The organism is Duganella sp. CF402, from assembly GCF_900109645.1.
Taxonomy (GTDB): Bacteria; Pseudomonadota; Gammaproteobacteria; order Burkholderiales; family Burkholderiaceae_D; genus Rugamonas.
The window spans coordinates 230686-460767 of the sequence record NZ_FOBG01000003.1; the positions used below are offsets into that span (position 1 = coordinate 230686).

Consider the following 230082-nt stretch of genomic DNA (forward strand, 5'->3'; position numbering starts at 1 on the left):
CGAAGCTGCGCTTCCACTGCACGCCGCCCATGCGCAGCGAACGCGACCATGTGAGCGAGGAGGAAATGAAGTCGCCTACGGTCCAGGTTTCCAGCGTGTCGGGATCGGCGTGCACCCAGGCCGTATCGAAGCGCACGTACTGGCGCAGCTGGCTGCTGATGTTGACGATGCCGGTGTTGGTCAGCACGCCGCTGCCGTTGAAGTAGCGCAGCTCGTTGCTGATGGAACTGCTGCGATTCTTGCCCAGCACGCTGAAGGCATCATAGTTGAGCACCGCGCCCGGCGTCACTGTGGCCGCGCCGGGCTTGCGCACGGTGCGGCCGGACAGCATGACCGGCGCCCGCAGCGCGTCGTCGACCCGCAGCGCAATGGTCTGGCGCGCCTGATCGTAGCTGTAGCTCAGGCCCTTGACCTGATCGAGGTCGAACTCCTGCGTTGCCTCCACGCCGAACAGCTTGGGATCGAGCTCGAGATCGCGCAAATTCTGCACGCTGCTGCGTAAGCCCGAGGTCTTGCCCCGGGTGAAGCGCAGTATCAGGCCGGTCTGTTCGCCGTTCAAGATTACCTCCAGAAAAAGCTCTTCTTCCTGCGGTGGCGGCGACGGCGGCGTCTGCGCCAGCACACCCGCCATGACCAGCCAGGTCCAGATGCACACCCAGAGCCAGCGCCGCCCCATGCCGGGCTATTCCACCCTGGCTACGGTATTGGCGCTCAAAGGCCGGGTATTGATGTTGGCCTTCACCGCCAACGTCCCGTTCAGATCGGCTTCGCCCGGCGTCGGCAGGCGCCATTCACGCGTGCGGCCCGCCAGCACATAGCCGAACAAGCCAGGCGCAATCACGAACTGCTGGCCGGCGGCGTTGCTCAGTTCCAGCGCGCCGATCTGTGCGCGCTGGGTGCCGCTGTTGCGGACCCGCAACGTCCAACTGCCCTCTTTCTTAAACACCGACCACGCCAGCACCGGCGTCGCGCGGTCGTCGGCCGGCAGCACGAACAGCGGCACCGAATAACGCAGCCGGATGTCGACGCCGCTGGCTGGGCCGTTCCCGTCCTTGGGGATCTCATCGATCAGGATGCGGTAGCACAACTCGCTCGACGGCAATTGCTCGCTGCGCCGCACCAGGCGGATGGTCTGGCTGGCTTTGGGCGCGATCTGGATGATGGGCGGGCTGGCCACCACTTCCTGGGTGGGGGTCAGCACGTCGTCGCCCTCCTTCTGTTCCCACAGATAGACACGCACCTGGCCGTACACCGGCGCCTCGCCCAGATTCTGCAAATTGATGCCGCTGGCGCCCTGGCCGGCGCGCAAGTTGATCATCACCGGCGAAATCTGCAAATTGGCGGCCGCCACCGGCCACGCCAGCAACGGCGCCGTAATTAGCCCAGAGACCCATGCGCGCAAGCCCGTCATCCCCCCTCCGACATTGCCTTCTCTCAACACTCAATTCCATTATTAATGATTTAAAAAAATCATGCTTTTGGCGGAAGCGACAACTATTTTGCAAGCGTAGAAAACTATCAAAAATATTCAAAAGATAGGCATAATACGCAACACGGAGTGATAAAAATTTATCAACCAACTGGTGGGTTTCCATGCCGACTACCCTTGAAAGCAGCCGTTGCAAGATTCTTATCGTGGATGACTCCGCGTTCGAGCAGCGCATGCTGGCGGATTTGCTGAGCGAGATGCCGTACAAGGTCTCGGTCGCCTTCAATGGCCTGCAGGGTTATCAACTGGCGCTGGCCAACCGGCCCGACCTGATCCTGCTCGACGTGCGCATGCCGAATATGGACGGCTACACCGCCTGCCGCCTGCTCAAGGCCAATCCGGTCACGCAGGATATTCCGGTGATCTTTCTGAGCGGCGCCGATGCCGACGACGACCGTATCCTCGGGCTGTCGATCGGCGGCGTCGACTACGTCTCCAAGCCATTCTCGCCGGGCGAGCTGACCGCGCGCATCCAGGTGCACCTGAACCTGGCGCGGCGCCAGCAGCAGGCGCCGCCCATCGCGGCGGAAGATGAACAACACATGGAGGCGGAAAGCGATCCGGACGCGGTGCTGGTCAACGCCGTCAAGCGCCTGATCAGCGACAACCTGGCGGCGCTGCCGGGGCTGGCCGAGATTGCGCGCAGCGTCGGCACCTACCGCGAAAAACTGTCGCAGGTGTTCCGCGAGCAGACCGGCATGACGGTGTTCGGCTTCATCCGCGAGGAGCGCATCCGCCGTGGCGAGGAATTACTCAAGGATACCGATATCGACGTGCAGGACATCGCCCTGCTGATCGGCTTCAACAACGCCGGCAATTTCGCTACCGCCTTCCGCGAGCGCATGGGCGTGACGCCCACCGCCTACCGCCAGGCGATCCAGAAGAAGCATTAAACCGGCAGCGCCTGTGCCTGTGTCTGCATTTGGCGACGCCAGAAATACCACGAAGCGAGCGCGTTGAGCCAGTAGGCCGCGTACAGCGCGGCCGTCACGTACAGGCCACGGCTGGCGTACAGCGGCACCGACACCGTGTTCACCAGCAGCCAGAACGGCCAGGTTTCCAGTCGCCGCCGCATCAGCAGCAGTTGCGCGACGATGGAAAACATCAGCACGGCGGAATCGATGAAGGGGGCGTAGGCATTGGTGTAGGCCTGCAGCATCAGGCCATAGCCGGCCGTGGCCAGCACACCGACCCCGCCCATCCACAGCAGCGCCGGCAAGCGGGTGCGCGAAATCGGCAGCGGCGCGCCGCCGGCGCCGCGCCGCCATTGCAGCCAGCCGATCACGCAGGTCACGATGAAGAATAATTGCAGCGCCACGTCGGCGTACAGGTTGACGCTGTAGAACAGCGCGGCAAACATGGCGCAGCCGATGATGCCCATCCACCAGGAATGCACGTTGTTGCGCCCCGATAGCACGATGGAAACCGTCATCACGGCATTGGCGGCGATTTCCAGCGCTGAGGTCAACAGCAGTCCTTTTCCTTATGGATGTTATGGGTGGCACTCCGGCGGCAGTACCCGCGCCGGGATCTCTTCGCTGGCGCACTGCCAGACCACGCGCTTATTCTCGTCCACGCGCGGAGTGAACGCAATAGCCTTGCCGCGATAGTTGAGGTCGGACGGGTACACGCGCACCATGCCGTTGCCGCCATCGACCGTGATTTCCTGCACCGCGTGGCTCGGATCGTCCATCGCGTAGCCGGCCTGTTCCAGCGTGTCCGGGCCACGGCCGTTGGCGTAGAAATAGCGTTCGACGGCGGCGGTCGCCTCATGTCCCTCCGCCACCGCCTGCGCCATGCGGGCCTTGGCGGTGTAGTCGCTGTAGGCCGGGATGGCCACGGCGGCCAGCACGCCGATCACCGCGATCACGCCCAGCACCGAACCGGCGCCGCCGACGCCAAGGCGCGGCACGAACAAGGCCAGCAAATAAGCCAGGCCGTGGCGGCCCGGCGGCGGCACTTCATTGCCCTGCGCCAGCCCGCGCACCACTGCCATGCGCTTGACCAGCCACGGGTAATCGCCGACCAGTTCGTGGAACGACATCCAGAAGCCGCTGCTCTGCTGTGCTTGCGCCGTGTAGCAGCCGACGCTCATCTGACGCCAGCGCTTGCCGCCGGCCGCCAGCGCGGCCAGCCCGACTTGCGCGCTTTTCAGATCATCGCAGGCGTGGAAACCGTGGCGGTCGCAAGTGTACTCGCGGGCCCGCGCATAGGCCGGGCCCAGCAGCGGCAGCAAGGCCGCCGGCGCCAGCAGCGCCGACCAGCGCAGGTGGTTGCGCTTGATGTGGCCGATCTCGTGGCCGATGTAGAAGTTGATCGCGTCCGGGCGCTCTTCCAGCGCATCGACCACATCCGAATACAGCACGATGAAATTGTTGCCGAGGAAGCGGGTGGCAAAGGCGTTGAAGGCCCCGCCCATTTGCAGCAGGTAGGCTTCCGGCACTACCTCCAGCCCGAGACGCTCGCAACATACCTCGATGCGCTGGTACAGGTCGGGGAATTGCGCCGGCGTGATCTGCACCGCCGTGCCGCGCAGGTAGGACACCAGCGCCGATTGCGCAAAACAGTAGCCGATGAAGAACAGCAGCACGTACACCAGCGCCATGCCCACCGTGCCGAGCACCAGCACCGCCCAGATCAGCAGCGACAGCGCCAGCATGATGCCGAACAGGGTCTTTTCGTTTTTGTAGATCAGGTTCATGGCATTCCGGCGCTCCAAAAGTTTCCGTGAAGCTATTTTAATCGCTGATTTACGAAATTTGCAACTATTTTTGACAACACGCCGGCACGCTTGAACATTCGCGCCCCATCTGGCAAATTGTAGCCATAGTTTGATCGAGGGTTACTTCATGCAAGCGCGTCACATGTTATCCGCCGTTGCCCTGCTGGGCGTGGCCGCGCAAGCGGCGGCGTGCGAGCTGCGCATGGCGCTCGAGCAGTGGCCGCCCTATCTGTACCGCCAGCCCGACGCCAGCCCTGCCGGACTGGACTGGGAACTGGCGCAAGCCATCCTCAAGGAAGCCGGCTGCAAGCTGGCGCCGCAGCCCGAACTGCCGACCGCGCGCCGCCAGCGCGAGTTTGAACAAGGCCAGCTGGACCTGATGCTGTCGGCCTCCAATACGACCGAACGGCGCCGCTATGCGCGCTTCAGCATCGCCTACCGGCATGAGACGGTGGGCGTGTTTGCGCGCGCCGGTGCGCAGCGCCACTACCAGCACCTGTCCAGCTTTGATGTGCTGGTGCGCGACAAGGTCTCGCTGCTGGCGCCGAAAGTGGGCTGGTATGGCGCCGCCTATGCGCGCGCGCAGCCGGCGCTGGCGGCGTCCGGCCGACTCAGCACCTTCATCAGTTTCGAGCAAGGCTTGCGCATGCTCGACGCCGGCCGCGCCGACCTGATCCTCGGCGACACGCTGGCGCTGCGCCATCAAGCCAAACAGCAAGGCACCGCCATCGGCGCCCTGCCGCTGGTGGTGCTGCGCGCGCCGGTGCATCTGATGCTCAACAAGAGCACCACCACGCAGGCCGACCTCGACCACATCAACGCCGCCATCACGCGGCTGGAACAGCAAGGCGTGCTCGGTGCGATCCGCAGCCGCTACGGCGAACCATAGCGCTGCGCCATCCAGAACACCGCCATCGCCGCCGCCAGCAGCGCCGACAATTGCCGCACGCGCGGGTAGAACGGTCGGCGCACCAGCAACAGCAGCAACGGCGCGGCCAGCACGATCACCAAGCCCTGCATCGCTTCGATGCCAAGGTTGAACGCCAGCACGCCGGCCGCCAGCCGCGCGCCGCTCAGTTGCAGTTCGCGGATGGCCGAGGCAAACGCCAGTCCGTGCACCAGCCCGAAGCCGAACGCCACCCACGCTTCGCGGCGCGGGAAGATCGGCCGCCACGCGTGCACCGCCGAGCACAGGATCGACAGCGCGATGGCGAATTCGACCGGCTGCTCCGGCACGCGCACCGTGCCGAACGCGCCCAGCAGCAGCGTCACCGAATGGCCCAGCGTGAAGGCCGTCACCACCTTCAGCAGATAGGCCAGCAGATGGCGCATGCCACCGTAGCCTTGCCACTTGCCGTCCTGCGCCAGCAGGGCCGCTGGCAGCAATAGCGTCAGCAGGAACAACAGGTGGTCGGTGCCTTCGGCGATGTGCTGCATGCCGAGCCGGAACAGGTCGGCGCAGCCGGCCCACCAGCGCGGATCTGCGCCTTGCACCTCCACGCTGCGCTGGCCGTAGTGCAGCGTTCCGAGCAGGCGTGATGGCGCATCGGCCGCGCTGCGCAGGGCCACCACCGTCAGGTGGCTGGGTACCTGGTGGGCGATGGCGTCGTCGTTGAAGCTGAAGCGGTCCAGCGGCGCGCCCGGAGGCGGCCGCAGCGTCATCGTCGCCAGCAGATCGGCCGGCTGCCGGTCGCGCCGCCAGCGCACGCTGTCCAGCCTGACCAGCCACGCCCGACCGTCCGGCGCTACCGGGCGGATGTGGGCCGCCAGGTATTGCGCCAGCGCGGCGTCGCCGAGCTTGTCCAGCGGGATGGCCAGCTTCAGCTCATCCAGCGGCAGCGTCAGCTCGGCGCGGATGCTGTCCTGCCGGCTTTCCAGCAGGACTTCCGACTGCGGCGAGGGATGCGCTGCCGCCGCAACTCCCCACAGCAGCAGGCATAACGCCAGCAGGCGCTTAGAAGCTGCCGCCATAGTCATTGGTCTTGTCGCGCCAGATGGTGTGGTAGTGGATGTCGGTGCCATACACCACGCCCTGCTGCACCACGAACTCGATCCACACGCGCGGACCGTCGATGCGGATGTAGGAGTGCTGTGCCTCCAGCGGCGACGCCGCCGCGTTCGGGTAAGCGCTGAAGTCGGCCTTCACACCATTCTGGCCGACGCCGTAAGCGACGTAGGTATTGGCCAGCGCGTCGTCGGCGAGGTAGGCGCCCAGCAGTGTGGCCGCCACGTCCGACGCCTGCGTGTTGACCCACGCTTCGATCGCCGCGCGCACATAGGTTTGCTGCCTGGCGTTCATGGCCGAGTACTGCAGGCCACGGCCGCTGGTCGGATACACCAGCGACTTGAAGTTGCCGTCGCTATTGCCCGAAGCGCCCATGATCACATCGGTGAAGGTGCCGGGCAGCTTGGCCGCTGCCGACGAGGCGCTGTCGGCGTAGATCGCTTGCGCCAGGTTGTAGACGGCGGCGCGCTGCTTCTCCATCGGCGCGTGCTGCTTGCCGGCGCTGCTGGCGTTGGCCTTGACGTCGACCACGCCGTCGGCGCCAACAGTCCAGTTAGGCGGCTCGACGCCGACAAAGTTCGGCGTCGCGCTGACCTTGCCGGTGTTGTAGGTGATGTTGTACGCGAGGTGGTGGCCGGCGATTTGCAGGATCCACGGCGAAGTGGCCGACGGCGTGCCGACAAACGCGATCGAGTACAGGTCGCTGCCGTAGTCCAGCGCGAAGCCGGTGCCGCCTGTGCCTCCCGCGCCACCGGCGCCGGCGCCGGCGCCGTCCGTCGGCGGCGTGAAGGTGCCGTCGGTTGGCGGCGTGAAGGTGCCATCGGTTGGCGGCGTAGCGCCGCCCGGCATGGTCCCGCCACCGCCTGCGCCACCGCCGGACGCCATGCCGCCAGCCAGCACCTGGTCCGCCGCGCGCAACTCGTTGAGCAGCGTGATGCCGTTGGCGCTCAGCGCCTTGGCGATCACCAGATTGGCCGCCGCCAGTTGCGCCGCGCTCAGCGTGCTCGCATTCAGGCGCAGGCCGTGGCGCGAGCCCGGCAGGTTGGTCCACTGGTTGGCGTTCGCCAGCGCATAGTCGAACAGCACCGTGGTCGACGAGGTGGCCGAGCTGGCCACTGTCTTCTGGTCCGCCGATAGCGTGGCGAGGAAGGCATTGGCCGCGTTGACCACGGCTGGCGTGTTGGCGCCGGCGCTGACCACATTCACCGTCAGCGCCACGCTCGCACTGGTGACGGCGCCCGCAGTGTTGGTCACCACCACCTTGTAGTTGCCGGCGCTGCTGGCGTTGGTCGTGTTGATTTTGTAGATGCGATCGGTCGCGCCGGCAATCGCCACATCGTTGCGATACCACTGGTAGGACGGGCTGACGCCGTTCACCGTGACCCACAAGGTGGCGCTGGTGCCGGCATTGACGGTCTGCGCCACCGGCTGCACGTTGATGCTCGGCGCCGTCACCGACGACGACACTGCAATCACCGCCGCCGAACTGGTGGTGGTGCCGGCCGTGTTAGTGATCGCCACCGTGTAGCTGCCGGCCGCCGATGCCGCGTAGGTCGGACGGGTCGCGCCATCGATGGCCGTACCATCCTTGTACCACTGATAGCCCAGCTCCAGCCCATCGGCCGTAACGGACAAGGTCTGGCTGGTGCCGGTGAGGATGGTCGCGCCCGAAGGCTGGGCCGTAATGACAGGCGCGCTGCTGACCGTGATCACCGCATTGGCGCTGGTGACCGAACCTGCGGACGAGGTCACCACCACGTAGTAAGTGCCGGCCTCGGTGGCGGTGTAGGTGGCGGCCGTGGCGTCGGCAATCGCGGCGCCGCCCAGATACCACTGATAGGTCAGGCCGCTGCCGGTGGCCACCACCGACAGCACACTGTTGGACCCGGCGGGAATAATGGCGGAGGCTGGCTGCAGACTGATGGCTGGCCCGCTGGCGCTGCTGGCAGCGCTGGTCGAGGTGGACGAATCCGAACTGCCGCTGCAGCCGGACAGCAGCAGCGACAAGGAAGTGGCGTAGACGGCAAGCGCCCGGCTCGAGATATGCATAGTTTGCTTTCTCCGAAATTAAGGAAAGCAAACTTTAGCCACCCATCAAGCCGAAAACCGGCGCCTTACGGCCGTTTTGCCCGGTTTTACCCTCTTTAACAGCCCGCGTTGCCCTTGTGCGACTGGCGGCGCGCGGCCACGCCCAGCAAGCCCAGGCCGGCGACCAGCATGGCGTAGGTCGCCGGTTCCGGCACCACCGAGCCGTTGGCCTGGAATTCCGACACCGAGAACTGGAAATCGCCCGCGCCCGGCGCGCCGCTGATGCGGAAGGCCGTGGTGACCACCGGGCTGCCCAGGGTGGCGTAACCATTGTCCTGGCCCCAGCTGCGGTTGGGCGAGATGACGGCAGCCGTCTGCCAGGTATTGGCGCTGTCGAGATACTCGATCAGGTAGTTGTTGTCGTTGTCGCCCTGCAGCGCCAGGCTGCTGACCGAAGATTTATGGTTGAGCGTCACCGTGATGGTGTCGACGCCATAGTCGCCGCTCCAGAACACCGTGCCGGTATTCCACTGCGTGTTGATCGGCAGGAACACGCCGTCAGTCACCGTGGACGCGGCGGCCAAATCGGCGCCGCCCCAGCCGGCGCTGTCGCCGAAGCCGGCGGTTGCCGACAAGGTCACCGCGCCATTCAGCGCCACATTGGTATCGGCCAGCGCGCCACCTGCCAGCCCCAGCAAAGCCACTACGAGTGCGAGTTTCTTCATGACCATCCCCTTTTTTAATATAAAAATTATAATGTTCACCTAGTTTAACTCAGCATCAGGCGCGGATGCGCACGATAGAAGAGTTTCATCGCCGCCGGCGGCAAAGGGGCAAACATGCTATGGTTGACCCTTTTTGCCCGCAGTTTTGCGTCAATTCCCATGCAGCACGAACAGATTTCCGACCTCCCTCTCATCACCGCACCGCGCGGCGCCGGACTGGCCAGCCTGGCGCTGGCCATCGGCGGCCTGGCCATCGGCACTGGCGAATTCGCCTCGATGAGCATCCTGCCGGTGGTGGCCAACGACCTCCACGCCACCCTGCCCGACATGGGCTACATGATCAGCGCCTACGCGCTGGGCGTGGTGTTCGGCGCGCCGCTGATCACCATCTTCCTGGCGCGCATGCCGCGCCGCGCCATGCTCATCCTGCTGATGTCGCTGTACGCGGCCGGCAACCTGCTGAGCGCCGCCGCGCCCGGCTACGGCGGCCTGCTGGCTGCGCGCTTCATCGCCGGCATTCCGCACGGCGCCTACTTCGGCGTGGCGGCGCTGGTGGCGGCTGCGATGGCGGCGCCGGACAAGCGCGCGCAGGCCGTTTCGCGCGTGCTGCTGGGCCTGACCATCGCCAACGTGTTCGGCGTGCCGCTGGCGACCTGGCTCAGCCAAGGCTTCGGCTGGCGCTCGACCTTCCTGGTGGTTGGCCTGCTGGGCCTGACCACGGCCGCGATGGTGAGCCGCTACGTGCCTTTCATTGCCGCCGGCAATGCCAGCCCGCGCCGCGAACTGGGCGTGTTCCGCCGCGTGCAAGTGTGGGTGACGCTGCTGATGGTATCGGTGGGTTTTGGCGGCCTGTTTGCGGTCTACACCTACGTCACGCCAACGCTGCTGGAAGTGACCAGGGTATCGCCGGCCGCGCTGCCGGTGCTGCTGGCCATGATGGGGGTCGGCATGACGGTGGGGAACCTGGTGGGCGGCTGGTTTGCCGACCGCTCGCGCCTGTGGACCATCTTCGGCGCGCTGGTGTGGAATGCGGCGGCGCTGTCGGCCTTCTATTACTCGAGCGCGCATTTGTGGAGCGTGGCGCTGAACCTGTTCGCCATCGGCTGCGGCATCGCCGTCTGCCCGGCGGTGCAGACGCGCCTGATGGACGTGGCGGGCGATGCGCAAACCGTGGCGGCGGCCTTGAATCACTCCGCCTTCAACTGCGCCAACGCCGCCGGCGCCTGGTGCGGCGGCCTGGCCATCGCCCACGGCATGAGCCTGCAATCGACCGGCCCGGTGGGCGCCCTGCTGGCCCTGGGCGGCATTGTGGTGCTGGGCGTGTCGGTGCTGCTGGAGCGGCGCAACGGCGCCGCCCTGCAGCCAGCTGCCGCCTGACGGCTTACCACATGATGACGCGCTGCTCGGGCGGCAGGTACATCGGATCGCCCGGCTTGATGCCGAACGCTTCATAGAAGCCCGGCTGGTTCATCACCGTGCCCTTGGCGCGGAACTCGCCCGGCGAATGCGGATCGCTCTTGATCTGCGCAATCGCCGCTTCCGGGCGCAGCTTGGCGCGCCACTTCTGCGCAAAGCCGATGTACAGGCGCTGTTCGCCGGTCAGTCCGTCAATCACCGGCGACGGCTTACCGCCCAGCGAGCGCTGGTAGGCGTTGTAGGTGATCGACAGGCCGGAGTTGTCGCCGATGTTTTCACCCAAGGTCAGCTCGCCGTTGATGAAGTAGCCGGGCACCGGGCTGTAGGCGCCGTACTGTTTGACCAGGCCGGCAGCACGCGCCTTGAAGGCCGCGCGGTCCTCGGCGGTCCACCAGTTGCGCAGGCGGCCGTGGGCATCGTACTGGCTGCCGGAATCGTCGAAGGCGTGGCTGATCTCGTGGCCGAAGGTGATGCCCAGCAGGCCGTAGTTGACCGCGTCCTCCGCCTTCACGTTGAAGAACGGCGGCTGCAGGATGGCGGCCGGAATGGTGATCGCGTTCAGCAGCGGGCTGTAGCTGGCGTTGACGGTTTGCGGCGTCATCGACCATTCATCGCGGTCGACCGGCTGGCCCAGTTTTTCCAGGTTGTTCTGGCGACTCCAGACGCGCGCCGCGCGCACGTTGGCGATCAGGTCGGTCGGGCTGGTTTTCATGCTGCTGTAGTCGCGCCATTTGTCCGGGTAGGCGATCTTCGGTTTCAACGCGGCCAGCTTGGCCTGCGCTTCCTTCTTGGTCTCCGCACTCATCCAGTCCAGCTTGTCGATGCCGTCCTTGAAGGAGGCGACGAAGTTGTTAAACATGGCCATCACGCGCGGCTTGGTTTCCGGCGGCAGCCAGGTTTGCACGTAGCGCTTGCCGACCGCGTCGCTCAGCGCGCCGTCGGTGAAGCGCAGCGCCAGCTGCCACTGTGGTTCGCTTTGCGGCACGCCGCGCAGCACCGTGCCTTCGAAGGCGAAGCGCTCCTTGACGGCGGCGCTGTCCAGATACGAAGCATAGCTCTCGATGATGCGCCAGTTGCAGTAGCTCTTCCACGCATCCAGCGGCACGCTGGCGATGATGTCGGACAAGCCGGTGAGGAAGCTCGGCTGGCGCACCACGGCCGACGACGCCTTCGGCGCCAGGCCGGCGGCGGTGAAGTAAGCCTGCCAGTCGAAGCCCGGCGCCAGCGCGGCGAACTGGTCGAAGGCGACGCGGTTGTAGGACTTGACCGGATCGCGCATCTGCACGCGGGTCCATTGAACACTGGCCAGACGGGTTTCGATGTCGATGATCTGGGCGGCGTGGGCGGCCGCGTCCTGGTCGCCGCTCATGGCCAGCATGGTGGCGATGTGCTGCTGGTATTTCGCGCGCACGCCGCTCAGCTTGGCGTCATCATCCTTCAGGTAGTAGTCGCGGTCCGGCAGGCCGAGACCGGACTGGTTGACGCTGACGGTGTACATCTCGGGGTTCTGCGCATCCGGCGACACGCCGGCCGAGAATGGCGTCTGGATGCCGTTGCCTTGCAGGTAGGCGAACAGGGCCGCCAGCTGCGCTTTGTCCTTGACGGCCGCCACGCGCGCCAGCTCGGCGTGCAGCGGCTTGAAACCGGCGGCGTTGCGCGCCTTCTCGTTCAGGAAGCTGGTGTACAGGTCAGCGATCTTATGCGTCTCGCTGCCGGCCTTGCCCGGCTGCTTGACCGTGGATTCGATCACGGAGCGCAGCTGGCCCTGGGCGATTTCGCGCAATTCAATGTAGGTGCCCCAGGTCGACTTGTCGGCCGGGATTTCCGTATTGCGGACCCAGATGCCGTTGACGTAGGCGTAGAAATCGTCCTGCGGCCGCACGGCCGTATCCAGGGTTTTCAGGTCAATGCCGGAGACTTGTTGCGCGTGCAGCGACGGGGTGGACAGGACCAGCATGGCGCAGCAGGCGGCGCTGATAAGCGAACGTTTCACGGGCACTCCTTGTTAGAACATTAAGATTTTCGTTATTAATCAGCATGTTACATGACGAAAGCTGCACATCGCAAATTTGGATTGTATAAAATATCCAAAACTTGGGTATGATGTTTTGACCTCCTCAACAACTACTCGGAAGAACACCATGAGCGACAATATTTTCACCGGCACCATCCCGGCCCTGATGACGCCTTGCAAAGCCGACCGCACGCCCGACTTCGACGCGCTGGTCAAAAAAGGCCGTGAACTGATCGACGCCGGCATGAGCGCCGTGGTGTATTGCGGCTCGATGGGCGACTGGCCGCTGCTGACCGAAGCGCAGCGCCAGGAAGGCGTGGCCCGTCTGGTGGCGGCCGGCGTGCCGACCATCGTCGGCACCGGCGCGGTCAACTCGCAGGAAGCCGTGTCGCACGCGGCCCACGCCGCCAAGGTCGGCGCGCACGGCCTGATGGTGATTCCGCGCGTGCTGTCGCGCGGCTCCTCGCCGGCGGCGCAGAAAGCCCACTTCTCGGCCGTGCTGGAAGCGGCCCCAAAACTGCCGGCTGTGATCTACAACAGCCCCTACTATGGTTTCGCCACCCGCGCCGACCTGTTCTTCGAACTGCGCGCCAAATACCCTAACCTGATCGGCTTCAAGGAATTCGGCGGCGCCGCCGACCTGCGTTACGCAGCCGAGCACATCACCAGCCAGGACAACGACGTCACCTTGATGGTGGGCGTGGACACCCAGGTGTTCCACGGCTTCGTCAACTGCGGCGCGACCGGCGCCATCACCGGCATCGGCAATGCGCTGCCGCGCGAAGTGCTGCAACTGGTGTCGCTGTCGCGCAAGGCTGCCGCCGGCGACGCCGTGGCGCGCCGCCAGGCCCGCGAACTGGAAGCCGCGCTGCTGGTGCTGTCCTCGTTCGACGAAGGCACCGACCTGGTGCTGTTCTACAAATACCTGATGGTGCTGAACGGCGACATGGAATACACCCTGCACTTCAACGCGACTGACGAACTGAGCGCCAGCCAGCGCCGCTACGCGGAAACGCAATACGCGCTGTTCCGCACCTGGTACGCCAACTGGTCGAAAGAAGTGGCTGCGTGAAAGGCTTTGCCGTCACCACGGTAGCGGAGCAGGCAGCAGACGCCCTGCGGCGCAAGATCATGTCGGGCGAGCTGCCGGAAGGCGTCTCGCTGCGGCAGGACGCGCTCGCGGCCGAATTCGGCATCAGCCGGATTCCGGTGCGCGAGGCGCTGGTGCAGCTGGAAGGCGAGGGACTGGTGAAAATCGTCCCGCACAAAGGCGCGGTGGTGTCAGGGCTGTCGATCGATGAAATCAGCGAGCTGTTTATGTTGCGGAGCTTGCTGGAGCCGGTGCTGTTGAAGAAATCGGCGCCCAAGCTGACGGCGGAGGACTACGCGCAGCTGGACGCCATCCTGGCCGAATACAAGGTGGAGCTACACGCGCAGCACACCACCCGCTGGGGCGAGCTCAACACGCGATTGCACGACGTGCTGCTGTCGCGCGCGGAGCAGCCGCGCACGGCGGCGATTGTGGCCACGCTGCTGCAGCAGACCGATCGCTACACGCGCATGCAGCTATCGCTCAGCGCCGACAGCATCCGCCAGGCGCAGCAGGAGCATGAAGAACTGGTGCAGCTCTGCCGCACCGGCGACGTGCGCGGCGCTGCATCCCTGCTGAAGCGCCACATCGAGCACGCCAGCAAGGATCTGGAACAATTCATTTTGTCGCAACGCGCCGGTAGCCACGCTCCCTGAAGCGAGTGGACGCAAACCAGTTGCGAACAACGGCTTCAGGATCGAAGCTGGCCGCTGGCTGGTTGGTGTTGGGGCGATCGCCTTCGAAGAACGGGCCGCTGAGCTGGTAGCCGTAGAAACGGTTACCGCTCCAGCGGATGTCCTCATGGCGCAGCGCCGGATCCATCTTGCGCCACAGCGTGCCGGCGTTAGCGCCGTGGTAGAAGATGTTGTCGCGGATATCGCCGGCGTTGCGGCTCCCCATGCCAGTGTTTTCCGCCGCCGGCGACAGCAGTCCCGGCTGCGTGTTCAACACCAGATTGCCGCGCACCAGCGCGCTCTGCGAACCGGCAAACACGATCACGCGGCGGCCATCGTTGATGCTGAGGTTGTTCTCCACCAGCGTGCCAGATGATTGCGCCGGATGGCCCAGCCCATCGTCGCCACAGCCGCAGAACAGCATGAAGCCGCCTTCGTTGTCGTGGCTGTAGTTGGCGACGATATGCGTATCGCGCGTGCCCAGATCGGCATCGAACGCCATGCCGTCGCCGGGCTCCCACGGCGGCTGGTAGCGCACGTGGTGAATCTCGTTGTACTGGAAGCGCGCGCCGTCGGTGTTGATGGCCCAGGCGCCGGCGCTGTTGCCCGCCACCCGCATCCAGATATCGTGCAGCAGGTTGGCTTCCACCAGCGGCTGCGCAGCGGTACGTACCACAATGCCGTCGCCGCCGATATCGTGAATATGATTGTTGCGGAATACGATGTTGGTGGACGGCGTGTAATCGTCCGCCGCCGCTGCGGTCAGTGGCACGCTCTTGTCCTTGTACGGCAGATAGTCGCCGCACGGCGCGCCGCCAACGCGGCACATCCACGCCGAGCGCGTCGACAGGCCGATGGCGTCCACGTGGAAGATCTCGCTGTTCTCCACCAGCACATCATCAAAGCGCGTCTTGCGCTGATTGGCGCCGTGGCGCGTGATGTTGAACAGGATGCCGCCCGTCTCCTTGTAGACATGCTCGCTGCCCGGCGCATCCTTCAGGTAGCCGCGCACATGGTGCACATAGACATCGCGCACATGGTAGTGGCTGCCGACGCCGAAGTCCTCCAGCTGCACCAGCAAGCCAACGCGCGCGCCTTCGCCTGGGCCATCGTTGGTCAGCTCCAGCCCTTCGATCTCCCAGTGCTGGAGGTTGTACAGATGAACCGCCGCGCGCGCGACCTTGCTGGCATCGCTGCCGCCGGCCGCAATCACCGCCCGTCCTGTCGCCGGGTCGCCGTAGCTACCCACCACAATCGGCTTGCCCGGCTCGCCGGAACTGCCCGCCTGCGGCACAAAGCTGCCGAGACAGGTGACGCCGCGCTTGAACAAGATCCGCGTGCCGGCCGCGAAGTGCCTGGCATTCAACTCCGCCAGACTGCCGACCACTGGGGCCGCGCTGGCGCCGGAGCAGTCGACCTGCACCGTCGCCGCCGACGCCTCGGCCATCGCCAGGGCAGAAATCAAGAAAAGCCAGCCAAGTTTACTCATGGACGCGCCCCATTCAGCAATAGAATAAGTTAACGATACCACACTTGTCGATTTCAGACGCGCCCATTCGTCGTAAGAAGGTAGTATTCAACTTTTCAACGTGGAGGCGTCATGAAAAAAGAGATCATCTTCAACCTGCCGGTCAAGGATTTGGAAAAATCCAAAGCCTTCTTCGCCGCGCTCGGCTTCAGCTTCAGCCAGAAATTCAGCAATGACCAGGCGGCTTTCATGCACATTGTGGGAGACGACATCCGCGCCATGCTGATGACCGAAGCGTTCTTCCAGTCCCTCATCAACAAGCCGGTAGCGCAGGCCAAAGAAGCCAACGAAGTCATCATCTGCCTGAGCTGCGAGAGCCGCGCAGAAGTCGACAGCCTGATCGCCAAAGCCACCGCCGCCGGCGCCCGCATCCCCCACCCGCCCGAAGACCACGGCTTCATGTACGACCAAGGCTTCGAGGACCTCGACGGCCACCTGTGGAATCTGGTGTGGGCAAAGTCGGGGATTTAGGTATTGATGCAACTCATAGCGCAGCTCTTGCAATCGCCGAGGAAAAGCACATACTGATCGAATGAACTCCCTCGACACCCTCGGTTATTGCAAGCGGCTTGAAGCGGTCGGCGTACCGCGTGAGCAGGCGGAAGTACACGCGCAAATATTGACTGAAGTGATAACCAAAGTCGCCACAAAGGATGGCTTGAAGGAACTGGAAGTCGCCACTAAAGACGGCATGAAGAAACTTGAGGTCGGCTTGAAGGAGCTTGAGGTCGCCACCAAGCGTGACTTGAATGAACTAGAAGTACGGCTAAAAGAGTGGGTAGCGCTTTATGTCAAAGAGCAAATTGCGGAGCTCAAGGCTGACATACTGAAATGGTTCATCGCAGTCTCGATAGCGCAGGCCAGCTTTGTTATCGCTGTTCTGCGCTACCTGCCTCACTGACTATCAGGCGAACTGCTTGAAGTCCGGCTTGCGCTTCTGGAAGAAGGCCATGAAGGCTTCGCGCGCTTCGGGGGCGGACAGCATTTTGCCGAAGTGGACGTTCTCGGCGGCGATGGCTTCGCTCACCGGGCCTTTGCGGGCGGCTTTCATCAGTTGCTTGGTGGCGCGGATCGAGCTCGCTGGCAGCGCCACCAGCTTGGCGGCCTGGCCTTCGGCGAAGGCGCGCAGTTCATCCACCGGCAGCACTTTCGATACCAGGCCCATCTCCAGCGCTTCCTGCGCGCCAAAGGCTTCGCCCAGCATCAGCTTCTCGGCGGCGCGCGGGTAGCCGGCGATCTGCGTCAGCAGCAGGCTGGAACCGAACTCAGGGCACAGGCCCAGCTGCACGAACGGCATCGAGAACTTGGCGTTGTCGGCGGCGTACACCAGGTCGCAGTGCATCAGCAGCGTGGTGCCGATGCCGACCGCGTTGCCCGACACTGCCGCTACCACCGGTTTGGTCGAACCGCTCAGGGCCATCATGTATTTGTACACCGAACGGTCTTCGATCGCACCGCTCGATGGCGCGTTTTTCATGAAGTCTTCGAGGTCGTTGCCGGCCGTGAAAATCTCCGGCTTGCCGACGATCAGGATGGCGCGCACGTCGGCGTTGCCTTCGGCGTCGTTGAGGGCGTCTGCCATCAGCTGGTACATCTCGGCGGTGATCGCGTTCTTGCGTTCCGGACGGTTGAATTCCAGGGTCAGGATGCCGTCGTTAATGCTGCTCAGAATATCCATATGTGTCTCCAAAAATGACAAGGGCGCTGGGTTGAACCTCAGCGCCCTTTTCTATCGCGATATCGTGATTACACGCGCTCGATGATGCCTGCTGCGCCCATACCTGCGCCGACGCACATGGTGACCATGCCGTACTTCAGGTTGTTACGGCGCAGTGCGTGCACCACGGTCGCTGCGCGGATCGCGCCGGTGGCGCCCAGCGGGTGGCCCAGTGCAATCGCGCCGCCCATCGGGTTCACTTTGGCTGGATCCAGGCCCAGGTCGCGCACCACGGCCAGCGCCTGTGCTGCAAACGCTTCGTTCAGCTCGATCCAGTCCAGTTGGTCCTGGGTGATGCCGGCGGCTTTGCACGCATCCGGAATTGCGAACTTAGGACCGATGCCCATGATTTCCGGCGGCACGCCTTTGACGGCGAACGACGAGAACTTGGCCAGCGGAGTCAGGTTGTGTTCTTTCAGGATGCGCTCCGAAACCACCAGCAGCGCGCCGGCGCCGTCCGACATCTGCGAGCTGTTACCGGCGGTGACCGAACCTTTGGCGGCGAACACTGGCTTCAGCTTGCCCAGGGTTTCCATCGTGGTTTCCGGACGCGCGCCTTCGTCGGTATCAACAGTGCGGGTTTTCACTTTGATCTCGCCGGTGGCCAGGTCTGGGGTGCGGGTGATGATTTCAACCGGGGTGGTTTCGTCTTTGAAGAAACCAGCTTGCTGCGCAGCGATGGCGCGGCGGTGCGATTCAACGGCGAACGCATCCTGGTCTTCGCGCGACACTTTCCATTGCTCGGCCACTTTCTCAGCGGTCAGGCCCATGCCGTATGCCATGCCGACGTTGTCGTCGGTGAACATGTTCATGTTCATCGATGGCTTGATGCCCATCATCGGCACCATCGACATCGACTCAACGCCGCCTGCCAGCATGACGTCGGCTTCGCCCACGCGGATGCGGTCGGCAGCCATTGCCAGCGCGGTGATGCCCGATGCGCAGTAGCGGTTGATGGTCACGCCGCCGACGGTGCGTGGCAGGCCTGCCAGCAGCACCGATTGACGGGCGATGTTGAAGCCCTGTTCCGCTTCCGGGAACGAGCAGCCGATGATGGCGTCGGTGATCAGCGCTGGATCCAGGCCAGGCGCTTGCGCCAGTGCCGATTGAATCACGCGCACCAGCAGGTCGTCCGGGCGGGTTTTGTTGAACATGCCGCGCGGCGCTTTGCCGATCGGGCTACGGGTCGCGGCGACGATGTACGCTTCTTGAATTTGTTTGCTCATTTTGTTCTTCCAAAAATTTTTGATCGAAGACTAGGCGCTAGCTTTAGCTGCGCTTCTCGGATAAATACCAATCCACTTGAACCTGTGCGGCCAGCGTGCCGGCGGCGTCGAAGATATCGACCTCCACCGGGAACGCCACCTTGCCTTGCTGTTTCAGCTCTGCCTTCAGCGCCGCCACGTCGCCAGGGACGCGGCCTTCGGCGCGCGTCGCGCCGTGAGCCACTTTCTGGTACTGGATGCGCGATTCCTTGGCGACCGGGCGCAGGCCCAGGATCAGGTCCGCAAAGCCGCCTGCCATTGCCGCGCCGGAAGCCGTTTCGGCCAGCGTGAACAAGGCGCCGGCATGCGGCGTGCCCAAGTGATTGTGCAGCTTCGGGTCATCCGGCATCGACACTTTGGAAGTGCCGTTGCCGATGTCGTCGATCCTGATCCCCAGCGTACGCACCAGCGGCAGGGTGTCCATCATTTGCTGCTTGATACGTTCGTACACGATGCTCGGCCTCACGAAAAGTAAAACTTTAAACGCTAGCTTCAGGATCGACACGCTTCTAATCCCAATGATGATTAGTTGCGGACTGGCTTACCGGTCTGCAGCATGCCCATGATGCGTTCCTGGGTCTTCGGATGGTTCAGCAGCTCCAGGAAGGCTTTACGCTCCATGTCCAGCAGCCACTGCTCGCTCACGAACGAACCCTGGTCGATATCACCACCGCTCACGATCTCGGCGATCATGTCGCCCAGCTTGAAGTCGTGGGCCGAGATGAAGCCGCCGTCGCGCATGTTGACCAGTTGGGCCTTGATGGTGGCCCAGCCGTAGCGGCCGGTCACCTGCACCGGCGCCTTCAGCGGCGCGCGGTAGCCACGGTCGAACATGGCGCGTGCTTCGGACTTGGCCACGTGCAGCAGTTCGTACGGGTTGAACACGATCACGTCGTCTTCTTTCAGGTAGCCCATCGCTTGCGCTTCCAGGGCCGATTTCGACACGTTCGCGGTAGCCGCGTTGGTGAAGCCGGTTTTCAGGAATTGCAGGATGTCGTTACCCTTCGATTCTTTGTAGGCGCGCTGTGCCGCTTCCTTCAGGCCGCCGCCGGCAGGAATCAGGCCCACGCCCACTTCCACCAGACCGATGTACGACTCGATCGACGCTACACGCTTCGATGCGTGCAGGGCCATTTCGCAGCCGCCGCCCAGCGCCAGGCCAGCAACCGCAGCCACCACAGGCACGTTCGAATACTTCAGCGCCATGAAGGTGTCTTGCAGTTCGCGGATGATCGGGTCGACTGCTTTGGCGCCGCCGGCCATGAAGGCTGGCAGTGCCGATTGCAGGTCGGCGCCGGCCGAGAAGGCGCCGCCTTCGGCTGCGTCCGCGCTCCAGATCACCAGGCCCTTGAAGTTTTTCTCTGCTTCGGCCAGTGCTTTACGGAAGCCGGCGATCACGCCTGGGCTGATCACGTGCATCTTGGTTTTCAGCGAGATCACCAGCACCTCGTCGCCCGAGTGCCAGATGCGTACGTCGTCATCTTCATGCACGGTGGTGCCGGCTTTGCGGCCATCCACTTCGCCCGAGCCCAGTACCGGCGCGCGGAATTCCTGGCGCTGGTACACGGCCAGATCGGAACGTGGCACGAACGATTTGGATACTGCCGACCACGAACCCTCAGGGGTGTGGACGCCGCCTTTTTCAGCGACCGGACCTTCGAACACCCAGGCTGGCAGCGGTGCGTTGCACAGTGCGTGGCCGGCGTCGATGTCTTCCTTCACCCACTGGGCCACCTGGGTCCAGCCGGATGCTTGCCAGGTCTCGAACGGACCGACGTTCCAGCCGAAGCCCCAACGCATGGCGAAGTCGATATCACGGGCGTTGTCGGCCACGGTGTCCAGGTGCACGGCGATGTAGTGGAAAGCGTCGCGGAAGATCGCCCACAGGAATTGCGCTTGTGGGTTGGTCGATTCGCGCATGGCCTTCATCTTCTTGACCGGATCCTTTTCTTTCAGGATGCGTGCCACGATGTCGGCTGCCTTGGCGCCGCCAGGTACGTATTCACCGGTAGCGAAGTCCAGGCGTTGAATTTCTTTGCCTACTTTTTTGTAGAAGCCGGCGCCGGTCTTCTGGCCCAGTGCGCCCTTCTCTACCAGCTTGGCCAGTACCGCAGGGGTTTTGTAGACGGCTGCGAACGGATCGTTCGGCAGGTAGTCCTGCATGGTCTTGATCACGTGGCCCATCGTGTCCAGGCCGACCACGTCGGCGGTACGGAAGGTGCCCGATTTTGCGCGGCCCAGCTTGGCGCCGGTCAGGTCGTCGACCACGTCCACCGACAGGCCGAATTTCTCGGCTTCGTGCACGATGGCCAGGATGCCGAACACGCCAACGCGGTTGGCGATGAAGTTAGGCGTATCTTTGGCGCGTACCACGCCTTTGCCCAGCACCGAGGTCAGGAAGCCTTCCAGCTGGTCGCTGATTTCCGGCTTGGTGAATTCGGTCGGGATGATTTCAACCAGGTGCATGTAGCGCGGTGGGTTGAAGAAGTGCACGCCGCAGTAGCGCGATTTCAGGTCCGCGTCGAAGCCTTCCGACAGCTTGGTGATCGACAGGCCCGAGGTGTTCGAGGCGAAGATCGCGTTAGCCGAAATGTGTGGCGCGACCTTTTTGTACAGGTCGTGTTTCCAGTCCATGCGCTCGGCGATGGCTTCGATGATCAGGTCGCACTCGGCCAGCTTGGCCAGGTCGTCTTCGTAGTTCGCTACTTCGATCAGCGCTGCGTGTTCCTTGTTGCCCAGTGGTGCAGGCGACAGTTTTTTCAGGTTCTCGATGGCCTTCAGCACGATGCCGTTCTTAGGCGTGCCCTCTTTCCCTGGCAGATCGAACAGAACGACTGGCACTTTGGCGTTGACGCAGTGGGCAGCGATTTGCGCGCCCATCACGCCGGCGCCCAGCACGGCTACTTTTTTAACGATGAAATTGGTCATGTCGTTTCCTCTGGTTGCTTAGAACAGGTCGGCGTCGAGTGCCATCAGGTTGGCGGAGCCCGAGCGTGCCTGACGGATCAGGGTGGCGGTTTCTGGTTGCAGGCGGGCGAAGTAGAAGCGCGCGGTAGCCAGTTTCGATTTGTAGAAGGTGTCGCCGCTGTCTTCTTTTTCCAGCGCGATCTGCGCCATGCGGGCGAAGAAGTACGAGTACACCAGGTGGCCCACGACGCGCAGGTAAGGCACGGCGGCGGCGCCCACTTCGTCGGCGTTCTGGAAGGCTTTCATGCCGATTTCCATCGTCAGCTTGGTGACTTTGTCGCCCAGCTCGCCCAGCGGGGTGATGAACTCGGACATTTTTTCGTCCAGGCCGTTCTCTTCCACGTAGGATTTGATCTTCTCGCCGAACTTACGCAGCTTGGCGCCGTTGTCGCCCAGGATCTTACGACCCAGCAGGTCCAGCGACTGCACGGTGTTGGTGCCTTCGTAGATCAGGTTGATGCGGGCGTCGCGCACGTACTGCTCCATGCCCCACTCGCTGATGTAGCCGTGGCCGCCGTACACTTGCATCGCTTCCGAGGTAGCGATCCAGGCGTTGTCGGTGATGAAGGCCTTGATGATCGGGGTCAGCAGCGCGACTTCGTCGGCGGCTTCTTTACGGACGTCTTCGTCCGGGTGGTTCAGTTCGCGGTCGATCTGCAGCGCGACGTACGAGGTGAAAGCGCGCGCGCCTTCGGCGTAGGCTTTGCCGGTCAACAGCATGCGGCGCACGTCCGGGTGCACGATGATCGGGTCAGCTGGCTTGTCCGGTGCTTTAGGACCGGTCAGCGAGCGCATCTGGATACGGTCTTTGGCGTAGATCAGCGCGTTCTGGTAAGCCACTTCGGTCAGGCCCAGCGACTGCATGCCGACGCCCAGGCGGGCGGCGTTCATGAACACGAACATGGCGTTCAGGCCTTTGTTCGGCTGGCCGATGATCCAGCCCTTGGCGCCGTCCAGGTTCATCTGGCAGGTCGAGTTGCCGTGGATGCCCATTTTTTCTTCGATGGCGCCGCAGAAGATCGGATTGCGCTCGCCGATGCCGCCGTCGGCGGTAGGCAGGTACTTAGGCACCAGGAACAGCGAGATGCCTTTCGAGCCTTCCGGTGCGTCAGGAACACGCGCCAGCACCAGGTGCAGGATGTTTTCCGCCATATCGTGTTCACCGGCCGAGATGAAGATCTTGTTGCCGGTGATCAGCCACGAGCCGTCTGCCTGTGGCACGGCTTTCGAGCGCAGCATGCCCAGGTCGGTGCCGCAGTGCGGTTCGGTCAGGCACATGGTGCCGGTCCACTCGCCCGATACCAGTTTCGGCAGGTAGACTTTTTTCTGTTCGTCGGTGCCGTGTTCTTTCAGGCACTCGTAGGCGCCGTGCGACAGGCCTGGGTACATGGTCCACGCCTGGTTGGCCGAGTTCAGCATCTCGTAGAACGAGTTGTTCATCACCACCGGCAGGCCCTGGCCGCCGTATTCCGGATCGCACGCCAGCGCAGCCCAGCCGCCTTCGACGTATTGTTTGTAGGCTTCCTTGAAGCCTTTAGGAGTAGTCACGGTGCTGGTGGCGGCGTCGTGCTTGCAGCCTTCGCGGTCGCCCGAGTGGTTCAGCGGGAACAGCACTTCCGAGGTGAACTTGCCGCCCTCTTCCAGCACCTGGTTGATGATGTCGGCATCGATTTCCGCGTGTTTCGGCAGCGCCTTCAGTTCGTCTTCCACTTTCAGCAGCTCGTGCAGAACGAATTGCATATCCCGGATTGGCGCGACGTATTGACCCATGATTTTCTCCTGATGACTACTTTTGAATGTTTGAATTAATTAACTAGCTTGTGCGACCACCGCTGCCGGCGATTGCGGATTGCGATACGTTTCGACCAGGCGCTCGAAGCCCTTGCCTGCCCGCTCCAGGCTGCCCGGGATGCGCAGGAAGCGCGCATCGTGGTGCAGTGCCAGGATCAGGCCGTACATCTCGTACACCAGCTGCTGCGGGTCGGTGTCGGCTTTGAGGTCGCCGCACTCGATGCACTGCTTCGCGCAACGCAGCAGTGCGCCCTGCCACGCGCCGACCATCGCCATCAGCTCTTCGCGGATCGGACCCGGACGGTCGTCATATTCCACGGCGCCGCTGATGTAGATACAGCCCGAAGCCACTTCCACGCTGACCCGCTTGACCCAGCGCGCAAACATGGCTTGCAGGCGCTGAATGCCGCGCGGCTCTTTGACGCTGGGGAAAAACACTTCCTGCTCGAAACGGTGGTGATACAGCTTCAGCACTTCCAACTGCAAATCTTCACGCGATCCGAAGTGCGCAAACACGCCGGATTTGCTCATGTTCATCTTATCTGCGAGCAATCCGATGGTCAGGCCTTCAAGACCGTCACGGCTGGCCAGATCCAGCGCCACATCCAGGATTGCCGCGCGGGTTAGCTCGCCCTTGCGCATAAATTTAGTTGAGGTATTAATAAGATTGCATCCCAAAGTAAAAGGTCATTGGAGAGAAAGGAATATTCTGCTCCGATTAAATTTACTCTGTGTGAAAAGAATTGCGAACGCTCGTACTATTATCCACTTGGGGGGGAATGTCAAACAGTACTGTTAGAGGTGGCGTTCTATTGCTGCACGGCAGCAATACAGGAGGGAGATTTCGCTTACAACTTGTCCAGTTCGCGGCGGTCGCGTTTGGTCGGACGGCCCTTGATGGTGGTGCCGGGCTCGCGGTACAGGCGGCGGTTTTCCGCAACCGCAGCGCGGCGGGCCACGCTGACCTCGGTCTCTTCGTAGAGGTTGCGCGCCACCGGGGCCGGACCGCGCACGTCGGACAAGCCCATCACATCGACTTCCCACTGGTCGGAGCCGTTGTCCACTTCCAGCACGTCGCCGAGCTTGACGTTGCGCGCCGGCTTGGCGCGGTCGCCGTTGACGGTGACACGGCCGCGATCCACCGCCTCCGTGGCCAGCGAGCGGGTCTTGAAGAAGCGCGCCGCCCACAGCCATTTATCCAGTCGTACACCTTCGCTCACGCGTATTTCTCCACTGCGAACACCCGCATCAGTAATTTGTAAAACACGAACGCAATCTCGTAGCCGATACGCTTCACGTGGCCGACGTGCTCGAAGTCGTCGTAGGTGATGACCTTGCCGTCGGCAATCCCGGCTTCGATGTGCTGGCGCAGGCTGTGCGCGAACCTGGCATCCTTGATCACCACATTGGCTTCCTGGTTGAGGAACAGGCTCAGGCCGTCCACATTGCTGGAGCCGACCGTGGCCCAGTCGTCATCGATCACCGCCACCTTGGCGTGCAATTGCGTCTTGTGATATTCCACCACTTTGACGCCGGCCGCAAGCAGCTTGGGGTAGAACGAGTGCGCCACCGCATCCTGCAGCCAGATCTCGCCGACGCCGATCAAGAGCACCACCTCGACGCCGCGTTCGGCGGCGGCGGCCAGCGCGCGGCGGAACTTGCGGCCCGGCGCGAAGTAGGGATTGGCCAGCAACACGTTCTTGCGCGCGCGGCCCAGCGCCTGCAGGTAAGCGCGCTGTATCGTCCTGCGGTTGCGCAGGTTGTCGCGCACCACGAAACCGGCTTGCACGGCGTGCTGGGCGGCGATCTTCTGCACCTTGCGCATGTCGCGGTACAGGCCGATACGCTTGATGATGCTGAGCTTGCCGAGGCGGCGCCATTGGGTCACCGCCTCCAGCTGGATATCGGCCACCAGCGGGCCGTGCACCTGTACCGCGAAATCCCAGCGCGGCGCCGGCAGCGGCTTGCTGTGGTCGTAGTCGCAGAACATGTCGTCGTTGATGTTGATGCCGCCGACAAACGCCACCTGGCGGTCGACCACGCAGATCTTGCGGTGGGTGCGCGTGACGCCGCGCATGAACCACGGATTGAACATGCGGTGTTCGACGCCGCCGGCAGTCAGTTGATCGTGCATGCTATTGACCTGGCGGCGGCCGGTGCCCCACCAGTCGGTAATCATGCGCACCTGCACGCCGCGTTTGGCTGCGGCGATCAGCGCGGCCAGCACTTTCTGGCCGGTGTCGTCGCCGGCGAAAATATAGGTCTCGAAATAGACTTCGTATTGCGCACCATCGATGGCCCCGATCAGCGCCGGAAAGTATTCGGTGCCGGTGTGGAGCAGCTTGACGTCGTTGTCGGCTAAAAAATTTACTGAGCGCATAGTGGGACTCACGCCAGCGTCAAAGAGGCGACGATGGGCGCGTGATCTGAGAGCTTGGCCCACAGACTACCATGCATGACCTCGGCCGTCTCGACGCGGAAGCCGCGCACATAAATGCGGTCGAGGCGGAAGAACGGCAGGCCGGCCGGGAAAGTGCGCGCCGGCGCGACCGGGCTCTTGCGGCGCAGCTTGCGCAGGACCTCGTCCAGCGCCGAATTGCCGCCGATTTCATCGAAGACCTCCTCCACGCCAAGCGCATTGCGCAGTTCCTCGCCGAGGGTATTGCGCCAGTCGTTGAAGTCGCCGGCGATCACCACCGGCTCGCCGTTCGGCGCCGATTCGCGCACCGCCGCGATCAGCGCCTGCGTCTGCCGGCGGCGGCTGCCTTCGAACAGGCCCAGATGCACCACATAGCAATGCACCGGCCCGCCTGGCGTCTGCAGCACGCAGTGCAGAATGCCGCGCTGCTCGTAGGCGTGGTCGGACACATCGTGGTTGGCCTGGTTGGCGATGGGGAAGGCGCTGAGCAGCGCGTTGCCGTGGTGGCCGTGATCGTAGATCGCGTTCATGCCGTAGGCCGCGTGCAGGTGGCGCGACTCGCCGGCGAAAAACTCATGCTGCGCCGCAGCGGGCCAATGCTTGTGGCCCAGGTGTTCGGCGCCGTAGCGGGCGGCCTTGAGATCGTGCTTGCCCTGCACTTCTTGCAAAAAAACCACATCAGCATCGAACATGCCGATGGCCTGTTTCAGCGCCAGCACGCGCGGCTCGGCGCGGATGGCGGAAACGCCCTTGTGGATGTTGTAGGTGGCAACACGGAGTCTCATGCCGCCTATTTTACTCCCGAGACCGCCCATTCCGGTGTGCGGTCTCGCACTAAGCAACGCGGCTTAACCCAGCATCTCACTGTGGCCGCTGCTGTGGCTGACGCCGACGATTTCCGCCAATGTCGCACTGCTCATTTGCGACAGCGTGCTGAACACCTTGCTCTCATAGGCCAGGATGCTGGTGTTCTGGTCCACCGCATCCAGCATGGCGCGCGCCGTCGCGGCAGCGAGGTCGCCGGCGTAGGCGTTCACCTCGGGCGCCTGGTCGATCAGCATGGTGAAATTGCCGGCCACCGTGATGCGGTTGGCAATCAGCAGCGCATCGGTCTTGCCCTGGGTGGTGGTGTTGGCTTCGGCACCGGCCAGGATGCTGAGCGCCGCCATGCCGCGCACCACGCCACCCCCGTCCAGTTCGCCGGACCAGTAGTCCAGCCCTTCCTGGTCCGGCGTGCGGCCCAGCAGGTGGGCGTAGATCGCCGTCACGAAGTCATCGTTGCTGCCGTGGTACAGCGCCGCCGACTCGGCGCTGACGCCAAAGCTGTCGACCAGCGCCTTGACCGCGGCATTGTTCTGGTAGGCCAGCACGATGCCGTCGGCGGTGGTCGGCGCACCGGCGGCGATGAACTGCGCCACCATATTGGTCAGTCCGTTGGCGTCGGCCGGGCGGCCGAAGTAGGCCACGTAGAACTTCTGCACCAGCTCCACGTACCTGGCCTGGCTCGCGTCTTCGGCCAGGCTGGCGGCGTTGAGCGCCATCGTGCCGTCGGCAAAGCTCAGGCGCTCGATGTTGGCCAGGGCGTCCTTCTGGCTGGCATCGCTGCGCAACACGACGCTGTAGCCGCTGCCGGCGGCGGCCAGCGTGTAGGCGCTGTAGTTGCCGCTGTAGACTGCGGTATCAATGCCACTGCCGCCATCGAGGCTATTGCTGCCGCCGTTGCCCTGCAAATGGTTGGCCACGCTGTTGCCGATCAGCGTGTCGTTGCCGCTGCCGCCGATGGCATTTTCAATCAGCGCACCGAAAGCGATGCCCAGGTTATTAGTGCCGTCATAAGTGCCGGTCGGCGGCGGCGTCGAGCCCCAGTCGATATCAGTGCGCACATCGGACGGGATGGTGATGGACGAATAGTGACCCGGCGTCAGGTCGATCACGCAGCCGTTGCTGAAGTTGGACACCGAGATGGTGTCGTTGCCGCCCGCATCCCAGATGGTGCGCAGGAACGGCGTGGCCGGATCGAAGGTATAAGTGTTGTTGCCGGTGTTGTAGCTGGTGTTGGCGCCGTACAGATACTGGATGGCGGCGATGTCGTACACCATCGGCGTGTCGGGCACGATGTAGTAAGACTCCCAGGCATAGCCGCGCGCGGTTTCGGTGATGTCGACATACCGGCTGTGCGGCGCATCCTCGTAGGCCATGATGGAGTACTGGCGGTTGGAATGCACCGGGTCAAGGTCGCCGTCCTCGAATGGGTGCTTGAGGCCCAGCGCATGACCGAGCTCGTGGATCAGCGACATGTAATTGTAGGAGCCGCTAGCCCAGTCGGTATCGGTGATGTCGCTGCTGATCCAGACATCGCCGCCGGACGGGTAGAAGGCGTCCGGGAACGAGGCCCAGCCCCACGCCGCGCCGCCGTCGCTGACGGTGGTGGAGGCCGAGGTGAAGGCCAGCCGGATATCGCCCACCGAGGTGGCGGTGTCCGCCACCAGCTGCGGCGTGATATTGGCGACACTGGCCCAGGCTTGCAGCGCCTTGGTCGCAGCGGCCTGCTGGACCGCGTCCAGGCCGTAGTGCTCGGTCGCATTGGCTTCATCGAGGTCGGAGTAGACGCCGCCGGGACCGGTGTATACGGCGCTGCTGCCGTTGGTCCACGGGAAGCTATAGGTGATGGTGGCGCCGCTGCCGGCCCCGCCGCCCCACTTGGGGCCGGCGATCAGGGCGTCGATGCTGATTTGACCACTGTTGCTGACATCGCTGGCTTGGCCGGTGGTGCTGGGGCTGGGCATGGCATTCTCCTCAATTCATGATTCTGTTCACGTCGTCAGGCCGTCATGCAGGATGGACTGCACGCCGACCAGTTGCGCCGGCAAGCGGCCTATCGTATCGAGCACATTGCTTTCATAGTTGAACACCACCGTATCCTGGTCGACGTTATCCAGCAGCACGCGCGCCGCGCCGGCGGCCGCCTCGCCCGCATACTTGGCCACCAGTGCCGGCTGGTTCAGCGCGGCCGTGAAGTTCTCGGCCACCGTGATGCGGTTAGCGACCAGCAAGCCATCCTTCAAGCCTTGCGTGGTGGTGTTGCTTTCCGCACCGGCCATGATGCTCAGCGCGGCCAGGCCGCGCGCCAGGCCGCCGCCGTCGAGCGCGCCGGCCCAGTAGTGCAGCCCTTCCTGGTCCGGTGCGCGGCCCAGCAGGTGCGCATAAATCGCCGTTACGAAGTCTTCATTACCGCCATGATACAACGCGGCCGACTCGGCGCTCGCACCAAAACTGTCGACCAGCTGCTTGATGCCGGCATTGGTCTGGTAAGCCAGCACGATGCCGTCGGCGGTGGTGGGCGCGCCGGCGGCCTTGAGCTGGGCCACCATATTGGCCAGCCCGTTCGGATCGGCCGGGCGGCCGAAATAGCCGACGTAGAACTTCTGCGCCAGCGCCGTGTATTGCGCCGTCAGCGCATCCTCGGCCAAGCCGTTGAGATTCAGCGCCACGGTCACGTCCTTGAACACCATGCGCTCCATATTCGACACCGCGTCGGCCTGGTCATCACTAAGGTCGCGGGCGATCAGCGTGAAGAAGTCGCCGTGCGAGGTGTACAGGTAGTCGCTGTACTTGCCGGTGTAGATGGCGCTGTCGATGCCGTCGCCGCCGTTCAGCACATTGACGCCGCCATTGCCCTGCAGATGGTTGTTGCCGCCGTTGCCCCACAGGACGTCATCGCCCTTGCCGCCGATGGCGTTTTCAATCACCACGTCAAAGGCGATGGCGAGATTGTTGGTGCCGTCATAGGTCGCGGTGGGCGGCGCCTTTTGCCAAATGTAGCCGTCGGTGCTATCGGACGGAATGACGATCGAGGAATAGTGCCCATCCCGCAAATCGATGTCGCAGCCCTCGGTGAAGTTGGCCACCGAGATGGTATCGTTGCCGCCGGCGTCCCAGATGGTGCGGAAGAACGGCGTGGCAGGATCGAAGGTGTAGGTATCGTCGCCGGTGTGGTAGCTCATATTGGCGCCGTACAGGTATTGCATCACCGCGATGTCGTACACCATCGGCGTGTCCGGCTGGATCTTGCGCGAAGCCCAGCTGGCGGAGTTGCCTTGCACGGTAACGTCGACGTACAGGGCATTGGGAGGGTCATCGTAGGCCATCACCGTGTACAGGCCGTTGTCGTAAGCCGCATCCAGTTTGACTTTGCCCTCGAACGGATGCTGCAAGCCCAGCGCATGGCCCAGCTCGTGGATCAGCGACATATAGTTGTACGAGCCCGGCGCCCAGTCGGTGTCGGTCGCGGCCGAGGAGGAATTGCTGATCCAGATATCGCCGCCGTCCGGGTAGCTGCCGCTTGGGTAGTAAGCCCAGCCCCAGGAATTCTCGCCGGTGCTGGTGGTGTCGGTGGCCGAGGTCCAGGCGACGCGGATATCGCCCACCGAGCTGGCGCCGTCCGCCACTTCCACCGTCTTGATGTTGGCCACGTTGGCCCACGCCTGGAACGCGCCGCGCACCGCATCCTGCTGCGTCGGGTTCAACGCAAAATGCGCGCTCGCGTTCTGTTCATTGAGCTTCGAATAGGTCCCGTTGGGACCGCCGAACACGGCATCACTGCCGTCCGCCCACGGGAAGCTGTAGGTGAGCGTCACGCCGGCACCAACCTTGCCGCCCCATTTCATGCCCGCCAACAGGGCGTCGTAGACTTGGCTGCCGGTCAGGCCGAAGGAATAAATCGGGCTGGAGGTGGTGGGTGTGGGCATGCGTACTTTCTGGCAAAAGATGATGTGATCGGGAAATCACAACCTTACCAGAAAAATAACTATCGATCCATCAAATACCTGTAACTTGTGCCGGCAATTGCAGGATGGCTTCGGCGTTCGAGGGCGAGAAGCATTGGTCGGCCGCCTCCAGCCAGGGCAGCCAGATATGGTTGATGTGTTCGCGCGGGCTCAGGGTGATGGCGATGTCGCGCGGGACTTCGACGCTGAAGACGTGCTCGGTATTTTCGGTCACGCCCGGCGCGTAGCGGTGGCGCCAGACCGGATAGATGGCGTAGACATTCGATAGATGCCAATCACGCAGCACGATACGCTCGCCATCGGCGACGATGCCGGTTTCTTCGAACAGCTCGCGCGCGGCGGTGGCCAGCAACGGTTCGTCCAGCGCATCCAGCGAGCCGGTCACCGATTGCCAGAAGCCCGGCTTGTCGGCTCGCTCGATCAGCAGCACTTGCAGGTCGGCGGTGTGGATCACCACCAGCACCGATACAGGAATCTTGTAAGGCTTCATAGACAGGCAAAAGAAAAGGCGCCGCAGCGCCCTTTCTTAGCAAAACAGATTAGCCAGCCACTTTCGGCTCGGCAGCACGCAGACGGATGTGCAGTTCTTTCAGCTGCTTCTCGTCCACTTCCGACGGCGCGTGGGTCAGCAGATCCTGCGCGCGCTGGGTTTTCGGGAAGGCGATCACGTCGCGGATCGAATCGGACTTGGTCATCAGGGTCACGATACGGTCCAGGCCGAATGCCAGGCCGCCGTGCGGTGGCGCGCCGTATTGCAGCGCGTCCAGCAGGAAGCCGAACTTCAGGCGCGCTTCGTCGGCGTCGATCTTCAACGCGCGGAACACTTTCGACTGCACTTCTTCGCGGTGGATACGGATCGAACCGCCGCCCAGTTCCCAGCCGTTCAGCACCATGTCGTAGGCCTTGGCGATGCAGGCGCCCGGATTGGTTTCCAGCCAGTCTTCGTGGCCGTCTTTCGGCGCGGTGAACGGGTGGTGGGTCGCGGTCCAGCGATCCGACTCTTCGTCGTATTCGAACATCGGGAAGTCGATCACCCACAGCGGCGCCCAGACGTCGTCGAACAGGCCGGCGGCCTTGCCGAATTCCGAGTGGCCGATCTTCACGCGCAGCGCGCCGATGGCGTCGTTCACCACCTTGGCTTTGTCCGCGCCGAAGAAGATCAGGTCGCCGTCTTCGGCGCCGGTCAGTTCCAGCACCTTGGCCAGCGCGGCGTCGTGCAGGTTCTTGACGATCGGCGACTGCAGGCCGTCACGGCCCTTGGCTTTCTCGTTGACCTTGATGTACGCCAGGCCCTTGGCGCCGTAGATGGCGACGAACTGGGTGTAGGCGTCGATTTCCGAACGCGGCATGTCGGCGCCTTTCGGTACGCGCAGGCCCACCACACGGCCGTTAGGCATGTTGGCGGCGCCCGAGAACACCTTGAAGTCGACGTCTTTCATGACCTCGGTCAGTTCGGTGAACTTCAGTTTCACGCGCATGTCCGGCTTGTCCGAACCGTAGCTGCCCATCGCTTCGGCGAAGTCCATCACCGGGAACGGGTTAGGCAGGTCGACATCCATCGTGTTCTTGAAGGTCTTGCGGATCATGTCTTCGAACAGATCGCGGATTTCCTGTTCGTTCAGGAACGAGGTTTCGCAGTCGATCTGGGTGAATTCCGGCTGGCGGTCGGCGCGCAGGTCTTCGTCGCGGAAGCACTTGGTGATCTGGTAGTAGCGGTCGAAGTTGGCCACCATCAGCAGTTGCTTGAACAGCTGCGGCGATTGCGGCAGCGCGAAGAAGTTACCGGCGTTCACACGCGACGGCACCAGGTAGTCGCGTGCGCCTTCCGGGGTCGACTTGGTCAGCATCGGGGTTTCGATGTCGATGAAGCCCAGTTCGTCCAGATACTTACGCACTTCCATCGTGACCTTGTAGCGCAGGCGCAGATTGTTCTGCATCTGTGGACGACGCAGGTCCAGCACGCGGTGGGTCAGGCGGGTGGTTTCCGACAGGTTGTCGTCGTCCAGCTGGAACGGCACGGCCACCGAGGCGTTCAGCACTTCCAGCTCCGAGCAGATCACTTCGATCTTGCCCGACTTCAGGTTGGCGTTGACGGTGCCGGCCAGGCGGTCCTTGACCACACCGGTCACGCGCAGGCAGAACTCGTTGCGCACGGCTTCGGCGGCCTTGAAGACTTCAGCCTGTTCCGGATTGCACACCACTTGCACCAGGCCTTCGCGGTCGCGCAGGTCGATGAAGATCACGCCGCCGTGATCGCGGCGACGATGTACCCAGCCGCACAGGCTGACGGTTTGGCCAAGCAGCGCTTCAGTGGTGAGGCCGCAGTAGTGAGTACGCATTGAGGACATGTTTATTTCTCGGTTCAGGTTAAGTTACTCAGTTAATCTTATTTGCTTGCGATTTCAATGGCTTTGGGCGCTTCTTCCGGCGCCACCACACCCATCGAAACAATGTATTTCAGGGCCGCATCGACCGACATGTCGAGCTCGACCACATCCTTTTTCGCCATCATCAGGAAAAAGCCCGAGGTCGGATTCGGCGTGGTCGGGATGTACACGCTGACATAGTCACCGACCAGGTGATTCTTCACATCCCCGCCCGGCGTGCCGGTCAGGAAGGCGATGGTCCACGAATTCTGGTGCGGATACGGAATCAGCACCGCTTTGCGGAAGGCATTGCCGGACGACGAGAACAGCGTATCCGACACCTGCTTGACGCTCGAATACAGCGAGCTGACCACCGGAATCCGGGTCAGCAGTTTTTCCCACAGCTTGACCACGTAATTGCCGACCAGGTTATTGGTCAGCAAGCCGGTCAGGAACACGATGACCACGGTCAGCAAGGTGCCCAGGCCGGGGATGTCAAAACCGATCAGGGTGCGCGGCTGCCAGCGCTCCGGCACGAACAGCAGCGACTGGTCCATCGTGCTGATCACCAGGTTCAGCACCCAGGCGGTAATCGCCAGCGGCACCAGGATCAGCAAACCGGTAATGAAGTATTTACGCATCGACTTCCTTCGTGGTGAATGAATCGCTTCTTCAGTTGTCGCTGCCGCCGCCCGATGGCGTCGGCGTCGGGGCAGGCGCAGCGGTTTCGGTCTTGGCCGGGCCGGTGGCCGTGCCGGTGGCCGGCGGCGTGCCGCCACGGAAATCGGTCACATACCAGCCTGAGCCTTTCAGCTGGAAACCGGCGGCAGTCACTTGTTTCTTGAACGACTCCTTGCCGCACTGCGGGCAGACAGTCAGCTGCGGGTCGGACATCTTCTGCAAGACGTCCTTGGCAAAACCGCAGGCCTCGCAGCGGTACGCGTAGATCGGCATTACTTACTCCGCAAAAATCATCAAAACCCTGAATTATAAAGCCTTTTGCCAGCCACCTGACTGTTTCCTGTGGACACGGCTCTTCCGGTAATCGATTTCATAGCAAAAATCTATTCGCATATTGTAAGAAGGCATGATTTAATACCATCCAACAAGCGAAGATTTCCCAATCCCTGAATCGCCGCCTCGTTTGCCGTCCGCGACCGACGACGCTCCAACTCTTTGATTCTTAGGGAATTCCATGAAAAAATACCTGACCGCAGGGCTCTTGACCGCTTGCCTCGCCGCGCCGGCTTTCGCCGCCACCAGCAAACTTGTCCCCCAATCGCCCGACGAACCGTTGCACCGCCGCGCCATTTTGTTGTGTATGGCCGTGGTGGTGGGCTTACAAGCCTACAAACACCGACCGCGCATCAAACGCCACGAGTTGCCCACCTATTGCGATTAACGGCCACGCTGCGGGGATGCCATGAAACGGCTTGCTGCCCTTACTCTGCTGTCCGCTGTGCTGAGCGCCGGTCCGGCCTCGGCCATGCGGGCCCACGATTATCTCGACGCCGACCGGCGCGGCCCGGTCACGCTGCCTGAACGGCCACTGGCGGATATCACCTTGCCGGCGGAGCCGGCCATCCCAGCAGCCGAGGATGCCGCCCAGTTGCCGCCGCCCGGGCAACCAGCCAACGCTGCCGCCACGCCCCAGGTGACCAGCGCGGTGCCGGAACCATCGGCCCTGGCCATGCTCGCCTGCGGCTTGCTGCTGCTCTTGTTTGCGCCCTATGGCCGCAACGACGAAGCCATCGTGCCGGAACCGATCCAGCGTCCGGACTCGACGCTATGAACGGCGCCACACCATCCAGCGCTCCTTGCCGGCAAACACCGGAATCGAGTCGCTGACGGCTTCATCGGCGATGCAGGTGAAGTGCGCGTGCAGCAGTTGGTCCAGCTGCGCGCGGTTGATGCCGAACGGCGGGCCCTTGGGCGCATCGTCAAAGAAGAAATAGCCTGCCAGCAGCGCCCCCGGCGCCAGCAGCTGCGCCCAGCGCGCCGCCACCTGCGCCCACATGGCGCGCGGCATGGCGCACAAAAACGCCCGCTCGTAGATCAGCTGCAGCGGCGTGGCCGGCTGCCACTGGAAGAAATCCGCCTCCACCACGCGCGCCGCATGCGGGCCGGCGGCCGCCTTGCCTTGCGCCACGGCGGCCGGCGCGAAATCGATGGCGGTGGCGTCCCAGCCCTGTTCGGCCAGGAAGGCCAGTTCGTAGGCCGAGCCGCAGCCGGGGATCAGCGTCACCAGCGGCGCGCTGGCGGCGGCAAAGTCGCGCAAGGCTTGCGGCACGCCGCCCTTGTCCCACGGCGTGAAGTTGCGCTCGAAGCGCTCGTCCCAGAACGCCGGCGAACTCGGGTCGCGCTGCTGGAAATCGGTCACGGGTGCAAGCGCAAATAGAGCTGGAAGCCGGCCACGCCCAGCGCAAACGCGCCGGCACCATAGATCACCAAACTCAGCAGGCGATTGGTGCGCTGCTGTTCGTTGATCAGTACTTTGATCAGTTCCGTGTTGTCATTTGGCTTTTCAGCGTGACGCTCCAGCGCCTGATGCACCAGGCGCGGCAGTTGCGGGAACAGGTGGGCGTAACGCGGCGCCTCGGCCTTCAGCCGCTGCATGAAGCCTTTCACGCCGACCTGCTCGGCCATCCAGTTTTCCAGATACGGCTTGGCGGTCTTCCACAAGTCGAGGTCGGGATCGAGCTGGCGGCCCAGGCCTTCGATGTTGAGCAGGGTCTTTTGCAGCAGCACCAGCTGCGGCTGCACTTCGACGTTGAAGCGGCGCGAGGTCTGGAACAGACGCAGCAGGATCTGGCCGAACGAGATGTCTTTCAGCGGACGGTCGAAGATCGGCTCGCAGCAGGCGCGCACCGCCGATTCCAGTTCGTCGACGCGGGTTTCCTTCGGCGCCCAGCCGGACTCGATGTGGGCCTCGGCCACGCGCTTGTAGTCGCGGCGGAAGAAGGCCAGGAAGTTCTGCGACAGGTAATCCTTGTCGAAATCGTTGAGCGTGCCGACGATGCCGAAGTCGAGCGCGATGTAGCGGCCAAACGTTTCCGGTTCGATCGACACCAGGATGTTCCCCGGATGCATATCCGCATGGAAGAAGCCGTCGCGGAATACCTGCGTGAAGAAAATTTCCACGCCGTCGCTGGACAGCTTTTTCAAGTCCACGCCGGCCTGCTCCAGGCGGTCGATCTGCGACACCGGAATGCCGTGCATGCGCTCCATCACGATTACGCTGGGCGAGCAATAGTCCCAGTGCATTTCCGGCACCAGCAGCAGGTGCGAATCGGCGAAGTTGCGGCGCAGCTGGCTGGCGTTGGCGGCCTCGCGCATCAGATCCAGCTCGTCGTGCAGGTATTTGTCGAACTCGGCCACCACCTCTTTCGGCTTGAGGCGCTTGCTGTCAGCCCACAGGTTGCCGATCCACTCGGCGGCGACGTGCATCAGCGCGACGTCGTCGTCGATGGATTTCTTCATGCCCGGACGCAGCACCTTGACCGCCACCTGGCGGCCGTCGCGCAGCGTGGCGAAGTGCACCTGCGCGATCGAGGCCGAGGCCACCGGCGTGCGCTCGAAGGTGGCGAACAGCTCATCCGGGTGCGCGCCCAGCGATTTGCGGATCTGCGCGATGGCCAGGTCGGAGTCGAACGGCGGCACGCGGTCCTGCAGGCGCGCCAGTTCGATCACCAGATCGGCCGGAATCAGGTCGCTACGGGTCGACAGCACCTGGCCGAACTTGACGAAGATCGGACCGAGCTCTTCCAGCGCCATGCGCAGGCGTTCGCCGCGCGGCGCAGAAATGTCGCGCCAGAAAAATACCGTGTCGATCAGCTTGGCGATACGCGGTTTCTTCAAACCGGAGATGGCAATTTCGTCGAGGCCGTAGCGTACCGAGACCCGCAGGATTTTCAGCAGGCGCAAGAATTTCAGCATTATTGGGATCCCAGTTTTTGTTCCAGCTTCGCCAGCCGCTTGGCAGCGCGCTCGACGTCGTCGCGCAGACGGGTCACGTCGGACGAGTAAGTTTGTACGGTTTCAGGCCGCACCAGCACCTGTTTTTCTTCGAGCAGGAATTCGGCCACATTCTCGGCCAGTTTCTGGTGGCCGGCCTTGACCGCCTCGAAAGCGGCCCTGGCGCCGGAGACGGCGCGCACGGCGGCGATCGGGCCGATCACTTTTTCCAGATCATGCTCGGCTTCCCAGCGCAGGGTTTTGCTGAGGTTGGAAATGGCGTTGGCGAATTCGGCGTCGCCCTCGATTTGCACATAGGAAAAGGCGCGCTCGCGGTTTTGCGCGATCAGCGGCAGGTCCGACAGTTTGACGCGGATGGTGACGCGGGCCGGCTCATCGGCCGGCGCGGCTTCCAGATAGCCATCGGCGGTGACGCGCAGGCGCAGCGCGGCCGAGCCGGCGTCGATGCAGGCGATCTTGCCGGCGTGGCGCTGCAACTCCTGGCGCGCCCACGGCTCCTGCGCCAGCAAGTGATTGATGGCGGCGCTGGCCGGCGCCGCAGAAAAACTGCCTGGATTGAATGAAATCATATTCCCGTCGTTCAAAACAAAACCGCCCGATGACGGGCGGCCTTGATCTTACCAGCTTTGCTGGATTTGCCTGATTACGCCAGTTGCTGGATACCTGCCAGCAGCCAGCCACTGGAACCGTTGACCGGTTTGACCAGATTCCACACTTCGTGGAACGGCTCGGCCAGCGCGTCCGGTGCCGGCTTGATCATGCCGGTGAACTTCACGCTCGCCAGGTAATCGCTGTCGCTGGTTTCAATACCCAGCAGTTCGGCGTCGATGCTGACCACGTCGGTGTAGTCGGCCACGGTGCGCTCGGTGATCTGCATCTTCATTTCGGCAAACACTTCCGGCGTGGTGAATTCGCGGATATCGGCCACATCGCCCTTGTCCCAGGCCGCCTGCAGGCGGATGAAGTTACTCTTGGCCACGCGCAGGAAGCTGGCCTGGTCGAAGTCGCCCGGCACGCCCCACTGGTTGTGCTGCACCGGCGCAGCGACAGCAGCGACCGGCGCAGGCTGCAGACCCGAGCCGATTTCCGGCGTCGCCACACCGCCTTGCTGCGGCATCGCATACACATTCTGGTTGCCGCTGAAACCAGCCGGCTGCGCCGCAGGCTGCGACTTGCCACGGATCAGGCGAATGATGAAGAACACCACACCGGCCAGCAGCACCAGCATCAGGATCGAGCCCAACGCGCTAGCCAGCGCGCCGCCCATGCCGAAGTGCGAGAACAACGCGCCCAGGCCCAGGCCCAGCAGCGCGCCGCCCAGGATGCCCTTCCACATGCTCGGCTTTTTCGGCGCGGCCGCAGGAGGCATCTGCGCAGGCGCCGGTGCAGGCGCGGCCTGGCGTGGCGCCGGTTGCGGCGCTGGCTGGGCCGGCATGCGGCTGACGTTTTGCGACTGACGGCCTATCGAACGGCCACCGCCGGCGGGACGCGCGATCGCTTCCGTCAGCATGGACATGGCGGATACCGCGATTACAGCACCAACGAGGATTTTCTTCAGGTTCATGGTCATTCCAGTCATCACATTTTGATACCAGTGTGCAAAGCGGCCACACCTGCCGTCAGGTTGTAGTACGTGACCCGTTCCAGGCCCGCCTCTTCCATCATGGTTTTCAGCGTTTCCTGGTCCGGGTGCATGCGGATCGATTCGGCCAGATAGCGGTAGCTCTCGGCGTCGTTGGCGATCTTCTCGCCCATCCACGGCAAAATCTTGAACGAATAAATGTCATACGGCTTTTGCAGCGGCGCCGCCACTTTCGAGAATTCCAGCACCAGCAGCTTGCCGCCCGGCTTCAGCACCCGGCGCATTTCCTTCAGCGCCTGATCCTTGTGGGTCATGTTGCGCAGGCCGAAGGCCACGCTGACGCGGTCGAAGTAATTGTCCGGGAAAGGCAGTTTTTCCGCATCACACAACAAGGTGGGGGTCAGCAGGCCGCGATTCAAGAGGCGATCACGCCCCACGCGCAGCATGGATTCGTTGATGTCGGTCAGCCAGACTTCTCCGGTCGGGCCGGCCTGCTTGGCGAACACCTTGGCCAGGTCGCCCGTACCGCCGGCGATGTCGAGGCACTTGAAGCCCGGACGCACGGCCGCGTTGGCGATGGTGAAGGTCTTCCACAAACGGTGCAGGCCAGCCGACATGACGTCGTTCATGATGTCGTACTTGGCGGCGACGGAGTGGAAAACCTTGGCAACCTCGCGGACTTTATCTTCTTCCGCGACAGTCTTGTAACCGAAGTGAGTGGTGTTGGTCATGATATGCAGGCCTGTTAATTTGCCAGCATTATACAAGACCCACTTTTTATTGCGGCTTAAGGTGCTGCCACACCAGCCCCAGCTGGGCGCGCTGGGGAAAACCCTTCCAGTTGCCATCCAGATAAGCTTGCAATGGCGCGGCTTTCAGGTGGATGCCGAGGAAGGCAGTCACGAAGTGCTGGTTGATGTTGTTGATACGGCGGCTGTCCCAGACCGGTTCGGAATAGGACTGGAAGTCGTCCGGGTTGCTCCAGTGGGCCGGGGACGGCGGATTCGGCGCGGAATTGTGGCGGCCGCCGACGTAGGTCAGCAGGTAGCGGTCGGCGTTGACGGCCTGCTGGAACAGCTTGAGCACACCGTCTTTGTAGCCGGCGACGTCGTCCTGGTCGCCGGTGATGAACAGGGTAGGCGTGCGCACGCCGGCCAGGCCGGCCGCGTCCCAGACCTTCTGTTCGCCGCCCCACGGGGCGAAGGCCACCACCGCCTTGATGCGTTGGTCGCGCTGCGCCTCGTACTGCGGGTTGCCCTGCTGGTTGACGGTCAGCTTGCCGCCGGGGACAAACGCCGCTGCCGCCGCGCTGATGCCGGCGCCCACCGTGTTCAGCGCGCCGTAGCCGCCCATCGAATAGCCGACCAGCGCGGTGTTGTCCGCATCGACCGCGCCGGCGAGGAAGCTACCGCTGCCCGGTTGGGCCCACGCGGCCACGGTGTCCAACACGAACAAGTCGTCAAGGCGACGGTTCAGCAGTGTGCTCGGGAAGCCCGCCTTGTCGGCACGCGTGGATTCCGGATGGTCGACGGCGACCACTACGTAGCCCTTCGACGCGAGGTTCTCGGTCAAGTAGGACATTTGCAGCCGCGAGCCGGGATAGCCGTGGGAGACGATGACCAGCGGGTAGCGTGCGCCCTGCGCCGCCACTGGTGCCGCTGGTGCCGCTGGTGCTGCTGGTGCTGCTGGTGCTGCATCGCGAGCAGCACGGCCATTGAACTGGAACGGCGTGTTCGGGCGCTTGGGATCATTCGGGCCGGAGCCCAGGACATCGGTATAAACAGTATGTTCCTTTTGGCCCGCCGCCAGTTGCGCCGGATACCACACCTCCAGCACCAGCTTGCGCGTGTAGCGCGGGTCCGGCTGCCCGGCGCTGGCGTGCAGGATATCCAGCTGGTCCTTGTGCTCCACCACCAGCGTGCGCACGCCGACCGGCAGCGAGCCGCGCGCTGCAAGCTCCGGCGCATCCGGACGCGCATCGCCAAAATATTCCTGCGCGCCCCCAACCTGCGCCACGGTCAACGCCGCAGCCAACACCAACATCCTGCCAAACATGCCTTCTCCTATAAGCCCAAGTGCTCGCGCAAGGTGCTCCCTTCATACGCCTTGCGGAACAAACCGCGCCGCTGCAATTCAGGAATCACCAGCGTGAGGAAATCATCCAAACCGCCCGGCAGCGCCGGCGACATGAAATTGAATCCATCCGCCGCGCCCTGCTCGAACCATTCCTGCATCTGATCCGCTACCTTCTCCGCCGTTCCGACCTCCGTGAAGTGGCCGCGTCCACCGGCGATGCGCTCGTACAGCTCGCGGATCGTCAAATTCTCGCCCTGCGCCAGATCGGTCAGCAACTGCTGGCGACTGCGCTGGCCATCCTGCGTCTCCGGCAGCTCCGGCAAAGGACCGTCAAGGGGATAGGCCGACAAATCGAAATTGCCGATCATCCGGCCCAGCAGCGCCAGACCGGCCTTCGGCTCGATCAACGCTTGCAGCTCAGCGAACTTCCGGTCCGCCTCCTCCTGCGTGCGGCCGACCACCGCGAACAATCCCGGCATCACCTTCACCGAATCCGGCGAGCGCCCCTTCTCCACCACGCGCCGCTTGATATCGCCGTAGAAGGCCTGCGCCTTGGCCAGCGTTGGCTGCGCGGTGAACACCACCTCCGCCGTTCCCGCCGCCAGATCGCGGCCCACCTCCGAACCGCCAGCCTGCACCACCACCGGCCGCCCCTGCGGACTGCGCGCCACGTTCAGCGGACCTGCAACCGCGAAATGCTCGCCGCGATGATTCAGCTTGCGCAGCTTGGCCGGGTCATACGGCAGCGTGCCCGCCTTGTCGACCTGCAGCGCATCGGGGTCCCAACTATTCCACAGTCCTGTGACAACTTGATGAAATTCGCGCGCCCGCGCATAGCGGTCGGCATGCGCCACGTGCTGGTCGCGGCCGAAGTTGGCCGCTTCCGCAGCATTGTCCGACGTGACCAGATTCCACCCTGCCCGCCCATCCGACAGCAAATCCAGCGACGCAAACTGGCGCGCCACCGTGTATGGCTCGTTGTAGGTGGTGGTGGCGGTGCCGATTAAGCCGATTCGCTCGGTCGATGCGGCCAGCGCAGACAACAGCGTCAAAGGCTCCAGCGACGGCGCGCCAGTCAGCGCCACGCTATCGGCAAAGAACACCGCGTCCAGGCAGGCACGCTCCGCACTGCGCACCTGCTCGCGGAACACCTTGAAAGGATTCGACAGCAAATCCGTCTCCGGATGCCGCCACGCCGCAACGTGGTGGCCGTACCGCATCATGAACGCGGCGATACTCAACTGCTTAGCCATCAGAATTCCTTGCGTGCGGAGATGCCGAAATAGCGCTCGTCGTCACGCGGCACGGCGCGGGTGACGTAGCCGGTCGAGGTGACCAGATTGGTGGCGTACGATCTATTGGCCAGATTCTTGCCGACCAGCGCGACGCGCCAGCCGCCCACCGGCGACGACAGCGCGATGCCAGCATTGATGACGCCATACGCGCCCTGGATCGCATCAGCCGACTGGAACAAGTCGTACTGCGTCTTGGCCTGCCAGCTGTAGTCCGCCGACAGGTCGACGATCAGGCCATTCTCCAGCGGCAGCGCGTAGTTGGCGCGGGTGAAGGATTTCCACTTCGGCGAGAACGGCAACGGCTTGCCATTCAGGTTGCACGACGCGGCAGCAGCCGGCGGGCAGTTGAAGTTGTCGATGGTGGCGTCGGTATAGGCCAGCGATGCGCTCAGGGTCAACGCACGCGTCGGACGCGCGTTCAGGTCCAATTCCACGCCCTTGGTCGAGACATCGCCAGCGTTAATCAGGCGCGTGACCACGGCGCCTGCCACGGTGTCGTAGAAGTTGGCCTGATAGTTTTCGTACTTGGTGCTGAACACGGCCAGGTTGGCGGTCAGCTTGCGGTCGAAGGCGCTGGCTTTCAGGCCCAGTTCAAACGAATCCGAGGTCTCCGGTTTCAGCGCCAGCGTGTCGCGGTTCAGCATATTGAAGAACACGTTGTAGGCCGGGCCCTTGTAGCCGCGCGAGTAAGTGGCGTAAGTATTCACGTCGCGCGCCAAATCGTATTGCAGGCCGACGCGGCCCGAGTAGCCATCCTCGCTGGTCGAGCCGGCATTCTGCACGGCTGGCTGTACACCGGGGAAGGCTACCGTCTGCGTCGAGGTGCGCTTGTGGTCATAGGACAGGTCATCCTTGGTCCAGCGCGCACCGGCGATGGCGCGCCACACTGGCGAGAAGTTCAAGGTGCTTTCGCCGAACAGCGAATAGCTGTCGCTCTTCACACCATAGTCCGCGCGGCCGGAGTTGATGGCCGTGCCGTTGTTGACGATGCGCTGGTAGGTTTCGCGATCCTTGCCGTGCAGGTAGTAGGCGCCGGCCACGTACTCCACGGACTCGCCCTTCGGCGATGCGACACGCAGCTCTTGCGAGGCCTGGCTGAAGTCCACCGTGCCGATATCGCGCGTGGCCGGGAAAGCCGCCGTGATGCGCGCTGCTTCCGCCGCATTGCCGATAGCCGATGTGCTGGTGTACTGCGTGTTATCCCAATCGCGCACCGCCGTGATGGAGGTCAGCGTGTAGCCGTTGAAGCGGTAATCGACTTGCGCCGACAGGCCCTTGTTCTTGTCACGGATATCGGCAGGGATGTCGGCGTTGACCTGGCGGTTTTCCGGCCCTGCCACCACCGGCGCGATGCCGGCGTTGAAGGCAGCCGCCGTCGATTTGTAAGCAGTGAAAGTCGGCGATGCATTCGAGCGCAGGTAGTCCGCGATCAGCGCAATGTCCAGATCCTTGGTCGGCGTGATATCGATACGGGCGCGTACGCCCTTGCGGTCATAGCCATTCAGCTTGCCGCCGCCAGCATGCACGTTATCGACGTTGCCGTTGAAGTCTGCATACAAACCGGTGACCGATGCCGCCACTACGCCCGGCTGGATCGCCCCCGACACGCCGGTACGTACGCGCTTCTCGCTGCCTTCGTAGTAGGCCGCATCGATGAAGCCTGTAGTCTGTTGCGACGATTTGCGGCCAATCACATTCAGCACGCCGGACGAAGCGTTCTTGCCGAACAGCGTACCTTGCGGGCCGCGCAGGATTTCAATGTGCTCAATATCGAGCAGATCCAGCGTAGCCTGGCCTGGACGCGCATACACCACGCCGTCGATCACGGTCGACACAGTCGGCTCCACACCCGGCGAGGTGGAAATGGTACCGATACCGCGTACAAAGATGGTGGAATCCTTATTCCCGCCTTGCTGGCGGAAGGTCACGCTCGGCACTTCCTGCACGATGGTGTCGATACTGGTGCGGTTGGCCTGCGTCAGCGCATCGCCATCCAGCACCGATACCGCCACTGGCACGGATTGCAGCGAAGCGTTGCGGCGCGTGGCGCTGACCGTCACGCTCGGCACGGAAGCGCTGTCGTCGCGCTCCTTGATCGGCGTCGGATCCGCCTCCGCATACGCGGTGTTTACCAGCAAAGCGCCGATGGTCAGTGCGCCGAAAAATTTCACATTGCTCTTCATTTCCTGATCCCTTGATTTGAAAGCGCTCCAAGCGCCGCATGCCTTTATACGGAAAACCTACTTTCATCATCGAAGAACCAACTTAGTGTCCAGCAGGTCGTTCGCTACAATTCAGTGGTACCGGTACCCTTTTTTTAGTGTCGCGGCGGGCCGGGTTGAAGTCAAAGAATTAAAAAAATCATCGATATGTTTTTTCGGAATATGCGCAGATGAGCGAACCAGCAGCACCACGAAAACGCCGGGGATCCGGCCGCGCCACCGTCCACGATGTGGCGCGGCTGGCGGGCGTCGGCTCGATTACGGTATCGCGCTACTTCACCGAGCCGGGGCGCGTAGCGGCAGAACGCAGCGCGCGCATCGCGGCGGCGGTGAAAGAACTGGGCTACGTGCCCAATCTCGCCGCCAGTGGCCTCGCCTCCGCGCATGGTCGCGTGGTCGGCATGGTGATTCCAAATATCTCCGGGCCGATTTTCGCCAATACCATCCAGACTTTCAGCGATACGCTGAATCGCCACGGCTACCAGCTGCTGCTGGCTTCCAGCTACTTCTCTGCGGCGAAGGAAGAAGCCGCAGTGCGCGCCTTCCTCGGCTGGAAGCCGGCAGCGCTGGCGGTGGTGGGCCGCTTCCACAATCGGGCCACCGAAAAGCTGCTGTCGACGGCGGGCATTCCGGTGGTGGAGACGTGGGACTATCAGCCCAAACGCAAGCCGATACAGGTCGGCTACTCCAACAATGCGGTGGGTGAGCAGGCAGCGCGCTACTTGTACGCCAAAGGCTATCGCCGCATCGCCTTCGTGCAGAACAGTCTTGCGGGCGATTTGAGCGCGGTTGATCGCAGCGATGGCTATGCAGCAGTGATGCGCGAGCATGGCCTTGAGCCGATCATCTACGCACCGACGGCCGAGGCGCCGTTCGATGCGGGCAAGCAGGCGATTGAAGCACTGGCCTTGTCGCCGGCGAAGCGCAGCAAGCCGGTAGAGGCCATCATCTTCGCCAACGACAATCTGGCCGCAGGTGCTTTGCTGGCCGGTCAGCGCGCGGGGCTGAAGATACCGCAGCAGTGCGCCATCGTCGGCTTTGGCGATTACGCTTTCTCGCCGCTGCTGCTGCCTAGCCTGACCACCATCCGTCCGCCGGGGCGCGAGATCGGCGAGATCGCCGCGCTGCGGATTCTTGAACAACTGGGCGTGCTGCCCGCATCAGCACAGGATTCGCGTCTGAACCTGCTGGCCTGCGAGTTGATAGAGCGCGAGAGCGCATAAGGAAGATGATGAAGAAATGGATTTGCCTGTTGTTCGCGGTACCGCTGCTGTCGTCGGCGGCCGAGATACGCATCGGTTTTCAGAAAGGCTCCGGCTTGCTGAGCATGATGAAGACGCAGGGCGTGTCGCTGCCGGGCCATCAGCTCAAGTGGATAGAATTCCCTGCCGGGCCGCAGATGCTGGAAGCGCTCAATGCGGGCAGCATCGATTTCGGCAGCACCGGGGCGCCGCCGCCAGTGTTTGCGCAGGCCGGTGGTGTGGATTTGCTGTACGTGGGCGCGGAGCCGGCGCCGGTGAATAGCGAGGCGCTGTTTGTACCGAAGGATTCGCCGATCCGCACGGCGGCGGAGTTGAAGGGCAAGCGGGTGGCGTTCCAGAAAGGCTCCGGTTCGCACTTCCTGCTGGCGTCCGCGTTGCAGAAAGCGGGCCTGAAGTTCAGCGACATTACGCCGATTTATTTATCGCCATCCGATGCGCGGGCGGCGTTTGTCAGCGGCGGCATTGATGCGTGGGTCGTGTGGGATCCCTACTTCGCTTCGGCGCAGAAGGCCTATCAGGTGCGCGTGCTGAGCGACTACACCGGTCTGCCGCTGGCGAATGGTTTCTACCTGACGTCTCGCAAGTTCGCGGAGCAGTCGCCACAACTGGTATCAGCCTTGCTGGAACAAGTGCGCGCAACCGGCAAGTGGGCCCGCGAGCACCAGAAAGAAGTCAGCACCCTGCTGGCGCAGCAGACCGGCGTGCCAGCCGACATCGTGGCGACCTGGATGCAGCGCTCCCGCTTCGGCGCCACGCCGGTGACGCCCGACATCGTCGCCAACCAGCAGCGCGTGGCCGACCTGTTCTACCAGCAAAAGCTGATCCCCAAAGCCGTCAACATCGCCAGCCGCGTCTGGACCTGGCAGCCAAAGTGAAGCACGATTGATCTGCCTAAAAGCCTCGCCAACTGAGCCGCCTACGCTGGCAGCTCAACCAGCGAGCACCTAGTGAAATATCCGAAACATGAGAAACTGGATGGGATCAAGGAACTTCTGATAGGGGGCGGAGGTCTAAAGGCAAGGTCACAGCGGGCAGCAAATCACATAGCCTGCGCTGCTTTGCTTCATTGCGAAGTATTGCTGACCTGATATCGAGATACCGGAAATAGATCCCGCAAGCAAGCAGGAGCTGGACGAGCTTCGCGCCTTAGCTATACGAGAACGTGCGGATGCAGAAAGGCGTGGGGCCGATCCGCGTTTCGCATGGTTCGATGCAAAAGTTAAGACCGCCCCGCTGCCACAAGACGCCAACAAACCGCTGACGTTCAGCATCAACGGGCTGCGGCAGCGATCGCCGTGGGCGCGTGCGCGGGTGTTGTATGTGATGCGGGATCAGGTGACGGATTAGTGCTTGCAGCCACTGCCGCAACCACCGCCACCATGCTGGTGCGTGGACGGGCCGGTCAGCGAGACGCCGGTTTCGCGGCCACTATCGCCTTCGAAACCGGAGGCGTGCAGGCGGTCCATGTAGGTCGCCCACAAGGCATCTTTCTGGCTGCCCAGCTTGTAGAGGTATTCCCAGGTGAAGATGCCGGTGTTGTGGCCGTCGCTGAAGGTCGGCTGCACCGCGTAGTTGCCCACCGGCTCAATGCCGGCAATGCCCACTTCGCGCTTACCTACCTGCAGCACTTCCTGCCCCGGACCATGCCCCATCACCTCCGCCGACGGCGAATACACGCGCAGCAGTTCAAACGGAATCGAGAACGACGCACCGTCGTTGAACTCAATATCCAGCACGCGGGATTTGTTGTGTACCGTCAGGCCGGTAGGGACAGGTTTGCTGCTCATAATGCTTTCACTTTCTCGACGATGGCTGCGTGTAGCGCCGGCAGCAGCGCGCGGCGCGCTGCCAGCACTTCCACCGATGACGAACGCTGTGCCACAGCCCAGGTCGGGTTGGGGAAATGCGCATCGTCGCGGTAACGCGGGATAACGTGCCAATGCACGTGCGGCGTCATATTACCAAAACTGGCGAGGTTGATTTTTTCCGGCGCCATCACTTCACGCTGCGCCGACTCCACCGCCCACACCACGTCCATGATGCGCACGCGGTCTGCGGCCGGCAGGTCGGTCATCTCTTTCACGTGGCCATTCCACACCACGCGCGTGAAGCCCGGATACTCGGCCTCCTCCACGGCGACCACCGACAACTGGTGATCACCCCAGACCAAGGCAGCACCCGGCGCCGCCAGCAGATTGCACAGATCGCAGGCCATGCTTACACCAGCACGCGTTCAATGCCGCCGTCGTTGGCGCGCTTCACGTAGTCCGGCATCCAGTTCTCGCCCAGCAGGTGCTTGGCGATTTCCACCACGATGTAATCGGCGGTGGTGCCGGCATCTTCGCTGTAGCGCGACACGCCGCCCAGGCAGGCCGGGCAGCTGGTCAGGATCTTCACCTCGCCATCGAAGCCATCGGCGCGCAGCTTGTCGGCGCCCTTGATGACTTCCTCTTCCTTGCGGAAACGCACCTGCGTCGAGATGTCCGGACGCGCCACCATCAGCGTGCCCGAATCGCCGCAGCAGCGGTCGTTCTTCTCGATCTTGACGTTGTCATGCGTCTGGATCAGCGAGTTGACGGTCTTGGTAGCCTCCTGCAGCTTCATCGGCGTGTGGCACGGCTCGTGGTACATATAGCGCGTACCGGTCACGCCTTCCAGCTTGACGCCCTTCTCATTCAGATATTCGTGGATATCCATGATGCGGCAGCCCGGGAAGATCTTGTCGAACTCGTAGGTCGCCAACTGGTCGTAGCACGTGCCGCACGACACCAGTACCGTCTTGATGTCCAGATAGTTGAGCGTATTCGCCATGCGGTGGAACAGCACGCGGTTGTCGGTCATCATCTTGTCGGCGACGTCGTACTGGCCCGAGCCGCGCTGCGGATAACCACAGCACAGGTAACCCGGCGGCAGCACGGTCTGTACGCCCACTTCCCACAGCATGGCCTGCGTTGCCAGACCCACTTGCGAGAACAGGCGCTCCGAACCACAGCCCGGGAAGTAGAACACCGCTTCCGTATCGGCATTGGTGGTCTTCGGATTGCGGATGATCGGGATGACCTTGTCGTCTTCGATATCCAGCAACGCGCGCGCGGTCTTCTTCGGCAGGTTGCCCGGCATCTTCTTGTTGATGAAGTGGATCACCTGCTCGCGCACCTTGGGCTTGCCGACGGTCGGCGGCGGCGCCTTGGTTTGCTTCTTGGCGAATTTCTTCAGCAGGTCGTTACCGAGACGCTGTGCCTTGTAGCCGATACCGATCATCGCCGCGCGGGTGGCGTTGATGGTGGCCGGGTCGGTAGCGTTCAGGTAGAACATGGCCGCCGCCTTGCCCGGATTGAAGGACTTCTTGTCCATCTTGCGCAGCAGGTTGCGCATGTTCATCGACACGTCACCGAAGTCGATGTTGACCGGACAGGGCGTGACGCATTTATGACAGACCGTGCAGTGATCGGCCACGTCCTCGAATTCTTCCCAGTGCTTGATCGAGATGCCGCGACGGGTCTGCTCTTCGTACAGGAAGGCTTCGATCAGCGACGAGGTCGCCAGGATCTTGTCGCGCGGCGAATACAGCAGGTTGGCGCGCGGGATATGGGTCGAGCAAACAGGCTTGCACTTGCCGCAGCGCAGGCAGTCCTTGACGCTGTTGGCGATCTCACCGATATCGCTCTGCTGCATGATCAGCGATTCGTGGCCCATCAGGCCGAACGATGGCGTGTAGGCATTGCGCAGGTCGGCTTCCATGCCGTCCAGGTTCAGCAGCTTGCCCTTGTTAAAGCGGCCTTCCGGATCGACGCGCATCTTGTAATCGCGGAACGGGCCGATCTCGTCTTCGTGCAGGAATTCCAGCTTGGTGATGCCGATGCCGTGCTCGCCCGAGATCACGCCGTTGAGCGAACGGGCCAGCTTCATGATGCGTGCGACGGCCTGGTGGGCCAGTTGCAGCATTTCGTAGTGGTCCGAGTTGACCGGCAAGTTGGTGTGCACGTTGCCGTCGCCGGCGTGCATGTGCAGCGCCACGAACACGCGGCCGCGCAGCACGCGCTTGTGAATGGCGGTGGCTTCGTCGAGGATCAGCTTGTAGGCGGCGCCGTTGAAGATCTGGCGCAGCTGGGCGCGGATTTCCTGCTTCCACGTCACGCGGATGGTGCGGTCCTGCACCACGTCGAACAGGGTGGCGTCCGGCTGGGTTTTCAGGCGCTCTTCGAATACCGGCAGCAAGCGGTCCATGCCGTGCGCGGCCAGTTCGGCGGTGATGGAAGCCAGCGGCTTGTCCAGCTCGGCCAGCAAGTAGGTCCAGCGCGCGTGCACTTGCGACAGCAGCGCTTCAGCTTGTTGCTGGCGGTCGCCCAGCATTTCGGCATCGCCGACGCTGTCGTCGGCATCGTCGCTCTTGCCGATCGGCAGATTGCCGGCGGCGAAGAAGTCCTGCAGCTCTTGCACCAGTTGCAGCTTGTTCTTGATCGACAGTTCGATGTTGATGCGCTCGATACCGTCGGTGTACTCGCCCATGCGGTTCAGCGGGATCACCACGTCTTCGTTGATCTTGAAGGCGTTGGTGTGCTTGGCGATGGCGGCGGTACGGGCGCGGTCCAGCCAGAACTTCTTGCGGGTTTCCGGGCTGACAGCCACAAAGCCTTCACCCACGCGGGTATTGGCGATGCGCACCACTTCGGAGGCGGCTTGCGCCACGGCGTTTTCATCGTCGCCGACGATGTCGCCGAACAGCGCCATCTTCGGCAGCACGCCGCGTTTCGATTTGGTGGCGTAGCCGACCGCGCGCAGGTAGCGCTCGTCCAGGTGCTCCAGGCCGGCGAGGCGCAGGGTCGAGAACTCGGCGCCCTTGGCTGGCAAGCCGTCCAGGTAATCCTTGATTTCCACGATCGATGGAATCGCATCGCGCGCCTGGCCGAAGAACTCCAGGCAGACGGTGCGGGTGAACTTCGGCATCTTGTGCAGGATCCAGCGGCCCGAAGTGATCAGGCCATCGGTGCCCTCTTTCTGGATGCCAGGCAGGCCGGCCAGGAATTTGTCGGTCACGTCCTTGCCCAGGCCTTCCTTGCGGAACACGCGGCCGGCGATCTCGAGGATCTCAGTCTTGAACGGCGCGCCCTTGGCTTCGCCCTTGGCGGTCGGATGGGTCCATTCCAGCTTGAAGCGCGCCAGCGGCGTATCGTGGATCTTCGACAGATTGTGGTCGAGGCGGGTGACTTCCAGCCAGTCGCCGTTCGGATCGACCATGCGCCACGAGGCCAGGTTGTCCAGCGCCGTGCCCCACAGCACGGCCTTCTTGCCGCCCGCGTTCATGGCGATATTGCCGCCGATGCAGGAAGCGTGGGCCGAGGTCGGATCGACTGCGAACACGAAGCCGGCCTTCTCGGCCGCTTCGGACACTTTATTCGTGATGACGCCGGCGCCGGTGTAGATGGTGGCGTATTCCTTGTCCAGGCCTGGCAGCACCTTCATCTCCACCGCGCCCATGTTGAGCAGCTTTTCCGTGTTGATGACGGCCGACATCGGCGTCAGCGGAATCGCGCCGCCGGTGTAGCCGGTGCCGCCGCCGCGCGGGATGATGGTCAGCCCCAGTTCGATACAGCCTTTGACCAGGCCAGCCATTTCCTCTTCGCTGTCCGGGGTCAGCACCACGAACGGATACTCGACGCGCCAGTCGGTCGCATCGGTCACGTGGGAGATACGCTTCATGCCGTCGAAGCAGATGTTGTGCTTGTCGGTGTAGCGGCCCAGTACCTTGAAGGTACGCTTGCGCAGGTCGTACACCTGTTTGAATTCTTCGCCGAAGTCGGCCACCGCCTTGCCGGCCGCTTGCAGCAGCTTGGCCACATTGGCGCTGCGCTGGCGCGAGGCTTCATCTTTTTCAGCGTCGTCGACGCTGAGACGGCGCTTGTCCACCTCGGACAGGCGGTGATGCAGCGCGTTGATCAACTCCTGGCGGCGCTTCGGGTTATCCAGCAGGTCGTCCTGCAGATACGGGTTGCGACGCACGGCCCAGATATCACCCAGCACCTCGTACAGCATGCGCGCTGACCGGCCGGTCTGGCGCGCGCCGCGCAGCGCATCCAGCAGCGACCACGATTCCTCACCTAGCAGCCGGATGACGATCTCGCGATCGGAAAACGACGTGTAGTTATAAGGAATTTCCCGCAGGCGCGTGGCCTCCGGACCGTGGGGCGTTTCCGCCAGCAAAGCTTGAATTTGTGCAGGGGCGTTCATTATGCAGGGACGATAGACAGACACCGGGAGGGCCATTCTAGCCTATTGCGGCGCACCACGCGGGAACAGCCTTAGATGGCCGAGGGGCTCTACCACAGCACGAAACGCTGCAAAAATTCGAAATTCGGCCCAGTGCCGAGCAATTTCATGCCAATTATCGCCAGCAGACTGAATGAAATTTACGCATAAGCTTATGCGGCAATATGATTAAATGCACCAAATTAGCCCATCATCTGCCCGATCCGGTGCCACACTCCGTCCGGGACGTACAACAGCAGCGAGGTCATGGTGAGATAGCGAAGGCCCTTGCCGATGGCCATGTAGGCCAGGCTGGGCCAGAACGGCAGGCGCAGCCAGCCGCCCAGCGTGCACAGCGGATCGCCGATGCCGGGCAGCCAGGCCAGCAGCATGGTCTTGGCGCCGTAGCGTTCCAGCCAGTGGAACCAGCGGCTGTGGCGCTCCTTGGCAAAGCTCTGCTTGGCCTGCCAGCCGATGTAGTAGTCGATGGCGCCGCCGATGGTGTTGCCGAGCGTGGCGACGAAAATGGCGCTCCAGAACAGATCCGGATTGGCCTTGATAACGGCAAACACCGCCGGCTCCGAGCCGAGCGGCACCAGCGTGGCCGATACCAGAGCAATGATGAAAACCGAAGTCAGGCCTACCGTGGGCGCGGCGATCAGGTGCAGCAGCCAGGTAATTGCAGATTCGATCATCGGTTATTGGGCGCGGGAGGAAAGCAGCCATTATAATGAGTCAGCCCGATCCGGCACACCCGCCTGGATTTGTGTCTCCCTGCTCCACCCGGTCACCAGCCGGTCAGTTAGCATCGCAACTCGCCCGAATCACTTTGTTTGCAGACCATGACTACCGACTATCTGAAGAAAGTACTGACCGCCCGCGTCTACGACGTGGCTGATGAAACCCCGCTGGAACTGGCGCCGACCCTGTCGCAACGCTACGAGAACCGAATTTATTTCAAGCGCGAGGACATGCAGAGCGTGTTCAGCTTCAAGATTCGCGGCGCCTACAACAAGATGGCCCACTTGAGCGAAGCGCAACGCAAGCGCGGCGTGATTTGCGCCTCGGCCGGCAACCACGCCCAAGGCGTGGCCCTGTCCGCCGCCAAGCTCGGCTGCCGGGCGCTGATCGTCATGCCAACCACCACGCCGCAGGTGAAGATCGACGCCGTCAAGGCGCGCGGCGGCGGCGACGTCGAGGTGGTGCTGCACGGCGAGTCGTACACCGACGCCTACAACCACGCGCTGACGCTGGAAAAGGAACAGGCGCTGACCTTCGTGCACCCGTTTGACGACCCGGACGTGATTGCCGGCCAAGGCACCATCGGCATGGAAATCCTGCGCCAGCATTCCGGCCCGATCCACGCCATCTTCGTCGCCATCGGCGGCGGCGGCCTGATCTCCGGCGTGGCCGCCTACGTCAAGGCGATCCGTCCCGACATCAAGATCATCGGCGTGCAGACCCTCGATTCGGACGCGATGGCGCGCAGCATCAAGGCCGGCGAACGGGTAACGCTGACCGATGTCGGCCTGTTCTCGGACGGCACCGCAGTGCGCCTGGTGGGCGAGGAAACCTTCCGCCTGACGCAGCAATATGTCGACGACATCATCATTGTCGACACCGACGCCATCAGCGCCGCCATCAAGGATGTGTTCACCGATACCCGCAGCATCCTGGAACCGGCCGGTGCGCTGGCCATCGCCGGCGCCAAGGCCTACATCGAGCGCGCCGCGCTGACCAAGGATCCGATCAAGAACGAAACCCTGATCACCATCGCCTGCGGCGCCAATATGAACTTCGACCGCCTGCGCTTCGTGGCTGAACGCGCCGAGCTGGGCGAGGCGCGCGAGGCGCTGTTTGCCGTCACGCTGCCGGAGCAGCGCGGCAGCTTCAAGCGCCTGTGCAAGCTGGTCGGTGCGCGCAACGTCACCGAGTTCACCTACCGCATCTCGGACAAGGACGATGCGCATGTGTTCTGCGGCGTGCAGATTGCCGACCGCAGCGAATCGGCCACGCTGACGCGCCGCTTCGAGGAGAACGGCTTCAAGGCGCTGGACCTGACCCACGACGAACTGGCCAAGACCCACCTGCGCCATCTGGTGGGTGGCAAGAGCGTGCTGGCGGACAACGAGTTGCTGTACCGTTTCGAATTCCCCGAGCGTCCGGGCGCGCTGATGCGCTTCCTCGATTCGATGGCGCCGAACTGGAACATCTCGCTGTGCCATTACCGCAGCCAGGGCGGCGACGTCGGCCGCATCGTAATCGGCCTGCAAGTGCCACCGGAAGAGATGAGCGACTTCGCGCAATTCCTGGCGACGCTGGGCTACCGCTACTGGGATGAGAGCCTGAATCCCGTCTACAAACTGTTCCTGGGCTAAACCGGGCGCGGCGGCATGGTTTGCGTTACCATGCCGTCCTTCCCTGCAACACCTGAAATACCGATATCGCCATGACCAATACCGCCGACCTGTCCCCGCTCGGGAAAACCTCCGCCTACCGCACCGATTACGCGCCGGAACTGCTGTTCCCGATCCCGCGCCAGGGCAAGCGCGACGAGCTGGGCTTGTCGGGCACCATGCCCTTCTTCGGCGTCGATATCTGGAACGCCTACGAAATCTCCTGGCTCAACCAGCGCGGCAAGCCGCAGGTGGCGATCGCCCGCATCACCTTCCCGGCCGATACGCCCAACATCATTGAATCGAAGTCGTTCAAGCTGTACCTGAACTCGTTCAACCAGACCAAGCTGGACAGCGTAGTCGCGCTGAAAACCCTGCTGCAGCAAGACCTGTCGGCCGCGTCCGGCGGCAGCGTCCACGTCACCCTGACCCAGCCGGAAGAATTCGGCATGGTCGAAATGGGCGAACTGGACGGCCTGCTGCTGGACCGCCTCGACATCGAAGTCGACAACTACAGTCCGTCGCCAGACATCCTGAAAGCCGCGCTGGACGAAGAACCGGTGGAAGAAAAACTGGTCTCGCACCTGCTGAAATCCAACTGCCTGGTCACCGGCCAGCCGGACTGGGCCAGCGTGCAAATCCACTATAGCGGCCCGCAAATCGACCAGGAAAGCCTGCTCAAATACCTGATCGGTTTCCGCGAGCACAACGAATTCCACGAACAATGCGTCGAGCGCATCTTCGTCGACATCCTGCGCCAGTGCCAGCCGCAGCAACTGGCGGTGTACGCGCGCTACACCCGCCGTGGCGGGCTGGATATCAATCCGTGGCGCAGCAACTTCAGCACCGCGCAGAAACCACCTAACCTGCGTGGCGCACGTCAATAACTGTGTTGATTTTTTCAATCAAAGCGCACAAAACCGGCGTATGATGTGAGCTAACATGAGCTTTCACGTCATATGGCCAGCCCGGCCGAAAAAAGCGTAAAAAAACGGAAAAACGGCCCGGTTCCCAAGCAAATACCGGTGTTTTCGACGAATACGGTGCAGAAATAGCGATTCCTTTCTGGAGTGCATTTTTACTGTTGCACCGGCCAACGCCAATACAACGGTGGACACAGCGATTTCATGTTACACGGCACAGAAACAAGCCTATAATTCTGCTCGCGTGACACCCTTGTGCGTTGCAACATTTGACGTCGTACTATGAACAACCTTAGCAAAATACTCTCTCTGGAAAACGTGCAGCTGGATCTGGAAGTCTCCAGTAAAAAGCGCGCTTTCGAGCAAGCTGGCCTGATCTTCGAAAACAACTGCGGCATTGCCCGGTCCACCGTCTCGGACAACCTGTTCGCGCGCGAGCGCCTCGGTTCGACCGGCCTCGGTCACGGCGTCGCGGTGCCGCACGGCCGCATCAAGGGCATGAAGAGCCTGAAATCGCCGCTGGCCGCGTTTGTCCGCCTGGCCGAGCCGATTCCGTTCGAGTCGCCGGATGGCAAGCCGGTCAACCTGCTGTTCTTCCTGCTGATTCCGGATCACGTAACCCAGCAGCACCTGGAAATCCTGTCGGAAATCGCTGAAATGTTCTCCGACGACGCCTTCCGCATCGCGCTGAGCACGGAAACCGACCCGCAAGCGGTGCATGCACGCATCACCAACTGGCAGCCAAGTCTGCAAGCTGCTGGCTGAGCAGCAGCGATGGAGTTACACTAAGGTTAGATCAACTAACCTGGTAACCGCTCCATGCTGCAAACTCCGCTGACGATCCAACGCCTGTACGACGACAATCGCGAAAGTTTGCAGCTCGGCTGGTTCGCCGGCTTTCCCGGCGGCGAACGCCTGATTTCCGGCGACGTCGCCTCCGCCGCCGACCAGGTCGGCCACTTGAACACCATCCACCCCGGCCGTATCCAGGTGTTCGGCCATCAAGAAATCAACTACTACCAGCGCCTGAAGTCGCTCACGCGCGCCCACGTCATCGGCGAGCTGATTGCCGGTGGGCCGCCGGCGCTGATCATTGCGCAAGGGCTGGAAACGCCGCCCGACATCCTCGCCATCTGCGACGAGAAAAATATCCCGCTGTTCTCGACCCCGCTGCCGGCCGCGCAGGTGATCGACTTCCTGCGCGTCTACCTGTCGAAGAAGCTGGCCCAGCGCATCATCATGCACGGCGTGTTCATGGACGTGCTGGGCGTCGGCGTGCTGATCACCGGCGATTCCGGCCTTGGCAAGAGCGAGCTGGGCCTGGAGCTGATTTCGCGTTCGCACGGGCTGGTGGCGGATGACGCGGTGGAGTTTTCGCGCATCGCGCCAAACATGATCGAGGGCCGCTGCCCGGCGCTGCTGCAGAATTTGCTGGAAGTGCGCGGGCTGGGCCTGCTGGACATCAAGGCCATCTTCGGCGAGACGGCGGTGCGCCGCAAGATGCGCCTGAAACTGATCGTGCACCTGGTGCGCCGTGGCGCGGCGGACGAGGAGGTGGAGCGCCTGCCGTTCCAGTTCCCGACCGAAGACGTACTGGGCCTGCCGATCCGCAAAGTGGTGATCCCGGTTGCAGCCGGCCGCAACATCGCAGTGCTGCTGGAAGCTGCCGTGCGCAACACCATCCTGCAACTGCGCGGCATCGATACGCTACAGGAATTCATGGAACGTCAAAGACAAGCCATGAGCGGCGATTGAACGGTCGATGGTATCATCGGACATTATGCGCATCGTAATCATCACTGGCATCTCCGGTTCCGGCAAATCCGTCGCCCTCAACGTGCTTGAAGACACAGGCCACTACTGCGTCGACAACCTGCCTCCCGCCCTGCTCTCCAGCCTGGTCACCACCCTGACCGAGGAAGGCTTGCAGGCATTGGCCGTCGCGGTCGACGCGCGCAGCGCCGAGTCACTGGCGTCGCTGCCGGCCGACGTGCAGCGTCTGCGGGCCGAGGGCCACGACGTCAAAGTCATGTTCCTGACCGCGAACACCCACTCGCTGGTGGCGCGTTTTTCGGAAACACGGCGCAGCCATCCGCTCTCGCACGAATTGCGGCCGGGGCAGAATCCGGCGGCGCGCCGCACCCTGATCGAATGCATCATGGAAGAGCGCGAGCGGCTATCCGCGATTGAAAAGCTGGGCCACGTGATCGATACCTCGGAGCTGAGCGCCAACAAGCTGCGCTGCTGGGTCAAGGACCTGGTGGTGACCGAACATGCGCCGCTGACCTTGTTCTTTGAATCGTTCGCCTTCAAGCTGGGCGTGCCGATGGATGCGGACTTCGTGTTCGACGTGCGCGCGTTGCCGAATCCCTACTACGACCTGAGCCTGCGTCCGCTGACAGGCCGCGACGCGCCGGTGATCGAATTCCTCGACGCCCAGGCCAGCGCGGGCGAAATGCTGAACGACATCCGCGCCTTCGTGGAGAAATGGCTGCCGTCCTTCAAGGGCGACAACCGCAGCTACCTGACGGTGGCCCTCGGCTGCACCGGCGGCCAGCACCGTTCGGTCTACATGGCCGAAAAACTCGCGGCCTACTTCAACGAAAAAGAACGCGTCGTCCTGCGCCACCGCGAGCAGTAAGCACGATTCCTGTCAAAACACGTCGTAGCGGCTAAACTACGATGGTAGGATGATCGAGATCATCCAAACCAAGACGTTCAGCAAATGGCTGGCCAAGCTGCGTGATCGGCAGGCCAAGACTGCGATCATCGAACGCATCATACGATTACAGCTCGGCGATGCAGGAGACAGCAAATCAATTGGTGACGGCATTAGCGAGATGCGCATCGACTCCGGCCCCGGCTACCGCATCTACTATCTTCAACAAGGGATGGCTATCATTGTTTTGCTCTGCGCTGGGAACAAGAGTTCGCAAGCGAGAGACATACGCCTGGCTGAACGAGCAGCCAACAAGTGGAGGTTAGATCATGGCTGAAGAATTTATTCCGTTCGATCCAGCGGAAGCACTGGATAGTAAAGAAGTGATCGAACTGTTTTTGGAAAGTGCACTGGCATCAGGTGATGCCAATTACATAGCCATCGCCCATAACATCGCAGCACGCGCCGAGACAATTCACAATCTGGCGGAGAAAACGGAACGTCTACCCGCAGCTCTGCACAAGACTAAGCCAGCCATGTAGTCTGGTAATTGGATCTAAATCATGGCTGAAGAATTTTTCCCTTTTGATCCTGCCGAGATCCTCAAAAGTAGAAAAGCGACGGAATCTGCCGACCATCAATCAGTGGTGAATTAGGAACTGTACCGCCTGCGTAATGTTCACTAGCCGGGAAGTTAAAAACGACGAAGCCGTCACGCCTTGCGAAAATTTGCACCCCGTTAGTTCCTACGCCTTGCCAGCCAAGTCCGCTCTTTTCAGACTCTGACGCGGGAAGAGAACCGAGCCACGCATACTTGCCCAAATGAGTGGCGTATGCACTAAGTTCTGGCCTTCCAAGCATCGTATTTCCTTATTCGTATAAATTAAATTCTATATCTTTGGATCCTTGCTCAGTTCGGCTTCGTCACAAGCGGTATTGGTGCTAGCAGTCACGTCGAACAGCTGACATAGGGATCTTTAGTACAGGTGACTTAGGGGGTGTGCGTAATCGGGCCAGACTGGCACGAACATGAATTGGACCATGTCGCCGGTGACCTCGTCCAGAGCGGGAGGCCGCCACTGCGGGTTATTGTCCTTGTCGATCACCAGCGCGCGGACGCCTTCGATGACTTCGCCGTTTTCGAAGTTGCGGCGGACTAGCGCGCGTTCCATGCGCAGGCAGCCGGCCACGTCCAGCGCGGCGCCGCGTTTGATCAGTTCGTGGGTGACGCACATCATCAGCGGCGAGCGCGTCGCCATCACTTCCAGCGTTTTGACAGCGAACTCGCTGCTGTCGGTTTTTAGCGAGGCGACGATGGCGGGCACGGAGCCGGCGCTGAAGTGGCGGTCGATGGCGGCGCGGTTGGCGGCCAGCTGGCTGTCGCCGGCGTTGTGGGCTGCGGCGTAGGCTGACAGCGCGCGTGGCAGGTCGGCACCCGACGTGGTGATCAGCAGTGCATCGAGTGCGGCGCGGTCCGCCAGTGGCGCGTAGTGATCGGCCAGGCCGGCGTGCAATGCGTCGGCGGCGTTGATCGTCACACCGGTCACGCCGAGGTAATAGCCCAGCGCACCCGGCGCGCGCGACAGGAAGTAGCTGCCGCCCACGTCCGGGAACAGGCCGATGTTCACTTCCGGCATGGCCATCTTGGTTTTATCGTTGACGATGCGGATACCGCCCTGCGCCACGCCCATGCCGCCACCCATCACCACGCCGTCCATCAGCGCGATGTAAGGCTTGGGATAGAAATGAACTAAATGATTTAGCGAATATTCCTCGGTGAAGAAATCTTCCACCAGCGCGCTCCCCCCCTGCGGCGTGGCGCGCCCGGCTTCGTAGAAGAAACGGATATCGCCGCCGGCACAAAACGCTTTCTCGCTGCTGCTGCGGATCACCACGGCGCCGACTGCGGCGTCATCGCGCCACGCCAGCAACGCTTGCGTAATCGCGCGCACCATGTCGAGAGACAGGGAGTTCAGGGCCTTGGGCCGGTCCAGCACGATCAAGCCGGTGCCGTTGCTTACACTGGTGTGGATGTATTCGCTCATGCCCCCAATTTTACTTCAGATGCTCGAGCGGATTGGGCACATCCAGCGCGCCGCCGAGACGCGGTTGCCACAGCGCCTTGCCGACCGTCGGCGGCTTGCCTTCGTGGCGGTTGTAGAACACCGTCACCTCGCGGCTGCCGACCGGCTCCTGCTCAAAGCCGGTGCGTCGCGCAATCCCGGAGGGATCGGCCGAAGCAGCCACGGTGAACGCTACCAGCGTGTCCAGGCGCGCATCGTGCACGTCGAGGATGGAGGCCATCAGCGCCAGCGGCGTGGCCGCATACACCTGATAATGCAGCGCCTTCGCGGCCCGCTCCATCTCGGCCGGCAGCGCGCCATCGGCCTCCATCTGGCCCAGCGCATGCTGCAGCACCTTGCGCCCCCAGTCGAGATAGCGCGCCTCGCCGGTGACCCCGCCTACCGCCGTCACCGCCAGGCCTTCCCAGTAGTAGTGGTTGTTGCGGCCGCCCTTCTTGGCGTCCGAGTGCGCGATGGTGGCGTCGGCCAGCGCCTTGAACCAGCCTTCAATGGCAGCGCGCTGCGCCGGCGTGGCTTGGCGCTGCACGCGCGCGTAGCTCAGGGCCATGCCGCCCAGCGTCCACTTGCGCACGTAGTAGGCCTGTTCGCTCGACATCTTGCCCAGCATGGCTTTCTGTTCGGCCCAGCTGGATAGCCACGTGAGCGCGCACGCGGCGTCGCCCTGCCCGTTCGCATCCCGCGCGACCTGCGACAGGAAATCTTCGATTGGTTTGGTGTTGGCGATGTTGCGTGCCCTCAGCACCGGATCGATCACCGAGTGATGTGCATCCGAGTAGTAGCTGTTGGCGTCGATGTCGCTGCGGGCCGGCGGCGGCGCTTCGCAAGCGGCTGCAATGGCGGTAGCGCTGGCGGCCAGCAGCAGCAAACTACAAGTTAAACGTTTAACCATGTGATCCTCAAAAAGGGCGCCCTCGTGCGCCCTTCGTTGAATGTGCCGAGGCCGTTGTTATAGGGCGGCGGCAGCGGGTTCGTAGCTATCCGGGATATGCTTGATCGCATCGTGCCCGTAAGATTGGACTTTACCTTTGTATTTCATGACCTGGCGGTCCAGCTTGTCGATCAAGGTATCGATGGCGGCGTACAGGTCTTGCGACAGGCTTTCCACGTAGACGGTCTTGCCCGACATACGCAGGTTGATTTCAGCCTTCTGACGTTTATCTTTCTCTTTAAGGTTATCTACGGTCAGGATGACAGCAATATCAATCACTTGATCAAAGTGGCGGGTGACACGTTCCAGCTTGTTCTGCACGTACTCGCGAATCGCTGCGGTCACTTCGAGATGATGTCCACTGATGGTGAGATTCATACACACTCCTAAAGATATGTCGCTTCTGACGGTTAGTGCGGTGCCCCTTGATGCCGGGCGCGCAGGAACCAACACACTACAAAGACTTGCGGAGACTGACTGGTGGGATTTTGAGGGCTTCGCGATACTTGGCAACAGTACGCCGCGCAATCACCATGCCTTGTTCTCCCAGCATGTCCGCAATCTTACTGTCGGATAAAGGATTTTTCGGGTCTTCTGCTCCTGTCAATTGCACGATCAATGCGCGTATCGCCGTCGAACTTGCTTCCCCGCCAGCTTCGGTGGCGACATGGCTACCAAAGAAATATTTCAACTCAAACATGCCATGCGGGGTCAGCATATATTTTTGAGTTGTTACGCGAGAAATAGTGCTCTCGTGTAGTCCCAGTGTATCAGCAATTTCGCGAAGCACAAGGGGGCGCATCGCAACCGCGCCGTGCGAGAAAAAGTTCTTTTGTCTTTCTACTATCGCCTGTGCCACGCGCAGAATCGTGTCGAAGCGCTGACGCATATTCTTGATCAGCCACTTAGCTTCCTGCAACTGCGCGCCCATCGCGCTTTCGCCCTTGCCCTGCTTGAGCAGGTTGGCGTACATGGCGTTCACGCGCAGGCGCGGCATGACGTCATTGTTCAGGCTCACCTGCCAGCCGTTGCGCGATTTTTTCACGATCACATCCGGCACCACATAGTCCGACACATCGGACGCGAACGCCGCGCCCGGATGCGGATTGCACTGGCGGATCACGGCCTGCGCTTCGCGCAAATCCTCGTCATCGCACAGCAGGGTTTTCTTGAGCTTGTTGAAGTCGCGCTGCGCAAACCAGGTCAGGTGGTTTTCCACGATGACCAGCGCCATGCGGCGCGTCACCAGCGGCACGCCGGGCAGGCGGCGGATCTGGATCGCCAGGCACTCGGCGGCATTGCGCGCGCCCACGCCCATCGGATCGAAGCTTTGCAGCAGCTTGAGCGCGGTCTGCAATTCCTCGATTTCCACTTCCAGTTCTTCCGGCAGGCGCGCGTGGATTTCTTCCAGCGCTTCTTCCAGATAGCCGTTCTCGTCGAGCGCATCGATGATCAGTTCCACCAGCGCGCGGTCACGCGTTTCCAGCACCGTCACGCGCATCTGTTCCATCAAATGCTCGCGCAGCGTGCAGTGATGCGCTTCCAGCTGCGGGCGCGATTCCTCGTCATCGTTGTTCTTGCTACGGCCCGAATCGCCCCAGTCCATGTCGGCGTCGGGCGTGGTGCTTTCGGTGTCGGCGCCGGGTGCTTCATAGTTGTCGGCTTCGGCGACCGGGGCCTCGCCCGGCGGGCCTTCCGGCGGCGCTTCGCCGGCCGGCGCCTGCTGGCTGATGGCGCCATCGGCCAGCAGGCGCAGCGAATGATCAAGCGGATCGTCGAGACGTTCCAGCAGCGGGTTATCGGTCAGCAGCTGTTCCAGTTCCTGGTGCAGCTCCAGCGTCGACAGCTGCAGCAGCCGGATGGACTGCTGCAGTTGCGGCGTCAACGCCAGATGCTGCGACGTGCGCAGTTGCAAAGACTGTTTCATGAAGCCTTACATACGGAAATGTTCACCCAGGTAGACGCGGCGCACCGACTCGTTGGCGATGATGTCGTCCGGCCGGCCCGAAGCCAGCACCGTCCCCTGGTTGATGATATATGCGCGGTCGCAAATGCCCAGCGTCTCGCGCACATTGTGATCGGTAATGAGGACGCCGATGCCGCGTTCCTTGAGGAAGCGCACGATGCGCTGGATCTCAATCACGGCAATCGGGTCGACCCCGGCGAATGGTTCATCGAGCAGCACGAAGCGCGGGTTAGTCGCCAGTGCGCGCGCGATCTCGACGCGGCGGCGCTCGCCGCCCGAGAGCGACAGCGCCGGATTTTCGCGCAGCTTTTCGATTTGCAAATCGGCCAGCAGGGTATTGAGCCGTTCATCAATTTCCGCCTTGGATAAAGGCTTGCCGTCCACTTTCTGGATTTCGAGGACGGCGCGTATATTTTCTTCGACCGTCAGCTTGCGGAACACCGACGCTTCCTGCGGCAGGTAGGACAAGCCGAGCGAGGCGCGGCGGTGGATCGGCAGCGAGGAGATATCGGTGCCGCTGATATCGATGCTGCCCGCGTCCGACGGCACCAGGCCGACGATCATGTAAAACGAGGTGGTCTTGCCGGCGCCGTTAGGCCCCAGCAGGCCGACCACTTCGCCGCATTCCACTTGCAGCGACACGTCATGCACCACCTGGCGCTTGCCGTAAGTCTTTTGCAGGCCTTTGACGATCAGGGTGCTACCGCAGGATGCTTCCATCTTATTTCCCCGGCGCTGGTTGCGTGGTCGGTGCAGGCACGGCCAGCTTGCTCGACGGCTGGATCACCATCGTGCTGCGGCCCGCGCCCGGCTTGGTCTCGCCGGTCGGCGTGTTCTTGACCGCGAAGAATTCCTTGCGGCTGTCGTAGGAAATGAATTCACCATCGACCTGGCTGGCGGTTTTCGGGCCTTCCAGGCGCTTGATCTGCGCCTTGGCGTACAGCTTCACCAGCTCGGTCTTGTTATCGTATTCGATGCGGTCGGCCTTGCCTTCGACCCACTGGTCGCCGGCGCCGTCAAGCTTCTGGCGGAAGGTCGCCTGCGTGCCGGGCGTGCTGTGCAGCACCACGAACTGGTAGCCTTCCGGGTCTTCCGTCACCACCGCCTTCGGCGATTTCATCAGCAGCGTGCCGCGCGTCAGCACCACGTTGCCGGTGAAGGTCTTGACCTGCTTGACGTCATCGGACTCCAGCTGGTCGAAGGCGATCTGGGTCGGCTTGCTGGAATCGGCCTTCTCGGCCTGCGCCACGCCGGCGATGGTGGCAAGCGCCAGCAGGGCCGTCGACAAAAACAGTTTATGCAATTTCATGTGCTTTCCTTCATTGCGCCGCACGCGGCGGCATCGTAATCGTTCCGCGTCCGCCCAGTTCGATCTGGCGGGTGGCGTTGTTGGCCTTCATGCCGGTGCCGGTGGCGGTCGTGTGACCGGCCTTCATCTCGACCGGGGCATCGGTTTCCATCCGTTCTTCATCCGGGTACACGGTCAGCGTACTGGTCTTCAGGCGCAGCTCCTGCGCTTGCTTGGTGGCGGGTCGCACCACGTCCACATTACCACTGAGCTTGACGCGCGTATTGCCCTGATCGACATAGGCAGTCTGCGCGTGGATATTCATCGGCGGCTGGCCGCTGGCCAGGCCGTGCACGAACGGCTTGTCGATCACCGACGAATCGTCCACCGGCCGGTGCGTCAGCTTGTCGCCGGAAATGATGTAGGCCGGCTGGCCTTCCTTGTTCATGCGTACCGTGCTGAAGCGATCGATGATGTAGTCCGGCTCGTCCTTGAACTTGTCGGCTTCCGCTTCCTGCCCGGCCTGGTTCACCACCTGCACCAGCCAGAAGCTGCCGACGGCCACAAACACCCCAACCATCATGATCAGGGTAAGTTGCCAACGGTGTGCTGTCCTTTTACGCATGATTGATCCCGGTCAAACGAGGAATTGCGCCATCACGCGCTCGTAGCTGCCCTGCGCGTGCATCAGCAGCTCGCATACCTCGCGCACAGCACCCTTGCCGCCGAAGGCGACGGTGGTGTGGTGGGCGCGTTCCAGCACTTCCTTGCGGCCGTTCGGCACGGCGACCGCAAAGCCGACCCGCGTCAGGATCGGCAAATCCACCACATCGTCGCCGATGAAGCCAACCTGCTCGGCCGTGAGGCCGGTCTTTTCCAGCAGGGCGTTGAACGGCGTCAGCTTGTCGTGGCCGCCCTGGTGCAGGTGGTTGATGCCGAGGTCGGCCGCGCGCTTGATCACCTGCGGCGACTTGCGCGCGCTGATGATGGCGGTGTCGATGCCGGCTTCCTGGATCAGCTTGATGCCGAGGCCGTCCTGCACGTTGAAGGTCTTCAGCGCTTCGCCGTCGGCGCCGTAATGCAGGCTGCCGTCGGTCAGCACGCCGTCGACGTCGAAAATCATCAGCTTGACGCGCGCAGCGCGTTCCAGGTACGTCATCATCAAATCACCTTGGCGCGGGTCAGGTCGTGGATGTGCAGCGCGCCGACCAGCTTGCCGTCGGCATCGGTCACCAGCATCTGGTTGATGCGGAACTGTTCCATGATGGCCACCGCATCCACCGCCATCTTCTCAGGCGAAATGGTGCGCGGGTTGGCGTGCATCACGTCGCCGATCACGACCTTGCTGAAGTCCTGCACTTTTTCAATCATGCGGCGCAGGTCGCCGTCGGTGAACACGCCGACCGGCTTGTTATCGGCATCGACGATGGCGGTCATGCCCATGCCCTTCTGGGTGATTTCCAGCAGCGCATCGGTCAGCTTGACGTCGGCGGTGACGCTCGGCACCGCATCGCCGCTACGCATCACGTCTTTCACGTGGGTCAGCAGGCGGCGGCCCAGCGCGCCGCCAGGGTGCGAGCGGGCGAAATCTTCTTCCTTGAAGCCGCGCAGGTCCAGCAGCGCCACAGCCAGGGCGTCACCCAGCGCCAGCGTGACGGTGGTGGAAGTGGTCGGCGCCAGGTTCATCGGGCAAGCCTCTTTGGCCACGGCCACGTTCAGGTGCACGTCGGCGATGGTGGCCAGGCTGGAGCCGGGCTTGCCGGTAATCGCAATCACTTTGCTGCCCATGCGCTTGACCACCGGCAGGATGGTCATCAGCTCCGAGCTCTCGCCCGAATAGGAAATGGCAATAAATGCATCATCGGCGGTGACCATGCCGAGGTCGCCGTGCGCAGCTTCGGCCGGGTGCACGAACAGCGCCGGGGTGCCGGTCGAGGCCAGCGTGGCGGCGATCTTGCGGCCGATGTGGCCGGACTTGCCGATGCCGGACACGACCACGCGCCCCTTGCAGTTGAACAGCAAGGAGATGGCCTGGACCACGCTGTCGTCATTGGCGAGGCGCGCGTTCAGGGCGTTGATGGCATCTGCTTCGTTCTGCAGCGTGTCTTGGGCAAGACGCAGTGCCGTTTTTGCATCAAAAGCTTTCAGCATTGTTTTTTCATGGGTTACACTCATGCCCAAGTATAGCCGAATTGCGAAAGCAAAAAACTTGCCAGTCACAACAAAATGACGTTTTCCCCGCTCGAATTAACCTTGTTGTTGCTGCTCAGTGCCGTGCTGGGCGTGGTCGCCTTCCGCATGATGCATCTGCCCCCCATGCTGGGCTACCTCGCGGTCGGCATCCTGATCGGCCCCCACGCGCTGGGCCTGGCCGAGCAGAGCGAGACCACCCACGGGCTGGCCGAATTCGGCGTGGTGTTCCTGATGTTCTCCATCGGGCTGGAATTCTCGCTGGCCAAGCTCAAAGCCATGCGGGCGATTGTGTTCGGGCTCGGGCTTGCGCAGGTAGTACTCACTATCGTCGCAACCATGATATTTGGCTGGACCATCGCCACTCAGCTGCCCCCTGCCCTGCAAATCAGCTGGCAGGCCTCGTTCGCGCTGGGCGGCGCGCTGGCCATGTCCTCGACCGCGATTGTGGTCAAAATGCTCACCGAACGGCTGGAACTCGAAAGCGAGCACGGCCGCAAAATCATCGGCATCCTGTTGTTCCAGGACCTGGCCGTGGTGCCGTTGCTGATCCTGATTCCGTCGCTGGGCGAGCGTCCGGACAAGCTGGTCGAGACCCTGGCCTGGGCCGGCTTCAAGGCGGTGATCGTGCTGGCCCTGCTGCTGTTCTTCGGCCAGAAAATCATGCGCAGCTGGTTCACCATCGTGGTCAAGCGCCGCTCGCAGGAGCTGTTTATGCTCAATCTGCTGCTGGTAACGCTCGGGGCGGCCTGGATCACCGAACGCGCCGGCCTGTCGCTGGCATTGGGCGCCTTCGTGGCCGGCATGCTGATCTCCGAGACCGAATACAAGCACCAGGTGGAAGAAGACATCAAGCCGTTCCGCGACGTGCTGCTGGGGCTGTTCTTCATCACCATCGGCATGCTGCTCAACGTTAAGCTGGTGATGGCCAACTGGTGGCTGGTGCTGCTGTTGCTGTGCGCGCCGGTGCTGTTGAAATTTGCACTGATCGCCGGCCTGGCCAAGCTGTTTGGCGCCTCGGACGGTATCTCGATGCGCACCGGCCTGGCGCTGGCGCAGGCGGGCGAGTTCGGCTTCGTGCTGCTCAATCTCGCGTCCGGGCACAACCTGATGGATTCCTACGTGGTGCAGGTGGTGCTGGCCTCGATGGTGCTGTCCATGCTGCTGGCGCCGTTCATCATCGCGCAGTCCGACAACATCGTGATGAAATTCTCCAGCAACGAGTGGATGATGCAGTCGCTGCAGCTGACCAAGATCGCCAGCCGCACCATGTCCACCAACAAGCACGTGATCGTGTGCGGCTTCGGTCGCAGCGGCCAGAGCCTGGCCACTCTGCTGGCCGAGGAAAAAATCGACTACCACGCGCTGGACCTCGATCCCGAGCGGGTGCAGGAAGCGCAGACGGCCGGCGCGCACGTGTCGTATGGCGATGCGGCGCGGCGCGAGAGTTTGGTGGCGGCAGGTATATACCGCGCCAGCGCGGTGGTCATCACCTACGCCGACACGCGCTCGGCGCTGCGGGTGCTGCATCAGGTGCACGAGCTGACGCCGGCGCTGCCGGTGATCGTGCGCTCGCATGATGATACGGATCTGGATCGCCTCAAGCAGGCTGGCGCAGCCGAGGTGGTGCCGGAGCTGATGGAGGGCAGCCTGATGCTGGCCTCGCACGCGCTGGTGATGCTGGGCGTGCCGCTGCGGCGCGTGGTGCACCGGGTGCAGGCGGCGCGGGAAGAGCGCTACGCCTCGCTGCGCGGCTACTTCCACGGCATGAGCGATGTGGATGAAGAGGCGGACATGCAGCGCCTGCATTCGGTCACGCTGACCGGCAGCGCGCCCTGCGTGGGGCGTTCGCTGGAATCACTGGATGTGGAGGCGTCTGGCGCGGAAGTGGCGAGCATCCGGCGCGGCAAAGGCGGGGTGGAAGTGGCGCCGGAAACGACCCTGCAGGCGGGGGATGTGGTGGTGTTGCGCGGTGGCGCCGAAGCCGTCCACCGCGCCGAGCAGCGCCTGACCCGCTAGCGTCATTCCGGCGAAGGCCGGAATCCATAGAACGCATGCGCTGTGTGACGGCATGCGTTCTATGGGTCCCGGCCTTCGCCGGGACGACGGGTTAATCTTCGCGGGTGCTCACCACGCGGTTGCGGCCGTGCTCTTTGGCGTGGTACAGCAAACTATCGGCGCGCTCGATCAGGGCGCGGGCGATGGCTTCCGGTTCGCCTTCCGCCGTGCCCACCTCAAGACAAGCCACGCCGATCGACACCGTCACTGACAGCTGCAACTCCGGCGACAAGATGATCATGCTGCCCGCCACGCTGGCGCGAATCCGCTCGGCCACGAACGCCGCACTCTCCAGATTCGCATCGATCAGCAGCACCACAAATTCCTCGCCGCCAAACCGTGCCAACGCATCCGAGGTGCGCAGCTCGTTCTTGATCCGTCCCGCCACCTCGCGCAGCACTTCATCGCCGCCGCCATGCCCCACCGTGTCGTTGACCCGCTTGAAGTGGTCAATGTCGATGTACATGAAGGAAATCGGATACAGCTGGCGGCGCGCCCGCGCAATTTCTTCCAGCAGACGGCGGTCGATGTAGCGGCGGTTGTACACGCCCGTCAGCGAATCGGTCAGGCCGATATACTTGAGCATCTCGTTGGAGATCACGTTCTCCAGGCAGATGGCGATAATCGACGCCATGTGCTCGATGAAGTCCGTGCCCAGGCTGGGAGTGAACCGCGTCGGATCGCAGCTGCCCAGATTCAAACTGCCAATCACGCGCTTGTTGCGCAGCAGCGGCACCAACGCCACACTTTGCAGTCCGGCCGGCGCATTCGGGAACGGCTGCGCATGCCGCTCGCGGTCGTACATCCCCAGCAGCGGCTTGGGCGTCGGCGTATAAGCGTTGCGGCGGCCAAGGTCGAAGCCCAGCTCGTCCACCGTCTCGACGAAAATCAAATCGGGGAAATCTTCAAACACCACATCCAGCTTGAGCATCACGGTGCGGATGTCGGCATCCTCGTCGATCAGCGTCAGGGTCACGTTATCGAGCTCGGAGATCACCGGCAGCACGCGGAAGATGGTGCCGATCAGCTCAGGGAAATTGCTGGCGCCGACGATTTCCAGGTCAAACGCCTGGTGCCGGGTCATGATGGAATGATTGCGCTCGGCTTGCTCGAGCAGGTAGGCCATGCGCGCGCGCAACGCCCGGTTCTCGGCCGCCAGATCATGTTGATCGGTCTGCGGCGGAAGTTTCCCGGTGGCGGTCTGCGTCATTGGATGGCCCTTTCTTGCGTATTCCCACATTACGCCAAGTTGGCCCGGTTGGGAATGCCCGGAGTGGTCAAAACGCCAGTGTAACCTCGATTTCCTGGCCGACGCGCACACGCTGGCCTTCACCGGAAATCAGGATGCTGTTCATGCCGAAGCACAATGCGCCTTCCAGTTCCGGCTTGGCGCGGTAGCTTTGCATGATGTCCAGCGGGTCCGGTCCGAACTCGCCGGTGACCTGGTCGATCGACGGCATCGGGCAGCGCGGGCATGGTTTGACCGGTTTCAGCACCACTTCGCCGATCTGGAACGATTCGGCATAGTCTTCCTCGAAGGCTTCGATGCCGTCGATAACCAGGTTCGGACGGAAGCGGTTCATCGGGATGGCGGCGCGGCCGGCGGCCACCAGTTTCTGGTTCAGGTCGTCCAGCGAGGCGGTGCCGGCCACCAGCATCGGATAACCGTCCGAGAACATGGTGGTGGCTTGCACACCGTCGGTCCAGGTGGTGCTGACGGCGCGCTTGGCGTTGGTGTGGAAGCGGGCCAGGCGGCACGGCACGCCGATGGCCTTGGTGAACCATTCGGCAGTCAGGGCGTCGCAGTCGTAGGCCAGCACGGCGTCGTCCCAAACCTGGGTTTGCAGCGTCGGCGCGGCCGATGGATCCGGCAGGCCGAGCGGGATTTCAAGGCGCAGCATGCCGGGCGCCTGCACTTCCAGCGTCGAGCCCTTGATGGTGGGCTTGATCAGCGCCATGCGCGGGTGCTCGCGCTGGGTCATGGCAATGCCGTTTTCGTCCACCACCATCCATTCACGATCATAGATTTGCGCGGTCATCAGGCCGAGCGGAGTCAGCGTGGCTTCCTCCAGCGACAGGCCGGCGCAGGATTTGATCGGGTACAGCGTGATGGCGGACAAAGTGGGCATCGTTACTCCTCGGTTGGGGCGGCGGCTTTGGCTTTCGGCGGACGCGGCGTGCGCGCGGCGGCCGGCTTGCGGGCCGGCTTGGCCTTGGCTGGCTTGTCGGCGGCTGGTGCCGGAGCCTCGGCGGCGACAGGCGCTTCCGCCGCTGCAGCAGCAGCTTTCGGCTTGCCGGCGTTTGGCTTGCCGGCGTTTGGCTTGCCAGAACGCGACTTGCCTGCAGGGCGAGCCTTCGGCGCAGCGGCCGCGTCAGCGACCGGCGCGGCATCGCCCACCGAAGCGGCGGCTGGTGCTGGCGCAGCCTCGGCGACCGGAGCAGCGGCTGGCGCAGCTTCCTGCGACGGAGCGGCATCGGCCGGCGCTTCGCCGTTGCCGGCCTGGCCTTTCTTGGCCTGCTCCTTCAGCTTGCGGGCTGGCGGCTTGGGACCGTTTTTCTTCTTGGCTGGCGCGGTCGCTGGAACAGCTTCTGCCGGCGCAGCTTCCACAGGCGCAGCTTCGGCTTGTGCCGCTTCGGCTGGCGCGTTGTCCCACCACGGAGCGGCGGCAACCGGTGCGGGCTCGATGGCGGCTGGCTGTGCAGCGTCGGCAGCATTGTCCGCGTCGCCGTCGCCGGCATTTTGCGCGCCGCGCTGTTGCTGCTGCAGGCGCTGGGCCTGTCGTTCGGCGAAACGCTCGGCGGCGGTGCGGCCGCGATTGCGGCTGCGGCGCGATTCCTGCTGGCCGCCTTCTGCCGGCGCAGCCGCTGGCGCGCTGCCGTCGGCGACGATAGGCGCGTCACTGGCTGGCTGCAGCACGCCGCTGCCACGGTACACGTACGCGCCGGACTTCTCGTCACGGCCAAATTCCAGATAGCCGCGCGCCTTGCATTCCTCGATCAGGTTGCCGAAGGTGCGGAAACCATAGTACGACTCGCTGAAATCCGGCTTGCGGCGCTTGATCGCTTCCTTCAGCACCGAGGCCCAGATCTTGCCGCTGTCGCCACGCTCCAGCACCAGCGCCTCGAAAGTATTGACGGCGATTTCCACCGCTTGCGAGCGGCGCTTTTCCATCTCCTCGCGGCGTGCGCGTTCCTCTTCCGGCGTACGCTTGACTTGCGGCTTCGCATCCGGGCTGGCATCGCGGCGCGCACGGCGGCTCTCGCGCACCAGGTCGTCGTAGAAAATGAACTCATCGCAGTTGGCCACCAGCAGATCGGAAGTCGACTGCTTGACGCCCACGCCGATCACCTTCTTGGCGTTCTCGCGCAGCTTGGACACCAGCGGCGAAAAATCGGAATCGCCGGAAATGATGACGAAGGTGTCCACGTGCGACTTGGTGTAGCAAAGGTCCAGCGCATCAACCACCATGCGGATGTCGGCCGAGTTCTTGCCCGACTGGCGCACGTGCGGAATTTCGATCAGCTCGAAGTTGGCTTCGTGCATCGGCGCTTTGAAGGATTTGTAGCGATCCCAGTCGCAATAGGCTTTCTTGACCACGATGCTGCCTTTGAGCAGCAGGCGCTCCAGCACCGGCTTGATATCGAATTTTTCGTAGTTTGCGTCGCGTACGCCGAGCGCCACGTTCTCAAAATCGCAGAACAGCGCCATGCTGACGTTATCGTTGGAAGAAGCCATGAAGAGTATTTTCTAATGTAGGGGTGAGGCAGGCAATCCGGCGATTATACCGAACTGGCCCCTCCCACAATCAACAGTACTGTTGATTTCGCAGCAGCTGCGCTGTTCAGGAACCAACAGCAAACCGCATCATCCAGAAATAGTCCAGCTAAAACAAAGGCTTAGCGACTGGCATACCGCTTGCAAACAGTAAGCCTTGCACGTACCACTTTTCTGGAGAAGACTATGCATACCACCTCGACGCGCGCGCTGGCTGCCCTGCTGGGCGCCCTGCTGCTCGCCGCCCCCGCCGCGCAAGCGCACCACGCCTTTGCCGCCGAATTCGACGCCAGGCAGCCGCTTGACCTGCAAGGCACCATCACCAAGGCCAAGTGGGTCAATCCCCACAGCTGGCTGTACTTCGACGTGACCGGCCCGGACGGCAAGGTCACCAACTGGGGCGTGGAGTTCGGCGCGCCGAACTCGCTGTCCAACAAGGGCCTGAGCAAGAGCGACCTCAAAGTCGGCCAGCCAGTGCGCATCCGCGGCTTCCGCTCCAAGAACGGCGAGCCGTTCGGCTACAGCGTCTACGTCACCCTGGCCGACGGCCGCGTGATCCAGACCGGCGGCGCGCAAGACGCCCCGACCACCGAGGCGCCGCGCCCATGATCCACAAGCCGCTCGCCTCCGCCCTGCTCCTGCTGGCCATGCTGGCCGGCCACGCCCTCGCCGCCGACAAGATCCCGCGCCTGTCCAACGGCAAGCCCGACTTCTCCGGCATCTGGCAAACCACCAGCGCCGCCGATTACGACCTGGAACCGCATGCCGCGCGCCAGGATGCGCCGCCGGGCGCCGGCATCGTGGTCGGCAACGTCATCCCCTACCTGCCGGCCGCGCTGGAACAAAAGAAAAAGAACTTCGCCAATCGCGCCAAAGACGATCCCGCCCTCAAAGGCTGGACCCTCGGCGTGCCGCGCGGGATCTACTACCCCGAGCCGTTCCAGATCTTCCAGCGCCAGCGCGACCTGACGCTGGTGCATCAATTCGGCCACTCGGTGCGCACCATCCACACCAACGGCACCTCCCATCCCGGCGGCGACCGCAACCAGTTCTGGCTGGGCGACTCGCGCGGCAAATGGGAAGGCGACACGCTGGTGGTGGACGTGGCCGATTTCAACGACGAGACCTGGCTCGACCGCGCCGGCAACTACCACAGCGAGTCCTTCCACGTGGTGGAGCGCTGGAAGTACCTCGACGCCAACACCATCGAGTACAGCGCACGGCTGGAAGACAAGGAAGTCTTCAGCCAGCCGTGGGACATCAGCGTGATCCTGCACCGCCACCGCGAAAAGAACTTCCAGCTGATCGAAGACTACCGCTTCACGCTCGACTACGACCAACACTATCCGCCTAAACCGCCGGCCGCAAAATGAAAACTACCGCTAGCCTCCTGATCGCCATGCTGACGCTGCCGGCCTACGCCCAGCAAGCGCTGAAGACCACCGAACGCATCAGCTTTGAGCCGACCTATACCCAAATCGCTTCCGGCAAATGGACCGGCAAGCGCCTGCCCGACGGCCAGCCCGACGTCGAAGGCCACTGGTCCAACACCGTGGGCAACCACAACAACTGGACCGACCCGCAAGGCGGCATTCCCGGCGACCCGGCGCCGCCGCGCAAGCCGCTCGGCCCGCGTGAAGAGCGTGCACCAAGCCGCGTCACCGATCCGGCCGACGGCCAGGTGCCGTTCCAGCCGTGGGCCAAGGCCGCGCAGGAAGACTTCCTGAAAAACTTCCACAATCCGACCCAGCCGCAATACATCGAACCGCTGGCGCGCTGCGCGCCGGCCGGCGTGCCCAAGTCCTTCATCTGGCACGGCTACGAGATCCGCCAGTATCCGGGCTACGTGGTGTTCCTGTTCAACTCGGGCACCCGCATCATCCACCTCGATGGCAAGCCGCACCTGCCGGCCAACATCAAGCTGTGGAACGCCGACTCGCGCGGCCACTGGGAAGGCAACACGCTGGTGGTGGACGTGACCAACAACAACAGCAAGGCGCTGTTCGGCCGCACCGGCGAGTTCGCCAGCGAGAACGTGCACATCACCGAGCGCTACATCTTCTCGCCGGACGGCACGCGCTACAACTACGTCGCCACCTTCGACGACCCTAGCGTCTACACGCGCAAGTGGAGCGCCACCATCCCGGCCAAGCGCCGCACCGAAAAGGATGCGGTCGACGGCTGGCACTACGAAGTAGCGCTCAACAAATCCGGCAACCAGACCGTGATCGAGCGCGACGAACGCATCTGCACTGAAAACAACATCGGCTTCGGCCACGTCGCAGTCACACCCGCCGCACGCTAAACTTTTTGAAAGCATCACATGAAACACCGCCGTACCACCATCGCCACGCTGCTGACCTTAGCCTTCGGCAGCGTGCAGGCGCAGGATAGCGCCGCCAGCATCGCCGCCGATGCGGCTACCACCAGCATCATCGACAGCATCGTGGTGCTGGGCACCACCCGGCATGACGCCACCGTGCTGACCAGCTCTTCTCCAATCGACGTCATCACGCCGCAGCAGCTCAAGGAAACCGGCGCGGTCAGCCTGAACCAGGCGCTGTCGCGGCTGCATCCGTCGTTCAACTTCCCGCAGGGCCAGAACGCGGTCAAGGGCCAGGGCGTGCGCTCGGCCTCGCTGCGCGGCGTCAGCCCGGCCTACACGCTGGTGCTGGTGAATGGCAAGCGCCGCAACACCTCGGCACAATTGTCGGGCACCGATCCGTGGCCGGCCGCCACCGTGGTCGACCTCAACACCATTCCGATCAGCGCGGTGCAGCGCATCGAAGTGCTGCGCGATGGCGCGGCCGCCCAGTACGGCTCGGACGCGATTGCCGGCGTGATCAACATCGTGCTGCGCGAGAACGGCAGCGGCGGCGAACTGAATGCGCACGGCGGCGGCTACACCGATGGCGGCGGGCACACCACCGCCATCAACGGCTGGACCGGCGTCAAGCTGGGCCAGGACGGCTTCGCCAACGTCAGCATCGACCGCCTGAAGAACACCAACGTCGACCGCAGCGAAGCGGACTGGCGCCAGCTGTTCCCCAACGGCGATGCACGCAACTCCACCTTCAACAAGAAGTACGGCCAGTGGGGCCAGTCTTCGCGCGACAACTGGAGCGGCTTGATCAACGCCGAACTGCCATTGAGCGCGCGCGCCGTGGCGTATGGCTGGGTCAACTATTCGGATAAATCGGCCGACAACTGGGTCAATCCGGAGCGCGTGGTGAAAGCCATCACCAGCAACACCACCGTCACCGACGGCACCAAGCTGGGCGAGAACGATGTGCTGGGCCTGTATCCGAACGGCTACCAGCCGTGGATGCGCTATCACGCCAAGGATACCGCCGTGGTGGGCGGCGTGCGCTTCGATGGCGACACGGCCGGCAAGCTGGATGTGGCGGTCAGCTACGGCGCCAACGAGACCGCCCGCGACACCTACAACACCGCCAACCCGTCCTACGGCGCGGCCAGCCCGACCCACTTCTACCTCGGTTCGTGGAAGAGCGACACCACCAGCCTGACGGCCGACTACCTGAACACCATCGCGGTGGCCGGACTGGAAGATGGCCTGAGCGTGTCGGCCGGCCTGCTGGCGCGCCACGAGCGCTGGCGCACCGGCGACCTGGGCGACGCGGCTGGCTACACCGGCGGCCCGCTCGCTGGCCAGACGGTGGGCTCGCTGTATCCGGGCACCTCGTTCGCCAGCGACACCACGCGCATTCCGGTCAGCGGTTCGTCCACTTCCGGCATCAAGCCGCAGGACGCCAGCGAGATCACGCGCAATGTGGCGGGCGGCTACGCCGGCTTCGACGCGCGCCTGAACAAGCAATGGCTGGTCGGCGCCACCGGCCGCTACGAGCATTACTCGGACTTCGGCGGCACCAGCAATTTCAAGCTGAACAGCCGTTACGACTTTACTCCGGCCATCGCCCTGCGCGGCACCGTCAGCTCGGGCTTCCACGCGCCGAGTCTGGCTGCGCTGGGCTTCCAGAGCACCGGCACCACCAGCAACTGGTCCAACTCCGGCACCGGCGCGCTGACGCCGGGCCAGACGCGCCAGTTCCGCCCTGACGATCCGGCCGGCGCCGCGTTCGGCGCACGTCCGCTGGAGCCGGAAAAATCGCGCACCTATTCGCTGGGCGCGGTGTGGCGTCCGGATGCGTCTTCTTCGCTGACGGTGGATGCGTATCGCCTCAAAGTGAAGGACGTGATCATCGCCACCGAAACGCTGCAGGGTGCGACGGTGACGGCCGCCTTCACCGCCGCCGGCCTGCCGGGCTTTACGCAGGCGTCGTACTACACCAACGGCTGGGATAGCCGCACCGACGGCATCGACATCATCGGCAAGCGCCACTTCAGCGCCGGCGCCGGCCAGCTGGAACTGAGCGCGGCAGCCAGTCTGATTAACACCAGCGTATCCAATGTGCACCGCTACGTCAGCATTGGCGGCGCCTCGATCCTCGCGGTCGGCAACGCCAAGGTGCGCGATGCGGAAACCGGCACGCCGAAGAACAAGATCGTATTGGGCGCCCGCTACAACGTCGGCGACTGGACGGTGGACAGCAGCGTCACGCGCTATGGCCGCTACCGCTACAACGTCGGCGACGTGGCCGGCGTGGCGGCGGCCAACGGCAATGTGGACCAGGTGTTCTCGCCCGAGACCTATGTCGACTTCGGCGTGGTGTACGCGATCAGCAAGCGCTGGAAGGTGGACCTGAATGTGCAGAACGCCTTCAACCGCTATCCGGACAAGTACCTGACGGCCAACCGCGCCAGCGGCATCAACCCGTACTCGTTCATCGGGCCGAACGGCGCCTCCGGCCGCTTCGTGTACGCGGGCGTGAGCTACAAGCTGTGAAAGGAGCGCTGATGCAAGATCGTCGTCAATTCTTGCGCGGCGCTGCGGCTGGAATTGGTTATGGCACGCTAGCCCTCGCGGCTGGCCTGCCAGCGCTGGCCGGAGCCGCAACCGCAACCAAGCCGCGCGTGCTGATCGACTGGCACGCGCATTTCGTCACCAATGCGGAGATCGATTTCCTGCGCAAGCGCACCGCCGCGCCGCGCGTGTTCGACGGAGCGGATGGCGTCAGCCTGATGGAAAACCTGACCACCGCCTCCTTCGCTGCCGGCAAACCGTCGCCGTTCAGCGCATCGGATATCGATGTGCGCCTGCGCCACATTGAAAAGCTTGGCATAGCCCGCCAGCTGTTGACGCACACAGTGGCACTGGGCTTCGACGCTACGCTGCCGCTGGAACAATTGCGCCCGCTGTTCCGCGCCGTGAACGATGAACTGGCGAGCGTGGTCAAACGCTATCCCGACCGCTTCCTGGCCGTGGCCGCAATGCCGGCTGCCGATCCAGTGTGGGCCGCGCAGGAGCTGCGGCGCGCGCACCAGGAGCTGGGTTTGATCGGCGGCTCGCTGCCGCTGAACGCTTTCGCCACGCTGGAAGGCGCGCGCACGCTGGCGCCGTTGTTCGCCGAGGCGCAGAAGCTGGGCAGCCACTTCTTCATCCACCGTGCACCGGCCAGCGCGCTGGTGCCGGGTCAGCCGCCAGTGATAACACCGACCGATACCGACTACGCGCGCTGGAGCATCATCAGCAACAGCCATCTCGCCAACGGCGCGATCACGCTGGGCCTGACCGATTTCCTCGATCCCTATCCGGACGTGACGGTGGAAGTGATTATGCTGGGCGGCTTCCTGCCCTACCTGATCGATACCATCGTGCCGGCCGCGCACAAGGCTGGCGTAGCCGATCCGCTGGCGCGCTTGCGCCGCTTGTATCTGGATCCGGGGCCGTATTCGCGCAACGGCGAATGGGTCAAGCTGGCGATCAGCAAGCTCGGTGCGGATCGCATCCTGTTCGGCACCGACTACGGTGTCGGCGGCGGCGATCGCGGCGACTCCGGCCCCGGCCTCGCCACGCTCGACAAGGTGCTGACGCCGCAACAGCGCCAGCAAATCTACATCGACAACAGCCGTTCGCTGCTGGCCCGCAAGGGCATCAAGGTTTAGCCGCTGCGTGCTTGAGCGGAGCAGGCCACTTCGGCTGCTCCGCATTCGGATACCAGTAGGTCAGGTGGCAGCGCTCGCATGCCGCATCGATACGTTCCCCCGCCACCAGCAGACGCTGCGGCTGTTTGGCGTCAATCGCCGCCAGCGCCTCGCGTGCCGCCAATTGCAGATCGTGCGCGCGTTCGGCAAACAGCTGGCGGTCGGCTTCTATCTTCTTCTGCACTTCCGGCGCGCTCAGGATGCCCGGCACGTGCGCATCTTCCAGCTTGTTGGTGTGGCTGACTACACGGCCTTCAATCAGCAGCAAATTGGCCGCCTCCGCCAGCGTGACGGCATGATGGCGCACCGCCAGCCATTCCGCATCGGTGCGCGGCTGGTGCTCGACGATGCCATTGGCCGTGGTCTCGCTGCTGACCGCTTCCCACAACGCATCGGCGGCGGGATCGACCACCGAGGCCATCACCTCCTGGATTGATGCGTCAGGACGAAACGGGACAGGCGGTTCGCCCGGGCTGCAAGCAGCCAGCAACAGCAGGGACAAGTAACGCAGCTTCATACGTATCCAATCGCGCGGCCAAACAGGCCCACGCTGAACCACAACGACAAGGACAGCACCGCGCTGCCGCCAGCGAACAGCGGCTTGGGCTGCTCGGTGCGCGTCACCTTGCGGTACAGCGTGAACTGCACCGTCAAGGCCAGCGCCAGCAAAATCATCTTCGGTACGAAGGCGCTGTTGTTGTAGTAGCGCACCGGGCCGGACAGGAACAGGACAGTGCCGGTCAACACCGTCAGCGTCAGTCCGCCCCACACCAGCGGCGCGGCGGCTTGCGCCACCAGTGGCGACGATTGCCGCCGCAAGCCGATATTCAGCAAGCGCAGATTCACCAGCAGCAGCGCGGCCAGGAAGGTGACCAGCCCCAGCACATGCAGCACTTCGGTGGTTTCGATAACGAGATGGTTGGCGGCGCGCAGCTGCGCGACTGGATAGCTCTCTTGCAGCCATCCCAGGACTTGAACAAAACTCATGACGATCAATAGTAAGGAATAGAACGGCCAAAGATGGTGGCCAGGGTCCAGAAGCTGAGCGAGATCCAACCCGCGCGCGAGGCGCCAGCGGGCAGCACCGCCTGATGCGCCCACTGCGCGGCGCGGTGGCCCCACTTCAGTTCAAAGTACAGCGCGTTGAGGCAGGCGATCACCATGCAGCCGACCTTGAGCCAGAACGGCAGGTTGCTGTACAAGGTTTCCGCCTCGGCCCAGAACAGCAGGCCGCCGGTGATGAAGGTCAGCGCGAAACCGCCGAAGATGTAATAGCGCAGCTGGTCCAGCAAATCCGCCAGCGGAATGCGCTTGAGCAGCAGGCCGGTCAGGCGCAAGTCGGTCAGCAGGATCAGGCCGAAGGACAACGCCAATCCCAGCAAGTGCAGCGCCTCCAGCAAGGGAAAGGCGTACAGCGATTCGCGCAGCGCGGTGCTGCTTTCGGTCTCCTGAATCGCGTGAAAAATGTCAAACAAGGTCATTGCAAAAGCTCCCGATGTGATGCGCTCACGCCGTCAAAGCCGATCAGGCCGAAGCGCTTGAGCTGGGTGCGCAGGATGTTGCGGCTGATGCCCAGCACGCGCGCAGTGTGCACCTGATTGCGGTGGCAGGCATTGAAGGCGGTACGTACCAGCACCTCTTCCACACTGTCGAACAAGTCCGGGTGATCGGCGTCGATCATGCGATTGATCAGGCCCGCCAGCTGTTGCGGCAAGCCCTCGCCTGACGGCGGCGCATCGTTGGCGATGGGCTGGAATGCAGATTGGCGGCGGTGCGAGATGCCGGTCAGCTTCAAGTCCTCGGCCTCGATCACATCGCCACGGCAGACGATGAGCGCGAAGTGGATCACGTTTTCCAGCTCGCGGATATTGCCCGGCCACTCATAGGACAGCAGCGCCGCGCCGGCCCGCGCCGACAAGGTCACCTGTCCGCGCTTCAGCTTGCCGCTGTAGACGCCGATGAAGTGCCGCGCCAGCGGCAAGATGTCGCCAGCCCGTTCGCTCAGCGGCGGCAGGTTGACCGACGCCACGCCGAGCCGGTAGTACAGGTCGGAACGGAAGCGCCCGGCCTCGATGGCCTTGTGCAGGTCGACATTGGTGGCGGCCACCAGCCGCACATTGAGCGGTATCGGCCGCCGCGCGCCCAGCCGCACCACCTGCCGCTCCTGCAGCACGCGCAGCAGCTTGACCTGCAAGGCCAGCGACAAATCGCCGATCTCGTCGAGGAACAAGGTGCCGCCGTCGGCCGCCTCGAACCAGCCCGCGCGCGCCTGCGTGGCGCCGGTGAAGGCGCCGGCCTCGTGCCCGAACAGTTCGGCGTCGATCAGCGATTCGCTGAAGGCGCCGCAGTTGACCGCCACGAACGGCCCCTGCCGCCCGCTCTGGTCGTGGATGTGGCGCGCGATCAGTTCCTTGCCGGTGCCGGTCTCGCCGATGATGAGCGTGGTGGCGTCGCTGCGCGCGATGCGCTCGACCTGCTGCAACAGCTCGGACGAGCGGGGATCATGGAACAGCATGGCCTTGGCGCGTATCGACAAGACCATCGCCGACTGATCGGGGAAGGTAAGAAGTTTATCCATGATTCAAAGGTAACGAATTTCGCCGCGCGCGCCCACGAATCATTCCAAACTAACAAATGCGCATTCTGGATATAAGACATGGCACAATGGCTTCCTGGCAATATGGAGAATCACCCTTGAGCACCCGCAGCAAATACCTGTTCATTCACCAGAACTTCCCCGGACAATTCAAACACCTGGCCCCGGCGCTGGCGGCGCAGGGCCACGAAGTGGTTGGCGTCGGCATGAACCAGCCGACAATTCCCCAGCCCGGCGTGCGCTATTTCCGCCACGATGTGGCCAATCAGCCACACGGCCCGCGTCCGCCGACGCAATTGAAGGACTTGTACGGCAAGGTGTTGCGCGGCGAATCGACGGCGGCGCGGCTGGAATGGCTGAAGCAACAGGGCTTTGAGCCGGACGTGATCTTCGTCCATCCCGGCTGGGGCGAGGCGCTGTACGTGCGCGATATCTTCCCCAAGGCCAAATTGCTGATCTACGCCGAGTATTACTACCAGGGCGAAGGCGGCGACGCCTTCTTCGACCCGGAATTCTCGCAGCCGAGCAGCGCCGCCCTGCAGCGCCTGCGGCTGCGCAACACCCATCTGCTGCACGCCATGTCGGTGGCCGATGGCGCGCTGTCGCCCACCGAATTCCAGCGCGACCGCCATCCGGCATGGTTCCGCGACCGCATCACCGTGATCCACGACGGCATCGACACCGAGCGCTTCCGCCCCGAGCCGAGCGCCTACGTGCAGCTGCAATCGGCCGGCCTGACGCTGCGGCCCGGCGATGAGGTGGTGGTGTTTGTGGCGCGCCAGCTGGAGCCATATCGCGGCTACCACATCTTCATGCGCGCGCTGCCGGAGCTGATGAAGCAGCGGCCCAACGCGCGCGTGGTGATTGTCGGCGGCGACGGCGTCAGCTACGGCGCGGCGCCGCCGCAGGGCAAGAGCTGGAAGCAGATCTTCCTCGATGAAGTGAAAGACCGTATCGACATGAAGCGCATCCACTTCGTTGGCAAGGTGCCGCACACGGTGCTGACGCAGCTGATGCAGGTGTCGGCGGTGTACACCTACCTGACCTATCCGTTCGTGCTGTCATGGTCGCTGATGGAGGCGATGAGCACCGGCTGCCTGATCGTGGCCTCGAACACGGCGCCGGTGCGGGAAGTGATCGAGCACGGGCGCAACGGCCTGCTGGTCGATTTCTTCGACCCGCAGGCGCTGGCGGCCACCGTGGCCGACGCGCTGGAACGGCGCGCCAGCCTGCAGCACCTGCGCGACGCCGCGCGCCAGACCATCATCGAGCGCTACGACATGCGCCGGCACTGCATGCCGGCGCTGCTGCGCTTCGTTCAGGCTTAGCCGAACACGTAGTCATCCAGCGTGGTGGTCGGCGTGCCGGTCAGCGTCACCAGCGCGGTCAGCTCGGCCGCAGATACCTTGGCGTCCGTACCGCTGGAAACAAAGCGGTACAGCGTGGTGTCCTTGGCGGTGGAGACCAGGAACAGCGCCGTGTCGCCCGCCGCGTAGGCGCTGGTGGCCGAACCGATCACCGCCGCCGCATTGGCGGTGCTGGCCGACGCCATGCGCGAGCTGAACAGCATCAACTGCTCATCCACCGCGAAGCCGCCCGGCGTGGCGTGCACGCTGCTGCCCAGGTGGCCGGTGTTCAAGCCCAGCGCTTTCAAATCCAGCGACAGGTGGTCCGTGCCGGAGACGAAGTCGGTGATGGTATCGATGCCGGACTTGCTGTTGACCACGAAGGTATCGCTGCCGAGGCCGCCAGTCAGCTTGTCACTGCCGCTGCCGCCCCACAAGGTGTTATCCTGCTCGTTGCCGGCGCCAGTGAAGGCGGCCGTGCCGGTGTACCGCAAGTTCTCCAGGTTGGCGCCCAGCGTGTAGCTGGACAGTGCGGTTTCCACCCGGTCGGTGCCGCCGCCCGCCAACTCCACGATACGGTCGCCGGTGTTGTCAACGCGGTAGAGGTCGTCACCGGCCCCGCCGCTCAGCGTGTCGGCGCCGGCCGCGCCATCGAGCGTGTCGTTGCCGTCCGTACCCAGCAGACTGTCATTGCCGGGACCGGCGGTGTTGGCCTGCAGCTGCTCCAGCGTCAGCTTTTCGGTACCGAAATACAACGTCTCCACACCGCGCACCGTGATGACCTTGCCGTCGCTGCCGGTCAGCACGGTATCGGTGGCGGTGCGGACCACGGTATAGCTGTCGCGCGCGCTCAGCCCGACCACGTAGTCGTTACCGGCGCCGCCGTCGACCGTGTCGCTGCCGCCGCCGGTTTCGATGCGGTCGTCGCCGGCGCCGCCCAGCAGACTGTCATTGCCCGCCGCGCCGACCAGCGTGTCGTTGCCGGCACCGCCGTCCAGCTTGGCGCCGGTGCTGGTGTTGGCAAACAGGCGGTTGGCGCCATCGTTGCCGCTACCGGTGAAGGCGCCGGTGCCGGTGAACACTAAGTCCTCGAGGTTGGCCGACAAGGCATACGACGCCGCCGACACAAACACCGTCTCGTAACCTTCGCCGGCGTTTTCCTTGATGACGTCGCCGCTTTGGTCGAGCATGTATTGGTCGTCGCCGAATCCGCCCGCCAAGGTGTCGTTGCCGGCACCGCCGTTGAGGGTGTCGTTGCCGAGGCCGCCGCTGAGGTTGTTGGCGCCGGCGTTGCCCCACAGGTAGTTGGGCAACTCGTTGCCGACCACGTTGATGGCCACCGTCGACGCCTCGCTCATCACGGCGTATTCGACGTTGGACGCCAGCGTGTAGGTGCCGGCGCTGGCGAAGTCCAGCGTGACGCCGTCGACGCCGCCGCCCGCCTGCTCCACCACCTTGTCGCCGGGGGCAGACAAGCGGTAATAGTCGTCGCCGCTGCCGCCGACCAGCACATCGTCGCCGGGGCCGCCGTCCAGCGTATCGTCGCCGTCGGTACCCAGCACGGTATCGGTGCCGGGACCGACGCTGCCTTGCTGCACCTGCGCCAGCGTCATCGCGGTGCCGTCGAAGTCAAACGCCTGCACATTGCGCACCAGCACCGAGGCGCCCGAGACATGCGTCAGCAAGGTGTCGGTGGCGTTCACGCGCAGGACGGTGTAATGCTCAAACACATCCAGATTCGTCAGCTCGTTATTTCCGGCGCCGCCATCGACGGTGTCCTTGCCGAGGCTGAACTCGAACAGATCGTCGCCCAGGCCGCCGATCAGGCTGTCGTTGCCATTGCCGCCCACCAGCCAGTCGTCGCCGGCGCCGCCATCGAGCTTGGCGCCGCCACTGCCGGCCACCATCAGGTTGTTGAGCGCGTTGCCGGTGCCGGTGAAGGCGCCGCTGGCGAAGGAGAACAGGCCCTCGACATTGGCCGTCAGCGTGTAGCTGGCCAGCGAGGTCGAGACCAGATCGTAGCCCTCGCCCGGCAGCTCCGTCACCACGTCGCCGCTCTCGGTGACGACATAGACGTCGTCGCCATCGCCACCGATCAGCTTGTCGGCGCCAGCGCCGCCGTCCAGCGTGTCGTCCCCCAGGCCGCCGGTCAGGACGTTGGCGGCGGCGTTGCCGGTCAGCCAGTTGTCCAGCTCATTGCCGGTGAGGTTGACCGCCACCGTGGCGGCCGCCGTGACGGTGGCGTCTTCCACATTCGCCGCCAAGGTGTAGGTGGCGGCGGCGGTGAACGCCACCTGGACCAGGTCCAGGCCATCCGTATAGCCGTCGCCCTCGATGATGACGGTGGCCTTGTCGGTAATCACATAGGTGTCGTCGCCGCCGTAGCCTTCCAGCGTGTCGGCGCCGCCGCCACCATTCAGGATGTCGTTGCCGCCACCGCCATACAAGTGGTCACTGCCAGGGCTGGCCAGGTTGTATTGCAAGTCCTCGATTTTGACGTTCCAGTCGCTGAACTGCACTTCCTCGACATTGCGCAGCGTGAGCGAATTGCCGTCTTTATCGGTCACCACCGTGTCGGTGAGGCCGACGCGGGTCACCGTCACCTCGTCACGCTTCACCCACATCATCTGCACCCGGTCCAGGCCAGCGCCGCCATCGATGGTGTCCTTGCCGCCTTCGCCAAACAGGTAGTCATTGCCGGCGCCGCCGAGCAGGCTGTCGTTGCCGGTGCCGCCGCGCAGCACGTCGTCGCCGTCGCCGCCGTCAAGCTTGCCGCCGCCGTTGCCGCCCTTGATCTGGTTGCTCAAGGCATTGCCGGTGCCGTTGAAGGCGCCGCTGCCGGTGTAGATGAGCTCTTCGACATTGGCGGTCAGGGTGTAGCTGGCCAGCGTGGTTTGCACCGTGTCGTCGCCCTGGTCCGCCAATTCGGTCACGAGGTCGGCATCGTTCAGGATGTAGAGGTCGTTACCGGTGCCGCCCACCAGCTTGTCGCTGCCGGCGCCGCCGTCCAGGGTGTCCCAGCCGTCGCCGCCCGTCAGCGCGTTGGCGGCGGCGTTGCCGGTCAGGACGTTCTGGTCGTCGTTGCCGGTGAGGTTGGTGGCGGCGGACAAGATCAGCGTCGCGTTCTCGACATTCTCGCCGAGCTTGTAGGTCGCCCCGGCGGCCAGCGCCACCAGCACGGTGTCGTTGCCGCCGGCCGGGTCTTCGGCCACCAGGTCGTTGGCATGGTCAACGACGTAGGTATCGTCGCCCGAGCCGCCGCTCATGAAGTCGGCGCCGGCGCCGCCGTCCATCGTATCCTTGCCGTCGGTGCCATACAGGATGTCGTTGCCGACGCTGGCAATATTGATCAGCAGGTTGTCGAGCACGTCCGTGACGTCGGCGAACTTCAGCCATTCAACATTGCGATGCAAGGTCAGGACGTTACCCGCCTTGTCGGTAAGCACGACGTCAGTGGCGTTGGGGCGGGCCACGGTGTAGTCGTCCCGGTTGCCCAGGCCTTCCAGCGTATCGTCGCCGGCGCCGCCGTCGATGGTGTCCTTGCCGGTGCCGGCAATCAACACGTCGTTGCCGATGCCGCCTTGCAGGCTGTCGTTGCCGCTGCCGCCGGCCAGGGTGTCGTTGCCGGCGCCGCCATCGAGCTTGGCGCCGCCATTGCCGCCGTGGATGACGTTGTCCAGCGCATTGCCGGTGCCGCTGAAGGCGCCGCTGCCGGTGAACTCGAGGTCTTCCACATTGGCCGCCAGGGTGTAGCTGGCAACCGTTGCCTGCACCGTGTCGCGGCCTTCGTCCAGCAATTCGATCACCACATCGCCGCTGTCGCTCACCACGAACAGGTCGTCGCCGGTGCCGCCGATCAGCTTGTCATTGCCGGCGCCGCCGTCCAGCGTGTCGTCGCCCCAGAAGCCGTCCAGCGTGTTGGCGGCCGCGTTGCCGATGATGTGGTTGTCCCAGCCGTTGCCGCTGATACTGACGGCCACGGCCGGCGCGGCGGTGATGGTGGCGTTTTCCACATAGGAACCCAGCGCATAAGTGCCGGCCACCTTCAGCCCCACCTGCACCAGGTCGACGCCGCCGCCCCAGCCCTCTTCCACCACGTCGCCCAGGTCGTCGACCACATAGGTATCGTTGCCCTCGTAGCCAGCCATCGTGTCGGCGCCGCCCAGGCCGTTGATCAGGTCATTGCCGCTGGTGCCCACGATCACATCGGCGTAAGCGCTGGCGACGCCGCGCAGGACGTCGTCCGGCGTCCGGTCGCCGTCGGCAAAGGCCAGCACCTCGACGTTGCGCAGCGTGAGCACATTGCCATCCTTGTCGGTCAGCACCGTGTCGGTGGCGCTGGCGCGCGCGACGCTGTAGTCGGCCGCTTTGCCGCCGAGCACCAGCACGTCCTTGCCGGCGCCGCCATCCACGCTATCCTTGCCGCTGCCGGCCAGCAGCCGGTCGTCGCCGGCGCCACCTTGCAGGCTATCGTTGCCGCTGCCGCCGAACAGCGTGTCGTTGCCGGCGCCGCCATCGAGCTTGGCGCCGCCGTTGCCGCCGTGGATGGCATTATTGAGCTGGTTGCCGGTGCCGGTGAAGGCCACCTTGCCGGTATAGTCGAGGTCTTCCACGTTGACCGTCATGGCATAGCTGGCGACCGCCACCTGCACCGTGTCGTAGCCTTCGTCCAGCGCCTCGATCACCACGTCGCCGGCCTCGCCAACCACGAACACATCGTCGCCCTGGCCGCCGATCAGCTTGTCGTTGCCGGCGCCGCCGTCCAGCGTGTCATTGCCGCTGTCGCCGCTGAGGGTGTTGGCGGCGGCGTTGCCCGTGAGGGCGTTGTTCCAGCTGTTGCCGCTCACGTTGACGGCCACTGTCGGCGCGGCCGTCACGGTGGCGTTTTCCACATAGACGCCCAGTGCATAGGTGCCCGCCGCCTTCAGCGCCACCTGCACCGTGTCGGTGCCGCCGCCCCATGCCTCCTCCACCACGTCGGCCACGTCGTCGGCCACATAGGTATCGCTGCCCAGCCCGCCGCTCATGGTGTCGGCGCCACCCAGGCCGTTGAGCAGGTCGTCGCCGTCGGTGCCCTTCAGCGCGTCGTTGAAGGGGCTGGCGATGTTGTACTGGATCCCGGCCAGCGATTTGTCGCCGTCGGCAAAACTGAACACTTCCACATTGCGCACCGTGACCGTGTTGCCGTTCTGGTCCGCCAGCACGGTGTCGGTGGCGCTGCTGCGGGTGACCGTGTAGTCGGCAACATTGCCGCTCAAGGTGAGCGTGTCCTCGTCGGCGCCGCCGTCCACCGTATCCTTGCCGGCCGTGCCGGTGAAGGTGTCGTTGCCGGCGCCGCCGGTCAGACTGTCGGCACCGTCGCCGCCGGTCAGGCGATCCTGGCCGGCGCCGCCGTCCAGCTTGTTGCCGTTGTTGCCGCCCACCAGGACATTGTCGTCGGCGTTGCCGGTGCCGGTGAAGGCGGCCGTGCCGGTGTAGCGCAGTTCCTCGACATTGGCGCCCAGGGTGTAGGTGGCCAGCGAAGTGCGCACCGTGTCCCGGCCTTCCCACAGGTTTTCCGTGACCGTGTCGCCGCTGTTATCGACCACATAGACATCGTCGTCGACGCCGCCAATCAGCTTGTCGGCACCGGCGCCGCCATCCAGCGTGTCATTGCCGCGACCGCCGCTCAGGGGATTGGCGCCGGCATTGCCGGTCAGCAGGTTGTCCAATTCGTTGCCGACAATGCCGACCGCCAGCGTGCCAGGCGAGGTGACGATGCCATCCTCCACCCAGAAGGTCAGCTGGTAAGAGCCGGCGGCAGTGAACGCCACCTGCGTCACGTCATGGTCGCCGATGCCGAATTCCTGCACCACGTCGTTCGGGTTGTCGACCACATAGATGTCGTCGCCCTCGTCGCCCAACAGGGTATCGTTGCCCAAGCCGCCATTGAGGCTGTCGGCGCCGGCGGTGCCAGTCAGGCTGTCGTTGCCGACGCTGGGCAGGTTGAACTGCAGGTCGGCCAGCGGCCGATTGCCGTCGCTGAAGGCAAAGTTTTCCACGCTGCGCACGGTAAGCTGGTTGCCGGCCTTGTCGGTCAGCGTGGTGTCGGTGGCGTTCGGGCGCGCGAAGGTGTAGTCGCTGAACTTGCCCAGGTCTTGCAGCACATCGTTGCCGTCGCCGCCGTCGAGGGTGTCCTTGCCGGCGCTGGCGGTGAAGCTGTCGTTGCCGAGGCCGCCAATCAGGCTGTCGTTGCCGGCGCCGCCGCTCAGGCTGTCGTTGCCAGCGCCGCCGTCCAGCTTGTTGTCCTTGCTGCCGCCGATGATGATGTTGTCGAGCGCATTGCCGGTGCCGGTGAAGGCCGCGTTGCCGGTGTATTGCAGGTTCTCGAGGTTGGCGCCCAGCGTGTAGCTGGCCAGCGTGGTCTTGACCGTGTCCGTGCCCTCGCCGAGGTTTTCGGTGACCACGTCGCCGGCTTCGCCAACGAGGTAGAGATCGTTGCCGAGGCCGCCGTTGAGCTTGTCCGCGCCGGCGCCGCCGTCCAGCGTGTCGTTGCCGGCGCCGCCCGCCAGCGTATTGGCGGCGGCGTTGCCGGTGATGAGGTTGTCCAGCGCATTGCCGGTGACGTTGACGGCCACCGTGGCGGCGGCCGTCACGACGGCGTTCTCCACGTTGTCGGTCATGCTGTAGGTGCCGGCCGCAGTCAGCGCCACCTGGACCAGGTCGGTTCCCTGGCCTTCGGCCTCGACCACGATATCGGCCAGGTTGTCGACCACATAGGTATCGTCACCGAGGCCGCCGGTCAGGGTGTCGGCGCCGGCCAGGCCGTCCAGCGTGTCGGCGCCGTCCGTACCTTGCCGGCTGTCGTTGTAGACGGTCGAGAAATTGCCCCACACCGCGCCCATGCTGCGCACATCGCCATTGAAATCGATGGCTTCCACGTTGCGCACCGTGATCACATTGCCGCTGGCATCAGTCAGCGTCGTGTCGACGTTGCTGATGCGCTTGACGGCATAGCTGGCAAAGTCGCCAGCCAGCTGCAGCGTGTCGCTGCCGTCGCCGCCGTCGGCCATGTCCTTGCCCGTGCCGGCGACCAGCAGGTCGTTGCCCAAGCCGCCCTGAAGACTGTCGTTGCCGCTGCCGCCGGTCAGCGTGTCGTTGCCGGCCGCGCCATCGAGTTTGGCGCCGCCGTCGCCGCCGAAGATTTGATTCCCTTGCGCATTGCCGATGCCGGTAAAGGCCGCGCTGCCGGTGTAGCGCAGGTTTTCCACGTAGGCGCCCAGCGTGTAGCTGGCGGCGCCGGTTTCCACGCGGTCGGTACCACCTTCGGCCAACTCGGTCACGACGTCGCCGCTGACATCGGCGACGTACAGGTCATCGCCGGCGCCGCCCTGCATAGTGTCGTTGCCGGCGCCGCCGTCGATGGTATCCTCGCCGCTGCCGCCGAGCAGCTTGTCGGCCGCGCTGGTGCCGGTGATGAGGCGCCCGCCGGTGGCGTCGATATTGGCCGCCAACAGGTCGCTCACCTTGACACCGAGGTAGGCGCTGATCTGGCCTTCGTTGGCGCCGGCGGCGCCGTCATAATCGTAGATCACCTGCGTACCATATTCGGCCGCTACAAACCGCAGATAGCCCTGGGCTATGAAGTCCCCCCCGGTATAGCCGCCCACCACGGTGCTGTACTGGATGAGTGCGCTGATATCGATGCGGTCGCCGCCGGCGCCTGCGGTGAAATCGCTGATGTCCGCGTAGCGGCTAGTGTCGCCGCTGCCGCCGTAGTGGAGCTTATAGGTATCACGGCCGGCGCCGCCGGTCAGGTGGGACCAAGTGAAGGCGGTGCCGGAAATATTGAGATCAAATACATCGTTGCCGCTGCCGCCGTCTGCCGTGATGCCGGTAGATGGCGAGCCTTGGCGTGTAATCTGAAAAGTGTCATCGCCATTGCCGCCGATCATGGTGACCTGATCGTAAAGCTCGCCGCCGTTGGAGACAAAGAGGTCGTTGCCATCGCCCCCCTGGAGTAAATCAACCCCGGAAATCCCGTTCAGGGTATCGTCGCCAGTCGTTCCAACCAAGGTGTCGGCAGCGGTGGTGCCGGTAATCAGTTTGCCCATGAAATATGTTCCGGAATGTATGAGGGGTTTATGCGAAGCTAAAATCGTCCAGCACCGGCGGTACGCCAGTCAGGACGGCAATTTGTGTCAGTTCGTTGGCCGCTACGACGGCGTCGGCGTTGGCGGCGACGAAGCGGTACAGCACCGTGCTGCCGGCCGCCGCCACCGCAAACAGCACGCTGTCGCCGATCGCGTAGTCGCCGATCGCGGCGCCGATCGCCGCCGCCGCGTTGGCGTTGCTGATGGCGCCCATCTTCTGGCTGAACAGCACCAGCTCGGCATCGGCGCTGAAGCCGCCCTTGGCCGCGCGGACCACGCCGCCATCGATGACGGCGTCGCCATTGCCGATGGCCAGCTGGATGCCGATGCGATCGGCGCTGGTGAAATCAGTCACGCTATCGCTGCCAACCAGGCTGTTGAAGACGAACTGGTCGCCATCGGCGCCGCCGGTGAGGGTGTCGTTGCCATCGCCGCCGGTCAGGGTGTCGCTGCCGGCCAGGCCTTTCAGCACGTCGTTACCGGCGCCGCCTTGCAGCTGGTTGTGGCCGGCATTGCCGCTGCCGGTGAAGGTGCTGCTGCCGGTGTAAATCAGGTTGTCGAGGTCGGCCGCCAGCGTGTAGCTCTTCAGCGTGGTCACGACCAGGTCGACATCGCTGCCGGTGGCGCCATCGATGATCTTGTCGCCGCTGCTGTCGAGCACATAGATATTGTTGCCGCTGCCACCGACCAGGGTGTCGTTGCCGAGGCCGCCGTCGAGGTAGTCATGGCCGGCGCCGCCTACCAGGCTGTCGTTGCCGGCGCCGCCGGACAGCGTGTCGTTGCCGGCATCGCCGCGCAGGACGTTGTTAGCGCCATTGCCGGTGAGGACGTTGTCGAGCGCGTTGCCGCTCAGGTTGGCGGCGGCGTTGCCGGTCAGCTGGCCGTCTTCCACGTTCTCGCCCAGGGTCCAGGTCTGGCCGGCAGCCAGGCCCGCCTTGACCAGGTCAACGCTGCCGCCGCCGGCCAGTTCCCGCACCACGTCGCCGATGTGGTCAACCACGTAGGTGTCATTGCCGGCGCCGCCGCTGAGCGTGTCGGCGCCGAGGCCGCCGTCGAGCAGATCGTTGCCGGCCGTGCCGGTCAGCACATCGTTGCCTTCGGTGCCGGTGTTGTGCAGTACCTGGGCAATGCTTTGCTTGCCATCGCTGAAGGTCACGAACTCGATATTGCGCAGCACGATCTGGCTGCCCTTGCCGCTCAGCGTGGTGACGCCGCTGGCATAGCTGACCGCGTAATCGCCGGCGGCGCCGCCGAGCACCAGCGTATCGCTGCCGGCGCCGCCGTCGAACAGCGCGTTGCTTGCCGTCGCCAGCTGGAAGCGGTTGTTCAGCGCATTGCCGGTGCCGCTGAACGACGCCCACGCGCCCATGTAGATCAGGTTCTCCAGATTGGCGCCCAGCGTATAGCTGGCCAGGTAGCTGTACACCGTATCGTCGCCGGCGCCGGCCAGCTCGGTGACCACTACGCCCGCTTCACTGACGTCGTAGCTATCGTCGCCGCTGCCGCCCGCCAGGGTGTCCTTGCCGCCGCCGCCGTTGAGCCAGTCGTTGCCGGCGCCGCCGTTCAGCACATTGGCCGCGAGGTTGCCCCGGATGTTGTTGTCCAGCGCATTGCCGTTGACGTTGATGGCCACCTTGGGGCCGGCCACCACCAGCACCTGCTCGACGTTGTCGGCGATGGTGTAGGTGGCGGCGCCGGCCAGCGCCAGCTTGACCGTGTCGTAGCCTTCGTCGGCGTGTTCGATCACCTGGTCGGCCAGCTCGGACACCACGTACGTGTCTTCGCCCTTGCCGCCCACGAGCCGGTCGATGCCGGGGCCGCCGTCCAGTGTGTCGTCCCCGTCGGTGCCGCTCAGCGTCTGGCTGCCGGTGCCGCCAATGCCCTGGATCAGGTCCGCCAGCGTGTACGCCACGCCGTCGAAGATGAACTTCTCGACGTTGCGCACCGTGGTGGCCAGGCCATCCAGGCCGACCAGCTGAACGTCGCTGTCGCCGGTGCGCAGCACCGTGTAGTAGCTGCGCACCTCGTGGCGCATCACCGTGTCGAGGCCGGCGCCGCCGTCGATGCTGTCGTTGCCCGTGCCGAAGTAGTCAAACCAGTCGTCGCCGTCGCCGCCCAGCAGGCTGTCGTCACCGCTGTCGCCGTACAGCGTATCGTGGCCGGCGCCGCCGTCGAGGATGGAGTTGCCGACGCCGTCGACCTGCAGCCGGTTGTCCTGCGCGTTGCCGACGGCGGTCAGCACGCCATAGTTGCCGGCATTGCTGAAGGACAGTACTTCCACATGGTCGGCCAGCGTGTAGCTGCGATGGGATTTGTCGAACACCACCGTCACACGATCGCGGCCGCCGCCGTCCAGCTCGACCACGATATCGCCCAGCTCGATCTCGTAGACGTCATCGCCAGCGCCGCCCACCAGCGTGTCCACACCGCCCATGCCGCTCAGGGAATCATTGCCGGCGCCGCCCGCCAGCGCGTTCGCCATCTCATTGCCGACCAGGACGTTGTCCGAGGCATTGCCGGTCAGGTTGACGGCCACGCCCTTGGACAGCACCCAGCCCTCCTCCAGGTTGTCGGCCAGCACGTAGGTGCCGGCTGCAGTGGCGGCAACCCGCACCACGTCACGGCCTTCGCCATCGCGTTCCACCACCACGTCGAGCGGATTGTCGACCGTATAAAGGTCGTTGCCCAGCCCGCCCAGCATGGTGTCGGCGCCGGCCAGGCCGTTGAGGTGGTCCGCGCCAGCGGTGCCCACCAGCTTGTCGTTGCCGCTGGTGATGATGTTGACCAAGGTGTCGGCCAGCGAGCGGTCGCCGTCGGCAAAGTGGAACAGCTCCACATTGCGCACCGTGGTGAGGTTGCCGGCCTTGTCAGTCAGCGTGAGGTCGGTGGCATTGGGCCGCTTGATCGTATAGTCGGCGAAATTGCCCAGGCCTTGCAGGTCGTCGTTGTCGGCGCCGCCGTCGATGGTGTCCTTGCCGGCGCTGATGCGGAAACTGTCGTCGCCGGTGCCGCCCACCAGGCTGTCGTTACCCTTGCCGCCGATCAGGAAGTCATTGTTGGCGCCGCCGTCCAGCTTGGCGCCGCCGTCGCCGCCATTCATCAGGTCGGCCTCGGCATTGCCGATGCCGGTGAACGCGCCCTTGCCGGTGTAGACCAGCTGCTCGATGCTGGTCCCCATCGTATAGCTCGACAGCGTGGTCAGCACCGTATCGACGCCCTCGCCCGCCACTTCCACCACCACGTCGCCAGCCTCGGTGACCGTGTACGTATCGTGGCCGGTGCCACCTTTCATGGTGTCGCTGCCGGCGCCGCCGATCAGCTGGTCATTGCCGCCGCCGCCGATCAGCAGGTTGGCGGCGCCATTGCCGGTGAGGATATTCTTCAGATCGTTGCCGGTCAGGTTGATCGCGGCCGCCGACGTGACGGTGGCGTTCTCGAGATTGTCGGCCAGCGTGTAGCTGCCGGCCGTGGTGGCGGCGATCTGCGCCAAGTCGGTGCCTTCGTCCACGTCTTCCAGCACGGTGCTGTTGAGGTTGCTGATGACATAGGTATCGTCACCCAGGCCGCCGGCCAAGGTGTCGATGCCGGTGCCGCCGTCGAGCACGTCCTTGCCATCCGTACCGTACAGCCGGTCATTGCCGGCGCTCTTGATGCCATCCTGCACTTGCAGCAAGCTCTTGTCTCCATCGGCAAAACGGAACTGCTCGACGTTGCGCACCGTGGTCACGTTGCCGGCCTTATCGGTCAGCACGGTATCGGTGGCGTTTGGACGGGTGACCTTGTAGCTGGCGACGGGGCCGGCCAGGATCACCAGGTCGACGTCGGCGCCGCCGTCGATGGTGTCCTTGCCCAGGCCGCCGGTCAGGGTGTCGTTGCCGGCGCCGCCTTGCAGATTGTCGTTGGCGCTCACGCTGCCGCTGGTGATGACGTTGTCCAGCGCGTTGCCGGTGCCGCTGAAGCTGGCCTCGCCAGTGTAGAACAGGTTCTCGACATCCGCACCCAGCGTGTAGCTCACCAGGCCGGTTTTGACCGTGTCATTGCCCTCGTTCAGCAACTCGGTCACGCTGTCACCGACCACGTCCACGAAGTAGGTATCGTTGCCGCTACCGCCGCCCATCTTGTCGGCGCCGGCGCCGCCATCCAGCGTGTCATTGCCGGCACCGCCCAGCAGTTTGTCGGCATAGGCGCCGCCATACAGCTGGTCATCGCCGCCGAGGCCAGCCAGTTCGCCAGCCCGGCCGGAATTGGCGCGCAGCGTATTGTCCCCGGCATTGCCGCTACCCACACTGGCTTTGCCGGTCAGCACCAGTTCCTCGACGTTGTCCGACAAACTGGCATTGGCATTGGCATACACAATGTCGTAGCCGCCGCCGGCGGCTTCTATTACCTGGTCCAGCAGTTCGCTGACGTAGTAGCGGTCGTCGCCGGCGCCGCCGCTCATGCTGTCGGCGCCGCCGCCGCCATCGATCTGGTCGCTGCCAGCCGTGCCCAAAATGGTGTCATTGCCAGCGCCGCCAGACATCTCGGCGTTAGCGCCATTCACCAACATCGGAACAAAGTTTGCACCGGTAATATCGGCCACCCGCAGGTGGTCGAGCGTGACCATCGTGGCAAACGCGTACACCGATCCACTGCCATCCTGATCATATTGCAGCAGCACCCGGTCGCCGTCCTGAACCAGCCGCCAGAACAGGCTGTCACCGCTGGTCAGGTCCATTACCGGTGGGCGGTAGTAGGCACCGGCGGCCGCGACATCGCGCAAGTCCAGCAGGTCCCCGCCCGCCCCCGCCTTGAAGTCGGTAATGCGGATGCCGGCGTGGCCGACATACGCAAAGTCAAATGTATCGACGCCTTGGCCGCCGCTCACCACCAGATTGTGTTGGGTGCTGTTGGCCACGAAGATGATCACGTCATTGCCGTCGCCCCCATCCAAATAACTGGTTTCCACACTAACGCCGGGCGGCATAGGGCGGGCATAGGAATAGGCGATCAGGTAGTCGTTCCCGGCGCCGCCGTGCAGGGTATCGTTGCCGACATAGCTGCTCAGGGTGTCATTGCCGGCGCCGCCATCGCAGTAGTCATTGTCGGGGCCGAAATTGACGATGGACTCGTCAAGAACGTCATTGCCATCGCCGCCCAGCAAGGTATCGTTGCCGCCCGCGCCGCTCAGCGTGGCGCTGTTGCCGGCTGTGGTGCGTGCCAGGATCAGATCGTCACCGCCGCCGCCGAGCAGTCTTTCCCCTTGCGTGCTGCCGGTGATGGTGTCATTGAAGGCGCCGCCCGCGACGCTGTAGCCCTGCGTATCGGTCACGATCACCTGGCCGCGCACGTCGCTGCCGTCCGGACTGAAGCCGCTGACAAAATTATTCGCGCTCAATGCCGTGGCCTGGACGTTTTTCAGGATCAGCACCAAGCTGAAATCCAGCGGATCCGCGTAGGTGCTGGTATTGAGCAGCAGCACCAGCGTATCGTTGCCGACCTGCACCAGCTTGGCCACCTGCGCACGCGGTGAAAATGGATTGCCACCCGCTTCCCGGTACTCTGACATGCGGTCCAGCGCCGGCGTCAAATCGATCTTGTCACCGCTCGCGCTGGCGTCGAAGTCACTGATGATCGCCCCCAGGCCCAAGCCCGTGACGACATAGGTATCGCTGCCGGCGCCGCCCTTCATGCGCCAATGGTTGATGCCCGCTGCGCTCATCAGCGTAAAGGTATCGTTGCCAGCACCGCCATCGACTTCGACCTCGTCGATCAACTCCCCCTTGTTGTCATAGCCCCCGACCAGGGTCACCTGATCGTTGCCATCACCGCCGTGCACGATGTAAGGCAGCCGGCTGTCATAGACATAAACAGTCAGTTTATCGTCGCCAGCGCCGCCTTCCATCGTGACCGCAGTGGCGCCGCTGCCCGTTTCCGAACCGTTGCGCAGCACGTCGTCGCCATCCCCGCCCAGCAAGGTGTCGGCGCCAAAGCCTGACAGCAGCGTATCGTTGCCGGCACCGCCATTGATGTAGTCATTGCCGCCGGAGCCATTCAGATATTCATTGTCGGCGTCGCCCTGCAGCGTGTCATCGAAATTGCTGCCCTTGAAGTAGCTGCTCTCGCCATGAAATTCGACGCCTGTGATGTTGCTGCCGTCAGGCCGGTAGCCATTGACAAAATTATCGGCGGTCAAGGTATCGGAACGTACGTTGCTCAGTTTGAGCACCGTGACAAAGCCGCGCGAACCTGCAACGCCATCGACGTCGAACTGCAGCACGGTGTCGCCCCCCTGCTGCACCAGGCGCAGCAGCCCGCTCTCGCGGGAAAATGGATTGCCCCCCAACAGCGGGAAGTTGGCCAGCGCGTTACCGACCAGGCTCGCCACGTCAATCCGGTCGCCGCCGGCACCGGCGGCAAAATCGGTGACCGTCAACAGCCCATCGCCATCGAGCGTATAGACGCTGTAAGTATCGCTGCCGGAACCACCGGTGGCAAACATGCGCGCATAATTGCCGGCGTAACCGATTTGAATCACATCGTCACCCGCCCCGCCCAGGATGTTGACCGTGCCGCGCATGGTCGCGGGCTCGCCATCGTTACGGATCAGAAAAGTGTCGTTGCCATCACCGCCATCCAGCTCATGCGTCCCGCCATTGAAGCGGGCGGTCAGCGTATCGTCGCCGGTGCCGCCACGCAGCACGTCGCTGCCGCGATCCGCCGTCAGCACATCGTTTCCGCTGCCACCGAGCAGCGTATCGTTGCCGCCATCGCCTTGCAGGGTATCAGCGCCGTTGCCGCCATCAAGCAGGTCGGCGCCACCGTTGCCACTTATGCTGTCATCGCCGCCGCCGCCGCCCAAGGTATCGTCGTAGCGGCTGCCGGCAATCGTATTGCGCGCGCTATCGCCAGGCAGGTTCACGCCCTGCATCACACTGCCGTCGGTGAGCAAGCCGTCAACAAAGTTATCAGCCGTCAACGTACCGGCAGTGACGCCCGTCAGCGTGAAGATGGTTTTGTAGCCGGTGGTGCCGTAGGCCTGATATTGCAGCAGCGTATCCGCGCCTTGCTGAACCAGTTTCAGCAAGGCATTGCCAAACGGATTGCCGCCCGAGCCGGTGGGCCGGGTATCGGCATCGATCAATGCGGTGACGTCAAGCTGGTCGCCGCCGGCACCGACCGCAAAGTCAGTAATAGTGGCATTCCCGGGGGCGGAGTTCGACAGGAATTTATAGCTGTCCTTGCCCTCCCCGCCGGTCAACTTGATCGCATTGAAACCGGAGCGCAGGGCCAAGTCAAAACGATCGCTGCCAGCGCCGCCGTCGACCAGCGTGGTGCGCGCTTTCCCCTCGTAGTCATCGACGAGCTTTAGATAATCATCGCCGGCGCCGCCAGCGACGGTGACGCTGCCGCTGGACAGATCGGCTTCTATTGTGTCATTGCCACTGCCGCCATCGAGGCTGTCGGCACCGCCATACCCGCGCACTACGTCATTGCCAGCGCCGCCGGTGATCGTGTCGTCACCGAGGAAGCCATTCAGAATGTCATCGCCATCGGTCCCCGTCAGCCGGACCGCCTCCCAGGCTCCAGCACTCACTTTATGATGAGCGGAGTCGGCGACGATGCCAATGACAGTTTTACCCACGAGTACGCCCTCTGATGTTTTTAGCAACCCCGGATCGTATCACATTGCTAAATGGAAAATACTATCCATTAGTAACAATTAGATACAAATACCTAATCAAAATTTACAAGGCGAAAAAAAATCCGCGACAAGTCGCGGATTTTTGTGAGGTACGGTAAAACTAGACGTTGAACAGGAAGTTCAGCACGTCGCCGTCTTTCACCACATATTCCTTGCCCTCGGCGCGCATCTTGCCGGCTTCCTTCGCACCGGCCTCGCCCTTGTACTGGATGTAATCGTCGTAGGCGATAGTTTGCGCGCGGATGAAACCACGCTCGAAGTCGGTGTGGATCACGCCGGCCGCTTGCGGGGCGGTGTCGCCGATGTGGATGGTCCAGGCGCGCACTTCCTTCACACCGGCGGTGAAGTAGGTTTGCAAGCCCAGCAGCTTGTAGGCGGCGCGGATCAGGCGGTCCAGGCCCGGCTCTTCCATGCCCATGTCGGCCAGGAAGGCGGCTTTATCGGCGTCGTCCAGGTCGGCGATTTCCGCTTCGATGGACGCGCAAATGGCGACGATCGGCGCGTTTTGCGACGCGGCGTAAGCGGTCAGCTGGTCCAGCAGCGGGTTGTTGGTGAAGCCGGTGTCCGACACGTTGGCCACGTACATGGCCGGCTTGGCGGTGATCAGGCACAGCGGCTTGATCAGCAGCATTTCAGCGGCGTCCAGGCCCAGTGCGCGCACCGGCTTGGCTTCGTTCAGGTGCGGCACCAGACGCTCCAGCAGGGCCACCAGCTTGATCGCGTCCTTGTCGCCCGAGCGGGCTTTCTTGTTTTCGCGGTGGACGGCTTTTTCCACGGTGCTGAGGTCGGCCAGCGCCAGTTCGGTCTGGATCACTTCGATATCGTCCAGCGGGCTGACCTTGCCGGCCACGTGGATCACGTTGTCGTCTTCGAAGCAGCGCACCACGTTGACGATGGCGTCGGTTTCGCGGATGTGCGACAGGAACTGGTTGCCCAGGCCCTCGCCCTGCGAAGCGCCCGCCACCAGGCCGGCGATGTCGACGAATTCGACGATGGCGTTGACCTGGCGCTCGGGCTTGACGATCTCCGACAGCGCGGCCATGCGCGGATCCGGCACTTCGACCACGCCGACGTTAGGCTCGATGGTGCAGAACGGATAGTTCTCGGCCGGGATGCCGGCCTTGGTCAGGGCGTTGAACAGGGTGGACTTGCCGACGTTAGGCAGGCCGACGATGCCGCATTGGAGACTCATGAAAAACCTTTACAGAATGGATATGCTTGCTATTTACAGCGCTCAAGGGATCCATTGTACCTTTGTTGGCCTCACACTTCAAAAAACAGAAAGGTAAGCCTACTTTCCGGTAATGCGCAGATTTTTTTGACTCCGCCGCTCCAGTTTGACCGCGTACATGGCTTTGTCTGCGTCCAACAAGTAGTCTGCCAGGCTCATGGTCGAATCAGGATCGCATCGGACAATACCGGTACTCAGCGCCACATCGTAAGCACGAGCTGGCTGAACGCTGTTGAAATTCTGCAGCCGTGCGCCGAGGCGTTGCACGATCCGGTCCGGGCAATCGTCCGCGACCGTGAACGCTGCGAACTCATCGCCGCCTAAACGCGCGATGACATCCACCTTGCGAAAGGAGTCTTTCAGCACGACTGCCGCGTCGCGTATCAGCTGATCCCCGATGTCGTGGCCCTGCTGGTCATTGACGAGTTTCAGATTGTCGACATCCGCGAAGATCACTGAACAATTCATTCGTTGGCGCTGCGCGATTTGAAAGCTGCGTTCCGCGTCGAGGAAAAAGCCGCGTCGATTGCTCAATCCGGTGAGTTCGTCAGTGAAGGAGAGAAGTCGAAGCGTATGCTCCTCTTTATTCCGCCGGTCCAATTCCCGCGCGTGCGCGGAGCTGCTGTCGACCATCGCTTGTGCTTGATCTACCAACTCCCGTTCCAGCCGCGCCTGTCCATGAAATTTGCTCATCACCGCGCCCGTCAGCTCGGCCACATCCTGGACAATGGCCAACGCCGACGACACCACTTGGGTCTGCACCGTATTCGGCCAGGACACCAGGATGATCCCCTCCCCAAACGGATAGGGGAACTTCCCGAACACATATTTGCTATCGCGGCTGGATTGATTGCCAGATGGAGATTCCAACTTTTTCACGAGCAGTTGCTGCGCCAGCTCGCCTAGCCCCTCGTGATAACCGAGTTTGCAACGCTGGCCTGCGCCGTCGAATTCAATGCCCAAAGACCTGCCGTCGCTGGCCACGATGATGATCAGGGCACCTGGATGAAACAATTTGGAGACGCCTGCTCCAATACTGCGTAATGCATCCAGCGGGTCTGTCGTACTCAACAGTTCTGCGCTCAGTTGCAAGAGATGCCGAAGCTCCATCGTGGTAAAGGAAGGATTGTTTTTCAATGCCGTCTCCAGCTTAAAGTTAAGACTTCTCCCAAAGTGGCTCGACTGTGCTCACCGGCCAGGTCTTCACCGGTTGCTACCAGGCCGTGAAGGGCCAAACCCTTGGATGTTGCTCAATCCACTCTCTCGCCCATTGGAAGCAGGCGTCGTTAGCGTTGAGCAGCGAGTTATCCCCGGCTATCGACGCAAACTCCGCATGGCGCAGTGCGCCCGAGCTACCGCTGAAGATCTCAATGCGGTGGACACCGTCACCGAAACGTTCATCGCTCTCCACGTGGACACGATGACCTCTGTATAGCTGGCTCGGCATGGAAGCTCCTTCACTTAGCGGGGGGGCAATGCTCAGAGATACTAACAGCAGGCATCTGCGCACACCCCATAGTATTTCCGTTAACCAGAGCTGGCTCTTGGAGCGAAAGCGCTATGGCTCATCCGTTAGCATGCACCAGCGCCACTGGGCGATTATTTTTTCATCCTGGACGCGATCTGTTCAATCACATGACTGACAACCTGTGTACAGGGGCGGCGATGGTATTGAGGACCAGTTAAAACCCGGAGCGCAGTGTCGTGGGGTACGCCGTGGCGGGACATATACTCTAGTGCCGGCCCGATCCCGTCAACGGAGGCAAGCACCACACCTTCGTCGATCGCGTCAGTCGGGCCGTCCCTTCGTCGCTCGCCTGGCTTCTCCTTATTGGGAAAGTGTAAGTTCATTGCAACTCCAGCCATAAAGCACCCAGTGTTGACCGCTGCCGGCTACGACTCCGTGCGGATGCCCACACAATCACCTATAAAAGACGGCGCCATGCGCTGAGCGACTTCCATCCCCACCTGGCTTCTTTGGTGCTAGACTCCGTGGCCATTACCAACTATTGGAAAGCCATGTCTATGTCCCGTCTGCGTACTTCGGTTTTGGTGGCCAGCCTGATGCTGGCTGGTACTTACACGCTGCCACTACAGGCGGCGCCGGTGGCGACTGCGGCCAAGGCCACGCAGGCGCAGAAGCAGCTGGCCAAGCTGGCAGCCGCGTTCCACACCGCGCGCTGCAAATTCGATCCGCTGCTGTTTGCCACCGCCAACGGCGATACGCGCTACGACGACCAGATCGGCCTCGCCATTTCGCCGAAAATGCGCGCGGCCCAGTTCACGCTGTACCGCTCGCTGCAAAAGCAGTTGATGGCGGTGAACCGCGACCAGCTCGGCGCGCAGGACCAACTGACCTATGACCTGCTGACCTACGAACTGAACAACGCGATGCAGATGGAGTCCTTCCCCGACTACCTGCTGCCGCTGAACCAGATGGACAATGTGCCGAGCACGCTGGCCAACTACGCCGGCGGCACCGGCTCGCAGCCGCTGGACACGGTCAAGCAATACCAGGCCTACCTGAACCGCCTGAACCAGCTGCCGGCCTGGATCGATCAGGCCATCGCCAATATGCGCGAAGGCATGCGCAACGGCGTGGTGCATCCCAAAGCCATCACCAGCGCGATGCTGCCGCAGCTGCAGAACCTGCGCGCGAGCTCGCCGCAGGCCAGCGTGTTCTACTCGCCGGTGACGCGCTTCCCGGCCTCCTTCTCCGACGCCGATAAAAAGAAACTGAGCGCCGCCTACCTGCAGACGGTGGACAGCAAACTGGCGCCGGCGCTGAACCGCCTGGTCAGCTTCCTCGAACACGAATACCTGCCGGCCGGGCGCAGCAGCAGCGGCTGGGGCGCGCTGCCGAACGGCGCGGCCTGGTACGCGGCCCACATCAAGGACAGCACCAACTTGCCGCTGCCAGCCGAACAGATCCACGCGCTGGGCCTGAAGGAAGTGGCGCGCATCCAGCAGCAGATGGCCTTGCTGGCGCCCAAGCTCGGCTACGACGGCCCGGCCAACAAGCTGCCGCAATGGGTCAGCGCGCAGAGCGCGTACAACATCTTTACCACCGACGAGCAGGTGCTGGACGCCTACCGCGCCATCTACGCGCAAGTACAGGCCAAGCTGCCGGCCTACTTCAGCCTGGTGCCGAAGGCCAAGCTGGAACTGCACCTGGAGCCGGAGCTGACGCGCGCCACCGCGTCCGACCACTACACGCCGTCGGCGGCGGACGGTTCGCATCCGGGCGTGTTCTGGCCGGTGGTCAACGATCCGAAGCAATACAGCCGGGTCGACATGGTCAGCCTGTTCCTGCACGAAGGCGTGCCGGGCCACCACCTGCACGCGGCGCTGCTGAAGGAAATCGACTTGCCGGACTTCCGCAAGTTCAGCACCGAGAATCCGAACAGCGCGGCCTACACCGAGGGCTGGGCACTGTATTCGGAAACGCTGGGCAAGGAGATGGGCTTGTATGAAGATCCAGTGGCCTACTTCGGCCACCTGAATGCCGAGATGCTGCGCGCGGCGCGGCTGGTGGTGGATACCGGCATGCACGCCAAGGGCTGGACCCGCGAACAGGCGATCAGCTACCTGTCCGAGGTGCTGGGCTGGGACGAAGCGCGCTCACGCAACCAGATCGAGCGCTACATGGTGCTGCCGGCGCAGGCGCTGAGTTACAAGATCGGCTCGCTGAAAATCCTGGAACTGCGCGCCCGCGCGCAGCAGGCGCTGGGCGACAAGTTCAGCTACCAGAAATTCCACGAAGTGGTGATCGGCGACGGCACCCTGCCGATGCCGATCCTGGAACAGCGCGTTGACCGCTGGATCGCCAGCGCAAAATGAGCTGAGCCGTTTTGACCGGACCGATTGTAGCAATGTTGCAAATATGCTAGCTTGCAACATTGCCACAAAGGAGCCGTCCGATGGAATTCCTTTTGTTTGTCTTTGGCGTGTTCGCGCTGGGCGTAGCCTGGCGTGCACGCAGCGACGCGCGCCAGGCGCTGCGCATCGCGGCCCAGCTACAGCTTGAACTCAGCAATTTGCGCGATGGCCGGCGCGAGCACGTAGCGCCTGACGCAGCGGCGACCAGGCAGCAGTCCGCTCCGACCAAGCCGCCGGTTCCGGCCACGCCGGTGACCGTCGCGCCAGCAAGCGTTCCGTACGTGTCGCAGCCTGCCGATGCGCCAGTCCCCGCCGCAGCAGCCAAGGCAGAACCTGCCGCTCCGCCATCGAACGCTGAACGGACCGCCTCGCCGGAGGGACCACCGCCCGAGCCGGCGACTGTGGCGCAGCCCCGGCCGCCGCGCCAATCAGCAAGCGCGCCGCAATGGCTGTTGAACGCCAAGGCATGGCTATTCGGCGGCAATCTGGTTGCCAAGCTGGGCTTGCTGATCCTGTTCATCGGCGTCAGCTTCCTGCTCAAGTACACCGCCGCGCGCGTCAGCGTGCCGATCGAATTCCGCCTGGCCGGCATCGTGCTGGCCGACCTGGCCCTGCTGGCGTGGGGCTGGCGCATCCGCGTCACGCGCCCCGCCATCAGCCTGCCCGTGCAGGGCGCGGCGCTGGCGGTGCTCATGCTGGTCACCTTCGGCGCGTTCCGCATCTACCACCTGATTCCCGCCTCGCTGGCCTTCGGCATGCTGCTGATCCTGACCGTCTTCACCTGCCTGCTCGCGGTGCTGCAAGATGCGATGTGGCTGGCCATCTTCGGCATCGTCGGCGGCTTTGCCACACCGATACTCGCCTCCTCCGGCAGCGGCAGCCACATTGGCCTGTTCACCTACTACGCGCTGCTCAACGCCGGTGTCCTGGCGCTTGCCCTGCTGCGCTCATGGCGTCCGCTGAATGTGCTGGGCTTCATCTTCACCTTCACCATCAGCACGACGTGGGGCGTGCTGCGCTATGTACCGGAGAACTACATTTCGGTACAGCTGTTCCTGCTGCTGTTCTTTGCCTTCTATGTGTCGATCCCGCTGGCCTACGCGCGCCAGCAAGTGGTCCGGCTGAAAAACTACGTCGACGGCTCGCTGATTTTCGGCACGCCGATGGCGGGCTTCGGCCTGCAGTTCACGCTGGTGCGCGACATGCCGTTTGGTGCTGCCTATTCAGCATTGGCGCTCGGGCTGTTCTACATCACGCTGGCCACCATGCTACGCCGCCGCCCTCAGTACGCGCTGCTGTCGGACGCCTTTCTCGCACTGGGCGTGGTGTTCGGCACGCTGGCGATTCCGTTCGCACTCGATGGCCGCTGGACTTCCGCCGCATGGGCGCTGGAAGGCGCGGGCATCGTCTGGATCGGATTACGCCAGAAGCAAAAGCTGGCGTGGATGTTTGGGCTGCTGGTGCAAGGCGGCGCATGGCTTTCCTTCCTCGGTACGGTTACCGGGCTATCGCCGGAGCGCGCGCTGGAATCGAATTTGTGGCTCGGTTTTGTTCTGCTCGCCTTGACCGCCTTCCTGATGGCGACCCGCTTCCGCGCATCGGATGACAGCAAGTGGTACAACATTCTGGCCAGCGTGTTCCTGGCCGGCGCCGCAGTCTGGCTGGTGGCGGGTGCGTGGACCGAGATCATCTTGCGGCTGGAACCGCGCAGCCAAGGCACGCCGCTGGTACTGAGCGCCATCGTTGCCGTCATCGTGCTGTATCTGATTGCACAGAAGCTGGCATGGCCGCTGGCCACCTGGCTGGCCCTCATCGTGCAGGCGGCGGCCGGCCTCAAGCTCATGACCATCATTGTCGGCGAATGGCTGGGCAGCACGCCCACACTGTTCGAGCGCCCGCTGCCGGGCGCGCTGATGATCTTCGCTGCCGCACTGTTCAGCAGCTGGGCATTGAAACAGCAGCAGCCCGCGCGCGGCAGCGGCATCTACGCCGCCTATCGTCTGACGCTGACGTGGTCCGCATTATGGTGGTTCGGCGTGGCAGCCCCTGACTGCGCCATGTGGCTGGCTTCGCAAGACGTCGAACGCGCACAGGCCGTCTATGCCTTGCTGCTGGCGGCCACCAGTGCCGCCAGTGTGATGGCAGCGCGGCGCCTGCGCTGGGCAGGGCTGCGCTGGGCTGCCGCAGTGATCTGGATCGCGCAGACGCTGGCGCTCCCTGCCCTGCTGGGCGAACTGTATTTCGGCAGCTGGAGCCTGCCAGGCGCGCCGCTCTGGATCGGTTACGCCGTACTGTGGCTGGGCAGCGAATGGCTGCTACGCGCATGGCCGGCACAAGGCTGGCCGCTGAACGGCACGGCGCTGCGGGTGCTGCATGCAGTCCGCACTGGCGGCCCGTGGCTGATGATCTGGCCGGTGGCTGCCTACTGGATTTCCGCATGGCTGGGCGGTGACGATATAAGCGACTGGAGCACCAGTGCCAGCTGGGCGCGCTTCATTCCATCATGGCTGATGATGGGCGTGATCGCCTGGCTGATGCAGCGCAGCCGCAGCGGCGGCTGGCCTGTCGCGCCACTGGCCAAATGGTATCAGCGCCGCCTGCTGCCGCTGGCATGCGGCTGGGCAGTGCTGCTGGTGATGGTATGGAACCTGACACAGGACGGCGCCATGCTGCCACTGCCTTACCTGCCGTTCCTGAATCCGCTGGATCTGAGCACCTGCTTTGCCCTGCTGCTGCTCATCGCCGCACAGCGCTTGCGCCCGGGGCTGCCGCCGCTGCTGTTGATTGCGCTGTGCGGCTACGGCTGGTTCAACCTGGCGTTGCTACGCAGCGTGTCGCACTACATGGGCGTGCCCTACAGATTCGATGCCCTGTTTGCCTCGCAATTCGTGCAAGCCATGCTGTCGCTGGTGTGGAGCGTGAGCGCACTGCTGCTGATGCGCCATGCCGCGCGCCGTACGCTGCGCCCGGCATGGATAGGCGGCGCGGCCTTGCTGGCACTGGTGGTCGCCAAGCTGTTCCTGGTCGACCTGTCCAATGTGGGTGGTGTGGAGCGTATTGTGTCCTTCCTCGGCGTCGGCGCACTGATGGTCGGCATCGGCTATCTCGCCCCCTTCCCTTCGCAAACGGAGAACGCATGAAACACATCCTGATTGCCGCATGGGCCGCATCCACATTCGCGGTCGCTGCCGATAGCCCGCAAGATTACAGCCACGTGCTCCCACTGGCCAGCACCACCAGACAAGGCGTGCTGCAAGTGCGGCTGCCAAAGGAGGTCTACCTGCATTCACGTTCGGCCATGCTGGACGATGTGCGGGTATTCGACGCCAATGGCGCAGCGCTGCCATTCGCCTTGCGCGCGCCGCCGACGGAGTCAGAGTTCAGCCATCGCGACTTGCCGCTGGCGGTGTTTCCTCTGATGAGCCGTGGTGGCCCGGCCTCCCAGCTCGATCTGGATGTCAACACCACGACCGATGGCCGCCTGCTGTCGGTCAAGCTCAAGCCTGATGCGGGCGAGGATGCCTCGCACCCGCAGCGCTTGTCCGCGCTGGTCATGGATCTCGGCAAGGCCGCCAGCGGGCAACCGCTGATCTGCGCGCTCCGCTTTGCCCTGCCGCCGGATCAGAACGGCTACAGCGCCCAGGTCTGGCTGGAAGTCAGTGGCGATATGAAGCGCTGGGACACTATCGGCGCGGCAGAGCTGAACTGGCTGGTGAACCGCGACGCGCAAACCCTGGTCAACGACCGGCTGGACTTCGCACCACGCGCCTTCCGCTACGCGCGGCTGAGCTGGCGCAGCGGCACGCCACTGCAGTTTGCCTCGATCACAGCGGAACAGCAGGTACGTACCGAGAGCAAACCGGCCGCCGAACAGTTGCTGCTGGCGCCTGGCGCAGGCAGGCAGCCGGAGGATCTGATGTATGCCGTGCCGGTCGGCATCGCGCCGGAGAAAGTGGGCTTGCAGTTCAGTGAGGCCAATGTGGTGCTGACGGGGCAGATCGGCGTCTATCGCGAGGTACCGCCGCGTCACGTGGGACAGGCAGGCTGGCGTTTCGATCCGCTGTTGAACTCCACCTTCTATCGCATCACGCAAGGCGAGCAAGTGCGCAGCTCCGGCGACCTGGAGGTGGCAGCGCTGCATGCCCCGCAATGGGTGCTGCGCACGGCGAAGCCGGCTGGCGTGAAGCCGCAGCTGCACCTGAGCTGGCAGCCCGGCACCCTGGTCTTGCTGGGGAATGGCAATGGTCCTTACCTGCTGGCCGTAGGACGCGAGCGCGCCACGCCGGCAGCCAGCAGCATCGAACAAGTAGCGCCGGGCTTCTCGGAAGCGGAACTGCAAAAACTGGAATACGCGACCGTGGGGCCGGTGCGCCAACAAACCGGCAGCGGCGCGCGCGATCAGGCCGCAGAACTGGATGCCGCCAGCGCCACCCAGCGCCGCCTGATGGTGCTATGGGGCGTGCTGGTGCTGGGCGTGGCGGCGCTGGGCTTTATGGTTTGGCGCCTGATCCGTTCATCACGTTCATGACCGCCAGCGTCATCGCTTGCGCGGCGGTCTTGATCGACGGTTCCGGCACCGGGGCATAGTACGGCGAGTGGTTGAAGGCGATCGGCTTGCCGCCCTTGTCCGCTGCCGCCACCGCTTGCGGGTCGTACACGCCGGTGAAGAAGAACATGCCCGGCACGCCCTGGTTCACGAATTGCGAAAAGTCTTCGCTGGCCGTCATGGCCGGCATGCGCGAGACGTTGGCGTCGCCGAAGGCTTTCTTCAGCACGCCCTCGGTGCGGGTCACCAGCGCGTCGTTGTTGTCGATGGCGATGCCGCCGGGAATCAGGTCGACGTCCGGCGCCGGTGCGTCGGCCATCGCGGCGGAGGCGTTGGCGATGCGGCGCACGCCGGCCAGGATTTTCTCGCGCACCGCCGGGCTGTAGGTGCGGATGGTGCCGCGCACTTTCACCGTCTCCGGAATGATGTTGCCGACCGTGCCGCCGTTGATGGCGCCGATGGTCACCACGCCGAATTCCTTCGGATCTTTTTCGCGGCTGATCACGGTCTGCACGTCGACCACGAAGCGCGCAGCAATCGCGATCGGGTCGAGCGCCTTGTCCGGCGCCGAGCCGTGGCCGCCACGGCCTTTGAAGGTGATTTCAATCGCGTCGGAATTCGACGACACCGCGCCGCTGTTGTAGCCGATGGTGCCGTAGGCCAGCGGCCACGAGTGCAGCGCGAACGCATAGTCCGGCTTGCCGAAGCGCTTGAACAGGCCGTCCTCGAGCATGGCTTTCGCGCCCGACACGGTTTCCTCGGCCGGCTGGCCGATGAACATCAGCGTGCCTTTCCACTGCGATTTCAGCGTGACCAGCGCGCGCGCCGCGCCCAGCCAGGCGGTCATGTGGACGTCGTGGCCGCAGCTGTGGGCGGCGGCGACTTTGCTCGCATACGGCAGGCCGGATTTTTCTTCCATCGGCAGCGCGTCCATTTCGGTGCGCACCAGCACCAGCGGGCCGGGGCCGTTTTTGTAGATGGCCACCACGCCGGTCTTGCCGACTTTTTCCGTGACCTCGAAACCGATCTTGCGCATCTCGGCGGCCAGCCTGGCGGCGGTGCGCACTTCCTCGAAGGCGATCTCCGGATGCGCGTGCAGGTCCTTGTAGATCGCGTCCAGCTGCGGGTAGATGCCGTTGATAACGGTGGCCGGATCCTGTTGCGCCTGTACGGCGCCGGCGGCCAGCAATGCAACGATCGGTAAGAGCTTCATGGCTTCCTTTCAGTCGGTGTGCAGCTTGGTGGTGGCGGGAGCGAACTCCCCTTTGATAATTTGCGGCAGGACCAGCAGCGATTTTTCAATCGCGCGTTCGATCAGTTCCTGGTCTTCGCGGCGCGGACGGTGCAGCACGAAGTCGGCCACTTGCTGCGCCAGGTTCAGCGAGCGCGGATGGCCGATGCCGAGACGCAGGCGCCAGTAGTCTTGCGTGCCGAGCGCGGCGGTGATGTCTTTCAGGCCGTTGTGGCCGCCCGCCGAGCCGCCCTTTTTCAGGCGCGCGATGCCGGGCATCAGGTCCAGCTCGTCGTGCACCACCAGCACTTCGTCGGCGTTGATCTTGAAGAAGCGGCACAGCGCACCAACCGACTGGCCGGAGCGGTTCATATAGGTCAGCGGTTCCAGCAGATACACTTCCTGGCCGGCGATCGAGGCCTTGGCGAACATGGCGTTGTACTTGCTGTCGCGCTGCAGGCGCGCGCCGCTGTCATTGGCCAGGTTGTCCACCAGCCAGAAGCCGGCGTTGTGGCGGGTTTGTTCGTATTCGGGGCCCGGATTGCCGAGGCCGACGATGAGGCGTATTGCCATGTGAATGCTCAGTGAAATAAAAATGATTATGACGAAAAAAAACCCTGTCGCGCTGAACGCGATCTTGAGCGCGTTCAGGCTACAGGGTTTTTCAAGCCAAATCTAAGAAGATTACTTCTTTTCTTCAGCAGCAGCTGCTTCAGCAGCAACGTGGCCAGCTGGTACCGATGCGGTAGCGATGGTCAGGTTGTTGCCGTGGGTGACAGCGGTCACGCCTTTTGGCAGGGTCAGGTCAGCAACGTGAACCGAGTGGCCAACGTCCACGTTGGTCAGGTCAACGGTGATGAATTCTGGCAGGTCGGCTGGCAGGCACTCGATGTCCAGTTCGTTAGCAACGTGGCTGATGGTCGCGCCGTGCAGTTTCACTGCTGGCGAGATTTCGGCGTTCACGAAGTGCAGAGCCACTTTCATGTGGATCTTTTTCGACGCGTCAACGCGCTGGAAGTCAGCGTGCAGAACCAGTTGTTTGAATGCGTGCATCTGGAAGTCGCGCAGCAGGACTTTCTCTGCTTTGCCGTCGATTTCCAGGTCCAGGATCGACGAGTGGAACGCTTCTTTTTTCAGCGCGTGGTACAGGGCGTTGTGGTCCAGGGCGATGGTCACCGGTGCTTCGGTACCGCCGTAGATGATGCCAGGGGTTTGGCCCGAATTACGCAGGCGGCGGCTCGCTCCGGAACCTTGCAATTCGCGTTTGAATGCAACTACTTTCATGTGAAACTCCAATAAATAACGAGACTTGCGTCCCGTGTGATGAAGCGCCCCGCGACCAGGCGCGCTTCGGGAAAAACGGCGCGCCCGGTAAAAATACCGGGCGCGCCGCCTGAAAAACCAGGTTGTCGCTGACTGCTTAGTCGACGAACAGGGAGATCACGGAATCGCCCTTGATGATGCGCTTGAAGGTCTCTGCCAGCAGCGGTGCGCAGGTCAGTTGACGGATCTTGGCGCAGTTTTTGGCGTTTTCCGACAGTGGAATCGTATCGGTCACCACCAGTTCGTCCAGCGACGAGCTGTTGATGCGGTCGATTGCCGGACCCGACAGAACCGCGTGGGTGCAATATGCTACCACTTTCTTGGCGCCGCGCTCTTTCAGCACTTCCGCTGCCTTGACCAGGGTACCTGCGGTGTCGACCATGTCGTCCATGATCACGCAGTTGCGGCCTTCGACGTCACCGATGATGTTCATCACCTCGGAGACGTTGGCTTTTGGACGGCGCTTGTCGATGATGGCCAGGTCGCAGCCCAGGCGTTTTGCCAGGGCGCGGGCACGGACCACACCGCCGACGTCCGGCGATACGACCAGCAGGTCTTCGTTGTGCTTTTTCTGCAGGTCGCCCAGCAGGATAGGCGAAGCGTAAATATTGTCAACCGGGATATCGAAGAAGCCCTGGATCTGGTCCGCGTGCAGATCCATGATCAGGACGCGCTCGACGCCGGCTTCTTCCAGCATGTTGGCCACGACTTTGGCCGAGATCGCAACGCGCGCCGAACGTGGGCGGCGGTCTTGACGGGCGTAGCCGAAGTAAGGAATCGCAGCGGTGATACGGCCAGCCGATGCGCGTTTCAGTGCATCCACCATCAGGATCAGTTCCATCAGGTTGTCGTTGGTCGGTGCGCAGGTCGATTGCAGCACGAACACGTCTTTACCGCGGACGTTTTCGTTGATTTCGACCATGACTTCGCCGTCCGAGAATTTCGAAACGTTCGCTTTGCCGAGAGGGATGCCGAGATTTTTTGCGACTCCCTCTGCCAACGCAGGATTAGCGTTGCCGGTAAAAACCATCAGGTTTTCGTAAGCCATTGGGATTCCAGAGAAGTTGTAGAAGATTCTTTGAAGAGCCAGCGCTAGCTGCGCGGCACGGAAACTAAGTAGAATGAGGCGCCTTGTGCGCCTCACTTTTTGCTCTACCTGGCCGGAGACTTAAGCCTCGACGGATCCAGATACAAACGAATGGCAGGGGAACAAGGATTCGAACCTTGGTATGCCGGAATCAAAATCCGGTGCCTTAACCAGCTTGGCGATTCCCCTACGCAACTGACTGCTCGTCGTTACAGGCCGATATTGTACAGCCTTTTTCACGCTTCGCAAAATCTTTTTTGCCGATTCACAACTTCGCGGCGAACATCGGATGCCGGTGCAGCGCTTTTGCTTTCCAGGCCTTCCACTGCGCTGGCACTTTTGCAAGTACCGCGTCGGCGTCCGCCTCGGTTGCTACCGCACTGAACACACATGCACCGGAGCCAGTCATCCTGGCGCCACCGTAAGCAGCTAGCCATTCTACCGCTTCTGCTACTGGCGGGAATAACTTCGTTGCTACCTGTTGCAAGTCGTTCCTTCCGAACCCTGCTGATGTTTCGCAGTGACTGGAAAAGTCCGCTATATTAACGACCGGCGTGTCTCTTGTCAATTGTTCCGAACCAAAAATTGCAGCGGTCGGCACCATCACGCCCGGTTCGATGACGACATACCAACAATCCGGCGCCCGTACCGGCTGCAAGGCCTCGCCCACGCCCTCGGCAAACGCGGTCTCGCCGAAGATGAAAAACGGGATGTCGGCGCCCAGCGGCAGGCCGAGGTCCATCAGTTCCTGCTTGCTCAGGCCGGCGTTCCAGAGTTGATTCAATGCCATCAGGGTGGTGGCCGCGTCGGACGAACCGCCACCGACGCCGCCGCCCATCGGCAGCACTTTCTCAATCGCGATATCGACACCGCGCGGCAGCACGCCGGTGCGGCGCAGCACTTCGGCTTGCAGCAGCCTGGCGGCGCGGATCATCAGATCACTCTGTTCCGGCACGCCCGGCAGGTCGGTCACGCGGCGCAGGGCCGTGTCGTCGCGCAGGGTGAAGTGCAGCGTGTCGCCGTGGTCGATCAGCTGGAACACGGTTTGCAGCAGGTGGTAGCCGTCGGCGCGGCGGCCGTTCACGTGCAAGAAGAGGTTGAGCTTGGCCGGGGCCGGGCAGTTTTTCAATTCAGTCATGCCGGCATTTTACTGCGCGGCCGGATCGATGACGATGCGGATCGCCATGTCGTCCACCGCCTGTCCCAAAGCGATGCGGGTGACGTCGATGCGCTTTGGTTGCGGCACAGCGGCGGTGTCATCTTGCCAGCTCATGTACTCCAGCTTCCAGCCGTCGCGGGTGATGACGTTGTCGTTGGCCGGCGACGCCACGAAGCGCTTGCCGTCGCTGGCGACAGCATAACCTTGCAGCCAGTCGCGCAGGCCGGACACCGGCAAGGTCCAGCCCAGCGTTTTCTGCGTCAGCGTATCGAGGTCGGGCGCGGTCAGCGGCTGCTTGCCGCTTTCCTTCAGCGTGGCCGACGATGGCGTGACGTTGATGACAGCCACGGTCTGGCCGGTCGGCGAGATCAGCGTGACGTCGGTGCTGGCCCTGCCCTGCTGCCAGGTGAATTTGCCGTTCAGCGATTCCTTCTTGCCGTCGCGGCTGTAGTTGATGGCGATGCGGCCGGCCAGCTCCACGCTGTCGCGGTACGGCGCCACGGCGGCGCTCGAGCGCGGCGCCGACGAGGTGGTGGCGCAGCCGGCCAGCGCGGCGCTTACGGCCAGGGAAATCAGGAGCGGTCGTATCATTTAAATGCTTTGGTTGAGACGCGCCAGCGTGCTTTTCAGCGCGTCGTTTTTCGGATCCTTGGCCTGGGCTTCCTTCCACATCTTTTGTGCGCCGGCGACATCGCCCTTGGCGAACAACACTTCGCCCAGGTGCACGGCGATTTCCGGGTCGTTGCGCAGCGCATAGGCACGGCGCAGGAAGGATTCCGCCTCCTCCAGCTTGCCCATGCGGTACTGCACCCAGCCCATGCTGTCCATGATGAAGGGATCGCCCGGCGCCATCTGCAAGGCCTTGTCGATCAGCGTGTAGGCTTCCGGCAGGCGCTCGTTGCGTTCGGCCAGCGAGTAGCCCAGCGCGTTGTAGGCATGCTGGTTGTCGGGCGCGGCGATCATCACCTGGCGCAGGGCTTTTTCCATCAACTCCACCTGGCCCAGTTTTTCCGCCACCAGCGCGTAGTCGTACAACAGGTCGGGATTGTCCGGGTAGCGCTTGACGGCATTGTCCAGCACCACATAAGCGGCACGGTGATCGCCGGCGTCGCGCAGCAGCTGGGCGTCGGTCTGGAACACTTGCGCCTGATCGGCAGCATCGGCCGGCTTTAGTTCGGCCAGCAGCTCGCGGCCCTGGTCGACATTGCCTTTGCGCGCCAGCAGCACCGCCATCTTCATGCGCGCCGCGAGATAGACTTTCTCATCGCTGCCATCGATCTTTTCCAGCCAGTTGTAAGCCGCATCGAGGTCGTTGCGCTGCTCGGCGATTTGCGACAGGATCAGCAGCGCCTTGGACGGATCGCGCTCGTCGTTAGGATGCTCTTCCAGCGCAGCGACGAAACGCGAGAAGTATTTTTCCGCTTCCGGCAGGTCGCTGGACTGCATCGACATCACGCCCAGCGCGTACAAGGTGGCAATGTTGTCCGGCTGGTCTTTCAACAGCAGCAGGAATTGCTTGCGCGCTTCATCGAACTGCTTGTTGTCGACCAGGATGCGGGCATAGGCGGCGCGCACTTCACGCGCGTTCGGGTACTGCTGCAGGAAGCCGGTCAGCAGCTTCATGGCCGCCTCAATATCGCCGGCCACTTGCGCCTTGGTCAGGATGGCCAGCTCGGAATCGGGCTTGATGGCCAGCGCTTTGCCGGCCTCGTCGCGCGCACGCGCCGTGTCGTTGAGCGAGAACGCGCCCTGCGCCAGGATCAAATGGGCCTCCAGCGTGCCGTCGTATGGCAGCAGCACGCGCTGGGTCAGCGCGAAGGCGGCGGCCTTGTCCTTGGCGCGCAGCAGGTATTGCTGCATCTGGAACATGGCCAGCGGACGCGCGGCCGGCGGCGCGTTTTTCAAGCGCTGCTCGAACACGGCTTCGGCTTCGCTGAGGTCATCGGCGGTGACGGCAAAGCCGAGGAAGTATTGCATGGCCTCGTCCGAATCGGGCGCCAGGCTGCGCCACAGCCGGATGGCCGACATGCCTTCCTCCGGTTGCTTGGCGATCAGCGCCATTTCGGCGGCGCGGCGCGCCAGGCGCGGATCGCGGGTCTGCTGCGCCAGCGCCATCATGGTGATATACGGTCCCTGCCACTGGCCCTGCTTGAATTCCAGCTCGGCCTTGGTGATGCGGTACAGCAGGTCGCCGGTCAGTTCGACGTTGGGCAGCACTTCGGGCGCCGGGGCTTCGGCAACGACCGGGGCGGCCGCCTCGGCGTCGGCCGGGGCGGGCTGCGGCGCCGCAGCAGCCGGCTCGGCGGGCTCGGCCGGCTTTTGCGGCGCCACGGCGCACGCGGACATCAAGGCGGAGAGAGTTACAATGGCGAAAGCGTTTTTCAAGAGAAATCCTGGCAAGTCAGCAGTTTGTCAGTCAGATTTTACGCCGTTCGCATCGCGGGCGGAGTTTGACTAGTGTAACCAAATATTCCGTCAGAGCCAGAGCGATGCCCGAATTACCAGAAGTTGAAGTCACCCGGCGCGGGGTCGCGCCGCATATCGAGGGCCGTACCGTGCGCGCCGTGGTACTGCGCCGCGACGGCCTGCGCTGGCCCTTCCCGCCTGAACTGCCGCAGCTGCTGGCGGGCCGCAAGGTGATCAGCACCGGCCGCCGGGGCAAGTACCTGTTGGTCCATTTCGAGCACGGCACGCTGATCATCCACCTCGGCATGTCCGGCCATTTGCGGGTGCTGGCGCCCGGCATCGCGCCGGAAAAGCACGACCATTTCGACCTCGAGGTCGAGGGGCCGGACGGCAGGCAAGTGCTGCGCATGAAGGATCCGCGCCGCTTCGGCGCAGTACTGTGGCACGACGCCGCCGACGGCGAGCTGGAACACCACCTGCTGCTGCGCGGACTGGGCGTGGAGCCGCTGGAACCGGGCTTCAGCGGCAAATTGCTGTACGATCAAACCCGGCAGCGCAGCGCGCCGGTCAAGCAGGTGCTGCTGGCGGGCGATATCGTGGTTGGCGTGGGCAATATCTACGCTTCGGAGAGTCTGTTCCGGGCCGGGATCAACCCCAAGCTGCCGGCGCGGCGCATCAGCCTGGCGCGCTATGAAAAACTGGCGCAGGCGGTGCGCGAGGTGCTGGCCGAGGCCATTGTGCAGGGCGGCAGCACGCTGCGCGACTTTATTGCTGTGAATGGGCAGTCAGGCTACTTCCAGCAGACGTATTTCGTCTATGATCGAACTGGGGTGCCTTGCCGCGTGTGCGCGGCGCCGATCCGCCAGATCAAACAGGGGCAGCGGTCCACGTTCTATTGTGTGAATTGCCAAAAATAAGGGCAGGCAAATGATGGTCAGGGACTTTGAACAGTACAGCGCGTGGCGGCAAGGCGTCGTCAGCGCGCTGAAAAACTACCAGGCGTGGGTGGCCGGCGCATCCCTGACCGATGCCGCCACCGAGCAGCGCATTGTGCGCAACCTGGCGCGTCTCGAGGATGACAAACTGTCGGTGGCTTTCGTGGCCGAATTCTCGCGCGGGAAGTCGGAGCTGATCAACGCCATTTTCTTCTCCGAGTACGGCCAGCGCATCCTGCCGTCGGCGGCCGGCCGCACCACCATGTGCCCGACCGAACTGCTGTGGGATCCAGCGCACGGGCCGTCGATCCGCCTGCTGCCGATCGAGACCCGGGCCGACAATCTGTCCACCAGCGATTACCGCGAGCAGCCGGCCGCGTGGACCGTGCTGCCGCTGAACCTCGACGCCGGCGCCGAGATGCACGAGGCCTTCAAGCAGGTCAGCAAGACGCGCTATGTGCCGGTCGAGGAAGCCAAGCGCTACGGCCTGTACGACGAAGAAGATCCCGACATGCCGGTCACGCTCAACGAGCAGGGCGAGGTGGAGATTTCGTACTGGCGCCACGCCATCATCAACTTCCCGCATCCGCTGCTCAAGCAAGGGCTGGTGATCCTCGACACGCCGGGCCTGAACGCCATCGGCACCGAGCCGGAGCTGACGCTGAACCTGATCCCGAACGCGCACGCGGTGCTGTTCATCCTGGCCGCCGACACCGGCGTGACCAAGAGCGATATCGAAGTCTGGCGCAACCACATCGGCGCCGGCGCCGGCCGCCTGGTGGTGCTGAACAAGATCGACAGCATGTGGGACGAGCTGCGCAGCGAGGAAGACGTCAACGCCGAGATCGAGCGCCAGCAAGCCAACGTGGCGCACGTGCTGTCGCTGGAGCCGGGGCAGGTGTTCCCGGTATCGGCGCAGAAGGCGCTGGTGGGCAAGATCAACCACGACGTCGAACTGCAGGCGCGCAGCCGCCTGCACGCGCTGGAAGGCGCGCTGTTCAACGAACTGATTCCGGCCAAGAAGGAAATCGTGCGCAAGCAGCTGGGCGATGAACTGCTAGCCTTGAACACGGCGCAGATGGGCACGCTGAACTCGCGCATACGCGGCATCGTCGAACAGCTGCATGAGTTGAAAAGCTTGCGCGGCAAGAACCAGAGCGTGGTGGCGCACATGATGCGCCGCATCGATGTGGAGAAGAAGGAATTCGACGCCAGCCTGTTCAAGCTGCAGGCGACGCGCGCGGTGTTCACGCGCCTGTCGACCGAGCTGTACACCTGCATGGGCATGGACATCGTGCGCGACGACGTGGAGCTGGTGCGCGAGGAAATGCAGCGCAGCCGCTTCTTCACCGGCGTGCGCGAAGCGGTGCGCGGCTACTTCGAACGCACCCGCGCCAACCTCGACGCGGCCGAGCACAAGACGGTCGAGATCACCGAGATGATGGGCGTGATGTACCGCCGCTTCTCGAGCGAGCACGGGCTGACGCTGGCGCTGCCGATGCCGTTCTCGCTGGAGCCGTACCGCGTCGAGCTCGACACCATCGAAGCGATTTACTCGAAGACCTTCGGCACCGCCACGCTGCTGACCACCAGCCGCGTGACCTTGATGGAGAAGTTCTTCGACACCATCGCCTCGCGCGTGCGCGGCTGCTTCAAGTCGGCCAACAACGATGCGGAGGCGTGGCTGAAGGTGATCATGGCGCCGCTGGAAGCGCAGATCCGCCAGCACAAGGATCAGCTGAAACACCGGCTGGCGTCGATCCAGCGCATCCACGATGCGACCGACAGCCTGGAACAGAAAATCGATGCGTTCGAGCGCGGCCAGCAGGAGCTGGAAGCGCAGAAGGCGCGTCTCAACGAATTGGCCGGCGCCATCAGCATCGCCATCAATGCGGAGTTTGTGGCGCTGGACGCCGCCGCGTAGTTAAGCTGAATGATTAGGAACACGATGAAAGTTGTAGCAGTAGAGAATTTTGCAGATCCGAGTTTTTCGGCCGACCTGATCGGCTGGCAACAAGTCCACGGCCGCCACACGCTGCCGTGGCAAAACACCCGCGATGCGTATCTGGTCTGGCTGTCGGAAATCATGCTGCAGCAGACGCAGGTTTCGGCCGTGCTCGGCTATTACGCGCGCTTCCTCGAACGCTTCCCTACCCTGCGCGACCTGGCTGCCGCGCCGGTCGAGGATGTGATGGCGCAGTGGAGCGGCCTCGGTTACTACACGCGGGCGCGCAACCTGCACAAATGCGCGCAGCGGGTGGTGGCGGAATACGATGGCGTGTTCCCTTCCGATCCGCTGCTGCTGGCGGAATTGCCGGGTATCGGCCGCTCGACGGCGGCGGCGATCGCGGCGTTTTCCAGCGGCCGGCGCGCGGCCATCATGGATGGCAATGTGAAGCGGGTGTTTGCGCGCGTGTTTGGCATCGATACCTATCCGGGTGAGAAGAAGACTGAGGAAGCGATGTGGCGGCGCGCCGAGGCGTTGCTGCCCGAGGAAGGCATCGAGGCCTACACGCAGGGCTTGATGGACATGGGCGCGACCTTGTGCACGCGCTCGAGTCCGTCGTGCGAGCGCTGCCCGATGCAGCCGCGCTGCGTGGCCTTTAAAACCGGCCGCACCAAGGATCTGCCGGTGCGCAAGCCGAAGAAGGCAACGCCGGAGAAGCATGCGGTGATGCTGGTGATCGTCGATGCCGGGCAGGTACTGCTGGAACAGCGTCCACCGAGCGGCATCTGGGGCGGCTTGCTGTCCTTGCCAGAGCTGGATGGCCACACGGCGGCGGAAGATGATGAGGTGGAGCCGGCCGATCATGATGCGCTGCTGCGCGCGGTGGGCAAGTTCGGCGAGATGGAAAGCTGCGAGCGCTTGTCGACAGTAACGCACGTATTCACGCACTACAAACTGCACATCGCGCCGTATCGCATCACATTGTCGCGGCGATTGACGCTGGCCGCCGAGTCCTTTCACGTTTGGTTGAATGCCGCCGACATCGCCAACGCCGCCCTGCCCGCGCCGGTGAAGAAGCTGCTGCTGGAATTAGTAGGCGACACCAGCGCCGCCCAGCAGCGCATGTTCTAGAGATATTTGACCACCGCGATAAACATCGCGGCAACACTAATTTGCGAAGCGAACATCCATCTCAGCAAGCTGTTAGTCGTCCGTTCAATTTTGATTTCAAGTCTGGCAAAACCGGCATCCATCTTCCTGAGGAGCTCTTCGTGAACACAATCAACCTTGGCATCAGCTTTGGCAAAGTTGGTGTCGGTTTTGGCGAAGTTGGTATCGGTTTTGGCGAAGTTGGTATCGGTTTTGGCGAAACCTACCCGGAGTTCCTCCCTCAGTTCAGCAAATTCGTCCCGACGGACGTAGTTGGATTGGATGACGGCAACATCCGTCTCCAGCGTGCTAACTCGTTCAACGATTTGCGGGTCCATGATCGCCTCCTGTGACCCATCATCCGCCGCACGCGGGAGCGGGTCAAGCTGAGCAATGGTGGCAAAGCTTGAGCTAGATCAAAGCTCGTCGAGCGAGAACAGGCGGCGGTGTTCGCGGATGGCGTAGCGGTCGGTCATGCCGGCGATGTAGTCGGCGATCTTGCGCGCCACCTTGTTCACGTCGCCTGATTTGTCCTGGTAATCCGGCGGCAGCAAGGCAGGCTCGGCCATGAAGGCCTCGAACAATTCGCGCACGATGCGGCTGGCCTTCACACGCATGCGGTTGACCTTGTAGTGACGATAGAGATTCGCGTGCAGAAAGCGCTTGAGCTCGGTCGCATCCTTGCGCATACCGTCGGAGAAGCGGATCAGCGGCGGCGCATGGCGCACGTCGTCGATGCTCTTTGGCGCGGCCTCGGCAATGCGTTCGCTCGAGGTGGCGATCAGGTCGTCAGCCAGCGCCGTGATCAGGCGGCGCAAGGTTTCGTAAATCGCGCGGCGGCCCGACAGGCCGGGAAAAGCCTGCTGCACATCGCGCCACAAGCGCGCGAAGAACTCCACCTGCTCCAGCTGTTCAATCGTAATCAGGCCAGAACGCAGGCCGTCATCGATATCGTGGCTGTTGTAGGCGATCTCATCCGCGAGATTGGTCAGCTGCGCTTCCAGCGACGGCTGGGTGCGGTCGATGAAGCGCTGCGCCACCGGCCCCAGCAACTTCGCATTGTTCAGCGAGCAGTGCTTGAGGATGCCCTCGCGCGTTTCAAACATCAGGTTGAGGCCGTTGTAGGCGCCGTAGTGCTCTTCCAGCTCATCGACCACGCGCAGGCTTTGCAGGTTGTGCTCGAAGCCGCCGTAGTCCTTCATGCACTCGTTGAGCACGTCCTGCCCCACATGGCCGAACGGCGTGTGGCCGAGGTCGTGGGCCAGCGAGATCGCCTCCACCAGATCCTCGTTCAGGCGCAGGTTGCGCGCCAGCGAACGGCCGATCTGCGCCACCTCCAGGCTGTGGGTCAGCCGGGTGCGGAACAGGTCGCCCTCATGATTGAGGAACACCTGGGTCTTGTACTCGAGACGGCGGAACGCCGAGGAGTGAATGATGCGGTCGCGGTCACGCTGGAACTGGCTGCGCGACGCGTGCGCGGTTTCCGGATACAAGCGCCCCGCTCCGCCCTCCGAATGGGCGGCGTAGGGAGCGAGGTACTGTTCCGGCGTCATGATGAATTACACGCAGGCGGCCAGCGTCGCCAGCAACAGCTCCTGCGGCGCGTTGGTGATCTTCGGTGAGCCCAGCGGATTCATCAGGATGAACTTGATGGCGCCGCCTTCGTTCTTCTTGTCGACTTCCATCGCTTCCAGCCACTTGGCCACGCCGAGGTCCGGCGCCTTGACCGGCAGGCCGGCCGCCGCGATCAGCTTGCGCACGCGCTCCACGGTGGCCGCGTCGATCAGGCCCATGCGCTGCGACAAATCGGCCGCCATCACCATGCCGCAACCGACCGCCTCGCCGTGCAGCCAGGCGCCGTAGCCCATGCCCGCCTCGATCGCGTGGCCGAAGGTGTGGCCGAAGTTGAGGATGGCGCGCAGCCCGCCCTCGCGCTCGTCCTGGCGCACCACGTCGGCCTTGATCTCGCACGAGCGGGCGATCGCATAGGCCAGCGCGCCCTTGTCGCGCGCCATCAGCTTTTCAATATTCGCTTCGATCCACTCGAAGAACGGCAGGTCGATCACCGCGCCGTACTTGATCACCTCGGCCAGGCCGGCCGACAGCTCGCGCGCCGGCAGGGTTTCCAGGGTCGCGGTATCGGCGATCACCGCGCGCGGCTGGTAGAAGGCGCCGATCATGTTCTTGCCCAGCGGGTGATTGATACCGGTCTTGCCGCCCACCGAGGAATCGACCTGCGACAGCAAGGTGGTCGGCACCTGGATGAAGTCGACGCCGCGCATATAGCTGGCCGCCGCGTAGCCGGTCAAATCGCCGATCACGCCGCCGCCGAGGGCGATCAGGGTGGTCTTGCGGTCGGCCTTGGTTTCGAGCAGCTTGTCAAAGATGGTCATCAGGCTCGACCAGTTCTTGTGCTCCTCGCCGTCCGGCAGGATCACGGTAGTGACTTGCTTACCGGCATCACGCAGCCCGGACTCGACGCGTTCGAGGTAGAGCGGCGCCACGGTCTCGTTGCTGACGATGGCGACTTTGCTGCCGTGCACATGGCGCGCCAGTGCGGCGCCGTCGCTGAGCAGCGCCGGGCCGATGGAAATCGGGTAGCTGCGCTCGCCCAGGTCTACGTTTAACAGGATGTTGGATTGTTCGTTCATCGATGGTTCGGCGTGGGTGACGCAGTTGGGCGCCGCTTCGCAAGCGAGCTGGTCCAGCTGGGTCAAAATGGTCTGAACCATCGATTGTACGTTAGGACGGCCGGTATCGATGACCAAATCGGCAATTTCCATGTACAAAGGATCACGCACCGCCATCAATTCTTCGAGCTTCTTGCGCGGATCGGCGGTTTGCAGCAGCGGCCGGTTCTTGTCGTGCGCGGTGCGCTGCAGGATGCTGTGGACGGTGGCCCGCAGGTAAATCACGGTGCCGCGCGCCTTGAGGTGGGCGCGGTTGTCGGCGTTGAGGATGGCGCCGCCGCCGGTGGCCAGCACCAGCCCGGACTGGCCGGTCAGCTCGCGGATGACGTCGGCCTCGCGGCGGCGGAAGCTCGCTTCGCCCTCGATTTCAAAGATCCACGGGATCGAGGCGCCGGTACGCGCCTCGATCTCGTGGTCGGAGTCAACAAACTTCAGCCCCAGCTTGCGCGCCAGGATGCGGCCGATGGTGGTTTTTCCCGCCCCCATCAGGCCGACTAGAAACACATTCTGCATTCAACATCCAACTTATAAGGGGTTGCTGCACAGCGTAGATACCCCGTAAGGACTGTTGCGGCCCGGCGGGCTGACGGTCTGGGTAGCGTAATCTGTGCCTAATCCCATCAAGTGTACCAGAGAGGTGTAGCTGGACTCCGTGCCGCTGGCCTGGCCGCGTATCGTCAGGTTCACATCGAGCCAGTAGACGCGGTCGCGCGGATAGATCAGCGACACCGTGGCGCGGCCGCTGGCGTCGGTGGTCACGCTCGGCGTGACGGTGACCGGGATGCCCGGATCGAGCACGCCGTTCAGGTTGCCGTCCTCGCCGGCATCGAGGATGCCGTTGTTGTTGACGTCCTCGTTGCTGCAGGCGGTGCGCACCACCGGCTCCCACGGGCCGGTCGGCAAGGTGTAGGCCAGGTAGCCCTTGAAGTACTGGGTCGGCAGCACCGAGGCGGTCAGCTTGACGCCCGACACCGCGTTGCCGGCGGCGTCGGTGACGATCACCGCGTAATCCATCTGGTAGGTCGCGCTGCTCGGCACGCCGACCGTGTTGCCGGTGCCGGCGCTGATGAACAGCGATTTCTGCGCCACCGTCAGCTTGGCCACGGCGCTCGGGCCGGAACCGCCGATCAGCTTGGCCTGGATTTGCACGCCATCCGTCGCGGTAGCCGAGGTGCCGGCGATGAAGCTGGTGGTGGCGACGCCGTCGGCACCGGTGGTGACCACCGCCGGCTGGGTCAGCGAGCCGCCGCTCGGGTCGCTCAGGATGGAGAAGGCCACGGTGGCGTTCTTGACCAGGTTGTTCTGCGCCGTGCCGTCGCGCACGATGGCGCGCAGCGTGGCCTGCTGGCTGGTGCTGCCGGTCGTGTTGACGCCGACGACGGCCGGATCGGCCTGGACCGAAATGGTGGTCAGCGCGGTGACCGGCGCCACGAATTCGAGGTCGGTCTGGGTGGTCTGGCCGCCGGCATTGGCGGTCAGGGTGGCCACGCCAGGGCTGGTGGCGTTGACATAGGCGGTGGCGGCGCCGCCGGACAATGGCAGCGCGCTGCTCAGTACGCTGCTGCAGGAGGCGTTGCTGTAGACCGTGCCGCGCGAGGTGCTGATGGTCACGCTGGCGCCCGGCGCATTGGTCACCGCCACCTGCTGGCAGCCGCCGATGGCGGCCGAGGTTTCCACGTTGCCGCTGCCATCGAGCACTTTCACCGCGAAGGTCGAGGAGTTGATGGCAATCCCGGTCGAGGCGATTTCACCCATCGACTTGACGGTGATGACGTCGGCGCTGCCGCCGCTGGCCGCATAGGTCAGCACCAGCTGGCCGCCGGCATTGGTCACCGCCGAACCGCCGCCCTTGACGGTCAGCGAGTTGGCGTTGGAGCTGAAGGTGACCGGCTTGCCGACCAGCGCATTGCCGGCCGAGTCGACCAGCTTGACGGTCACGTCGGCCGAGGCGCCGGCGTTGATGGTCGGCGCGGCGTTGATGGTCAGCTTGTTGCCGGTGACGTTGACGATGGCCGTCACGGCCGACGCGCCCGGCACGCTGGCGGTGATCTTGATGGCGCGCGAAGTCGGGTCGCCGCCGGTGCCGAGCTTCTCGGTCACGATGCCCTGCGCATTGGTGGTGCGGCTGGTCAGCGTCAGGCTGCCGGAGTCGGATTTCAGGTCCACCACCACATTCGGCATGACGGTGTTGCTGGCGTCGCGCACCAGCGCAGTCACCGTGACCTCATTGCCGGCGGTGCCGGCCGAGGCCAGGGTGCCGGAATCGGTGGTCAGGGTCAGGGTCGGCACCGCGTTCACCACCTGTACCGTGATCGCGGCCGACTTGGCCGAACCGGCGCTGGCGGTAATGGTGATGGTGCGCAGCGAGGAGTCGCCCTTCACGCTGAGTTTTTCCACCACCTGGCCGGCACTGTTGGTGGTGCGGTTGGTGCTGGTGATGGTGCCGGAGCTGGCGCTGAAGCTGACCGTTTCGCCGGCCAGCGCGTTGCCGCCGCTATCCTTGACGATGGCGGTCAACGTCACCTCGGTGCCGTCCAGGCCCGACGAGGCAATGGTAGAGGCGCTGGCCGTCAGGCTGACGCTGGCAGCCTTGGACGGCGCCTGGCCGTTGGCATTGGTGCCGGGCGAACCGCCGCCGCCGCCGCACGCGGATAACAAGCCGGCACAAGCCAGCGCCGTCAGCCATGCAGTGATCTTTTTCATGAAACGCTCTTCCTTGAAGTGAATCGTATAAGTCGAATTAGCGCGTGGTGGACAGGCGGTCGGCCACGATCTTCGGCGTAATGAACACCAGCAGCTCGGTCTTGTCGTTGGTGCGGGTATTGCTGCGGAACAGATAGCCGAGCAACGGCACGTCGCCCAGCAGCGGCACCTTGTCGGTGGTGCTGCGCTCGGTCTGCTGGTAGATGCCGCCCAATACCACGGTGCCGCCGTTGTCGACCATCACCTGGGTCTTGACGTGCTTGGTGTCGATGGCAAAGCCGGAGCGGGTTTCCTGGCCCACGCTGTCCTTGTTGACGTCGACATCGATGACGACGTTGCCGTCGGGCGTGATCTGCGGCGTCACTTCGAGGCGCAGGTTGGCCTTGCGGAACATGATGGAGGTGGCGCCGCTGCTGGTGGCCACCTGGTAAGGCAGCTCGATGCCCTGCTCGATCAGCGCCACCGCCTTGTCGGCGGTGATCACGCGCGGGCTGGAAATGATCTTGCCGGTGCCGTCTTCCTCCAGCGCCGACAGCTCCAGGTTGAGGAAGCGGTTGGCGGCCGAGGAGAACAGGCTGATCGCCAGGTTGCCGGCCTGCGCGCCATTGATGTTGGAGGCCGGCAGGTTGACGAACTGGGTGTTGTTGTAGGTCGAGTCGGTCAGCTTGACCTGGCCGGTCACCTCGCCGATGCCGGTCATATTGCCGGCGATGCCGATGCGGGTATTGCTGTTGCCGAGCTGGTAGCCGGCGTCGCCGCCGCGGATGGTGCGCAGGTCGGTAAAGCCGAGCTTGGCGCCGAGGTTGCGGGTGAAGGTGTCGCTGGCCTCGACGATGCGGGCCTCGATCAGCACCTGCTTGGTGGCGACGTCGGTCTTGGCGATCAGGCGGCGCACGTCTTCCAGCTTGGCGGCGATGTCGGTCACGAACAGCTGGTTGGTGCGCGGCTCGATGATGGCGCTGCCGCGCCGGGACAGGATGCGGTTCTTGCTGTCGCCCTCCAGCCCGAACACGGTCTTGAACGCTTCCGCCTTCTGGTAGTTGAGCTGGAAGATTTCCGATTTCATCGGTTCAAGATCGGCGATCTGGGCCTTCTGCTCCAGCTCCAGTTTTTCCTTGGTCAGCAATTCTTCCTTGGGCGCGATCCAGATCACGCTGCCGTTCTTGCGCATGTCGAGCGCCTTGGCTTGCAGGATCACGTCCAGCGCCTGGTCCCACGGCACTTCCTTCAGGCGCAGTGTCAGGTTGCCGCTGACGCTGTCGCTGGTGATGATGTTGAGGCCGGAGATATCGGCAATCGCCTGCAGCGCCGCGCGCACTTCGACGTTCTGGAAATTGAAGGACAGCTTCTCGCCGCGATAGCCCTGCGAACCTTGCGTGAGCTTGTTCGGGTCTTCCTTGATCGGCTTGACGTCGACCACCAGCTGGGTGTCGCTCTGGTACACGGTCTGTTCCCACAGGCCGCGCGCCTCGATGCTCAGGCGCGTGTTCTCGCCCTGCGGCACGGTCATGATTTGCGCTACCGGGGTGCCGAAGTCGCCGACATCGAGCCGGCGGCGCAGCGTTTCCGGCACGCCGGTCTTGAGGAAGTCGACCACCACGCCGGTCGGGGTCTGGCGCACGTCGACCGCCACCTGGTTGTTGGGCAGGTCGACCACGATGCGGCCTTCGCCATTGGCGCCGCGACGGAAGTCGATGTCGCGCAGCAGTTGTTTGCCGGCCGGCGCCGCCTGTCTGGCGACCGGCAGGCCGGTGGCGTCCACCGCCGTGGCGGCGCCGCCGGAACCGTCGATGGTCAGCACCACGGTCTTGCCGTCGATGGCGGTGGCGTAGTTGAGCGTGCGTTTCAGGTTGAACACCAGGCGCGAGCGGTCGCCGGCCTGCACCACGTTGACGCCGCGCAGGTCGCCCTGGTTGATTTCCAGCGTGTTCTTGCCGGTGGCGTTGACGGTCCCGCCAAAGTCGAGCGCGATGCGCGCCGGGTTGGTGATGGCGAAATTGATCGGCAGCGTGTCCGGCGCGCGCTTGAGCGCGATCTTGACGATGACGTTGGCGCCCTGCTGGTTGGCGCTGATCGATTCGATGGCGTTGGCCGCCGCGGCAGCGGCCGGGGCGGCAGCAGCGTCCGTGGTCTGTGCCTGGGCGACGCAGGCGAATTGCAAGGCCAGCGCCCAAGTGGCGGCGGCCAAGGCGCGCCGGGCCGTGTGATGAGCGATCATTTGGAGTTCTCCTTGCTTTCCTGCAGTTCCAACTTGGACAGGCGTTCGACCCAGTCGCCGGTGGCGTCCTGGACGATTTCCTTGAGGTTGACGGCGGTCTCGTTGATGCTGGTGATACGGCCATAGTTCTGGCCCAGATGCTGGCCCACCACCACCTGGTGCACGGTGCGGTCGACTTGCAGCACGGCGTAGGTCACGCCCTTTTTCTCGATGGTGCCGACCATCTTGATGGTGTCGAGCGGGAAGCTCTCGAGGAATTCCTTGCGGCGCTCGGTGTCGGGCTTGATGCCGTTGCCGCCGCCGGCGGCCGCCATCTTGGCCAGCTCGGCCAGCAGCTTGTTGGGATTGAAGGGTTCGATGTCATCCTTGTGCGCGTAGGCGAACGGGATGAAGGTCTTGGGTTCGGCCAGCGGCGGCACTTGCACCTTGGTCTGCGCGTCGACCTCTTTCATCCAGGTGCGCACCTCCTGCACGTCGCTTTCGCCACAGCCGGCCAGGGAGGCCAGCAGCGGCAGCGCCATCAACCATCGCAAGGTCAGCGTCTTCATGATTTTTTGGCCGCCTTTTTCTTGTCGGCGGCGGCCTTGCGCTGCGCGGCGACTTCTTCCGGATCGAGGTAGCGGAAGGTCTTGGCCACCGCCTCCAGCAGCAGCGTGCCGTCCTTGCCGGTGGACAGCGCCAGGTTGTTGAGCGTGACGATGCGCGGCAGGTTGGCGATGTCGCCGGTGAAGGCGCCGATGTCGTGGTAGCTGCCGGTGATCTTGATGTCGATCGGCAGCTCGGCGTAGTAATCCTTGACCACCACCTGCTGCGGCTTGAACAGCTCGAACTGCAGGCCGCGCCCGGTGCCGGCCTGGTTGATGTCGGTCAGCAGCGCGGCCATCTCGGCCTTGCTCGGCAGCTGCTTCTGCAAGCGGTCCACATACTGGTCGACCTGCGCCTTTTGCGCGCGCAGCGCATCGAGGTTGACCGCCTGCGCGGTCTTGAGCTTGTACTCGTCGCGCAGCTTGTTTTCCTGCGCCAGGCCGGCTTCCTGCTCCTCGAACTGCGCGCTCCAGTAGCCGAAATAGCCGGCCACGCATACCGCCGCCGTCACGCCGATGGCGCACAGCACGCGCGGCGCCAGCGGCCACTGGCCCGGATGGCGGCCGTTGAGGTCACGGAACTGGTCGCTGAACTGCGCGAACAGCACGTTGAGGTTGATATTCGCCTTGGCCATCATTTGCTCCCCGGCGCGGCCGCAGCTGCAGCTTTGCCCTTGGCGCCATCTTCCGGCTTGTCTTTGTCGCGCGGGCGCTTGATGCTGACGTTGAGGTTGAACTCGACCACCTTGCGCGCGCTCTTGCCCTGGCCGAGGCCAGTGGACTTGACTTCGATCAGGTCCGGTTTTTCCAGCCACGGCGATTCGCCGGCCAGGTTGCGCAGCAATTCCGAGACCCGCTCCTGCGACTGGGCGAAGCCATTGACCGCCACTTTCTGGCCGTCCTGCTTGAAGCCTTTCAGGTACACGCCGGGCGGGGTCTGCTTGACCAGTTCATCGAGCAGATACACCGGCTGGTTGCGGTCGCCCTGCAAGTCCTCGACCGCCTGCTGGCGCGCCTTCAGCGCTTCGATTTCCTGCTTCAGCGTGGCGATCTCGGCGATCTTTTTGTCGAGGCCGACAATGGCCGTCTTCAGCACCTGGTTGCGCTGCTCCTGGATCGAGATGGCGCGCGCGTTGTAGCCGCCGACCAGCAGCACGATGCCCACGCCCACCACGCCGCCCAGCGCCAGCATGGCGAAGAAGGCGGCCTTCTTCTGCTTGCGCTTTTCTTCGCGGTGGGGCAGCAGGTTAATCCGTATCATCAGTCGAACCTCCGCAAGGCCAGGCCGCAGGCGACCAGATAGGCGGGCGCGTCAAGGCGCAGCTGCGACTCGCGCACCGACGATCCCAGCTGCATGCCCTTGAACGGCGAAATCACCGCGCTGGAGATGCGCGTGCGGCTGGCCACCAGGTCGAGCAGGCCGGGAATCAGCGCGCAACCGCCGGCCAGGAACAGCTGGTCGACGCGGGTGTAGGGCGTGGAGGTGTAGAAGAACTGGATGGCGCGCGTCACTTCCAGCGCGGCGCTTTCCAGGAAGGGGGTGAGCAATTCGGCGTGGTAGTTGTCGGGCAGGTCGCCGGTCTTCTTGCGCGCTTCGGCTTCGTCGAAGGCCAGGCCGTAGCTGCGCACGATGTCCTGGGTCAGCGCGTTGCCGCCGAACGGCTGCTCGCGCTCGTAGACGGTGACGCCGTCCAGCATCACGGAAATGTGGGTGACCTGGGCGCCGATCTGGAACAGTGCGATGATCTGGCCGGCGCCGGCCTCCGGCAGTTGCGCGGTGATGCGGTCGAGCGCGGCGCGGGCGGCGTAGGATTCGATGTCCATCACGGTGGCCTTGAGGCCGGACGCTTCGGCGATCGCCACCCGGTCCTCGACCTTCTCGCGGCGCGAGGCGGCCAGCATGACTTCGATATCGTCGGCCGAATTGGCGGCCGGGCCGATCACGTCGAAGTCGAGGCTGACCTCGTCGAGCGCGAACGGAATGTACTGGCTGGCTTCGGACTCGACCTGCACTTCCAGCTGGTCTTCCGGCAGCCCGGCCGGCAGGATGATTTTTTTGGTGATCACCGAAGCGGGCGGCATGCCCAGCGCGACGTGCTTGGCGCGCGTGCCGCTTTTCTTCCACACCCGGCGCACCGCTTCCACCACCTGGTCCATGTTCTCGATATTGCCGTCGGTGACAGCATTGCGCGGCAGCGGTTCGGCGGCGTAGCGCTCGAGCCGGTAGTCGGTGGCACCCTTGCCGACTTGCGACAATTCCACCAGCCGCACGGCGGTGGTGCTGATGTCGATGCCCACCAGCGGCGGGTTGCCCTGGCCCAGCAGGGCCTTGATATCGATCATACGAGTCCCCCGGCGTCATGGCTGACGCCCGCCCTGCAGTACATCCGAACATGCGGCCGAACTGTTTGCATAAAAGGAAACTCGTTTGAAAACCAGCGGTTAGGGAGGCAATATCAGCCTGTACATTAAATCGACACTATTTAAGTGTAAAGGTATTTCTACTGTGCACAATTGCCTTTGTGTGAGGGTTTCGCCACACTTATTTTCGGGTCTGTAAGCAACAAAACAACTGAGTTGTTTTGTTGGTCACGCGGAAATATTCCTGCCGTAGGGTACGGTGCGCGGCTCGCTTATAATGGCTCGCACAATTAACCGAAACGATCACACCGCATGGCTTCTTCCGATACCACCCCTCCTTCATCGACGCCGCCCGAGAAAAAACCGGGCAAAGGCTCCCGCTTCCTGTGGCTGGCCGGCCTGTCGGTCGCCGGCCTCGGCCTGACCGGCGTGCTGCTGGTGGTGTTCGGGCTGGCGATGGCCTACCCCAACCTGCCCGAGCTCGACACGCTGACCGACTACCGCCCCAAGATGCCGCTGCGGATCTTCTCCGCCGATAACGTGCTGATCGGCGAGTTCGGCGAAGAGCGCCGCAACCTGGTGCGCATCAAGGACATCCCCGACGTCATGAAGAAAGCGGTGCTGGCGATCGAGGACGACCGCTTCTACGAGCATGGCGGCGTCGACTACATGGGCATCCTGCGCGCGGCCGTGCACAACGCGGTGGGCGGCGGCGGCCGCCAGGGCGCCTCGACCATCACCCAGCAGGTGGCGCGCAACTTCTTCCTGTCGAGCGAACAGACCATCAAGCGCAAGGTCTACGAAATGCTGCTGGCATGGAAGATCGAAAAGAACCTCAGCAAGGACCAGATCCTTGAGGTCTACATGAACCAGATCTACCTGGGCCAGCGCGCTTACGGCTTCTCGTCCGCCGCACAAATCTATTTCGGCAAAAATCTGCGCGACATTAGCATCGCCGAAGCAGCCATGCTGGCCGGCCTGCCGAAAGCACCGTCGGCCTACAACCCGGTGGTCAATCCGAAGCGCGCGCGGACCCGCCAGCAGTACATCCTGCAACGCATGCATGACCTCGGCTACATCAGCGACAAGCAATTTGAAACCGCCAAGGCGGAAGAGCTGAAAGTGAAGACCGACAGCAGCGAATTCGGCGTGCACGCCGAGTACGTGGCCGAGCTGGCGCGCCAGCTGGTGTACGAGCAGTTCAAGGAAGACACCTACACCCGTGGCCTGAACGTGTTCACCACCATCACCAAGGCCGACCAGGACGCCGCCTACCTGGCGCTGCGCAAGGGCGTGATGGATTACGAGCGCCGCCACGCCTATCGCGGCCCGGAAGCCTACATCGACATCCCGGCCAACAAGGAAGACGCCGACGACGCCATCGAGACCGTGCTGGCCGAGCATCCGGACAACGACGACATCATCGCCGCCGTGGTGCTGCAAGCGACGCCGCAGCTGATTACGGCGGTGACCGCCTCCGGCGAGGAAATCAAGATTTCCGGCCCCGGCCTGGAGATGGGCCGCTCGTGGCTGTCGGACAAGAACCCGCCGAACAAGCGCATCCGTCGCGGCGCGGTGATCCGCGTGCTGCAAGAAGGCAAGGACTGGGAAGTGGCGCAGATGCCGGAAATCGAATCGGCGTTTGTGGCGGCCAGCACCACCGACGGCGCGATCAAGGCGATGGTCGGCGGCTTCGACTACAACCGCAACAAGTTCAACCACGTGACCCAGGCGTGGCGCCAGCCGGGCTCGTCGTTCAAGCCCTTCATCTATTCGGCCTCGCTGGAACGCGGCCTGTCGCCGGCCACCGTCATCAATGACGCGCCGATCTCGTTCGACGCCGGCCAGACCGGCGGCCAGGCGTGGGAGCCGAAGAACTACGACGGCAAGTACGAAGGCCCGATGACCATGCGCAAAGGCCTGACCAAGTCCAAGAACATGATCTCGATCCGCATCCTGCACCGCATCGGCGCCAAGTACGGGCAGGAATACGCGAGCCGCTTCGGCTTTGACGCCGACAAGAATCCGCCCTACCTGACGCTGGCACTGGGCGCAGGCAACGTCACACCGCTGCAGATGGCCGGCGCCTACGCGGTGTTTGCCAACGGCGGCTACAAGGTCAGCCCTTACCTGATCGCCAAGGTCACCGACGCCGACGGCAAGATCTTGTCGCAAGCCCATCCGGACGTGGCGGGCGACGAGAAAAACCGCGTGATCGACGAGCGCAACGCCTTCCTGATGGATTCCATGCTGAAGGACGTGGTGCGCTTCGGCACGGCGACCAAGGCGCTGTCGCTGCACCGTCCCGACATCGCCGGCAAGACCGGCACCACCAACGACTCGATCGATGCGTGGTTTGCCGGCTACCAGGCCAAGCTGGTGGGGATTGCGTGGATCGGCTACGACCAGCCGAAGAATCTGGGGAATAAAGAAACCGGCGGCGGCCTGGCGCTGCCGATCTGGATCGGCTACATGCAGAAGGCGCTGAAGAACATCCCGATCGAGGAACGCGCGGTGCCGGAAGGCGTGATGCTGGTGGGGGATGAGTACTACTATGCCGAGAATCCGCCGGGCGCGGGGATCAACAACCTTGACGCGCCAGGGCACGGCACCCCGGCCGAGGAAAAGGCCAAGGACGCCGTGAAGAACGAGCTGTTCTAAGGCTATGCAGGCTTGAGCACGACTGGCGCGCCGCCCTGGGCCGAGACCATCTCGGACAGGGAGGCGTACAGTTCGGTGTTGTCGCGGCTGTTGATCCACTGGCCGTCGACCTGCTTGTAGTGGTAGCCGCCCGAGCGCGAGGCGACCCACAGCTCCTTCATCGCGGCCTGGCTGTTGACGATGATCTTGCTGCCGTTGTCGATAAACTCGATTTCCAGCACATTGCCACTGCGGCTGCACTCGACATCGACCACATCCTCATCGTTCAAACGGTCCAGCGCTGCCTCGATGGCATCGAGAGCGGCTTCCGCCTGCGCCAGGAATTCTGATTCGCCCATGCTACACTCCGTATCTGATCTCAAATAAACCGTGATTTTATCGTGAAGTCCCTATTCCGTTTAATTATCCTGAGCGCATTGCTGAGCGGCTGCGGCCAACCCGGCCCGCTGTACCTGCCCAAGCCACCAGCGGCCAAGCCTGCCAAGAGCGGCAACGCCCCTGCACCGACTTCTGAACCCGCCGCCCCTCAACAATAAAGATCCATGTCCCAATTTTCGTATAAAGACGGCGTATTGCACGCCGAAGGCGCCTCGCTGAGCGCCATCGCTGAACAATTCGGCACCCCGACCTACGTCTACTCCAAGGCGGCGCTGCTGGCCAATTTCGCCTCCTACGCCGACGCCTGCAAGGGCCGCGACGCGCTGGTGTGCTACGCCATGAAGGCCAACTCGAACCTGGCTATTTTGGATTTGCTGGCGCGTCAGGGCGCCGGTTTCGACATCGTCTCCGGCGGCGAGCTGCTGCGCGTGCTGGCGGCCGGCGGCGATCCGCGCAAAGTCATCTTCTCCGGCGTCGGCAAGAGCGTGGAAGAAATGCGCCTGGCGCTGTCGCACGACATCCTGTGCTTCAACGTCGAGTCGATCCCGGAGCTGCACCGCCTGAACGAAGTGGCCGGTTCGATGGGCAAGAAAGCCAGCATCTCGCTGCGCGTGAACCCGAATGTGGACGCCAAGACCCACCCGTACATTGCGACGGGCCTGAAAGCCAACAAATTCGGCGTGGCGTTTGACGACGCGCTGGACACCTACCGCACGGCGGCCAAGCTGCCGCACCTGGAAGTGTCGGGCATCGACTGCCACATCGGCTCGCAGCTGCTGGACGACGCGCCGCTGCTGGAAGCGCTGGACCGCCTGATCGAGCTGATCGACCAGCTCGGCGCGGAAGGCATCGAACTGCACCATCTGGACATCGGCGGCGGCATCGGCATTGACTATCGTGAAGAAGGCGAAGCGGCGCCAGTACCGGTGGGCGACTACCTGGGCCGCCTGTTCGCCAGGATCGACGCCTGGCGCGCGGCGCGCCACAACGGCAAAGGCATCAAAGTCATCTTCGAGCCGGGCCGTTCGATCGTGGGCGACACCGGCGTGCTGCTGACCAAGGTCGAATTCCTCAAGCACGGCGAAGAGAAAAACTTCTGCATCGTTGACGCGGCGATGAACGACATGGCGCGCCCGGCGCTGTACCAGGCGTGGATGGACATGCAGCCGGTAGTGCAAGGCGGCGCTGCTGCTGCCATGTACGACGTAGTCGGTCCAATTTGCGAATCCGGCGACTGGCTGGCGCGCGACCGCACGCTGGCGGTAGAAGCCGGCGACCTGCTGGTGATGCACACCGCCGGCGCCTACGGCATGACGATGGCGTCCAACTACAACACCCGTGGCCGCGCCGCCGAAGTGATCGTCGACGGCGCCGTACCGCACCTGGTACGCAAACGCGAAAACCCAGCCGACCTGTACGCGCTGGAATCGGTCATCAAGTAAGTCCTTCCGCCGCCAGCCTCAGCGCTGGCGGCTTGCCCACCACACACGCATCAGCAACAACACCCCGAGTATCGTGCCGAAGATGATCGGCTGGGTGAAGTTGTGCTTGCCCGCTTTCATCCACCAGAAGTGCAGGATGGCCAGCGGCGCGATGACGTACACCAGCCGGTGCAGCCATTGCCAGCGCTTGCCGCCCAGGCGCTTGATCATGCCGTTGGTGCTGGTCAGTGCCAGCGGGATCAGCAGCACGAAGGCGGTGAAGCCGACGGTGATGAACGGCCGCTTCAACACGTCTTTCCACATTTCCTGCAGGTCGAAGAAATGGTCGAACCACAGGAAGGTCATGAAGTGCAGGAAGCCGTAGAAGAACACGTACAAGCCCAGCATGCGGCGCAGCTTGATCAACCAGTTCGCACCGCTCAACCGCCGCAACGGCGTCACCGCCAGCACCATGCACAGGAAGTACAAGGTCCAGTCGCCGGTGCTGCGCGTAATGAATTCCAGCGGATCAACCAGTTGCCCGGTCAAGGTCAGGTAGACCATGCGCAGCAAGGGCGCCAGCGCCAGCACGAATACGGCGCCCTTGATCCAGCTGATTTGCTTGGTGGTCGGCATCAGTAGAATTTTTTCAGGTCCATGCCGGCGTACAGCGGCGCCACATCGGCATAGCCGTTGAACATCAGGGTCTTGCGCTTGCGTGCGAGGAAGCCGTCTTCGCCGATGCGGCGCTCGGACGCTTGCGACCAGCGCGGGTGGTCCACGTCCGGATTCACATTTGAGTAGAAGCCGTATTCGTTCGGCGCCGACAAGTTCCACGAGGTGCGCGGCTGGTCTTTCACGAAGCGAATCTTGACGATCGACTTGGCCGATTTGAAGCCGTACTTCCACGGCAGCACCATGCGCACCGGCGCGCCGTTCTGGTTCGGCAGCACTTCGCCGTACATGCCAAAGGTCAGCAGCGCCAGCGGGTGGTTGGCTTCGTCGATGCGCAAGCCTTCGGTGTACGGCCATTGCAGCACGCGGCTGCCCACGCCCGGCATTTGCTTCTTGTCGGCCAGGGTGACGAATTCCACGTACTTGGCGTTGCCGGTAGGCTCGACCTTCTTGATGATTTCGGAGAACGAGTAGCCGATCCACGGAATCACCATCGACCAGCCTTCCACGCAGCGCAGGCGGTAGACGCGCTCTTCCAGTGGCGCCAGCTTGAGCAGCGCGTCGAGGTCGAGCGTCATGGGCTTCTTGACTTCGCCTTCGATCGCCACGGTCCACGGCCGCGTTTTCAGCGTGCCCGCGTACATGGCCGGCTCGCTCTTGTCGGTGCCGAATTCGTAGAAGTTGTTGTAGGTGGTGGCGTCCTTGAACGCGGTCTGCTTGTCCATCGCCGAGTAGGCGGGATTCAGTTTGGCGGCCAGCTTGGCGCCGTTCTGCGCAAACGCCTCGTGCATGCCACCCAGCGCGGCAGCGCCGACGGCGATTTGCTTCATGAAGCTGCGGCGCGATTCGTACAGCTCGCGCGGCGTGATTTCAGAAGAAAACGGCAGTTCGATACCGTTGGGACTACGCTTGATCAGCATGATGGCTCCGGCAAATTGATGTAGGGCTCAACCTTACACCAATCCGCCGCAGCAAATCTTAAACTTCCGTTTACAACTTGCCGTAGGAGTGCAGGCCGGACAGGAACATGTTCACGCCCAGGAAGGCGAAGGTGGTCACCAGCAGGCCCACCAGCGCCCACCACGCCGCCGGACGGCCGCGCAGGCCGTTCATCAGGCGCATGTGCAGCCAGGCCGCGTAGTTGAGCCAGACGATCAGCGCCCAGGTTTCTTTCGGATCCCACGACCAGTAGCCGCCCCACGCTTCCGCCGCCCACAGCGCGCCCAGGATGGTCGCAATCGTAAAGAACGCGAAGCCGGCCGAGATGGCTTTGTACATCACGTCATCCAGCACTTCTTCCGACGGCAGGCGGTCTTTCAGGTAGCCCGAGGTTTTCAGCAGGTAGGCCGAGGCCACCATCGCGGCCAGCGCGAAGTTGCCGTAGCCGATGAAGTTGGCCGGCACGTGGATTTTCATCCACCAGCTTTGCAGCGCCGGCAGCAGCGGCTGGATGTCGGCGGCGTTGCGCGAGGTGGTGTACCACATCAGGAAGCCGATCGCGGCCGAGATCACCAGCAGCACGAACGGGCCCATCTGGCGGGTGCTGTAGCGCTGCTCGAAGTACAGGTAGAACATCGCGGTGATCAGCGAGAACAGGATGAACACTTCGTACAGGTTGGATACCGGGATGTGGCCGACGTCGGCGCCGATCAGGTAGGACTCGAACCAGCGCACCATCATCGCGGTCCAGCCCAGCACCACGGCGGCCCAGCACAGCTTGGAGCCGATGCTCGATGCCGCGCCCGAACGGCCGGCGAAGCCGATCCAGTAGAACACGGTGGAGATCACAAACATCACGCTCATCCACAGCACCGCCGATTGGCTCGACAGCATCATGCGCAGCCAGAATTTCTTGCTGCCGTTGTCGAGCTGGCCGGCGTACATGAAGATCGCCCACAGCGACAGCAGCGCCACCAGCGGCATCACCCAGCGTACCGGTTTCCAGTGCCAGCCCAGCGCGGCGAAGGTCGGCACGGCGGCGACCAGGATCGCTTGCTCGTAGACGTCCATGAAGTGGCCGTAGCGGTTCAGCGCAAACACGGCGCCCGCCAGCAGCGCCAGTGCAAACAGCCAGTCGATCACGTTGAGGCGCTTGAAGTAGCCGGGCGCCTGCTGGTAGGTTTGCTGGGATTGGGTCAGTTCCATCGTCATCTCCGACTTATGCCGCTTGTGGCAGCTTTTGCTTCAGTGTTTCAAATTCGCGTTCAAAGTCCAGCGTCTTGCGCTGGGTGCTCATGGCCATCAGCGCTGAGGCTCCGTCGCTGTCGTCCTTGATCCAGATCCACAGGCGGCGCTCGCGGATGTAGAACATGGCGAATACGCCCAGCACCAGGAACAGGCAGCCAAGATACACCACATTCTTGCCCGGTGAGCGCGTCACCTGAAACACCGAGGCCTGCACGTGGGTGAAGTCGTCCAGCTGCAGGTAGACCGGCGCGCCGTAGAAGAAGGCGTCCGACAGCGCGTTGGTAGCCAGTTGCAGGAAGCGGGCGTGGTTTTCATCCTCGCTGACCGGCGGCAGGCCGTCCTTGGCGCGGGCGATTTGCCACAGGTCCCACAGGCTGGCGTTCAGGATGCGCATGAAGACGTCGGCGTTTTTCTTCTGCACGTCTTCCGGCATTTTTTCCAGGAACTGGGCCAGCGCGGCAAAGCCGGCGCTCTTGTCGTCGCCGGCGAAAATCGTCAGGCCCTTGTCGGCGGCGGCTTGCAGTTGCGGGCGCAAGGCTTCGCTGGACGACGCTTTCGGCATGGCGCGTTCGGCATAGCGCTTGGCGGCGGCGGCGCGCAGTTCCGGATCCTGCAGGGCAGCGCGCAGGCGCATCCATTCGGTCACGCTGTGGCCGTCGTCGGCCGGGATGCGCAGGTAACTGAAGTTGTCCGATGGATTGGCGCGCATGCCGGCCAGGAACACGGTGGCGCCGTCGATGGTCACCGGCTGCATGTAGTTCTGGTATTCGCGCGCCTGGCCGGTCTTGTCGCGCAGCTTGTAGCTAACGCTCGGGCCGACGTTTTTCAGGTTCTTGTTGTTGGCGTTCTTGCCGGCCGAGCCCATGTGCTCGCCCAGTTCTTCCTGCAAGCTCTTGCCCTTCTTCACCGCGCGCGGATCATCGGTCGGAGCGACGTTTTCCACGTTGAACGGGCGGAAGCCGGACCACTCGACGGTGTAGGCGTCGCCTTGGCCAAGCGGCGTGGTCGCGCCCACTTCACCGGCGATCTCGAAGCGCTTGCTGTCGTTGCCGGCCATCGGGTAGCCGGTGAGCTTGAGCTTGCTGCCGCCGTCTTCAAAGCTGGACTGGTAGATGGCCACGCCCTTGAAGATCAGCGGCTTGTTGACCTCGATGGTGGCCTTGGCGATTTCGCCGGTCTGGTTGTCGCGCACTTCCACATCGCTGGCAAACAGCTTGGGCATGCCGGTGCTGTAGAAGTCGATGGTGAATTTTTTCAGGTTGATGGTGAACGGCAGCTCCTGGATCAGCACGCCGTCCGGACGGTTCAGGATGGCGGTGTTGCTGGTCTGCCCTTCCGGGATCATGGTATTGCCACGGAAGGTGGGATTGCCGGTGCTGAGGCGGCTCTGCTCAGGTATTTGGGAGATCAGGCCGCTGCCAGTGAACGGCGTCTTGCCGAAGAACCATTCCTGCAGGCGGATCGGCACGTCCGAATCCAGCAGCCCGCCGAGGCAGATCACCACGATGGCGCTGTGCGCGAAGATATAGCCGAACTTGTTGGCCGCGCCCTGCTTGGCGGCCACCAGCGTGCCGTTGTCTTTCTCGACCAGCTTGACTTTGTAGCCGGCGTCGGCCAGCCGCGCCGCGCTCTGCTGCGCCAGCGCCGCACGGGACAGCGGCGCCCGCCACTGCATCTTGTGGTGGAAGTTGAGCAGCGAGTTCTCGCGCACATTTTCACGCCAACTGCGCATATCACTCAGCATCTTGGGCGCATTGCGCACGATGCACAGCGTGGTCGAGGTCACCAGCGCGCCCATCAGCAGCAGGAACCACCAGGCCGAGTACACGGCATAAAGCCCGATCTTGCGGAACACTTCAAACCAGAAGGGGCCAAATTGGTTGATGTAGTTGGAAGTGGCCTCGCCCTGCTTCATCACGGTGCCGATGACGGCGGCAATCGCAATCATCGCCAGCAGGGCGATAGCGAAACGCATGGAGGAAATCAGTTCAACGATTTCAGCGACGAGGGGACGGCGGGTTTTCAGCTGGATGCCGGTGGTGCTGGGGCTACTCATGCGGACTCAGATTCTGTAAAAAAGCAAGCATACCAACAAAAAGGGCAGCATGCTCACGCTGCCGCCCTCTTCTTTTTGACTGCTGATGTGCTTATTTCAGGCCTGCCACGTAGTCGGCGACGGCCTTCATTTCCTCGTCGGACATGCGCTTGGCGATAGTCGCCATTTCAACACTCTTGCGGGTGCCGGCCTTGAACAGGCCCAACTGCGCTACCGTATAGTCCTGGTGCTGGCCCGACAGGCGTGGATACTGCACCGGGATGCCGGCGCCCGAGGCGCCATGACAGCTGGCACAGGCCGGTACATTTTTCTCGGCGATGCCGCCGCGATAAATCTTCTTGCCCAGCTCGATGGTGTCCTTGTTCTTGGCCGCACCCGGTTTTTGCGACTGGGTGACCAGCCAGGCCGCCACATTGTGCTTTTCCTCATCGGTCAGCATCTTGGCGTAGGTGGTCATCACCGGCTGGTTGCGGTCGGCGGTGGTGAAGTTCACCAGCTGCTTGTACAAATAGCCTTCATGCTGGCCGGCCAACTTGGGATTGACCGAGATGGTGGAGTTACCGCCGGCGCCGTGGCAGGATACGCAGGCCGGCAAACCACGGGCGTTGTCGCCGTCGGTGTACAGGGAGGCGCCTTTGGCCGGGTCAATCTTGGGAGCAGCAGGAGCGGACTTGTGTTCGTCAGCGGAAGCAGTGGCCGAAACGGCCAGCATTGCGACGAGCAGGGATTTTACAAACGGTGAAAACACACTATTCATTAAAGCACCCTAGTAGGAGTCTAAAAAGTTATGCACCAAAGTGACCCGCTGCAGCACCAAACCGTGCATAGAAGCACTTGGTAACCACTCATTGTACAATAGCTTAAAAAGATTCCCGCCTAAAACTGTTGCTTTTCCCCCAATCCCCATGTCTAAACTCTGGCAAGCCCGCTTCTTCACGACCGTAAACCAACTGCGCGAACTCCCTGACACCCAAGTGCCGGAGATCGCCTTTGCGGGTCGTTCCAATGCCGGCAAATCGACCGCCATCAATATTTTGTGCAATCAGAAGGGCCTCGCCTTCGCGTCCAAGACGCCGGGCCGTACCCAGCACATCAACTTCTTCTCGATCGGCGGCGCCCACGTGGCGCAGCACCGCAAGGATCCCACCATCGTCGAGGAAATTCAGGCCCTGCTGGTCGACTTGCCTGGCTACGGCTATGCGGAAGTGTCCGGTTCGGCCAAGCTGCACTGGCAGCGCCTGCTGGGCGACTACGTGCAGCGCCGCGACCAGCTGGCCGCGCTGATCCTGATCATGGACTCGCGCCGCCCGTTCACTGAGCTGGACGTGCAGATGCTGGAATGGTTCGCCCCGACCGGCAAGCCTATCCATTGCATCCTGACCAAGGTTGACAAACTGAACCGCGAAGAATCGATCACCGTGCTGCGCAAGGCCAAGGCCAAGCTGGAGAGCTACGTGGACGAGGAGGGCGAAGGTTTCCCGTTCACCGTGCAGCTGTTCTCGGCCGTCAAGCGCGTCGGCATCGACGAAGCCAACGACAAAATCCTCGAACTGGCCGGCCTTTTAGATAACGACTTGGAAGAAAGCGATAGTGATGAGTAAAGTAGCAGCGCAATTCCCCGCCATCCGCATGCGCCGCATGCGCCGTGACCCGTTCTCGCGCGCCCTGATGCGCGAAAACGTGGTGACCGCAGCGGACCTGATCTACCCGGTGTTCATCCTCGAAGGCACGCACCAGCGCGAAGCGGTCGGTTCGATGCCGGGAGTGGAACGGGTGTCGGTGGACCTGCTGCTGAAGGTAGCGGAGGAATGCGTGGCACTGGGCATCCCGGTGCTGGCGCTGTTCCCGGTCATCGACGCATCGAAGAAAACCCCGGACGGCATTGAAGCCACCAATCCGGAAGGCCTGGTGCCGCGCGCCGTGCGCACGCTGAAGCAAGCCTTCCCCGAGCTGGGCATCCTGACCGATATCGCGCTCGATCCGTACACCAGCCACGGCCAGGACGGCCTGATCGACGACAACGGCTACGTCATCAACGACATCACCACCGACATGCTGATCCGCCAGGCGCTTTGCCACGCGGAAGCGGGCGCGGACGTGGTGGCGCCGTCGGACATGATGGATGGGCGCATCGGCGCCATCCGCGCAGCGCTGGAAGAGGCTGGCTACATCCACACCCGCATCATGGCCTACTCGGCCAAGTACGCATCGGCCTTCTACGGCCCGTTCCGCGACGCGGTGGGCTCGGCGGCCAACCTCGGCAAGGGCGACAAGAACCAGTACCAGATGGACCCGGCCAACAGCGACGAAGCGCTGCGCGAAGTCGGTCTCGATCTGGCCGAAGGTGCGGACATGGTGATGGTCAAGCCGGGCATGCCCTACCTCGACATCGTGCGCCGCGTCAAAGATGAATTCAAGGTGCCGACCTTCGCCTACCAGGTCAGCGGCGAGTACGCCATGATCAAGGCCGCCGCGCAAAACGGCTGGCTGGACCACGACAAGGTGATGATGGAATCGATGATGGCCTTCAAGCGCGCCGGCGCCGATGGCGTCCTCACCTACTTCGCGCTGGACATAGCGCGCAAGCTGAAGAAATAAAAAACGGGGCAGTTAAAACTGCCCCGTTTTTTTTACCGCTTCAGCGGGTTGTAGTAGTCGGGGAAGACTTCCCGCATCAGGAATTCAAACAGCTGCTTCTCGTCTTCCTTGCGCGCGCTCAGCGGTACGGTGCGGCCCAGGCGGTGCGATTCGAAATCGAAGTCGCCCGGCTTCTCGCTGCGGATGATCTTGATCATTTCCTTGATCGTCGCCGTTTCAATATCCTGCTCGGCGCCGCGCTCGACATTCACCTGCTTCAGCCAGTTGCGCTTGAAGTTGGAATTAAAGCCGCGGAACTTGATGGTCGCGCTGTTGAAGCTGACCTTGCGGATATCAAACAGCCCACCGGTTTCATCCGCCGTGGCCGCATTGTTGGCACGCGCGATGTTGGCGGTGGCGATGCGCTTGGCGCGGTCGGCTTCGCTCTCGGCCGGCGGCGCTGGCTGCGGCTGCGGATTCTGCGCTTCACGCGCGGCTCGCCGCTTGGCAATCATTTCCGACATGTCCTGCTCGGGCGGCGGCGTCATGGTGGCCTGCACCGGCGGCACGTAGGTTTCCAGTTTTTCACGCTGCGCCACCGGCGTCTGCTTCGAGACGGCAGTCTGCTTGCGGATCGGCTGCGGCTTGGGTTTGGGCGTGTCCGGCTTGGGCGTCGGCTTGACCGATTTCTTGGGATCCAGCGGCGCGATATAGACCATCTGGCCGCCCTTGACCGACGGCGGCTTCATCGGCATGTGCGTCGGCGACAGCAGGTAGTACAGCACGCCCAGCAAGTGCAGCGCGATGGAGATGCCAATGCCGATGCGCTTGTTCTTGTTCTGGCGTTCCCACGTGGCAAAGCCATCCTGCGCCGTCGGCAGGCGCTGGCCGCAAGTCTCGCAATATTCGGAATGCGCGGAGAGGATGTGGGAATCGTGGTGCAAGATGCAAACCTTGTGGAACGCAGAAGTCGTCAAAATGGGGCCATAGTGCCAGAGTCCCGCTCTTTTGGGAACCGCCGCAGGATAGCCACTTTACAAGTTTCGCCTCTTCACGGGTGTTACTGTGTGTATCAATCGCTTTACAAAGTGCTATGGGAGCCGGCCGATGTCACACTCCGCCGGCGCGTCCTGCGGGACCGATTATCGCCGATTTTGGCCAACAGCATGGCAACGCAGCGCTCGGCATCCAGCACCTGCCGGGAGCGCATCTGCGGCCGTGGCAGGGCGTAGGTGTAGTAGTGCGCCCCCTCGACCGGATAGCCCAGCGCCCACACATTGGGCAAGGCCGCGCCCTGCCCGTCCAGCGGGTGGCCGGCGCGGTCGATGTCGATGCCGCCGGGATGGAAAACGCCGTTGTAATACGGCCGCGACAGGCCGCGTTTTAACATATTACGGATAAGTAAGGATGTGTCGGTTTCGGGGAAAAACGGGTCCAATCTTGCGATTACGACCACATCCAGCGGATGTTTTGCCACGCCATCCGCGAATTTGGTGCTGAGCACATAGGTCGAGTCGTTTTCATCGATCTCGACACGGCTGCCGGGACCGGACTGGATGGCAATCACGCCGGCGTCCAGCAGCGCCAGCAATTCCTCGTTGCGGCGCAGCGGCGGCCCGAACGCGGCGCGGTTGATGGCCGGGTGGTAGACGTTGAGGAATTTGCGGTGCGAGGCCGGCGTCAGGCCGCCGTGCTCGATGGCCGCCTGCAGGGTGGCGCGGACGTCACGCAGCACGTCGGTGGCGGCCTTGGCCGGACTGGCAAGATTGCCTTTGCGCGCTTCGGTCAGATCAGTTTGCAGCCAGTCGCGGAAATAGCGGCGGAAGCCGTCCAGCCCGGCGAACTGCCGGCCCTGCAGCGGGAACAGCAGCTCGGCGAACAGGCTGTCGTCATCGATGGCGGCGGCGCCCGGCGTGGCGCGGTAGACCTCGCCCATTTCGCGCTTGAGCAGCGGCAGCAGTTCGCGGTCGAAATCCAGCTGGCTGCTACCGCGCGCGATCAGGGCCTGGCGACGCAGCATGTCGACCGCGTCCGGCGTGAAGTGGCGCGGCTGGTGGCGGCCATCCAGCCCTTTCTGATTGATGCCGCGTGCTGCGTACGGCAGGCAGTTGCGCGAGCACAGCGTCAGCCTGGGCTCTCGGCCGGAAGCCATATAGCGCAAGCCGCCCTCGCCTGCGACGAATTCGCCGCCTCGCCCCACGGTCAGCTCGGCGATGACGTCGTGCGCGCTCAGGCCCAGTCCCTGGATCGCCACCCGCGCATCGGCGCTGATGCGGGTCAGCTGTTCCACCGGGTAGACGTGGCGCACGAAGGCCAGCTTGCTGTTGTAGCGCGCGTGGTCTTGCGCGAACTTGGCCAGCCATGCGTCGAGGTCGCTGGGCAGGTTGCCGCCGTGGCCGGTTGTCAGGAACACGTAATCGCTGAGCACGATATAGCCGTTGTCCAGCTCGATCACGCAGCTGTGGTCGGGCTGCTGGCGCAGATCGACCGCGCGCAGCCGGTGATGGGTGAGCGTTACGCCGGCCGGCAGCGCCGCCACGATCTGCTGGCAGACCCAGCCCAGGTATTCGCCCAGCAGGCTGCGCGGCAGATAGTCGCCGTCGGTGATGTCGTAGCCGCCGCTGCCACCGATTCGGAAGTAGCGCTCGCCCACGCGCCGATAGCCCTGCTGCCGCGCCCATGCCGTCAGCGAGGGCGTGGCGCACACCGGCGGGTGCTGCACGGCGCCCGACGCGGGAAACATGGTGACCTGGCTGGCCAGGGTGTTGATCAGCAGATGCGGCGGCTGGCGCGCGCCATGTACGCCAGCCCCGCATTCGCCGGGATCGATGAGGATGATGTCGAGCAGGAGTTGGCGCGCCGCAGCGGCAGCCGCCAGACGCTCAAGCACGCTGAGCCCGCGCGGGCCCATGCCGATGATGGTGACACTGGTGCGTTTCATCTGATCGCCTCTTTATCGTGGACAACTTGCCCATGATAAAGAGACCACATCAGATCAACTTGTTACCGCTCAATGCTTGTTCACGGCTTTCAGCGGCACGGGCTGCACGTGATCGTGCGGGACCACTGGAATGGCCTTGTCGGCGGCGATTTCAGCGTCCAGCATCGGGCCGGTGCCGCTGTATTTATCGAGCAACAGGTAGATCACCGGGGTGATGTACAGGGTGATGACTTGCGAGAAGATCAAGCCACCGACCACGGCCAGGCCCAGCGGCTGGCGCAGTTCGGCGCCGGCGCCCAGGCCCAGCGCGATCGGCAAGGCGCCCATCAACGCCGCCATCGTGGTCATCATGATCGGGCGGAAGCGCAGGATGCAGGCCTCGTGGATGGCCTTCTCCGGCGACATGCCCTGGTTGCGCTGGGCGTCCAGCGCGAAGTCGATCATCATGATGGCGTTCTTTTTCACGATACCGATCAGCATCAGGATGCCGATGATGGCGATCATGGTCAGGTCCAGGTTGAACAGGCGCAGCGTGATCAGCGCGCCCACCGCCGCCGACGGCAGGCCGGCCAGGATGGTCAACGGGTGGATGTAGCTCTCGTACAGCACGCCCAGCAGCACGTAGATCACGCCCAGCGCGGCGAGAATGAGGATCAGCTGGCTGCCCTGCGAACTCTGGAACACCGCCGCATCGCCGCCATAGTTGGTGATGATCGATGGCGGCAGGTGCATGTCGGCGGCCCATGCATCGATCTTGCCGGTGGCCACACCCAGCGGCACGTCCGGCGCCAGGTTGAACGACAGCGTGATCGCTTGCAGCTGGCCCTGGTGGTTGACGGCGGTCGGGCCAATGGTGCGCTCGACGGTGGCAAAGCTGGACAGCTGCACCAGCTGGCCGGTCTTGTTGCGCACCGAAATCTTGGTCAGGGCGCTGTCGAACTGGCGGTCGGCGTCGGCCGCTTCCAGGATCACGTAGTAGCTGGCGGCCGGCGAGTAGATGGTCGAGACCTGACGCTCACCAAACGCAAGGTACAGCGCGGTGCGGATGTCGCCGATCGCCACGCCGAGGTTGTTGGCCTTGTCGCGGTCGATCTTGAGCGACGCTTGCAGGCCCTTGTTCTGCGAATCGCTGGTGACGTCGCGGAAGTCCGGGTCGGCGCGCATGCGCTCCATGTATTTGTCGGCCCACTCGTTGAGCGCGCCGGGGCTCACCGATTGCAGCGTGTACTGGTAGCGCGACTTGGACTGGCGTCCGCCCAGCTGCAAGTTCTGCACCGGGCTCAGGTAGACGGAGATGCCCGGCACTTGCTTGGTGGCCTTGCGCAGGCTGTCCAGCACTTGCGGCATCTTGGCGCGCTGGTTGCGCGGCTTGAGCACCAGGAACATGCGGCCGGTGTTGCCACCGCCGACGAAGGAGGTCACGTCCTGCACGTTGGGGTCGGCCTTGATGACGGCGGCGACTTTCTCTTGCAGGTCCATCAGCGCGGCCGAGGAAATGTCTTCCGAGGCTTCCGTGTTGACGCGGATCTGGCCCAGGTCTTCCTCCGGGAAGAAGCCTTTCGGGATGGTGATGTACAGCACCGCCGTCAGCGCGAAGGTGCCCAGCGCGGCGACCAGCACGATGTAGCGATGCGCCAGCGCCACGTCCAGCGTGCGGCTGTAGAAATTGCGCAGCGCGCCGAAGCCGGCCTCGAACCAGCGGCCGAGGAAGTTGCTCTTGTCGTGCTCGGGATCGATGGCGTCGGCCGGCAACAGGCGGCTGGCCAGCATCGGCACCAGCATCAGCGACACCGCCGCCGATACCAGCACCGACAGCGCGACGACCACGGCGAACTCATGGAACATCAGACCGATCACGCCCGGCATGAAGAAGATCGGGATGAACACCGCCACCAGCGAGACGGAGATCGAGATGATGGTGAAGCCCATTTCTTTCGCGCCCACCAGCGACGCTTCCAGCGGCCGCTTGCCCATCTCGATATGGCGCACGATATTTTCCAGTACCACGATGGCGTCATCGACCACCAGGCCCACGGCCAAGGTGATGCCGAGCAGGGAGACGTTGTCCAGCGAGTAGCCAAACGCGTACAGCAGCGCCAGTGCACCGAGCAGCGAGATCGGCATGGTGATGGCCGGGATAAACGTGGCAGCGGCGCGGCGCAGGAACAGGAAGATCACCATCACCACCAGGCCGATGGTCAGCAGCAGGGTCAGGTTGACGTCGTGGATCGCTTCGCGGATCGACACCGAGCGGTCGTTCACGAGGTTGATGTTGATCGAGGCCGGCAGCTGCGCCTTGAACTGCGGCAGCAGGCGGCGCACGCCGTCCACCACTTGCACGGTGTTGGCATCCGGCTGGCGCTGCACCAGCAGCACAATGGAGCGCTCACCGTTGTAGCTGCCGGCCGCCTTGGTCGACTGGAAGCTGTCCTGCACGTCGGCCACGTCCTTCAGGCGCACCGGCTCGCCGTTGCGCATGGCGATGATCAGGTTGGCGTAGTCGGAGGCCTTCATCAGCTGGGCGTTGCCGGTGATGGTCAGCGTTTGCGACGGGCCGTCGAGGATGCCGAGCGGGGTGTTGGCGTTGGCCGACTTGATCGCTTGCTGCAGCTCGTCGAGCGTCAGGTTACGCGCGTTCATCAGGTCCGACTTGGCGCGAATGCGCACGGCAAAGCGCTTCTGGCCATTGACCGATACCTGCGCCACGCCCGGCAGCGTCGACAGCGACGGTGCGATCAGGTTTTCTGCGTAGTCGTTCAGCTCGGACAGCGTCAGCGACGGCGAGTTCATGGTCATGAACAGCACCGGCGCATCGGCCGGATTGACCTTGCGATACGACGGCAGGTCGGTCATTTCGATCGGCAGCTGGCGTTGCGCGCGCAGCAGCGCCGCCTGCACATCGACCGCCGCTTCGTTGACGTTGATGCTTGGATCAAACTCCAGCGTCAGCGAGGAATTGCCCAGCGTATTGGTCGAGGTAATCAGCGCCAGCCCGGCGATGGTGGAGAACTGCTTTTCCAGCGGCAGCGCCACCGAGGACGCCATTGTTTCCGGCGAAGCGCCCGGCAAGTCGGCCGAGACGTTAATTACCGGCGTGTTGTAGCTCGGCAGGGCCGCCACCGGGATGTAGAAGTAGGACAGCACGCCGGCCAGGATCAGGGTGGCCGACAACAGCACCACCATCACCGGACGACGAATGCACAACTCGGAAAGGTTCATCGCTTAGCCTTTCTGCTTGGGACTATCGGACGCGATACGCACTTTGCCGCCCGGCCGCAGGTTCTGCTTGCCGTCGACAATCACTTGTTCGTTGCCATCCAGTCCGGTCACAGCGGCGTTTTCGCCAAACGCGTACAGGCGCTTGATATTGACCACCTTGGCGGATTGGTCCTTGTCCACCGCGTACACAAAAGTGCCACGGGTGTTGCTAATGATAGCGTTTTGCGGGATCACCGTCGCATCTTTTATCACGTGGGAAACCAGTTTGGTGTTGACGTACTGGCCCGGCCACAGGGTGGTGTCCTTGTTGTCGAACTGGGCTTTCACGCGGATCACGCCGGCGACCGGGTCGACCGTGTTGTCGATGAAGCTGAGCTTGCCGTTGACTTCCTTGGCCGGGTTTTCCAGCTGGACGGTCACCGGCACCGCGCCCTGCTGCTGCGCCGCCATCAGGCCCGACAGCGCCGTTTCCGGCAGCGTGAACGAGACCGTGATCGGATCGAGCTGGGTGACGGTGGCGAGCAAAGTGGTCATTTGCACCAGGCTGCCCGGATAAACGTTGATGGCGCCGACGCGGCCGTTCATTGGCGCGCGGATCGCGGTGTAGCTGGCGTCCACGCCGGCCGAGCGGGCGGCGGCGATATCGGCTTGCAGCAGCGCGCGGGCCGAGTCGACCTGGCTTTTCAGGGTGTCGACCGCGCCTTGGGCGATGAATTTTTTCTCCAGCAGTTCCTGGGCGCGCTTGTACTGGCGCTCGTAGTCGGCCAGCGAGGCGCGGTCGCGCTCGACCTGGGCTGCCGCCTTGTCCATGTTGGCGCGTTCGGTACGGTCGTCGAGCGTGAACATCAGCTCGCCGGATTTCACAAACTGCCCTTCCTTGATGTGCACCTTGGCGATGGTGCTGGTGGTTTGCGGATGCAGGTCCACGGTGCTGATCGGCGTCACGGTGCCGTTCGCTTGCAGCACCACCGGCACATCCTGCTTCACCGGCGCCACGATGCGCACGGTGGTCGGGCCTTGCTGGCCGCCGTTCATGGGTTTGCCGGCGGCAGGCGCGGCCTCGTGGTGCGTCATGGCCCACACGCCACCACCGATCACGACGATCGCGCCAACCACGAATGCTAAGGAAGATTTTTTCATTTTAATAATATTTATGATGTCGAAAAATATCGCCGCCTTGATAAGGCGAAATATTGTCGCACAGTATCTATGAGAAAAACTGCACCAGTATTACCGCCGGGAGGTTTTTTTCTGCCTGAATGTTAGTTAATTGCCGGCGTAGTACTCGGGCACCACCAAGGTCACTTCCAGCCCGCCGTCCTTGTGGTTGGACAGAGTGACATTGGCGCCATGCTGTTCGGCGATGTTGCGGGCGATGGTCAGCCCCAGGCCGGTGCCGCCGGACTCGCGCGAACGCGAAGTCTCGATGCGGTAAAACGGTTCAAACACGCGCGCCATCTGGTCGGCGGCAATGCCGGGGCCGCCGTCGCGGATGCGGATGCGCGCCGCGCCGGCCAGCCGTTCCACCGTGACGTTGGCGTAGTGGCCGTATTTGACGGCGTTGTCGATCAGGTTGACCAGGCAGCGGCGGATCGCCATCGGCCGGCCCATCAGCGCCATCGCCGCGCGGCCGCGCAGTTCGACTTGCTGGCCGACGTCGGTGGCGTCGCTGCAGACGCTGTCGAGCAGCGCGTCCAGATCCAGCGCCTGCATGGTTTCGGTGGAGTCCATGCTGCGCGCCAGGTCCAGCCCTTCCTTGACCATTTGCTGCATGGCCGACAGGTCGTCGATCAGGCGCTGCTGCAGTTCCGGGTCGCTGACCTTTTCCAGCCGCAGGCGCAGGCGTGTGAGCGGCGTTTGCAGGTCGTGGGTGATGGCGGCCAGCATCTGGGTGCGCTGGGTGATGTGCTGGCGGATGCGCGCCTGCATGGCGTTGAAGGCCGCGCTGGCCTGGCGGATTTCCGAGGCGCCGCTCAGGGCCACCGGCGGGTGGTTGATGTCGTTGCCCAGATCCTTGGCCGCTTGCGCCAGGCGCTTGAGCGGCTTGATGGTCATGCGCGCCACCAGGTAGGCCAGGAAGGCAATGCTGAGCAGGAACGGCAGCAGCGACAGCAGTTCGCTGTGCGGCGAGGCCGGCGGCTGGCGCGGCGGCAGCACGGACAGCTTGAGGATCTGGCCGTCGTGCAGCGTGACGTTCATGGTTTCGCAGGTGCCGCGCCACTGGGTCGGCGCAAAGATGCTGCTGGCCTGGCGCGGCTGGTCGCAGGCGATCGGATGCTCGGCCAGCGGGCCCAGCTTGTAGCGCTCGCCGAGGCGTTGCTGCAGCGAGGTCGAGAATTCAGTCGGCGGCAGAGCTTGCGCTTGCGCCATGTCGCTCATTTCCAGCCGCACGGTGCCACGGCTGGCGGCCACCAGGAAGGTCGGCCGCGCGCTTTCCGGCATCACGTCGGCGGTGGTGATGAGCTGCTCGGCTCGTTCCAGTGCGTGGAAGTCGCGGTAGCGTTCCAGCGCGCGCGTGCGTTCATTCACGGCCAGCCATTGGGTCAGCGCCGCCGAGGCGACGATGCCGAACAGCAGGACCAGGAACACACGCCCGGTCATCGAACCGAGGAAAGCTCTCACGCTTGCGGCTCCACGGTGACTTGGCCGGCCAGCACGTAGCCGCCGTTGCGGACGGTCTTGATGATCTGCGGCATGCGCGCGTCTTCGCCCAGCTTCTGGCGCAGGCGGCTGATCTGGATGTCGATCGAGCGGTCGAATGGATCGGCGTCGCGGCCTTGGGTCAGGTTGAGCAGCTGGTCGCGGTTGAGCACGCGGTTCGGATGCTCGAGGAAGACCTTGAGCAGGCGGAATTCTGCGCCCGACAACATGATCACGATGCCGTCCGGATTGAGCAGGTGGCGCGCGGTCAGGTCCAGCGTCCAGCCGGAGAATTTCATTTGCTGCGCCTTGTCGACGCCGGCGCCGGTCGGCATGGCGTTGCTGCGGCGCAGGACGCTGCGGATGCGGGCCAGCAGTTCGCGCGGCTCGAACGGTTTCGGCAGGTAGTCGTCGGCGCCCATTTCCAGGCCGAGGATGCGGTCCAGCGGCTCGTTGCGGGCGGTCAGCATGATTACCGGCAGGGTCGAGTGGGCGCGCAGCTTGCGGCACAGGGTCAGGCCGTCGTCGCCGGGCAGGTTGAGATCGAGCACCACCAGCTCGGGCCGGCCTTCGTCCAACAGCTTCCACATGGCGGTGCCGTCGGCGGCACACAGGGCGCGGTAGCCATTCGATTCGAGGTAGTCGGCGAGCAGAGTGCGGATATCGCGATCGTCGTCAACGATCAGAATTGTAGATGTCGGTTCCATGCGCTCATTATCCATGCAAGGCCATGAACCTATTGTATCGTCTTGTATATGGCCGTAGAAGCTTATCGCAGGCGAAACATCTGGATACAAAAACTTCGGCGGGAGCAACGTAAGAGCAACCTTGGGCGACGAAGATGGTCACAAGCGCAGAACACTGCGATGACCAAATTCTCAACGATGGAGGAACGACCATGAATACCTTACGCAAAAGCATCCTGATCGGTTTTACAGTACTGGGCATGGCAGCCGCCCAGGCGCAAGAAGCCAAACCGATGGCCAGGCAGCACGACGCCCACCCGACCAAGGAGCAAGTGCAGGCCAAGATGGCCGACATGTACGCCAAGCGCCAGGCGCGCATGCATGATTTGCTGAAGCTGACCGCGCAGCAGGAATCGGCATGGGCCAGCTATCAGGCCGCGATCAAGCCGGCCGCGTTTGACGGCCAGCGCCCGGAGCACAAGCCGTTCAACAAGCTGAGCTCGCCGGAACGCCTGACCCTGGCGCTGGATATGACCAAGAAGCATGAAGCGGCGCTGGAAACCCGCCTGAAAGCGGTGACCGCGTTCTACGCCCAGCTGAATCCGGCGCAGCAGACGCTGTTCGATGAGCACAGCTTCGGCGGCGAGCGCGATGGTTTCCGTGGCCGTCGCGGCCATGATGGTCATCGCGGCCATCACGGCGGCTGGGGCCATGAAGGCGGCCCGCGCCACGAAGGCTGATTAGTTTAGTGCGGACAGGGATGCGGTGAATTTCGCCGCATCCTGGAAGCCGATCACGCGGGCGTTGGCGATTTCCTTGCCCTGCTTGTCGAACAGGATGATGCCCGGCGGGCCGAACAGGCCGAAGCGTTTCAGCATGGCTTTGTCGTCGGCATCGTTGGCGGTGACGTCAACTTGCAGCAGCACGCTGTTGGCCAGCTTGGCGCGCACTTGCGGATCGACGAAGGTCAGCTTTTCCATTTCCTTGCAGGACACGCACCAGTCGGCGTAGAAGTCCAGCATGGCGGTCTTGCCGCCGGTTTGGGCCAGCACGGCGTCCAGCTGCTGCACGGTCTTGATGCGCTGGAAGGCCAGCGGCGCTTCATGCGCAGCCTTGCCGCCGGCGAGGTGCGCCAATGGCGCCAGCGGATCACGGCCGCCACTGACCACGCCCACCAGTTGCGCCACGCCCAGCACGGCGACGATCACGGCAACCGATTTGGCCACCCACTGGCCGGAGTTCAGCAGCAAATACATGCCGTAGCCGACGAACAGCGCGGCCCAGCCCATCATCTGCACCGCGCCCGGCAGCACCGGCGACACCAGCCACCAGCCGACGGCCAGCATCAACACGCCGAAGAAGCGCTTCACGGAATCCATCCACATGCCGGCTTTCGGCAGCAATGCGCCGGCCGAGACGCCGACCAGGATCAGCGGCACGCTCATGCCGACCGCCATCGCGAACAGCGCGCTGCCGCCGATGATGACGTCGCGCGATTGGCTGATGTAGACCAGCGCGGCCGCCAGCGGTGCGGCCACGCAAGGGCCTACGATCAGCGCCGAAATCGCGCCCATGACGAAGACGCCGGCCAGCTTGCCGGAGCTCTGGCGGTTGGAGACGGTGCTCAGTTTGGATTGCAGCGCGGCAGGCACTTGCAGTTCATAGAAGCCGAACATGGACAGCGACAGCAGCGCCATCAGCAAGGCGAAGGCGCCCAGCACCCACGGGTTTTGCAGCGCGCTGGCGAGGCCTTCGCCAGCCAGGCCGGCTGCCACGCCAAGCGCGGTGTAGACCAGCGCCATGCCGAGTGCGTAGGTGACCGACAGCAAGAGGCCACGGCTGCGGCTCGATTGCGCGCCTTCGCCCACGATGATCGAGGACAGGATAGGCACCATTGGCAGCACGCATGGCGTGAACGACAGGCCCAGGCCGAGCAGCGCGAACAGCGGCAGGATAACCAGCAGTTTGCCGGATTTCAGAGCGGCTTCCAGGCGGCCGGACTCGTTGACGGGCGCGGTCGTCGGCGCAGCGGCCGGAGCCGGCTGCGGAATGTCGGTGGCGGTTGGCTTCGGCACGGTGTAGATCTTGACGCCCGGCGCGGCAGCGGCCGCCTTGGCGCCGTCGACGCCAAAGCTAACCGCGCCTTGCCCTGCCACCGCTGCAGCCGGAGCAGCAGACGTCGTGGCGGTGCTCGGTGCCGCGTCTGGCAACGGCACCGAGCCGCTACCGGTCAGCGATGCCTTGTAATCCTGCGGCGCGTAGCACAAGCCCTTCTCCGAGCAGCCCTGCCCGCTCGCCAGCAGCGTGAACGCGCCGTTCACCTCCACCGGAATGGTGATGGTCAGGCCCTTGCGATAGGTCTCCACATCCTTGGCAAACGTCTCATCGTAGTGCACCTTGCCCGGCGGGATTTGCGGCGCGCCCAGCTTGGCGCCCTGCGCGCTGAACTTGAAGCGCTCGCGGTACATGTAGTAGCCGTCCGCAATCTGGAAAGTCACCGCGACGGTATGCCCATCCACCATGCGCGCTGAAAACTTGAACGCCTCGGACGGATCAAGAAAATCCTCAGCGCGCGCAGGCTGCAGCACAAGCATGAAGAGCGCCAGCAGCGGCGCGAACAGGCGGACAAAACGGGCAAATCGGGACATGAAAATCTTCTCTCAGGAATGTCTGGTCATTGGAGCAACAGGCATAGTACACCGAGCGCGTTTTTCCCGCCTGAGCACGGCCTTAAAAGCTTGATTTATGCGAAACTCGGCCCTTTCTCACCTCGGAGCAAGCTCATGCCCTCTTTCCGTCCCCTTCTGCTGTCCGCGCTCGCCCTGAGCGCCCTGCCCGCGCTGGCGCAAGCACCGGCCAAGGCGTTGAATGCCGTGTCGGCCAAGGACCTGCTGGAACACATCAAAACCCTCGCCTCCGACGAGTTTGAAGGCCGCGCACCCGGCACCGCCGGCGAAACCAAAACCGTGGCCTATATCGAGCAGGAATTCAAGAAGCTGGGCCTGAAGCCGGGCAATCCGGACGGCAGCTGGGTGCAAGCCGTGCCGATGCGCGGCCAGAAGCCGACGCCGAGCTTCAACTACACCATCGGCGGTAAAACCGCGGCGCTGAATTTCCCGACCGACTATGTCGCCCATTCGACCAGCCAGCCGGCCACGGTCAACGTCAACAACTCGGAGATCGTGTTTGTCGGCTATGGCGTGCAGGCGCCGGAATACGGCTGGGACGATTACAAAGGCGTCGACGTGCGCGGCAAAACCATCCTGATGCTGATTAACGACCCGGCGATTGCCGATCCGGCCAACCCGGCCGAACTGGATCCGGCCATGTTCAAGGGCAAGGCCATGACTTACTACGGCCGCTGGACCTACAAATATGAAATCGCCGCCAAGCTGGGCGCGGCAGCCGCCATTATCATTCATGAAACAAAACCGGCCGCCTATCCGTGGGACGTGGTGCGCAGCGGCGGCGTGGCCGAGCACTTCGACCTGCTGCACGCCGGCGACGATCCGGACGCGCCAACCGTGCCGGGCTGGATCCAGCTGGACCAGGCCAAGGCCATGATGAACGCCGCCGGCTACGATTTCGACACCCTGAAAAAGCAGGCGCTGACCAAGGACTTCCGCCCGGTCAGCCTGAAAGGCACGGCGGATTTCAAAGTCGAGAATATCGCCCGCACCGTCAATTCGAAAAACGTGGTGGCGAAAATCGAAGGCAGCGATCCCAAGCTGAAAAACGAATATGTGATTTACAGCGCGCACTGGGATCATCTGGGCGTCGATCTGGGCAGCAAAAAGATTTATTACGGCGCGCTGGATAATGCATCCGGCGTAGCGGCGTTAATGGAACTGGCGAAAGCTTATAAAGCCCTGCCGAAAGCGCCTAAACGCTCGATTCTGTTTATCGCCACCACGGCGGAAGAAAAAGGCCTGCTTGGTGCGAAATATTATGCCGCGCATCCGCTCTACCCGCTCAAGCAAACCGTCGCCAATATTAATATCGATGGCATCAATGCATGGGGCAAAACTGCGCAAATTGAAAACGTAACTTCCGGCCATTCCAGCATCGATGGCTTACTGGACAAATACGCCAAGTCGCAAGGCCGTTTGATGGAAAAGGATTCTCGCTCGGAATTGGGTAGTTTCTACCGTGCTGACCAACTGGAATTCGCCCGCGCTGGCGTGCCGGTTTTATATACCAAGGCCCGTAGCCGCTATCTGGATAAACCAGAGAATTACGCGCGTGAAGTCGTGGATAATTATTTCACCCACGATTACCACCAGCCGACCGACAGTTTCCATAGCGACTGGGATTTCAGTGGCGGCGTGCAGGATATCCAGCTGCTGTTCCAGGTTGGGCTGGATATTGCCCAAGGCGTGACGCCAACATGGAACGCCGGCTCCGAGTTCAGGGCCGCCGGCGACCGCCGTTTGAAGTAAGTCAGACTCAAAAATAGCTAGTACATGCCAATTTTTAGCATGCTACGGCACGGCGTTCCGCAGTCACCACGCGGGACGCCCTCTTGCGCCACCAGATAATCACGCCGGTCACGCTCAGCATCGCCACCACCACGCCCATGAAGGAAATCAGGATGCGGCCCGGCAGTCCGAGGATGCGGCCGGAGTGCAGCGGGAATTGCGCCTGCACGAAGATATCCGCCGCAGTGCCTTTCCACGGCAAACGCTCGCCCAGCAGCTTGCCATCGGCGCCGTCGAAATATAAATAGGCCGGACCGACGCCGCCAGCGCCGTGGTCATCGCCCGGTTTATAGAAACTGACGCCGTAGACATTAAATGCGTTGGTATAAAACACGCTGCCCACCGGTTCCGGCCATGCGCGCTGCGCCGCTTCACGTGCGGCGGTCTGGATGATGGCTGGATATTCAACCGCTGGCGTAAATGGTTTGTGAATATCCGCCATCGGACGGGTATCAAATGGCGTCGGCGTGACTTTCGATATCTTGCTCATTACCGGATAGAACACTTCACTGTATAAATTCAGCGAGAACGCGGTAAAGGCAAGAATAAACAATAATATCCAAGTCCATAAACTGAATGCGCGATGCAAATCGAAATTCAATTTATTGCCGCCGCCATTCCAGCGGATTTTCCAGGCAGGTTTCCAGCGTTGCAGCCACGGTTTGGATGCGCTTTGGCGGCGCAATGGCAGCGTGAGATAAAAACCGACGAAACTATCGATTACCCAGATAATTGCAATACCGCCCATCAGCCAGATACCCCAGCGGTCGATACCCCACATTTCCGGAATATGCAGGGTGTAGTGCAGGCGATATAAAAAGGAAACAAACGTCTCCTTGGTAATCGGCCATACCGCGCCCCATTCGCGCTTGCCCAACTCCTCGCCGCTGACCGGATCGACAAATACCTGGTTAAAGCCTGGCTCGTACAATTTCTGCGAGGCCGGGTTCACGCGCGGCGACACGCCAAAGGCGATCGACTCGCCCGGCTCCGGCTGCAGCGGAATGTAGGACACCAGGATCTGCGGATAGCGCGCCTCCAGCTGCCGCGCCAGGGCCAGCACCGGCTGCGGCGAGCCTGGCGTGTGGGCCTCCATCAGGTGCGGGTTGAGCAGGTCGTCCAGCTCGTGATCCCACGAAATGACGGCGCCGGTGATGCCGCTGATGAACAAAAATCCGGCAGTGATCAGGCCAAGGTATCGGTGTACCAGAGTCCAAAAGGCGCGCATGGCAATTCTTTCGCTAAGTCAGACAAAACATGAATGATAACGATTCTCATTCCAATGTCAAACCAAAGGCGAAAAAAAAGCCAGGCTAGGCCTGGCTTTTCAGTACTGCGGGACGACCGGCTGATTACTCAGCGGTTGGTGCGTCTTCTACAGCGGTGACTTCTGGACGGTCCAGCAGCTCAACGTAAGCCATTGGAGCGTTGTCGCCAACGCGGAAACCCATTTTCAGGATGCGCAGGTAGCCGCCGTTACGTGCAGCGTAACGTGGGCCCAGTTCCGAGAACAGTTTGCCTACGATTTCGCGGTCGCGCAGACGGGCGAATGCCAGACGCTTGTTAGCCAGGGTGTCGGTCTTGCCCAGGGTCAGGATAGGCTCAACAACGCGGCGCAGCTCTTTAGCCTTTGGCAGCGTGGTTTTGATGGCTTCATGACGCAGCAGCGATACGGTCATGTTGCGCAGCATAGCCAGACGGTGGGACGAGGTACGGTTCAGTTTACGGAGGCCGTGACGGTGACGCATGGTACTTCCTTTCGATGTTTATATCCGAGTTCTTCGATCGCTCAACATGAGCGCGGACCGGTTTTTAGTGATGAACGCCCGGCACAACATGTGCCGGGCGGGTGCTACAAATGCTAATCAGTTGGCAACAGGGCAGAACATCGCTACGCGATGTCCAGCACTGTCGTCCAATCTGTTATTTTTCCAGACCAGCAGGCGGCCAGTTTTCCAGCTTCATGCCCAGGGTCAGACCACGGGAAGCCAGGACTTCCTTGATCTCGTTCAGCGACTTGCGGCCCAGGTTCGGGGTCTTCAGCAGTTCGTTTTCCGAACGCTGGATCAGGTCGCCGATGTAGTAGATGTTTTCTGCTTTCAGGCAGTTGGCCGAACGCACGGTCAGTTCCAGGTCGTCCACTGGACGCAGCAGGATCGGATCGACCAGCGGAGCGCGCGAAGGTGCTTCTGCAGCAGCTTCGGTGCCTTCCAGGGCAGCGAACACGTTCAGTTGATCAACCAGCACGCGCGCCGATTGACGGATCGCTTCTTCCGGCGAGATCACGCCGTTGGTTTCGATGTTGATGATCAGCTTGTCCAGGTCGGTACGCTGTTCGACACGGGCCGACTCAACGTAGTACGACACACGGCGCACTGGCGAGAACGACGCGTCCAGAATGATGCGGCCGATGGTTTTGTTGGTGTCTTCCGACAGACGACGCACGTTACCTGGTACATAGCCACGGCCTTTTTCGACCTTGATCTGCATGTCCAGTTTGCCGCCGGCGGTCAGGTGAGCGATCACGTGGTCCGGGTTGATCAGTTCCACGTCGTGTGGCAGATCGATGTCCGAAGCCAGCACGGCGCCTTCGCCTTCTTTTTTCAGGGTCAGGGTGACGGAGTCACGGTTGTGCACTTTGAACACAACGCCCTTCAGGTTCAGCAGCAGGTCAACCACGTCTTCTTGCACACCGTCCAGCGACGAGTACTCGTGCACAACACCGGCGATGGTGACTTCGGTCGGCGCGTAGCCGATCATCGAGGACAGCAGTACGCGACGCAGCGCGTTGCCCAGGGTGTGGCCGTAGCCGCGTTCGAATGGTTCCATCACGACTTTAGCGTGACCGGCGCCCAGTGCTTCTACATCGATAATACGTGGTTTCAACAGGCTGTTTTGCATGAAATGTCCTCTTCAATACCCTCGGCGCGTTAGGCCGATAAGGCTGATGGCATTAGTGAAAACGCCCGCTTCGAGAAGCGGGCGGGCTTACGACAAATTGGGCCCCGGCCTGCGCCGGGGTGACGACTATGTCGTCAATTAACGCGAGTACAGTTCGACGATCAGCGATTCGTTGACGTCGTTAGCGATCTCATTGCGCTCTGGCAGGGACTTGAAGGTGCCTTCCATTTTCTTGGCATCAACCGACACCCAAGCTGGCATGCCAACTTGTTCAGCCAGCGACAGCGCTTCAACGATACGCACTTGTTTCTTGGCTTTTTCGCGCACAGCGATGACGTCGCCGACTTTAACCGAGTACGAAGCGATGTTCACAACGTTGCCGTTCACGGTGAAGGCTTTGTGCGATACCAGCTGACGTGCTTCAGCGCGGGTCGAGCCGAAGCCCATACGGTACGCTACGTTGTCCAGACGGGCTTCCAGCAGCTTCAGCAGGGTTTCGCCGGTGTTGCCTTTGCGGCGGTCGGCTTCTGCGAAGTAGCGACGGAACTGACGTTCCAGCACGCCGTACATACGTTTAACTTTTTGCTTTTCGCGCAGCTGGTTGCCGTAGTCCGAGGTACGGGCGCCCGACTTAACGCCGTGCTGACCTGGTTTTACGTCCAGTTTGCATTTGCTGTCCAGCGAGCGACGGGCGCTTTTCAGGAACAGATCAGTGCCTTCACGGCGGGAGAGTTTGGCTTTTGGTCCGATGTAACGTGCCACGATGCTTCCTTTGTTTAAATGATGACGTTCCAATCCACGCGGATTGAACGCTAGTCTGGTCTGCGTATGAGCCAGACGTGGCTAAAGTCTGCTGGCAAGCCAACAGACGACAATAGCCGGGCAGTATAGCTGTTACCAGCTTCCTGCACCAGCTTTATTGTGTAACAGCTAGGCCAGCAATGCTGGCCAGGCCATTAGATACGACGACGCTTTGGAGGGCGGCAGCCGTTGTGTGGAACTGGCGTCACGTCCTGGATCTCGGTGATCTTGATGCCCAGGTTGTTCAGTGCACGCACAGCCGATTCACGGCCTGGGCCTGGGCCCTTGATGCGCACTTCCAGGTTCTTCACGCCGCATTCGATCGCGACTTTACCAGCGGCTTCAGCAGCAACCTGCGCTGCGAACGGGGTCGATTTACGCGAACCCTTGAAGCCAGCACCACCGGAGGTCGCCCACGACAGCGCGTTGCCCTGACGGTCGGTGATGGTGATGATGGTGTTGTTGAAGGAAGCGTGAACGTGTGCGATACCTTCCGCAACGTTCTTCTTGACCTTCTTGCGTACGCGAGCTGCTGCTGCGCTGCTTTGTTGCTTAGCCATGTGATTTCCCTAGATTATTTCTTGAGCGATTGAGCGGCTTTGCGCGGGCCCTTGCGGGTACGTGCATTGGTGCGGGTGCGTTGACCGCGGACCGGCAGGCCCTTACGGTGACGCATACCGCGGTAGCAACCCAAGTCCATCAAACGCTTGATGTTCATGGACAGTTCGCGACGCAGATCGCCTTCGACGATGAATTTTGCTACTTCATCGCGCAGCTTTTCCAGTTCGCTGTCGTCCAGGTCTTTGACCTTTTTATTGGTCGCAATACCGGTCTGCGCGCAGATGAACTTCGCGCGTGGACGGCCTACACCGTAGATGGCGGTCAAGCCGATAACGGTGTGCTGATGATTTGGGATATTAACCCCTGCAATACGTGCCATTCGTTATTCCTCGATAAATAACGGTTATTAACCTTGACGCTGCTTGTGACGTGGTTCGACGCAGATTACGCGAACAACGCCCTTGCGCTTGATGATCTTGCAGTTGCGGCAGATCCGCTTGACTGAGGCGTTAACTTTCATGTTGAACTCTCTTCTAAGGTTCGATTATCTAAAATTACTTGGTCCGGAACACAATGCGGGCGCGGGACAGGTCGTAAGGTGTCAGTTCGACCGTCACCTTATCGCCAGGCAGGATGCGGATATAGTTCATCCGCATTTTACCTGAAATATGTCCCAGCACCACGTGCCCGTTTTCCAGCTTTACTCGAAATGTTGCATTAGGGAGATTTTCTAAGATCTCACCCTGCATCTGTATGACGTCGTCTTTTGCCATTCGGTGTATGTGAAACCGCGCTTATCGCGTCGGAATTCCGCCTTTGAAGTTTGCTTTGCGCAGCAGCGATTCATATTGCTGCGACATCACGTAGTTTTGTACTTGCGCCATGAAGTCCATAGTCACAACCACAATAATCAACAGAGAAGTACCACCAAAATAGAACGGTACCTTCCACTCGGCTTGCATGAATTCCGGCAACAAACACACCAGAGTGATGTAGATGGCGCCAGCCAGTGTCAATCGCGTCAGAATCTTGTCGATGTAGCGGGCAGTCTGCTCACCGGGACGAATCCCTGGCACAAAGGCCCCGCTCTTCTTCAAGTTGTCTGCTGTTTCCTTGCTGTTGAAGACCAGCGCTGTATAGAAGAAACAGAAAAACACGATCGCAATGGCATACAACAGTGCGTGGATGGGCTCGCCTGGCCCCATCGATGCTGCCAAATCTTTCAAGAACCGGACCGCCGGGTTGGCCGTATCGGCGCCCGTGGTGAACCAGCCTACGATCGTAGCCGGGAACAAGATAATCGACGAAGCGAAGATCGGTGGAATCACGCCGGCCATATTCAACTTCAATGGCAGGTGCGAGGTTTGGCCACCGTAAATCTTGTTACCCACCTGGCGTTTCGCATAGTTGACCAGGATCTTGCGTTGGCCACGTTCCACGAATACCACCAGGAACGTCACCGCCACCACCAGGATCATGATGATGATCGCCGACAGCGCACCGATCGAACCGTTGCTCACCGACTGGCCAAGGCCACCCAGCGCGCCCGGCAAACCGGCTGCGATACCTGCGAAAATGATGATCGAGATACCATTACCGAGACCGCGCTCGGTAATTTGCTCGCCCAACCACATCACGAACATGGTGCCGGTCAACAGCGTAACGACCGTCACGAAACGGAATGCATAGCCTGGATCCAGCACCAGACCTGCCTGCGACTCCAAAGCAACTGCAATACCGAGCGCCTGGAACGCCGCCAGCACCACCGTGAAATAACGGGTGTACTGCGTGATCTTGCGTCGGCCTGCTTCGCCTTCCTTCTTCAACGCCTCCATCTGCGGCGACACGATCGACACCAACTGCATGATGATCGAGGCCGAGATGTACGGCGTGATACCCAGCGCAAACACCGTGAAGCGCGCGAGAGCGCCACCGCTGAACATGTTCAACATGCCCAGGATGCCACCCTCTTGCGACTTGAACAGCGCGGCCAATTGTACCGGATCGATCCCGGGAACCGGGATGTGAGCGCCGATACGATAAACCACCAATGCGCCAAGCAGGAACCAGAGCCGGCCCCAAGGGAAACCAGCTGCTGCACTTTTAGCCAATTGTGGATTAGTCGCCAATTTTCGCTCCGATCAAGCTGTTAGCGGTGGCTCAAGCTACCGAGCCGCCGGCTGCTTCGATGGCGGCTTTCGCGCCAGCGGTCACTTTCAGGCCTTTGAGGTTCACCGCTTTGGTGATCTCGCCGGACAGAATGACGCGCACGTCGCGTGCCAGCACGCTCAGTACGCCAGCTTGTTTCAGCACCAGGATGTCGACATCGCCAACAGCCAGGTTGTTCAGGTCGGACAGACGCACTTCAGCTTTGAAGGTGGCGTTGAGCGACTTGAAACCGCGCTTAGGCAGACGACGTTGCAGAGGCATCTGACCGCCTTCGAAGCCGACTTTGTGGAAGCCGCCCGAACGCGATTTCTGACCCTTGTGGCCGCGGCCTGCGGTTTTACCCAGGCCGGAGCCGATACCGCGGCCGACGCGACGCTTGTAGTGCTTAGCGCCATCGGCTGGTTGAATGGTATTCAGTTCCATGATTTCTCCGTGAGTAAGCCGAGGCTTACGCAACTACTTTAACGAGATACGACACTTTGTTGATCATGCCGCGTACCGATGGGGTGTCTTGCAGCTCGGCGACCGAGTTTACGCGACGCAGGCCCAGGCCTTTGACGGTAGCGCGGTGATCTTGACGAGTGCCGATCAGGCCCTTGACCAGTTGTACTTTGAGGGTTTTCGTAGTCATGTCGTTCACCTTAGCCCAGGATCTCTTCTACCGACTTGCCGCGTTTAGCAGCGATGTCAGCAGGAGTGCTCAGTTTAGCCAGGCCGTCCAGCGTGGCGCGAACCAGGTTGTACGGGTTGCTCGAACCGGTCGATTTCGCGACCACGTCGGTAACGCCCATGACTTCGAAGATTGCGCGCATTGCGCCGCCAGCGATGACGCCGGTACCTGGTTTAGCAGGCGACATCATTACTTTCGAGGCGCCGTGGCGACCCAGGACGGTGTGGTGCAGCGTGCCGTTCTTCAGTGGTACTTTGATCAGGTTGCGACGGGCTTCTTCCATTGCCTTCTGCACACCGACTGGTACCTCTTTCGACTTGCCCTTGCCCATGCCGATGCGGCCATCGCCGTCACCCACTACGGTCAGCGCGGCGAAACCCATGATACGACCACCCTTGACCACTTTGGTCACGCGGTTGATCGCGATCATTTTTTCGCGCATGCCATCATCCGGCTTGTCGCTTGCCATTTTTGCTTGCATTTTTGCCATGATCGTTCCTTAGAACTTCAGACCGGCTTCACGCGCGGCTTCAGCCAGCGCCTTCACACGGCCGTGATAACGGAAACCGGAACGGTCGAAGGCGACTTCGGTGATACCGGCTTTGAGTGCTTTTTCTGCTACGCGCTTGCCGACCAGTGCGGCGGCGGCGGCGTTGCCACCCTTGCCCGATTTGCCTGCCAGTTCAGCGCGTACTTCCGCTTCCAGGGTCGAGGCCGAAACCAGTACTTTGGCTTCTGGGCTGATCAGGTTTGCGTAGATGTGCAGGTTAGTGCGGTGTACCGACAGGCGGTTCACTTTCAGTTGCGCAATCTTGATCCGGGTTTGACGTCCGCGACGCAGACGAGATTCTTTTTTATCCATCGTCAGCCCCTAATTACTTCTTCTTAGTTTCTTTGATCTTAACCACTTCGTCCGAATAACGGACGCCCTTGCCTTTGTAAGGCTCCGGAGCGCGGTAAGCACGAACTTCTGCAGCAACCTGACCCACCTTTTGACGATCGATGCCTTTGATGACGATCTCGGTCGGGGTGGCGGTGGTCACGGTCACGCCTTCTGGCATGGCGTGCACCACTGGGTGCGAGAAGCCCAGGGACAGATTCAGCTTGTCGCCGGCGGCCTGGGCTTTGTAGCCCACGCCCACCAGGTTCAGCTTTTTCTCGAAGCCCTTGGTCACACCGTTGACCATGTTGTTGACCAGTGCGCGCAGCGTACCGGACATGGCGTTGGCTTCGCGGCTGTCGTTCGACGGCTCAAAGCTCAGGGTACCAGCATTGTTTTCAACTTTTACCAGGCCGTTCAGGCTCTGGGTCAGGACGCCCAGCGGGCCCTTGACGGTAATCGCTGCTGCGGAGATGGCGACTTCAGCGCCAGCTGGCACAGCGATTGGCATTTTAGCTACTCGGGACATGTCTTACTCCTTAGGCCACGTAGCAAATCACTTCGCCGCCGACACCGGTAGCGCGTGCTTTACGGTCGGTCATGACGCCTTGTGGGGTCGATACAATCGCCACACCCAGACCGTTCATTACCGAAGGGATCTCGTCTTTGCCTTTGTACACGCGCAGACCTGGACGCGAAACACGTTCCAGACGCTCGATAACAGGACGGCCTACGTAGTACTTCAAACCGATTTTCAGTTCCGACTTGCCACCGGCTTCGGCGACAGCGAAATCTTCAATGTAACCCTCGTCCTTGAGGACGTTGGCAATCGCTACTTTGACTTTCGACGATGGCATGGCCACGGTCGTTTTTTGAACGCCTTGGGCGTTGCGAATGCGGGTCAGCATATCGGCGATAGGATCGCTCATACTCATTGCTTATTCTCCTATTACCAGCTAGCTTTAGTCATACCCGGAATTTCACCACGCATGGCGAATTCACGGAGCTTGATACGGCCCAGACCGAATTTACGGAAGGTGCCGCGCGGACGACCGGTTACCTGGCAGCGGTTGCGCTGGCGGGTCGGGGCCGAGTTACGTGGCAGGGCCTGCAGTTTCAGGCGCGCTTCGTAACGCTCTTCTTCCGACTTGGTCTGGTCATCGATGATGGCCTTCAGAGCGGCGCGCTTGGCAGCGAACTTGGCTACCAGGTCAGCACGTTTCTGTTCACGGTTAATCAGTGCGAGTTTTGCCATGATCTCTTAGTTCCTGAACGGGAATTTGAAGGCGGCGAGCAGAGCTTTCGCTTCGTCGTCGGTCTTAGCGGTGGTGGTGATCGAAATGTTCATACCACGCAGCGCATCGATCTTGTCGTACTCGATCTCAGGGAAGATGATCTGCTCTTTCACACCGATGTTGTAGTTGCCACGGCCGTCGAATGCCTTGCCGTTCACACCGCGGAAGTCACGCACGCGTGGCAGGGCCACGGTGATGAAGCGGTCCAGGAACTCGTACATACGGGCGCCGCGCAGGGTCACCATAGTGCCGATCGGATAGCCTTCGCGGATTTTGAAACCGGCGATTGCTTTACGGGCCTTGGTGGTCACTGGCTTCTGGCCGGCGATCTTGGTCAGGTCGCCAACAGCGTGCTCGAGCACTTTCTTGTCGGCGATGGCCTCACCCACACCCATGTTCAGGGTGATCTTGGTCAGGCGTGGAACTTCCATCACCGACTTGTAACCGAACTTAGCGGTCAGGTCAGCGATGACTTTTTCTTTATAGAATTCTTGGAGACGTGCCATGATTTCTTAAGCCTTCACTACTTCGCCGGACGATTTAAAGACGCGGACTTTTTTGCCGTCCACTTCTTTGAAACCAACACGGTCTGCCTTGCCAGTCGCTGCATTGAACAATGCAACGTTGGACACGTGAATCGGCATAGTCTTGTCGACGATACCACCTTGTACGCCAGTCATTGGGTTCGGCTTGGTCGCTTTTTTAGCAACGTTGACGCCTTCAACCACAACGTGTTCTGCGTCTACGCGACGCGAAACGACACCGCGTTTGCCCTTGTCTTTACCGGCCAGAACGATGACTTCGTCGTTTTTACGAATCTTATCCATTACTGACTCCTTACAGTACTTCAGGTGCCAGGGACACGATCTTCATGAACTTTTCAGTGCGCAGTTCGCGCGTCACTGGTCCGAAGATACGCGTACCGATCGGTTCCAGCTTGGCGTTCAGCAGCACGGCGGCGTTGCCGTCGAACTTCACCAGGGAACCGTCTTGGCGGCGAACACCTTTAGCGGTGCGCACTACCACGGCGTTGTAAATTTCACCTTTTTTGACACGGCCGCGTGGCTGAGCAACCTTAACGGTTACTTTGATCACGTCGCCAATGCCAGCATAACGGCGCTTGGAACCGCCCAACACCTTGATGCACATGACTTCCTTGGCACCGGTGTTGTCGGCTACTTCGAGCCGGCTTTCAGTTTGAATCATAATATTCTCTTTCCCAACTTAAGCCGAAGAATCCACACAATGCGGACCTGCGGTCAGTCTTGGTCCCGCCAGAAGAGTCTGCTGACTCCGCTGCTTGGGTGCTTGACCTTCGAACTGCTACTGACCGCACGGTTCAGCGTCTGTGGCCAGACACTTTGCGGCGTTACATGAACGAAGCCCACGAGTATTACACACAACTCGCGGGCTTGCAAGAACTAATTGAAAATCGCCGCCCGGACCTGGATCCGGGCAGCGACGACTTCAATTAAACGATTTGCGCGGCTTGCACCACGCGGGTCACGGTCCATGCCTTCGTTTTGGAGATCGGACGACCTTCGGTGATTTCCACCGTATCACCGGCTTTCACCTGGTTGGTCTCGTCGTGGGCGTGATACTTTGCCGAACGAACGATGATCTTGCCATACAGAGGGTGTTTCACGTGACGTTCGATCAGAACGGTAACGGTCTTGTCCATCTTGTCGGACACAACTTTACCGATCAGCGTACGCTTCAGCTTTACTTGCTCGGTCATTTTGCTTCCTTCGTGTTCAATACCGTTTTTACGCGTGCGATGTCGCGACGTACCTTCTTGAGCTGCGAGGTGTTGCTCAGCTGTTGCGTAGCGGTTTGCATACGCAGGCCGAACTGTGCCTTCAACAGGTCATTCAGCTCTTTTTGCAGAGCTACCTGGTCTTTGCCGCGGAGTTCAGATGCTTTCATATTTCACTCCTGTTATTGACCAACTTGACGGACCACGAAAGTGGTCGCCAGTGGCAGTTTGGCAGCGGCCAGGCGGAATGCTTCGCGCGCCAGTTCTTCGCCTACGCCGTCCATCTCGTACAGGACTTTGCCTGGGCGGATTTCAGCGACGTAGTACTCTGGATTACCTTTACCGTTACCCATACGGACTTCGGCTGGCTTGTTCGAGATCGGCTTGTCTGGGAAGACGCGGATCCAGATACGGCCGCCACGTTTGATGTGACGGGTCATGGCGCGACGCGCTGCTTCGATTTGACGGGCAGTGATACGGCCACGAGCCACGGCCTTCAGACCGAACTCGCCGAACGACACGTTGGTGCCGGCGGTGTGCGAAATGCCGGTGTTACGGCCTTTCTGCTCTTTACGATACTTTCTGCGTGCTGGTTGCAGCATGATTATTCTCCTGCTTTCTCGGCTGGCTTGGCAGCGCGGCGGGCGCCACCAGCACCGGCTGGGCGTGGACGACCAGCTGGCTTGCCGTCTTCACGACGTGGGCCGCGTGGCTTTTTCTCGTCTGGCGGGGTATCGATCACTGGGGCTTCGCCGGTGGCCGAACGGTCACCCTTGTAGACCCACACCTTGACACCGATGATGCCGTAGGTGGTCGAGGCTTCCGAGGTGCCGTAGTCGATGTCAGCGCGCAGGGTGTGCAGTGGCACACGGCCTTCGCGATACCATTCGGTACGGGCGATCTCGATGCCGTTCAGACGACCCGACGACATGATCTTGATGCCCAGGGCGCCCAGACGCATCGCGTTCTGCATCGCGCGCTTCATGGCGCGACGGAACATGATACGTTTTTCGAGCTGCTGAGCGATCGAGTCAGCGATCAGCTGCGAATCGATTTCCGGCTTGCGGATTTCTTCGATGTTCACGTGCACCGGCACGCCCATGATCTTGCCCAGCGCCGACTTCAGTACTTCGATGTCTTCGCCTTTTTTGCCGATCACAACGCCTGGACGCGAGCTGTAGATGGTGAAACGCGCGTTCTTGGCTGGGCGCTCGATGACGATGCGGCCAACCGAAGCGTTCTTCAGCTTGGTCTTCAGGTAGGTACGTGCTTTCAGGTCTTCGTTCAGCATGTCGGCAAAGTTACCATTGCCAGCGTACCAACGCGAAGCCCAGTTACGGGTTACCGCCAGGCGGAAACCAGTTGGATGAATTTTCTGACCCATCTTGGCTCCTTAGTTACCGACGGTCACGTAAATGTGACACGATTGTTTCGAGATACGATCGCCACGACCTTTTGCACGCGCGGTGAAGCGCTTCAGGATCGGGCCCTTTTCAACGTAGATCGTTTTCACGAACAGTTCGTCGATGTCGGCACCATCGTTGTGCTCGGCGTTGGCGATAGCCGACTCCAGCACTTTCTTGATGATGGTGGCGCCTTTTTTCGGGCTGAACTGCAGAATGTTGAGTGCAGCGTCAACTTTCTTGCCACGGATCAGGTCAGCAACCAGACGGCCCTTTTGGTCCGACAGGCGCACGCCTTTGAGGATAGCTTTGGTTTCCATTATTTCTTCGCCTTCTTGTCAGCGGCATGGCCTTTGAACGTGCGGGTCAGCGCGAATTCGCCGAGCTTGTGACCAACCATGTTCTCGGAAACGTACACTGGCACGTGCAGCTTGCCGTTGTGAACAGCGATCGTCAGGCCGATGAAGTCAGGCATGATGGTCGAGCGACGGGACCAGGTTTTGATTGGCTTTTTGTCTTTGGTCGCTTGCGCGGCTTCGACTTTTTTCACCAGGTGGGCGTCACAGAACGGCCCTTTTTTCAATGAACGAGTCATGATTTATCCTTATTTCTTGCCGCGGCGCGAGACGATCATCGAAGAAGTGCGCTTGTTGCTGCGAGTCTTCTTACCCTTGGTCTGTTGGCCCCACGGGGACACAGGATGACGACCAGCTGCGGTACGGCCTTCACCACCACCGTGCGGGTGGTCGATCGGGTTCATGACCACACCGCGAACGGTAGGACGAACACCGCGCCAACGCATGGCACCAGCTTTACCGATCTTACGCAGGCTGTGTTCGGCATTGCCGACTTCACCCACGGTTGCACGGCACTCGATGTGCACGCGACGCACTTCACCCGAGCGCAGACGCACTTGAGCGTAGGTACCTTCACGCGCCATCAGCACCACGCCGGCGCCGGCGGTACGGGCCATCTGGGCACCTTTACCTGGCAGCATTTCGACGCAGTTCATGATGGTACCGACCGGGATGTTGCGGATCGGCAGGCAGTTACCGGCCTTGATCGGGGCTTCCGAACCGTTCATCACGGTATCGCCCACAGCCATGCCTTTGGTGGCGATGATGTAAGCACGGGCGCCGTCGGCGTAGCACAGCAGAGCGATGTGCGCGGTACGGTTAGGATCGTATTCGATACGCTCCACTTTCGCCGGGATGCCGTCCTTGCTGTTACGCTTGAAGTCGATCACGCGATAGTGCTGCTTGTGACCACCACCGATGTGACGGGTGGTGATGTGACCGTTGTTGTTACGGCCAGCAGTTTTCGATTTTTTCTCAACCAGAGCTGCGAACGGACGGCCTTTGAACAGGTCCGAGTTCACAACTTTCACCATGCCACGACGGCCTGGGGAGGTTGGCTTCATCTTAACGAGTGCCATTATTTAGCCTCCTCGGTGAAATTGATTTCCTGGCCTGGTTTCAGGCACACGAAAGCACGCTTGGTGTGGTTGCGGCGGCCGATGTGGGCGCCCGAACGCTTTTGCTTGCCTTCGCGGTTGACGGTTTGCACCGATTCCACTTGGACTTTGAACAGCAGTTCGACGGCAGCCTTGATCTCTGGCTTGGTCGCGTCGGTGGTAACACGGAACACGATCTGCTCGTTCTTTTCCGCGACCAGGGTGGCCTTTTCGGAAATCACTGGAGCAACCAGTACTTTCAGCAGGCGTTCTTCGCTAAATTTCAATGCGCTCATGCCAGCATCTCCTCAATCTTAGCCAGCGCAGCCTTGGTCACCAGGATCTTTTTGTAGAAGACCAGCGACATAGGATCGGCGTGACGCGGCTCGACAACCAGCACGTTCGGCAGGTTGCGGGAAGCCAGTTCCAGGTTTTCGTTCGCGGTGTCGGTGATGATCAGCACGGAGTCGAAGCCCAGGCCGGTCAGCTTTTGCGACAGCAGCTTGGTTTTTGGTGCTTCGATCGACAGATCTTCGATCACGACCAGGCGGTCTTCACGGGCCAGTTGCGACAGGATCGAGCACACGCCAGCGCGGTACATCTTCTTGTTCACTTTGTGGGTGAAGTTCTCGTCAGGCGAGTTCGGGAAGATGCGACCACCGCCGCGCCACAGTGGCGACGACGACATACCAGCACGAGCGCGGCCGGTACCTTTTTGGCGCCAAGGCTTTTTGGTCGTGTGGTGGACTTCTTCACGGTCTTTTTGCTTACGGTTGCCGCTGCGAGCATTGGCTTGGTAGGCAACGACGATCTGGTGGATCAGGGCTTCGTTGTAGTCACGGCCGAAGACGGTATCGGCGGCAGCAACGTTAGAGGCGGCTTGACCTTGAGCGTTCAAGAGCTTGAGTTCCATCGTTTAAGCTCCCTTCTTTGCTTTAACTTTGACAGCAGGCGACACCACAACCTGGCCGTTTTTCGCGCCAGGGATCGCACCTTTGACCAGCAGCAGCTGACGGTCGGCGTCGATACGGGCGATTTCGAGGTTCTGCACGGTGCAGGTGACGTCACCCATGTGACCGGTCATGCGCTTACCAGGGAACACGCGGCCTGGATCTTGCGCCATACCGATCGAACCTGGAACGTTGTGCGAACGCGAGTTACCGTGGGTCTGACGACCCGAAGCAAAGTTGTGACGCTTGATGGTACCGGCATAGCCTTTACCGATCGATACGCCTTGAACGTCGATTTTCTGACCGACTTCGAACAGCGAAGCGGCGACCACTTCGCCAGCTTTCAGTTCGGCAGCTTTAGCAGCGTCAACGCGGAACTCTTTCAGCAGAGTACCAGCTTCAACACCGGCTTTAGCGTGGTGACCAGCAACGGCTTTGGTCACGCGGGAAGCGCGACGTTGACCGAATGCGACCTGAACAGCGGAGTAACCATCCACTTCAGGAGTTTTGATTTGCGCAACACGGTTGTTCGATACGTCAACCACGGTGACTGGGATCGAGTCCCCGTCATCGGTGAAGATGCGCATCATACCAACCTTGCGACCGAGGAGGCCAAGGCTCATTTTTTCTCCAATTCCCACCTACGATTGGGCGGGGATATGTTGAACTACAAAAATAGTACGGACCAATAAAAAGACGAATCCATACCGAAGCCGGCTAGTGTATCTTGATTTGGGGGTTGACGCAACAACTTAGTACGAGGTATGTCAGCTTTTTGACGCGCCCGCCGACGCTGTTGGGAAAACGGCGCCAAAACCAGCCGCCATGCGGCCTGGCGGCTCGCTCAGGCCGGCCGTTTTCTTGCCGAATGTTTAACGCGCAGCACGTGTACGCCATCCGGCAGAATGCGATAAATGATGAAATAATGAGGATGAACCACCAGCTCACGGGTGCCGGGTTTGGTCCCGGCATGGCCGATTTCTGGAAACGCGGCCAGCACCTCGACCTTGGCCTCGATCTGGTCAACGAGTCTGTCTGCACTTGCAGGACTAGCAACGGCAACGCGCCGCCCTATCCGGGTCAGATCACGAATTGCCGTCTCGCTCCAGTGCAGCCGGCGCAAGGCGGCCATTATTTGGCCTTGATTGCAGCCCGAATCCGGCGCATGGCCTCCTCATGCGGAACCGGTGGCGAAGGATCGTCGAGCGCGTCCTGTATCTCAGCAAGCAACCACTCGTCGTACCCCTCCTCCTTTTCCATTTCCTTGACCTCGAAGTGCTCGACCCCCAAAGCGTGCAAGCGTTGTTCGACCTCTTCAAGCGCATCAAATACCGCAGCAGCTTTGCTCTCTAAATCGAGCAAGATGCGGTCGCCTTGCTCGCCACGTACATACACAACCCAGCCAAGATCGTCGGGCTCGACCAATACGCTGAACTCATCCTTCGCGCTCGCCAACTTGGCGAGCGCGGCAGGTTCTATGGTTTGGGTTTTCATATTGCCTCCCATCGGTTAAGAGAGCCAATCTAGCACAGCGCGAATAGCGCGGTTTGAGGTGGTGCAGCCGGGTATCTGTCCTATTTCTCTGGTACGTGGATGCGGGCTTTGATGTGTTTGAGATTGGCCACGATGGTGAAGGTCATGATGACCAGCAGCGACCATGAGCTCCACTTGCTGACGTGGACCGCCGACCAGGCGCCGAGCTGGTTGGGGTAGCGCCATAGGCCCCAGAAGGTGCTGATGTTCTCGGCCAGCCAGATGAACAGGCCGATCAGCACGAAGGCCAGCAGCAAAGGCATCTGGAGGTCGCGGTCCAGTGGACGGAATATCACCGTGGTGCGCGCGTACAATCCCAGCGCACAGGCGGCCAGATACCAGCGATAGTCGCCGATGTAGTGGTGGGTGAAGAAGTTGGCGTAGATGAGCACGGCAATCAGCGCCGCCATCCAGTGCGGCGGATGATGGCGTATCCGCAAGTCGAACAGGCGCCAGGCCTGGATGATGTAGCTGCCCACCGCCGCGTACATGAAACCGGAAAACAGCGGCACGCCGAACAGTTTGGTGTAGGCGAAATCCGGATAGCTCCACGACTGGATCGCGCCCGAGGTCTTGAACACCTCCAGCGCAAAGCCGACCACGTGGAACAGGCTGACCGCTTTCAGCTCATCCCATGTTTCCAGTCCGGCCCACGCCATCCACAGCTGGATGGCCAGCGCCGCCACCAGCAGCACGTCGTAGCGCGGCACGCCCCACAGGCCGGCGCGCGGCACCAGGAACACGGCGGCAAAGAACAGCGCCACGAACAGGCAGGCCCGCGCCTCCTTGATACCGAAATACCAGAATTCCGTCAGAAAGCGCGCCGCGCCGCGCAGGCCCGGACGGGCGGCGCCGTCCAGCAAATGTTGGTCGATGGTCGCAAGCAGCATGGCCTCACTCTACCGGGCCGCCTGCGACGTGTCCAGCCTGACAACTTTACAGCGGCTGCGCGCGGCAGTAGCGCTGGATGTACTCGGCGTGGCTCGGCAGCTGGTTGGCCAGCGTGCTGACCGAGGATTTGATGTTGTTGAGGAAGTAAGCCAGCTCCTGCTCGCCCATGCGGTCGGCGATCGGGTGGTAGCGCTCCGGCAGGATGCCCTGCCCCAGCATCACCTGGATCCACGAGTTCTCGGCAAACAGCTCGTGCGCCGCCTTGAACACCTTGCCCGATTCGCGGAACAAATCAATCCGGTGGCGCAGCGACGGCGGCACTTCCAGCGCCGCGCAGTCGCGCCAGAACTGGGTGTCGCGGCGGTTGGTGATTTTGTAATGGGCGATGATGAAGTCGCGGATGTGGTGCACCTCGGTTGCCGCCTGCGTGTTGAACTCGTCGATGTCGCTCTGGCACAGCGGACCGTTGGCCGGGAACACTTGCAGCAGGCGGATCAGGCTGCGCTGGATCATGTGGATGCTGGTCGACTCGATCGGCTCCAGGAAGCCGCTCGACAGCCCGATCGCCACGCAGTTCTTGCGCCAGGTCTGCACCCGCTGGCCCGGCGTGAAGCGGATCGGCCTGGGATTCATCAGCGGTTCGCCGGCCAGGTTGCCCATCAGCGTTTGGTGGGCGGTCTCGTCGTCCATGTGCTTGCTCGAGTACACCAGCCCGTTGCCGACGCGGTGCTGCAGCGGGATCCGCCACTGCCAGCCGGAGCCGTGCGCGATCGCGCGCGTCAGCGGCGGCAAGGCGCTGGTGGAGGCGGTCTGCACCGCCAGCGCGCTGTCGCACAGCAGCCATTGCGACCAGTCCTCGTATTCCACGCCCAGCGTCTGCCCGATCAGCAGGCCACGGAAGCCCGAGCAGTCGATGAACAGGTCGCCTTCGATCTGCGAGCCGTCGGCCATCGTCAGCGAGCTGATGTAGCCGTTGGCCGGATTGGTGTTGACCTGCACGATCTTGCCCTCGATGCGCTTGCAGCCCAGCGGTTCGCTGAACTTGCGCAGGTAGCGCGCGTACAGCCCGGCGTCCAGGTGGTAGGCGTAGTTCATGCCGTTGTCGGGCAGGTGGGCGAAGCGGTCCAGCAGCGAGGCTTTCAGTTCGCGGCAGTAGTCGCCGTAGTCGCTGGCCAGGCCATGCGCCACGCCCTTGCGCCAGAAGTGCTGGAAGCCGGCCGACCAGTGGTCGGTGCCGGTGGTGCCGAACGAGTGGATGTAGTCCTGGTTCACATCGCGCCAGTTCTCGAAGCTGATGCCCAGCTTGAAGGTGGCCTGGGTGGCCGCCATGAACTCCGGCTCGCTCAGTTCCAGCAGGTTGTGGAAGGTGATCATGGTCGGGATGGTGGCCTCGCCCACGCCCACGGTGGCGATTTCGTCGGACTCGACCAGCGTCAGGTCGATCACCTTGCCCAGCGTCTTGGACAGCGCGGCTGCAGCCATCCAGCCGGCGGTGCCGCCGCCGGCAATCACTACACGTCGTACGTTCTGCATGAAGGTTTCCTTAGCGGTTGATGCGGTTAAGAATCTGGGTGCGCAAGGCGCGCGCCATGTTGTCGTCCAGCGGCGCCAGCACGCGGCGCGCGGCCGGCGGCAGGTGCTCGGCTTCGCTGCCGTCGCTGTCGAAGATGTAGTGCTTGAACAAGGCATGCCACGCGTCGCGCTGCGCCAGCGGCAGGCCGCGCAGGCTGATCAGGGCGTGCATCAGGGTGTTGGTCGGCGTGTCCATGAAGGCCGGCGATTGCCGCCACCAGTAGTTGATCAGCACATTGAACGGCGCCAGCGCCTCCACGTGGTGCCACCACATGCTGGGAATGAAAATGGCGTCGCCCGCTTCCAGCTCGGCGCTGGCTGCGTGCGCGAGCGCCTCGCTGAAACGCGGATAGCGTTCGTGGTCGGGCTGGTGGAAATCGACCATGCTGACCGGCTGGCCGGCGATGGTGAAGTCCAGCGGCCCCACATACAGATTGCTCACCTGCTCCGGCGGGAACAGGGTGAAGCGGCGGCGCCCGGCCGCCACCACCGCGATATTGTCCGGCAAGTCGTAATGGGCGGCGATGCGGGTCTGGTTGCCGAGCCAGATGCTGACGTAGGGCTGGCGCGACGCCAGTCCGAGGTCGTTCTCGGCGCCCAGTCCCGGCAGGCACAGGTCGATCTCGGTCGAGCCGACATAGATGGCGGGCGGCTGCGCATCGTCGCGGTGCGCTTCCAGTTCGTCCAGCACGCCCGGCAGGCCGGTGCGCACTTTGTTGAAATTGAAGCCGCTGACATCGTCGTTGTAGAAGTAGCGGCCCTTGATGTCCGGCGTGCCCAGCATGGCCACCACCGGCGCGCCATTGTAGAAGCGGCGCAGGTAGTCGCTGGCCGCGCGCTGCGAGGCGCGCGCCGCCTGCACCAGCGGCCACTGCCCGGCCAGGCCGCGCAGGATCAGCGGCTCGGTCGAGGTCAGCAACTCGTCGCCGAGATCGCCTGGCGTCAGGCCATGCAGTTCGCGGATCGGCCTAGCCATGACGCTGCTTGCGCTCGATCAGGCCACGGAAGTTGGACAGCGACGCCACCACCATGTAGATCGCCTGCAAATGGCCGGCGCGGCTCAGGCTTTCCAGCACCGAACCCGGCAGGCGCATCAGCGCCTCTTCGTTGATGGTGTGGAAACCGTATAAACGGTTTTGCGAGCCGTCTTCCAGCTCGATGTCGGCCACGAACGATTCCAGCAAGTCGTGCTCGCGCAGCGCCGCAATGAAAGGCTGCAAGCCCTGCAAGCCTGCGTGGATGGCCAGCAGCATCGAGTTGACGTGCTCGAGGTAAGGCGTGATGCCGCCATAGGCCAGGAACAGCGCCTCCCCTTCAGCACGGCTGACGCGCGGGCTGTCGAGGTCGATGTGGATGTTGAGCTGGTCGCCCGAGCGGCCGATCAGGAACGGCAGCCGCTCCATCGCCATCGGCACGTAGCCGGCGTCCCAGCCTTGCGGCGTCAGGTAGAGGTTTTCCTTTTCCTGGAAGCCCAGCAGCACGTGCGGCTCGAAGCCGGGGCCGTCCTCGGTCTGGCGAAATACGATCGGATAATGGGCCTGCACGTCGCGGAACTCGGCCGGGAAGGTGGCGCAGGTCATCACGTTGTCGCCGTACCGGGCGCCGCGCTGGGTGATCACGCGCAGGTTGGCGTGATCGACATTGTTGAGCATTACGTTATTGGTCATGGATGGGGTGGCCCGGGCGTGGCAGCCCGTGGCGCTTGATATGGTTGATCAGCTCGCGGTTGGTGGGCAGGCCGGCCAGCATCTTGCGGGTCAGCGTTTGCGCCTCGGCGAAATAAGCGTCGGCCAGCTGCGGCAGGTCCGAGCGGCGGCGGGCGTCGCCGTAGTCGGTCGCGAAGCCCATGCCGTACAGGATGTACTGGTAGCTGGCCGCCGGAAACACTTCCTCGATGCGCGGCAAGTCGTAGTGCGACGGCGGCTGGTAACGCCACAAGGCCAGCAGTTCCTGCAGGCGCGGCGGCACCGACGACGCTTGCCGGTTGTCGCGCCAGTAGGCGCTGTCGTCGCGCTTGCTGAGGAGGTAGTGCAGCTTGAGGAAATCGATCACGCGTTCCCAGCGGTAGCGGAAAGCGTCGTTGTAGCGCTGGGCGGCGATCTCCATGCCGGCGCGGTTGTCGGGCAGCACGTCGGCCAGCGTGGCCGCGCCCAGTTCCACCATCGCCAGCGCCGACGCTTCCAGCGGCTCGATGAAGCCGGCCGACTGGCCGATGGCGACGCAGTTGCGGTGCCAGAAGTGCTCGCGGTAGCCGGGCTGGAACGACAGCTTGCGCGGCATCGGCGCCTCCTGCGCGCCGCTGGTCTGGCGCACGTAAGCTTGCAGCGCTTTCTCGGCCTGCTCGTCGCTGGTGTGCGCGCTGGAATACACATAGCCGATGCCGCGCCGGGTCGGCAGGCCGATGTCCCAGATCCAGCCGGCCGCCTGCGCGGTGGAATTGGTTTGCGAGGCGATCGGGCTGTGCTCGTCCGGATAGGGCAGCTGCAGCGCCAGCGCGCTGTCGTTGAACAGGATGTGGCGCTGCGAGCGCAGCGGCACGCCATAGTGCTGGCCCAGCAGCAGCGATTGCGCGCCGCTGCAGTCGATGAACAGGTCGGCCGCGATGGCGCCGTGGTGGCGCGTCTGCAGCGCGGCGATGTCGCCGTGGTCGTGCGACTGCACGCCGGCCACATGGTCGACTATGTGGCGCACCTGCAGCCGCTCGATGCAATGGCGGCGCAGGAACACGCCGAACTTGCCGGCGTCGAGGTGGTAGCCGTAGTTGGACACGGCCGCGTATTCCGGCGTGGCGGCCTGCTTGGGCGCGCGCCCGTGCAGGCACAGCTGCGGCTGGAAACTGGCCAGGTCGGCAAACGCGACATCGGGCCGGGTCTGGCGCCAGCGCGCCGCCAGGTTGGCTTCGCCGTAGCCCTGCGGCACGACAAAGGGATGGAAGTAAAAATCGTCATCGCCGCCGGTGACCCAGCGGTTAAAGCGCGAGCCCTGCTTGAAAGCGGCGTCGCATTCGCGGAAGAAATCGGATTCGGACACGCCGATGCGGGCCAGCGTATCGCGCATGCTGGGCCAGGTGCCCTCGCCCACGCCGATCGGCGCCACGTCGGGCGATTCCAGCAAGGTGACGCGCACGCGCGCGCCCGGATGCGCGGCATGTTCGGCCGCGATCACGCCGGCCGTCAGCCAGCCGGCCGAGCCGCCACCCACGATCACAATGTGTCGTAGTTCACTCATGCAGTACCCTGGACAAAAAAAGCAGGCCGCCAGGATGGCACGGCCTGCTGCAAGTGTCGGGGCGGCACGACCCGCCCCTCCCCCTCTCAGTACTTCAGTACTACAGAGTCTTTAGAACTTGTAGCGCGCCGACAGCATGTAGCGTGGGCCCGATTGGACGATGTTCAACACCATCTTCTCGGTACGGCCATGCACGCGCTGCAGTTCGTCGGTCAGGTTGATGGCCTCGAACTGGAAGCTCAGGTTCTTGTTCCAGGCATAGCCCACGCTCAAGTCCACCTGGCCATACGGCTCCACGTATTGCGGGTTGGCGCCGGCCAGGTCGGTGGTCGAGGACAGGAACTCGCCGCGCCAGTTGTAGGCGAGACGGCCGCTCCACTTGTCATCCTCGTAGATACCGACCACGTTGGCCGAGTTCGACAGCCCCACCAGCGCGAACTGGTCGCCCTTGCTGGTGTTGTTGAACGCCAGGCCCGCTTTCACGTAGGTGTAGTTGGCCTGCACGCCGAAGCCGCTGTTGCCGAACATGTGCTGCCAGTTGACCTCGGCACCGTGCACGTTGGCCGACTTGGCGTTGACGTAGCTGGTGGTCTGGAAGTTGATGATCGGATCGCTCGGCTGGCCGGTGATGACGCCGGTGATTTCACCTTTCTCATTGTCCGGCCCGCGTACCACGCCAGGCTGGCCGTTGAAGTTCTTGAAGATGAAGTTACGGATGCAAGCGGTGTCGGTCACGATACAACCACCGGCCAGCGCCGCGTTCCAGTACTTGCCGCCCACCGGGGTGTGCAGGTTAGCCTGTGGAATGTCGGTCACCGACTGGCCGGCGTAGTTGCTCAGCTTCTTGCCGAACAGGCCCAGCGACACCACGCTCTTGTCGTTGTAGTACCACTCGGCCGACAGGTCGAGGTTGCGCGACTTGACCGGTTTCAGTGCCGGGTTACCCGTCGAGGCGCTGTCGCCGTTGACGTTGGCGGTGGCGCCGATGGTGGTGCCGCCCTGGATCTGGTCGTAGCGCGGACGGCCGATGGTGGTGCCATAGCTGGCGCGGACCTTGAAGTCACGGCGCAGGTCGGCATCCCAGTCGACGCTCGGCAGCGCATTGCTGTACGAACCGCTCTGCGAGGTGAAGGCCTTGCCGTTGAAGGTGACCGGGAACTCATTCTGCGAGACCCAGCGGATTTCGGTCGGCGTCTGCGACAGCGCGGTCGACAGCACGTCGGTCTTCTCGAAGCGCACGCCGATACCGGTGTGCATCGGGATCGCGGTATCCCACTCGGTCACCAGCTGGACGTGGGCCGACTTGGATTTCTCCTCGGTGCGGCGGTCGTAGTCCGGGTTGGACAGGCTAGGCATGTACAGCGCCGGCTTGCCGGTGGCGTCCGACACCACCTGGCGGATGGCGGCGAAGTTGAAGATGTGGATCTGGTTGAACAGGTTAGGGTCGTTCACGCCATCCATCTTGCTGAAGTACTTGCGCAGGTCATCCGCGTGGAACAGCGATTGCGGATAGTCCGAAGCCTTGGTGGCGCCGCCCCAGGTGTCGCTCTGCACTTGCTGGAAGGCGGAACGGTTGTTGACCTTGGTTGCCGACACGCCGAAGTTCAGGTTCGACGCTTCCAGCAGCTTCCAGCTACCGGTGGCCTGGGCCTGGTCGATCTTCATCTTCTGGTAGCCTTCCTGGAACCAGGAGCCCGACACCTGCATCGGCGCCTTGATGAAGTCGGCGCCCTGGATGCTCAGCACCGGCATTTCGTGGCTGAAGTCGACGCGGGTGTTGCCACGGCTGAAGGACACGGTGGCCAGGTTGTTGGCCGAGCCGAACGGGCTGTCCTTCATCGATTCCGCAGTCGAGTGGTGGGCGTCGAACATGAACTTCAGGTCCGAGTTCGGTTTCCAGACGGCGTTGAAGCCCAGCGATTTGTTTTCCGACTTGGTGGCGTAGTCGCCGCCGTTCATGGCGATATCCTGCGCCGTGACGTTTTCCTGGTAGAAGATCGGCGAGGACACCGGACCGCCGGTCCACGAGCTCACCGACGGACCCATGTTGAACCAGGCGCTCAGCTCGTGCGACTTGGTCTGGATCTTGTTCTGCGAGTAGGTGTAGTCCAGGGTGGTGACCAGTTCCTTGACTGGCTTGAACTGCAGGGTCAGCTGGCCGTTGGTACGCTGGCGCTGCATGCCCTTCATGTAGTACGAGATATTCTGCGGCACCGAGTACACGCTGCTGCCGGTCGGACGGTTGGTGATGTCGCCGTAGCCGGCCTGGCCCGCTTGCGGGATAGTACCCCAGTTGTTTTCATCGGCGCTGAATGGGCCGCGCCAGCCGTTCGGGATGCCCGACTGGTTCACGCCCAGGTTGCGCTCCTGGTAGCTGCCGCTGATAGCGATACCAAACATGCCGTCAGCCGAGGTGTTCGAGTAGATGCCCGAGATTTCCGGAGTCAGCGAGCTCGAGGCCTTGTCTTCGCCTGGCAGGTTGTTGTTCGAGGTGTCGTACACGCCCTTGATGCCGACGCTGGCCTGCATGCCCGGACGGTCGAACGGACGCGCGGTCATGATGTTGACGGTGGCGCCAATGCCGCCTGGTGGCGAGTCGGCGCGGCTGGTCTTGTAGACCTGGATCTGCGAGATCGCTTCCGAGGCCAGGTTGGAGAAGTCGAAGGCGCGGCCCGACAGGTCGCCCAGGTTGGAGGTCGGCATCTGGCGGCCGTTCAGCAGCACCATATTGAGGTCGGGACCGACACCGCGCACGGTGACTTTCTGGCCTTCGCCGTTGCTGCGGTCGATCGACACGCCGGAAATGCGCTGCAGCGATTCGGCCAGGTTGGTGTCCGGGAACTTACCGATGTCGTCGGCCACGATGCCGTCGACGATACCGTCGGAATTGCGTTTCAGGTTCAGGGTCGATTGCAGGCTGGCGCGGATACCAGTCACAACCACTTTCGGTGCGTCGACCTCCTCGGCAGCCTTGGCCACCTCCTGGGCATACGCCGGCAGGAAGCTGGCGCAAGCACTGGCAACCGCCAGGCTGATTAAGCGGCGGCTGCGCAGGGGGCGCGCTGAAATCGTTTTCATATTTTTATGCACTTCATCTCCTTTTTTATCATTTATACCGGCTTGGATCGCACGGGTCGAAAGCAATGCCGGAAGTGGTGGCACTACGGTGGGCGTGATGGTGCCCGAAAGACAAGTTCAGGATAGGAGAAACGCTTCCATTCGTCAATTGATCGAACAAACTCCAGGCCGAAACTATGTAAATCGTTGTAAAGACGCACCAAAGCGGATCGGCCTATGCCCACCTGCAGATCGATAGTCGTTGTGACAAGCTTGGTGTATGATCCGCAGACGCCTCACTTTGGAAACAGGACCATGATCGTCGCCGGCGACCAGCAATTACTCAAGCAAATCAATCGCATGGCACTGGTGCGCCAGCTGTGCAGCGAGCCCGGCTTGTCGCGCGCGGCGCTGGCCGAGGCCGTGGGCCTGACCAAATCCACCGTCAGCCTGCTGGTGCGCGAACTGCTGGACGAAGGCTGGCTGACCGAAAGCGAGCTGCGCGTGACCGGCGCGCTGGGCCGCCGCGCCACGCCGCTGCAGCTCGACGGCGACCGCCTGGCCCTGCTCGGGGCCGACATGGGCATCGGCATGGCGCGCATCGTCGCCACCAACCTGCTGGGCGAGGTGCTGGCCGAGCAGGAGCTGCCCTACCTCGATCCGGCCGACACCGCCGGCTGCATCGCGCTGGTGGCGCAAGGCCTGGGCGAGCTGGCCACCGGCCCGGCGCTGGCCGGGCGCACCGTGCGCGGCATCGGCGTCGGTTTGCACGGCGTGGTGGACGACGCCACCGGCGTGCTGCACTACGCCCCCCACCTGGGCTGGCGCAATGTCGACGTCGCCAGCCAGCTGCGCAGCCAGTTTGCCGGCAGCGCGCTGGCCGAGCTGCCGCTGTTCATCCAGAATGAAGCGAACGTGGCGGCGCTGGCCGAGCTGGAATTCTCCGGCCAGATCGGCGCCGACCCGCTGATCTACCTGAGTATCGGCCACGGCGTCGGCGCCGGCATCATCGTCAACGGCCGCCTGCTGACCGGCTTGTACGGCTTCGCCGGCGAGGTCGGCCACACCATCCTGCAGCAAGGCGGCCCGGCCTGCTCGTGCGGCCGCCGTGGTTGCGCCGACGCCCTGATCGGCCTGCAAGCGCTGATGGACGAGGTGTACGGCCGGCCGCAGCCATCGACGCCGGAACAGCTGGAGCAATTGTTCACCGAAGCCGAAGCGGGCGAGCCGCGTGCCGCGCGCGCGGTGGAAGCGGCCGGACGCAACCTCGGCGTGCTGCTGAACAATCTGTGGGTGGCGTTCGACCCGATGTGCATCGTGATCGGCGGCGCCGCGCTGCGCCTGGGCGAACGCTTTATCGGGCCGGGCCGGGGCGTGCTGCACGACTGCGCCAGCGCCACCCTGCTGCCGGCGCCGACCATCCGCACGCCGCATTTCGGCGACAACGCCATCGCCATCGGCGGCGCCGCGATGGCGCGCCACTACCTGATGCGCCCCTTCGTCGGCCAGGACACGGCGCGCCGCAGCCACGACAAGCTGGGCGGCGAAGTGCCGTCGGCGCTGGCCGCCGGCTTCTGGGCCTGGAGCTGACAAAACAAAAGGCCCGGACGCTTGCGCGCTCCGGGCCTTTCATCAGCCGGCAGCAGCGCCAGGGCGCGCTGCCAACCTAAACACGATTACTGCAGTTTGATTTCGACATCAACGCCAGCTGGCAGGTCCAGCTTCATCAGTGCGTCAACGGTCTTGTCGGTTGGGTCGACGATGTCCATCAGGCGCTGGTGGGTGCGGATTTCGAACTGGTCGCGCGAGGTTTTGTTCACGTGTGGCGAACGCAGCACGTCGAAACGCTGGATGCGGGTTGGCAGTGGAACTGGGCCTTTGACAACGGCGCCGGTGCGCTTAGCGGTGTCAACGATTTCCAGGGCCGACTGGTCGATCAGCTTGTAGTCGAAAGCCTTCAGGCGGATACGGATTTTTTGATTGGTAACGGTCATGATAATTCCTTGAAAGAGCGAACTGGCAACTTTGTAGCGCCAGCAATTTTAAAAAGAACGAGTTTGGTACAACAGGGCCGACATGGTATCACGCCATGCCGGCCCTGTTTCACGCCAAGCTAAAAAATTAGCCCAGGATCTTCGCTACAACGCCTGCACCAACGGTACGGCCGCCTTCGCGGATTGCGAAGCGCAGACCTTCTTCCATCGCGATCGGGTTGATCAGCTTAACGGTGATCGACACGTTGTCGCCTGGCATAACCATTTCTTTGTCCGCTGGCAGTTCGATCGAACCGGTCACGTCGGTGGTACGGAAGTAGAACTGTGGACGATAGTTGTTGAAGAACGGGGTGTGACGGCCGCCTTCGTCTTTCGACAGAACATAGATCTCGCCGGTGAAGTGGTTGTGCGGCTTGATCGAGCCTGGTTTTGCCAGAACTTGACCACGTTGCACGTCTTCACGCTTGGTGCCGCGCAGCAGCAGACCAACGTTGTCGCCTGCTTGACCCTGGTCCAGCAGTTTGCGGAACATTTCCACGCCGGTGCAGGTGGTTTTCACGGTATCGATGATGCCGACGATTTCGATCTCTTCGCCGACTTTGATGATGCCGCGCTCAACACGACCGGTCACCACGGTACCGCGACCCGAGATCGAGAACACGTCTTCCACTGGCATCAGGAAGGCGCCGTCAACTGCGCGCTCCGGGGTTGGGATGTAGCTGTCCAGCGCGTCGGCCAGTTGCATGATCGCCTGTTCGCCCAGTGGGCCGGTGTCGCCGTCCAGCGCCATACGTGCCGAACCTTTTACGATTGGCAGGTCGTCGCCTGGGAATTCGTATTTCGACAACAGCTCGCGCACTTCCATTTCCACCAGTTCCAGCAGTTCTGCGTCGTCCACCAGGTCGCACTTGTTCAGGAACACGATGATGTATGGAACGCCAACCTGACGGGCCAGCAGGATGTGCTCGCGGGTCTGTGGCATTGGGCCGTCAGCTGCGGAGCAAACCAGGATCGCGCCGTCCATCTGCGCAGCACCGGTAATCATGTTTTTGATGTAGTCGGCGTGGCCTGGGCAGTCAACGTGGGCGTAGTGACGGCCGGCGGTTTCGTACTCAACGTGAGCGGTGTTGATGGTAATGCCGCGTGCTTTTTCTTCTGGTGCAGCGTCGATCTGGTCGTAGGCTTTAGCTTCGCCGCCGAATTTTTTCGACAGAACGGTTGCGATTGCAGCGGTCAGGGTGGTCTTGCCGTGGTCGACGTGGCCGATGGTGCCGACGTTAACGTGCGGCTTGGTCCGCTCGAATTTCTCTTTTGCCATTTTAGACTCCTAACGATTTTGGTGTGATTGGCAGGGAACCCTGCCCAACTTTGATAGTGCTACCGTACTGCCGTACTGCGTATTCTGGTGCCCTTTACGTGGATTGAACACGTGGCCTCTCCCTTACCAAGGGAGTGCTCTACCACTGAGCTAAAAGGGCTTATTGGGTACTACGCTTTACAACTGCGATGCTTGCGCATCTGAATTGCAACAACACTGGAGCGGGTGAAGGGAATCGAACCCTCGTCATAAGCTTGGAAGGCTTCAGCTCTACCATTGAGCTACACCCGCGAGGTATTGGTTCAATTCATCATTCACTTACTGCGCCACTCAGTCTTTTTGCAAAAACTTGGTGGAGGGGACTGGATTCGAACCAGTGTACTCTGAGAGAACGGATTTACAGTCCGTCGCCTTTAACCACTCGGCCACCCCTCCGCGAGGAACCGCAGAGTATGAAGCAATTTTTCTGAGCTGTCAACCCGTTTTCATCTTGTCGATGTCGCGCTGATAGTTCGTCTGCTTCGGGGCGAGATTTTAAACGCACGAACTGCAATTGTGCAAGTGTTGTTTTTACGCTGAACAATTTCCTATACAATCAGTTGATCAAATGAAACTCTCGGAGCCTTGCGTTTGAATAATCGTAGCGGTCGCTGGCCTATCCTCCTGCTTGCCAATCTGGTCTTGTGGGCCGCATATTTCCTTGCCGGCCGCCTCGGCCTGCTGCTGGCGCTGCCACCAGGCTATGCCTCTCCCATCTTTCTCCCCGCCGGCATCGCGCTGGCCGCCTGCGTGGCCGGCGGCGCCCGCCTGCTGCCGGCCGTGGCGCTCGGTTCGCTGGCGGTGAACCTGGTAATGCCGGCGCTGAGCCCGGCCGGCATTACCCGCCTGGCCGTGATGGGCGCCTTGGCGCCGGCCGTCGGCGCCGCGCTGCAGGCATGGGTCGGCAGCACCCTGTTCCGCCGCTACATCGATCCCGCCATCGGCTCCGGCCGCGACGTGGTGCGCTTCATCCTGCTGGCCGTCAGCGTGACCGTGGTGTCGAGTACCGTGTCGCTGTCCGGCATGCTGTTGCTGGGCATCCTGCAGCGCGAGACCGTCGCCAACGACTGGCTGGCCTGGTGGATGGGCGACACCATCGGCATCCTGCTGGCGGCGCCGCTGACCTGGATCCTGATCGGCCGCCCGCGCGCGCTGTGGGCGCGGCGCCGCACGCTGGTGGGCCTGCCGCTGCTGCTGTCGGCCGCCGCCTTCATTGCCATCTACCTGCAGGCCGACCGCTGGGAAAACAGCCAGCAGCTGCAAACCTTCCGTCTCAAGGCGCAGCAGACCGGCGACTTGCTGCAAGCCCAGTTCAGCGAACACGAACGCTTCATCTACGCGATGGCCAAGGCCCTCAACGATCCGCGCCGCAGCATCAGCCCGGACGATTTCAGCAACCTCGCGCACGGCTACCTCGACCAGCGCCCCGAACTGCTGTCGATGGGCTGGCTGATGCCGGTGGCCGGCAGCGAGCGCCCGGCGTTTGAAGCGTGGGCGCGCCAGCAGGTCGATCCCGGCTACAGCATCCGCGACATCGGCCGCCCCGGCCAGCCGCTGATTCCGGCCGCCCTGCGCGACCGCTACTTTGCCGTCACCTTCGTCGAACCGGCCGTGGCGCGCGACTACGTGGGGCTGGACTTCCTGTCCGAGCAACGCCGCCGCGATGCGCTGGACCGCGCCATCCAGTCCGGCCAGCCGACCGCCACCGCGCCGCTGCAGTTCGCCCGCACCCTGCCCGGCACCGGCCTGCTGCTGCTGCAAACCGTGCACCCGACCGGCAATCATCACCAGGCCGTCGGCTCGCTGCTGATCGCCATGCAGTTCGAGGCCTACCTCAACCAGGCCTTGAAGCGCTCCGAGTTCCCGCACTTCCTGCTGCGCTTTGAAGACACCGACGACGACAGTCCGCGCCGCGTGGTGCAGGACACGCTGGGCCGCGCGGTGCACGCCGGCGACTACCAGCGCCAGTTGCACTTCGGCGGCCGCATCTACGAGCTGACGCTGGCGCCGACCCCGGCCTATCTGCAGCAACAGCGCGGCTGGCAAAGTTGGACCGTGCTGACCTGCGGCCTGCTGCTGACCGGCCTGCTGGGCACGCTGATGATGCTGATCTCCGGCGAGCGCGCCCGCATCCAGGCCGAAGTCAAGGATTCCACCTCGCGCCTGCGCCAGCGCGAAGCGCGCCTGCAAGCCATCCTCAACAAGGCGGCCGACGCCATCCTCACCATCGACGGCAACGGCGTACTGATGTCGGCCAACGCCGCCGCCGGCCGCCTGTTCGGCTACGCGCCGGAAAAGATGACCGCGCTGCCGCTCGACAAGCTGATCCCGGTCGGCATCGGCGAAGCAGCCGGGCTGGATGCGGCCGGCCTGCTGCGCATGATCGCCTGCGGCGTCACCCACGAATACGAACTGCCCGGCTGGCGCAGCGACGGCAGCGAATTCCCGCTGGCGATGTCGGTGTCGGAAGTGGAATTGCCGGACGAGCACCTGTTCGTCGCCATCCTGCACGACCTGACCGAACAGCACCTGGCGCAGGAGCGCATCCACCGCCTGGCGCACCACGACACGCTGACCGGACTGGCGAACCGCTTATCCCTGAACTTGCGCCTGGAACAATTGCTGGCGCAGACCCGCCGCAGCGGCGGCAAGGCGGCGGTACTGTTCATCGACCTCGATCACTTCAAGAAAATCAACGACACCCACGGCCACGCCACCGGCGACCTGCTGCTGGTGGCGGTCTCGCAGCGGCTGCAGGAACTGCTGCGCGAAGTCGACACCATCGCCCGCCTCGGCGGCGACGAATTCATCGTGGTCACCGACGGCGCCATCACGCCGGATGAAGCCTCCAATATCGCGGTGCGCATCGTCGACGCGCTGACCACGCCGTATCACCTGCAAGGCAAGACCGTGCACAGCGGCGCCAGCGTGGGCGTGGCCATGTTCCCCGACGACGGCGAGGATGCCGGCACCCTGATGCGCCACGCCGACACCGCCATGTACGCGGCCAAGAGCCAGGGGCGCGGCAACTTCCAGTTCTTCTCGGAAGACATGAACACCGCCACCCACGAACGCCTGATGCTGGAAAACCGCCTGTGGCAGGCGCTGGAGCAAAACGAATTCGAGCTCTATTTGCAACCGCAGATCGAGCTGGCGACCCAGCGCATCATCGGCGCCGAAGCGCTGCTGCGCTGGCACCATCCGGAACTGGGCATGGTGGGGCCGGACCGCTTCATCCCGATCGCCGAAGAGTCCGGGTTGATCCTGCCGCTGGGCGACTGGGTGCTGCAGCGCGCCATCAGCTTGCTGGACTCGTGGCGCACGCCGGAGCTGGCGCACCTGCGGCTGGCGGTGAACCTGTCGGCGCGCCAGTGCCACGGCCCGGGCCTGCTGCCGCACCTGGACCGCCTGCTGCACAGCCAGGGCGTCAACCCGGCCTTGCTGGAGCTGGAGATTACCGAATCGGCGGCGATGCAGGATCCGGAACGCAGCCGCGCGCTGCTGGTGGAGCTGCGGTCGCGCGGCATCAAGGTGGCGATTGACGACTTCGGCACCGGCTACTCGTCGCTGAGCTACCTCAAGCTGTTCGAGCTGGACCGCATCAAGATCGACCGAGGTTTCGTGAAGGATATCGAGAGCGATCCGGACGATGCCGTGATCGTCGCCGCCACCATTGCGCTGGCCCACTCACTGGGGCTGGAAGTGATTGCGGAAGGCGTGGAAACCGAAGCGCAGCGCGACTTCCTGCGCGCCAAGCAGTGCGATGAAGCGCAGGGTTATCTGTTCGCCCGGCCGATGCCGGTGGCGCAGTTCGAGGCGATGGTGCGCAGCGCCACCGCCGTCGTTGCCGCCTAGCCCCGTCGTCCCGGCGTAGGCCGGGACCCATAGAACGCTAGCTCAGCATGGATTCCGGCCTACGCCGGAATGACGCTAATCCGGGGTGCGGCCGATGCTTGGATCGCGCTCGATCATCTCGAGCAAAGCCGCCACCACTTCCGGATCGAACTGCTTGCCGGCGCGGTCCTTGATATAGGCCACCGCCTCGGTGTGCGGCCACGGCTCCTTGTATGGACGCTCGTGCAGCAGCGAATCGAACACATCGATCACCGCCACAATCCGCGCCGCGATCGGGATCGCGCGTTCCTTGAGCTGGTTCGGATAGCCATTGCCATCCCAGTGCTCATGGTGGCCGCCGGCGATTTCCGCGCCATAGGTCAGGTAGCTGACGCCGTCCACCATCTTGGCCGCACGTTCGAGGATGGTCTGGCCGACCGCCGCGTGCTGCTGCATCTCGGCGCGCTCTTCCGGCGTGTGGATGCCCGGCTTGAGCAGGATGTGGTCCGGCGTCGCCACCTTGCCCACGTCATGCAGGATGGACGCCAGGCCGATCATTTCCAGCAGCTGCGGCGTCACCTCGTCCGCATAGGCGCCGCGCTCATGCAGCGTTTGCGCCAGCGTCGACGACAGCAGCTGCACCCGCCGCACATGGCCGCCGGTGCCGCTATCGCGGAACTCGGCCAGGTCGGCCAGCGCCACCACCGTGGCCTCCTGCGCCTTGCGCAGCTGGCCGAACATGTACAGGTTGTCGAACGCGGCGGCGATGCGCTGGCAGAACACTTCCAGCAGGTCGCGCTGGATCTGCGCCAGCGGCCACGGCGGCGTCACCGAAATCGCCACCTCGCGGTTTTCCTGGGTATGGATGAACAGCACATTGGCCGGATGCTCGAACTGCGATTTCTTCTCGTTGAAAGCCTTGACGATGGTCGGCCACAGCGGGTGCCCGGTCGGCATCAGTTCCGACTCGTTGAGCGCGGCATAGTTGCCGGTGGCCGCCACCACGGTGGTGACGCCGGTATCGCCCTGCATCAGGCACAGCACGCCGTCCGAGCCGACGTCGAGGATGGCACTGACCTGGTTCAGCACGCCCGAGGCGAACTCGCGCAGCGAATGGATCTGGTACAGATTGGTGGCGCCGGCCAGAATCTTGCCGAGGCCGATGCGGCTGCGCTCGAGCATGTTCAGGCTCTCGTAGGCGCGCAGCGCCGAAATGACCGTGGTGAACAGCTTCTGCGTGGTCAGCTCGGTCTTGGCCTTGTAGTCGTTGATATCGTATTCGATGATGACGCGCTGCTCGGGCGCCTGGCCCGGCTGGCCGGTGCGCAGCACCACGCGCACGATGGAATTGTGGAGTTCTTCGCGGATGCGGCGCGCCAGCAGCAGGCCGGCGTCGTCGGTTTCCATCACCACGTCCAGCAGCACCAGCGCGATGTCCGGCGTGTCGCGCAGGATGTCGTAGGCTTCGCGCCCGCTGTAGGCCGAGAACAGCTCCAGCTCGCGGCCCTTGAAGCTGACATTGCGTAGCGCCAGCCGGGTGACGGCGTGCACGTCGACGTCGTCGTCGACGATCAGCACGCGCCACAGGCGCTGGTCCGGCGCCGCAAGACCGCTGGCAGGAAGCTCGTCTTCGTCTTCGTCGATCAGCCAGTTGTCGTCTGTGGCGTTGGAATCGGTCATACGCAATCTCCTTTGTTACCGTAGGATAAACAGATTCGCCCTCCCATGACAACTCTTATTGCGCTACCCCACAGTTCTAGTTGTTGACGGGGGACGCCCCTGCTTCCGATCCGGCCGCCGCCGTGCGGTTGGCGGCGGCGCAGGCGCCCGGATTGGCGCCCGCATCGAGGTTCTGGTAGCGGATTTCGTACTTGCCGTTGGTCAGCTTATCGACCAGCAGCTTGTCGTGCGCCTGCACATAGGCATAGCGCACATTGGCGCGCCGGTCGATGTCGTAGACCTTGATGAAGACCGCCGAGTTATTGCCGGCGTTATCCAGCGTCAGCTGCATGTCCTCGCCGCGATTGCCGACCGGGAAACCCTCCATATAGCCGGAATGGGCCGGCCACGGCTCGCCGTTGGGCGCCACCAGGGTCTGGGTCGGGGTTTCGCTGTCGCACTCGGCGCCGGCGCTCGGCACCACCACCTGCGACAGGGTCATCACCTTGACCGGCGCCGGCTTGGCGATATGCGCCTCATTCAGGCGCACCGTGGCCCAGGCTTCGCGCAGTTCGGCGCGCTGCGGATCGTGCTGCGGACGCGGCGCCTCCGGCGTGGCGGCATTGGCGTTGATGCCCTTGCCGCCCCACGCCGCGCTCAGCATATTGGAAACCAGCTGCGGCTCGGCCACCATCGTGGCGCCGCCCAGCCAGCCCAGCACCAGGCAGACCGCCAGTCCGCCCCAGACTTTCCAGTCGCGGCGGCGGGCGCGCGGGCGCACGGTTTCGTGGACGTGTTCGGGATGCCAGTCGCGCTCGTGCTTGTGCTTGTCGCTACGGGCACCGTGCGCGTGACCGTCCTCGTTGCGGGTGCTTTCCAGCCATTCGATTTCCCACTCTTCGGAGGCGATCCACTCGTCGTGCTCCTTGCGGCGCTGCGGGTCGGACAAGGTCTCGTAGGCGCTGTTCAGGATGGCCATGATGCGCGCAGCCTTCTCATCACCCGGATTTTTATCAGGGTGGTATTTTTGGCTCAGCGCCTTGTAGGCGGCACGTATGACTTCCTGCGGCGCCATGCGCGACACTTTCAGGTTGTCATAGTGAGTATGTATCTTGGCCATAAACGGAAATCGACGCGGAATCAGTCATCATAGCCCATCTTAGCGCATGCAACCGTGGGAGCATGCAAGGAATTGACTTGCTTTTCTGGCTATTGTGTTTTTCCGTCTACAGGCCATCACAAACGGTGCGTGCGGTCCTGGGCGACGATGGCGTCGGGCAATTCCACGCCCTTGCCGACCGCCAGCACCTTGAACAATTCGCCCATCTCGGCCGGCGACACCAGCTTTTGCATGGCGCGCGCCTGCGGCAGGTAGGCGACCGCATCGGCCGGGTCGGTGCGCAGCAACAGCTCGCCGATGCCGGCGCCCAGCAGGAAGCCGGACTGGTTCAGATAGCCCAGCACGTCGGCGCCCGCCTCCTGCGCCGCCAGCGCCATCGCCGTGAAGTCGACGTGGGCGGTGATGTCCTGCAGGCCGGGATAATAGAACGGGTCCGGGTGGGCGTGGTGGCGGTAGTGGCACATCAGGGTGCCGGTGGCGCGCTGGTCGAAATAGTATTCGTGCGCCGGGAAGCCGTAGTCGAACAGGAAGGCGGCGCCCTTGCCCATCATGCGCGCCAGCGTCGCCATGAAACCGCAGGCGATACCATGCAGCTCGGTCACGTAGCCGACCGGCAGCAATTCATGCTCGGGAATCTGGCGCGCGACCTGCGCCAGCAGTTCCGCGCTGGCCGGCGCTTCCAGATATTGGAAGCGGCCGTCGCTGACCGTCACCTGCAGTTCCTGCCAGCCCTGAGGGTTCTTGATCACCAGCTGCACCGGCATCGCATCCAGCACCTCATTGCCGAACACCACGCCGTCGAACGACGCCGGCATCGCATCCAGCCATTCCACCTGCGGGAAGCCGCGCAGCTTTTCCTGCTGGCGGCCGCGCAGCTCGCCTGACAGTTCGACGATGCTGTAGCGTTCCACCGTGACCCCGGCGGCAGCCAGCTCGGTCAGGATATCGAACGCCAGCTTGCCGGTGCCGGCGCCGAATTCGAGGATGTTCGGCGCGCTTTGGGCGATAATAGCGGCTGCAACCTGTGCCAGCGCCGCGCCGAACAGCGGCGACAGCTCGGGAGCGGTTGTAAAATCGCCATCTTTGCCTAGTTTGGCGGAGCCGCCGCTGTAGTAGCCCAGACCGGGCGCGTACAGGGCCAGCTCCATATAGCGGGCGAAGGAAATGGCACCGGCATTGCTTTCGATTTCGGCGGCGATCAGGTGCTGCAGGGCGTGGGACGCGGCCAGCGCGTCGCTAGAAGGTACGGGTAAGGACATCCCGGCATTATATCCAGTTCAAACATGATGACAGCTAAGGACAATTCCGGGCCGCGTGCGGCCCTCGTTACGGGCGCCGGCCGCCGGCTCGGCCGCGCCATCGCGCTTGGCATGGCGCACGCCGGCTGGGACGTGGCGGTGCACTACCGCGCTTCCGAGGCCGAGGCGAAAGCGGTGGTGGCCGAGATTCTCGCGCTGGGCCGGCGCGCCGTCGCCCTGCACTGCGAGCTGGCCGACGAGGCGGCGGTGCGCGAACTGGTGCCGCGCGCCGTGGCCGCGCTGGGCGCGCTGCACTGCGTGGTCAACAGCGCCTCGCTGTTCGACTACGACAGCGCCACCGACTTCAGCATGGCCAGGCTGGACGCCCACATGCGCGCCAACGTCGGCGCGCCGCTGCTGCTGGCGCAAGCCCTGCACGCGTCCACGCCGGACGGCCAGCAAGCGGCCGTTATCAACCTGCTGGACCAGAAGCTGTACAATCTCAATCCTGATTTTTTGTCGTACACCCTGTCCAAGGCTGCGCTGCACACCGCCACCACCATGCTGGCGCAGCAGCTGGCGCCCAAGCTGCGGGTGGTCGGCGTGGCGCCGGGCCTGACGATGGTCTCCGGCGACCAGACCGAAGCCGGTTTCGCCAACGCGCACCAGCAAACGCCGCTGGGCCGTTCCAGCACTCCACAAGACATCGTCGACGCCGTGCTGTATGCCGCGTCGGCGCGCGCCGTCACCGGCACCACGCTGCTGGTCGATGGCGGCCAGCACTTGCTGCCGCTGTCGCGCGATGTGATGTTTTTAGCTAAATAATTTATATCAAAAAGGTTCTCCATGCTGTCCGCCCTGATACACCCGCAACTGAACGACTGCCGCCGCCTGTTCCTGCGCAATTACGAAGTCATGATCAACATCGGCGTCTACGAGTTCGAGAAAAAGGGCGAGCAGCGCTTGCTGATCAACGTCGACCTGTACATCCCGCTGGCGGTGTCGTCGCCGTCGCACGACCAGCTGGAAGAAGTGGTGGACTACGACTTCATGCGCAACACCATCGCCCAGCTGATGGCGCGCGGCCACGTGCAGCTGCAGGAGACGCTGTGCGACGACATCGTGCGCCTGATGCTGGAACACCCGAGCGTGCGCGCGGCGCGCGTATCGACCATGAAGCCGGACGTCTATCCCGATTGCGAAGGCGTCGGCGTGGAAGTATTCAAGATCAAGGACGCAGCATGAACGCCGTTATCGACAACGTGAAATCGGCCGAGAAAATCGCCCACGAAAACAACAAGCTGCACAAACGCCTGTGCCGCCTGGTCGGCCAGGCCATCGGCGACTTCAACATGATTGAAGATGGCGACAAGGTGATGGTCTGCCTGTCCGGCGGCAAAGACTCCTACGCCCTGCTCGATATCCTGATGACGCTGCGCGAACGCGCGCCGATCAACTTCGAGATCGTGGCCGTCAACCTGGACCAGAAACAGCCGAACTTCCCGGCCGATATCCTGCCGGCCTACCTGGAAAAACTGGGCGTGCCGTTCCACATCGAAAACCAGGACACCTACAGCATCGTCAAGCGCCTGATCCCGGAAGGCAAGACCACCTGCTCGCTGTGCTCGCGCCTGCGTCGCGGCATCCTGTACCGCGTGGCCGATGAACTGGGCTGCAACAAGATCGCGCTGGGCCACCACCGCGACGACATCCTCGAGACCTTCTTCCTGAATATGTTCTTCGGCGGGAAAATCAAAGGCATGCCAGCCAAGCTGGTGTCGGACGACGGCAAGCACATGGTGATCCGTCCGCTGGCCTACGTGAAGGAAGAAGACACCGAGCGCTACGCCGAAGTCAAAGGCTTCCCGATCATCCCGTGCGACCTGTGCGGCTCGCAGGAAAACCTGCAGCGCAAGCAGATCAAGGCCATGATGCGCGACTGGGAAAAGAAATTCCCGGGCCGTGTGGAAAACATCTTCTCGTCGCTGTCGACCGTGGTGCCTTCGCACCTGATGGACCGCGACCTGTTCGGCTTCAAGGACATCAAAGCCGACGGCATCGCCAACCCGGCCGGCGACATCGCCTTCGACGAAGAACCCTGCTCCACCCCGGCCACCGTTCCGGGTATCATCCCGCTGCAACGCGAGGAATGAGTGCTTCCTTTGCCCCCGGCTAGGAAGCGTCGTGACTAACCAGGGGTAAAGGATTGCAGATGAAAATCGAGAACAAGGCGCTCAGCGACGCGTCGTTGCTGAATTTTTCGCCGAAGAAGAATGGTGCGGGTGGCGATTTCGGCGCGCTGCTCAAGACGGCCGAAACCAAAAAGCCCGACGCCGCGTCCGAGCTGGAAGCCTATCTGAAAAAGCCGCTGGGTGAGCGCGTCGCTGCGGCGATCCGCAAGCAGCTCGGTATCTCGGAAGAGGAATACGCCGCCATGACGCCCGACCAGAAAAAAGCCGTCGACACCAAGGTGGCGGACCTGCTCAAGCAGAAGATGGATGAGGAAGTCGCCAAACAACAGGCGAAAGCATCATCCATGCAGTTTTAAATCAGAACTTCTGCGCGGTGCGCATCACCGGGTAGAGGTTGTAACGCTCATCCCACGAAGCGTGGCGCCTGGCGAAGAATTCCAGGCGCTTCTCCGGGCTCTTGTTGAAGGCCGCGTCGGTGTCGAGCTTCTTGCGGAACTCCTCGCGCAGCGCCGGATTGGCTTCCAGCTGGTCGCGCGCCACTTCCTCCGCCACGTAGTCCTCCATGTACTCCTTGCGCTCGAAGGCGTTATTGAATTCGCCCCACGCCAGCAGGCCGTCGGCGCCGCGCGGCTCCAGCATGGTCATCACCAGCCGCGCCTTCGGCTGCGCGATCGGCACGAACAGCGCGCCTTTCGACACCGCACGGCGCTCGCGCGCCCAATCCCCTTCCACCGCCAGCGACTGGTGGCCTTCGAACGACTGGGTGCCGAAGGTGGTCTTGGTGGCGCGGAAGGTCTCCACCTCGGCCGACATCTGGTCGTCCTTGATCACCTTGAAGTCGATGCCGTGCTGTTTCAGCTTGGCGCCGACCCAGCCCGCATCCGCCACCGGCACGATGTAGCCGCCCAGCGGCGCCTTCACGCGGAAGTCCGGCACGATTTCATCGCGCAGCGGCACGGTCCACATCTGCGGCTTGGTCTCGTCGTAGCGCGTCCACAGGCCGCCCGAAATCTCCGAATGCTCGCGCGTGTAGGCGTAGCCGGGGAACTCGATGGTCTTGCTGTTGTAGGTGGTGCGATAGCTGAGCGGGAACTCGCTGCCGCCCAGCGCCAGCGCGCGCGCGTCGGCCTGCTGCACCAGCTTCTGCCACTCCTTGCCATGCTGCGCCACTTGCGACAGCAGCGAGACGATGGTGTTGCGGGTGATGCGCACGCGGGTCGGATAGTCCTTCCACGAATGGGTTTCCACCAGCATCGCGAAGCGGTTACGCATCGGGAAGTAACCGGTCGAGAAGCGCGGCGTCGCCATGCTGTCGATGAAGCCCGACATCGGATCGTCTTCCTTGGCGAACGAGATGTAGAACTGGCGCGGATCGGAGCCCTGCGCCTTCAGGTCGGCCATCACATTTTTCTGCAGCGCCGCGCCGGCCACTTTCAAGTCCTCGTCGCCGCCGTGCACCGGCTCCACCTGCACCGAGATATCAGGCTGGAACTTGGCGCCATCGGTCACGTGCAGGTCGATATAGGCCAGCGGATCCCAGGCGTTCACCAGCGCCAGCATGGCTTGCATCTCCGGCGCATCGGCCTTCACGTAATCGCGATTCAGATTGTAGTTCTGCGCCGTGGTGCGCCAGCCCATTTCCACCGGGCCGCGCTGGTTCGGGCGGTTGTTCTTGCCGAAGCGCTCGTGGCCGTCGACGTTGAACACCGGGACGAACAACAGCACCTGCTTGTCCAGCGCCCCCGGCGCCGCCTTGTTCTCCAGCGCTTCGCGCAGCGCCAGGAAGCCCGCATCCTTGCCGTCGATTTCACCGGCGTGGATGCCGCCCTGCACCAGCAGCACCGGCACGCCCTTCTTCTTCGCCTGCTCGGCGGTCAGCGCGCCGGTGCGCGAGACGGCCAGCGCCAGCATCGGACGGCCTTGCGGCGTGCGGCCGAATTCAAAGCAGCGCACCTGCTTCGGATACGCTTTCTGGAACTGCGCGCACAGCGCGATCACTTCGTCATAGCGGCCGGTGGCCTGGAAGCCGGAGCGCTCGGAGACGGTGCTCAGCGGAGCGGCGGCAGGTGCGGCGGCCAGCGCGGAGGTGGCGGTGGCGGCAAGGGCAAGCAGGATGGCGGAACGTTTCATGGTTGGACTTCCAGCGTTGGGTTAAAAAATATTTAGCGATCGCGTATCGAGATTTCCATCACCTCATGCCGCAGCGGCGTCAACGGCCCGGCCGGCGCAGCGCTGCGCAGCGCCTTGGTCGTGACAGGACAGGCGCCGGTGCTGCGGTAGCTGAGCGCCGCCGCCAGCACACCCTCGGCCGGGTCGCCCTGCGCATGCGACAGGTCGTCCGCCACGCGGCAGGTCGGCGTGAAGCCGTCGGCGTAATCGCCAAAGCCTTTGTTATTGACGCCCTGCAGTTGGATCGCAAAGTAGGTGGTGCCGCAGTTGGCCGCCGGCGTGAACGCATACGGCTTGCCGCAGGTTTCGCCGCCGATCAGGTTCACTTCCACATCCACGCCGCGCAGGCTGTTGATGACCGATTCGCTGGCCGAGCAGGTGCCGGCCGCAGTCAGCACCGTCACGCGCTTGAGGTTCAGGTACGGCAGCGCGGTGCCGGCCTTGATGGTGTTGTCCGACTTGTAGCCCAGCGCCGCCGCCTGGAACATGATGGCGGCCTGCGGCGTGGTCTTGTCGTTGTAGATCGGTTTCTCAAAGATGCGGCCGACCGTGGCTTCCGGCCCCGCGATCATATACGCCAGCTCGCTGGCGATGCTCAGCAGGCCGCCGCCGTTGTAGCGCAGGTCCAGCACCAAGTCTTTTACGCCGGCGTCCTTGAAGGACTGGATGGCGTTCACCAACTGGCCCTCGGCCACTGCATTGTGTTCGCCGAAGTTCAGATAGCCGACCTTGCCGTCCGCCGTGTCCAGCACCTTGGCCAGGCGCACCGGCGGGATGGCCAGCTTGCGCGCAGCCAGCGTGGCCTGCATCACCGTGCCGTTACGGCTCCAGGACAGCAGGTGGCTCTCGCCTTCCGCCTTGGGCGCCAGTGCCGCGCTGATGGTGGCCTTGGCTTCGCTCGATGTATCGCTGACGGCAGCGCCGTCCGCCGACACCAGGCTGTCGCCGCGCTGCATGCCGGCCAGCGCCGCCGGCGATCCCGGTTCGACCATGCCGATGGTGTAGATGCGCGACAGCGCGGCGTCGTTGTTGCGCAGCCAGGTCAGGCCGTAGCCGAGCGCCACGCCGGACGAATTCAGCGCTTCCCAGGTCGCAGTGGGATAGGTGAAGTGGAAGCGGTCCTTGGGCCGGCCCGACGCAGTGACGGCCGAGGTTTTCAGCTGCGCGAAATAATCGATTGCGGTGCTGTAGTCCGCCATGTTCAGGTTGGCCGGAATTTCGCGATACCACAGATAGGTGGCGTCGAAGAAGGAGTGCAGCCAGCGCATTTCCTCGTTCAGCGTACCTTGCACGTCCGGATAGCCGGTGCCGCGCGGCGCGGCGCAGTGGTTGAGCAGGGTGTGCCACTCGGGCAGCGACGGCGTGGTCGGATCGGTCGGCGTGGTGGGCGTGGTCGGATCCGTGGGCGTGGTCGGCGCGGTGGGCTCGGTCGGCGTGGTCGGTGTCGCCGGCGTCGTCCCGGACGAGCCGCCGCAGCCTGCCAGCAGCGCTGCCGTTACCGCAGCGCCGGATAAAAGGAAGTGAAATTTCATTCAAGAATTATATCTGCGCCTGCCGCCGGCAATGCCAAGGTTACAATCTTCTTACAAATTACTTTGCAGGTCGGGATCGTGGCGCAGCAGCGCCGCCAGCCAGTCGGCAAACACGCGCAGGCGCGGCGAGGACATGCGGCCCTGCGGATACAGCAGCGAGATCGGCATCGGCGGCGGCGGCGTGTCGGCCAGCACTTCGACCAGCGCGCCGCTGGCCAAGTGGTCGCGCACCTGATACGCCGCCGCCTGCGCCAGTCCCAGTCCCTGCAAGGCGCAGCTGACATTGGCCTCGGCGTCGTTGACGGCAATCGCGCCCGGAATGGCGGTAATCATCACGCTGCCCTCCACCACGAAATCCCAGTCGTAGGGACGACCGGTGCGGCCGGAGAAGTGCATCACGCCGCGATGCGCGCTCAAGTCGCTCCACGCCTGAGGCACGCCGTGCGCCGCCAGGTAGGCCGGCGAGGCACAGGTGAGGCAGCGCATGCCGCCCAGCGGCCGCGCGATCATGGCGGAATCCTGCAGCACACCCACGCGCAGCGAACAGTCCAGCCCTTGCTCGGTCAGGTCTTGCACCCGCTCGTTCAAGCTCAGTACCAGATCGACTTCGGGATAGGCGCGGCAAAAGTCGGCAATGTGCGGCACCACGGCGTAGCGGCCGAAGGTGCCGGGCAGTTCGACCCGTAGCTTGCCGCGCGGCTGACCGCCGCCCTGCCCCCGGTACGTCCCTTCGGCATCTTCCACCGCCTGCAAAATCTCGAGGCACTTGCGGAAGTAGTCGGCGCCATCCGGCGTCAGCGACAGGCGGCGCGTGGTCCGCTGCAGCAACTGAGTGCCGAGGAAGGCTTCCAGCTTCTTGATGGTGGCGGTGAGCGCGGCGCGCGGCAGGTCCAGCGTCTCGGCGGCCTTGGTGTAGCTGTTGGCCTCGACGATGCGGACGAAAGCCTGCATGGCTTTGAGTCGGTCCATGATTGTTCACATAATGTGAAAAGTATAGGTGCATTATGCCCTAATTATCTTTACCCAGCTTTTGCCTACACTTTGCTCATCGAGATACCCACTGGAGAACCATCATGAGCAAACAAGAAGACATCAGCCCTGGCATGGTCATGCTGCTGGCCACGGCGACCGGCCTGATCGTGGCCAGCCTGTATTACGCGCAAACGCTGGTCGGCCCGATCAGCGCCTCCACCGGCCTGTCGCCCGAAGCGGCGGGCCTGATCGTGACACTGACGCAGATCGGCTACTGTCTCGGCCTGCTGTTCATCGTGCCGCTGGGTGACCTGCTGGAAAACCGCCGCCTGATCTTCACCGGCCTGCTGTTCACCGCCACCATGCTGGTGCTGGCCGCGATCAGCAACAGCGCGTGGATGTTCCTGATCGCCGCGCTGGGCATTGGCCTCGGCTCGGTGGCGGCGCAGATCGTGGTGCCGTTTGCGGCCCACCTGTCGCAAGAAGCCAAGCGCGGCGAGACGGTCGGTAAAGTAGTCAGCGGCTTGTTCCTGGGCGTGATGCTGTCGCGTCCTGCGGCCAGCCTGATCGCCGACGCCACCAGCTGGCACGTGGTATTCGGCGGCGCCGCCGTGATCGTGACCGTGCTGGCCTTCGTGCTGCGCGCCAAACTGCCGCAGCGCATGCCGAACCACCACATCACCTATCCGAAGCTGCTTGGCTCCTTGTGGCACCTGTTCCTGCAAACGCCAGTGCTGCGCCGCCGCGCCGCGTATCACGCCGGCCTGTTTGGCTCCTTCAGCCTGTTCTGGACCGTGACGCCGCTGATGCTGGCCGGTCCGACCTTCCACCTGTCGCAAACCGGCATTGCGGTGTTTGCGCTGGTCGGCATGGCGGGCGCCATCGCCTCGCCTGTCGCCGGCAAGCTGGCGGACAAAGGCCACACGCTGGTGGCGACCGCCGTTGCGCTGGTGTTGGGTATTGTGGGATTTACGCTGCCGATGATTGCGCCCGGTTCGCGCGAAGTGGCGCTGGCACTGCTGGTGATCGCATCGATCGTGCTGGATATGGGGGTGGCGGCCAACCTGGTGCTGGGTCAGCGCGCCATCTTCACGCTGGGTGCGGAAGTGCGCAGCCGATTGAACGGCGTCTACTTCGCGGTGTTCTTCGCCGGTGGCGCGCTGGGATCGGCGCTGGGCGGCTGGATGTACGCCGCCCACGGCTGGCACGCCGCGCTGTTGACCGGTGCTGCGTTCAACGGCGCGGCGCTGCTGTACTGGATTACCGAGTGGCTTAGCCGCCGAAGTGGTAGTTCAGCTCAACCCAGCCTTGACGGCCAACCGGGCTGAAATTACCAACCGGGTAGTACGGCCAGCCGGCGCTGTTGTCGGCCTTGACCTGGTTGAACAGGTTGTTCACCGCCACCGACAAGGTGGTGCGTTCATTCAGGCGGTACACCACGCTGGCGTTGATCAACGTGGTCGGCGTCAGGAAAGCGTCGCCGGCCGCGTTAGGCGCTTTGCCGTAGCGCTGGAAGAACAAGGTGTTCGACCATTTGCCGTTGTTCCAGGTCACGCTGGCATTCAGCTTGTCGCGCCAGTCGTAGTTGGTCAGGTCTTCCAGATCGTCGTTCAGCGCATCTCCGGCAAACTGGCGCGAGTGCTTGTTCAGCGTCTTCGAGTAGTTGACCTTGGTGATGACGTTGCCGTAGTCCTTGGTGCGGAACACGTACTTGCCCGAGATGTCGATGCCATCCACGCTGGTGGTGGCCGCGTTGATCGGGTTGACCAGGATCGACTTGATCTCGCCCGGCTTGTTCAGCGCATTGTCCGGGTAGCGGGTAATACGCGAAATCGCATCGGCGCAAGTCGGAGAAGTCAGGTCGCCCTTGATGCGGCAAGCCGCTTCGTCTCGCAGCAGATTGTCGGCGCTAAGATTGGTGACCAGGTCGCCGATCTTGATGTTCCAGTAGTCCAGCGATACATCGAAGTCCGCGCTAGGTGACCACACGATACCGAGGCCGGTCGAACGTCCCTTCTCGGAGCGCAGGTCCTTGCTGCCGGTCTGCACGTAATCGGCGCCCGGCGAGTAGTTGGCGAACTCGCAGTCGGCCACCGCCTGGCCGGCCTTGGCGCAGCGGTAGTAGTCGGTGGTGGACGAGTAGTAGCCGGTGCCGCGTGCCTTGAAGATGTAGTTCATGTCCGGCGCGCGGAAGCTGGTGGCGTAAGTGCCGCGCACCAGCAGCTGCTGGACCGGACGCCATTCCACACCGCCGTTGTAGGTGAACTTGCCGTCATCGCGGCCCGCGAAGCTGTACTTGTCGTAGCGGCCCGCCAGCGTGGCGTTGATCGACTGGATCACCGGGATATTGGCTTCCACACCGGCCGCGTAACGCTTGCGGGTACCGGCGGTAACGTCAGCGCCGGTGAGGGCGTTGAAGTAGCCCTGGTTGATACGCGCGTCAGGCGTATTTGAGAAGCCCTGCTTGCCAAGCTCCGCGACCGCCGCCACCTTGACCGGACCGGCCGGCAGTTCGAAGGCATCGCCGTTGGCCGACAGGCTCAGGGTGTTGGTCCACGACTTGTCGTCGCTGACAGACGCGCCGGTGATGGAGTTGAACTCCTGCGGCGTCAAGCGCTTGGTCAGGCGCGCCGGATCAGGTGCGTAGATTGCCACGCCGTTCTTGTCCACGCCCAGTTGCGGGCCGAGGAAGAAGCTGTCGATCGTCGACAACGCACGCGGACGATGGTCCTGGCTCTTGTACAGCGAAGCGGTGTAGCCGGCTTCATAATTCCAGCTGGTGCCCGGAATGACGCCGCGCGCGCCGAACGACAGCGAGCTGGCCTGGTCATCCCAGTAGCGGTTGTAGCGCTCCACGCCGCCCATTTCTTCCGGCGAGATGTAGCGGTTCCATGCCTCGTAGGCGTTGGTGTTCTGGTTCCAGAAGTAGGAATCGGTCAGCGAGCGCGAGGTCCACGACGGGCCACGCGTGTTGTTGGTGCTGCGGTTCTGGCCGAACAGTGCTTCCGCGTACAGCGTGGTCTCCGGCGACAGCTCGTAATTGGCGCTGCCGAACACGTTCTGGCTGCTGTTCTTGGTCTGCGTGGTCCAGTAGGTTGGGCCGACTTTCGGGCTGGCGCAGTAGCTGCCTGCCTTGGCCGTGTACTTCACCGTGCTGCCGCCGAACATATCGCCGATCGCCGAGCAGGTGTCGCCCAGGTCGACATACTTGCCGGTGCTGACGTTCTTGCGGCCAAGGACCGAGGTCGGCGCCACGCCGGTTTTCGCGGCCATGAAATCGCGGTCGGCGCTCCACAGCGGATCGCGTTCCAGCAGTTCGACGCTAAACAGCGTATTCAGCTTGTCGAAGCTCTTACCACCGGTGAACTGCAGGCGCTGGTCGCCAGCGCCGCCGCGCGAGGTGCCGCCGGCCTTCAGGTTGATGTCGTAGCCATCCGCCTTCTTCTTCAGGATGATGTTGACCACGCCGGCCACCGCGTCCGAGCCGTAGACGGCCGAGGCGCCGCCGCTCAGGATTTCAATGCGCTCCACCACGCTCGATGGAATATTGGCCAGGTTGGTGAAATTGACCGTGCCGTCATAGGCGATCGGGAAATCGGCCATGCGGCGGCCGTTCAGCAGCACCAGCGTGTGATTCGGGCCGAGGCCGCGCAGGCTGATGGCATTGGCGGACGGCGTGAAGGTATTGCCGTAGTCGGCGCCCTGCACGAAGCCGCTGTTCTGGGTCTGGTTGGTCAGGGCGTCGAAGACGTTGCGGTAGCCCTGCTTGGTGATGTCGTCGGCGGTAATGACGGTGACGGCCGACGGGCCTTCCGTACCGGCGCGCGGAATACGCGAACCGGTGATCACGACAGCCGGCGGCGTGGTAGCCGCCACAGCATCCTGCGCCAGCACCTGGGTAGGGCCGGCCACGCCGCACAGCAGCGCGATAGCGCCTGCCGCCAGCGGGTTCAATTTGAATTTTATTGTCATTGAAGTGGTCCAGATTTGTAAAAGGCTGCCACCTTAACAAGTACGACCACAATACTGAACGAATGTTTTGTTACTAGCTTATTCAGTTATGCACTATTTGGGTGCATGATAAAAAAGCCGGGGATTACCCCCGGCTCGGTCAAGAATAGCAAAATTTTAAGCAGCGTGCGGAGCGGTAGCTTCGGCGGGCTTGCCGAAGACGGCCAGCAGGGCGGCCTCCTTCTGCTTGGCCGCTTTCAGGTGGCGCTCCTTCACGTGGCCGTAGCCGCGGATGTCTTCCGGAATGCTGGCGATGGCCACCGCTTGCGGCAGGTTGTCCGCCGTCAGCTTCGGCAGCAGGCTGCTGATGGTCTGGCGGTATTCGCCGATCAGCGCACGTTCCATCTTGCGCTCTTCGGTGTAGCCGAAGACGTCCAGCGCGGTGCCGCGCAGGCCTTTGAATTTGGCCAGCACGCCGAAGGCTTTCAGCATCCACGGGCCGTATTCCTTCTTGACCAGTCGTCCCTGCGAGTCGTGCTTGGCCAGCAGCGGTGGCGCGAGGTGGAATTTCAGCTTGATGTCGCCGTCGAACATGCCGGCGATTTTTTGCCGGAAGGCGCCGTCGCTGTACAAGCGTGCGACTTCGTATTCGTCCTTGTAGGCCATCAGCTTGTAGAAGTAGCGCGCCACAGCTTCGCTCAGGCGGGTGCTCTTGCCCAGCTTGGCCTCTTCAGCGCGGACTTGTTCGACAAACGATTTATACTGTTTAGCATAATTCGCGTCCTGGTATGCGGTCAGCAGGTCCACGCGCTTGGCGATCAGGTCATCCAGCGTCTGGATGCGTTTGAACTCGATCACTTTCGCCGGGGTGGTCAGCTTGGTTACCGAACCCAGATCGTGCGCCGCCGTACGGCCCCAGTTGAAGGCGGCCTTGTTGAAGGCGACCGAGACGCCGTTCAGTTCAATCGCCTTGATCAACGACGCTTCCGTCAGCGGCACGTGGCCTTTCTGGAAGGCGTAGCCCAGCATGAACATATTGGTGGCGATGGAGTCGCCCATCAGCGCGGTGGCGATCTGCCCGGCATCGACGAAGGAGACGTTGTCGTTGCCGCAGGCGCGGATGATTTCACCGCGCGAGCCGGCGTCCGGGAACTGCCAGTCCGGGTTTTTCACGAAGGCTGCGGTCGAGGAACCGGTCGAGTTGATCATCGCATGCGTACGGCCTTCGCCCATGCGCGACAAGGCGTCGCGCGAGGCGGTGACGATCAGGTCGCAGCCTACCACCAGATCAGCGCTGCCAGTGCCGACGCGGGTCGAGTGCAAATCGGCTTGTTTGTCAGCCAGGCGCACGTGCGACATGACAGGGCCGCCCTTTTGCGCCAGGCCGCTCATGTCCAGCACGATGGCGCCTTTGTTCTCGACGTGCGCCGCCATCGCCAGGATCTGGCCGACGGTCACCACGCCGGTGCCGCCGATGCCGGTGATCAGGATGCCGTACGGCTGCGCGGTCGATGGCAGCGTCGGCGTCGGCAAGGCCGGCATAGGCGCATCGCCCACGGCGGCCTTCTTCGGTTTCTTCAGCGCGCCGCCTTCCACCGTCACAAAGCTCGGGCAGAAACCGGTGGTGCAGGAGAAGTCCTTGTTGCAGGAGGACTGGTTGATCTGGCGCTTGCGTCCCAGTTCCGTCTCCAGCGGCTCCACCGACAGGCAGTTGGACTGCACCGAGCAGTCGCCGCAGCCTTCGCACACGGCTTCGTTGATCACGGCGCGCTTGGCTGGATCCGGGTATTCATTGCGTTTCCGGCGGCGGCGTTTTTCGGAGGCACAGGTCTGGTCGTAAATCATGGCCGACACGCCCGGCTTGTCGCGCAGTTCGCGCTGCACGTCCATCAATTCGCTGCGATGGCGCACGGTGACGCCCGGCGCCCAGTTGTAATCGGCTGGATATTTATCCGGTTCGTCGGTCACCACGATAATCGGCGTCACGCCCTCCGCCGCGATCTGGCGCGAGATCATGCCCGGATCGAGCGGACCATCGAACTGCTGGCCGCCGGTCATGGCCACCGCGTCATTGAACAGGATCTTGTAGGTGATGTTGACCTTGGCCGCCACGGCGGCGCGGATCGCCAGGATCCCCGAGTGGAAGTAAGTGCCGTCGCCCAGATTGGTGAACACGTGCTTCTCGTTGGTGAACGGCGCCTGCCCCACCCACGTCACACCTTCCGCGCCCATGTGGGTGAAGGTGGAGGTCTCGCGGTCCATCCACAGCACCATGTAGTGGCAGCCGATGCCGGCCAGCGCGCGCGAACCTTCAGGCACTTTGGTCGACGAGTTGTGCGGACAGCCGGAGCAGAAGAACGGCGTGCGGTCGGTCTGCGGATTCGGCTTGGACGGCAGCGTCTTCAGCGCCGCTTCCTTCGCTTCCAGATAGGCGACGCGCTCCTGCACGCGCTTGGCGACAGGATGGCCGTCGCAGTAGTGCGCAATACGCGAGGCGATGGCGCGCGCGATCTGCGCCGGATTCAGTTCATAGGTCGCCGGTAGCAGCCAGTCGCCGTGGCCGGTCTTGCCCTTGTTGCTCCATTCGCCGGTGTCGTCGAACTTGCCGACCACGCGTGGACGCTCGCCGTCCGGCAGGTTGTACAGCTCTTCCTTCAGCGCGTATTCAAGGATCTGGCGCTTCTCTTCCACCACCAGGATTTCGTCGAGGCCCTTGGCGAATTCGTGCACGCCGTCCGCTTCCAGCGGCCAGGTCATGCCGATCTTGTACAGGCGGATGCCGATATCGGCGGCGGCCTGTTCGTCGATGCCCAGGTCGGCCAGCGCCTGGCGCGTATCGAGATACGATTTGCCGGCGGTGATGATGCCGATCTTCGGCTTCGGCGAATCCCAGATAATCTTGTTCAGCTTATTGGCGCGGCAGTAGGCCAGTGCGGCGTACCACTTGTAGCTGTTCATGCGCACTTCCATGTCCAGCACCGTGTCCGGCCAGCGGATATTCAGGCCGCCTTCCGGCAGTTCGAAGTCGGTCGGCAGTTCGATCTGCACGCGGTCCGGATCGAAGTCCACCACCGCGCCCGATTCGATGATGTCGGTCACGCACTTCATCGACACCCACAGTCCGGTGTAGCGGCTCATGGCCCAGGCATGCAGGCCGTAGTCGATGTACTCCTGCACCGACGATGGGTACAGCACCGGAATGCCGCAAGCGTTCAGGATGTGGTCCGACTGGTGCGCGGTGGAGGACGACTTGGCCGCGTGGTCGTCGCCGGCCAATACCAGCACGCCGCCGTGCTTGGCCGACCCAGCGTTGTTGGCGTGCTTGAAGACGTCGCCGCAGCGGTCCACGCCGGGGCCTTTGCCGTACCACATGGAGAACACGCCGTCGTACTTGGCGTCCTTGAACAGATTGGTTTGCTGCGTGCCCCACACGGCCGTCGCGGCCAGGTCCTCGTTCATCCCGGGATGGAATTTGACGTGGTGTTCGTCGAGGTACTTCTTGGCCTTCATCGCGGTCATGTCGACGCTGGTGACAGGCGAACCGCGATAGCCGGTGATGTAGCCTGCGGTGTTCAGGCCTGCCTTGAGGTCACGCTCGCGCTGCATCATCGGCAGGCGGATCAGCGCCTGGGTGCCGGTCATGAAGGCGCGGCCGCGCTCCAGGGTCCATTTATCGTCGAGGGTGATGGTGTCGGGATCGACGGCGATGTCTAGCTGCGTACCCTTGTGAGGTGCATTCATATTGTCTCCAAATATTCGGCCCGGTGCTCGGTCTAAGCGCTTTGCTACCAGTAGCGCCCAGTATAGACCTGCGTGGACGGCATAAAATTGCAAACAATTCGACCGTGCGCGCGATTTGAGCAATAATATTGCCCTCAACACCGAATTCCCGAGGTATTTATGACCAAGATCGCGCTGGATAAAACCGATCGTAAGATTCTGTCCATCTTGCAGGCCGACGGCCGGCTGTCGAATCAGGACGTGGCCGAGCAGGTCGCGCTGTCGCCGTCGCCCTGCCTGCGCCGCATCAAGCGGCTGGAAGAAGCCGGCGTGATTCGCCAATACGTGGCGCTGCTGGACCCGGACAAGATCGGCCTGGGCCTGCTGGCCTATGTGAACGTACGGCTGGAAAAGCACAACGAAGCGTCGGCGCACAGCACCGCGCGCGTGCTGGGCGCGCAGAACACCCAGCCGTCGCCGCGAGCCGACTTTGCGGAGTCGGTGTCGCAGTGGCCGGAAGTGGTGGCCTGCTACGCGATGACCGGCGAAATGGACTACCTGCTGCGCGTGCACGTGGAAGACATGGAGCACTTCTCGCGCTTCATGATGGCGACGCTGCTGCGCCACCCGGCGGTGCTGGACGTGAAATCCTCGTTCGCCCTGCAGCGCGTCAAGGACACCACGGCGCTGCCGCTGGTCTGATTATTTTTTGCCGAACAGGCGGCCCAGCCATTTGCTGGCGATGCGCTTGTTGGCTTTGTAGGTGTAGTCCAGTACCGCGAACTGTTCGTCCAGCGCTTCTTGCAGCACGCTGGCCGGATTGGCTGGCGGCAGCTTGAGGTAGGCATCGGCCTCGCCGTAGTCGCGGTGGATTTCCATGCCGGCCTTTTTCGCGATGTGCATCATGGTCTTGTTGGACGACAGACAGTGCATGTACAGCGTGTCCACGTCGTTGTTGCGGCAGGAGATGGCGGCGCGCTCGAACAGCTTCGATCCCACACCCAGCCCGCGCGCAGTCTTGCTGACCGAGACGCCGAATTCGGCCACCCGCTCCTTCTCGGTGACGCTGTTTTTTTCATCGCGCGGCGCAAACGCCAGGTGGCCCACCGCTACCAGTTTGAAGAACCGGTTGTACACGCCGAACACCATGTCGCGCGAGAAGTCGATGCGGTTGACGTAGTTGCTCACCTGCTCGTCCGGCAGCACGGTGCCGAAGCGCAGCAGGCGATCACTGTCTTCCAGATCGAGGAAGTGCTTGAGCATGCGGCGCCGGTCGCGCTCGCGCAACTCCTTCACCAGCACCAGCCGGCTCATTCCGCGTCCTCTTCTTCCTTCAACACTGCCTTGACGGCGCGTACGCGCGCGGCATGTACGCGCTCAGGGATGCGTTGTGGATTGTCGACGCACGATGCAGCGATTTCGCCGGCGTTGACGCCGCGTGCTGCAGCCAGTGCGTTTTCAAGATGCGCGAGCTGCGGGAACGGCGAATCAGCGTAGCTGGCATTCGGGCCGATGCGTCCTTTCGAATCGCACTCGGTCGCCAGCAGCATTTGCGTGAAGCGCGCCGGTTTGCGGAAGGCGTCGCAGCGCTCAAACAAGGTGACGATGGTGTTGGCGCGCAGTTGCAACGCGCGGCCCACGTTGCCATGCTCCCGCGTCGTCATCACGGCCAGGTCGCGGCATTCGGTCGGGACTTTGAGGCGCTTGCTCACCTGCTCCACCAGCTTGACGCCAAGGCCTTCATGGCCGTGGTGCGCGGGCCAGTTTTCCGGCGGCGTGGCGGCCTTGCCCAGGTCGTGCATCAAGCAGGCGAAGCGGGTTGGCAGGTCGCGGTCCAGTTGTGCCGCGCAGTCGATCACTTGCAGCACGTGGATGCCGGTGTCGATTTCGGGATGCCATTTCTCCGGCTGCGGCACGCCCCACAACGCGTCCAGCTCCGGCAGGATGCGCGCCAGTGCGCCGCAGTCGCGCAGCACTTCCAGCATGCGTGACGGCTTATGTTCCATCAATCCACGCGACAGTTCCTGCCACACACGCTCCGGCACCAGCGCATCGACTTCGCCCTGCTCCACCATCTGCTTCATCAGCGCATTGGTTTCAGGCACGACGCGGAAGTCGCTGAAGCGCGCGGCAAAACGCGCGATGCGCAGGATGCGTACCGGATCTTCCGCGAAGGCTTCCGAGACATGGCGGAAGATGCGCTGCTCAAGATCGCGCTGGCCGCCGTATGGGTCAGTCAGCGTGCCGTCGTCGGCGCGCGCGATGGCGTTGATGGTGAGGTCGCGCCGGATCAAATCATCTTCCAGCGTGACGTCAGGCGAGGTGTGAAACACGAAGCCCTTGTAGCCGGGCGCGGTCTTGCGCTCGGTGCGGGCCAGTGCGTATTCTTCCTGCGTCTTCGGATGCAGGAACACCGGAAAGTCCTTGCCGACCGGGCGGAAGCCCTTGGCGATCATCTCATCGGGCGTGGCACCGACCACCACGTGGTCGTGGTCCTTGACCGGCAGGCCAAGCAGCGCATCGCGGACTGCGCCGCCTACTACGTAAATCTGCATGGTCTTAGTCCGGCATTTCCGCGTCGTGCTTGGGCGCCGTCTCGGTCTCGGCCAAGGCTTCGTTGACCCAGCGCACCACGGCGGGATGGGCCAGCACGCGCTGGCAGTAGGCGTCCAGTGCCGGCGCCAACGCCACGCCGTAGGTGCGGAAGCGACACACCACCGGCGCGTAGTAGGCATCGGCAATCGAGAACTCGCCAAACAGGAATTGGTGATGGCCGAAGCGCGACAGGCACTCTTCCCAGATTTCGCTGATGCGGCCGATGTCGGCTTGCGTGCCCGGCGTGCGGCCCTTGCCCGGATAGCTGGCCCGGATGTTCATCGACATCGAGTTGCGCAAGTCGCTGAAGCCGGCGTGCATCTCGGCGCATACCGAACGCGCCATCGCGCGTGCCGCCACGTCCTGCGGCCACAGGTGCAGTTCGGGGAACTGCTCGGCGAGGTATTCGCAAATCGCCAGGCTGTCCCAGATGGTCATCTCTTCGCCGGCCAGCAGCACCGGCACACGGCCCGAGGCCGAGTAGCTGCAAATGCGGTTGGCGGTGTCGTCCTGATCCAGCAGCACGCGCACTTCCTGGAACGGGATGCCGAAGGCGGTCATCGCCACCCACGGGCGCATGGACCACGACGAGTAGTTCTTGTTGCCGATAACGAGGGTCAGGCCGGGCGAGCGTGCGGCGGCCAGGGTTTGCGACAGGCTTGGATCAAGTTGGGTAGTCTGCATGATGGTACGTATCCTGTAAAAGGGATCAGCGCGGAACGAAGCTGGTTTCCTGCTCTTCCTGTTCGGTATAGCCTTTCGGTGCGACGCTGCCGAGGCGCGCCTTCAGCGATTGCGGCCGCCCTTCAAACAGCGCGGCGTAGTAAGCGGCATTCGACATCACGTTCTTGACGTAGGTGCGCGTCTCGACGTACGGAATCGATTCGATGAACACGGTGCTGTCCATCGGCTTGGTCAGCGTGGCGCGCCAGGTGCGCAGGCGTCCCGGCCCGGCGTTGTAAGCGGCGGTGGCCAGCACCTGCGAGCCATCCATATTCCCCAGCACCATGTTGAGGTAGTTGGTGCCGAGCAGGATGTTGGTGCGCACGTCGCTCAGCATATCCTGCGCGAAGTCGGCCAGGCCGATTTTCTTGGCGATCCAGCGGCCGGTGGACGGCATCACCTGCATCAGGCCCGAAGCGCCGGCGTGCGATTGCGCGTCCATGATGAAGCGCGATTCCTGCCGTATCAGGCCGTACACCCAGGCCTTGTCGAGACCCAGCGTTTGCGTGGCGGGATGCATCACGTCGTTGTGCGGCGACGGGAAGCGCTGCGTGTAGTCGACCTGGATGCGGGTGCGCTCCGAGGTGTTGACCATGCGGTCGAGGATATTGTTCTGGCGCGCGAATTCGGCGGCGGCCAGGTGTTCGCGTTCGTTCAGGCCGCGCAAGCCCCAGTTCCACTCGCGCGTGCCTTCGAAGCGCAGGCGCATGCTGAAGAACTTCAGCGCACGCTGGAAGTTCGGGTTGGCCGCCATTGGCGCGATTTCCGCTTGTGAGAGCGGCGCGCCGGCGGGCGGGATGGTCACCAGCTTGCCGGTTTCTTCCAGCGCCAGCTGGCCGTAATAATTCGATTGATCAGAAATGCTGCGGAACAGCTGCAGCGCTTCGCCGCTCGGCTGGCTGGTGACGCCGTCGCGCCCCATCAACGAACGGCCCAGCCAATAGATCCACGTCGGCTCGCTGCGCAGCGACGGCGGCATGGCGCGGATGGTGCTCTCCACCGTTTTCCAGTCGCCGTTGCGCAGCGCGATGCGCGCCTTCCATTGCGCCTGGTCGATCGACAACGGCGCGCCGTTGGAACGCTTCCAGTAGTCGGTGGTTTCCGGCGCCAGCGTGTAGGACGACGCCAGTGCAATCGCCGCCCAAGCCTGCTGCTGCTCATGCGCCGTCATTTTCGGTGTGGCCTTGTTCAGCGCCAGCGTCGCCAGCTTGATGCTGGTCTTGGCCAGGCGGCCCAAGGCGACAATGTAGATCTGATGTTCGACCTTGCTCGCGCCCATGCCCTTGGCGACAGCGACGGTCGGCAAATCAACCGCTTGCACGGCTTTCTTTTCCGGACCGTCCAGCAGCGCGACGATGCGGCGCGCCTGGCCGGTGGCGTTGTACTCGCCGGACAGGCGCAGTTGCGCGTACAAGTCTTCGGTGTTGAACTGGTTGTTCTGGTATAGCGTGGCGATCAGGTCGGCGCACGGCTGGCCGTAGCCATTCGGTGCGGTCAGCAAGGCGCGTGCCTCGTCCGCGACCTTCTGGCCTTTCAGGGCGCGCGAGGTCAGCGCGTAGCATTTGACCTGGGTGTCGTCGTTGAGGATGAACAGCGGATACTGCTCGTCGAAAGTGGCCCAGTCGCGCTTACGGCCCAGTTCCAGCAGCCAGTCGTTGCGCAGGCGGTCGACAATGGCCTGGCCTTCGTAGCGCTTGAAGAAATCGCGGATTTCGGACGACGAGGCATCCTTCAGGCGGGATTTCAGCCGATAATAATCAACGTAGGATGGAATGGAGTAGTTGTTCAGGCGCGCGGCGTAGAACTCCGCTTTGGACGCATCGTCCTGGCGTACAGCGTCGCGCAGCAGCAGGAAGGAGTCGTCTTCCCTGCGGCTATCAGCGTCGTCGGCGTGGGCAAACGAGGTAAAGGCTACGACGAGGGCGCCGGCTATCCATTTCGAAGCAGAAATCAATGTGCAACTCTCTTAAGACTTGAATCAATTATGACCAGCATGTCTAGAATACCACGCAGCGACGCCGAATCACCAGCCCGCAAGGCGGATTTAAGGAAGCAGTTGCTGGCCGCGCGGCGCGCTATCGACAGCGCCACGCGAGCGGCGTGGGACCGGGCGATCGGCGCGCAGGTGGTGGCGTGGTGGAAGGCTGCACAGCCGGCGGCGCTGGGCGTCTACTGGCCGCTGCGCGACGAGCCGGACTTGCATGCGGCATATGGGGAACTGGCGCATCTCGGCGCGCGCCTGCTGCTGCCGGTGGTGGTGCAAAAGGATGCGGCGCTGGAGTTTGCCGAGTGGCGCATCGGCGAAGCGATGGTGAAGGATGCGATGGGCGTGGCTGTGCCGGCCGACTTGCGCTTGCAGGAGGCGTATCCGCCGGCGCTGCTGGTGCCGTGTTTAGGTTTTAATGCGCAAGGCTATCGCCTGGGATACGGCGGCGGTTTCTACGACCGCACGCTGGTACGTCACCAGCCGCGCCCGCAAACACTGGGCGTTGCTTACCAGTGCTTGCAGGTGCAGTTCGACAGCGGTGGGCATGATGTGGCTTTGGACCGCATCATCACAGAGGTTTAAACGAGGCGCTGCCACAGCGCGGTGGTCGCTGCGGCCTGGTTCATGCTGTAGAAGTGCAGGCCCGGTGCGCCGCCTTGCAGCAGGCGTTCGCACAAGCCGGTCACCACGTCGAGGCCAAAGGCCTTGATCGATGCGCTGTCGTCGCCGAAGCTGGCCAGCTTCAGTCGCACCCAGCGTGGAATCTCGGCGCCGCACATGTCGGAGAAGCGCATCAGCTGCGTGTAGTTCGTGATCGGCATGATGCCAGCCACGATAGGCACGTTGATGCCCAGCTTCTGCGTTTGCTCGACGAACTGGAAGTAGGCGTCGGCGTTGTAGAAGTACTGGGTGATGGCCGAGTTGGCGCCGGCTTTTACCTTGCGCTCGAACGCCAGCAGGTCGTCCTGCGGCGACTTGGCTTGCGGGTGCACTTCCGGATAGGCCGCCACTTCGATGTGGAACCAGTCGCCGGTCTCCTGGCGGATGAATTCCACCAGCTCATTCGCATAACGGAACTCGCCGGCCGCGCCGTAGCCGCTCGGCAGGTCGCCGCGCAGTGCGACGATGCGCTTGATGTTGTGCGATTTGAATTCGGTCAGGATTTCGCGGATCGACTCGCGCGTGCCGCCCACGCAGGACAGGTGCGGCGCCGCGTCTTCGCCGGCGTTGAGGATCTCGACCACCGTGTCCAGCGTGCCGCGCTGCGTGGTGCCGCCGGCGCCGAAAGTCACGGAAAAATATTTTGGTTTGAGTTCGGACAGTTTGGCGCGCGTGACGCGCAGCTTTTCCGCACCCTCCGCCGTCTTCGGCGGGAAGAATTCGATACTGAAGTTAGGATTGTCCATCTGGGTTCTTCAAAAGTAAGGTCGACAAAGCCCAGGAAATCACGCTGTACAGGATTGCGCCGCCGACGGCCGACAGGAAGCTGTCGACGTGGAAGCCGTCCACCCATTGCGCCACCAGCCAGAACATGAAGCCGTTGACGATGAAGATGAACAGGCCCAGTGACACCAGCGTCACCGGTAAGGTCAGCAGGAGCAGGACGGGACGTATCAGCGTATTGACCAGGCCCAGTACAAGAGCCGCGACGAGGGCTGCGCCTATGCTTGTGACATCGACGGAATGCATCAGGTAAGGCACTGCCAGCAAGGCAGCTGCATTGATTAACCAGGTAAGGACCAAACGCATAAGAAGTCTCGCTGCAAAAAAGCGGGGCCCGCAAAGAGGCCCCGCCTTCAGTGGTGATTAATAACGGTAGTGGTCTGGCTTGTACGGACCTTCTTGCGTCACGCCGATGTAGGCTGCTTGCTCTTCGGTCAGCACGGTCAGTTGCGCGTTCAGTTTCTTCAGCTGCAGGCGCGCCACTTTTTCGTCCAGGTGCTTAGGCAGCACATACACGCCGACCGGGTACTTGGCGGTGTTGGCGTACAGTTCGATCTGGGCGATGGTCTGGTTGGCGAACGACGACGACATCACGTACGAAGGGTGGCCGGTGCCGCAACCCAGGTTCACCAGGCGGCCTTCAGCCAGCAGGATGATGCGCTTACCGCTTGGGAAGATCACGTGATCCACTTGCGGCTTGATGTTCTCCCAGGTGTACTTCTTCAGCGACGCTACGTCGATCTCGTTGTCGAAGTGGCCGATGTTGCAGACGATGGCCTGGTCCTTCATCTTGAGCATGTGCTCTTCGGTCAGGATGTGGTAATTGCCGGTGCAGGTCACGAAGATGTCGCCGTGTTCTGCGGCGTAGTCCATCGTCACCACGCGGTAGCCTTCCATCGCCGCTTGCAGGGCGCAGATCGGATCGATCTCGGTCACCCACACTTGCGCCGACAGGGCGCGCATCGCCTGGGCCGAGCCCTTGCCGACGTCACCGTAACCGGCGATGACGGCGATCTTACCGGCGATCATGACGTCGGTAGCGCGCTTGATGCCGTCGACCAGCGATTCGCGGCAGCCGTACAGGTTGTCGAACTTGGACTTGGTGACGGAGTCGTTGACGTTAATCGCCGGGAAGGCCAGCTTGCCTTCTTTGTGCATCTGGTACAGGCGGTGCACGCCGGTGGTGGTCTCTTCGGTCACGCCGAGGATGTGCGGCAGGCGCTTGGAGTACCACGATGGGTCTTTGGCCAGGTGGGTCTTGATGGCGTTGAACAGGCAGATCTCTTCTTCCGAACCTGGGTTGGCCAGCACCGAGATATCTTTTTCAGCGCGCGCGCCGAGGTGCAGCAGCAGGGTGGCGTCGCCGCCGTCGTCCAGGATCATGTTCGAGTACACGGCATTGCCGGCGGCGTCGTTCGGCCATTCGAAGATGCGGTGGGTGTAATCCCAGTATTCGTCCAGGGTTTCGCCCTTGATCGCGAACACCGGGGTGCCGTTGGCGGCGATGGCGGCGGCGGCGTGGTCCTGGGTCGAGTAGATATTGCACGAAGCCCAGCGCACGTCGGCGCCCAGCGCTTCCAGCGTCTGGATCAGGACGGCGGTCTGGATGGTCATGTGCAGCGAACCGGTGATGCGCGCGCCTTTCAGCGGCTGCGCGGCCGCGAATTCTTCGCGGATGGCCATCAGGCCAGGCATTTCGGTTTCGGCAATCTTGATTTCTTTGTTACCCCACGGCGCCAGCGAGATATCGGCAACCAGGTAGTCCTGAGCGGTTTTGAGTACGGCGTTCATCACGCCCTCCTTTCATGTGTTGAAAAAAGTAACGTGAGCGCGGTTGGGGATCTCCGAGCCTGGCGAATGAACATTCGTCGCAGCGCTCCTCGGAGCGAGGATTTTAACAAAAAAAAACGCCCCGCAGGGCGTTTTTGTTGTAGCCGCTGGCTTACTTGAGGCCGGCGGCGGCGCGCAGGATGGCGGCCTTGTCGGTGCGCTCCCAGCTGAACTCAGGCTCTTCGCGGCCGAAGTGGCCGTAGGCGGCGGTCTTGGCGTAGATCGGACGCAGCAGGTCCAGCATCTGCACGATGCCTTTCGGACGCAGGTCGAAGTGCTCCTGCACCAGCTGGGCGATTTTCTCGTCCGGGATCACGCCGGTGCCTTCGGTGTACACGGTGATGTTGATCGGACGTGCCACGCCAATCGCGTACGACACCTGCACCTGGCACTGGCGCGCCAGGCCGGCCGCTACCACGTTCTTGGCCACGTAGCGTGCAGCGTAGGCTGCCGAACGGTCGACCTTGGATGGATCCTTGCCCGAGAATGCGCCGCCGCCGTGCGGCGAGGCGCCGCCGTAGGTGTCGACGATGATCTTGCGGCCGGTCAGGCCGCAGTCGCCCTGCGGGCCGCCGATGACGAAACGGCCGGTCGGGTTGACCAGGTACTTGGTGTCCTGCAGCCATTCCTTCGGCAGCACCGGCTTGATGATTTCCTCGATGACCGCTTCTTCGATCTGCTTGTGCAGCATTTCCGGCGCGTGCTGGGTCGACAGCACCACGGTGTCCACCGCCACCGGGCGGCCGTTCACGTAGCGCAGGGTAACTTGCGACTTGGCATCCGGACGCAGCCACGGCAGGCGGCCGTCCTTGCGCAGCTGCGACTGGCGCTCGACCAGGCGGTGCGCGTAGTGAATCGCGGCTGGCATCAGCTCGGCGGTTTCGTCGCAAGCGTAGCCGAACATCAGGCCCTGGTCGCCGGCGCCCTGGTCCAGATCGATACCGGCGCCTTCGTCCACGCCCTGGGCGATGTCCGGCGACTGCTTGTCGTAAGCGACCAGCACGGCGCAACCACGGTAGTCGATACCGTAGTCGGTGTTGTCGTAGCCGATGCGCTTGATGGTTTCGCGCGCAACTTGAATATAATCGACGTTGGCGTGGGTGGTGATTTCACCGGCCAGCACCACCAGACCGGTGTTGCACAGCGTTTCAGCGGCAACACGGGCTTTCGGGTCCTGGGCCAGAATCGCGTCGAGAATAGCGTCGGAAATCTGGTCAGCTACCTTGTCTGGGTGACCTTCCGAGACGGATTCAGAGGTGAAAAGATAATCATTAGACATCGCAAGCTCCTGATATATGGTTTGAAACGGTCGCATACCATACGGCTTGCGACGCTTTAGCGACATTTATATCCCGCTTCGCAAGTTGTCATTAACTCAGCGGCTACTACTTAACGTGGTATTTTACGCGTTCTAAAAAAAAATTGCTTCACAAACAGATCGAGATTTCCCATGCTGGTAGCGCTTTTCCGTTTTCTGTCGATTTTCCCCCTGCCTGTCCTGCACGCCGCCGGCGCCGCGCTGGGCTGGATTGTGTACTGGGCCTCGCCCTCCTACCGCCGCCGCATGCGCGACAATATGCGCCAGGCCGGCGTGGCGCAGCACCTGAACGCCGCCATCGCCGAAGCCGGCAAGAGCATCATCGAGCTGCCGTTCATATGGTGCGCCGATCCGGCCCGCGTGTCACGCCACGCCACGCTGGAAAACTGGGAACTGGTGCAGGCCGAGCTGGACGCCGGGCGCGGCATTGTGTTCATGACGCCACACTTGGGCTGCTTTGAAATCGTGGCGCAGGAAATCGCCCTGCGCACCGAGCTGATGGTGATGTACCGTCCGCCAAAAAAAGAGGCGCTCAAGCCGCTGATCGAAGGCGCGCGCGCGCGCAAGAATTTGCTGCTGGCGCCGGCCACCATGTCGGGCGTGCGCATGCTGGCCAAGTTCCTCAAGAAAGGCCAGCCGGTCGGCGTGCTGCCGGACCAGGTGCCGCAGGAAGGCGAAGGCGTGTGGGCCACCTTCTTCGGCCGCGCCGCCTACACCATGACGCTGCCGGCCAAACTGGCCCAGCTCGGCGACGCCACCGTCATCATCACCTACGCCGAACGCCTGCCGGGCGGGCGCGGCTATGTGGTACGCTTCGTGCCCTTCGACGGAACGCTGGACGGCGACAGTGCCGCCCAGGCGCAAGCCATCAATCACGCGATGGAGCGCCTGATCGTCCGCAGTCCGTCGCAATATTACTGGAGCTATAACCGCTACAAGGTGCCGAACGGAATTGAAGCGCCAGCAGCGGCCAAGGCTGAGGATCACGCATGAAACTGATGTTAGGACTGATGTGGCTGCTGCACTGGCTGCCGCTACCGCTGCTGGGCCGCTTCGGCGACGCCGTCGGCAGCTTGTTGTTTGTACTGCTGCGTTCGCGCCGCCACATTGCGCTGACCAATCTGCGCCTGTGCATGCCGGAACTGACCGAGGCCGAGCGCGTCGATATAGCGCGCCGCCACTTCCAGTCGTACTCGCGCAGCGTGTGGGAGCGCGCGGTGTTGTGGTGGGCGCCGGAGTCGCGCCTGAAGCGCCTGATCACCATCGACCCGGACGGTGAAATCCCGGTGGCGGCGATGACCGAAAAACCGACCATCCTGCTGTGCCCGCACTTCGTTTGCCTCGACGTGGCCGGCGCCGCGATTGCGATGGAAGCCAGCGCCTCCTCGATGTACGTGACGCAGAAAAACGCCGCCTTCGACCAGGTGCTGCGCGCCGGCCGCGCGCGCTTCAAACCGGTGAAATTGTTCACGCGCCAGGACGGCATCAAGCCCATCCTGCGGGCGCTGCGCGACAAGCTGCCCTACTTCATGCTGCCGGACATGGACTTCGGCGAGAAGGATGCCGAGTTCGTGCCCTTCTTCGGCGTCCAGGCCGCCACCCTGACCGCCACCGCCCGCATCGCCGCCACCACCGGCGCGCAAGTGATGCCGGTGATCGCCACTTTCCTGCCCAATTACCGTGGCTGGCGTGTGAAATTCTACCCAGTGTGGGACAATTACCCGGGCGAGGACATGGTGGCCGCCACCCGCCGCATGAACGCCTTCATTGAAGAGCGCGTCCGTGAGGCGCCGGCCGAATACTTCTGGACCCACAAACGCTTCAAGACGCGCCCGAATGGCGAGCCTTCGCTGTACAGCAAACACTAAACCGCCCATGAAACTGAAATTCACCAAAATGCACGGCGCCGGCAATGACTTCGTCGTGATCGACGGCGTCAACCAGCACATCGACTTCACGCCAGCGCAGTGGAAGCTGCTGGGCGACCGCCGCTTCGGCGTCGGCGCCGACCAGATCCTGCTGGTCGAGAAGCCAAGCGAAGCCGGCTGCGATTTCCGCTACCGCATCTTCAACGCCGACGGCGGCGAGGTCGAGCAGTGCGGCAACGGTTCGCGTGCGTTCGTGAAGTTCGTGGCCGAAAAAGGCCTGACCGACAAGCGCAGCATCAGCGTGCAGACCAAGGCCGGCGTGATCGCGCCGCGCCTGGAAGCGGACGGCAGCATCACGGTGGACATGGGCGCGCCCATCCTCGAACCGGGCCGCGTGCCGTTCGACGCCGAAGGCTTGCAAGGTGAAAAGCAGGGCCGCGACACGCTGTGGCCGCTGGTGCTGGAACTGGGCGGCGCGCGCGAGAGCGTGCTGGTGTCGGCAGTGTCGATGGGTAATCCGCACGCGGTGCAGGTGGTGGACGATGTCGACGCCGCGCCGGTCGAGCTGACCGGCCCGCTGATCGAGCATCACGTGCGCTTCCCGAACCGCGTCAACGCTGGCTTCATGCAGATCGTCAACCGCCAGCACGTGAAACTGCGCGTGTTCGAGCGCGGCGTCGGCGAAACCCTGGCTTGCGGCACCGGCGCCTGCGCGGCGGCCGTGGCCGGCATCCGGCGCGGCTTGCTGGACAGCCCGGTGCGCATCGACGCGCGCGGCGGCCAGCTGTCGATCGCGTGGGATGGCGAAGGCCAGCCGGTCTACCTGACCGGCCCGGCCGTCACCGTGTTTGAAGGCGAAATCGAGATTTAAGCAGCCAGCAGGCTGTCCGGCACATCCGGCACGTCCGGCAGCCAGGTCTTGAGCCGGTACAGGCGTTGGCGGTAATTGCCTTCCAGCCCGTCCGGTCCGCTGTCGATGGCCTCAAACAGGCGCACGATGCGGTCCAGCGCCTGCCGCTCGCGCGCCGTGCGCAGCAGCACCAGGCGGCGCTTGCTGCGGCCGTAGCTGGCGCGGATATCAACCACCAGGCAATGGCCCTGGTCGGCCTCCTTCACATCCAGCAGCAACGCTTCCGCCCGGCTCAGGCCGAACAAGGCAGCCAGTTCCAGCCGCGCCGCCAGCAGGGGCTGGCTTTCCAATAACTCCCGCGTCAGGCAGGTGACGATGCTGGTCATCCAGCTCGCTTCCTTGGGCGCGGCCACCACCCGCATCAGGGCCGCTTCCGCTTCCGCGCAGCCTTGGGCGGCGGCCTTTTGCAGCCAGTAGGCAGCACGCACGTCGCTGTGTTCGTCGGTGCGGCGGTTGCGCCACGCATACATGCCGCATTCCAGCTGGGCGCCGCGATGGCCCATCTCCGCCGCCCGTTCCAGATAGGTTTGCGCCTCGGCCACGCAGCGGTGGGAAAACTCCGGTTTCAAATAGATGCGCGACAAGGCGAACCAGGCCTCCGCCAGCCCCTGCTCGCCGGCCAGCGTCAGCCAGCGAATGGCGCGCTTGAAGTTGACGGCGGCGATGCCGCTGCTCTGGCGCTTGCCGTCGCCATCCATGCGCGCAAACCACAGGCCCAACGCCAGCTGGGCGTTGCGATCACCGCCCCAGGCCGCCAGTTCGCGGCACTGCTGCAGTTCGGCATCCGATGGCGCCAGCAGTTCGGCACAGCGCGCCAGCAACAGCAATTGCTGCGGGCTGGGCAACCAGTCGCCGCCGCGCGCCGCTTCGGCGTCGGGCGGCGCGGCGGCCAGCAGACGGCGCAGCAACGGCCGCGCCTGCTCCAGGAACAGCGCCGGATCCTGCTGCCACAGTGCGTCCAGCCGCGCATGCTCGGCCGGTGCGATGATGTTGTCGGCGCGCCACGCGGACGCTGGCCGGCGCGGCGCGGCGGCACGCTGCGCGCGCACCGGATCCGCCGGCACCGCTGCCGTAGGCGCCAGCGGCGGCTGTTGCGGCTGTTGCGACTGTTGCAGCAGTTGTTCCAGCACCAGCCCGGCCGGCTCGATGCCGGCCTCGGCGGCGCGTTGGTACCAGCCCACCACCTCGGGCAGGCGGTGCACGGCAATTTCGTGGGGAATGTGGCCACCGATCAGGCGCCAGGCTTCGTCGCGCCCCTGTTGGGCGGCGCGGCACAGCCAGTGCAAGGCGGTCGGGACGTTGAGCGGCAAGCCGGCGCCGCCGAACAAGTACAACTTGCCCAGCGCCAGTTGGCAATCCGCGTCTCCCGCGCGGGCGCCCCGGATGATCCCTAACTCTTCTCGATTAGCCATCGTCTCTGTGTTATGTACGGACCTTTATGACTTCCAGTGTAACGTGCCATCCACGCCACACCATAGACAATATGCGCGCCGCTTTGATCTGGCACAAACGGCGCCCCCCTCCCTCGCCTGTACGCTAGAGCTGTTTTGATTCCCGGAAGAAGCAAAACTGGCCGAAAACGGGAGAAATGACGTGAGTGACAAGCGTTTCAAAAATACAACAAGAAGCCGGGGTTCTGCGGCTTTCGACCAAAACAAGCCATCACAATCGACCATTCCAGCGCAATTGAACCGACGAGGAATTAAGGTTCTTAGCAACCGGCGGTCACGCCGTGGCGGGATGTGAATTACACTTATAAAGGAATAACAAATGAAGAAATCTTTGTTGGCTCTGGCACTCATGGGCGCGTTTTCCGTCGCCCAGGCTCAATCGTCCGTCACGATCTACGGCACGCTGGACGCGGGTGTTTCACGGCGCACGGATACCGACATCACCGCCGTCGGCAAACGCGACAACAATAAACTGGGCTTCCGCGGCGTGGAAGACCTGGGCAGCGGCCTGAAAGCCCTGTTCCAGCTGGAAATCCGCTACGAGCCGGACACCGGCGTGATCGAAAGCACCGTGCGTCCGCTGTTCCAGGGCCAGAGCCGCGTCGGCCTGCAGGGCGACTTCGGTACCGTCCGCCTGGGTCGCGGCCTGACCGCCTTCCAGGAAACCAGCACCTTCTACGAACCGTGGTCGGGCATGCCAGCGGTGGCCGGTTACCAGACCGACCTGCAGGTGGCCGGCTACACGTCCGACCCGATGAGCGTGGCCGGCAACTCGTTGAACCGCTTCTCCAACGCCGTGTTCTACAACACGCCGGTGATCGGCGGCATCTTCCAGCTGAACGTCACGGTGGCCACCAAGGAAGCCAACAACAACCCGATCATCATCGGCCGCGGCACGGCCGCCGCGCCGCAATTCCCGGCCAACAGCATGGCGCCGGTGAATCCGTACTCGGTCAGCGCCACCGTGGGCCAGGGGCCGTTCTCGGCCTACGCCGCGTATGAGCGCAATGCCGTGGCCACCAAGCTGTGGTCGGTCGGCGCCTACTTCAAACCGATTCCCGACCTCAAGCTGATGGGCTCCTACCAGCGCCAGGACCAGGACTACAGCTTGCCGATCAACCCGATCACCAAAGCCTGGCTGGTGGGCGCCAACTACACCGTGGGTGCAGGCCTGGTGCGTGCCGGTTACGGCCAGAAGACCCCGGACAATGTGCTGAACAGCGCGGCCATCGCCAAGACCAAGCAGTTCTCGCTCGGCTACGACTACAACCTGTCGCCGCGCACCTACCTGTACGTGGACGGCGTGCGCAAGAAGCTGACCCCGGCAGCCACCTTCAATTACTACAGCGTCGGTATCCACCACAACTTCTAAGAACGTGCGTGGCGGAATGACGGGCATGGGACACCATGCCCGTTTTTTTTCGTTTAGAATTGCACTTCAATCTAGCCTACCAAGTACTTCAATGACCTCCCCACTGGACTCCAACGCCGTCGCCCAATACCTGACCGATCATCCGCATTTCTTCGAAGAGCATGCCGAGTTGCTGGGAGAAATCAAACTGACCAGTCCGCTGGCCGGCCGCGCGGTGTCGCTGCAGGAACGCCAGATGGAAGTGCTGCGCGACAAGTACAAGGCGCTGGAACTGCGCATGCACAACCTGATGCGCCTGGCGTCGGAAAACGAAGCCATCGCCAACAAGTTCCACCGCTGGACCCAGATCCTGCTGCAATCGGAAGACGTGGGCTCGATGCCGCACGCCGTCACCAGCGGCCTGAAAAGCGCGTTCGACGTGCCGCAAGCCACGCTGCGCATCTGGGGCACCGCGCCGGACTACCGCGACGAATGGTTCGTCAAAGGCGTGTCGGACGACGCGCGCATCTTCGCCAACAGCCTGCTGGCCCCGTACTGCGGCGCCAACAAGGACTTCGAGGCGGTGCGCTGGCTGGACGATCCGGCTGCCGTGGTGTCGACCGTCATCATCCCGCTGCGCAAGCAGGGCGACAAGCAAGCCTTCGGCCTGCTGATCATGGGCTCGCAGGACGCCAACCGCTTCACCTCGCTGATGGCGACCGACTTCCTGGTCCACATCGGCGAAACCTCCAGCACCGCGCTGGCCTGGCTGCTGGCCTGAGGCCGACGCCATGAGCGACGCTCCAGACAGCAAGCTGGCCTGGATCGACGCCTATCTGGCCCACCTGCGCGGCGTGCGGCAGCTGTCCGCCCACACGGTTGCCGCCTACGCCCGCGACTTGCAGGAGTTGGCAACGCTGTCGGGCGCGGTCGAGTGGACCCGCATCGACCAGCACGCCATCCGCCGCCTGACCGCCAAGCTGCACGCGCAGCAACTCGATCCCCGTTCGATCGCCCGCAAGCTGTCCAGCTGGCGCGGCTTTTTCAACTGGCTCGGCGAGCACACGCCACTGGCAGCCAACCCGGTGCAAGGCGTGCGCGCGCCGAAACGCGCCAAGACCCTGCCGCGCGCGTTGTCGGTGGACGACGCGGTGCAATTGGTGGCGCCGTCGCGCCCGGTGGCCGGCGCCGCGCCCGAGCCGGCCGAGCTGTGCAACCGCGCCATGTTCGAACTGTTGTATTCCAGCGGCTTGCGGGTGTCCGAGCTGGCCGGGCTGGACGTCATGCCCGCCAAGGACAGCCTGGGCTGGGTGGAGGCCGGCAACCGTGAGGTGATCGTCACCGGCAAGGGCAACAAGCGCCGCACGGTGCCGGTCGGCCAGGCCGCGCTCGACGCGCTGCAGGCCTGGCTGGCGGTGCGCCCGGTGCCCAGCGACGGCAGCAACGCGCTGTTCCTGAGCGCGCGCGGCAGCCGCGTCTCGCCGCGCGTGATCCAGCAGCGCCTGCAGACCCACGGCGTGGCGCACGGCGCGCCGGTGCACGTCCACCCGCACATGCTGCGCCACTCGTTCGCCTCGCACGTGCTGCAATCCTCGGGCGACTTGCGGGCGGTGCAGGAAATGCTGGGCCACGCCAGCATCAGCTCGACCCAGGTCTACACCGCGCTGGACTTCCAGCACCTGGCCGAGGTCTACGACAAAGCCCATCCGCGCGCTAAACTGAAGTAAATCCGGGCAGCGCGTACTGATATTGCTCAATCAGGCGAATTGCTAGCGCGGCAAAAATTCCGGCATAATCGCCCGATTGCATTGACGCATTTTGAAAACAACGACATGGCTATGATTCCGACCACCATCCTCACCGGCTTCCTCGGCGCCGGCAAGACCACGCTGCTCAACCGCATCCTGCAGGAAGAGCATGGCATGCGCATTGCCGTCATCGAAAACGAATTCGGCCAGGAAAACATCGACAACGAAATCCTGGTGCAAGACACCGGCGAGCAGATCGTGGAAATGAACAACGGCTGCATCTGCTGCACCGTGCGCGGCGACCTGATCGTGGCCCTCAGCAACCTGGCGCAAAAGCGCGAAGCCGGCGAGATCCAGTTCGACCGCGTGGTGATCGAGACTACCGGCCTGGCCAATCCCGGCCCGGTGGCGCAGACCTTCTTCGTCGACGAGGAAGTGGGCGCTCACTATATGCTGGACGCCGTGGTCACGGTGGTGGACGCCCGCCACGCGATGGCGCAGCTGGACCAGCACGAGGAAGCCCAGCGCCAGGTCGGTTTCGCCGACAAGCTGCTGCTGTCCAAGACCGACCTGGTCAGCGAGCAGGAACTGGACGCCCTGACCGCCCGCCTGAGCCGCATCAACCCGCGCGCGCCGATCAGCAAGTCCGATTTCGGCCGCGCTCCGATCAGCGAAGTACTGGACCTGAAGGGCTTCAACCTCAACGACAAGCTCGAGCTGGACCCGGACTTCCTGCTGACCGACCAGACCCACGAGGAAGGCCATGTGCACGACGAGCACTGCGGCCATGAGCATCACCACCACGAGCATGATGAGCACTGCGATCACCACGACCATCATCACGGCCACCACACCGACGATATCGCGGCGTTTGTGTTCAAAAGCAACCGTCCGTTCGACACCGCCAAGCTGGACGAGTTCCTCGGCGGCCTGGTCAATGTCTACGGTCCTCGCATGCTGCGCTACAAAGGCGTATTGTTCATGAAAGACGCCGACCGCAAGGTGGTGTTCCAGGGCGTGCACCAGATCATGGGCAGCGACCTCGGCGCCAAATGGGGAGAAAACGACGTTCCTGGCAGCAAAATGGTATTTATCGGTAAAAATCTGCCCAAAGACATCTTTATTAGCGGTTTAGAACAATGTCTGGTATAAACTATCCGGGTTTTACAAATCCGGGCTGATTACTGTTCCAACTCTGTCGTATCGAAGGTAAGCGAAGTTATGACCAAAACTAATAAATCGACCCCCGCAGCCCCTGAGCGCCTCCTGACCGAAGAAGAAATTCTGAAGATGGACGACAAGGATTACATGAATCCTGCGCAGATGGCTTTCTTCAAGGCGAAGCTGCAATCCCTGGAAAAAGAGCTGCTCAAGAACGCTGGCGAAACCACCGAACACCTGCGCGAAACCGTGCTGGTGCCGGATCCGGCCGACCGCGCCACCATCGAAGAAGAGCATGCGCTGGAACTGCGCACCCGCGACCGCGAGCGCAAGCTGCTGAAGAAGGTGCAGCAATCGATCGTGGCGATCGACAACAACGACTATGGCTGGTGCGAAGAAACCGGCGAGCCGATCGGCATTCCCCGCCTGATCGCGCGCCCGACCGCCACCCTGTCGCTGGAAGCGCAGCAGCGCCGCGAACTGAAGCAAAAGCTGTACGGCGACTGATTCCGCCGCTCCCACAAGAAGCACGCGCCTCACCCCGCGTGCTTTTTTTACGGCTACACTACGCTGCTATGGGATTGTTCTCACTCTTCAAGAAGGCCGACACGCTGCCGCCGCTCACCGACGATGAGCAGGCGCGGCTGGCCGCCAACAGCGAAGCGGAACGCGTGAGCCAGGCCGCGCGCCAGCGCGAGATCGCCCGCGCCACGGCCATGAAGATCGACGCCATTGAATCGGCGATGGCGGCCGACATTTTCAACCTGCCGGAGCCGGCCTGGGGCAGCCAGCGGCCGCCGCGCCCGCCGCGCGAGGCCGGCGATGACGACTTCGGCGACCTGCCCACCACCCTGCTGCTGGCCGACGACGCGCTGCCGCTGGCCGCCGTCGACGACAACGCGCCGGCGGTAGAGGAAATCGCTATCCTGTACGCCAACGGCCAGTCCGCCGTGGCGCAGCAGATGTTGACCGCCGCCGTGGCCGACACTGCCGGCCACGGCGGCGACCGCAGCGCCTGGTGGATGCTGTTCGACCTGTACCAGGCCAGCGGCCAGCAAGACGCCTTCGACAACCTGTCGATCGACTACGCCAGCACCTTTGAAACTTCGCCGCCGCCGTGGCAGGCGCCGGCCGCGCTGGCGGCCGCCTCGCCCGGCTGGGCCGGGCTGACCCCAACCGAATCCTTCAGCGGCGTGCTGGGCCCGCATATCGCGCCGCAGCTGGAGCGCCTGCGCGCGCTGGCTGGCGACAACCCGGTGCTGCGGCTGGAATTCAGCCGCGTGGCGGCGGTCAACGCCGACGGCGCCGCCCTGCTGCTCGACACCCTGCGCCAGCTGCAACAGCAGCAGCGTGAACTGATCCTGGTGGGCGCGGCCGCCCTCACCGCCCAGATCCGCGCCAGCCTGGCCATCGGCCGCCGTGACGAGGGCGAAGCGGTGTGGCTGCTGTTGCTGGAACTGTTGCAGCTGCAAAACCGCGAGAAGGAATTCGAGCAGATCAGCATGGACTACTGCGTGACCTTCGAAGTCTCGCCGCCCTCGTTCACACCGCCGCACAAGGTGGCGATGGCGCCTGCGCAACACGTACCGGCCTCGCCCGACCGTTTCATGTTGCCGCCGATCATAGAACATCAACTTGGTCCTTTGCTGCCGGCCATCCAGCAGTATGCTGAACAGTATCCGGCGCTGGTGTTCGACTGCTCGCGCCTGATGCGCATCGACTACGCCTGCGCCATTCAGCTACACTCTGCATTGCAGGAACTGGCTGCCGGCACAGAAGGCCGCAAGATCGCCTTCCGCGACGTGAACCACCTGGTCGCCGCGCTGCTGCGGCTGCTCGGCTATGCCAACCTGGCAAGAATCTATCCCCACAAGTACTGACTTGCATTTTTAGTTCCCGGCCCCACTTTTCAGTCTTGAGGCTCTGCATCATTACTTTGAGGTAACTATGGAACAATTTCACGGCACCACCATCCTGTGCGTGCGTCGCGGCAAGCAAGTCGCGCTGGGCGGCGACGGCCAGGTAACGCTGGGCAATATCGTCATGAAGGGCACGGCCCGCAAAGTGCGCAAGGTGTACCAGGGCAAGGTGCTGGTCGGCTTCGCCGGCGGCACCGCCGACGCCTTCACCCTGCTCGACCGCTTCGAGGGCAAGCTGGAAAAACACCAGGGCAATCTGCTGCGCGCCTCGGTCGAGCTGGCCAAGGACTGGCGCACCGACCGCGTGCTGCGCCGCCTGGAAGCGATGCTGCTGGTGGCCGACGCCGAGTCCACGCTGGTGATCACCGGCAATGGCGACGTGCTGGAGCCGGAAGATGGCGTGGGCGCCATCGGCTCGGGCGGCACCTACGCGCAATCGGCCGCCAAGGCGCTGGTCGAAAACACGGAACTGTCGCCATCGGAAGTGGTCAAAAAATCGCTGACCATCGCCGGGGAGCTGTGCATCTACACCAATCTGAACCACATCATTGAGACACTGGACCCAGCATGAATATGACCCCGCAGGAAATCGTCGGCGAACTCGACAAGCACGTGGTGGGCCAGGGCAAGGCCAAGAAGGCGGTTGCCATCGCGCTGCGCAACCGCTGGCGGCGCCAGCAGGTGGAAGAGCCGCTGCGCCATGAAATCACGCCGAAAAATATTTTGATGATCGGCCCTACCGGGGTCGGCAAGACCGAGATCGCGCGCCGCCTGGCCAAGCTGGCCGACGCGCCGTTCATCAAGATCGAAGCCACCAAATTCACCGAAGTCGGCTACGTCGGCCGCGATGTCGACACCATCATCCGCGACCTGGTCGATATCGGCGTCAAGCAGACCCGCCAGGCCGAGATGGCCAAGGTGCGCACCCGCGCCGAAGATGCGGCCGAAGACCGCGTGCTCGACATCCTGCTGCCGCCAGCGCGCGATTTCGGCTTCACCCAGTCGGCCGCCGAAGCGCCGAAGGACGACAGCACCCGCCAGACCTTCCGCAAGCGCCTGCGCCAGGGCGAGCTGGACGACAAGGACATCGAGATCGAGCTGGCCGAGGCCGGCCCGCAGATGGAAATCATGGCCCCGCCCGGCATGGAGGAAATGACCGAGCAGATCAAGTCGATGTTCTCCGGTATCGGCGGCCAGCGCAAGAAGGCGCGCAAGGTCAAGATCAAGGAAGCCATGAAGTTCCTGATCGAGGAAGAGGCCGCCAAGCTGGTCAATGAAGACGAGATGAAGCAGAAGGCGATCCAGAACGTCGAGCAGAACGGCATCGTGTTCCTCGACGAGATCGACAAGATCGCCTCGCGTTCGGAAGTGGGCGGCGCCGATGTGTCGCGCGCTGGCGTGCAGCGCGACCTGCTGCCGCTGGTGGAAGGCACCACCGTCAACACCAAGTACGGCATGATCAAGACCGACCACATCCTGTTCATCGCCTCGGGCGCCTTCCATCTGGCCAAGCCGTCGGACCTGATCCCCGAGCTGCAGGGCCGCTTCCCGATCCGGGTCGAACTGGAGTCGCTGTCGATCGCCGATTTCGAGCGCATCCTGACCAGCACCGATGCCTGCCTGACCAAGCAGTATGAAGCCCTGCTGTCGACCGAAGACGTGAAGATCGAGTTTGCGCCGGAAGGCATCAACCGCCTGGCGGAAATCGCCTACTCGGTCAACGAGCGCACCGAGAACATCGGCGCGCGCCGCCTGTACACGGTGATGGAGAAACTGCTGGAAGAGCTGTCCTTCACGGCCAGCGAGGAAAGCGGCAAGACCATCGTGATCGATGCCGCCTACGTGAATGCACGCCTGGATGCGCTGGCGGTCAACGAAGACCTGTCGCGCTACGTGTTGTAAAACCTTCGGCGGGCGCCGGTCGTGGCGCCCGCTCTCAGGTTAAAAGTTGTAACGCAAGCCGGTGCCCAGCGTCGGCTTGGTGTTCTTTTCGTAGGCGTTGATGCGGATCGGCATGTAGCTGACATCGACTGTCAGCGAGACGTTCGGATTCAGCTTGTAGGCCACGCCCACGCCGGCCGTCACGCCGCCACGGGCGTAGGTATAGTTATCGTAGTCAAAGCGGTACTTGGTCCGGGCCCAGGCGAAATTGCCGCCCAGCCGGCTGGTCAGCGACCACTTGTCGTCGAGCTTGAGCGCAGTGGCCCAGTTGACGCCCACGCCGCTGGCGCGCACCGCATCCCCGCCGTAGTAGCCAAAGCCATCAAAAGTGCGCAGCTTGGTCTCGGTCCCCAGCGTGAACACCATCAACTCCACCGCATGCGTTTGCGGCAGGCCAGACAGCGTGTTGCTGCCGACGTTGTAGCCGGCGTAGGCACGCACCAGGCTGGTGTTGTGGCTGAACTGAGTGCCCACGTCCATGCCCACGTAGGCCGGCGACGGTTCCTCGCCAAACGCGCTGCCGCAAGCGGCGGCGATCAACACAGCACACAATGCTTTCATCTTTGCTCCGTTAGTCATGATGGAGCGAGTGTGGCCCACTTCGCCCCGATGTACTAACAAATTATTCCAAAGCCAGCATTCCACGCCGGAGAGTATCGTGATACGATACCTTTACCTTTTTAACAAGACGCCAAAATGAGTTCACCGGAATTGCTGCTGCAAGTGCTGCGGACCCAGATGCGGGCTGCCGGCGTGACCTACAAAATGCTGGCCGAGCGGATCGCCATGAGCGAGTCCAGCGTCAAGCGCATGTTCGGGCAACAGGACATGTCCTTGTCGCGGCTGGCGCAAATCTGCAAGGCGGCGGGGGTGCCGATGGAAGACGTGCTGCGCGGTGCGGCCGACGCCACGCCGCAAGCGGACCGCCTCACGCTGACGCAGGAAAAATCGCTGCTGGCCAATCCCAGGCTGCTGCTGATGGCGATCAGCTGCCTCGGCCACTGGACCGTGGAACAGGTGCTGGAAACCTACGAGTTGACCGAGCCGGAATGCATCATGCTGCTGGCCGAGCTGGACCGGCTGGGATTGATCGAACTGAAGCCGCTGAACCGCTACCGCCTGCGCGTCTCCAACGCCTTCCGCTGGCTGCCGGACGGCCCGGTGCAGCAATTCTTCCGCGAGCATGTGGTGGACGACTATTTCGGCGGCAGCTTCGACGGCGCCGGCGAAACGCTGCTGTGCCTGCCGGCCCGCCTGTCGGCGCCAAGTGCGCAGGAACTGGTCGGCCGCATCCAGCAACTGGCCGGCGAACTGGCGCGCCTGCACCAGGGCGACCGCCGTTTAACGCCGCAAGAACGCGACGGCTTCACGTTGCTGATCGGCTTCCGCTCCTGGGAATTCGCCGCCTTCACCGCCCTGCGCCGCCCTAAATAAAGTGATTAATCATTTGCCTCTTCGGCAGCCTGCTCCTCACGAATGACTCTTTCCGTATCGAGATAAGACCAGATGCACACGCCCAGACCGAAAATACTACCTAACGCTGTAAGCGCATAAATAAAAATAGTCATTTCATCCTCCTTTGTGACAGGCGGCGAAAAACCAACGAAGCCAACAATAAAGAAATGCTAGCAAATGTGATGCAACTGCCCAACATGGCAGTGGCATTAATCAGAGCGGCATTTCTTTCCGCAATAAGTGTTAATGCATAAAGAGTACTGTATATCGAAAAAAACACAAACGACGCACCGTTTTGTAAGGTCTTCCATTCTTTATCCTGTGCAGGCAAATGCTCGATCTCATTGATGATCGATACGTGAAGCACTAAGCCAAATACGATAAAGTCAGGCGCTGAGCATGGGCT

203 protein-coding genes, 4 tRNA genes and 1 riboswitch (2 of these 208 cut by a window edge) are annotated in these 230082 nt (G+C 62.9%); of the genes, 59 read left to right on the forward strand and 148 right to left on the reverse strand.

Going from position 1 to position 230082, the window contains the following annotated elements:
• Positions 1-676 carry the beginning of a fimbria/pilus outer membrane usher protein gene (locus BMZ70_RS23100; RefSeq protein ID WP_092279917.1) on the reverse strand. It extends 1640 nt beyond the left edge of the window, so the window shows 676 of its 2316 coding nt (coding positions 1-676); the start codon lies at positions 674-676; the stop codon falls past the left edge of the window.
• Between the two features lie 6 nt (positions 677-682).
• Entirely contained in the window at positions 683-1411 is a 729-nt protein-coding gene (locus tag BMZ70_RS23105) for a fimbrial biogenesis chaperone (protein WP_092279919.1), read from the reverse strand.
• Positions 1412-1593: 182 nt separating this feature from the next.
• Here BMZ70_RS23105 and BMZ70_RS23110 point away from each other — a divergent pair, with 182 nt between their 5' ends.
• Positions 1594-2382, forward strand: a complete 789-nt coding sequence (locus tag BMZ70_RS23110) for a response regulator transcription factor (protein WP_092279921.1) — start codon at positions 1594-1596, stop codon at positions 2380-2382.
• On the opposite strand, the gene pnuC is transcribed toward BMZ70_RS23110, so the two are convergent.
• Together pnuC and BMZ70_RS23120 are read right to left on the reverse strand one after the other, a co-directional pair.
• Positions 2379-2957, reverse strand: a complete 579-nt coding sequence (pnuC, locus tag BMZ70_RS23115) for a nicotinamide riboside transporter PnuC (RefSeq protein WP_092279923.1) — start codon at positions 2955-2957, stop codon at positions 2379-2381. The two genes, BMZ70_RS23110 and pnuC, sit on opposite strands and share 4 nt — an antisense overlap.
• A gap of 24 nt (positions 2958-2981) precedes the next feature.
• The gene (locus BMZ70_RS23120) at positions 2982-4190 is read right to left on the reverse strand and encodes a M48 family metallopeptidase (RefSeq protein WP_092279925.1); all 1209 of its coding nucleotides are present in this window, start codon (positions 4188-4190) and stop codon (positions 2982-2984) included.
• 163 nt (positions 4191-4353) lie between these two features.
• Between BMZ70_RS23120 and BMZ70_RS23125 the strand changes: the two genes are divergently transcribed.
• Positions 4354-5100, forward strand: a complete 747-nt coding sequence (locus BMZ70_RS23125) for a substrate-binding periplasmic protein (RefSeq protein ID WP_229205565.1) — start codon at positions 4354-4356, stop codon at positions 5098-5100.
• Here BMZ70_RS23125 and BMZ70_RS23130 read toward each other — a convergent pair.
• The 3 genes from BMZ70_RS23130 to BMZ70_RS28960 all read right to left on the reverse strand — a co-directional run bounded on the left by BMZ70_RS23130 (position 5085) and on the right by BMZ70_RS28960 (position 8969).
• Positions 5085-6182: a HupE/UreJ family protein gene (locus BMZ70_RS23130; RefSeq protein ID WP_130301052.1), complete on the reverse strand. Its 1098-nt coding sequence runs from the start codon at positions 6180-6182 to the stop codon at positions 5085-5087. The genes BMZ70_RS23125 and BMZ70_RS23130 overlap by 16 nt on opposite strands.
• Positions 6166-8265 carry a DUF3500 domain-containing protein gene (locus BMZ70_RS23135; RefSeq protein ID WP_092279929.1) on the reverse strand — a complete coding sequence of 700 codons (2100 nt, stop codon included), beginning with the start codon at positions 8263-8265 and terminating at the stop codon, positions 6166-6168. The genes BMZ70_RS23130 and BMZ70_RS23135 overlap by 17 nt, the downstream gene beginning before the upstream one ends.
• A 95-nt stretch (positions 8266-8360) precedes the next feature.
• A complete protein-coding gene (locus BMZ70_RS28960) occupies positions 8361-8969 on the reverse strand; it encodes a PEP-CTERM sorting domain-containing protein (protein WP_165403586.1) in 609 nt (202 codons plus the stop codon).
• Between the two features lie 159 nt (positions 8970-9128).
• Here BMZ70_RS28960 and BMZ70_RS23145 point away from each other — a divergent pair, with 159 nt between their 5' ends.
• Positions 9129-10346, forward strand: a complete 1218-nt coding sequence (locus BMZ70_RS23145) for an MFS transporter (RefSeq protein ID WP_092279933.1) — start codon at positions 9129-9131, stop codon at positions 10344-10346.
• Between the two features lie 4 nt (positions 10347-10350).
• Here the strand turns inward: BMZ70_RS23145 and BMZ70_RS23150 are convergent, their stop codons facing one another.
• Entirely contained in the window at positions 10351-12378 is a 2028-nt protein-coding gene (locus tag BMZ70_RS23150) for a M13 family metallopeptidase (RefSeq protein WP_092279935.1), read from the reverse strand.
• 148 nt (positions 12379-12526) lie between these two features.
• On the opposite strand from BMZ70_RS23150, the gene BMZ70_RS23155 reads away from it, so the two are divergent.
• On the forward strand, positions 12527-13471 hold the full coding sequence (locus BMZ70_RS23155; protein WP_092279937.1) for a dihydrodipicolinate synthase family protein: 945 nt from the start codon (positions 12527-12529) through the stop codon (positions 13469-13471).
• A complete protein-coding gene (locus tag BMZ70_RS23160) occupies positions 13468-14145 on the forward strand; it encodes a GntR family transcriptional regulator (protein ID WP_092279939.1) in 678 nt (225 codons plus the stop codon). The genes BMZ70_RS23155 and BMZ70_RS23160 overlap by 4 nt, the downstream gene beginning before the upstream one ends.
• Here the strand turns inward: BMZ70_RS23160 and BMZ70_RS23165 are convergent.
• Positions 14108-15628: a right-handed parallel beta-helix repeat-containing protein gene (locus BMZ70_RS23165; RefSeq protein WP_165403585.1), complete on the reverse strand. Its 1521-nt coding sequence runs from the start codon at positions 15626-15628 to the stop codon at positions 14108-14110. The two genes, BMZ70_RS23160 and BMZ70_RS23165, sit on opposite strands and share 38 nt — an antisense overlap.
• A 135-nt stretch (positions 15629-15763) precedes the next feature.
• On the opposite strand from BMZ70_RS23165, the gene BMZ70_RS23170 reads away from it, so the two are divergent.
• A complete protein-coding gene (locus BMZ70_RS23170) occupies positions 15764-16162 on the forward strand; it encodes a VOC family protein (RefSeq protein ID WP_092279943.1) in 399 nt (132 codons plus the stop codon).
• 61 nt (positions 16163-16223) lie between these two features.
• The gene (locus BMZ70_RS23175) at positions 16224-16592 is read left to right on the forward strand and encodes a hypothetical protein (protein ID WP_092279945.1); all 369 of its coding nucleotides are present in this window, start codon (positions 16224-16226) and stop codon (positions 16590-16592) included.
• A 3-nt stretch (positions 16593-16595) separates the two neighbouring features.
• Here BMZ70_RS23175 and BMZ70_RS23180 read toward each other — a convergent pair whose 3' ends face one another.
• The 15 genes from BMZ70_RS23180 to BMZ70_RS23250 form a co-directional block, all read right to left on the reverse strand.
• Complete coding sequence (locus BMZ70_RS23180; RefSeq protein ID WP_092279947.1) at positions 16596-17369, reverse strand: enoyl-CoA hydratase; 774 nt, start codon at positions 17367-17369, stop codon at positions 16596-16598.
• A gap of 68 nt (positions 17370-17437) precedes the next feature.
• Complete coding sequence (locus BMZ70_RS23185; protein WP_092279949.1) at positions 17438-18634, reverse strand: acetyl-CoA C-acyltransferase; 1197 nt, start codon at positions 18632-18634, stop codon at positions 17438-17440.
• 43 nt (positions 18635-18677) lie between these two features.
• Entirely contained in the window at positions 18678-19124 is a 447-nt protein-coding gene (locus tag BMZ70_RS23190) for a PaaI family thioesterase (RefSeq protein ID WP_229205566.1), read from the reverse strand.
• Between the two features lie 74 nt (positions 19125-19198).
• A complete protein-coding gene (locus BMZ70_RS23195) occupies positions 19199-21601 on the reverse strand; it encodes a 3-hydroxyacyl-CoA dehydrogenase/enoyl-CoA hydratase family protein (protein WP_092279951.1) in 2403 nt (800 codons plus the stop codon).
• A gap of 18 nt (positions 21602-21619) precedes the next feature.
• Positions 21620-23410, reverse strand: a complete 1791-nt coding sequence (locus tag BMZ70_RS23200) for an acyl-CoA dehydrogenase C-terminal domain-containing protein (protein ID WP_092279953.1) — start codon at positions 23408-23410, stop codon at positions 21620-21622.
• A 39-nt stretch (positions 23411-23449) separates the two neighbouring features.
• Entirely contained in the window at positions 23450-24073 is a 624-nt protein-coding gene (locus tag BMZ70_RS23205) for a TetR/AcrR family transcriptional regulator (protein ID WP_092279955.1), read from the reverse strand.
• A 206-nt stretch (positions 24074-24279) separates the two neighbouring features.
• Positions 24280-24651, reverse strand: coding sequence for an RNA-binding S4 domain-containing protein (locus BMZ70_RS23210; protein ID WP_092279957.1), 372 nt, complete (start codon positions 24649-24651; stop codon positions 24280-24282).
• On the reverse strand, positions 24648-25811 hold the full coding sequence (gene clsB, locus BMZ70_RS23215) for a cardiolipin synthase ClsB (protein ID WP_092279959.1): 1164 nt from the start codon (positions 25809-25811) through the stop codon (positions 24648-24650). The genes BMZ70_RS23210 and clsB overlap by 4 nt, the downstream gene beginning before the upstream one ends.
• Positions 25812-25819: 8 nt before the next feature.
• On the reverse strand, positions 25820-26635 hold the full coding sequence (locus BMZ70_RS23220) for an endonuclease/exonuclease/phosphatase family protein (RefSeq protein WP_092279961.1): 816 nt from the start codon (positions 26633-26635) through the stop codon (positions 25820-25822).
• 63 nt (positions 26636-26698) lie between these two features.
• Positions 26699-28636: a DUF4214 domain-containing protein gene (locus tag BMZ70_RS23225; protein WP_092279963.1), complete on the reverse strand. Its 1938-nt coding sequence runs from the start codon at positions 28634-28636 to the stop codon at positions 26699-26701.
• A gap of 27 nt (positions 28637-28663) precedes the next feature.
• A complete protein-coding gene (locus BMZ70_RS23230; RefSeq protein WP_092279965.1) occupies positions 28664-30598 on the reverse strand; it encodes a DUF4214 domain-containing protein in 1935 nt (644 codons plus the stop codon).
• Positions 30599-30668: 70 nt separating this feature from the next.
• Positions 30669-31127: a dihydroneopterin triphosphate diphosphatase gene (gene nudB / locus BMZ70_RS23235; protein ID WP_092279967.1), complete on the reverse strand. Its 459-nt coding sequence runs from the start codon at positions 31125-31127 to the stop codon at positions 30669-30671.
• Positions 31128-31176: 49 nt separating this feature from the next.
• Positions 31177-32976, reverse strand: coding sequence for an aspartate--tRNA ligase (gene aspS / locus BMZ70_RS23240; protein ID WP_175500819.1), 1800 nt, complete (start codon positions 32974-32976; stop codon positions 31177-31179).
• A gap of 47 nt (positions 32977-33023) precedes the next feature.
• Positions 33024-33644 carry a DUF502 domain-containing protein gene (locus BMZ70_RS23245; protein WP_092279971.1) on the reverse strand — a complete coding sequence of 207 codons (621 nt, stop codon included), beginning with the start codon at positions 33642-33644 and terminating at the stop codon, positions 33024-33026.
• Positions 33645-33675: 31 nt separating this feature from the next.
• Positions 33676-33957 (reverse strand): FmdB family zinc ribbon protein, encoded by a 282-nt coding sequence (locus tag BMZ70_RS23250; RefSeq protein WP_092279973.1) that lies wholly within the window; start codon positions 33955-33957, stop codon positions 33676-33678.
• Positions 33958-34198: 241 nt separating this feature from the next.
• On the opposite strand from BMZ70_RS23250, the gene BMZ70_RS23255 reads away from it, so the two are divergent.
• Together BMZ70_RS23255 and BMZ70_RS23260 are read left to right on the forward strand one after the other, a co-directional pair.
• Positions 34199-34405: a hypothetical protein gene (locus BMZ70_RS23255; RefSeq protein WP_092279975.1), complete on the forward strand. Its 207-nt coding sequence runs from the start codon at positions 34199-34201 to the stop codon at positions 34403-34405.
• Between the two features lie 21 nt (positions 34406-34426).
• Positions 34427-34795, forward strand: a complete 369-nt coding sequence (locus tag BMZ70_RS23260; RefSeq protein WP_130301050.1) for a hypothetical protein — start codon at positions 34427-34429, stop codon at positions 34793-34795.
• On the opposite strand, the gene BMZ70_RS23265 is transcribed toward BMZ70_RS23260, so the two are convergent.
• From BMZ70_RS23265 to BMZ70_RS23300, 8 genes are all read right to left on the reverse strand, one after another.
• Positions 34790-35383 (reverse strand): methyltransferase domain-containing protein, encoded by a 594-nt coding sequence (locus BMZ70_RS23265; protein WP_092279978.1) that lies wholly within the window; start codon positions 35381-35383, stop codon positions 34790-34792. The two genes, BMZ70_RS23260 and BMZ70_RS23265, sit on opposite strands and share 6 nt — an antisense overlap.
• Positions 35380-36942: a ubiquinone biosynthesis regulatory protein kinase UbiB gene (gene ubiB / locus BMZ70_RS23270; RefSeq protein ID WP_092279980.1), complete on the reverse strand. Its 1563-nt coding sequence runs from the start codon at positions 36940-36942 to the stop codon at positions 35380-35382. Before ubiB ends, BMZ70_RS23265 begins: the two co-directional genes overlap by 4 nt.
• A complete protein-coding gene (locus tag BMZ70_RS23275; RefSeq protein WP_092279982.1) occupies positions 36939-37547 on the reverse strand; it encodes a ubiquinone biosynthesis accessory factor UbiJ in 609 nt (202 codons plus the stop codon). The genes ubiB and BMZ70_RS23275 overlap by 4 nt, the downstream gene beginning before the upstream one ends.
• Positions 37548-37621: 74 nt before the next feature.
• Positions 37622-38542 (reverse strand): Tim44 domain-containing protein, encoded by a 921-nt coding sequence (locus tag BMZ70_RS23280; protein WP_092280377.1) that lies wholly within the window; start codon positions 38540-38542, stop codon positions 37622-37624.
• A gap of 14 nt (positions 38543-38556) precedes the next feature.
• Entirely contained in the window at positions 38557-39291 is a 735-nt protein-coding gene (gene ubiE / locus BMZ70_RS23285) for a bifunctional demethylmenaquinone methyltransferase/2-methoxy-6-polyprenyl-1,4-benzoquinol methylase UbiE (protein ID WP_092279984.1), read from the reverse strand.
• 46 nt (positions 39292-39337) lie between these two features.
• Positions 39338-40615 carry an alpha/beta hydrolase family protein gene (locus BMZ70_RS23290; RefSeq protein ID WP_092279986.1) on the reverse strand — a complete coding sequence of 426 codons (1278 nt, stop codon included), beginning with the start codon at positions 40613-40615 and terminating at the stop codon, positions 39338-39340.
• An 8-nt stretch (positions 40616-40623) separates the two neighbouring features.
• The gene (locus BMZ70_RS23295) at positions 40624-41889 is read right to left on the reverse strand and encodes an LLM class flavin-dependent oxidoreductase (RefSeq protein ID WP_092279988.1); all 1266 of its coding nucleotides are present in this window, start codon (positions 41887-41889) and stop codon (positions 40624-40626) included.
• Positions 41889-44114, reverse strand: coding sequence for a TonB-dependent receptor (locus BMZ70_RS23300; RefSeq protein WP_092279990.1), 2226 nt, complete (start codon positions 44112-44114; stop codon positions 41889-41891). The genes BMZ70_RS23295 and BMZ70_RS23300 overlap by 1 nt, the downstream gene beginning before the upstream one ends.
• A 209-nt stretch (positions 44115-44323) precedes the next feature.
• Between BMZ70_RS23300 and BMZ70_RS23305 the strand changes: the two genes are divergently transcribed.
• Both BMZ70_RS23305 and BMZ70_RS23310 read left to right on the forward strand, forming a co-directional pair.
• Positions 44324-45376, forward strand: coding sequence for a LacI family DNA-binding transcriptional regulator (locus tag BMZ70_RS23305; RefSeq protein WP_092279992.1), 1053 nt, complete (start codon positions 44324-44326; stop codon positions 45374-45376).
• Positions 45377-45384: 8 nt separating this feature from the next.
• Positions 45385-46290: a sulfonate ABC transporter substrate-binding protein gene (locus BMZ70_RS23310; RefSeq protein ID WP_373922554.1), complete on the forward strand. Its 906-nt coding sequence runs from the start codon at positions 45385-45387 to the stop codon at positions 46288-46290.
• 468 nt (positions 46291-46758) lie between these two features.
• Here the strand turns inward: BMZ70_RS23310 and BMZ70_RS23315 are convergent, their stop codons facing one another.
• The 4 genes from BMZ70_RS23315 to BMZ70_RS23330 form a co-directional block, all read right to left on the reverse strand.
• Positions 46759-47202, reverse strand: coding sequence for a gamma-butyrobetaine hydroxylase family protein (locus BMZ70_RS23315; protein ID WP_092279996.1), 444 nt, complete (start codon positions 47200-47202; stop codon positions 46759-46761).
• Positions 47199-47630 carry an HIT family protein gene (locus BMZ70_RS23320; RefSeq protein WP_092279998.1) on the reverse strand — a complete coding sequence of 144 codons (432 nt, stop codon included), beginning with the start codon at positions 47628-47630 and terminating at the stop codon, positions 47199-47201. The genes BMZ70_RS23315 and BMZ70_RS23320 overlap by 4 nt, the downstream gene beginning before the upstream one ends.
• A gap of 2 nt (positions 47631-47632) precedes the next feature.
• Positions 47633-51643: a DUF3683 domain-containing protein gene (locus BMZ70_RS23325; RefSeq protein WP_092280000.1), complete on the reverse strand. Its 4011-nt coding sequence runs from the start codon at positions 51641-51643 to the stop codon at positions 47633-47635.
• Positions 51644-51864: 221 nt separating this feature from the next.
• Entirely contained in the window at positions 51865-52356 is a 492-nt protein-coding gene (locus tag BMZ70_RS23330; RefSeq protein WP_092280002.1) for a YqaA family protein, read from the reverse strand.
• A 147-nt stretch (positions 52357-52503) separates the two neighbouring features.
• Between BMZ70_RS23330 and ilvA the strand changes: the two genes are divergently transcribed.
• The 7 genes from ilvA (at position 52504) to BMZ70_RS23365 (ending at position 58181) form a co-directional block, all read left to right on the forward strand.
• A complete protein-coding gene (ilvA, locus tag BMZ70_RS23335; RefSeq protein ID WP_092280004.1) occupies positions 52504-54039 on the forward strand; it encodes a threonine ammonia-lyase, biosynthetic in 1536 nt (511 codons plus the stop codon).
• Between the two features lie 71 nt (positions 54040-54110).
• Entirely contained in the window at positions 54111-54944 is an 834-nt protein-coding gene (gene queF, locus BMZ70_RS23340) for an NADPH-dependent 7-cyano-7-deazaguanine reductase QueF (RefSeq protein ID WP_092280006.1), read from the forward strand.
• A 318-nt stretch (positions 54945-55262) separates the two neighbouring features.
• Positions 55263-55745 carry a PTS sugar transporter subunit IIA gene (locus tag BMZ70_RS23345; RefSeq protein WP_092280008.1) on the forward strand — a complete coding sequence of 161 codons (483 nt, stop codon included), beginning with the start codon at positions 55263-55265 and terminating at the stop codon, positions 55743-55745.
• Between the two features lie 54 nt (positions 55746-55799).
• Positions 55800-56735, forward strand: coding sequence for an HPr(Ser) kinase/phosphatase (gene hprK / locus BMZ70_RS23350; RefSeq protein WP_008444515.1), 936 nt, complete (start codon positions 55800-55802; stop codon positions 56733-56735).
• A 25-nt stretch (positions 56736-56760) separates the two neighbouring features.
• Complete coding sequence (gene rapZ, locus BMZ70_RS23355; RefSeq protein WP_092280010.1) at positions 56761-57621, forward strand: RNase adapter RapZ; 861 nt, start codon at positions 56761-56763, stop codon at positions 57619-57621.
• A gap of 49 nt (positions 57622-57670) precedes the next feature.
• Entirely contained in the window at positions 57671-57976 is a 306-nt protein-coding gene (locus BMZ70_RS23360; RefSeq protein ID WP_092280012.1) for a type II toxin-antitoxin system RelE/ParE family toxin, read from the forward strand.
• Entirely contained in the window at positions 57969-58181 is a 213-nt protein-coding gene (locus BMZ70_RS23365) for a helix-turn-helix domain-containing transcriptional regulator (protein WP_092280014.1), read from the forward strand. Before BMZ70_RS23360 ends, BMZ70_RS23365 begins: the two co-directional genes overlap by 8 nt.
• 435 nt (positions 58182-58616) lie before the next feature.
• Here the strand turns inward: BMZ70_RS23365 and BMZ70_RS23370 are convergent, their stop codons facing one another.
• The 9 genes from BMZ70_RS23370 to BMZ70_RS23410 all read right to left on the reverse strand — a co-directional run bounded on the left by BMZ70_RS23370 (position 58617) and on the right by BMZ70_RS23410 (position 66056).
• Positions 58617-59684 carry an enoyl-CoA hydratase/isomerase family protein gene (locus tag BMZ70_RS23370; protein WP_092280016.1) on the reverse strand — a complete coding sequence of 356 codons (1068 nt, stop codon included), beginning with the start codon at positions 59682-59684 and terminating at the stop codon, positions 58617-58619.
• Positions 59685-59694: 10 nt separating this feature from the next.
• On the reverse strand, positions 59695-60612 hold the full coding sequence (locus tag BMZ70_RS23375) for an alginate lyase family protein (RefSeq protein WP_092280018.1): 918 nt from the start codon (positions 60610-60612) through the stop codon (positions 59695-59697).
• A gap of 57 nt (positions 60613-60669) precedes the next feature.
• Positions 60670-61029 (reverse strand): ribosome hibernation-promoting factor, HPF/YfiA family, encoded by a 360-nt coding sequence (gene hpf / locus BMZ70_RS23380; RefSeq protein WP_092280020.1) that lies wholly within the window; start codon positions 61027-61029, stop codon positions 60670-60672.
• Positions 61030-61105: 76 nt separating this feature from the next.
• Positions 61106-62578, reverse strand: coding sequence for an RNA polymerase factor sigma-54 (locus BMZ70_RS23385; RefSeq protein ID WP_092280022.1), 1473 nt, complete (start codon positions 62576-62578; stop codon positions 61106-61108).
• Between the two features lie 6 nt (positions 62579-62584).
• Complete coding sequence (gene lptB / locus BMZ70_RS23390) at positions 62585-63337, reverse strand: LPS export ABC transporter ATP-binding protein (RefSeq protein ID WP_092280023.1); 753 nt, start codon at positions 63335-63337, stop codon at positions 62585-62587.
• A 1-nt stretch (position 63338) separates the two neighbouring features.
• A complete protein-coding gene (gene lptA, locus BMZ70_RS23395) occupies positions 63339-63926 on the reverse strand; it encodes a lipopolysaccharide transport periplasmic protein LptA (RefSeq protein ID WP_092280025.1) in 588 nt (195 codons plus the stop codon).
• A gap of 10 nt (positions 63927-63936) precedes the next feature.
• Positions 63937-64530: an LPS export ABC transporter periplasmic protein LptC gene (lptC, locus tag BMZ70_RS23400; protein WP_092280027.1), complete on the reverse strand. Its 594-nt coding sequence runs from the start codon at positions 64528-64530 to the stop codon at positions 63937-63939.
• Positions 64531-64542: 12 nt separating this feature from the next.
• The gene (locus tag BMZ70_RS23405) at positions 64543-65067 is read right to left on the reverse strand and encodes a KdsC family phosphatase (RefSeq protein WP_092280029.1); all 525 of its coding nucleotides are present in this window, start codon (positions 65065-65067) and stop codon (positions 64543-64545) included.
• Complete coding sequence (locus tag BMZ70_RS23410; RefSeq protein WP_092280031.1) at positions 65067-66056, reverse strand: KpsF/GutQ family sugar-phosphate isomerase; 990 nt, start codon at positions 66054-66056, stop codon at positions 65067-65069. The genes BMZ70_RS23405 and BMZ70_RS23410 overlap by 1 nt, the downstream gene beginning before the upstream one ends.
• Positions 66057-66131: 75 nt before the next feature.
• Here BMZ70_RS23410 and BMZ70_RS23415 point away from each other — a divergent pair, with 75 nt between their 5' ends.
• Positions 66132-68114: a monovalent cation:proton antiporter family protein gene (locus tag BMZ70_RS23415; RefSeq protein ID WP_092280033.1), complete on the forward strand. Its 1983-nt coding sequence runs from the start codon at positions 66132-66134 to the stop codon at positions 68112-68114.
• Between the two features lie 91 nt (positions 68115-68205).
• On the opposite strand, the gene BMZ70_RS23420 is transcribed toward BMZ70_RS23415, so the two are convergent.
• The 3 genes from BMZ70_RS23420 to BMZ70_RS23430 form a co-directional block, all read right to left on the reverse strand.
• The gene (locus BMZ70_RS23420; RefSeq protein ID WP_092280035.1) at positions 68206-69363 is read right to left on the reverse strand and encodes a GGDEF domain-containing protein; all 1158 of its coding nucleotides are present in this window, start codon (positions 69361-69363) and stop codon (positions 68206-68208) included.
• A 67-nt stretch (positions 69364-69430) separates the two neighbouring features.
• Positions 69431-70282, reverse strand: a complete 852-nt coding sequence (locus tag BMZ70_RS23425; protein WP_092280037.1) for an MOSC domain-containing protein — start codon at positions 70280-70282, stop codon at positions 69431-69433.
• 2 nt (positions 70283-70284) lie between these two features.
• Positions 70285-71889 (reverse strand): NYN domain-containing protein, encoded by a 1605-nt coding sequence (locus BMZ70_RS23430; RefSeq protein ID WP_092280039.1) that lies wholly within the window; start codon positions 71887-71889, stop codon positions 70285-70287.
• Between the two features lie 225 nt (positions 71890-72114).
• Here BMZ70_RS23430 and BMZ70_RS23435 point away from each other — a divergent pair, with 225 nt between their 5' ends.
• Genes BMZ70_RS23435 through BMZ70_RS23455 form a run of 5 tightly spaced genes read left to right on the forward strand, consistent with a single transcriptional unit; the run spans position 72115 to position 77952 of the window.
• Positions 72115-72537, forward strand: coding sequence for a DUF6152 family protein (locus BMZ70_RS23435; RefSeq protein ID WP_092280041.1), 423 nt, complete (start codon positions 72115-72117; stop codon positions 72535-72537).
• Complete coding sequence (locus BMZ70_RS23440; RefSeq protein ID WP_092280043.1) at positions 72534-73301, forward strand: hypothetical protein; 768 nt, start codon at positions 72534-72536, stop codon at positions 73299-73301. Before BMZ70_RS23435 ends, BMZ70_RS23440 begins: the two co-directional genes overlap by 4 nt.
• Positions 73298-74233, forward strand: coding sequence for a hypothetical protein (locus tag BMZ70_RS23445; protein WP_092280045.1), 936 nt, complete (start codon positions 73298-73300; stop codon positions 74231-74233). Before BMZ70_RS23440 ends, BMZ70_RS23445 begins: the two co-directional genes overlap by 4 nt.
• A gap of 18 nt (positions 74234-74251) precedes the next feature.
• Complete coding sequence (locus BMZ70_RS23450) at positions 74252-76792, forward strand: TonB-dependent receptor plug domain-containing protein (protein ID WP_092280047.1); 2541 nt, start codon at positions 74252-74254, stop codon at positions 76790-76792.
• 11 nt (positions 76793-76803) lie between these two features.
• Positions 76804-77952 carry an amidohydrolase family protein gene (locus tag BMZ70_RS23455; RefSeq protein ID WP_092280049.1) on the forward strand — a complete coding sequence of 383 codons (1149 nt, stop codon included), beginning with the start codon at positions 76804-76806 and terminating at the stop codon, positions 77950-77952.
• Here the strand turns inward: BMZ70_RS23455 and BMZ70_RS23460 are convergent.
• The 4 genes from BMZ70_RS23460 to BMZ70_RS23475 are packed head-to-tail and all read right to left on the reverse strand — an operon-like array spanning position 77942 to position 80569.
• A complete protein-coding gene (locus tag BMZ70_RS23460; protein ID WP_092280051.1) occupies positions 77942-78508 on the reverse strand; it encodes a hypothetical protein in 567 nt (188 codons plus the stop codon). The two genes, BMZ70_RS23455 and BMZ70_RS23460, sit on opposite strands and share 11 nt — an antisense overlap.
• Entirely contained in the window at positions 78505-78978 is a 474-nt protein-coding gene (locus BMZ70_RS23465; protein ID WP_130301048.1) for a DUF6644 family protein, read from the reverse strand. The genes BMZ70_RS23460 and BMZ70_RS23465 overlap by 4 nt, the downstream gene beginning before the upstream one ends.
• 5 nt (positions 78979-78983) lie before the next feature.
• Entirely contained in the window at positions 78984-79472 is a 489-nt protein-coding gene (locus BMZ70_RS23470; RefSeq protein WP_092280055.1) for a DUF6644 family protein, read from the reverse strand.
• Positions 79469-80569 (reverse strand): sigma-54 interaction domain-containing protein, encoded by a 1101-nt coding sequence (locus tag BMZ70_RS23475; RefSeq protein ID WP_092280057.1) that lies wholly within the window; start codon positions 80567-80569, stop codon positions 79469-79471. Before BMZ70_RS23475 ends, BMZ70_RS23470 begins: the two co-directional genes overlap by 4 nt.
• Before the next feature lie 116 nt (positions 80570-80685).
• Here BMZ70_RS23475 and BMZ70_RS23480 point away from each other — a divergent pair, with 116 nt between their 5' ends.
• Entirely contained in the window at positions 80686-81915 is a 1230-nt protein-coding gene (locus tag BMZ70_RS23480) for a glycosyltransferase family 4 protein (RefSeq protein ID WP_229205567.1), read from the forward strand.
• Here BMZ70_RS23480 and BMZ70_RS28145 read toward each other — a convergent pair.
• The 4 genes from BMZ70_RS28145 to BMZ70_RS23515 all read right to left on the reverse strand — a co-directional run bounded on the left by BMZ70_RS28145 (position 81912) and on the right by BMZ70_RS23515 (position 100117).
• Positions 81912-90026, reverse strand: a complete 8115-nt coding sequence (locus BMZ70_RS28145) for a beta strand repeat-containing protein (protein ID WP_130301046.1) — start codon at positions 90024-90026, stop codon at positions 81912-81914. The two genes, BMZ70_RS23480 and BMZ70_RS28145, sit on opposite strands and share 4 nt — an antisense overlap.
• Positions 90027-90054: 28 nt before the next feature.
• Positions 90055-97689, reverse strand: coding sequence for a calcium-binding protein (locus tag BMZ70_RS29245; protein WP_092280061.1), 7635 nt, complete (start codon positions 97687-97689; stop codon positions 90055-90057).
• A gap of 160 nt (positions 97690-97849) precedes the next feature.
• Entirely contained in the window at positions 97850-98941 is a 1092-nt protein-coding gene (gene ychF, locus BMZ70_RS23510) for a redox-regulated ATPase YchF (protein WP_092280063.1), read from the reverse strand.
• A 99-nt stretch (positions 98942-99040) separates the two neighbouring features.
• Positions 99041-100117 carry a GGDEF domain-containing protein gene (locus tag BMZ70_RS23515; RefSeq protein WP_130301042.1) on the reverse strand — a complete coding sequence of 359 codons (1077 nt, stop codon included), beginning with the start codon at positions 100115-100117 and terminating at the stop codon, positions 99041-99043.
• An 882-nt stretch (positions 100118-100999) separates the two neighbouring features.
• On the opposite strand from BMZ70_RS23515, the gene BMZ70_RS23525 reads away from it, so the two are divergent.
• The 3 genes from BMZ70_RS23525 to BMZ70_RS23535 all read left to right on the forward strand — a co-directional run bounded on the left by BMZ70_RS23525 (position 101000) and on the right by BMZ70_RS23535 (position 107387).
• Positions 101000-102820, forward strand: a complete 1821-nt coding sequence (locus BMZ70_RS23525; RefSeq protein ID WP_092280068.1) for a DUF885 domain-containing protein — start codon at positions 101000-101002, stop codon at positions 102818-102820.
• A gap of 80 nt (positions 102821-102900) precedes the next feature.
• A complete protein-coding gene (locus BMZ70_RS23530) occupies positions 102901-105999 on the forward strand; it encodes a DUF2339 domain-containing protein (RefSeq protein WP_092280070.1) in 3099 nt (1032 codons plus the stop codon).
• Positions 105996-107387, forward strand: a complete 1392-nt coding sequence (locus tag BMZ70_RS23535) for a DUF3999 family protein (RefSeq protein ID WP_092280072.1) — start codon at positions 105996-105998, stop codon at positions 107385-107387. Before BMZ70_RS23530 ends, BMZ70_RS23535 begins: the two co-directional genes overlap by 4 nt.
• On the opposite strand, the gene BMZ70_RS23540 is transcribed toward BMZ70_RS23535, so the two are convergent.
• The 8 genes from BMZ70_RS23540 to BMZ70_RS23575 form a co-directional block, all read right to left on the reverse strand.
• Entirely contained in the window at positions 107350-108618 is a 1269-nt protein-coding gene (locus BMZ70_RS23540; RefSeq protein WP_092280074.1) for an amidohydrolase, read from the reverse strand. The genes BMZ70_RS23535 and BMZ70_RS23540 overlap by 38 nt on opposite strands.
• Positions 108619-108627: 9 nt before the next feature.
• Positions 108628-109209 (reverse strand): aminoacyl-tRNA hydrolase, encoded by a 582-nt coding sequence (pth, locus tag BMZ70_RS23545; protein ID WP_092280076.1) that lies wholly within the window; start codon positions 109207-109209, stop codon positions 108628-108630.
• Between the two features lie 111 nt (positions 109210-109320).
• Positions 109321-109920 (reverse strand): 50S ribosomal protein L25/general stress protein Ctc, encoded by a 600-nt coding sequence (locus BMZ70_RS23550; RefSeq protein ID WP_092280078.1) that lies wholly within the window; start codon positions 109918-109920, stop codon positions 109321-109323.
• A 136-nt stretch (positions 109921-110056) separates the two neighbouring features.
• Positions 110057-111007 carry a ribose-phosphate pyrophosphokinase gene (locus BMZ70_RS23555; RefSeq protein ID WP_092280080.1) on the reverse strand — a complete coding sequence of 317 codons (951 nt, stop codon included), beginning with the start codon at positions 111005-111007 and terminating at the stop codon, positions 110057-110059.
• 151 nt (positions 111008-111158) lie between these two features.
• Positions 111159-111235, reverse strand: a tRNA-Gln gene (locus tag BMZ70_RS23560).
• Between the two features lie 76 nt (positions 111236-111311).
• The gene (gene ispE / locus BMZ70_RS23565; protein ID WP_092280082.1) at positions 111312-112184 is read right to left on the reverse strand and encodes a 4-(cytidine 5'-diphospho)-2-C-methyl-D-erythritol kinase; all 873 of its coding nucleotides are present in this window, start codon (positions 112182-112184) and stop codon (positions 111312-111314) included.
• A 9-nt stretch (positions 112185-112193) separates the two neighbouring features.
• Positions 112194-112796 (reverse strand): lipoprotein insertase outer membrane protein LolB, encoded by a 603-nt coding sequence (lolB, locus tag BMZ70_RS23570; RefSeq protein ID WP_092280084.1) that lies wholly within the window; start codon positions 112794-112796, stop codon positions 112194-112196.
• Positions 112797-114590: a tetratricopeptide repeat protein gene (locus tag BMZ70_RS23575; RefSeq protein ID WP_229205568.1), complete on the reverse strand. Its 1794-nt coding sequence runs from the start codon at positions 114588-114590 to the stop codon at positions 112797-112799.
• A 104-nt stretch (positions 114591-114694) separates the two neighbouring features.
• Here BMZ70_RS23575 and mutM point away from each other — a divergent pair, with 104 nt between their 5' ends.
• From mutM to mutY, 3 genes are read left to right on the forward strand one after another with little or no spacing between them, the layout of a single operon-like run.
• Entirely contained in the window at positions 114695-115528 is an 834-nt protein-coding gene (mutM, locus tag BMZ70_RS23580) for a bifunctional DNA-formamidopyrimidine glycosylase/DNA-(apurinic or apyrimidinic site) lyase (RefSeq protein ID WP_092280088.1), read from the forward strand.
• Positions 115529-115541: 13 nt separating this feature from the next.
• The gene (locus BMZ70_RS23585) at positions 115542-117470 is read left to right on the forward strand and encodes a dynamin family protein (protein WP_092280090.1); all 1929 of its coding nucleotides are present in this window, start codon (positions 115542-115544) and stop codon (positions 117468-117470) included.
• A gap of 24 nt (positions 117471-117494) precedes the next feature.
• On the forward strand, positions 117495-118625 hold the full coding sequence (mutY, locus tag BMZ70_RS23590; RefSeq protein WP_092280092.1) for an A/G-specific adenine glycosylase: 1131 nt from the start codon (positions 117495-117497) through the stop codon (positions 118623-118625).
• On the opposite strand, the gene BMZ70_RS23595 is transcribed toward mutY, so the two are convergent.
• The 9 genes from BMZ70_RS23595 to BMZ70_RS23635 form a co-directional block, all read right to left on the reverse strand.
• Positions 118622-118981, reverse strand: a complete 360-nt coding sequence (locus tag BMZ70_RS23595) for a hypothetical protein (protein ID WP_092280094.1) — start codon at positions 118979-118981, stop codon at positions 118622-118624. The two genes, mutY and BMZ70_RS23595, sit on opposite strands and share 4 nt — an antisense overlap.
• A 78-nt stretch (positions 118982-119059) precedes the next feature.
• Entirely contained in the window at positions 119060-120196 is a 1137-nt protein-coding gene (locus tag BMZ70_RS23600; protein WP_092280096.1) for a deoxyguanosinetriphosphate triphosphohydrolase, read from the reverse strand.
• Positions 120197-120202: 6 nt separating this feature from the next.
• Entirely contained in the window at positions 120203-121846 is a 1644-nt protein-coding gene (aroKB, locus tag BMZ70_RS23605) for a bifunctional shikimate kinase/3-dehydroquinate synthase AroKB (protein ID WP_092280098.1), read from the reverse strand.
• A gap of 12 nt (positions 121847-121858) precedes the next feature.
• Positions 121859-124036, reverse strand: a complete 2178-nt coding sequence (locus BMZ70_RS23610; protein ID WP_092280100.1) for a beta strand repeat-containing protein — start codon at positions 124034-124036, stop codon at positions 121859-121861.
• 37 nt (positions 124037-124073) lie between these two features.
• Entirely contained in the window at positions 124074-126254 is a 2181-nt protein-coding gene (pilQ, locus tag BMZ70_RS23615; RefSeq protein ID WP_092280102.1) for a type IV pilus secretin PilQ, read from the reverse strand.
• Complete coding sequence (locus BMZ70_RS23620) at positions 126251-126802, reverse strand: pilus assembly protein PilP (RefSeq protein WP_092280104.1); 552 nt, start codon at positions 126800-126802, stop codon at positions 126251-126253. The genes pilQ and BMZ70_RS23620 overlap by 4 nt, the downstream gene beginning before the upstream one ends.
• The gene (locus tag BMZ70_RS23625; protein WP_229205569.1) at positions 126799-127476 is read right to left on the reverse strand and encodes a type IV pilus inner membrane component PilO; all 678 of its coding nucleotides are present in this window, start codon (positions 127474-127476) and stop codon (positions 126799-126801) included. The genes BMZ70_RS23620 and BMZ70_RS23625 overlap by 4 nt, the downstream gene beginning before the upstream one ends.
• A complete protein-coding gene (locus BMZ70_RS23630; RefSeq protein ID WP_092280108.1) occupies positions 127473-128099 on the reverse strand; it encodes a PilN domain-containing protein in 627 nt (208 codons plus the stop codon). Before BMZ70_RS23630 ends, BMZ70_RS23625 begins: the two co-directional genes overlap by 4 nt.
• The gene (locus BMZ70_RS23635) at positions 128099-129181 is read right to left on the reverse strand and encodes a pilus assembly protein PilM (protein WP_092280110.1); all 1083 of its coding nucleotides are present in this window, start codon (positions 129179-129181) and stop codon (positions 128099-128101) included. Before BMZ70_RS23635 ends, BMZ70_RS23630 begins: the two co-directional genes overlap by 1 nt.
• Before the next feature lie 330 nt (positions 129182-129511).
• Here BMZ70_RS23635 and BMZ70_RS23640 point away from each other — a divergent pair, with 330 nt between their 5' ends.
• Positions 129512-131860, forward strand: a complete 2349-nt coding sequence (locus tag BMZ70_RS23640) for a penicillin-binding protein 1A (protein WP_092280112.1) — start codon at positions 129512-129514, stop codon at positions 131858-131860.
• A 2-nt stretch (positions 131861-131862) separates the two neighbouring features.
• Here BMZ70_RS23640 and cyaY read toward each other — a convergent pair whose 3' ends face one another.
• Complete coding sequence (gene cyaY, locus BMZ70_RS23645) at positions 131863-132198, reverse strand: iron donor protein CyaY (protein WP_092280114.1); 336 nt, start codon at positions 132196-132198, stop codon at positions 131863-131865.
• A gap of 42 nt (positions 132199-132240) precedes the next feature.
• Between cyaY and BMZ70_RS28485 the strand changes: the two genes are divergently transcribed.
• Both BMZ70_RS28485 and lysA read left to right on the forward strand, forming a co-directional pair.
• Positions 132241-132396, forward strand: coding sequence for an LPS translocon maturation chaperone LptM (locus tag BMZ70_RS28485; RefSeq protein ID WP_165403584.1), 156 nt, complete (start codon positions 132241-132243; stop codon positions 132394-132396).
• Positions 132397-132402: 6 nt separating this feature from the next.
• The gene (gene lysA, locus BMZ70_RS23650) at positions 132403-133680 is read left to right on the forward strand and encodes a diaminopimelate decarboxylase (RefSeq protein ID WP_092280116.1); all 1278 of its coding nucleotides are present in this window, start codon (positions 132403-132405) and stop codon (positions 133678-133680) included.
• An 18-nt stretch (positions 133681-133698) separates the two neighbouring features.
• Here the strand turns inward: lysA and BMZ70_RS23655 are convergent, their stop codons facing one another.
• The 5 genes from BMZ70_RS23655 to BMZ70_RS23675 form a co-directional block, all read right to left on the reverse strand.
• Positions 133699-134295, reverse strand: coding sequence for a protein-methionine-sulfoxide reductase heme-binding subunit MsrQ (locus BMZ70_RS23655; protein WP_092280118.1), 597 nt, complete (start codon positions 134293-134295; stop codon positions 133699-133701).
• Positions 134295-135254 (reverse strand): protein-methionine-sulfoxide reductase catalytic subunit MsrP, encoded by a 960-nt coding sequence (gene msrP / locus BMZ70_RS23660; RefSeq protein ID WP_092280120.1) that lies wholly within the window; start codon positions 135252-135254, stop codon positions 134295-134297. Before msrP ends, BMZ70_RS23655 begins: the two co-directional genes overlap by 1 nt.
• Before the next feature lie 70 nt (positions 135255-135324).
• On the reverse strand, positions 135325-136479 hold the full coding sequence (gene ccsB / locus BMZ70_RS23665) for a c-type cytochrome biogenesis protein CcsB (RefSeq protein WP_092280122.1): 1155 nt from the start codon (positions 136477-136479) through the stop codon (positions 135325-135327).
• A 13-nt stretch (positions 136480-136492) separates the two neighbouring features.
• Complete coding sequence (locus tag BMZ70_RS23670; protein WP_092280124.1) at positions 136493-138577, reverse strand: cytochrome c biogenesis protein ResB; 2085 nt, start codon at positions 138575-138577, stop codon at positions 136493-136495.
• 91 nt (positions 138578-138668) lie between these two features.
• Positions 138669-139334 (reverse strand): c-type cytochrome, encoded by a 666-nt coding sequence (locus tag BMZ70_RS23675; protein WP_092280126.1) that lies wholly within the window; start codon positions 139332-139334, stop codon positions 138669-138671.
• Positions 139335-139482: 148 nt separating this feature from the next.
• Between BMZ70_RS23675 and yihA the strand changes: the two genes are divergently transcribed.
• Together yihA and hemB are read left to right on the forward strand one after the other, a co-directional pair.
• Entirely contained in the window at positions 139483-140178 is a 696-nt protein-coding gene (gene yihA, locus BMZ70_RS23680; protein WP_092280128.1) for a ribosome biogenesis GTP-binding protein YihA/YsxC, read from the forward strand.
• Positions 140171-141175: a porphobilinogen synthase gene (gene hemB, locus BMZ70_RS23685; RefSeq protein ID WP_092280130.1), complete on the forward strand. Its 1005-nt coding sequence runs from the start codon at positions 140171-140173 to the stop codon at positions 141173-141175. The genes yihA and hemB overlap by 8 nt, the downstream gene beginning before the upstream one ends.
• Before the next feature lie 32 nt (positions 141176-141207).
• On the opposite strand, the gene BMZ70_RS23690 is transcribed toward hemB, so the two are convergent.
• From BMZ70_RS23690 to BMZ70_RS23715, 6 genes are all read right to left on the reverse strand, one after another.
• Positions 141208-142098, reverse strand: coding sequence for a hypothetical protein (locus BMZ70_RS23690; protein ID WP_092280132.1), 891 nt, complete (start codon positions 142096-142098; stop codon positions 141208-141210).
• Positions 142099-142235: 137 nt separating this feature from the next.
• Complete coding sequence (locus BMZ70_RS23695; RefSeq protein ID WP_092280134.1) at positions 142236-144095, reverse strand: FAD/NAD(P)-binding protein; 1860 nt, start codon at positions 144093-144095, stop codon at positions 142236-142238.
• A gap of 69 nt (positions 144096-144164) precedes the next feature.
• A complete protein-coding gene (locus BMZ70_RS23700; protein ID WP_092280136.1) occupies positions 144165-147314 on the reverse strand; it encodes an efflux RND transporter permease subunit in 3150 nt (1049 codons plus the stop codon).
• 3 nt (positions 147315-147317) lie between these two features.
• Complete coding sequence (locus BMZ70_RS23705; protein ID WP_092280138.1) at positions 147318-148454, reverse strand: efflux RND transporter periplasmic adaptor subunit; 1137 nt, start codon at positions 148452-148454, stop codon at positions 147318-147320.
• Positions 148455-148580: 126 nt separating this feature from the next.
• The gene (locus tag BMZ70_RS23710; protein WP_165403583.1) at positions 148581-149936 is read right to left on the reverse strand and encodes an ATP-binding protein; all 1356 of its coding nucleotides are present in this window, start codon (positions 149934-149936) and stop codon (positions 148581-148583) included.
• Positions 149933-150661 carry a response regulator gene (locus tag BMZ70_RS23715; RefSeq protein WP_092280142.1) on the reverse strand — a complete coding sequence of 243 codons (729 nt, stop codon included), beginning with the start codon at positions 150659-150661 and terminating at the stop codon, positions 149933-149935. The genes BMZ70_RS23710 and BMZ70_RS23715 overlap by 4 nt, the downstream gene beginning before the upstream one ends.
• A gap of 191 nt (positions 150662-150852) precedes the next feature.
• Here BMZ70_RS23715 and BMZ70_RS23720 point away from each other — a divergent pair, with 191 nt between their 5' ends.
• Complete coding sequence (locus BMZ70_RS23720; protein WP_092280144.1) at positions 150853-151380, forward strand: Spy/CpxP family protein refolding chaperone; 528 nt, start codon at positions 150853-150855, stop codon at positions 151378-151380.
• Here BMZ70_RS23720 and dsbD read toward each other — a convergent pair whose 3' ends face one another.
• Positions 151381-153288 carry a protein-disulfide reductase DsbD gene (dsbD, locus tag BMZ70_RS23725; protein WP_092280146.1) on the reverse strand — a complete coding sequence of 636 codons (1908 nt, stop codon included), beginning with the start codon at positions 153286-153288 and terminating at the stop codon, positions 151381-151383.
• A 135-nt stretch (positions 153289-153423) separates the two neighbouring features.
• Between dsbD and BMZ70_RS23730 the strand changes: the two genes are divergently transcribed.
• Entirely contained in the window at positions 153424-155079 is a 1656-nt protein-coding gene (locus tag BMZ70_RS23730; protein ID WP_092280148.1) for a M20/M25/M40 family metallo-hydrolase, read from the forward strand.
• A 34-nt stretch (positions 155080-155113) separates the two neighbouring features.
• On the opposite strand, the gene BMZ70_RS23735 is transcribed toward BMZ70_RS23730, so the two are convergent.
• From BMZ70_RS23735 to BMZ70_RS23915, 37 genes are all read right to left on the reverse strand, one after another.
• Positions 155114-156346: a PepSY-associated TM helix domain-containing protein gene (locus BMZ70_RS23735; RefSeq protein WP_092280150.1), complete on the reverse strand. Its 1233-nt coding sequence runs from the start codon at positions 156344-156346 to the stop codon at positions 155114-155116.
• A gap of 124 nt (positions 156347-156470) precedes the next feature.
• Entirely contained in the window at positions 156471-156866 is a 396-nt protein-coding gene (gene rplQ / locus BMZ70_RS23740) for a 50S ribosomal protein L17 (protein ID WP_072786830.1), read from the reverse strand.
• 175 nt (positions 156867-157041) lie between these two features.
• Positions 157042-158019: a DNA-directed RNA polymerase subunit alpha gene (locus BMZ70_RS23745; RefSeq protein WP_092280152.1), complete on the reverse strand. Its 978-nt coding sequence runs from the start codon at positions 158017-158019 to the stop codon at positions 157042-157044.
• 138 nt (positions 158020-158157) lie between these two features.
• Complete coding sequence (rpsD, locus tag BMZ70_RS23750; protein ID WP_092280154.1) at positions 158158-158781, reverse strand: 30S ribosomal protein S4; 624 nt, start codon at positions 158779-158781, stop codon at positions 158158-158160.
• 194 nt (positions 158782-158975) lie between these two features.
• Positions 158976-159380 carry a 30S ribosomal protein S11 gene (gene rpsK / locus BMZ70_RS23755; RefSeq protein ID WP_072786827.1) on the reverse strand — a complete coding sequence of 135 codons (405 nt, stop codon included), beginning with the start codon at positions 159378-159380 and terminating at the stop codon, positions 158976-158978.
• 14 nt (positions 159381-159394) lie between these two features.
• Positions 159395-159760: a 30S ribosomal protein S13 gene (gene rpsM, locus BMZ70_RS23760; protein WP_072786826.1), complete on the reverse strand. Its 366-nt coding sequence runs from the start codon at positions 159758-159760 to the stop codon at positions 159395-159397.
• Positions 159761-159787: 27 nt separating this feature from the next.
• Positions 159788-159901 carry a 50S ribosomal protein L36 gene (gene rpmJ, locus BMZ70_RS23765; RefSeq protein WP_005663407.1) on the reverse strand — a complete coding sequence of 38 codons (114 nt, stop codon included), beginning with the start codon at positions 159899-159901 and terminating at the stop codon, positions 159788-159790.
• 34 nt (positions 159902-159935) lie between these two features.
• Positions 159936-160154 carry a translation initiation factor IF-1 gene (infA, locus tag BMZ70_RS23770; RefSeq protein WP_005663428.1) on the reverse strand — a complete coding sequence of 73 codons (219 nt, stop codon included), beginning with the start codon at positions 160152-160154 and terminating at the stop codon, positions 159936-159938.
• 21 nt (positions 160155-160175) lie between these two features.
• Complete coding sequence (secY, locus tag BMZ70_RS23775) at positions 160176-161510, reverse strand: preprotein translocase subunit SecY (protein WP_092280156.1); 1335 nt, start codon at positions 161508-161510, stop codon at positions 160176-160178.
• A gap of 31 nt (positions 161511-161541) precedes the next feature.
• On the reverse strand, positions 161542-161973 hold the full coding sequence (rplO, locus tag BMZ70_RS23780; protein ID WP_092280158.1) for a 50S ribosomal protein L15: 432 nt from the start codon (positions 161971-161973) through the stop codon (positions 161542-161544).
• A gap of 25 nt (positions 161974-161998) precedes the next feature.
• A complete protein-coding gene (gene rpmD / locus BMZ70_RS23785; RefSeq protein WP_092280385.1) occupies positions 161999-162181 on the reverse strand; it encodes a 50S ribosomal protein L30 in 183 nt (60 codons plus the stop codon).
• A gap of 10 nt (positions 162182-162191) precedes the next feature.
• On the reverse strand, positions 162192-162710 hold the full coding sequence (gene rpsE, locus BMZ70_RS23790) for a 30S ribosomal protein S5 (RefSeq protein WP_072786822.1): 519 nt from the start codon (positions 162708-162710) through the stop codon (positions 162192-162194).
• Positions 162711-162719: 9 nt separating this feature from the next.
• Positions 162720-163082: a 50S ribosomal protein L18 gene (gene rplR, locus BMZ70_RS23795; protein ID WP_092280160.1), complete on the reverse strand. Its 363-nt coding sequence runs from the start codon at positions 163080-163082 to the stop codon at positions 162720-162722.
• Between the two features lie 13 nt (positions 163083-163095).
• The gene (rplF, locus tag BMZ70_RS23800) at positions 163096-163629 is read right to left on the reverse strand and encodes a 50S ribosomal protein L6 (protein WP_092280162.1); all 534 of its coding nucleotides are present in this window, start codon (positions 163627-163629) and stop codon (positions 163096-163098) included.
• Positions 163630-163639: 10 nt separating this feature from the next.
• Positions 163640-164035: a 30S ribosomal protein S8 gene (gene rpsH, locus BMZ70_RS23805; protein ID WP_092280164.1), complete on the reverse strand. Its 396-nt coding sequence runs from the start codon at positions 164033-164035 to the stop codon at positions 163640-163642.
• 14 nt (positions 164036-164049) lie between these two features.
• On the reverse strand, positions 164050-164355 hold the full coding sequence (gene rpsN / locus BMZ70_RS23810) for a 30S ribosomal protein S14 (protein ID WP_055937643.1): 306 nt from the start codon (positions 164353-164355) through the stop codon (positions 164050-164052).
• Between the two features lie 6 nt (positions 164356-164361).
• Positions 164362-164901 carry a 50S ribosomal protein L5 gene (rplE, locus tag BMZ70_RS23815; protein ID WP_092280166.1) on the reverse strand — a complete coding sequence of 180 codons (540 nt, stop codon included), beginning with the start codon at positions 164899-164901 and terminating at the stop codon, positions 164362-164364.
• A gap of 6 nt (positions 164902-164907) precedes the next feature.
• Positions 164908-165222: a 50S ribosomal protein L24 gene (gene rplX, locus BMZ70_RS23820; protein ID WP_092280168.1), complete on the reverse strand. Its 315-nt coding sequence runs from the start codon at positions 165220-165222 to the stop codon at positions 164908-164910.
• Between the two features lie 10 nt (positions 165223-165232).
• Positions 165233-165601 carry a 50S ribosomal protein L14 gene (gene rplN / locus BMZ70_RS23825; RefSeq protein WP_050409761.1) on the reverse strand — a complete coding sequence of 123 codons (369 nt, stop codon included), beginning with the start codon at positions 165599-165601 and terminating at the stop codon, positions 165233-165235.
• Positions 165602-165866: 265 nt separating this feature from the next.
• Positions 165867-166133, reverse strand: a complete 267-nt coding sequence (rpsQ, locus tag BMZ70_RS23830; RefSeq protein ID WP_072786815.1) for a 30S ribosomal protein S17 — start codon at positions 166131-166133, stop codon at positions 165867-165869.
• Positions 166130-166321, reverse strand: a complete 192-nt coding sequence (gene rpmC / locus BMZ70_RS23835) for a 50S ribosomal protein L29 (protein WP_092280170.1) — start codon at positions 166319-166321, stop codon at positions 166130-166132. Before rpmC ends, rpsQ begins: the two co-directional genes overlap by 4 nt.
• Before the next feature lie 12 nt (positions 166322-166333).
• The gene (gene rplP, locus BMZ70_RS23840) at positions 166334-166753 is read right to left on the reverse strand and encodes a 50S ribosomal protein L16 (protein ID WP_092280172.1); all 420 of its coding nucleotides are present in this window, start codon (positions 166751-166753) and stop codon (positions 166334-166336) included.
• A 2-nt stretch (positions 166754-166755) separates the two neighbouring features.
• Positions 166756-167535, reverse strand: a complete 780-nt coding sequence (gene rpsC, locus BMZ70_RS23845) for a 30S ribosomal protein S3 (RefSeq protein WP_092280174.1) — start codon at positions 167533-167535, stop codon at positions 166756-166758.
• Positions 167536-167544: 9 nt separating this feature from the next.
• Positions 167545-167877: a 50S ribosomal protein L22 gene (gene rplV / locus BMZ70_RS23850; protein WP_174864456.1), complete on the reverse strand. Its 333-nt coding sequence runs from the start codon at positions 167875-167877 to the stop codon at positions 167545-167547.
• Positions 167874-168149, reverse strand: coding sequence for a 30S ribosomal protein S19 (rpsS, locus tag BMZ70_RS23855; RefSeq protein WP_050409767.1), 276 nt, complete (start codon positions 168147-168149; stop codon positions 167874-167876). The genes rplV and rpsS overlap by 4 nt, the downstream gene beginning before the upstream one ends.
• A 9-nt stretch (positions 168150-168158) precedes the next feature.
• The gene (rplB, locus tag BMZ70_RS23860) at positions 168159-168989 is read right to left on the reverse strand and encodes a 50S ribosomal protein L2 (protein WP_092280176.1); all 831 of its coding nucleotides are present in this window, start codon (positions 168987-168989) and stop codon (positions 168159-168161) included.
• The gene (gene rplW, locus BMZ70_RS23865) at positions 168989-169303 is read right to left on the reverse strand and encodes a 50S ribosomal protein L23 (RefSeq protein WP_072786811.1); all 315 of its coding nucleotides are present in this window, start codon (positions 169301-169303) and stop codon (positions 168989-168991) included. Before rplW ends, rplB begins: the two co-directional genes overlap by 1 nt.
• Positions 169300-169920, reverse strand: a complete 621-nt coding sequence (gene rplD / locus BMZ70_RS23870) for a 50S ribosomal protein L4 (protein WP_092280178.1) — start codon at positions 169918-169920, stop codon at positions 169300-169302. The genes rplW and rplD overlap by 4 nt, the downstream gene beginning before the upstream one ends.
• 3 nt (positions 169921-169923) lie before the next feature.
• The gene (gene rplC / locus BMZ70_RS23875) at positions 169924-170580 is read right to left on the reverse strand and encodes a 50S ribosomal protein L3 (RefSeq protein WP_092280180.1); all 657 of its coding nucleotides are present in this window, start codon (positions 170578-170580) and stop codon (positions 169924-169926) included.
• 221 nt (positions 170581-170801) lie between these two features.
• Positions 170802-171089: a type II toxin-antitoxin system RelE/ParE family toxin gene (locus BMZ70_RS23880; protein WP_092280182.1), complete on the reverse strand. Its 288-nt coding sequence runs from the start codon at positions 171087-171089 to the stop codon at positions 170802-170804.
• A complete protein-coding gene (locus BMZ70_RS23885) occupies positions 171089-171451 on the reverse strand; it encodes an antitoxin PaaA2 family protein (RefSeq protein WP_092280184.1) in 363 nt (120 codons plus the stop codon). Before BMZ70_RS23885 ends, BMZ70_RS23880 begins: the two co-directional genes overlap by 1 nt.
• Positions 171452-171531: 80 nt before the next feature.
• The gene (locus BMZ70_RS23890; RefSeq protein WP_092280186.1) at positions 171532-172380 is read right to left on the reverse strand and encodes a DUF817 domain-containing protein; all 849 of its coding nucleotides are present in this window, start codon (positions 172378-172380) and stop codon (positions 171532-171534) included.
• 46 nt (positions 172381-172426) lie between these two features.
• Positions 172427-173914 carry a tryptophan halogenase family protein gene (locus tag BMZ70_RS23895; protein ID WP_092280188.1) on the reverse strand — a complete coding sequence of 496 codons (1488 nt, stop codon included), beginning with the start codon at positions 173912-173914 and terminating at the stop codon, positions 172427-172429.
• Positions 173915-173924: 10 nt separating this feature from the next.
• A complete protein-coding gene (locus BMZ70_RS23900; protein WP_092280190.1) occupies positions 173925-174929 on the reverse strand; it encodes a cupin-like domain-containing protein in 1005 nt (334 codons plus the stop codon).
• Positions 174922-175620 carry a SapC family protein gene (locus BMZ70_RS23905; protein WP_092280192.1) on the reverse strand — a complete coding sequence of 233 codons (699 nt, stop codon included), beginning with the start codon at positions 175618-175620 and terminating at the stop codon, positions 174922-174924. The genes BMZ70_RS23900 and BMZ70_RS23905 overlap by 8 nt, the downstream gene beginning before the upstream one ends.
• Entirely contained in the window at positions 175610-177181 is a 1572-nt protein-coding gene (locus BMZ70_RS23910) for a tryptophan halogenase family protein (RefSeq protein WP_092280194.1), read from the reverse strand. Before BMZ70_RS23910 ends, BMZ70_RS23905 begins: the two co-directional genes overlap by 11 nt.
• A 111-nt stretch (positions 177182-177292) precedes the next feature.
• The gene (locus tag BMZ70_RS23915) at positions 177293-180259 is read right to left on the reverse strand and encodes a TonB-dependent receptor (protein WP_092280196.1); all 2967 of its coding nucleotides are present in this window, start codon (positions 180257-180259) and stop codon (positions 177293-177295) included.
• 294 nt (positions 180260-180553) lie between these two features.
• Between BMZ70_RS23915 and BMZ70_RS23920 the strand changes: the two genes are divergently transcribed.
• Positions 180554-181828: an ROK family transcriptional regulator gene (locus tag BMZ70_RS23920; RefSeq protein ID WP_165403582.1), complete on the forward strand. Its 1275-nt coding sequence runs from the start codon at positions 180554-180556 to the stop codon at positions 181826-181828.
• A gap of 86 nt (positions 181829-181914) precedes the next feature.
• On the opposite strand, the gene rpsJ is transcribed toward BMZ70_RS23920, so the two are convergent.
• The 5 genes from rpsJ to BMZ70_RS23945 form a co-directional block, all read right to left on the reverse strand.
• Entirely contained in the window at positions 181915-182232 is a 318-nt protein-coding gene (rpsJ, locus tag BMZ70_RS23925; protein WP_072786805.1) for a 30S ribosomal protein S10, read from the reverse strand.
• A gap of 127 nt (positions 182233-182359) precedes the next feature.
• Entirely contained in the window at positions 182360-183550 is a 1191-nt protein-coding gene (gene tuf, locus BMZ70_RS23930) for an elongation factor Tu (protein WP_092280200.1), read from the reverse strand.
• 85 nt (positions 183551-183635) lie between these two features.
• A tRNA-Thr gene (locus tag BMZ70_RS23935) sits at positions 183636-183710 on the reverse strand.
• Between the two features lie 57 nt (positions 183711-183767).
• A tRNA-Gly gene (locus BMZ70_RS23940) sits at positions 183768-183841 on the reverse strand.
• A 59-nt stretch (positions 183842-183900) separates the two neighbouring features.
• Positions 183901-183985: transfer RNA gene (locus BMZ70_RS23945), tRNA-Tyr, on the reverse strand.
• A gap of 195 nt (positions 183986-184180) precedes the next feature.
• Here BMZ70_RS23945 and BMZ70_RS23950 point away from each other — a divergent pair.
• Complete coding sequence (locus tag BMZ70_RS23950) at positions 184181-187444, forward strand: EAL domain-containing protein (protein WP_092280202.1); 3264 nt, start codon at positions 184181-184183, stop codon at positions 187442-187444.
• Between the two features lie 75 nt (positions 187445-187519).
• Here the strand turns inward: BMZ70_RS23950 and BMZ70_RS23955 are convergent, their stop codons facing one another.
• From BMZ70_RS23955 to BMZ70_RS23965, 3 genes are all read right to left on the reverse strand, one after another.
• Positions 187520-189103 carry a DUF3369 domain-containing protein gene (locus BMZ70_RS23955; protein ID WP_092280204.1) on the reverse strand — a complete coding sequence of 528 codons (1584 nt, stop codon included), beginning with the start codon at positions 189101-189103 and terminating at the stop codon, positions 187520-187522.
• A gap of 76 nt (positions 189104-189179) precedes the next feature.
• Positions 189180-190202, reverse strand: coding sequence for a J domain-containing protein (locus tag BMZ70_RS23960; RefSeq protein WP_092280206.1), 1023 nt, complete (start codon positions 190200-190202; stop codon positions 189180-189182).
• A gap of 116 nt (positions 190203-190318) precedes the next feature.
• Positions 190319-191461: a class I SAM-dependent methyltransferase gene (locus tag BMZ70_RS23965; RefSeq protein ID WP_092280208.1), complete on the reverse strand. Its 1143-nt coding sequence runs from the start codon at positions 191459-191461 to the stop codon at positions 190319-190321.
• 24 nt (positions 191462-191485) lie between these two features.
• On the opposite strand from BMZ70_RS23965, the gene BMZ70_RS23970 reads away from it, so the two are divergent.
• The 4 genes from BMZ70_RS23970 to BMZ70_RS23985 are packed head-to-tail and all read left to right on the forward strand — an operon-like array spanning position 191486 to position 193988.
• Positions 191486-192265: an SDR family oxidoreductase gene (locus BMZ70_RS23970; RefSeq protein ID WP_092280210.1), complete on the forward strand. Its 780-nt coding sequence runs from the start codon at positions 191486-191488 to the stop codon at positions 192263-192265.
• A 21-nt stretch (positions 192266-192286) separates the two neighbouring features.
• Positions 192287-192685, forward strand: coding sequence for a dihydroneopterin aldolase (locus BMZ70_RS23975; RefSeq protein ID WP_092280212.1), 399 nt, complete (start codon positions 192287-192289; stop codon positions 192683-192685).
• Positions 192682-193593: a tRNA 2-thiocytidine(32) synthetase TtcA gene (ttcA, locus tag BMZ70_RS23980; protein WP_092280214.1), complete on the forward strand. Its 912-nt coding sequence runs from the start codon at positions 192682-192684 to the stop codon at positions 193591-193593. The genes BMZ70_RS23975 and ttcA overlap by 4 nt, the downstream gene beginning before the upstream one ends.
• Before the next feature lie 59 nt (positions 193594-193652).
• On the forward strand, positions 193653-193988 hold the full coding sequence (locus tag BMZ70_RS23985) for a hypothetical protein (protein ID WP_092280216.1): 336 nt from the start codon (positions 193653-193655) through the stop codon (positions 193986-193988).
• Position 193989: 1 nt separating this feature from the next.
• On the opposite strand, the gene BMZ70_RS23990 is transcribed toward BMZ70_RS23985, so the two are convergent.
• The 3 genes from BMZ70_RS23990 to BMZ70_RS24000 are packed head-to-tail and all read right to left on the reverse strand — an operon-like array spanning position 193990 to position 198302.
• Positions 193990-195762, reverse strand: coding sequence for a M14 family metallopeptidase (locus BMZ70_RS23990; RefSeq protein ID WP_092280218.1), 1773 nt, complete (start codon positions 195760-195762; stop codon positions 193990-193992).
• A 32-nt stretch (positions 195763-195794) separates the two neighbouring features.
• Positions 195795-197333, reverse strand: a complete 1539-nt coding sequence (locus tag BMZ70_RS23995; RefSeq protein ID WP_175500816.1) for a S41 family peptidase — start codon at positions 197331-197333, stop codon at positions 195795-195797.
• Positions 197334-197384: 51 nt separating this feature from the next.
• The gene (locus BMZ70_RS24000) at positions 197385-198302 is read right to left on the reverse strand and encodes a LysR family transcriptional regulator (protein WP_092280220.1); all 918 of its coding nucleotides are present in this window, start codon (positions 198300-198302) and stop codon (positions 197385-197387) included.
• Positions 198303-198406: 104 nt separating this feature from the next.
• Here BMZ70_RS24000 and BMZ70_RS24005 point away from each other — a divergent pair, with 104 nt between their 5' ends.
• Complete coding sequence (locus BMZ70_RS24005; RefSeq protein ID WP_092280221.1) at positions 198407-199633, forward strand: MFS transporter; 1227 nt, start codon at positions 198407-198409, stop codon at positions 199631-199633.
• Here the strand turns inward: BMZ70_RS24005 and BMZ70_RS24010 are convergent.
• A complete protein-coding gene (locus BMZ70_RS24010) occupies positions 199578-202277 on the reverse strand; it encodes a TonB-dependent receptor plug domain-containing protein (RefSeq protein WP_092280223.1) in 2700 nt (899 codons plus the stop codon). The two genes, BMZ70_RS24005 and BMZ70_RS24010, sit on opposite strands and share 56 nt — an antisense overlap.
• Positions 202278-202433: 156 nt before the next feature.
• Positions 202434-205997, reverse strand: a complete 3564-nt coding sequence (locus tag BMZ70_RS24015; RefSeq protein WP_092280225.1) for an indolepyruvate ferredoxin oxidoreductase family protein — start codon at positions 205995-205997, stop codon at positions 202434-202436.
• A gap of 159 nt (positions 205998-206156) precedes the next feature.
• On the opposite strand from BMZ70_RS24015, the gene BMZ70_RS24020 reads away from it, so the two are divergent.
• Positions 206157-206678: an Lrp/AsnC family transcriptional regulator gene (locus BMZ70_RS24020; protein WP_092280227.1), complete on the forward strand. Its 522-nt coding sequence runs from the start codon at positions 206157-206159 to the stop codon at positions 206676-206678.
• Here the strand turns inward: BMZ70_RS24020 and BMZ70_RS24025 are convergent, their stop codons facing one another.
• From BMZ70_RS24025 to BMZ70_RS24040, 4 genes are read right to left on the reverse strand one after another with little or no spacing between them, the layout of a single operon-like run.
• Complete coding sequence (locus BMZ70_RS24025; protein ID WP_092280229.1) at positions 206679-207290, reverse strand: GNAT family N-acetyltransferase; 612 nt, start codon at positions 207288-207290, stop codon at positions 206679-206681.
• Entirely contained in the window at positions 207287-208531 is a 1245-nt protein-coding gene (locus tag BMZ70_RS24030) for a multifunctional CCA addition/repair protein (RefSeq protein WP_092280231.1), read from the reverse strand. Before BMZ70_RS24030 ends, BMZ70_RS24025 begins: the two co-directional genes overlap by 4 nt.
• Before the next feature lie 4 nt (positions 208532-208535).
• A complete protein-coding gene (locus tag BMZ70_RS24035) occupies positions 208536-209255 on the reverse strand; it encodes a glutathione S-transferase family protein (RefSeq protein ID WP_092280233.1) in 720 nt (239 codons plus the stop codon).
• A 25-nt stretch (positions 209256-209280) separates the two neighbouring features.
• Entirely contained in the window at positions 209281-211248 is a 1968-nt protein-coding gene (locus tag BMZ70_RS24040) for a lytic transglycosylase domain-containing protein (RefSeq protein ID WP_092280235.1), read from the reverse strand.
• Positions 211249-211278: 30 nt separating this feature from the next.
• On the opposite strand from BMZ70_RS24040, the gene BMZ70_RS24045 reads away from it, so the two are divergent.
• Positions 211279-211863 (forward strand): 5-formyltetrahydrofolate cyclo-ligase, encoded by a 585-nt coding sequence (locus BMZ70_RS24045; protein ID WP_092280237.1) that lies wholly within the window; start codon positions 211279-211281, stop codon positions 211861-211863.
• On the opposite strand, the gene metF is transcribed toward BMZ70_RS24045, so the two are convergent.
• The 4 genes from metF to metK all read right to left on the reverse strand — a co-directional run bounded on the left by metF (position 211860) and on the right by metK (position 215833).
• Positions 211860-212687, reverse strand: coding sequence for a methylenetetrahydrofolate reductase [NAD(P)H] (metF, locus tag BMZ70_RS24050; RefSeq protein ID WP_092280239.1), 828 nt, complete (start codon positions 212685-212687; stop codon positions 211860-211862). The two genes, BMZ70_RS24045 and metF, sit on opposite strands and share 4 nt — an antisense overlap.
• A complete protein-coding gene (locus BMZ70_RS24055; protein WP_092280241.1) occupies positions 212674-213030 on the reverse strand; it encodes a phage holin family protein in 357 nt (118 codons plus the stop codon). The genes metF and BMZ70_RS24055 overlap by 14 nt, the downstream gene beginning before the upstream one ends.
• A 57-nt stretch (positions 213031-213087) precedes the next feature.
• Entirely contained in the window at positions 213088-214515 is a 1428-nt protein-coding gene (ahcY, locus tag BMZ70_RS24060; protein ID WP_092280243.1) for an adenosylhomocysteinase, read from the reverse strand.
• 28 nt (positions 214516-214543) lie between these two features.
• A riboswitch (S-adenosyl-L-homocysteine riboswitch) is annotated at positions 214544-214612 on the reverse strand.
• A gap of 54 nt (positions 214613-214666) precedes the next feature.
• Complete coding sequence (gene metK / locus BMZ70_RS24065; RefSeq protein ID WP_092280245.1) at positions 214667-215833, reverse strand: methionine adenosyltransferase; 1167 nt, start codon at positions 215831-215833, stop codon at positions 214667-214669.
• A 171-nt stretch (positions 215834-216004) separates the two neighbouring features.
• Between metK and BMZ70_RS24070 the strand changes: the two genes are divergently transcribed.
• From BMZ70_RS24070 to dapF, 3 genes are read left to right on the forward strand one after another with little or no spacing between them, the layout of a single operon-like run.
• On the forward strand, positions 216005-216865 hold the full coding sequence (locus tag BMZ70_RS24070; protein WP_092280247.1) for a lysophospholipid acyltransferase family protein: 861 nt from the start codon (positions 216005-216007) through the stop codon (positions 216863-216865).
• Complete coding sequence (locus BMZ70_RS24075; RefSeq protein WP_092280249.1) at positions 216862-217740, forward strand: LpxL/LpxP family acyltransferase; 879 nt, start codon at positions 216862-216864, stop codon at positions 217738-217740. The genes BMZ70_RS24070 and BMZ70_RS24075 overlap by 4 nt, the downstream gene beginning before the upstream one ends.
• Positions 217741-217747: 7 nt before the next feature.
• The gene (gene dapF / locus BMZ70_RS24080; protein ID WP_092280251.1) at positions 217748-218611 is read left to right on the forward strand and encodes a diaminopimelate epimerase; all 864 of its coding nucleotides are present in this window, start codon (positions 217748-217750) and stop codon (positions 218609-218611) included.
• Here the strand turns inward: dapF and BMZ70_RS24085 are convergent.
• Entirely contained in the window at positions 218608-220062 is a 1455-nt protein-coding gene (locus tag BMZ70_RS24085) for a tetratricopeptide repeat protein (RefSeq protein WP_092280253.1), read from the reverse strand. The genes dapF and BMZ70_RS24085 overlap by 4 nt on opposite strands.
• Positions 220063-220420: 358 nt before the next feature.
• Between BMZ70_RS24085 and BMZ70_RS24090 the strand changes: the two genes are divergently transcribed.
• The 8 genes from BMZ70_RS24090 to hslU all read left to right on the forward strand — a co-directional run bounded on the left by BMZ70_RS24090 (position 220421) and on the right by hslU (position 228182).
• Positions 220421-221473: a porin gene (locus BMZ70_RS24090; RefSeq protein WP_092280255.1), complete on the forward strand. Its 1053-nt coding sequence runs from the start codon at positions 220421-220423 to the stop codon at positions 221471-221473.
• A 91-nt stretch (positions 221474-221564) separates the two neighbouring features.
• Complete coding sequence (locus BMZ70_RS24095; protein WP_092280257.1) at positions 221565-222233, forward strand: DUF484 family protein; 669 nt, start codon at positions 221565-221567, stop codon at positions 222231-222233.
• 10 nt (positions 222234-222243) lie between these two features.
• Positions 222244-223179, forward strand: coding sequence for a tyrosine recombinase XerC (locus BMZ70_RS24100; RefSeq protein WP_092280259.1), 936 nt, complete (start codon positions 222244-222246; stop codon positions 223177-223179).
• Positions 223180-223284: 105 nt separating this feature from the next.
• The gene (locus tag BMZ70_RS24105; RefSeq protein WP_092280389.1) at positions 223285-224352 is read left to right on the forward strand and encodes a CobW family GTP-binding protein; all 1068 of its coding nucleotides are present in this window, start codon (positions 223285-223287) and stop codon (positions 224350-224352) included.
• Between the two features lie 69 nt (positions 224353-224421).
• Entirely contained in the window at positions 224422-224868 is a 447-nt protein-coding gene (dksA, locus tag BMZ70_RS24110; protein ID WP_092280261.1) for an RNA polymerase-binding protein DksA, read from the forward strand.
• A gap of 68 nt (positions 224869-224936) precedes the next feature.
• A complete protein-coding gene (locus BMZ70_RS24115; RefSeq protein ID WP_092280263.1) occupies positions 224937-226241 on the forward strand; it encodes an STAS domain-containing protein in 1305 nt (434 codons plus the stop codon).
• 67 nt (positions 226242-226308) lie between these two features.
• Positions 226309-226851 carry an ATP-dependent protease subunit HslV gene (gene hslV, locus BMZ70_RS24120; protein ID WP_092280265.1) on the forward strand — a complete coding sequence of 181 codons (543 nt, stop codon included), beginning with the start codon at positions 226309-226311 and terminating at the stop codon, positions 226849-226851.
• Entirely contained in the window at positions 226848-228182 is a 1335-nt protein-coding gene (gene hslU, locus BMZ70_RS24125; RefSeq protein ID WP_092280267.1) for an ATP-dependent protease ATPase subunit HslU, read from the forward strand. The genes hslV and hslU overlap by 4 nt, the downstream gene beginning before the upstream one ends.
• 39 nt (positions 228183-228221) lie before the next feature.
• Here the strand turns inward: hslU and BMZ70_RS24130 are convergent, their stop codons facing one another.
• On the reverse strand, positions 228222-228782 hold the full coding sequence (locus tag BMZ70_RS24130) for an outer membrane beta-barrel protein (RefSeq protein ID WP_092280269.1): 561 nt from the start codon (positions 228780-228782) through the stop codon (positions 228222-228224).
• Positions 228783-228917: 135 nt separating this feature from the next.
• Here BMZ70_RS24130 and BMZ70_RS24135 point away from each other — a divergent pair, with 135 nt between their 5' ends.
• A complete protein-coding gene (locus tag BMZ70_RS24135; protein WP_092280271.1) occupies positions 228918-229655 on the forward strand; it encodes a helix-turn-helix domain-containing protein in 738 nt (245 codons plus the stop codon).
• Between the two features lie 5 nt (positions 229656-229660).
• On the opposite strand, the gene BMZ70_RS29145 is transcribed toward BMZ70_RS24135, so the two are convergent.
• Together BMZ70_RS29145 and BMZ70_RS28155 are read right to left on the reverse strand one after the other, a co-directional pair.
• Positions 229661-229789 carry a hypothetical protein gene (locus BMZ70_RS29145; RefSeq protein ID WP_255372223.1) on the reverse strand — a complete coding sequence of 43 codons (129 nt, stop codon included), beginning with the start codon at positions 229787-229789 and terminating at the stop codon, positions 229661-229663.
• Positions 229786-230082, reverse strand: the 3' portion of a protein-coding gene (locus BMZ70_RS28155; protein ID WP_130301036.1) for a hypothetical protein. Its footprint extends 105 nt past the window's final position; the window shows 297 of its 402 coding nt (coding positions 106-402); its start codon lies off the right edge, out of view; the stop codon is at positions 229786-229788. Before BMZ70_RS28155 ends, BMZ70_RS29145 begins: the two co-directional genes overlap by 4 nt.

Bases quoted from the DNA above. Each gene is read 5' to 3' on its own strand.
- BMZ70_RS23180 (WP_092279947.1), bottom strand. From the start codon at position 17,369: ATGGATATTCTGAGCAGCATTAACGACGGCATCCTGACCCTGGAATTC.
- BMZ70_RS24010 (WP_092280223.1), bottom strand. From the start codon at position 202,277: ATGACAATAAAATTCAAATTGAACCCGCTGGCGGCAGGCGCTATCGCG.
- rplP (WP_092280172.1), bottom strand. From the start codon at position 166,753: ATGCTGCAACCAGCACGCAGAAAGTATCGTAAAGAGCAGAAAGGCCGT.
- rplD (WP_092280178.1), bottom strand. From the start codon at position 169,920: ATGGAACTCAAGCTCTTGAACGCTCAAGGTCAAGCCGCCTCTAACGTT.
- BMZ70_RS23360 (WP_092280012.1), top strand. From the start codon at position 57,671: ATGATCGAGATCATCCAAACCAAGACGTTCAGCAAATGGCTGGCCAAG.
- BMZ70_RS24115 (WP_092280263.1), top strand. From the start codon at position 224,937: ATGGGATTGTTCTCACTCTTCAAGAAGGCCGACACGCTGCCGCCGCTC.
- BMZ70_RS23525 (WP_092280068.1), top strand. From the start codon at position 101,000: ATGTCTATGTCCCGTCTGCGTACTTCGGTTTTGGTGGCCAGCCTGATG.
- BMZ70_RS23535 (WP_092280072.1), top strand. From the start codon at position 105,996: ATGAAACACATCCTGATTGCCGCATGGGCCGCATCCACATTCGCGGTC.
- BMZ70_RS23960 (WP_092280206.1), bottom strand. From the start codon at position 190,202: ATGGCCAAGATACATACTCACTATGACAACCTGAAAGTGTCGCGCATG.
- BMZ70_RS24135 (WP_092280271.1), top strand. From the start codon at position 228,918: ATGAGTTCACCGGAATTGCTGCTGCAAGTGCTGCGGACCCAGATGCGG.
- BMZ70_RS23300 (WP_092279990.1), bottom strand. From the start codon at position 44,114: ATGAAGAGCAATGTGAAATTTTTCGGCGCACTGACCATCGGCGCTTTG.
- dsbD (WP_092280146.1), bottom strand. From the start codon at position 153,288: ATGTCCCGATTTGCCCGTTTTGTCCGCCTGTTCGCGCCGCTGCTGGCG.
- BMZ70_RS28145 (WP_130301046.1), bottom strand. From the start codon at position 90,026: ATGGGCAAACTGATTACCGGCACCACCGCTGCCGACACCTTGGTTGGA.
- BMZ70_RS23920 (WP_165403582.1), top strand. From the start codon at position 180,554: ATGATCGTCGCCGGCGACCAGCAATTACTCAAGCAAATCAATCGCATG.
- rplN (WP_050409761.1), bottom strand. From the start codon at position 165,601: ATGATTCAAACTGAAAGCCGGCTCGAAGTAGCCGACAACACCGGTGCC.
- BMZ70_RS24090 (WP_092280255.1), top strand. From the start codon at position 220,421: ATGAAGAAATCTTTGTTGGCTCTGGCACTCATGGGCGCGTTTTCCGTC.
- queF (WP_092280006.1), top strand. From the start codon at position 54,111: ATGACCAATACCGCCGACCTGTCCCCGCTCGGGAAAACCTCCGCCTAC.
- clsB (WP_092279959.1), bottom strand. From the start codon at position 25,811: ATGCGCTCAGTAAATTTTTTAGCCGACAACGACGTCAAGCTGCTCCAC.
- BMZ70_RS23305 (WP_092279992.1), top strand. From the start codon at position 44,324: ATGAGCGAACCAGCAGCACCACGAAAACGCCGGGGATCCGGCCGCGCC.
- BMZ70_RS23205 (WP_092279955.1), bottom strand. From the start codon at position 24,073: ATGCGCAAGGGCGAGCTAACCCGCGCGGCAATCCTGGATGTGGCGCTG.
- rpsM (WP_072786826.1), bottom strand. From the start codon at position 159,760: ATGGCACGTATTGCAGGGGTTAATATCCCAAATCATCAGCACACCGTT.
- BMZ70_RS23910 (WP_092280194.1), bottom strand. From the start codon at position 177,181: ATGAGTGAACTACGACACATTGTGATCGTGGGTGGCGGCTCGGCCGGC.
- BMZ70_RS23990 (WP_092280218.1), bottom strand. From the start codon at position 195,762: ATGAAACGTTCCGCCATCCTGCTTGCCCTTGCCGCCACCGCCACCTCC.
- BMZ70_RS24005 (WP_092280221.1), top strand. From the start codon at position 198,407: ATGAGCAAACAAGAAGACATCAGCCCTGGCATGGTCATGCTGCTGGCC.
- BMZ70_RS23975 (WP_092280212.1), top strand. From the start codon at position 192,287: ATGCTGTCCGCCCTGATACACCCGCAACTGAACGACTGCCGCCGCCTG.
- lolB (WP_092280084.1), bottom strand. From the start codon at position 112,796: ATGATACGACCGCTCCTGATTTCCCTGGCCGTAAGCGCCGCGCTGGCC.
- BMZ70_RS23330 (WP_092280002.1), bottom strand. From the start codon at position 52,356: ATGATCGAATCTGCAATTACCTGGCTGCTGCACCTGATCGCCGCGCCC.
- BMZ70_RS24105 (WP_092280389.1), top strand. From the start codon at position 223,285: ATGGCTATGATTCCGACCACCATCCTCACCGGCTTCCTCGGCGCCGGC.
- BMZ70_RS24055 (WP_092280241.1), bottom strand. From the start codon at position 213,030: ATGCGTTTGGTCCTTACCTGGTTAATCAATGCAGCTGCCTTGCTGGCA.
- BMZ70_RS23640 (WP_092280112.1), top strand. From the start codon at position 129,512: ATGGCTTCTTCCGATACCACCCCTCCTTCATCGACGCCGCCCGAGAAA.
- BMZ70_RS23250 (WP_092279973.1), bottom strand. From the start codon at position 33,957: ATGCCGATCTACGCGTACCGCTGCGAGGCCTGCGGTTTTGCCAAGGAC.
- BMZ70_RS23110 (WP_092279921.1), top strand. From the start codon at position 1,594: ATGCCGACTACCCTTGAAAGCAGCCGTTGCAAGATTCTTATCGTGGAT.
- BMZ70_RS23610 (WP_092280100.1), bottom strand. From the start codon at position 124,036: ATGAAAAAGATCACTGCATGGCTGACGGCGCTGGCTTGTGCCGGCTTG.
- rplW (WP_072786811.1), bottom strand. From the start codon at position 169,303: ATGAGCGCATTGAAATTTAGCGAAGAACGCCTGCTGAAAGTACTGGTT.
- BMZ70_RS23600 (WP_092280096.1), bottom strand. From the start codon at position 120,196: ATGACGCCGGAACAGTACCTCGCTCCCTACGCCGCCCATTCGGAGGGC.
- BMZ70_RS23905 (WP_092280192.1), bottom strand. From the start codon at position 175,620: ATGACCAATAACGTAATGCTCAACAATGTCGATCACGCCAACCTGCGC.
- ahcY (WP_092280243.1), bottom strand. From the start codon at position 214,515: ATGAACGCCGTACTCAAAACCGCTCAGGACTACCTGGTTGCCGATATC.
- BMZ70_RS29145 (WP_255372223.1), bottom strand. From the start codon at position 229,789: ATGACTATTTTTATTTATGCGCTTACAGCGTTAGGTAGTATTTTCGGT.
- BMZ70_RS23310 (WP_373922554.1), top strand. From the start codon at position 45,385: ATGAAGAAATGGATTTGCCTGTTGTTCGCGGTACCGCTGCTGTCGTCG.
- BMZ70_RS23455 (WP_092280049.1), top strand. From the start codon at position 76,804: ATGCAAGATCGTCGTCAATTCTTGCGCGGCGCTGCGGCTGGAATTGGT.
- BMZ70_RS23365 (WP_092280014.1), top strand. From the start codon at position 57,969: ATGGCTGAAGAATTTATTCCGTTCGATCCAGCGGAAGCACTGGATAGT.
- BMZ70_RS23230 (WP_092279965.1), bottom strand. From the start codon at position 30,598: ATGCCCACACCCACCACCTCCAGCCCGATTTATTCCTTCGGCCTGACC.
- ttcA (WP_092280214.1), top strand. From the start codon at position 192,682: ATGAACGCCGTTATCGACAACGTGAAATCGGCCGAGAAAATCGCCCAC.
- BMZ70_RS23125 (WP_229205565.1), top strand. From the start codon at position 4,354: ATGTTATCCGCCGTTGCCCTGCTGGGCGTGGCCGCGCAAGCGGCGGCG.
- rpsE (WP_072786822.1), bottom strand. From the start codon at position 162,710: ATGGCAAAAATGCAAGCAAAAATGGCAAGCGACAAGCCGGATGATGGC.
- BMZ70_RS23465 (WP_130301048.1), bottom strand. From the start codon at position 78,978: ATGAGTTTTGTTCAAGTCCTGGGATGGCTGCAAGAGAGCTATCCAGTC.
- BMZ70_RS23200 (WP_092279953.1), bottom strand. From the start codon at position 23,410: ATGGGTCAATACGTCGCGCCAATCCGGGATATGCAATTCGTTCTGCAC.
- BMZ70_RS24095 (WP_092280257.1), top strand. From the start codon at position 221,565: ATGACCTCCCCACTGGACTCCAACGCCGTCGCCCAATACCTGACCGAT.
- BMZ70_RS23700 (WP_092280136.1), bottom strand. From the start codon at position 147,314: ATGAACCTTTCCGAGTTGTGCATTCGTCGTCCGGTGATGGTGGTGCTG.
- BMZ70_RS23415 (WP_092280033.1), top strand. From the start codon at position 66,132: ATGACGTTTTCCCCGCTCGAATTAACCTTGTTGTTGCTGCTCAGTGCC.
- BMZ70_RS23120 (WP_092279925.1), bottom strand. From the start codon at position 4,190: ATGAACCTGATCTACAAAAACGAAAAGACCCTGTTCGGCATCATGCTG.
- BMZ70_RS24025 (WP_092280229.1), bottom strand. From the start codon at position 207,290: ATGAGCCGGCTGGTGCTGGTGAAGGAGTTGCGCGAGCGCGACCGGCGC.
- BMZ70_RS23280 (WP_092280377.1), bottom strand. From the start codon at position 38,542: ATGAACCTGAAGAAAATCCTCGTTGGTGCTGTAATCGCGGTATCCGCC.
- rapZ (WP_092280010.1), top strand. From the start codon at position 56,761: ATGCGCATCGTAATCATCACTGGCATCTCCGGTTCCGGCAAATCCGTC.
- ubiE (WP_092279984.1), bottom strand. From the start codon at position 39,291: ATGACCAACACCACTCACTTCGGTTACAAGACTGTCGCGGAAGAAGAT.
- BMZ70_RS23530 (WP_092280070.1), top strand. From the start codon at position 102,901: ATGGAATTCCTTTTGTTTGTCTTTGGCGTGTTCGCGCTGGGCGTAGCC.
- BMZ70_RS23375 (WP_092280018.1), bottom strand. From the start codon at position 60,612: ATGGTTAAACGTTTAACTTGTAGTTTGCTGCTGCTGGCCGCCAGCGCT.
- BMZ70_RS23430 (WP_092280039.1), bottom strand. From the start codon at position 71,889: ATGGCTTCTTCCAACGATAACGTCAGCATGGCGCTGTTCTGCGATTTT.
- rplO (WP_092280158.1), bottom strand. From the start codon at position 161,973: ATGGAACTGAATACCATTCAACCAGCCGATGGCGCTAAGCACTACAAG.
- BMZ70_RS23255 (WP_092279975.1), top strand. From the start codon at position 34,199: ATGAAAAAATACCTGACCGCAGGGCTCTTGACCGCTTGCCTCGCCGCG.
- rpmD (WP_092280385.1), bottom strand. From the start codon at position 162,181: ATGACTACGAAAACCCTCAAAGTACAACTGGTCAAGGGCCTGATCGGC.
- rplQ (WP_072786830.1), bottom strand. From the start codon at position 156,866: ATGCGTCACCGTCACGGCCTCCGTAAACTGAACCGTACCTCGTCCCAC.
- BMZ70_RS23655 (WP_092280118.1), bottom strand. From the start codon at position 134,295: ATGCCGACCACCAAGCAAATCAGCTGGATCAAGGGCGCCGTATTCGTG.
- BMZ70_RS24075 (WP_092280249.1), top strand. From the start codon at position 216,862: ATGAAACTGATGTTAGGACTGATGTGGCTGCTGCACTGGCTGCCGCTA.
- BMZ70_RS23440 (WP_092280043.1), top strand. From the start codon at position 72,534: ATGATCCACAAGCCGCTCGCCTCCGCCCTGCTCCTGCTGGCCATGCTG.
- BMZ70_RS23585 (WP_092280090.1), top strand. From the start codon at position 115,542: ATGGTCAGGGACTTTGAACAGTACAGCGCGTGGCGGCAAGGCGTCGTC.
- rplF (WP_092280162.1), bottom strand. From the start codon at position 163,629: ATGTCCCGAGTAGCTAAAATGCCAATCGCTGTGCCAGCTGGCGCTGAA.
- rpsS (WP_050409767.1), bottom strand. From the start codon at position 168,149: ATGACTCGTTCATTGAAAAAAGGGCCGTTCTGTGACGCCCACCTGGTG.
- BMZ70_RS23735 (WP_092280150.1), bottom strand. From the start codon at position 156,346: ATGCGCGCCTTTTGGACTCTGGTACACCGATACCTTGGCCTGATCACT.
- BMZ70_RS24000 (WP_092280220.1), bottom strand. From the start codon at position 198,302: ATGGACCGACTCAAAGCCATGCAGGCTTTCGTCCGCATCGTCGAGGCC.
- BMZ70_RS23460 (WP_092280051.1), bottom strand. From the start codon at position 78,508: ATGAAGCTGCGTTACTTGTCCCTGCTGTTGCTGGCTGCTTGCAGCCCG.
- lptC (WP_092280027.1), bottom strand. From the start codon at position 64,530: ATGCGTAAAAGGACAGCACACCGTTGGCAACTTACCCTGATCATGATG.
- rpsH (WP_092280164.1), bottom strand. From the start codon at position 164,035: ATGAGTATGAGCGATCCTATCGCCGATATGCTGACCCGCATTCGCAAC.
- BMZ70_RS28960 (WP_165403586.1), bottom strand. From the start codon at position 8,969: ATGAAGAAACTCGCACTCGTAGTGGCTTTGCTGGGGCTGGCAGGTGGC.
- BMZ70_RS23315 (WP_092279996.1), bottom strand. From the start codon at position 47,202: ATGAGCAGCAAACCTGTCCCTACCGGCCTGACGGTACACAACAAATCC.
- msrP (WP_092280120.1), bottom strand. From the start codon at position 135,254: ATGCTGATCAAGCGTAGTCCCAACGGTATCGAACTGCCGTTTTCTTCT.
- BMZ70_RS23145 (WP_092279933.1), top strand. From the start codon at position 9,129: ATGCAGCACGAACAGATTTCCGACCTCCCTCTCATCACCGCACCGCGC.
- hprK (WP_008444515.1), top strand. From the start codon at position 55,800: ATGCTGCAAACTCCGCTGACGATCCAACGCCTGTACGACGACAATCGC.
- BMZ70_RS24070 (WP_092280247.1), top strand. From the start codon at position 216,005: ATGCTGGTAGCGCTTTTCCGTTTTCTGTCGATTTTCCCCCTGCCTGTC.
- BMZ70_RS23445 (WP_092280045.1), top strand. From the start codon at position 73,298: ATGAAAACTACCGCTAGCCTCCTGATCGCCATGCTGACGCTGCCGGCC.
- hslU (WP_092280267.1), top strand. From the start codon at position 226,848: ATGAATATGACCCCGCAGGAAATCGTCGGCGAACTCGACAAGCACGTG.
- BMZ70_RS23155 (WP_092279937.1), top strand. From the start codon at position 12,527: ATGAGCGACAATATTTTCACCGGCACCATCCCGGCCCTGATGACGCCT.
- ispE (WP_092280082.1), bottom strand. From the start codon at position 112,184: ATGACTGAATTGAAAAACTGCCCGGCCCCGGCCAAGCTCAACCTCTTC.
- hpf (WP_092280020.1), bottom strand. From the start codon at position 61,029: ATGAATCTCACCATCAGTGGACATCATCTCGAAGTGACCGCAGCGATT.
- lptB (WP_092280023.1), bottom strand. From the start codon at position 63,337: ATGGAAGCATCCTGCGGTAGCACCCTGATCGTCAAAGGCCTGCAAAAG.
- BMZ70_RS23695 (WP_092280134.1), bottom strand. From the start codon at position 144,095: ATGAAACGCACCAGTGTCACCATCATCGGCATGGGCCCGCGCGGGCTC.
- BMZ70_RS23420 (WP_092280035.1), bottom strand. From the start codon at position 69,363: ATGACGCAGACCGCCACCGGGAAACTTCCGCCGCAGACCGATCAACAT.
- BMZ70_RS23635 (WP_092280110.1), bottom strand. From the start codon at position 129,181: ATGATCGATATCAAGGCCCTGCTGGGCCAGGGCAACCCGCCGCTGGTG.
- BMZ70_RS24085 (WP_092280253.1), bottom strand. From the start codon at position 220,062: ATGGCTAATCGAGAAGAGTTAGGGATCATCCGGGGCGCCCGCGCGGGA.
- BMZ70_RS23385 (WP_092280022.1), bottom strand. From the start codon at position 62,578: ATGAAACAGTCTTTGCAACTGCGCACGTCGCAGCATCTGGCGTTGACG.
- BMZ70_RS23260 (WP_130301050.1), top strand. From the start codon at position 34,427: ATGAAACGGCTTGCTGCCCTTACTCTGCTGTCCGCTGTGCTGAGCGCC.
- BMZ70_RS23105 (WP_092279919.1), bottom strand. From the start codon at position 1,411: ATGACGGGCTTGCGCGCATGGGTCTCTGGGCTAATTACGGCGCCGTTG.
- BMZ70_RS23705 (WP_092280138.1), bottom strand. From the start codon at position 148,454: ATGAAAAAATCTTCCTTAGCATTCGTGGTTGGCGCGATCGTCGTGATC.
- lptA (WP_092280025.1), bottom strand. From the start codon at position 63,926: ATGAAATTGCATAAACTGTTTTTGTCGACGGCCCTGCTGGCGCTTGCC.
- BMZ70_RS23175 (WP_092279945.1), top strand. From the start codon at position 16,224: ATGAACTCCCTCGACACCCTCGGTTATTGCAAGCGGCTTGAAGCGGTC.
- BMZ70_RS23985 (WP_092280216.1), top strand. From the start codon at position 193,653: ATGAAAATCGAGAACAAGGCGCTCAGCGACGCGTCGTTGCTGAATTTT.
- BMZ70_RS23450 (WP_092280047.1), top strand. From the start codon at position 74,252: ATGAAACACCGCCGTACCACCATCGCCACGCTGCTGACCTTAGCCTTC.
- BMZ70_RS23245 (WP_092279971.1), bottom strand. From the start codon at position 33,644: ATGCGTAAATACTTCATTACCGGTTTGCTGATCCTGGTGCCGCTGGCG.
- pth (WP_092280076.1), bottom strand. From the start codon at position 109,209: ATGGCAATACGCCTCATCGTCGGCCTCGGCAATCCGGGCCCCGAATAC.
- BMZ70_RS23670 (WP_092280124.1), bottom strand. From the start codon at position 138,577: ATGAGTAGCCCCAGCACCACCGGCATCCAGCTGAAAACCCGCCGTCCC.
- metK (WP_092280245.1), bottom strand. From the start codon at position 215,833: ATGTCTAATGATTATCTTTTCACCTCTGAATCCGTCTCGGAAGGTCAC.
- dksA (WP_092280261.1), top strand. From the start codon at position 224,422: ATGACCAAAACTAATAAATCGACCCCCGCAGCCCCTGAGCGCCTCCTG.
- BMZ70_RS23405 (WP_092280029.1), bottom strand. From the start codon at position 65,067: ATGATGACGTACCTGGAACGCGCTGCGCGCGTCAAGCTGATGATTTTC.
- BMZ70_RS23475 (WP_092280057.1), bottom strand. From the start codon at position 80,569: ATGGATAAACTTCTTACCTTCCCCGATCAGTCGGCGATGGTCTTGTCG.
- BMZ70_RS23730 (WP_092280148.1), top strand. From the start codon at position 153,424: ATGCCCTCTTTCCGTCCCCTTCTGCTGTCCGCGCTCGCCCTGAGCGCC.
- ilvA (WP_092280004.1), top strand. From the start codon at position 52,504: ATGACTACCGACTATCTGAAGAAAGTACTGACCGCCCGCGTCTACGAC.
- BMZ70_RS23540 (WP_092280074.1), bottom strand. From the start codon at position 108,618: ATGAAGCTCTTACCGATCGTTGCATTGCTGGCCGCCGGCGCCGTACAG.
- BMZ70_RS23895 (WP_092280188.1), bottom strand. From the start codon at position 173,914: ATGCAGAACGTACGACGTGTAGTGATTGCCGGCGGCGGCACCGCCGGC.
- lysA (WP_092280116.1), top strand. From the start codon at position 132,403: ATGTCCCAATTTTCGTATAAAGACGGCGTATTGCACGCCGAAGGCGCC.
- BMZ70_RS23550 (WP_092280078.1), bottom strand. From the start codon at position 109,920: ATGAAAGTAGTTGCATTCAAACGCGAATTGCAAGGTTCCGGAGCGAGC.
- BMZ70_RS23965 (WP_092280208.1), bottom strand. From the start codon at position 191,461: ATGTCCTTACCCGTACCTTCTAGCGACGCGCTGGCCGCGTCCCACGCC.
- rpsJ (WP_072786805.1), bottom strand. From the start codon at position 182,232: ATGACCGTTACCAATCAAAAAATCCGTATCCGCCTGAAGGCTTTCGAC.
- BMZ70_RS23220 (WP_092279961.1), bottom strand. From the start codon at position 26,635: ATGAGACTCCGTGTTGCCACCTACAACATCCACAAGGGCGTTTCCGCC.
- BMZ70_RS23620 (WP_092280104.1), bottom strand. From the start codon at position 126,802: ATGAAGACGCTGACCTTGCGATGGTTGATGGCGCTGCCGCTGCTGGCC.
- BMZ70_RS23720 (WP_092280144.1), top strand. From the start codon at position 150,853: ATGAATACCTTACGCAAAAGCATCCTGATCGGTTTTACAGTACTGGGC.
- aroKB (WP_092280098.1), bottom strand. From the start codon at position 121,846: ATGCAGAATGTGTTTCTAGTCGGCCTGATGGGGGCGGGAAAAACCACC.
- rpmJ (WP_005663407.1), bottom strand. From the start codon at position 159,901: ATGAAAGTTAACGCCTCAGTCAAGCGGATCTGCCGCAACTGCAAGATC.
- rpsK (WP_072786827.1), bottom strand. From the start codon at position 159,380: ATGGCTAAGCAACAAAGCAGCGCAGCAGCAGCTCGCGTACGCAAGAAG.
- BMZ70_RS23290 (WP_092279986.1), bottom strand. From the start codon at position 40,615: ATGTTTGGCAGGATGTTGGTGTTGGCTGCGGCGTTGACCGTGGCGCAG.
- BMZ70_RS24100 (WP_092280259.1), top strand. From the start codon at position 222,244: ATGAGCGACGCTCCAGACAGCAAGCTGGCCTGGATCGACGCCTATCTG.
- BMZ70_RS24130 (WP_092280269.1), bottom strand. From the start codon at position 228,782: ATGAAAGCATTGTGTGCTGTGTTGATCGCCGCCGCTTGCGGCAGCGCG.
- rplE (WP_092280166.1), bottom strand. From the start codon at position 164,901: ATGGCACGTCTCCAAGAATTCTATAAAGAAAAAGTCATCGCTGACCTG.
- aspS (WP_175500819.1), bottom strand. From the start codon at position 32,976: ATGCGTACTCACTACTGCGGCCTCACCACTGAAGCGCTGCTTGGCCAA.
- BMZ70_RS23410 (WP_092280031.1), bottom strand. From the start codon at position 66,056: ATGCTGAAAGCTTTTGATGCAAAAACGGCACTGCGTCTTGCCCAAGAC.
- BMZ70_RS23295 (WP_092279988.1), bottom strand. From the start codon at position 41,889: ATGGCTAAGCAGTTGAGTATCGCCGCGTTCATGATGCGGTACGGCCAC.
- ccsB (WP_092280122.1), bottom strand. From the start codon at position 136,479: ATGGAACTGACCCAATCCCAGCAAACCTACCAGCAGGCGCCCGGCTAC.
- BMZ70_RS23625 (WP_229205569.1), bottom strand. From the start codon at position 127,476: ATGATGGCCAAGGCGAATATCAACCTCAACGTGCTGTTCGCGCAGTTC.
- BMZ70_RS23275 (WP_092279982.1), bottom strand. From the start codon at position 37,547: ATGATTTCATTCAATCCAGGCAGTTTTTCTGCGGCGCCGGCCAGCGCC.
- BMZ70_RS23555 (WP_092280080.1), bottom strand. From the start codon at position 111,007: ATGGCTTACGAAAACCTGATGGTTTTTACCGGCAACGCTAATCCTGCG.
- BMZ70_RS23630 (WP_092280108.1), bottom strand. From the start codon at position 128,099: ATGATACGGATTAACCTGCTGCCCCACCGCGAAGAAAAGCGCAAGCAG.
- BMZ70_RS23195 (WP_092279951.1), bottom strand. From the start codon at position 21,601: ATGACCAATTTCATCGTTAAAAAAGTAGCCGTGCTGGGCGCCGGCGTG.
- rpsQ (WP_072786815.1), bottom strand. From the start codon at position 166,133: ATGACCGAGCAAGTAAAGCTGAAGCGTACGCTGATCGGTAAAGTTGTG.
- pilQ (WP_092280102.1), bottom strand. From the start codon at position 126,254: ATGATCGCTCATCACACGGCCCGGCGCGCCTTGGCCGCCGCCACTTGG.
- rplX (WP_092280168.1), bottom strand. From the start codon at position 165,222: ATGGATAAGATTCGTAAAAACGACGAAGTCATCGTTCTGGCCGGTAAA.
- BMZ70_RS23135 (WP_092279929.1), bottom strand. From the start codon at position 8,265: ATGCATATCTCGAGCCGGGCGCTTGCCGTCTACGCCACTTCCTTGTCG.
- hslV (WP_092280265.1), top strand. From the start codon at position 226,309: ATGGAACAATTTCACGGCACCACCATCCTGTGCGTGCGTCGCGGCAAG.
- rpsC (WP_092280174.1), bottom strand. From the start codon at position 167,535: ATGGGTCAGAAAATTCATCCAACTGGTTTCCGCCTGGCGGTAACCCGT.
- mutY (WP_092280092.1), top strand. From the start codon at position 117,495: ATGAAAGTTGTAGCAGTAGAGAATTTTGCAGATCCGAGTTTTTCGGCC.
- BMZ70_RS23370 (WP_092280016.1), bottom strand. From the start codon at position 59,684: ATGAGCGAATACATCCACACCAGTGTAAGCAACGGCACCGGCTTGATC.
- rplR (WP_092280160.1), bottom strand. From the start codon at position 163,082: ATGGATAAAAAAGAATCTCGTCTGCGTCGCGGACGTCAAACCCGGATC.
- BMZ70_RS24020 (WP_092280227.1), top strand. From the start codon at position 206,157: ATGACCAAGATCGCGCTGGATAAAACCGATCGTAAGATTCTGTCCATC.
- BMZ70_RS23890 (WP_092280186.1), bottom strand. From the start codon at position 172,380: ATGCTGCTTGCGACCATCGACCAACATTTGCTGGACGGCGCCGCCCGT.
- hemB (WP_092280130.1), top strand. From the start codon at position 140,171: ATGAGTAAAGTAGCAGCGCAATTCCCCGCCATCCGCATGCGCCGCATG.
- metF (WP_092280239.1), bottom strand. From the start codon at position 212,687: ATGGACAATCCTAACTTCAGTATCGAATTCTTCCCGCCGAAGACGGCG.
- tuf (WP_092280200.1), bottom strand. From the start codon at position 183,550: ATGGCAAAAGAGAAATTCGAGCGGACCAAGCCGCACGTTAACGTCGGC.
- nudB (WP_092279967.1), bottom strand. From the start codon at position 31,127: ATGAAGCCTTACAAGATTCCTGTATCGGTGCTGGTGGTGATCCACACC.
- BMZ70_RS23595 (WP_092280094.1), bottom strand. From the start codon at position 118,981: ATGGACCCGCAAATCGTTGAACGAGTTAGCACGCTGGAGACGGATGTT.
- BMZ70_RS23320 (WP_092279998.1), bottom strand. From the start codon at position 47,630: ATGGCCTGCGATCTGTGCAATCTGCTGGCGGCGCCGGGTGCTGCCTTG.
- rpmC (WP_092280170.1), bottom strand. From the start codon at position 166,321: ATGAAAGCATCTGAACTCCGCGGCAAAGACCAGGTAGCTCTGCAAAAA.
- BMZ70_RS24015 (WP_092280225.1), bottom strand. From the start codon at position 205,997: ATGAATGCACCTCACAAGGGTACGCAGCTAGACATCGCCGTCGATCCC.
- BMZ70_RS24030 (WP_092280231.1), bottom strand. From the start codon at position 208,531: ATGCAGATTTACGTAGTAGGCGGCGCAGTCCGCGATGCGCTGCTTGGC.
- BMZ70_RS23745 (WP_092280152.1), bottom strand. From the start codon at position 158,019: ATGCAAAACAGCCTGTTGAAACCACGTATTATCGATGTAGAAGCACTG.
- BMZ70_RS23345 (WP_092280008.1), top strand. From the start codon at position 55,263: ATGAACAACCTTAGCAAAATACTCTCTCTGGAAAACGTGCAGCTGGAT.
- BMZ70_RS24035 (WP_092280233.1), bottom strand. From the start codon at position 209,255: ATGCAGACTACCCAACTTGATCCAAGCCTGTCGCAAACCCTGGCCGCC.
- BMZ70_RS23675 (WP_092280126.1), bottom strand. From the start codon at position 139,334: ATGAATAGTGTGTTTTCACCGTTTGTAAAATCCCTGCTCGTCGCAATG.
- infA (WP_005663428.1), bottom strand. From the start codon at position 160,154: ATGGCAAAAGACGACGTCATACAGATGCAGGGTGAGATCTTAGAAAAT.
- BMZ70_RS23470 (WP_092280055.1), bottom strand. From the start codon at position 79,472: ATGACCTTGTTTGACATTTTTCACGCGATTCAGGAGACCGAAAGCAGC.
- BMZ70_RS23995 (WP_175500816.1), bottom strand. From the start codon at position 197,333: ATGAAATTTCACTTCCTTTTATCCGGCGCTGCGGTAACGGCAGCGCTG.
- rplB (WP_092280176.1), bottom strand. From the start codon at position 168,989: ATGGCACTCGTTAAGATGAAGCCAACCTCCCCAGGCCGTCGTGGCATG.
- rplC (WP_092280180.1), bottom strand. From the start codon at position 170,580: ATGAGCCTTGGCCTCCTCGGTCGCAAGGTTGGTATGATGCGCATCTTC.
- BMZ70_RS24045 (WP_092280237.1), top strand. From the start codon at position 211,279: ATGACCAGCATGTCTAGAATACCACGCAGCGACGCCGAATCACCAGCC.
- BMZ70_RS23130 (WP_130301052.1), bottom strand. From the start codon at position 6,182: ATGGCGGCAGCTTCTAAGCGCCTGCTGGCGTTATGCCTGCTGCTGTGG.
- BMZ70_RS23185 (WP_092279949.1), bottom strand. From the start codon at position 18,634: ATGAGCAAACAAATTCAAGAAGCGTACATCGTCGCCGCGACCCGTAGC.
- BMZ70_RS23325 (WP_092280000.1), bottom strand. From the start codon at position 51,643: ATGAACGCCCCTGCACAAATTCAAGCTTTGCTGGCGGAAACGCCCCAC.
- BMZ70_RS23715 (WP_092280142.1), bottom strand. From the start codon at position 150,661: ATGGAACCGACATCTACAATTCTGATCGTTGACGACGATCGCGATATC.
- BMZ70_RS23435 (WP_092280041.1), top strand. From the start codon at position 72,115: ATGCATACCACCTCGACGCGCGCGCTGGCTGCCCTGCTGGGCGCCCTG.
- BMZ70_RS23970 (WP_092280210.1), top strand. From the start codon at position 191,486: ATGATGACAGCTAAGGACAATTCCGGGCCGCGTGCGGCCCTCGTTACG.
- mutM (WP_092280088.1), top strand. From the start codon at position 114,695: ATGCCCGAATTACCAGAAGTTGAAGTCACCCGGCGCGGGGTCGCGCCG.
- BMZ70_RS23170 (WP_092279943.1), top strand. From the start codon at position 15,764: ATGAAAAAAGAGATCATCTTCAACCTGCCGGTCAAGGATTTGGAAAAA.
- BMZ70_RS23425 (WP_092280037.1), bottom strand. From the start codon at position 70,282: ATGCCCACTTTGTCCGCCATCACGCTGTACCCGATCAAATCCTGCGCC.
- BMZ70_RS23885 (WP_092280184.1), bottom strand. From the start codon at position 171,451: ATGAAAACCCAAACCATAGAACCTGCCGCGCTCGCCAAGTTGGCGAGC.
- BMZ70_RS23915 (WP_092280196.1), bottom strand. From the start codon at position 180,259: ATGAAAACGATTTCAGCGCGCCCCCTGCGCAGCCGCCGCTTAATCAGC.
- rpsN (WP_055937643.1), bottom strand. From the start codon at position 164,355: ATGGCAAAACTCGCACTGATTAACCGTGAACAGAAACGTGCTGACCTG.
- BMZ70_RS23955 (WP_092280204.1), bottom strand. From the start codon at position 189,103: ATGACCGATTCCAACGCCACAGACGACAACTGGCTGATCGACGAAGAC.
- ychF (WP_092280063.1), bottom strand. From the start codon at position 98,941: ATGAGTCTCCAATGCGGCATCGTCGGCCTGCCTAACGTCGGCAAGTCC.
- BMZ70_RS23900 (WP_092280190.1), bottom strand. From the start codon at position 174,929: ATGGCTAGGCCGATCCGCGAACTGCATGGCCTGACGCCAGGCGATCTC.
- cyaY (WP_092280114.1), bottom strand. From the start codon at position 132,198: ATGGGCGAATCAGAATTCCTGGCGCAGGCGGAAGCCGCTCTCGATGCC.
- yihA (WP_092280128.1), top strand. From the start codon at position 139,483: ATGTCTAAACTCTGGCAAGCCCGCTTCTTCACGACCGTAAACCAACTG.
- BMZ70_RS23880 (WP_092280182.1), bottom strand. From the start codon at position 171,089: ATGGCCGCCTTGCGCCGGCTGCACTGGAGCGAGACGGCAATTCGTGAT.
- dapF (WP_092280251.1), top strand. From the start codon at position 217,748: ATGAAACTGAAATTCACCAAAATGCACGGCGCCGGCAATGACTTCGTC.
- BMZ70_RS23225 (WP_092279963.1), bottom strand. From the start codon at position 28,636: ATGCCCAGCCCCAGCACCACCGGCCAAGCCAGCGATGTCAGCAACAGT.